General features: G+C 35.7%; 195 protein-coding genes, 3 tRNA genes, 1 other RNA gene, 2 pseudogenes and 2 riboswitches. Of the genes and pseudogenes, 138 read left to right on the forward strand and 63 right to left on the reverse strand.

Translation table 11 applies throughout. The features are described 5' to 3' along the window. Nucleotides 1-59: 59 nt before the first annotated feature. The 6 genes from C7377_RS02870 to C7377_RS02895 all read left to right on the forward strand — a co-directional run bounded on the left by C7377_RS02870 (nucleotide 60) and on the right by C7377_RS02895 (nucleotide 13,247). Nucleotides 60-7,496 carry an HYR-like domain-containing protein gene (locus tag C7377_RS02870; RefSeq protein WP_165806835.1) on the forward strand — a complete coding sequence of 2,479 codons (7,437 nt, stop codon included), beginning with the start codon at nucleotides 60-62 and terminating at the stop codon, nucleotides 7,494-7,496. A 34-nt stretch (nucleotides 7,497-7,530) separates the two neighbouring features. Then, nucleotides 7,531-8,613 (forward strand): hypothetical protein, encoded by a 1,083-nt coding sequence (locus tag C7377_RS02875; RefSeq protein WP_116495818.1) that lies wholly within the window; start codon nucleotides 7,531-7,533, stop codon nucleotides 8,611-8,613. A 446-nt stretch (nucleotides 8,614-9,059) separates the two neighbouring features. Then, a complete protein-coding gene (locus tag C7377_RS02880) occupies nucleotides 9,060-10,184 on the forward strand; it encodes a T9SS type B sorting domain-containing protein (protein ID WP_116495819.1) in 1,125 nt (374 codons plus the stop codon). A 153-nt stretch (nucleotides 10,185-10,337) separates the two neighbouring features. Next, entirely contained in the window at nucleotides 10,338-11,084 is a 747-nt protein-coding gene (gene gpmA, locus C7377_RS02885) for a 2,3-diphosphoglycerate-dependent phosphoglycerate mutase (RefSeq protein ID WP_116495820.1), read from the forward strand. Nucleotides 11,085-11,220: 136 nt separating this feature from the next. Beyond that, nucleotides 11,221-11,919 (forward strand): DUF5020 family protein, encoded by a 699-nt coding sequence (locus C7377_RS02890; RefSeq protein WP_116496214.1) that lies wholly within the window; start codon nucleotides 11,221-11,223, stop codon nucleotides 11,917-11,919. An 11-nt stretch (nucleotides 11,920-11,930) separates the two neighbouring features. Continuing rightward, nucleotides 11,931-13,247, forward strand: a complete 1,317-nt coding sequence (locus C7377_RS02895) for an NCS2 family permease (RefSeq protein ID WP_116495821.1) — start codon at nucleotides 11,931-11,933, stop codon at nucleotides 13,245-13,247. An 84-nt stretch (nucleotides 13,248-13,331) separates the two neighbouring features. On the opposite strand, the gene C7377_RS02900 is transcribed toward C7377_RS02895, so the two are convergent. From C7377_RS02900 to C7377_RS02915, 4 genes are all read right to left on the reverse strand, one after another. Further along, nucleotides 13,332-13,997, reverse strand: coding sequence for a cell division ATP-binding protein FtsE (locus C7377_RS02900; protein WP_116495822.1), 666 nt, complete (start codon nucleotides 13,995-13,997; stop codon nucleotides 13,332-13,334). 23 nt (nucleotides 13,998-14,020) lie between these two features. After that, nucleotides 14,021-15,139, reverse strand: a complete 1,119-nt coding sequence (locus C7377_RS02905; RefSeq protein ID WP_165806836.1) for a lipoprotein N-acyltransferase Lnb domain-containing protein — start codon at nucleotides 15,137-15,139, stop codon at nucleotides 14,021-14,023. 58 nt (nucleotides 15,140-15,197) lie between these two features. Further along, nucleotides 15,198-16,298 carry a PfkB family carbohydrate kinase gene (locus tag C7377_RS02910; RefSeq protein WP_116495824.1) on the reverse strand — a complete coding sequence of 367 codons (1,101 nt, stop codon included), beginning with the start codon at nucleotides 16,296-16,298 and terminating at the stop codon, nucleotides 15,198-15,200. Nucleotides 16,299-16,401: 103 nt separating this feature from the next. Then, nucleotides 16,402-17,088: a response regulator gene (locus C7377_RS02915; protein WP_116495825.1), complete on the reverse strand. Its 687-nt coding sequence runs from the start codon at nucleotides 17,086-17,088 to the stop codon at nucleotides 16,402-16,404. Nucleotides 17,089-17,272: 184 nt separating this feature from the next. On the opposite strand from C7377_RS02915, the gene C7377_RS02920 reads away from it, so the two are divergent. The 3 genes from C7377_RS02920 (at nucleotide 17,273) to C7377_RS02930 (ending at nucleotide 23,685) form a co-directional block, all read left to right on the forward strand. Then, nucleotides 17,273-20,137 (forward strand): TonB-dependent receptor, encoded by a 2,865-nt coding sequence (locus C7377_RS02920; RefSeq protein ID WP_116495826.1) that lies wholly within the window; start codon nucleotides 17,273-17,275, stop codon nucleotides 20,135-20,137. 20 nt (nucleotides 20,138-20,157) lie between these two features. After that, nucleotides 20,158-21,351, forward strand: a complete 1,194-nt coding sequence (locus tag C7377_RS02925) for a hypothetical protein (RefSeq protein WP_116495827.1) — start codon at nucleotides 20,158-20,160, stop codon at nucleotides 21,349-21,351. A gap of 174 nt (nucleotides 21,352-21,525) precedes the next feature. Further along, complete coding sequence (locus C7377_RS02930; protein WP_116495828.1) at nucleotides 21,526-23,685, forward strand: elongation factor G; 2,160 nt, start codon at nucleotides 21,526-21,528, stop codon at nucleotides 23,683-23,685. A 70-nt stretch (nucleotides 23,686-23,755) separates the two neighbouring features. Here the strand turns inward: C7377_RS02930 and C7377_RS02935 are convergent, their stop codons facing one another. Next, the gene (locus C7377_RS02935) at nucleotides 23,756-24,265 is read right to left on the reverse strand and encodes an outer membrane beta-barrel protein (RefSeq protein ID WP_116496215.1); all 510 of its coding nucleotides are present in this window, start codon (nucleotides 24,263-24,265) and stop codon (nucleotides 23,756-23,758) included. A gap of 204 nt (nucleotides 24,266-24,469) precedes the next feature. Here C7377_RS02935 and rpsF point away from each other — a divergent pair, with 204 nt between their 5' ends. Genes rpsF through rplI form a run of 3 tightly spaced genes read left to right on the forward strand, consistent with a single transcriptional unit; the run spans nucleotide 24,470 to nucleotide 25,578 of the window. Continuing rightward, nucleotides 24,470-24,817 (forward strand): 30S ribosomal protein S6, encoded by a 348-nt coding sequence (rpsF, locus tag C7377_RS02940; protein WP_116495829.1) that lies wholly within the window; start codon nucleotides 24,470-24,472, stop codon nucleotides 24,815-24,817. A 3-nt stretch (nucleotides 24,818-24,820) separates the two neighbouring features. After that, entirely contained in the window at nucleotides 24,821-25,090 is a 270-nt protein-coding gene (gene rpsR / locus C7377_RS02945) for a 30S ribosomal protein S18 (protein ID WP_116495830.1), read from the forward strand. 23 nt (nucleotides 25,091-25,113) lie between these two features. Beyond that, a complete protein-coding gene (rplI, locus tag C7377_RS02950) occupies nucleotides 25,114-25,578 on the forward strand; it encodes a 50S ribosomal protein L9 (RefSeq protein ID WP_116495831.1) in 465 nt (154 codons plus the stop codon). 55 nt (nucleotides 25,579-25,633) lie between these two features. Here the strand turns inward: rplI and nhaA are convergent, their stop codons facing one another. Continuing rightward, entirely contained in the window at nucleotides 25,634-26,947 is a 1,314-nt protein-coding gene (nhaA, locus tag C7377_RS02955) for a Na+/H+ antiporter NhaA (protein ID WP_116495832.1), read from the reverse strand. Nucleotides 26,948-27,430: 483 nt separating this feature from the next. On the opposite strand from nhaA, the gene C7377_RS02960 reads away from it, so the two are divergent. The 5 genes from C7377_RS02960 to C7377_RS02975 all read left to right on the forward strand — a co-directional run bounded on the left by C7377_RS02960 (nucleotide 27,431) and on the right by C7377_RS02975 (nucleotide 32,994). Next, entirely contained in the window at nucleotides 27,431-28,705 is a 1,275-nt protein-coding gene (locus tag C7377_RS02960; RefSeq protein WP_116495833.1) for an O-acetylhomoserine aminocarboxypropyltransferase/cysteine synthase family protein, read from the forward strand. After that, entirely contained in the window at nucleotides 28,702-29,664 is a 963-nt protein-coding gene (locus C7377_RS02965) for an alpha/beta fold hydrolase (protein ID WP_116495834.1), read from the forward strand. Before C7377_RS02960 ends, C7377_RS02965 begins: the two co-directional genes overlap by 4 nt. Then, the gene (locus tag C7377_RS09485) at nucleotides 29,661-31,025 is read left to right on the forward strand and encodes an aspartate kinase (RefSeq protein WP_207778393.1); all 1,365 of its coding nucleotides are present in this window, start codon (nucleotides 29,661-29,663) and stop codon (nucleotides 31,023-31,025) included. The genes C7377_RS02965 and C7377_RS09485 overlap by 4 nt, the downstream gene beginning before the upstream one ends. Nucleotides 31,026-31,044: 19 nt before the next feature. After that, the gene (locus tag C7377_RS09490; protein WP_207778394.1) at nucleotides 31,045-32,088 is read left to right on the forward strand and encodes a homoserine dehydrogenase family protein; all 1,044 of its coding nucleotides are present in this window, start codon (nucleotides 31,045-31,047) and stop codon (nucleotides 32,086-32,088) included. 153 nt (nucleotides 32,089-32,241) lie between these two features. After that, a complete protein-coding gene (locus C7377_RS02975) occupies nucleotides 32,242-32,994 on the forward strand; it encodes a hypothetical protein (RefSeq protein ID WP_116495835.1) in 753 nt (250 codons plus the stop codon). 61 nt (nucleotides 32,995-33,055) lie between these two features. Here the strand turns inward: C7377_RS02975 and leuB are convergent, their stop codons facing one another. Then, nucleotides 33,056-34,129, reverse strand: a complete 1,074-nt coding sequence (gene leuB / locus C7377_RS02980) for a 3-isopropylmalate dehydrogenase (protein ID WP_116495836.1) — start codon at nucleotides 34,127-34,129, stop codon at nucleotides 33,056-33,058. Between the two features lie 275 nt (nucleotides 34,130-34,404). Between leuB and C7377_RS02985 the strand changes: the two genes are divergently transcribed. After that, nucleotides 34,405-35,187, forward strand: coding sequence for an alpha/beta hydrolase (locus tag C7377_RS02985; RefSeq protein WP_207778395.1), 783 nt, complete (start codon nucleotides 34,405-34,407; stop codon nucleotides 35,185-35,187). 196 nt (nucleotides 35,188-35,383) lie between these two features. Here the strand turns inward: C7377_RS02985 and ssrA are convergent. Both ssrA and C7377_RS02995 read right to left on the reverse strand, forming a co-directional pair. After that, nucleotides 35,384-35,787: a transfer-messenger RNA gene (gene ssrA / locus C7377_RS02990) on the reverse strand. 83 nt (nucleotides 35,788-35,870) lie between these two features. Next, nucleotides 35,871-35,952: transfer RNA gene (locus C7377_RS02995), tRNA-Leu, on the reverse strand. 212 nt (nucleotides 35,953-36,164) lie between these two features. Between C7377_RS02995 and C7377_RS03000 the strand changes: the two genes are divergently transcribed. Together C7377_RS03000 and C7377_RS03005 are read left to right on the forward strand one after the other, a co-directional pair. Further along, nucleotides 36,165-37,847 (forward strand): alanine/glycine:cation symporter family protein, encoded by a 1,683-nt coding sequence (locus C7377_RS03000; protein WP_116495838.1) that lies wholly within the window; start codon nucleotides 36,165-36,167, stop codon nucleotides 37,845-37,847. Between the two features lie 68 nt (nucleotides 37,848-37,915). Next, complete coding sequence (locus C7377_RS03005) at nucleotides 37,916-38,725, forward strand: head GIN domain-containing protein (RefSeq protein WP_116495839.1); 810 nt, start codon at nucleotides 37,916-37,918, stop codon at nucleotides 38,723-38,725. A 140-nt stretch (nucleotides 38,726-38,865) separates the two neighbouring features. Here C7377_RS03005 and C7377_RS03010 read toward each other — a convergent pair whose 3' ends face one another. Continuing rightward, nucleotides 38,866-40,380, reverse strand: a complete 1,515-nt coding sequence (locus C7377_RS03010; protein ID WP_116495840.1) for an AsmA family protein — start codon at nucleotides 40,378-40,380, stop codon at nucleotides 38,866-38,868. A 107-nt stretch (nucleotides 40,381-40,487) separates the two neighbouring features. Between C7377_RS03010 and C7377_RS03015 the strand changes: the two genes are divergently transcribed. From C7377_RS03015 to C7377_RS03025, 3 genes are read left to right on the forward strand one after another with little or no spacing between them, the layout of a single operon-like run. Beyond that, a complete protein-coding gene (locus C7377_RS03015) occupies nucleotides 40,488-41,042 on the forward strand; it encodes a 5-formyltetrahydrofolate cyclo-ligase (protein ID WP_133241450.1) in 555 nt (184 codons plus the stop codon). 39 nt (nucleotides 41,043-41,081) lie between these two features. After that, nucleotides 41,082-42,335 (forward strand): Y-family DNA polymerase, encoded by a 1,254-nt coding sequence (locus tag C7377_RS03020; RefSeq protein ID WP_116495842.1) that lies wholly within the window; start codon nucleotides 41,082-41,084, stop codon nucleotides 42,333-42,335. Continuing rightward, complete coding sequence (locus tag C7377_RS03025; RefSeq protein ID WP_207778396.1) at nucleotides 42,335-42,796, forward strand: LexA family protein; 462 nt, start codon at nucleotides 42,335-42,337, stop codon at nucleotides 42,794-42,796. The genes C7377_RS03020 and C7377_RS03025 overlap by 1 nt, the downstream gene beginning before the upstream one ends. A gap of 69 nt (nucleotides 42,797-42,865) precedes the next feature. Here the strand turns inward: C7377_RS03025 and C7377_RS03030 are convergent. Together C7377_RS03030 and C7377_RS03035 are read right to left on the reverse strand one after the other, a co-directional pair. Further along, nucleotides 42,866-42,938: transfer RNA gene (locus tag C7377_RS03030), tRNA-Phe, on the reverse strand. A gap of 86 nt (nucleotides 42,939-43,024) precedes the next feature. Further along, nucleotides 43,025-43,975 (reverse strand): PhoH family protein, encoded by a 951-nt coding sequence (locus C7377_RS03035; protein WP_116495843.1) that lies wholly within the window; start codon nucleotides 43,973-43,975, stop codon nucleotides 43,025-43,027. A 101-nt stretch (nucleotides 43,976-44,076) separates the two neighbouring features. Here C7377_RS03035 and mazG point away from each other — a divergent pair, with 101 nt between their 5' ends. After that, the gene (gene mazG, locus C7377_RS03040; protein ID WP_116495844.1) at nucleotides 44,077-44,865 is read left to right on the forward strand and encodes a nucleoside triphosphate pyrophosphohydrolase; all 789 of its coding nucleotides are present in this window, start codon (nucleotides 44,077-44,079) and stop codon (nucleotides 44,863-44,865) included. A gap of 3 nt (nucleotides 44,866-44,868) precedes the next feature. Here the strand turns inward: mazG and C7377_RS03045 are convergent, their stop codons facing one another. From C7377_RS03045 to trxA, 3 genes are all read right to left on the reverse strand, one after another. Beyond that, complete coding sequence (locus tag C7377_RS03045) at nucleotides 44,869-45,879, reverse strand: LacI family DNA-binding transcriptional regulator (RefSeq protein WP_116495845.1); 1,011 nt, start codon at nucleotides 45,877-45,879, stop codon at nucleotides 44,869-44,871. 152 nt (nucleotides 45,880-46,031) lie between these two features. Next, a complete protein-coding gene (locus C7377_RS03050) occupies nucleotides 46,032-48,443 on the reverse strand; it encodes a TonB-dependent receptor (RefSeq protein ID WP_116495846.1) in 2,412 nt (803 codons plus the stop codon). Between the two features lie 41 nt (nucleotides 48,444-48,484). Beyond that, nucleotides 48,485-48,584, reverse strand: a riboswitch (TPP riboswitch). A 31-nt stretch (nucleotides 48,585-48,615) separates the two neighbouring features. After that, entirely contained in the window at nucleotides 48,616-49,038 is a 423-nt protein-coding gene (trxA, locus tag C7377_RS03055; RefSeq protein WP_116495847.1) for a thioredoxin, read from the reverse strand. A 106-nt stretch (nucleotides 49,039-49,144) separates the two neighbouring features. On the opposite strand from trxA, the gene C7377_RS03060 reads away from it, so the two are divergent. After that, nucleotides 49,145-50,236, forward strand: a complete 1,092-nt coding sequence (locus tag C7377_RS03060) for an acyltransferase family protein (RefSeq protein WP_116495848.1) — start codon at nucleotides 49,145-49,147, stop codon at nucleotides 50,234-50,236. Here the strand turns inward: C7377_RS03060 and C7377_RS03065 are convergent, their stop codons facing one another. After that, nucleotides 50,237-50,653 carry a hypothetical protein gene (locus tag C7377_RS03065; RefSeq protein WP_133241451.1) on the reverse strand — a complete coding sequence of 139 codons (417 nt, stop codon included), beginning with the start codon at nucleotides 50,651-50,653 and terminating at the stop codon, nucleotides 50,237-50,239. 62 nt (nucleotides 50,654-50,715) lie between these two features. Here C7377_RS03065 and C7377_RS03070 point away from each other — a divergent pair, with 62 nt between their 5' ends. Continuing rightward, a complete protein-coding gene (locus C7377_RS03070; protein WP_116495850.1) occupies nucleotides 50,716-52,251 on the forward strand; it encodes a S41 family peptidase in 1,536 nt (511 codons plus the stop codon). A 54-nt stretch (nucleotides 52,252-52,305) separates the two neighbouring features. Here the strand turns inward: C7377_RS03070 and C7377_RS03075 are convergent, their stop codons facing one another. Further along, entirely contained in the window at nucleotides 52,306-54,678 is a 2,373-nt protein-coding gene (locus tag C7377_RS03075) for an FtsK/SpoIIIE family DNA translocase (protein WP_116495851.1), read from the reverse strand. Nucleotides 54,679-54,808: 130 nt separating this feature from the next. On the opposite strand from C7377_RS03075, the gene arcC reads away from it, so the two are divergent. From arcC to C7377_RS03090, 4 genes are all read left to right on the forward strand, one after another. Continuing rightward, nucleotides 54,809-55,759, forward strand: coding sequence for a carbamate kinase (gene arcC, locus C7377_RS03080; protein ID WP_116495852.1), 951 nt, complete (start codon nucleotides 54,809-54,811; stop codon nucleotides 55,757-55,759). Between the two features lie 26 nt (nucleotides 55,760-55,785). Further along, nucleotides 55,786-56,787: an ornithine carbamoyltransferase gene (gene argF / locus C7377_RS03085; RefSeq protein ID WP_116495853.1), complete on the forward strand. Its 1,002-nt coding sequence runs from the start codon at nucleotides 55,786-55,788 to the stop codon at nucleotides 56,785-56,787. Nucleotides 56,788-57,005: 218 nt separating this feature from the next. Next, the gene (locus C7377_RS09725; RefSeq protein WP_262494776.1) at nucleotides 57,006-57,131 is read left to right on the forward strand and encodes a hypothetical protein; all 126 of its coding nucleotides are present in this window, start codon (nucleotides 57,006-57,008) and stop codon (nucleotides 57,129-57,131) included. 48 nt (nucleotides 57,132-57,179) lie between these two features. Continuing rightward, on the forward strand, nucleotides 57,180-59,204 hold the full coding sequence (locus tag C7377_RS03090) for a TonB-dependent receptor (RefSeq protein WP_317045660.1): 2,025 nt from the start codon (nucleotides 57,180-57,182) through the stop codon (nucleotides 59,202-59,204). Between the two features lie 71 nt (nucleotides 59,205-59,275). Here C7377_RS03090 and C7377_RS03095 read toward each other — a convergent pair whose 3' ends face one another. Next, nucleotides 59,276-59,647, reverse strand: coding sequence for a DUF2023 family protein (locus C7377_RS03095; protein WP_116495854.1), 372 nt, complete (start codon nucleotides 59,645-59,647; stop codon nucleotides 59,276-59,278). Nucleotides 59,648-59,811: 164 nt separating this feature from the next. On the opposite strand from C7377_RS03095, the gene C7377_RS03100 reads away from it, so the two are divergent. From C7377_RS03100 to C7377_RS03130, 7 genes are all read left to right on the forward strand, one after another. Next, nucleotides 59,812-61,125 (forward strand): citrate (Si)-synthase, encoded by a 1,314-nt coding sequence (locus tag C7377_RS03100; RefSeq protein ID WP_116495855.1) that lies wholly within the window; start codon nucleotides 59,812-59,814, stop codon nucleotides 61,123-61,125. A gap of 495 nt (nucleotides 61,126-61,620) precedes the next feature. Next, nucleotides 61,621-62,772, forward strand: a complete 1,152-nt coding sequence (locus C7377_RS03105) for a hypothetical protein (RefSeq protein WP_116495856.1) — start codon at nucleotides 61,621-61,623, stop codon at nucleotides 62,770-62,772. 100 nt (nucleotides 62,773-62,872) lie between these two features. Then, nucleotides 62,873-65,293, forward strand: a complete 2,421-nt coding sequence (locus tag C7377_RS03110; RefSeq protein ID WP_165806838.1) for a YfhO family protein — start codon at nucleotides 62,873-62,875, stop codon at nucleotides 65,291-65,293. A 2-nt stretch (nucleotides 65,294-65,295) separates the two neighbouring features. Next, nucleotides 65,296-66,138, forward strand: a complete 843-nt coding sequence (locus tag C7377_RS03115; RefSeq protein ID WP_116495858.1) for a cell division protein FtsX — start codon at nucleotides 65,296-65,298, stop codon at nucleotides 66,136-66,138. 7 nt (nucleotides 66,139-66,145) lie between these two features. Then, entirely contained in the window at nucleotides 66,146-67,402 is a 1,257-nt protein-coding gene (locus tag C7377_RS03120) for a 3-deoxy-D-manno-octulosonic acid transferase (RefSeq protein ID WP_116495859.1), read from the forward strand. Between the two features lie 176 nt (nucleotides 67,403-67,578). Continuing rightward, nucleotides 67,579-70,134, forward strand: coding sequence for an adenosylcobalamin-dependent ribonucleoside-diphosphate reductase (locus C7377_RS03125; protein WP_243408290.1), 2,556 nt, complete (start codon nucleotides 67,579-67,581; stop codon nucleotides 70,132-70,134). Nucleotides 70,135-70,344: 210 nt separating this feature from the next. Further along, a complete protein-coding gene (locus C7377_RS03130) occupies nucleotides 70,345-83,784 on the forward strand; it encodes an InlB B-repeat-containing protein (RefSeq protein WP_133241452.1) in 13,440 nt (4,479 codons plus the stop codon). Between the two features lie 164 nt (nucleotides 83,785-83,948). On the opposite strand, the gene C7377_RS03135 is transcribed toward C7377_RS03130, so the two are convergent. After that, nucleotides 83,949-84,770, reverse strand: a complete 822-nt coding sequence (locus C7377_RS03135) for a universal stress protein (protein WP_116495861.1) — start codon at nucleotides 84,768-84,770, stop codon at nucleotides 83,949-83,951. Nucleotides 84,771-84,934: 164 nt separating this feature from the next. Here C7377_RS03135 and C7377_RS03140 point away from each other — a divergent pair, with 164 nt between their 5' ends. The 5 genes from C7377_RS03140 to C7377_RS03160 all read left to right on the forward strand — a co-directional run bounded on the left by C7377_RS03140 (nucleotide 84,935) and on the right by C7377_RS03160 (nucleotide 93,959). Beyond that, a complete protein-coding gene (locus C7377_RS03140; RefSeq protein WP_116495862.1) occupies nucleotides 84,935-85,948 on the forward strand; it encodes a branched-chain amino acid aminotransferase in 1,014 nt (337 codons plus the stop codon). Nucleotides 85,949-86,090: 142 nt separating this feature from the next. After that, nucleotides 86,091-89,111 carry a SusC/RagA family TonB-linked outer membrane protein gene (locus C7377_RS03145; RefSeq protein ID WP_116495863.1) on the forward strand — a complete coding sequence of 1,007 codons (3,021 nt, stop codon included), beginning with the start codon at nucleotides 86,091-86,093 and terminating at the stop codon, nucleotides 89,109-89,111. An 18-nt stretch (nucleotides 89,112-89,129) separates the two neighbouring features. Further along, nucleotides 89,130-90,590, forward strand: a complete 1,461-nt coding sequence (locus C7377_RS03150; protein WP_116495864.1) for a RagB/SusD family nutrient uptake outer membrane protein — start codon at nucleotides 89,130-89,132, stop codon at nucleotides 90,588-90,590. A 173-nt stretch (nucleotides 90,591-90,763) separates the two neighbouring features. Continuing rightward, entirely contained in the window at nucleotides 90,764-93,139 is a 2,376-nt protein-coding gene (locus tag C7377_RS03155) for a TonB-dependent receptor (protein WP_116495865.1), read from the forward strand. A 4-nt stretch (nucleotides 93,140-93,143) separates the two neighbouring features. Next, on the forward strand, nucleotides 93,144-93,959 hold the full coding sequence (locus tag C7377_RS03160) for a DUF4249 domain-containing protein (RefSeq protein ID WP_133241453.1): 816 nt from the start codon (nucleotides 93,144-93,146) through the stop codon (nucleotides 93,957-93,959). Nucleotide 93,960: 1 nt separating this feature from the next. Here the strand turns inward: C7377_RS03160 and C7377_RS03165 are convergent, their stop codons facing one another. Genes C7377_RS03165 through C7377_RS03175 form a run of 3 tightly spaced genes read right to left on the reverse strand, consistent with a single transcriptional unit; the run spans nucleotide 93,961 to nucleotide 97,050 of the window. Continuing rightward, on the reverse strand, nucleotides 93,961-94,467 hold the full coding sequence (locus C7377_RS03165; RefSeq protein ID WP_116495867.1) for an O-acetyl-ADP-ribose deacetylase: 507 nt from the start codon (nucleotides 94,465-94,467) through the stop codon (nucleotides 93,961-93,963). 11 nt (nucleotides 94,468-94,478) lie between these two features. Next, nucleotides 94,479-95,501 carry a dipeptide epimerase gene (locus C7377_RS03170; protein WP_116495868.1) on the reverse strand — a complete coding sequence of 341 codons (1,023 nt, stop codon included), beginning with the start codon at nucleotides 95,499-95,501 and terminating at the stop codon, nucleotides 94,479-94,481. 4 nt (nucleotides 95,502-95,505) lie between these two features. Next, nucleotides 95,506-97,050 carry a glycoside hydrolase family 10 protein gene (locus C7377_RS03175; protein WP_116495869.1) on the reverse strand — a complete coding sequence of 515 codons (1,545 nt, stop codon included), beginning with the start codon at nucleotides 97,048-97,050 and terminating at the stop codon, nucleotides 95,506-95,508. A gap of 91 nt (nucleotides 97,051-97,141) precedes the next feature. On the opposite strand from C7377_RS03175, the gene C7377_RS03180 reads away from it, so the two are divergent. Next, nucleotides 97,142-97,678: a peroxiredoxin family protein gene (locus tag C7377_RS03180; protein WP_116495870.1), complete on the forward strand. Its 537-nt coding sequence runs from the start codon at nucleotides 97,142-97,144 to the stop codon at nucleotides 97,676-97,678. Nucleotides 97,679-97,877: 199 nt separating this feature from the next. Here the strand turns inward: C7377_RS03180 and uvrB are convergent, their stop codons facing one another. Genes uvrB through C7377_RS03200 form a run of 4 tightly spaced genes read right to left on the reverse strand, consistent with a single transcriptional unit; the run spans nucleotide 97,878 to nucleotide 102,386 of the window. Next, the gene (gene uvrB, locus C7377_RS03185; RefSeq protein WP_116495871.1) at nucleotides 97,878-99,863 is read right to left on the reverse strand and encodes an excinuclease ABC subunit UvrB; all 1,986 of its coding nucleotides are present in this window, start codon (nucleotides 99,861-99,863) and stop codon (nucleotides 97,878-97,880) included. A 54-nt stretch (nucleotides 99,864-99,917) separates the two neighbouring features. Next, on the reverse strand, nucleotides 99,918-100,928 hold the full coding sequence (locus C7377_RS03190; RefSeq protein ID WP_116495872.1) for an NADP-dependent oxidoreductase: 1,011 nt from the start codon (nucleotides 100,926-100,928) through the stop codon (nucleotides 99,918-99,920). A gap of 3 nt (nucleotides 100,929-100,931) precedes the next feature. Continuing rightward, on the reverse strand, nucleotides 100,932-101,564 hold the full coding sequence (locus C7377_RS03195) for an HAD family hydrolase (RefSeq protein ID WP_116495873.1): 633 nt from the start codon (nucleotides 101,562-101,564) through the stop codon (nucleotides 100,932-100,934). A gap of 45 nt (nucleotides 101,565-101,609) precedes the next feature. After that, complete coding sequence (locus C7377_RS03200) at nucleotides 101,610-102,386, reverse strand: NAD(P)-binding domain-containing protein (RefSeq protein WP_116495874.1); 777 nt, start codon at nucleotides 102,384-102,386, stop codon at nucleotides 101,610-101,612. A gap of 34 nt (nucleotides 102,387-102,420) precedes the next feature. Between C7377_RS03200 and abc-f the strand changes: the two genes are divergently transcribed. Continuing rightward, nucleotides 102,421-104,433: a ribosomal protection-like ABC-F family protein gene (abc-f, locus tag C7377_RS03205; RefSeq protein WP_449374849.1), complete on the forward strand. Its 2,013-nt coding sequence runs from the start codon at nucleotides 102,421-102,423 to the stop codon at nucleotides 104,431-104,433. A 26-nt stretch (nucleotides 104,434-104,459) separates the two neighbouring features. On the opposite strand, the gene C7377_RS03210 is transcribed toward abc-f, so the two are convergent. Continuing rightward, complete coding sequence (locus C7377_RS03210; RefSeq protein ID WP_116495875.1) at nucleotides 104,460-105,002, reverse strand: DUF4252 domain-containing protein; 543 nt, start codon at nucleotides 105,000-105,002, stop codon at nucleotides 104,460-104,462. Between the two features lie 143 nt (nucleotides 105,003-105,145). Here C7377_RS03210 and C7377_RS03215 point away from each other — a divergent pair, with 143 nt between their 5' ends. The 6 genes from C7377_RS03215 (at nucleotide 105,146) to atpC (ending at nucleotide 109,545) form a co-directional block, all read left to right on the forward strand. Next, complete coding sequence (locus C7377_RS03215; RefSeq protein WP_116495876.1) at nucleotides 105,146-105,412, forward strand: DUF2492 family protein; 267 nt, start codon at nucleotides 105,146-105,148, stop codon at nucleotides 105,410-105,412. A 95-nt stretch (nucleotides 105,413-105,507) separates the two neighbouring features. Next, entirely contained in the window at nucleotides 105,508-105,873 is a 366-nt protein-coding gene (locus C7377_RS03220) for an MmcQ/YjbR family DNA-binding protein (protein WP_116495877.1), read from the forward strand. Further along, nucleotides 105,870-106,673 (forward strand): DUF2797 domain-containing protein, encoded by an 804-nt coding sequence (locus C7377_RS03225; RefSeq protein ID WP_116495878.1) that lies wholly within the window; start codon nucleotides 105,870-105,872, stop codon nucleotides 106,671-106,673. The genes C7377_RS03220 and C7377_RS03225 overlap by 4 nt, the downstream gene beginning before the upstream one ends. Nucleotides 106,674-106,747: 74 nt before the next feature. Next, on the forward strand, nucleotides 106,748-107,722 hold the full coding sequence (locus tag C7377_RS03230; protein WP_116495879.1) for a polyprenyl synthetase family protein: 975 nt from the start codon (nucleotides 106,748-106,750) through the stop codon (nucleotides 107,720-107,722). Between the two features lie 60 nt (nucleotides 107,723-107,782). After that, nucleotides 107,783-109,291 carry a F0F1 ATP synthase subunit beta gene (gene atpD / locus C7377_RS03235; protein ID WP_116495880.1) on the forward strand — a complete coding sequence of 503 codons (1,509 nt, stop codon included), beginning with the start codon at nucleotides 107,783-107,785 and terminating at the stop codon, nucleotides 109,289-109,291. Nucleotides 109,292-109,302: 11 nt separating this feature from the next. Then, nucleotides 109,303-109,545, forward strand: coding sequence for an ATP synthase F1 subunit epsilon (gene atpC / locus C7377_RS03240; protein WP_116495881.1), 243 nt, complete (start codon nucleotides 109,303-109,305; stop codon nucleotides 109,543-109,545). Between the two features lie 78 nt (nucleotides 109,546-109,623). On the opposite strand, the gene fbp is transcribed toward atpC, so the two are convergent. The 4 genes from fbp to C7377_RS03260 are packed head-to-tail and all read right to left on the reverse strand — an operon-like array spanning nucleotide 109,624 to nucleotide 112,713. Next, entirely contained in the window at nucleotides 109,624-110,643 is a 1,020-nt protein-coding gene (gene fbp / locus C7377_RS03245; RefSeq protein WP_116495882.1) for a class 1 fructose-bisphosphatase, read from the reverse strand. 51 nt (nucleotides 110,644-110,694) lie between these two features. Continuing rightward, nucleotides 110,695-111,207 carry a TlpA family protein disulfide reductase gene (locus C7377_RS03250; RefSeq protein ID WP_116495883.1) on the reverse strand — a complete coding sequence of 171 codons (513 nt, stop codon included), beginning with the start codon at nucleotides 111,205-111,207 and terminating at the stop codon, nucleotides 110,695-110,697. Between the two features lie 8 nt (nucleotides 111,208-111,215). Next, a complete protein-coding gene (locus C7377_RS03255; protein WP_116495884.1) occupies nucleotides 111,216-111,992 on the reverse strand; it encodes an alpha/beta fold hydrolase in 777 nt (258 codons plus the stop codon). Between the two features lie 7 nt (nucleotides 111,993-111,999). Then, complete coding sequence (locus C7377_RS03260) at nucleotides 112,000-112,713, reverse strand: pyridoxine 5'-phosphate synthase (protein ID WP_116495885.1); 714 nt, start codon at nucleotides 112,711-112,713, stop codon at nucleotides 112,000-112,002. 114 nt (nucleotides 112,714-112,827) lie between these two features. On the opposite strand from C7377_RS03260, the gene C7377_RS03265 reads away from it, so the two are divergent. The 10 genes from C7377_RS03265 (at nucleotide 112,828) to porT (ending at nucleotide 121,347) form a co-directional block, all read left to right on the forward strand. After that, nucleotides 112,828-113,700, forward strand: coding sequence for an NAD kinase (locus C7377_RS03265; protein WP_116495886.1), 873 nt, complete (start codon nucleotides 112,828-112,830; stop codon nucleotides 113,698-113,700). Between the two features lie 8 nt (nucleotides 113,701-113,708). Further along, entirely contained in the window at nucleotides 113,709-114,392 is a 684-nt protein-coding gene (gene porG / locus C7377_RS03270) for a type IX secretion system protein PorG (protein WP_116495887.1), read from the forward strand. A gap of 1 nt (nucleotide 114,393) precedes the next feature. Continuing rightward, nucleotides 114,394-115,122 (forward strand): isoprenyl transferase, encoded by a 729-nt coding sequence (locus tag C7377_RS03275; RefSeq protein WP_116495888.1) that lies wholly within the window; start codon nucleotides 114,394-114,396, stop codon nucleotides 115,120-115,122. 20 nt (nucleotides 115,123-115,142) lie between these two features. Next, a complete protein-coding gene (gene bamA / locus C7377_RS03280; RefSeq protein ID WP_116495889.1) occupies nucleotides 115,143-117,659 on the forward strand; it encodes an outer membrane protein assembly factor BamA in 2,517 nt (838 codons plus the stop codon). A gap of 66 nt (nucleotides 117,660-117,725) precedes the next feature. Further along, nucleotides 117,726-118,256 carry an OmpH family outer membrane protein gene (locus tag C7377_RS03285; protein WP_116495890.1) on the forward strand — a complete coding sequence of 177 codons (531 nt, stop codon included), beginning with the start codon at nucleotides 117,726-117,728 and terminating at the stop codon, nucleotides 118,254-118,256. Nucleotides 118,257-118,286: 30 nt separating this feature from the next. Beyond that, nucleotides 118,287-118,796 carry an OmpH family outer membrane protein gene (locus C7377_RS03290; RefSeq protein ID WP_116495891.1) on the forward strand — a complete coding sequence of 170 codons (510 nt, stop codon included), beginning with the start codon at nucleotides 118,287-118,289 and terminating at the stop codon, nucleotides 118,794-118,796. 110 nt (nucleotides 118,797-118,906) lie between these two features. Then, the gene (gene lpcA, locus C7377_RS03295; protein WP_116495892.1) at nucleotides 118,907-119,470 is read left to right on the forward strand and encodes a D-sedoheptulose 7-phosphate isomerase; all 564 of its coding nucleotides are present in this window, start codon (nucleotides 118,907-118,909) and stop codon (nucleotides 119,468-119,470) included. Beyond that, nucleotides 119,470-119,814, forward strand: a complete 345-nt coding sequence (arsC, locus tag C7377_RS03300) for an arsenate reductase (glutaredoxin) (protein WP_116495893.1) — start codon at nucleotides 119,470-119,472, stop codon at nucleotides 119,812-119,814. Before lpcA ends, arsC begins: the two co-directional genes overlap by 1 nt. Then, nucleotides 119,815-120,534, forward strand: coding sequence for a bifunctional demethylmenaquinone methyltransferase/2-methoxy-6-polyprenyl-1,4-benzoquinol methylase UbiE (gene ubiE / locus C7377_RS03305; protein ID WP_116495894.1), 720 nt, complete (start codon nucleotides 119,815-119,817; stop codon nucleotides 120,532-120,534). A gap of 39 nt (nucleotides 120,535-120,573) precedes the next feature. After that, nucleotides 120,574-121,347 (forward strand): type IX secretion/gliding motility protein PorT/SprT, encoded by a 774-nt coding sequence (gene porT, locus C7377_RS03310; protein ID WP_116495895.1) that lies wholly within the window; start codon nucleotides 120,574-120,576, stop codon nucleotides 121,345-121,347. Here the strand turns inward: porT and C7377_RS03315 are convergent. Further along, a complete protein-coding gene (locus tag C7377_RS03315; RefSeq protein WP_116495896.1) occupies nucleotides 121,334-122,071 on the reverse strand; it encodes a TrmH family RNA methyltransferase in 738 nt (245 codons plus the stop codon). The genes porT and C7377_RS03315 overlap by 14 nt on opposite strands. A 49-nt stretch (nucleotides 122,072-122,120) precedes the next feature. Between C7377_RS03315 and tamL the strand changes: the two genes are divergently transcribed. The 8 genes from tamL to C7377_RS09670 all read left to right on the forward strand — a co-directional run bounded on the left by tamL (nucleotide 122,121) and on the right by C7377_RS09670 (nucleotide 131,149). Beyond that, nucleotides 122,121-124,442: a translocation and assembly module lipoprotein TamL gene (gene tamL, locus C7377_RS03320; protein ID WP_133241454.1), complete on the forward strand. Its 2,322-nt coding sequence runs from the start codon at nucleotides 122,121-122,123 to the stop codon at nucleotides 124,440-124,442. A gap of 53 nt (nucleotides 124,443-124,495) precedes the next feature. Continuing rightward, entirely contained in the window at nucleotides 124,496-125,569 is a 1,074-nt protein-coding gene (fbaA, locus tag C7377_RS03325) for a class II fructose-bisphosphate aldolase (RefSeq protein WP_116496219.1), read from the forward strand. A 78-nt stretch (nucleotides 125,570-125,647) separates the two neighbouring features. Then, the gene (locus C7377_RS03330; RefSeq protein ID WP_116495898.1) at nucleotides 125,648-127,009 is read left to right on the forward strand and encodes a sodium-dependent transporter; all 1,362 of its coding nucleotides are present in this window, start codon (nucleotides 125,648-125,650) and stop codon (nucleotides 127,007-127,009) included. Beyond that, nucleotides 127,010-128,134, forward strand: a complete 1,125-nt coding sequence (locus C7377_RS03335; RefSeq protein ID WP_116495899.1) for a helix-hairpin-helix domain-containing protein — start codon at nucleotides 127,010-127,012, stop codon at nucleotides 128,132-128,134. 77 nt (nucleotides 128,135-128,211) lie between these two features. Further along, complete coding sequence (rpsU, locus tag C7377_RS03340; RefSeq protein ID WP_116495900.1) at nucleotides 128,212-128,406, forward strand: 30S ribosomal protein S21; 195 nt, start codon at nucleotides 128,212-128,214, stop codon at nucleotides 128,404-128,406. 127 nt (nucleotides 128,407-128,533) lie between these two features. After that, a complete protein-coding gene (gene der, locus C7377_RS03345; protein WP_116495901.1) occupies nucleotides 128,534-129,847 on the forward strand; it encodes a ribosome biogenesis GTPase Der in 1,314 nt (437 codons plus the stop codon). A gap of 4 nt (nucleotides 129,848-129,851) precedes the next feature. Continuing rightward, complete coding sequence (locus C7377_RS03350; RefSeq protein ID WP_116495902.1) at nucleotides 129,852-130,589, forward strand: hemerythrin domain-containing protein; 738 nt, start codon at nucleotides 129,852-129,854, stop codon at nucleotides 130,587-130,589. Next, nucleotides 130,589-131,149 (forward strand): response regulator transcription factor, encoded by a 561-nt coding sequence (locus C7377_RS09670; protein WP_116495903.1) that lies wholly within the window; start codon nucleotides 130,589-130,591, stop codon nucleotides 131,147-131,149. The genes C7377_RS03350 and C7377_RS09670 overlap by 1 nt, the downstream gene beginning before the upstream one ends. Here the strand turns inward: C7377_RS09670 and C7377_RS03360 are convergent. Next, the gene (locus C7377_RS03360) at nucleotides 131,127-134,771 is read right to left on the reverse strand and encodes a sensor histidine kinase (RefSeq protein WP_116495904.1); all 3,645 of its coding nucleotides are present in this window, start codon (nucleotides 134,769-134,771) and stop codon (nucleotides 131,127-131,129) included. The two genes, C7377_RS09670 and C7377_RS03360, sit on opposite strands and share 23 nt — an antisense overlap. A gap of 8 nt (nucleotides 134,772-134,779) precedes the next feature. Continuing rightward, nucleotides 134,780-135,250 carry a 23S rRNA (pseudouridine(1915)-N(3))-methyltransferase RlmH gene (rlmH, locus tag C7377_RS03365; RefSeq protein ID WP_116495905.1) on the reverse strand — a complete coding sequence of 157 codons (471 nt, stop codon included), beginning with the start codon at nucleotides 135,248-135,250 and terminating at the stop codon, nucleotides 134,780-134,782. 143 nt (nucleotides 135,251-135,393) lie between these two features. Between rlmH and C7377_RS03370 the strand changes: the two genes are divergently transcribed. Further along, on the forward strand, nucleotides 135,394-135,786 hold the full coding sequence (locus tag C7377_RS03370; protein ID WP_116495906.1) for a DUF4783 domain-containing protein: 393 nt from the start codon (nucleotides 135,394-135,396) through the stop codon (nucleotides 135,784-135,786). Between the two features lie 24 nt (nucleotides 135,787-135,810). Continuing rightward, nucleotides 135,811-136,746 (forward strand): YihY/virulence factor BrkB family protein, encoded by a 936-nt coding sequence (locus tag C7377_RS03375; protein ID WP_165806839.1) that lies wholly within the window; start codon nucleotides 135,811-135,813, stop codon nucleotides 136,744-136,746. Here C7377_RS03375 and C7377_RS03380 read toward each other — a convergent pair whose 3' ends face one another. The 7 genes from C7377_RS03380 to C7377_RS03410 form a co-directional block, all read right to left on the reverse strand. Further along, nucleotides 136,747-139,503: a DUF3352 domain-containing protein gene (locus C7377_RS03380; protein WP_116495908.1), complete on the reverse strand. Its 2,757-nt coding sequence runs from the start codon at nucleotides 139,501-139,503 to the stop codon at nucleotides 136,747-136,749. Between the two features lie 135 nt (nucleotides 139,504-139,638). Further along, entirely contained in the window at nucleotides 139,639-140,406 is a 768-nt protein-coding gene (gene yaaA / locus C7377_RS03385; protein ID WP_116495909.1) for a peroxide stress protein YaaA, read from the reverse strand. A 2-nt stretch (nucleotides 140,407-140,408) separates the two neighbouring features. Then, nucleotides 140,409-141,656, reverse strand: a complete 1,248-nt coding sequence (locus C7377_RS03390) for an aspartyl protease family protein (RefSeq protein ID WP_116495910.1) — start codon at nucleotides 141,654-141,656, stop codon at nucleotides 140,409-140,411. A gap of 55 nt (nucleotides 141,657-141,711) precedes the next feature. Next, complete coding sequence (gene purD / locus C7377_RS03395) at nucleotides 141,712-142,950, reverse strand: phosphoribosylamine--glycine ligase (RefSeq protein ID WP_116495911.1); 1,239 nt, start codon at nucleotides 142,948-142,950, stop codon at nucleotides 141,712-141,714. 6 nt (nucleotides 142,951-142,956) lie between these two features. Then, on the reverse strand, nucleotides 142,957-143,526 hold the full coding sequence (purN, locus tag C7377_RS03400; protein WP_116495912.1) for a phosphoribosylglycinamide formyltransferase: 570 nt from the start codon (nucleotides 143,524-143,526) through the stop codon (nucleotides 142,957-142,959). Next, a complete protein-coding gene (purM, locus tag C7377_RS03405) occupies nucleotides 143,520-144,512 on the reverse strand; it encodes a phosphoribosylformylglycinamidine cyclo-ligase (protein WP_116495913.1) in 993 nt (330 codons plus the stop codon). Before purM ends, purN begins: the two co-directional genes overlap by 7 nt. Before the next feature lie 478 nt (nucleotides 144,513-144,990). Continuing rightward, entirely contained in the window at nucleotides 144,991-145,758 is a 768-nt protein-coding gene (locus C7377_RS03410) for a DUF6994 family protein (protein ID WP_116495914.1), read from the reverse strand. Nucleotides 145,759-146,251: 493 nt separating this feature from the next. Beyond that, nucleotides 146,252-146,349: riboswitch (purine riboswitch) on the forward strand. A gap of 43 nt (nucleotides 146,350-146,392) precedes the next feature. On the opposite strand from C7377_RS03410, the gene C7377_RS03415 reads away from it, so the two are divergent. The 41 genes from C7377_RS03415 to eno all read left to right on the forward strand — a co-directional run bounded on the left by C7377_RS03415 (nucleotide 146,393) and on the right by eno (nucleotide 176,497). Beyond that, nucleotides 146,393-150,070: a phosphoribosylformylglycinamidine synthase gene (locus tag C7377_RS03415; RefSeq protein WP_116495915.1), complete on the forward strand. Its 3,678-nt coding sequence runs from the start codon at nucleotides 146,393-146,395 to the stop codon at nucleotides 150,068-150,070. Between the two features lie 66 nt (nucleotides 150,071-150,136). Next, nucleotides 150,137-151,315, forward strand: a complete 1,179-nt coding sequence (locus C7377_RS03420; protein WP_116495916.1) for a TlpA family protein disulfide reductase — start codon at nucleotides 150,137-150,139, stop codon at nucleotides 151,313-151,315. Nucleotides 151,316-151,389: 74 nt separating this feature from the next. Beyond that, the gene (purE, locus tag C7377_RS03425; protein ID WP_116495917.1) at nucleotides 151,390-151,863 is read left to right on the forward strand and encodes a 5-(carboxyamino)imidazole ribonucleotide mutase; all 474 of its coding nucleotides are present in this window, start codon (nucleotides 151,390-151,392) and stop codon (nucleotides 151,861-151,863) included. 11 nt (nucleotides 151,864-151,874) lie between these two features. Further along, nucleotides 151,875-152,591 carry a phosphoribosylaminoimidazolesuccinocarboxamide synthase gene (purC, locus tag C7377_RS03430; protein WP_116495918.1) on the forward strand — a complete coding sequence of 239 codons (717 nt, stop codon included), beginning with the start codon at nucleotides 151,875-151,877 and terminating at the stop codon, nucleotides 152,589-152,591. Nucleotides 152,592-152,661: 70 nt separating this feature from the next. After that, nucleotides 152,662-154,560 (forward strand): amidophosphoribosyltransferase, encoded by a 1,899-nt coding sequence (locus C7377_RS03435; RefSeq protein ID WP_116495919.1) that lies wholly within the window; start codon nucleotides 152,662-152,664, stop codon nucleotides 154,558-154,560. A 161-nt stretch (nucleotides 154,561-154,721) separates the two neighbouring features. After that, the gene (gene pruA, locus C7377_RS03440) at nucleotides 154,722-156,359 is read left to right on the forward strand and encodes an L-glutamate gamma-semialdehyde dehydrogenase (RefSeq protein ID WP_116495920.1); all 1,638 of its coding nucleotides are present in this window, start codon (nucleotides 154,722-154,724) and stop codon (nucleotides 156,357-156,359) included. An 86-nt stretch (nucleotides 156,360-156,445) separates the two neighbouring features. After that, nucleotides 156,446-156,757 carry an FtsB family cell division protein gene (locus tag C7377_RS03445; RefSeq protein WP_165806840.1) on the forward strand — a complete coding sequence of 104 codons (312 nt, stop codon included), beginning with the start codon at nucleotides 156,446-156,448 and terminating at the stop codon, nucleotides 156,755-156,757. A 94-nt stretch (nucleotides 156,758-156,851) separates the two neighbouring features. Beyond that, on the forward strand, nucleotides 156,852-157,238 hold the full coding sequence (locus C7377_RS03450; protein WP_116495922.1) for a DUF3276 family protein: 387 nt from the start codon (nucleotides 156,852-156,854) through the stop codon (nucleotides 157,236-157,238). Between the two features lie 324 nt (nucleotides 157,239-157,562). Further along, nucleotides 157,563-157,946 (forward strand): 30S ribosomal protein S12, encoded by a 384-nt coding sequence (gene rpsL / locus C7377_RS03455; RefSeq protein WP_116495923.1) that lies wholly within the window; start codon nucleotides 157,563-157,565, stop codon nucleotides 157,944-157,946. Between the two features lie 93 nt (nucleotides 157,947-158,039). Next, nucleotides 158,040-158,516: a 30S ribosomal protein S7 gene (rpsG, locus tag C7377_RS03460; RefSeq protein WP_116495924.1), complete on the forward strand. Its 477-nt coding sequence runs from the start codon at nucleotides 158,040-158,042 to the stop codon at nucleotides 158,514-158,516. A 30-nt stretch (nucleotides 158,517-158,546) separates the two neighbouring features. Next, nucleotides 158,547-160,661, forward strand: coding sequence for an elongation factor G (fusA, locus tag C7377_RS03465; protein ID WP_116495925.1), 2,115 nt, complete (start codon nucleotides 158,547-158,549; stop codon nucleotides 160,659-160,661). A gap of 18 nt (nucleotides 160,662-160,679) precedes the next feature. After that, the gene (gene rpsJ / locus C7377_RS03470) at nucleotides 160,680-160,985 is read left to right on the forward strand and encodes a 30S ribosomal protein S10 (protein WP_116495926.1); all 306 of its coding nucleotides are present in this window, start codon (nucleotides 160,680-160,682) and stop codon (nucleotides 160,983-160,985) included. A gap of 21 nt (nucleotides 160,986-161,006) precedes the next feature. Beyond that, nucleotides 161,007-161,624 (forward strand): 50S ribosomal protein L3, encoded by a 618-nt coding sequence (gene rplC, locus C7377_RS03475; protein ID WP_116495927.1) that lies wholly within the window; start codon nucleotides 161,007-161,009, stop codon nucleotides 161,622-161,624. Further along, nucleotides 161,624-162,253: a 50S ribosomal protein L4 gene (rplD, locus tag C7377_RS03480; RefSeq protein ID WP_116495928.1), complete on the forward strand. Its 630-nt coding sequence runs from the start codon at nucleotides 161,624-161,626 to the stop codon at nucleotides 162,251-162,253. The genes rplC and rplD overlap by 1 nt, the downstream gene beginning before the upstream one ends. Nucleotides 162,254-162,267: 14 nt before the next feature. Continuing rightward, the gene (gene rplW / locus C7377_RS03485; RefSeq protein ID WP_116495929.1) at nucleotides 162,268-162,558 is read left to right on the forward strand and encodes a 50S ribosomal protein L23; all 291 of its coding nucleotides are present in this window, start codon (nucleotides 162,268-162,270) and stop codon (nucleotides 162,556-162,558) included. Between the two features lie 8 nt (nucleotides 162,559-162,566). Then, nucleotides 162,567-163,394, forward strand: a complete 828-nt coding sequence (gene rplB, locus C7377_RS03490; protein ID WP_116495930.1) for a 50S ribosomal protein L2 — start codon at nucleotides 162,567-162,569, stop codon at nucleotides 163,392-163,394. Between the two features lie 8 nt (nucleotides 163,395-163,402). Then, a complete protein-coding gene (gene rpsS / locus C7377_RS03495; RefSeq protein ID WP_116495931.1) occupies nucleotides 163,403-163,672 on the forward strand; it encodes a 30S ribosomal protein S19 in 270 nt (89 codons plus the stop codon). A 37-nt stretch (nucleotides 163,673-163,709) separates the two neighbouring features. Further along, nucleotides 163,710-164,123 carry a 50S ribosomal protein L22 gene (rplV, locus tag C7377_RS03500; protein ID WP_116495932.1) on the forward strand — a complete coding sequence of 138 codons (414 nt, stop codon included), beginning with the start codon at nucleotides 163,710-163,712 and terminating at the stop codon, nucleotides 164,121-164,123. A 1-nt stretch (nucleotide 164,124) separates the two neighbouring features. Continuing rightward, a complete protein-coding gene (rpsC, locus tag C7377_RS03505; protein ID WP_116495933.1) occupies nucleotides 164,125-164,862 on the forward strand; it encodes a 30S ribosomal protein S3 in 738 nt (245 codons plus the stop codon). A gap of 25 nt (nucleotides 164,863-164,887) precedes the next feature. After that, on the forward strand, nucleotides 164,888-165,319 hold the full coding sequence (gene rplP / locus C7377_RS03510) for a 50S ribosomal protein L16 (RefSeq protein ID WP_116495934.1): 432 nt from the start codon (nucleotides 164,888-164,890) through the stop codon (nucleotides 165,317-165,319). 6 nt (nucleotides 165,320-165,325) lie between these two features. Next, a complete protein-coding gene (gene rpmC / locus C7377_RS03515; protein WP_116495935.1) occupies nucleotides 165,326-165,523 on the forward strand; it encodes a 50S ribosomal protein L29 in 198 nt (65 codons plus the stop codon). Between the two features lie 7 nt (nucleotides 165,524-165,530). Beyond that, the gene (gene rpsQ, locus C7377_RS03520; protein ID WP_116495936.1) at nucleotides 165,531-165,788 is read left to right on the forward strand and encodes a 30S ribosomal protein S17; all 258 of its coding nucleotides are present in this window, start codon (nucleotides 165,531-165,533) and stop codon (nucleotides 165,786-165,788) included. A 2-nt stretch (nucleotides 165,789-165,790) separates the two neighbouring features. Continuing rightward, nucleotides 165,791-166,156, forward strand: a complete 366-nt coding sequence (rplN, locus tag C7377_RS03525) for a 50S ribosomal protein L14 (protein ID WP_116495937.1) — start codon at nucleotides 165,791-165,793, stop codon at nucleotides 166,154-166,156. Nucleotides 166,157-166,180: 24 nt separating this feature from the next. Continuing rightward, nucleotides 166,181-166,510: a 50S ribosomal protein L24 gene (gene rplX, locus C7377_RS03530; protein WP_116495938.1), complete on the forward strand. Its 330-nt coding sequence runs from the start codon at nucleotides 166,181-166,183 to the stop codon at nucleotides 166,508-166,510. Next, nucleotides 166,510-167,058: a 50S ribosomal protein L5 gene (gene rplE, locus C7377_RS03535; protein ID WP_116495939.1), complete on the forward strand. Its 549-nt coding sequence runs from the start codon at nucleotides 166,510-166,512 to the stop codon at nucleotides 167,056-167,058. Before rplX ends, rplE begins: the two co-directional genes overlap by 1 nt. A 9-nt stretch (nucleotides 167,059-167,067) precedes the next feature. Continuing rightward, complete coding sequence (rpsN, locus tag C7377_RS03540; RefSeq protein ID WP_116495940.1) at nucleotides 167,068-167,337, forward strand: 30S ribosomal protein S14; 270 nt, start codon at nucleotides 167,068-167,070, stop codon at nucleotides 167,335-167,337. A gap of 24 nt (nucleotides 167,338-167,361) precedes the next feature. After that, nucleotides 167,362-167,757, forward strand: a complete 396-nt coding sequence (rpsH, locus tag C7377_RS03545; protein ID WP_116495941.1) for a 30S ribosomal protein S8 — start codon at nucleotides 167,362-167,364, stop codon at nucleotides 167,755-167,757. Between the two features lie 20 nt (nucleotides 167,758-167,777). Next, entirely contained in the window at nucleotides 167,778-168,335 is a 558-nt protein-coding gene (gene rplF / locus C7377_RS03550; RefSeq protein ID WP_116495942.1) for a 50S ribosomal protein L6, read from the forward strand. A 21-nt stretch (nucleotides 168,336-168,356) separates the two neighbouring features. Further along, the gene (gene rplR, locus C7377_RS03555) at nucleotides 168,357-168,713 is read left to right on the forward strand and encodes a 50S ribosomal protein L18 (protein ID WP_116495943.1); all 357 of its coding nucleotides are present in this window, start codon (nucleotides 168,357-168,359) and stop codon (nucleotides 168,711-168,713) included. A 4-nt stretch (nucleotides 168,714-168,717) separates the two neighbouring features. Next, the gene (gene rpsE, locus C7377_RS03560; RefSeq protein ID WP_116495944.1) at nucleotides 168,718-169,236 is read left to right on the forward strand and encodes a 30S ribosomal protein S5; all 519 of its coding nucleotides are present in this window, start codon (nucleotides 168,718-168,720) and stop codon (nucleotides 169,234-169,236) included. 14 nt (nucleotides 169,237-169,250) lie between these two features. After that, a complete protein-coding gene (gene rpmD, locus C7377_RS03565) occupies nucleotides 169,251-169,433 on the forward strand; it encodes a 50S ribosomal protein L30 (protein WP_116495945.1) in 183 nt (60 codons plus the stop codon). Nucleotides 169,434-169,476: 43 nt separating this feature from the next. Beyond that, complete coding sequence (gene rplO / locus C7377_RS03570; protein ID WP_116495946.1) at nucleotides 169,477-169,920, forward strand: 50S ribosomal protein L15; 444 nt, start codon at nucleotides 169,477-169,479, stop codon at nucleotides 169,918-169,920. 17 nt (nucleotides 169,921-169,937) lie between these two features. Next, nucleotides 169,938-171,269 carry a preprotein translocase subunit SecY gene (gene secY / locus C7377_RS03575; protein WP_116495947.1) on the forward strand — a complete coding sequence of 444 codons (1,332 nt, stop codon included), beginning with the start codon at nucleotides 169,938-169,940 and terminating at the stop codon, nucleotides 171,267-171,269. Nucleotides 171,270-171,368: 99 nt separating this feature from the next. Next, complete coding sequence (gene infA / locus C7377_RS03580) at nucleotides 171,369-171,593, forward strand: translation initiation factor IF-1 (protein WP_116495948.1); 225 nt, start codon at nucleotides 171,369-171,371, stop codon at nucleotides 171,591-171,593. 3 nt (nucleotides 171,594-171,596) lie between these two features. Next, complete coding sequence (gene ykgO, locus C7377_RS03585; RefSeq protein WP_116495949.1) at nucleotides 171,597-171,713, forward strand: type B 50S ribosomal protein L36; 117 nt, start codon at nucleotides 171,597-171,599, stop codon at nucleotides 171,711-171,713. A 44-nt stretch (nucleotides 171,714-171,757) separates the two neighbouring features. After that, nucleotides 171,758-172,135 carry a 30S ribosomal protein S13 gene (gene rpsM, locus C7377_RS03590; protein WP_116495950.1) on the forward strand — a complete coding sequence of 126 codons (378 nt, stop codon included), beginning with the start codon at nucleotides 171,758-171,760 and terminating at the stop codon, nucleotides 172,133-172,135. A 10-nt stretch (nucleotides 172,136-172,145) separates the two neighbouring features. Continuing rightward, the gene (gene rpsK, locus C7377_RS03595) at nucleotides 172,146-172,535 is read left to right on the forward strand and encodes a 30S ribosomal protein S11 (protein ID WP_116495951.1); all 390 of its coding nucleotides are present in this window, start codon (nucleotides 172,146-172,148) and stop codon (nucleotides 172,533-172,535) included. A gap of 116 nt (nucleotides 172,536-172,651) precedes the next feature. After that, complete coding sequence (gene rpsD / locus C7377_RS03600; protein ID WP_116495952.1) at nucleotides 172,652-173,260, forward strand: 30S ribosomal protein S4; 609 nt, start codon at nucleotides 172,652-172,654, stop codon at nucleotides 173,258-173,260. A gap of 26 nt (nucleotides 173,261-173,286) precedes the next feature. Then, entirely contained in the window at nucleotides 173,287-174,279 is a 993-nt protein-coding gene (locus tag C7377_RS03605) for a DNA-directed RNA polymerase subunit alpha (RefSeq protein ID WP_116495953.1), read from the forward strand. Nucleotides 174,280-174,283: 4 nt separating this feature from the next. Then, a complete protein-coding gene (rplQ, locus tag C7377_RS09830) occupies nucleotides 174,284-175,078 on the forward strand; it encodes a 50S ribosomal protein L17 (RefSeq protein ID WP_116495954.1) in 795 nt (264 codons plus the stop codon). A 129-nt stretch (nucleotides 175,079-175,207) separates the two neighbouring features. Beyond that, complete coding sequence (eno, locus tag C7377_RS03615; RefSeq protein ID WP_116495955.1) at nucleotides 175,208-176,497, forward strand: phosphopyruvate hydratase; 1,290 nt, start codon at nucleotides 175,208-175,210, stop codon at nucleotides 176,495-176,497. A 619-nt stretch (nucleotides 176,498-177,116) separates the two neighbouring features. Here the strand turns inward: eno and C7377_RS03620 are convergent. After that, complete coding sequence (locus C7377_RS03620) at nucleotides 177,117-178,436, reverse strand: PhoH family protein (RefSeq protein ID WP_116495956.1); 1,320 nt, start codon at nucleotides 178,434-178,436, stop codon at nucleotides 177,117-177,119. A gap of 517 nt (nucleotides 178,437-178,953) precedes the next feature. On the opposite strand from C7377_RS03620, the gene C7377_RS03625 reads away from it, so the two are divergent. From C7377_RS03625 to guaA, 5 genes are all read left to right on the forward strand, one after another. Beyond that, nucleotides 178,954-187,449 carry a DUF7507 domain-containing protein gene (locus C7377_RS03625; protein WP_116495957.1) on the forward strand — a complete coding sequence of 2,832 codons (8,496 nt, stop codon included), beginning with the start codon at nucleotides 178,954-178,956 and terminating at the stop codon, nucleotides 187,447-187,449. Nucleotides 187,450-187,603: 154 nt separating this feature from the next. Further along, nucleotides 187,604-189,631: a 30S ribosomal protein S1 gene (rpsA, locus tag C7377_RS03630; RefSeq protein ID WP_116495958.1), complete on the forward strand. Its 2,028-nt coding sequence runs from the start codon at nucleotides 187,604-187,606 to the stop codon at nucleotides 189,629-189,631. Nucleotides 189,632-189,650: 19 nt separating this feature from the next. Beyond that, nucleotides 189,651-190,598: a ribonuclease Z gene (locus C7377_RS03635; RefSeq protein ID WP_116495959.1), complete on the forward strand. Its 948-nt coding sequence runs from the start codon at nucleotides 189,651-189,653 to the stop codon at nucleotides 190,596-190,598. Further along, on the forward strand, nucleotides 190,583-191,287 hold the full coding sequence (locus C7377_RS03640; protein WP_116495960.1) for a phosphatase PAP2 family protein: 705 nt from the start codon (nucleotides 190,583-190,585) through the stop codon (nucleotides 191,285-191,287). Before C7377_RS03635 ends, C7377_RS03640 begins: the two co-directional genes overlap by 16 nt. Before the next feature lie 110 nt (nucleotides 191,288-191,397). Next, entirely contained in the window at nucleotides 191,398-192,927 is a 1,530-nt protein-coding gene (gene guaA / locus C7377_RS03645) for a glutamine-hydrolyzing GMP synthase (protein WP_116496220.1), read from the forward strand. A gap of 7 nt (nucleotides 192,928-192,934) precedes the next feature. Here guaA and C7377_RS03650 read toward each other — a convergent pair whose 3' ends face one another. Next, on the reverse strand, nucleotides 192,935-193,375 hold the full coding sequence (locus tag C7377_RS03650) for a nucleoside deaminase (protein ID WP_116495961.1): 441 nt from the start codon (nucleotides 193,373-193,375) through the stop codon (nucleotides 192,935-192,937). Nucleotides 193,376-193,557: 182 nt separating this feature from the next. Between C7377_RS03650 and typA the strand changes: the two genes are divergently transcribed. Then, the gene (typA, locus tag C7377_RS03655) at nucleotides 193,558-195,360 is read left to right on the forward strand and encodes a translational GTPase TypA (protein WP_116495962.1); all 1,803 of its coding nucleotides are present in this window, start codon (nucleotides 193,558-193,560) and stop codon (nucleotides 195,358-195,360) included. A gap of 1 nt (nucleotide 195,361) precedes the next feature. Here typA and C7377_RS03660 read toward each other — a convergent pair whose 3' ends face one another. After that, nucleotides 195,362-195,859 carry a metallophosphoesterase family protein gene (locus C7377_RS03660; RefSeq protein ID WP_116495963.1) on the reverse strand — a complete coding sequence of 166 codons (498 nt, stop codon included), beginning with the start codon at nucleotides 195,857-195,859 and terminating at the stop codon, nucleotides 195,362-195,364. 64 nt (nucleotides 195,860-195,923) lie between these two features. On the opposite strand from C7377_RS03660, the gene map reads away from it, so the two are divergent. Both map and ispD read left to right on the forward strand, forming a co-directional pair. After that, nucleotides 195,924-196,700: a type I methionyl aminopeptidase gene (map, locus tag C7377_RS03665; protein WP_116495964.1), complete on the forward strand. Its 777-nt coding sequence runs from the start codon at nucleotides 195,924-195,926 to the stop codon at nucleotides 196,698-196,700. 6 nt (nucleotides 196,701-196,706) lie between these two features. Next, complete coding sequence (ispD, locus tag C7377_RS03670) at nucleotides 196,707-197,372, forward strand: 2-C-methyl-D-erythritol 4-phosphate cytidylyltransferase (protein WP_116495965.1); 666 nt, start codon at nucleotides 196,707-196,709, stop codon at nucleotides 197,370-197,372. Here ispD and C7377_RS03675 read toward each other — a convergent pair. Continuing rightward, on the reverse strand, nucleotides 197,350-198,108 hold the full coding sequence (locus tag C7377_RS03675; protein WP_116495966.1) for an acyl-[acyl-carrier-protein] thioesterase: 759 nt from the start codon (nucleotides 198,106-198,108) through the stop codon (nucleotides 197,350-197,352). The two genes, ispD and C7377_RS03675, sit on opposite strands and share 23 nt — an antisense overlap. Nucleotides 198,109-198,196: 88 nt before the next feature. Next, nucleotides 198,197-199,681, reverse strand: a complete 1,485-nt coding sequence (locus C7377_RS03680) for a peptide MFS transporter (protein WP_116495967.1) — start codon at nucleotides 199,679-199,681, stop codon at nucleotides 198,197-198,199. A gap of 112 nt (nucleotides 199,682-199,793) precedes the next feature. On the opposite strand from C7377_RS03680, the gene C7377_RS03685 reads away from it, so the two are divergent. Continuing rightward, complete coding sequence (locus C7377_RS03685; protein ID WP_116495968.1) at nucleotides 199,794-200,726, forward strand: bifunctional riboflavin kinase/FAD synthetase; 933 nt, start codon at nucleotides 199,794-199,796, stop codon at nucleotides 200,724-200,726. On the opposite strand, the gene C7377_RS03690 is transcribed toward C7377_RS03685, so the two are convergent. Further along, a complete protein-coding gene (locus tag C7377_RS03690; RefSeq protein ID WP_133241455.1) occupies nucleotides 200,723-201,187 on the reverse strand; it encodes a Rieske (2Fe-2S) protein in 465 nt (154 codons plus the stop codon). The genes C7377_RS03685 and C7377_RS03690 overlap by 4 nt on opposite strands. Before the next feature lie 69 nt (nucleotides 201,188-201,256). Between C7377_RS03690 and C7377_RS03695 the strand changes: the two genes are divergently transcribed. From C7377_RS03695 to C7377_RS03710, 4 genes are all read left to right on the forward strand, one after another. Then, nucleotides 201,257-201,670, forward strand: a complete 414-nt coding sequence (locus C7377_RS03695) for a hypothetical protein (protein WP_116495970.1) — start codon at nucleotides 201,257-201,259, stop codon at nucleotides 201,668-201,670. 100 nt (nucleotides 201,671-201,770) lie between these two features. After that, on the forward strand, nucleotides 201,771-202,253 hold the full coding sequence (gene greA / locus C7377_RS03700) for a transcription elongation factor GreA (RefSeq protein WP_116495971.1): 483 nt from the start codon (nucleotides 201,771-201,773) through the stop codon (nucleotides 202,251-202,253). Beyond that, nucleotides 202,253-202,645, forward strand: a complete 393-nt coding sequence (locus C7377_RS03705; RefSeq protein WP_116495972.1) for an HIT family protein — start codon at nucleotides 202,253-202,255, stop codon at nucleotides 202,643-202,645. The genes greA and C7377_RS03705 overlap by 1 nt, the downstream gene beginning before the upstream one ends. 54 nt (nucleotides 202,646-202,699) lie before the next feature. Next, a tRNA-Ser gene (locus C7377_RS03710) sits at nucleotides 202,700-202,784 on the forward strand. Nucleotides 202,785-202,904: 120 nt separating this feature from the next. On the opposite strand, the gene C7377_RS03715 is transcribed toward C7377_RS03710, so the two are convergent. Together C7377_RS03715 and C7377_RS03720 are read right to left on the reverse strand one after the other, a co-directional pair. Next, a complete protein-coding gene (locus C7377_RS03715; protein ID WP_116495973.1) occupies nucleotides 202,905-204,281 on the reverse strand; it encodes an aldehyde dehydrogenase family protein in 1,377 nt (458 codons plus the stop codon). A gap of 15 nt (nucleotides 204,282-204,296) precedes the next feature. Next, a complete protein-coding gene (locus C7377_RS03720) occupies nucleotides 204,297-205,100 on the reverse strand; it encodes an SDR family oxidoreductase (protein WP_116495974.1) in 804 nt (267 codons plus the stop codon). 158 nt (nucleotides 205,101-205,258) lie between these two features. On the opposite strand from C7377_RS03720, the gene C7377_RS03725 reads away from it, so the two are divergent. Both C7377_RS03725 and C7377_RS03730 read left to right on the forward strand, forming a co-directional pair. After that, on the forward strand, nucleotides 205,259-205,807 hold the full coding sequence (locus tag C7377_RS03725; RefSeq protein WP_116495975.1) for an RNA polymerase sigma factor: 549 nt from the start codon (nucleotides 205,259-205,261) through the stop codon (nucleotides 205,805-205,807). 84 nt (nucleotides 205,808-205,891) lie between these two features. Further along, a complete protein-coding gene (locus C7377_RS03730) occupies nucleotides 205,892-206,494 on the forward strand; it encodes a YceI family protein (protein WP_207778398.1) in 603 nt (200 codons plus the stop codon). 157 nt (nucleotides 206,495-206,651) lie between these two features. Here C7377_RS03730 and C7377_RS03735 read toward each other — a convergent pair. From C7377_RS03735 to C7377_RS09500, 6 genes and pseudogenes are all read right to left on the reverse strand, one after another. After that, a pseudogene (locus tag C7377_RS03735) lies at nucleotides 206,652-207,602 on the reverse strand (arsenic resistance protein). 2 nt (nucleotides 207,603-207,604) lie between these two features. After that, complete coding sequence (locus C7377_RS03740) at nucleotides 207,605-208,162, reverse strand: arsenate-mycothiol transferase ArsC (protein WP_207778399.1); 558 nt, start codon at nucleotides 208,160-208,162, stop codon at nucleotides 207,605-207,607. An 87-nt stretch (nucleotides 208,163-208,249) separates the two neighbouring features. Next, the gene (locus C7377_RS03745; protein WP_116495976.1) at nucleotides 208,250-208,582 is read right to left on the reverse strand and encodes an ArsR/SmtB family transcription factor; all 333 of its coding nucleotides are present in this window, start codon (nucleotides 208,580-208,582) and stop codon (nucleotides 208,250-208,252) included. A 141-nt stretch (nucleotides 208,583-208,723) separates the two neighbouring features. Beyond that, on the reverse strand, nucleotides 208,724-209,476 hold the full coding sequence (locus tag C7377_RS03750) for an arylamine N-acetyltransferase family protein (protein ID WP_116495977.1): 753 nt from the start codon (nucleotides 209,474-209,476) through the stop codon (nucleotides 208,724-208,726). 95 nt (nucleotides 209,477-209,571) lie between these two features. Next, nucleotides 209,572-209,931 (reverse strand): annotated as a pseudogene (locus C7377_RS09495) (SDR family NAD(P)-dependent oxidoreductase); the annotation flags it as partial. Between the two features lie 18 nt (nucleotides 209,932-209,949). Beyond that, on the reverse strand, nucleotides 209,950-210,132 hold the full coding sequence (locus C7377_RS09500) for a hypothetical protein (protein ID WP_207778401.1): 183 nt from the start codon (nucleotides 210,130-210,132) through the stop codon (nucleotides 209,950-209,952). A 596-nt stretch (nucleotides 210,133-210,728) separates the two neighbouring features. On the opposite strand from C7377_RS09500, the gene C7377_RS03760 reads away from it, so the two are divergent. Continuing rightward, nucleotides 210,729-211,769 (forward strand): phosphatase domain-containing protein, encoded by a 1,041-nt coding sequence (locus C7377_RS03760; protein WP_116495978.1) that lies wholly within the window; start codon nucleotides 210,729-210,731, stop codon nucleotides 211,767-211,769. On the opposite strand, the gene C7377_RS03765 is transcribed toward C7377_RS03760, so the two are convergent. The 5 genes from C7377_RS03765 to C7377_RS03785 all read right to left on the reverse strand — a co-directional run bounded on the left by C7377_RS03765 (nucleotide 211,744) and on the right by C7377_RS03785 (nucleotide 216,176). Then, complete coding sequence (locus tag C7377_RS03765; RefSeq protein WP_116495979.1) at nucleotides 211,744-212,667, reverse strand: mechanosensitive ion channel family protein; 924 nt, start codon at nucleotides 212,665-212,667, stop codon at nucleotides 211,744-211,746. The genes C7377_RS03760 and C7377_RS03765 overlap by 26 nt on opposite strands. Nucleotides 212,668-212,713: 46 nt before the next feature. Further along, nucleotides 212,714-212,917, reverse strand: a complete 204-nt coding sequence (locus tag C7377_RS03770; RefSeq protein ID WP_116495980.1) for a ChaB family protein — start codon at nucleotides 212,915-212,917, stop codon at nucleotides 212,714-212,716. A gap of 16 nt (nucleotides 212,918-212,933) precedes the next feature. Further along, nucleotides 212,934-213,404: a hemerythrin domain-containing protein gene (locus C7377_RS03775; RefSeq protein WP_116496222.1), complete on the reverse strand. Its 471-nt coding sequence runs from the start codon at nucleotides 213,402-213,404 to the stop codon at nucleotides 212,934-212,936. Between the two features lie 101 nt (nucleotides 213,405-213,505). Then, nucleotides 213,506-214,039, reverse strand: a complete 534-nt coding sequence (locus tag C7377_RS03780; protein ID WP_116495981.1) for a DUF421 domain-containing protein — start codon at nucleotides 214,037-214,039, stop codon at nucleotides 213,506-213,508. Nucleotide 214,040: 1 nt separating this feature from the next. Beyond that, complete coding sequence (locus C7377_RS03785) at nucleotides 214,041-216,176, reverse strand: catalase (RefSeq protein ID WP_116495982.1); 2,136 nt, start codon at nucleotides 216,174-216,176, stop codon at nucleotides 214,041-214,043. Between the two features lie 164 nt (nucleotides 216,177-216,340). Between C7377_RS03785 and gcvT the strand changes: the two genes are divergently transcribed. The 6 genes from gcvT (at nucleotide 216,341) to C7377_RS03815 (ending at nucleotide 221,321) form a co-directional block, all read left to right on the forward strand. After that, the gene (gene gcvT, locus C7377_RS03790) at nucleotides 216,341-217,444 is read left to right on the forward strand and encodes a glycine cleavage system aminomethyltransferase GcvT (protein ID WP_116495983.1); all 1,104 of its coding nucleotides are present in this window, start codon (nucleotides 216,341-216,343) and stop codon (nucleotides 217,442-217,444) included. A gap of 121 nt (nucleotides 217,445-217,565) precedes the next feature. Further along, nucleotides 217,566-218,288 (forward strand): 2-phosphosulfolactate phosphatase, encoded by a 723-nt coding sequence (locus C7377_RS03795; protein ID WP_116495984.1) that lies wholly within the window; start codon nucleotides 217,566-217,568, stop codon nucleotides 218,286-218,288. Next, complete coding sequence (gene hemC, locus C7377_RS03800) at nucleotides 218,278-219,180, forward strand: hydroxymethylbilane synthase (RefSeq protein ID WP_116495985.1); 903 nt, start codon at nucleotides 218,278-218,280, stop codon at nucleotides 219,178-219,180. The genes C7377_RS03795 and hemC overlap by 11 nt, the downstream gene beginning before the upstream one ends. Before the next feature lie 10 nt (nucleotides 219,181-219,190). After that, nucleotides 219,191-220,174: a porphobilinogen synthase gene (gene hemB, locus C7377_RS03805; protein ID WP_116496223.1), complete on the forward strand. Its 984-nt coding sequence runs from the start codon at nucleotides 219,191-219,193 to the stop codon at nucleotides 220,172-220,174. Nucleotides 220,175-220,307: 133 nt separating this feature from the next. After that, a complete protein-coding gene (locus C7377_RS03810; protein WP_116496224.1) occupies nucleotides 220,308-220,580 on the forward strand; it encodes an HU family DNA-binding protein in 273 nt (90 codons plus the stop codon). Between the two features lie 54 nt (nucleotides 220,581-220,634). Continuing rightward, nucleotides 220,635-221,321, forward strand: coding sequence for a TrmH family RNA methyltransferase (locus C7377_RS03815; RefSeq protein ID WP_116495986.1), 687 nt, complete (start codon nucleotides 220,635-220,637; stop codon nucleotides 221,319-221,321). Here C7377_RS03815 and C7377_RS03820 read toward each other — a convergent pair. Genes C7377_RS03820 through coaD form a run of 3 tightly spaced genes read right to left on the reverse strand, consistent with a single transcriptional unit; the run spans nucleotide 221,305 to nucleotide 224,293 of the window. Next, nucleotides 221,305-222,630 carry a TlpA family protein disulfide reductase gene (locus C7377_RS03820; RefSeq protein WP_116495987.1) on the reverse strand — a complete coding sequence of 442 codons (1,326 nt, stop codon included), beginning with the start codon at nucleotides 222,628-222,630 and terminating at the stop codon, nucleotides 221,305-221,307. The genes C7377_RS03815 and C7377_RS03820 overlap by 17 nt on opposite strands. Before the next feature lie 7 nt (nucleotides 222,631-222,637). Next, nucleotides 222,638-223,780, reverse strand: coding sequence for a serine hydrolase domain-containing protein (locus tag C7377_RS03825; protein ID WP_116495988.1), 1,143 nt, complete (start codon nucleotides 223,778-223,780; stop codon nucleotides 222,638-222,640). 9 nt (nucleotides 223,781-223,789) lie between these two features. Beyond that, on the reverse strand, nucleotides 223,790-224,293 hold the full coding sequence (gene coaD, locus C7377_RS03830) for a pantetheine-phosphate adenylyltransferase (protein WP_116495989.1): 504 nt from the start codon (nucleotides 224,291-224,293) through the stop codon (nucleotides 223,790-223,792). Between the two features lie 218 nt (nucleotides 224,294-224,511). On the opposite strand from coaD, the gene dnaN reads away from it, so the two are divergent. The 5 genes from dnaN (at nucleotide 224,512) to C7377_RS03855 (ending at nucleotide 230,554) form a co-directional block, all read left to right on the forward strand. Next, the gene (gene dnaN / locus C7377_RS03835; RefSeq protein WP_116495990.1) at nucleotides 224,512-225,642 is read left to right on the forward strand and encodes a DNA polymerase III subunit beta; all 1,131 of its coding nucleotides are present in this window, start codon (nucleotides 224,512-224,514) and stop codon (nucleotides 225,640-225,642) included. Between the two features lie 114 nt (nucleotides 225,643-225,756). Continuing rightward, nucleotides 225,757-226,527: a 3'-5' exonuclease gene (locus C7377_RS03840; RefSeq protein ID WP_116495991.1), complete on the forward strand. Its 771-nt coding sequence runs from the start codon at nucleotides 225,757-225,759 to the stop codon at nucleotides 226,525-226,527. An 18-nt stretch (nucleotides 226,528-226,545) separates the two neighbouring features. Next, complete coding sequence (locus C7377_RS03845; protein WP_116495992.1) at nucleotides 226,546-227,157, forward strand: fumarylacetoacetate hydrolase family protein; 612 nt, start codon at nucleotides 226,546-226,548, stop codon at nucleotides 227,155-227,157. Nucleotides 227,158-227,253: 96 nt separating this feature from the next. Next, entirely contained in the window at nucleotides 227,254-229,236 is a 1,983-nt protein-coding gene (locus C7377_RS03850) for a urocanate hydratase (protein ID WP_116495993.1), read from the forward strand. A 199-nt stretch (nucleotides 229,237-229,435) separates the two neighbouring features. Beyond that, nucleotides 229,436-230,554 carry a DUF4268 domain-containing protein gene (locus tag C7377_RS03855; protein ID WP_116495994.1) on the forward strand — a complete coding sequence of 373 codons (1,119 nt, stop codon included), beginning with the start codon at nucleotides 229,436-229,438 and terminating at the stop codon, nucleotides 230,552-230,554. Nucleotides 230,555-230,686: the final 132 nt, after the last annotated feature.

The raw sequence follows: 230,686 nt of genomic DNA on the forward strand, positions 1-230,686 counted from the left end.
ATTCAGTTCTTCTTAAAGGTTTGTTTTTGTTTTTATGTCTTTTTTTTAGTGTGAGTTTTTTGATTGCTCAAAATACCCCTGTTTGCTCTGGTAATAAGGTCTCTAATGGCAGTTTTACGGATAATATTAATGGCTGGACATTGGGAGGAAATTGGTCACGCTGGGGTTTATGGTACGGTGGGTTAGGTGGATATCTCTATGTGACTGGTGAAAATGGTTTAAATAGAAGCCATGAACTCACTTCAACAACTATTAATAATTTGTGTCTTAATACTCCAAAACAAATAAAGTTTAAATTCAGATATACTGGTTTTTCAGGGGCGGGTTTTTTTAAGATTTATCTTGGATCTCAAGAAATATTTAGGGGTGTTTTGGTGGATGGTCAAGAAATTTATAGCGAAGAATTACAAGATGTTTCTGTAAACGTAGATGGTCTAGTTCTTTCAAGTGGGGGGACTATTGGAAATACTTCTGTTAGAAATGTAATTTTAAATTTATCTAATTATACTGGAAATCAAAATGCACAATTAAAATTTGTTTTCGAGGATACCTCTAATTCATCAAATAGAAGATTAAGAGTTGATGATGTTGGTATTTATGAACGTCCTCTATTACCACCTCCTAATCCTATAAGTGAGAATATAATAATTTGTGAGGGAGAACTGGCAAATTTAAATTCAGTTTTACCAACTTCAATAGCACCTGAAGGTTTGGAGTATCAATGGCACAGGGTACCCTCATCTCCTAATTCAGCTACGTTAGTATCAAATCCTGCTTCAGTATCTTCGGGTTATTATTTTCTATATTACAAATCGAATTGTATTGACTATGAAAATGACTGTAGTTATAGTCCTGCAGCTCTTAAGAGTGTACAAGTTTTAAATGATATCGATTGTGATGGGATAGATGATGTTGCAGACTTTGATGATGATAATGATGGTATCCTAGATACACAGGAATTATGTCAAACGGATCAAGAAGGACTTCCTTTAAAGAAGATAAAAGTAAGAATAGATTTAGATACAGATGAAAATGAAACTACTTGGGAATTAGTATCTCCATCTGGTCAATTTTTGATAGGAGGAGGACCTTATGAAGATAGTGATGAGACTATCGAATTAGAGACTAGTTTTTTGCAGGAAAATGGAGTGTATTTCTTTACAATACGTGATTCTTTTGGTGATGGTTTATGGGGAACAGGGCGGGGTAGTGATAGTAATAATTCTGCTGGTTATACTATATATATTAATGATGTAGAAGTTATTTCTTATCCGCCACAGAATCAATCAGCAGATTTTGGCTTTATAAAACAAGAGCCTATTATAATATCAGGTATTAATAGATTCTCCTGTTTAGATGGAGACCCGATGGAGGATAACGATGTTGATGGTGTTATTAATTATAGAGATCCGGATTATTGCACGTTAAATGGGCAAGGTGTTTGTGCAGATTTAGATTTAGATGGCGATGGATTAATTAATTCTTTAGATCCAGATTCTGATGACGATGGTTGTCCTGATGCTATTGAAGGTGCTGCTGATTTTACAGAAGACGATTTAATAGATGATAGACTTTGTGATGATAATTTGTGTGTGAATAATCAAGGTATTCCCAAAATAGCTGATGGAGGACAATCTTTAGGAGGATCTCAAGAAACAGTTGATTTGGCAATAACTAAACAACCTACAGGTGTAGCTACTTGTCCAGGTGATATGGATTTTAAGGCAATTGCTACAGCTACGAATGGAACTACTAATAACTTAACTTACCAATGGCAAGAATTAATTGGTGGAACTTGGACAGATATTACCAGTGCGAATGGAACTGTTAGTAGCGGAAATGAAGCCATTTTGAATTTATCTGGTGTGACAACATCAATGAATGGTTATAAATATAGAGTTGTATTTAAACATGCAGACAATCCATGCGGGATTATTTCAGACGAAGCAGTTTTAACAGTATATGATCCAGTTACCATTACAACGCAACCACAGGATATTATTACTTGTAAAGATAATTCGTCAAATCCTTCATTATTAGTTGAGGCAGAAGGAGGACATAATTTAACCTTCCAGTGGCAAAAGCTTGTTGGAGGTACTTGGACTAATATTTCGGGAGCTAATCTTACAACTTATGTGATTCCTACAGATACTCCAGGCAATTATGAATATAGAGTTATAATTTCTTCAGAGGGAACAAATTGCGGTTCTCTTACATCAAATGTGTCAAATGTATTAGTTAAGGAAAACCCTACACTTACAGTTCCTGATAACATGACTGTTCAAGCTGATCCAGGAGAATGTACAGCAGTGGTTAATTATAATGTTACAACAACAGGCACAGAGCCTATAAATCTAAGTTATAGAATAACTAGAGGGATTTTAGAAGGTCAAACTGGTAGTGGTACAGGTTCAGGGATATCATTCCCTGAAGGAATTAATGTTATTGAAATAACTGCATCAAATGGGTGTGTTGATGTAATTAAGAATTTTACTATAAATGTAGAGGATACACAGATGCCAACGATTCAGTGTAATACTTCAGATATCAATCTCGAAACAGATTCTAATAATCAAGATTGCAACGTTCAATACGATTTGCCTGATCCAACCTATTCAGATAATTGTACAGCAACGCTGTCTTACAAGATTATTAGGCCTGACCACATCGAAATAAATGGAAATGGGATAATTCCTTCTGACCAGATGTTTCAAGTGGGAACTTCTGAAATAATCTATTCTGTTACAGATGCAGGTAACAATACCGTTTCTTGTAGTTACAGTGTTACGGTTGTTGATAAAACTCCACCTGTTTTAAGTGGTTGTCCAACACAAACTGTCCAATTTCCAACCGATGCTAATAACTGTTTTCACACCGTCCTTGCAAGTGATATTGAAGGAGTTATTACAGGGTTAGATAATTGTAGTGGTATTAATGTTTCAAGATCATACGAAATTGATAATCAGATAGTCACTCTGCCTTACCAACTTCCAAAAGGAATTACAAATGTAAGAGCTATTGCAACTGATGAAGCTGGAAATAGAGCTAGCTGTACTTTTGATGTACAGGTTATAGATGATGAAAAGCCAAATATTACGAGTTGTCCACCAGATATAGCTGAAATTAATGGTTGTAATACCAGTGCTTTAGCGAATAATAATTTGCCAGATTATAGTGAAACTAGAATGAGCGTTTCGGAGTCAATCTTTACAAGTGCTGGAGGTGTAGCTACTGATAATTGCCCAGATGCATTTACCTATCAATATCAAGACAGTCAAACGAACTTATCAGACCCGTGTAGAATTCAAGTAACCCGATTATGGTATGTTATAGATGCCTCTGGTAATGAGTCAGATTATTGTGCACAACTTATTACAATTAGAAACCAACAAGCTCCCGTCGTGCCTACTGATGGTTTTAGTATAATTCACTGTCCAAGTGAGTTGGTTGATCCTGAGCTACCAGTGGTTAATGATGCATGTGGTAATGAGATTGATGCTGAATTTATGGGAAAAGTGAGTAATCCTACCAATATAGATTGTGAGGGTACACGTACTTATACGTATCAATATACTGATTGTGCAGGAAATGTGTCGGAATGGAAATACACTTATGAGTTAGTGGCGCTGGATTTTATTGATAATATGCCTGCTAATACAAGTAGAACTACAGATTGTGTTGATGATGTGATTATTAGGCAACCAGCTACAGTTTATGATTATTGCGGTAAAGCGATAGATCCTTCACCAGTACAAATCACTCCAGCTAATTATGCGGACAATCCTTGTTATCAAGGAGATATAACTTTTGAATATACTTTCGTAGATTGCTTTGGAAAGTTTTCTCATACCTACAAGCATACGGTTACTGTAATGAATGATCAAAAACCCACAGGTGTGGTTCCTGATCCAGCGACTTATAAATGTAAAGCCGACATTCCACAAGCTAATGTTAGCGATATAACAGGTCTCTCTTCTAATTGTGGTGGATCGGTGAATGTAAATATCCAAGAAAGTGACAATGGAGGAGAAGGATGTTCCTCTGATCCATATATTCTTACAAGAAAATATATTTTGACAGATTGTAGCGGACTTACCAATACCTATACCCAAACGATTACCGTTATTAACGATGAGTCACCAACCTTTACAAGTTGTCCTGGTAATATTTCTGAAGAAGCAGATGATGTAGGGGGTAATTTTGCTATTATAACAATCCCTACTCCGTCGGCTACTTCAAGATGTGGCGATAATGCAACAATTACCTATACACTTTCTGGTGATACTTCAGGTTCAGGTGAGAATATTACGAATCAAGCATTTAATATAGGTGTTACAAATGTAGAATATAGAGCTATTGATAAATGTGGAAATCAAGCTAGTTGTACATTGATAGTAACTGTCAGAAGTAATGAAGCTCCTGAAATTAATTGCCCTGGAGATATTGTAACCAGCTGTTATGATGGTGTGCCAGCACCTTATACTACTTTAAATGAATTTCAAAATGCAGGTGGTACTGTTACAGATACTGACGGTATTGATGCTTCAACTTTTACTTTGGTAAGTCAGATTGATAACAATTTAAGTTGTCCAAGAACCATTATTAGAACCTATCGAATTGCTGATAATAATGGACATTCCGCAAATTGCGCCCAGACTATTATTGTTGATGATAATATTGCACCAGCCTTTACTGGTAGTCTTAGTACACTGTCTATCGAAGGATGCCAGAAAGAAGATGAACCTGCTCCCTATAGTACTGCACAAGAGTTGTTGGATAATGGACTCATTTCATTGTCAGATAATTGTACACCTTTAGATCAACTTGATATTACTTCTTCTGAAACCTATTCGGGTACGTGTCCAATTGTTATTAATCGAATTTATACGATTGAGGATGGTTGTGGAAACCAAACAACAATACCACAGGAACTTGACATTAATGACACTACGCCACCCACAATTACTGGAACAATAAGTTTAATAGAGGTTCAAGGATGTACTTCTAATGATTTTCCTAACCACGTAGAGAGCGTGTCCGAACTTTTGCAGAAATATGGCAAGGATAACGGAACCGTACAACAAGCATTAGAAATCAGTGACAATTGCACCCCTTTAGATCAACTTGGGCTGACTTATTCAGAAACCATTACCGAAGGATGTCCAACTATTATTAGACGGACTTATACCATTATCGACAAGTGTGGCAACGAAACGTCTATTTCTAAAGAAGTGCATGTGATTGATGACGAAGCTCCTCAAAAAAGTGGAACGTTGCGTGACAAAAATATCGATGGCTGTGGTATTTCAGCACTCAACAGTTACCCACCAGCCACTAATGAAACAGAACTGGAACAATTGGGTATTACTTATTTTGACAATTGTACTGATAATGATCAATTAGTCATCAAACATATTTCTGATAATACTGTTTCGCAAACCGATTGTTATACTAAGGTAATAAGAACATATACTCTTTCTGATGCTTGTTCTAACACGCTCACACTATCACAAACAATAACTATCAGTGACAATACTCCACCTGTAGCTACAGGTACACTTAGTGATGTTTCGGTTGAAGGTTGCTCTGTAACTGATGCACCTAGTGTTGCAACAACTGTTAGCGAACTTGAAGCTTTAGGCTTACAAATAAATGATAATTGTTCAACAGATAGCGAAATAGTAGTTACCTATCAAGATTTTCCATCTGGAAGTTGTCCATTGACGATTAAGCGATTCTATACAATTAAAGACAAATGTGGTAATAAAATAGAATTGCCTGTCCAGACTATTACTGTGCAGGACACTCAAGCTCCTATTGTGGAAGGTAATTTTGTGCCTTTTATCCTAGAAGGATGTGGATCGGAAGTATTTACTCAAGCATCTAATCTTACGGTAGCATATTTAGAATCAAGAGGTTATGAAATTACAGATTGTGTGGATGATAGTGAGTTAATTTTTGAAGATGACGGTTTCGAATTAGTAAGTAGCGACGATTGTATTAAGAAATATATTAGAAAAGGCTTTGTGGTTGATAAATGTGGAAATAAGACAGCCTTACAAGCAGAAGTTCATGTGAAAGATACAACACCTCCTGTTGAGCTACCCACATTCACAATTCCTGAAAATCAATCTGGTTTAGATTATTGCTTTGACGATATTCCAGAAGCTCCAGAAGCCTCTTTAATTGCCAGTCAGTTTACAGATACTTGTAGTAGCGTAAGTGCAACTTTATCTGGTACACCCACAGGCGATGACAGCAATTGGTCAGTTACTTATACTTATATAATTAAAGATGCATGCGGTAATGAGGCTTTAAATCATCCGAAAATAACCTATTCTGGAAGTGATAAAACCGCACCCGTCCCTAATCAAACTACCTTGCCTGATATTATAGCTCAATGTGCAACTTCAGTCACAGCACCGACAGCAAATGACGCTTGTTATGGAACTGTTACTGCAACTACAACCAATCCGACATCATTTACACAACAAGGTACGTATTATATAAATTGGAAATATACTGATGGAAATGGAAATGAAGCATACCAAACTCAAAAAGTAATAATTAAGGATACTACTGCTCCAGAAATTACATGTCCAGTTACTGAATCTGTATATTATGAGAACGAGGATTGCAATGCTGAACTATCTTTTCAAGCAACAGCTTCTGATAATTGTACGTCTCCAACAATAAGCTATTTTATTGATGATGATAAAATCACATTTCCATATCCATTTACAGTCGGTACTACAAAGGTCATCGTGAAAGCTGATGACGGTAATGGAAATACCAATAGTTGCTCTTTTCAAGTGAAGGTCGAAGACAATAGTCCTCCGAGTATAACGTGTCCTATCGATAAAATTGTCGACAATGATCCCGGACAATGTTCAGCCACAGTTGATATTGGTAATGCAGTAGCTTCTGACAATTGTGGTATTGCTTCTGTTACTAATGATGCTCCATTAGATAGAGATTTTCCTATTGGAACTTCAACAGTCACGTGGACAACAATAGACGTAAATGGAAATACTAATACATGTACACAATTTATCATCGTTGAAGACGGCGAGAAACCGACATATGATGCTCCAAATGATGTTTCGTACTGCGTAAATAATATTATTGAAGCTAATTATGCTAATACAACGAATGGAGATGTCAATACTCCGCCAGACTACTATGAATTTGGCAATGCAGATTTAAGTCTTGACTTAAATAATGTGGATGATAATTGTTGTGTGACCAATACAATTATATGGAGTATTTCTCCTGAAATTAATGGAGCAACTGTTAGCGGAACAGGACAACCATCTGATAGTATTGAAGGTATAAGATTATGGTTAGATGTAGCAACAGAAAACCCAAAGTCATCTTATGTTGAAAAAGAGTATACGATTACTTATGTGGTTGTTGATTGTAATGGGAATAGTACACAAAAAACAACACAAATAACGATTAAACCAAGACCTAAGATTATAAAAGTGAATAATTAAAATAACTAAGTATAGCACATTAAAATTTTTTATTATGAGAAAGTCAATTTTTTTAACAGTATTAGCGATGCTTACAGTAGCGTTTCTTTTTGGACAAAAGGCCGATACCGAGCCTACACCAACAAAACCTGCCAACTGTGAGGAGAATGAAAACTTCCCCGCAATTGGGGTGCCACACGAATATGAAGTAGAAATTAGTGGAGATGGTTACGATGGTACCGGAACTTACAATTGGTATGTTACACAAAATGCAGGTGATTTATTTACTGAAACCAACATAGTTAACTCAACCAATGATTATTTTGATGTTAAAGCTACGGACACAGAGTTTTCATCTTATCATAAGGCAGGGACAACTACTAAGAAAATCGGTTTAACATGGAAAGCCGAAGCTTTGTTGAACTCAAACTCAAAATATTTCTTGGTATTAAAATACGAAGAAAATAATGGTACCTGTGATGCTATGAATATGAAAGTAATGAAAATCGAACCATTAAACCAATTTAAACTTGATATTGATCCTGTAGAAGACGAAGCAGGTACTGCATTTGGTGCAGGAGTTAGTGCTACAGTCTGTGCTGCAGATGTTGATGGTGCGTCTTTTGATGCTACGGAAGATAAAGTTACTTATACTTATGGAGAAAATACCTTGTATTATAAAGTTACTGCAAGTGGTTTTGCTGGAGACTGGAAACCTCAAATTAGCTTACCTGCATTATCAAGTACTGGAGACCAAAAATATGTTTCTGCACAATGGGCAGTTCAAGGAACTGATACATGGGTAGATTTCAATGGTTTATCTCAAGATGCTTCTGCACAGACTCTATCTTCTACAACTGTAGCAACAATACCTACAGACGCTTCAGGAGCTACACCTTCAGAAACGTATATTTATAAGATTGTTATTGATAATGAAAGATTTGAAACTCTTGCTAATCAAACATTGAATGTTGCAACGGATGGTACTTATGGAGGAACTAATAATGATGCATTGAAAGACCAAACAGACGATTGTTCTGGTGATGAAGGTGTGTTCGCTGATAAAGATGATTACACTATCAAGGCTCGTCCAACTGTAAAAGCTACCTCTGGAGGTTTTATCCAAAGAGTCCAGTAATTAGAATTTATTACTTTCTCATACACACCCTTTCACTTTAGCAGTTGTTGCTAAAGTGAAAGTTAAGGTGCTGTAATGAGAATAGAGCGTTTATGACCACATAATAAATGCTTGAAAGAGTATGTAATAGTAAAGATGTTAACTTAATAATAAGTGCAAGTGACTATCAAAGAATCCTATAAATGGTTAAAAGAAAACGATACATACTGTATAGTGTGTTACGCTTTGCAATAGGCTTTTGTTTAGATTTTAATTTGACCAGAGGTTTATATTGTTACGTAACTAACAGTATACAATACAGTCTGTCAAGCGACAACAAATTGCTTGATATAGGATAGGTATGTCTATGATTAAAAATGAATTTGAATATAGATAACAAGTATAATAGGGTGAATAGAAAATAGATAAGGTTGATAAAATTCTGCATACATAGAATACGTTGGGTGATGGTGTTACCATTGCTGTTTGCTTGGCATTTAGCTCAGGCACAGATACGTGTGTCTAGTGGTGAAAGGGTAGAATTGTCAGTGGAGTCAATACCTAATCACACTTATAGTTGGGAATTATACGATAAAGTAGATGGAATTAATTTTGCCCTTACAGATAGCAATGTCCCATCAAACAAAGCCCAATTTGTCAGTGGAAACACTGGTAGCAGTGTTTTAGTCGAGTTCTTACAGCCAGGTATCTATTTCTATAAAGTAACCGTACGTAGTTCTTGTACGAATAACATTAAAATAGGAAAGGTTATTGTTTCAGAAGCGAATATTCCGCCACCTCCAAGAGTAATACTTAGTTATAATTGCGAGGCAGGTACAGCTACATTGAGGGCTGAGGACTATGTCGGCGACCTATTATGGAGTACTGGTGAAACTACCGAAAGTATTACAGTGACCAATTCGGGAATTTATACCGTTACACAGACTGTAAATAACCAGATAAGTAGCGAACGAGCAGTTAAGGTTGAGCATATCAAAGTCGATATGCCAAGCAGTGTGAAAGCGATACCTCCAAAGATTGAAAAAGGCGGTACTTCAGCATTGACAGCTGAAGGATGTCAGAATGGAATGCTACATTGGTATGCAGATGAAGCATTAACTCAGGAATTAACGGATACTGAAGTTTCACCAGATGAAACAACGACATATTATGTTGTTTGCGAGAATGAAATAGGTTGTCAAAGCGCAGCCATTCCGGTAATAGTTACTGTGCTGCAGTTTGATCCTGTTAAGTGTAAAGAGTTGTATAAGAATATCACCATTGAACAACTAGTAACTCCGAATGCTGATGGCTATAATGATACTTGGGAGTTGAATGACTTGTTAGAATACTGCCAAGAGTGTGGAAAAACTGCTTTAGTGAGATTATATAATCGATGGGGTGCTAAGGTTTATGAGAAAGATGGTTATATGTTAGATAATGAACGATTTGACGGATATTCTGAAAATGACCTTGATTTTAGAAACTCTAAGCGATTACCTGATGGAACTTATTTCTATATCATTATCGTGGAGGGGGAGAAGGAACTAAACGGCTTCATTAATATCGTGACACCGGCAGAAGACAATTAAAAATCATAATAAAAAATGTGTGAAAAGACTGCTCAACTGGGCAGTCTTTTTTTTGCCTAAGCGTTTAGTAATTTGGCATTTTGCTTTTCCAAAAATAGGTTGTATTTTAGCAAGTAATTAGTTAGATGATTACTTATTTAAAAAATAAAGAAAATGTACAAATTGGTATTGATTAGACACGGACAGAGTGAATGGAATTTGAAAAACCTATTCACTGGTTGGACAGATGTTGATTTAACAGAGAAAGGAATCGAAGAAGCTAAAAATGGAGGAAAAGTATTAAAGGAAGAAGGATATACTTTTGATGTTGCCTACACATCTGTATTAAAAAGAGCCATCAGAACATTAAATTTTGTTTTGGAAGAGATGGATTTAAACTGGATTCCTGTTCATAAAACATGGCGTCTGAATGAGAAGAGTTACGGTGCATTACAAGGCTTGAATAAGGCAGAAACTGCTGAGAAGTATGGTGAAGACCAAGTGCTACAATGGCGTCGCTCATATGATGTAAGACCACCTATGATTGAGGAATCTGATGAGCGTCATCCAAAGTTTGATAATAGATACAAGGATTTAAAAGAAGAAAATAAAACTGCAGGCGAAAGTTTGAAAGATACTTATGACAGAATGTTACCATACTGGCACGAGGAAATTGCTCCTACAATTAAGGATGGTAAAAATGTGGTAATCGTTGCTCACGGAAATAGTTTACGTTCTTTAGTGCAGTTTCTAGATGATATGAGCGAAGAAGCTATTCTAAAATTAAACATTCCAACTGGTGTGCCATTGGTGTATGAGTTAGATGAAGATTTGAAACCAATAAAGCATTATTATCTAGGAGACCAAGATGCCATTCAGGCTGCAATTAGTGGTGTGGCTAATCAAGGAAAATCAAAATAGTTATTGGCTATTTTGCATACTTAAAGCAGTGTCTTTCAGGCACTGCTTTTTTATTTTCTTAATAATCTACATTGATAAAATCGACTGAATGTGTATTTTTGCATTCTATTTTATTAAACCAAAACTTTATAAAACTATGAAAAAACTACTTTTAATTGTAGCATTCAGCTGTTTTGCTGTATTGGCTATGGCACAGAACGTGCAGTTGCATTATGACTTTGGAAAAGCGAATGATGATAGAGCGGCTGATCGTGATTACTTAACTGCAACTGTTGAGTTCTTCAAACCAGACAAATGGGGTTCAACCTTCTTTTTTGTTGACTTTGATTTTAATGCTGAAGATGATGGTATTAGTGTCAGCTATATGGAATTAGCACGTAATTTTAAATTCAACCAAACATTTCCCGTACAGGCTCATCTTGAGTACAATGGAGGGCATTTTGGAGCCGATGGGTTTGGCGATTCCTTTAAAAATATGGTTATCGTAGGTGGGTATTACGATTGGAAAATTACCAAAGGATTTACATTAGGAACAATGCTAGGCTATAAATATATACAAGATGTTGAAGAAGGACCTGATTTTCAGGCAACTGTAACTTGGTTCAAACCTTTTGGAAAAGGATTTCTTTTTACTGGGTTTGCAGATCTTTGGACAGAAGATAAATGGGGAGAGAAAGATGGAAAGAAATTCATTTTTGTCAGTGAACCACAACTTTGGTACTCTGTGACTGAGCATTTTAAAGTAGGAACAGAAGTAGAGTTTAGCAACAATTTTGTTCTTGGCTCAAATAAATTTGAAATTATGCCTACAGTAGCAGTACGTTGGGATATTTAAACGAATAAACTATGTTAGAAAAATTCTTTAATTTATCTGAAAATAGAACTACTGTAAAAACGGAGATTCTTGCCGGCGTCACGACCTTTATGACGATGGCGTATATTCTAGCCGTAAACCCTGGAATTTTAGGAGATGCAGGAATGGATAGAGGGGCGGTATTTACTGCCACCGCACTTTCTGCCGTTATCGCGACTTTGGTAATGGCTTTGGTGGCTAAGTTGCCATTTGCTTTGGCACCGGGTATGGGACTTAATGCTTTCTTTGCTTACACCGTAGTTCTTACGATGGGCTACTCTTGGCAATTTGCTTTAACTGCTGTTTTCTTGGAAGGTGTAATTTTCATTGTTCTTACTGCATTTAACGTCCGCGAGATGATTGTTAATGCTATTCCTGCGAATATTCGAAACTCTATATCAGTAGGTATTGGGCTTTTTATCGCATTTATTGGATTGCAAAATTCGGGAATTATTGTAGATAACCCGGCAACCTTAGTAAGCCTGGGTGATATGTCTAATGTGAATGTCATTTTAGCAATTTTAGGAATCTTTATTATTGGAGTTTTATTGGCTTTTAAGGTAAAAGGAGCCTTGTTAATAGGAATTTTAGTGGCAACAGTTATTGGAATTCCCATGGGGATCACACATTTCCCAGAAGGAAGTTTAATACAAACACCACCATCTCTTTCACCTATCTTTTTTCAATTTGAATGGGGACAAATACTTACCGTAGATATGCTTATCGTATTGTTTACGTTCCTTTTCGTTGATATGTTTGATACCGTTGGAACATTGATAGGTGTTTCTACTAAGGCTGATATGCTTGATGAGAATGGAAAAATTCCACGTGTGAAGCAAGCTTTATTTGCTGATGCTATCGGGACGTTCTTCGGTTCTATCTTTGGTACCAGTACTGTGACTACCTATGTAGAAAGTGCTTCCGGTGTTGCGGAGGGCGGACGCACAGGATTAACGGCGTTGAGTACAGCCGTGCTTTTTGCTTTGGCATTGATTTTGGCTCCTGTCTTCTTGATGATTCCTGCTGCTGCTTTATCTCCGGTACTTATCATCGTAGGATTATTTATGATGTCGCCTGTTAAGAATATCGATTTGGAAGACTTTACAGAAGCCATTCCTGCTTTTCTTACCATTATATTGATGCCTTTAACATACAGCATTGCTGACGGTATTATTTTTGGTATGCTTTCTTTTGTATTGTTGAAAATCTTTACTGGCAAAGCAAAAGGACTTTCAATACTGATGTACATTTTAGCAATTCTATTTATTGCGAAACTTTGGGGACCTGCTATTAGTGGCTTGTTTTCGTAGGTACTGAATAGTTACTTTAAAATAGGGAGTAGTTTCTTCGTAGGAGCTACTCTTTTTTTATATAAGTTTCTCTTCTTATGCTTTTTATTGCTCTATTATCTGATGATTTTCACAGCGAAGGGTGCGTGCAGGGAAACGCTCTAATAAATCATATTGGTGGGTTGCCATGATGACCGTCTTTCCACTCTTTGAAATGTCATGCAGCAGGGCTGCCAGTGCATAGGAAGTTTCGGGGTCTAAGTTTCCCGTAGGTTCGTCAGCCAAGATAATATCAGGATTGTTAAGCAAAGCTCTTGCAATAACCACACGCTGTTGTTCACCACCGGAGAGCTCATGTGGCATTTTGTCTTTGTGTTCTAGGACTCCAGTCTTTAAAAGTACTTCCTCAATACGTTCTTTTCGTTCCTTTTTGGGAAATTCTGTTGCTTCCAGCACGAAAAGCAGGTTTTTATAAACACTTCTGTCGCTTAATAGCTTGTAGTCTTGAAAGACAACACCCAGCTTTTTACGTAACGGAGCTACGTTTTTTCTACGAATATTCCAAAGTAATGTCCCATCTATGACTATTTGTCCCTTATGTAATGGTAATTCAGCATTCAAGCTACGGATAAGAGTAGATTTTCCGGTTCCTATCTTTCCGATAAGATAAACAAATTCCCCCGGATAAATAGCAAGATTGATGTTTTTGAGGACTTCATTCTCCCCATTTTTCAGTGTTGCATTTTTAAATTCAATAATTGGCTGTGTCATAGTATCGAAGTTGTTTTACAAAGCTATGATTTTTTACGAACTATACCCAAGCTTCTAAAGATGATGCAAAGAAGTATGGGAATGATCATTTCAAAAGGAAATGCAAGAGGTGCATAGTTAAAAATAGAGAAAAGTTGTGGAAATACCATAAATATCAACAAGGTACAAACAATAATCAAAGTTACTAAGAAATAGTAATGTGTAAATTTTGATTTTTGATGTTGAAATAGAATGACAAAAGCCATAATGAAGTGTGTTGGCAGTGCCCAGAAGATATTCCAATTGTCATTTGTAGCTGTATGGTCAGCGGCAAACCAAAGAAAAGCAATAATACTACCAGCAATTCCTAATGCGAAAAATAGAATAAAATCAGCAAAATGCATTTTCTCAGGAATAAATATAGAGCCGAGAAGTATTAGAAAAGCTGCCAAATAAAAGATGAAAACCGGACTTAACAGGAAAGCGGTTTTTGAATATACAAATTGAGCGTCGTAAAGTGTTCTCGTATTTGCTACGATAGGTTTTCCATTAAGTGTAGCGTCTGTATAATTATCCTTTAGAATATCAGGTAGAAATAAACCTTTTTGAAGATGGTCTGTAGGAGCTCCCAAAACTATATTCAGCCCTAAGTTAAGCCAGTCGCTATTCGCTAAGTAAGGAGCTATTCCGGTTCTATACGTTTCTCCCAACTTTGATGGGACTTGAGTAAATTCCCAATCACCTGCAATATTATTTCTAATTATTTCATCAATACGCGTAGCACAATTATCCATAAAGAAGTCGTACTTATAAGCACGATTTTCAGGCTTATAATTGATGAGGAGTGCCTCAAATAATTGTTGCTTTTGTTGAGGATTGAGTAATAATTTTTGTGAATAAACACTTCGTTTTTCTCTCTTGTATGAGGTAATAAATCTCTCATAGTCTGAAACAGAAAGTAAGTAGTCTAACCTTCCTTGTGCGAATTTCATGTAAAAATTTGGAGTGCTGAAATCGAATGTGCCATAATTAAAGACCAAATCCATATTGGAAATAGGATCTTGAACACGAATAGCAGAGTGTCCAAAAAGCGAATAAAGCTCTTCTCCTGGGTCACAAGTAAGAATGCTGATTTCAGCTTCCGGGCTTAGTTTTTGACTCATTGCTCCTTTGACACATAAGAATAAGCAGAGTAAAGATAAAAGAAAAGCTCGCATATTCTTATTCTCTATTTCTTAAAAAATCGATTAGTTGTTCTTTATTTGGAGAATGAGCGTTCCTCACGTAATACCCTGATGTATTTACTCCGACAGCTAAACATTCTTCCGGAGTAAAACCTCGTAAAAGAGCATTGCAAAAGCCCGCATTGAAATTATCGCCGGCACCAGTCGTCAGTTTTGGTTTTTGAGTATAGGGACCAATAACATATCCAGCCCAATCTTCTGTTGCTACAGCTGCGCCATGTAGGGGATGTATCACGGCATGGGAAATATTTAACTTTTCTCTGATTTTAATAGCCCTTTGTATCACGTCGTCTGTTGAAACACCAAGGAGTGATGCAACAATCATAGATTCATTTTTATTCATGCTTAGCACCATCTGGGTCGTTTCAGCAAATTCAGAAATTAGTTCTAATGCTTTAATAATATCTTCATCTAATCGTTTTTGAGGATCAGCCAAGTCAATGAAAGCAATCGGTTTTTTTGGTATTTCTTTGATGATAGATAAAATGCCTTCCATAATAGAATTCATCCCACTTAGCATTGTCCAATTATTAAAACTCAGTAAATCCATTTTTTGAAGGAGCTCAGTGAGCTTCTCTCTAGGATATTTCTCAATCAGTTTGCTCCAATTGATTCCAGTCATGTGATGACTTTTCCCTAACATGAGCTTACCATCCATAAATTCTAGCGCATCAGTGTGCCCTGGTGCTTCAAAAGAAACAACCTCTTCACAGCGGTTGGCAAATTCTTGAAACACAGGATGTATACCTTCAGCTCCAATTGATCCTGCATAACTCACTTTATGCCCTTGATTGATGAGTGAGTTTGCCATGATAGGTCCATTGCCACCCAACTTTATTTGTTGTGTTACAAACTCGATATTGGCACTTAAACCAGCGGCTTTCCCAATTCGTTCAGAAAACTCAGTAATGGTTTCAATTCTCTCAAACGTTTTATCATCTTGACGCTTACGGACTACATAGATAATCTCATCTATAAATCCGTCATAGCCTACGAGTATATTCTTCGATGAATTACTATTCTCTAATTTGTCAGCTACAGTTTGGAGTAACAATTTATCTTGATAATTTGTAGTCATATATAGTGTATTTCGTTAGTAAGGTAATTTATCAAAACTAGATAATTCTAAGGACTAAGATACAATTTCTCTACGAAATAGAGATAAAAATACGACTACTTAATTATTCTGTTACTAATTTATAACCGACACCTTTTATGGTTTGTACCATTTCGTTGCCCAGTTTTTTGCGCAACTTCCTGATGTGTACATCAATAGTTCTCTCGCCAACGATAACATCTTTCCCCCAAACCTTATCAAGAATTTCGTCACGTTCGAAGACTTTGTTAGGAACTGATGCTAAAAGGCATAGCAGTGAAAATTCTTTTTTAGGAAGATTGATAAGTCGTCCGGCTTTTTCAACAAGGTGCGAATCTTGATTGATTTTTAAATCTTGCACTTCTATAATATTGGGAGTTTCTTCAGAATGCTCTATTCTACGAATAAGGGCTTTGATTTTACTGGTTAAGACTTTAGGCTTCACTGGTTTGGTAATATAATCATCTGCTCCGGCATTGTATCCGGCTATTTGAGAATAATCCTCACTTCGAGCAGTTAAAAAGACGATAAAGCTATCTTTTAGCTGTTCATCTGCACGGATAAGTTCGCAAGTTTCAATCCCATCAAGCTCAGGCATCATTAAATCTAGGAGGATAAGGTCTGGCTGTTCCTTTTTTGTAATTTTGATAGCCTCTTTACCATTACTGGCAGTCAAAGTTCGATATCCTTCTTTTTCTAAGTTGTAGCCTATAAATTCTAGGATATCAGGTTCATCATCTACCAAGAGGATTGTCGCCTTTTTTGTCTTCATTATTCTTCAATGTTAGTCATCCAAACGCATCAAAGTTAATTAGAAAATTTATAGCAGGTATGCACTTAACATAAGCTTAATTAGGTAACAATATGGTAACATTAGGCGGGGGGAGCTTAAAGTTTTGGTAACATATTTCTTTGTTAGAGACTATTACTTTGCAACTGTAAAATTAAATATAATTATGAAAAGAAACTTATTTTTAACATTGCTCTTCCTTACCTTTTCTTCGTTGCTAGTTAATGCAGCTGTTGTAGAAGAGGTTATTCCTGAAGATAAAAGTGTCATTAAAGGTACAATTACTGATGCAAAAACTGGTGAACCGTTAATAGGCGTAAACGTCTTTGTCCCCGGGACTGTAATCGGTGGAAGTACTGACTTGGATGGAAGCTTCTTTATTGAAATTGATCCAGGGAAATACACTTTGAAGATGACATTAATTGGGTATGAGGATGTTACTATTCCTGACCTTATTGTAACTCGAGGTAAAGCATTAAATATTCAGCAAAAGTTGATTGAAGATTCAGCCCTGTTAGGAGAGGTGGTTATTACAGCTAAAATGACAAGAGACAGTGAGGTTTCTGCAATTTTAGTACAACAAAACTCTGTGATAATGTTGGAGAATGTTTCCTCTGATGAGTTGTCTCGTAAAGGGATTTCTAACGTGGAAGAAGGATTGACAAAAGTTGCAGGAATTACCAAGCAAGCTACTCGTGGTATTGTAGTGCGTGGTTTGGGTGATAGATATAATAACGTGTTGCTCAATGGACTGCCATTGCCTTCGCTAGATCCTGATAAGAAGTCATTGCCGTTGTCAATGTTTCCAACTTCAGTTATCAATACTTTAAGTATCAACAAATCTTATATGGGACGCCTTTATGGTGACTTTGCCGGTGCTACGGTAGATATCGAAACAAAAAATACACCTAGAACAGCTTTTTTTAACATTGGTGTTTCTGGTGGTATGAATTCATACTACCTTTCTGGAGATGACCAAAAATTAGATAATACAAACCTAACAGGATATTTAGGAATCGATAAAAGAAGACGTGATTTGCCACAATATCTGTATGCACTTTCACAATTAGGACATTATTACGAAGATTATCCTTATCCGTATCTCAATACATCAGTTATTTCAAATATCAAAGGTTCAGAAATTTTCGAAACCAAGTTCAACCCTGATGTACGCAAAACACCTATTGACTTTGGATTCTCAATGTCTGGAGGTAAAACATTTCAACTGAGTGATGCAGTACGTCTAGGGTTTGTAAGTACAGCTAACTTTTCATCTGATAACGATAAGAAAGAAGGAGTACAGCGTTTATTAGACGCACAAGGTGGAGTTATTAAAGATTATGATTTCCAAGAATGGGCTTACAACACAAAATTAAATGCGTTACTTGCTCTTACTTTAGATGTAAATAGTAAACACCGTTTTACTTTTAACAATCTTTATCTAAACAACTCAACAAATTCAGTGAATGAAATGATTGGTTATGATGATCTTTCTGGATTTGATTTGTTCTTAAGACGTTCTAAGTATGTACAGAATGATTTGTACAACGGGCAATTATTAGGTAGTCATGATTTAGATGACAATGAAAAGTTCTTCTTCGATTGGGGAGTTTCTTATTCTTTTGTAGAGAGTGACGAGCCAGATACTAAAGACGTCTCTATGGAGCAGACGAAAGCTGATAGTTCTGTGTATAAATATAAATCAGCACCAGGTTCTAATGGCGGACGTTATTTTGGTGAGATGGAAGAGAATCAATACGCAGCAAGAGCGGCTTTCAGAATGGGATTTGGAGCTTCACCTGACGGAGAACAACCCTATAAAAATTATTTGAATGTAGGATACAATTTTAGCGCAAGAGAACGTGATTTCTTCCAAATTTTATTAGGATTTGGAGCTAAATCAGCATTTACGAAAGACCTTGATTATACAGTAGATGTGAATGATCCAGATTCATTTTTAAATCGTGCATTAGATATGGGAGCATTTTACTATAATGAGATTGCCCCTGATGGTGGACGTGATTTCGAGGCTGACCAAACGATTCATGCAGCTTATCTTTCTTTCGAAAAATACTTTAGCGATAAATTTACTGCTGTTGCTGATGTTAGAATAGAGAAAACGGACAGGACTATGAAGTTTGTTGATCCTACAAGCTCTGTTTTTGATCCTTTTACAGAATTAACGTATGACCCAACAGATGTATTGCCGGGAATTAACTTCAATTATAAAATTAGTGATGAGACTAATGTTCGTTTGGCTGGTAGTAAGACAGTAACACGTCCAGGAATTAGGGAAGCTACAAATAGTGTTTATAAAATACCTGGAGTGGGTTCTATATTTGGTAACTCTGATTTGGTGAACTCAACCAATTACAATGCTGATTTGAAGTTCGAAACTTTTCCAAATAGAGGAGAGATGTTTGCAGTAAACGCTTTCTATAAGAGAATAGAAGATCCTATAGAGAGAACAGCAGAGCCAGCTGCAGGAGGACGAGCTTTTACTTTTAAGAATGCTGAGAGTGCAACAGTTTATGGTGTTGAGTTGGAGATGATTAAAAACTTAGGAAACTTATTCAAATCAGAAACTTTCAGACCACTTACTTTTGGTATGAACGCGACATTAATGTTCTCAGAAATCACAATTCCTGAATCTAATGGTTTCGTGACAAACAAAGAAAGAGAACTACAAGGGGCATCTCCTTATCTTATAAATGCTGACTTAACTTACGACAAAAAAGTAACAGATTCTTGGACAACAAAAGCTACAGCTACTTACAACGTATTTGGCGAAAGAATTTATGCCGTAGGTGGTGGTGGTATTGGAGATTTCATAGAGCAACCACAGCACACTATAGATTTTATTTGGAGTAACACAATAAACCATAAATTGAGCTTTGGATTTTCTATAAAGGACATTTTAGATACTGACTTCCATGTAGAGCAAGATGGAGTCAATGAAGGTAAAGATCCTATTACCGGTGAGTATAATGATGGTATGACTATTTCGTTCAAATTAGGATATAAATTTTAAATCAATAACTTATTTTCAACATGAAAAAGAACTTTTTTTATTTATTTATTGCATTCTTTGCAATAGTTGCAACGGTTTCTTGTACTGACGACGAGCCGAATGTAATCGTAAAAATTAACGAACCTGGTGAGAATCCAACACCAACACCAGATCCAGACCCAACACCAGCTGATCCTGAGAAAGTACTTACAGGAAAAATCACTGAAGACAAAACAGTTGGAGCTGGAGAAACTTGGGTGCTAGATGGTATTGTAGTTGTAGAAGAAGGTGCAACGTTGACCATTGGTAAAGGCGCAACTATCATTGCTAATCCGAACGACGGTGTAGATGCATTGTTCATCAACCAAGGGGCAATGATTAATGCTGTAGGTACTGCTTCAGAACCTATTGTAATGACTTCAACTGTACGTGAACGCGGTTCTTTTGGTGGTGTAGTTATCTTAGGACGCGCACCAATCAACGTGGAAGGTGGTGAAAGTACATCAGAATTAGGAACAGAATATAAGTATGGCGGTAATGACCCTGCTGATAACTCTGGTGTGATGAAATTTGTACGTGTTGAATATGCAGGTAAGAAAAATAGCTCAGATAATGAGTTCAACGGATTTTCTCTTTATGCTGTAGGAAATGGCACAACTCTTGAAAACTTACAAGCTTACTACGGATCTGATGATGGCTTTGAATTCTTCGGAGGTACTGTAGTTGCAAATAACTTGATTTCTACAGGTAACGAAGATGATGCAATTGACTGGACAGAAGGTTGGACCGGTGGTGGTGAAAACTGGTTGATTGAGTTAGCTGAAGATGATGGAGACTTTGGTTTTGAAGCTAGTGGAAATGATGAGAATCCATCATTAGAGCCATATTCTAAGCCAGTAATCAAAAACGTAACTATCAGAGGTAATGCTATTTCAGTTACAGAGGAGAAATCAGCAATTCGTTTGAAGTCAGGAACTAATATAGATTTGCAAAATGTGTTAATCACTGGATATCCAAAAGGAATTCGCTTTGATAAAGATCAGTCAGTAACCTTCTTAAAGAACGACGAGATGGTTATTAAAGGAGTGAAGTTTGGAAGTGATGTTTCTACACACTTTGTGAACAAATCAGATATTGCTGATGCTGATTTCCAAGCAGCAGTTGCAAAGATAGAATTAGATGATAATGCTTCTGGAGCACAGATTAACAGAGGAAGCTGGGCTTTAGATTTATAATCTTAATTTAAATACAAACTTTAGAGTTGAGAGACCTCCATTTGGGAGGTCTCTTTTTTTGTGCTTTGCAACATCTATATTGAAAAAAATATAAACGTTTGCGTACACCGTATTTTGAAAATTACTATCTTTTGGGAAAAATAATAAAATGATAACATTCAAAATAGATGTATTATGAAAATTTATAAACCAGAAGAATTGAGAAATATCGCCTTGATTGGCGCCTCCGGTGCGGGGAAAACGACCTTAGCAGAATGTATGATGCATGAGGGTGGCGTGATACCACGTCGCGGAAGTGTAGAGGATAAAAACACTGTTTCGGACTATTTCCCCGTAGAACATGATTATGGAAACTCTGTTTTTTCAACGGTACTCTATACCACATGGGATGGTAACAAGATAAACGTAATCGATACACCGGGCATGCCAGACTTTATTGATGGGGCAGTAGCCGCATTAAATGTTTGTGCAGTAGGTCTTATGGTTATAAATGCTAAACATGGTGCTGAGGTAGGTGCCGAGATTATGAGCCGTCATGCTAAGCGATTAAACAAACCGATGGTTTTTGCGATTAATAAATTAGATGACGAGAAGGCAAATTTCGAACAGACGATTGAGGAATGTAAAGTAAGTTTCGGAAAAAACAAGATTGCTATTGTACAATTTCCTATAGAGGTAGGTGAAAACTTCAATGAGGTTGTTGATGTATTGGAAATGAAGCTTTACCGATATGATAACGAAGGAAAACTTCTCGAAACTATAGATGTTCCTGATGAGCACAAGGAAAAGGCTGAAGAACTTCACAACGAGCTGGTAGAGAAAGCTGCTGAGAATGATGAAAGTTTAATGGAACTGTATTTTGAAAAAGGTTCATTAACTGAAGACGAGATGCGTGAAGGAATTAAAAAAGGGATGTTGGATAGAGAGCTGTATCCAGTATTTTGTACTTCAGCAGAGAAATCTATGGGGGTACGCCGTCTTATGCGTTTTGCCAATAATGTATTTCCTTCACCAGCTGAATCAATACCAGCACAAACAACATCAGGTGATGAAGTGCCATGTGATGTGAATGGAAAAACATCATTATTTATATTTAAAACATCTATTGAGCCACATCTTGGGGAAGTTTCTTATTTTAAAGTAATGTCTGGAGTTGTCAAAGAAGGACAAGATTTAATAAACTCTGCAAATCAAGGTAAAGAGCGTTTATCGCAACTTTATATTGTCGCTGGACGTAATCGTGAAAAGGTATCAGAGCTACAAGCAGGAGATATTGGGGCAACTGTAAAACTGAAGAATACCAAAAATGGGCATGCGCTCAATGAAAAAGGATTCGATGTGGAGTATCCTCCGATCAAATATCCTGAGCCAAAATTCCGTACAGCCATAAGACCAGTAGATGAAAGTAATGATGAGAGATTAGGAGAATTGTTGAGCAGATATCATGAAGAAGATCCAACATTAATCGTAGAATATTCTAAAGAGCTGAAACAAATTCTAGTATATGGTCAAGGAGAATACCATCTGAATACCATGAAATGGCGTTTGAAAAATAATGAAAAATTAGATATCGAATTCCATCCGCCAAAAATTCCGTATAGAGAAACGATTACCAAACTTGCCGCCGCCGATTATCGTCATAAAAAGCAGTCTGGTGGTGCAGGACAATTTGGAGAAGTACATTTGCTGATAGAACCTTACGAAGAAGGAATGCCAGATCCAAGTGTTTATAAAATTGATGGCAAGGAAATAAAAGTAAATCTAAAAGGAACAGACGTTAATGAACTGAAGTGGGGAGGTAAGCTTGTTTTCTGTAACTGTATAGTTGGAGGTGTTATTGATACCAGATTTTTACCTGCAATACAGAAAGGAATTATGGAAAAAATGGAAGAAGGTCCATTAACCGGCTCTTATGCTCGAGATATTCGCGTATGTGTTTATGATGGAAAGATGCACCCAGTTGACTCTAATGAGTTATCCTTCATGTTAGCAGGACGTAAAGCCTTTAGCGCAGCATTTAAGCAGGCAGGTCCAAAAATTCTAGAGCCTATCTATGATGTGTCTGTATTAGTGCCAGAAGATAGAATGGGCGATGTGATGAGCGACTTACAAACACGCCGAGCAATGATTATGGGTATGGAGTCCGAATCAGGCTTCCAGAAATTGAATGCAAGAGTTCCATTAGCAGAAATTGGTAAATACTCTACAGCTTTAAGTTCTCTTACGGGAGGTAGAGCTTCATTTACTCTGAAATTTGCCGAATATGAAAAAGTACCGGGAGATGTTCAAGAAGAACTATTGAAAAAATATGAAGCTGAACAAGATGAGGAGTAGTTTAACTATTTTACCAACCAACAAAAAAGCCGACAATTTGTCGGCTTTTTTGTTGGGCTATATTTTTATCTTAAAATTTATAGGTAATTCCTATCTTACCACCTGAAGCGATATTTCCGCCACCAAATTCAAGATTTATCGCAAAATTATCTTGGAAATAATAACGACCGCCAATTTGTGCAGCAAGACCAATGCCTGAATCATCATAGTCATATCCATCCCAGTCATGATCATAGCTAAAATTATTATAAGCTAATGTTAGACCCGCATAAACGTCCCAATTATTAGGAATTTCAAGAATTGTGTTAAAATGATAATCTCCGCGAGCACCTATACTCAACCATGTACCGTCATCTTTATCTCCATGGTATTTAATATCAGCAGAAGAATATGATAGAATACCACCCACTGTAACGTCTGGATGTACTCCATAATCAACACCAACATAAATAGGAATCTCCCAATCGCCAGAATTAAATCCAAAACCTGCATTCAATTGTGTTTCTCCTGGCATTAATCTTTGTCCGAATGACAAAGTCGCTAACGACAACATTGCGACAATAACTGTTAATTTCTTCATGATATTCATTTTTTTAAGTTAATATTAAAGATGTTGCAAATAATGTGCCCTAAAGAATCTAAGCTACAAAGAGAGATAAAGAAGAAAAATTTTTTTAGAAGAGAAATTTCTCTAAAATTTTGATACAAAGAAGAAAAGAAGTAATTTTGCAACACTTTTTGAGTACAAGAAGTATTATACATTTAATAATTTAAAGGTTTTATTATGAACAATTACGAGACCGTTTTCATTTTAACTCCCGTTTTATCTGAAGCTCAGGTAAAGGAAGCGGCAGACAAGTTCAGTAAACTAATTACTGACAACGGAGGTAAAATCGTAAACGAAGAAAAATGGGGATTGCGTAAGTTAGCTTATCCTATCCAAAAGAAATCAACAGGATTTTACCAGTTGATACAATTTGAAGCTGAAGGTGAATTTGTAAACACCTTAGAAACAGAGTACCGTCGTGACGAGCGCATTATTCGATTCTTGACTTTCAAATTAGACAAGGACATGATTGAATATGCTGAGAAGAGAATTAAGAAAAACAAAGCTAAAAAAGAGGAGGCATAAGACATGGCAACAAATCAAACTGAAATTAGATATCTTACCCCACCGTCAGTAGAACTTAAAAAGAAGAAATACTGTCGTTTCCAAAAAAACAAAATCAAGTACATTGACTACAAAGATCCAATTTATTTGAAGCAGTTTTTGAATGAGCAAGGTAAAATCCTTCCACGTCGTATCACAGGGACTTCGTTGAAATATCAACGTAGAGTTGCACAAGCAGTAAAGCGTGCAAGACATCTTGCATTATTGCCTTACGTAACTGACTTAATGAAGTAGAACAAACAAAAAACGACGAAACCATGGAAGTTATTTTAAAGAAAGATATGCCAGGCTTAGGCGATAGAAATGATATCGTGACAATAAAGCCAGGATACGGACACAACTATTTGATTCCTCAAGGTATAGCAGTGGTTGCAACCCCTTCTGCGATAAAAGCGCATGAAGAGACTATGAAGCAACAGGCTAAAAAAGAGGTCAAGATTAGAGACGAAGCTCAAGAATTAGCCAATAAGCTAAAAGGATTGGAGCTTAAAGTAAAAGTAAAAACAAGTGATAAAGGGAAGCTTTTTGGTACTGTAAACAATGCCACTATTGCTGATGCCATTAAGGAGCACGGTGTTGAACTAGACAGAAGACGTATTACCCTTAAAGATCCTGTAAAAACAGTAGGTACTTATGAGGCTGTAGTAAAATTGCACAAAGAAGTTTCTACAGATATTTCTTTTGAGGTGGTAGGACAAGAAACTAAAGAAGAAAAGAAATAAAACTATTTCACAATTAAAGCAAAGGCTGTGCTCGTTTGAGTACAGCCTTTATTATTTATTGCTCTGAGGATATTTTCGGTTTATTCGTATTCAATCTTAATATAATGTACCCAATAACTGCAGCTATAAATGAACCTATTAAAATGCCAATCTTGGCAGAATCTATATGAACAGGGTCTCCAATAAAAGCTAAGCTTGCAATAAAAATCGCCATAGTAAATCCTATACCTGCCAAGAAAGAAACACCTATAATATGTCTTGTGCATATATCATTAGGGATATCAATAAGTTTTAATTTCTTCCCAAGTAAAACTAACCCTGTGATACCTATACTCTTCCCTAAAACTAAAGAGATCGTAATTACAAAAACAAAATGATAATCGATATTGGAACCGCTAAATGATACTCCTGCATTAGCTAATGCAAATATAGGAATGATAAAATAGGCAACCCATCCGTGTAAGCTATCCTCAAGTTTTTGTAAGGGAGACTGGTACTTTTTAGTTAATTCCTCTAAATGATTAATCTCATCTCTTTGTTCTTTAGATAGAATAGACTCATCTAGAATTTTGGCTTTCTTGAGATTATCTGTTATTGCTGTTAATTCATTAAGATATTCTGAAGTGAGAATTTTTTGTCTTACAGGTACAGAAAAAGCCATTAATATTCCAGCGATTGTGGGGTGAATACCTGCTTTTAAAAACAATATCCATATTACAGTTCCAATAATTAATCCGAGATATTTCGAAAAAAACCCTTTGTAAGTTAAAAAGTATAATATGGCGAGAAATCCCGCCGCCCACAATAATAAAACGACATCGATATCGCCGGTATAGAACAAAGCAATGACCAATACAGCACCAATATCATCTACAATAGCAAAGGCAGTTAAGAAAATAATGAGTCCCAAAGGAACGCGTTTCCCCAGTACCTTTAAAACAGCGAGAGAAAAAGCAATGTCAGTTGCCATGGGTATCCCCCAACCTTTCATCGTTTCAGGACTGTCGTTCAACGCAAGGTAAAATATCACAGGAACGATCATTCCTCCAATAGCGCCAATTAGAGGGAAGGCTATTTTTTTCATTGAATTGAGCTCTCCAATCATCAATTCCCTTTTGATCTCTAAACCAATAAGAAAAAAGAATACCGCCATTAGTCCATCATTGATCCATAACAGCAGAGGTTTATTCAATGCGAAAAAGGGCGTTCTAAATCCCAATTGATATTCCCAAAGGGCTTGATAGGACTCAGCAAAAGGTGAGTTGACCCAAACTAGTGCTACGACTGTAGCAGCTAACAGTAGAATACCACTGAGACTTTCTGTGTTAAAGAATTTTTGAAATGGAGTGAGTAGTATAGATTTGGTCATTGTTTCGATTTTTTAATATCCAAGGACGACAAAGTTAATAAATAAAATATTTTAGGTTTAAAATGTTTGATTATCTAATGATTACTTAATATTCTATTCGATTTTGAGTTGAATAGCTTGGACATTACAATAAGTTATTTACCTTTGTTCACATGAAATTGAATAAAAATATGATGATGTCTATGATGATGAGTAAAGAAATTTACGCAAAGGACATTATTATATAACTAAATAAAAGAAATAATAATTTGAAGCCTTTGCGAGAGCAAGGGCTTTTTTGTTTTTAACTTACTAATAGATGCGTTTTATAAATAACAATACTAATTCAATGATGATGGGAATGATGCAAATGATGATGCACATAATGCTATTGTATTACCCAGATTAAAAGAAATGAAAACTATTTTTTAGAGTCCCTTCGGTAATACATATCCAAAGGGACTTTTTTTATTACTAAGAATTTATCAATAAAAAAATAGAAAAATGACAAGATTATCACAAAATACTCAAGCTTTACATATAGGACATAATACCGTAGAAAATGCTGGAACTCGGGCTGTTCCTATTTATCAAACTTCCGGTTTTGTGTTTGAAAATACAGACCATGCAGCAGATTTATTTAGTTTAAAACAACCTGGGTACATTTATACGAGATTAAATAATCCTACCAATGACATACTGGAAAAGCGATTAGCTGCCATTGAGAGAGGGATAGGAGCAGCAGTGTTTGCTTCTGGGATGTCCGCAATATCAACGACATTATTGACTCTATTAAAGTCAGGTGACCATATAGTTGCAAGTAATAGTTTATATGGTGGTACATTTAATTTATTAAGTGTTACTCTGCCTCGCTTTGGAATAGAGACGAGCTTTGTGGATTCAAACAATTTAGAAAATATCCGTACAAATATCCATGAGAATACAAAAGTTATATTTATTGAATCTTTAGGAAATCCTAAGCTTGACATTCCAGACATAGAGGGAATTGCAAAAATTGCACATGAAAATAAGATTCCTCTCATTGTTGACAATACCGTAACATGTCCACTGTTGCTAAATCCAATAACATATGGAGCTAATATTGTTGTGCATTCATTAACGAAGTACATCTCTGGACAGGGCACAACTGTTGGTGGAGCTGTGATAGATGCAGGTACTTTTGATTGGGCAAGTGGTAAATTTCCAGAATTTACAGAACCATCAAAAGGATATGATGGGTTTAAATATGTAGAATCTCTCGGAGAGCTCGCCTTTATTTCAAAGCTTAGATTAGAAGGTTTAAGAGATTTTGGTGGCTCACTAAATGCGTACGATGACTTTCAGATAATTCAGGGTTTGGAGACTTTAGATGTAAGAATACAAAAACATTCTAAGAATGCACTAGAATTAGCTAAGTGGCTAGAAAAACAAGAAGAGGTTGATTGGGTGAACTACCCGGGTTTAGTAAGCAGTGAATACTACGAATTAGCTCAGAAGTATCTGTCTAAAGGACAAGGCGGGTTACTGACATTTGGTCTGAAAGGGGGATATGAGGCTGCTAAGAAATTCTCTAATACAACTAAATTATTCGCATTAGTAGCAAACTTAGGAGATACAAAGTCACTGCTGATACACCCAGCAAGTACTACGCACCAACAATTTAGTAAGGAAAATCAAATTGCAACCGGAGTTACTGATAATCTTATCAGGCCATCTGTAGGCTTAGAAGATGTTGAAGATCTGAAGAATGATTTATTGAATGCTTTTAAAGCCATATGATGGGAATATTACAGCACCATAAATTATATGATTTTACTACAGAAAAGGGCACTCGCTATCCAGAGTTGAGTGTTTCTTTTCAAATCTTTGGTAAAAAACTTTACAGTGCGCCAATAGTTTTAGTAAATCATGCACTTACAGGAAATTCTGATGTAGTAAGTGAGAAAAAAGGCTGGTGGAAAGAAATTGTTGGAGAAGGCAAGTTGATTGATTTAAATAAATATACAGTTATTGCATTGAATATTCCGGGTAATGGATATGACAATATTTTTTTTAATAATTATAAGGATTTTTCCGTAAAAGATATTGCAGAGATTTTTTATAGTGTGCTCGCTGAGTTAAATGTACAAAAGTTACATGCTATTATAGGAGGCTCTTTGGGCGGATCTATAGCTTGGCAAATCGCATGTCTATATCCTTCATTTTCAGAATATATTGTTCCAATAGCCTCAGATTGGAAAGCGACTGATTGGGTTATCGGGCATAGTGCGATACAAGAAAATATCCTGCTCAATTCCAAGCAACCTTTGGAAGATGCAAGAAAGATGGCGATGTTATTTTATAGAACGCCGGCTTCTTTTACACAGAAATTCAATAGAACGAAAACTGAAGATAAATTGCAATTTAATGTAGAGTCTTGGCTAAATCATCATGGTAAGAAACTAAATGAAAGATATAAACTAAAAGCTTACTTGCTGATGAATCATTTGTTGACTACTATAAGAATAGAGGAAGACGATTTATCGCAAATACAATCAAAAATTGTTCAAATTGCCGTTAATAGTGATTTGTATTACGTTGCTGATGAAAATATCAAAACGCAAAAAATACTCAACCAGAAAGGGATTGAGAATGAATATTATGAAATACAATCCATTCATGGGCATGATGCTTTTCTGATTGAGCATCAGCAGATTACTAATTTTTTACAGCATGTTTTTTTAATAATAAAAAAATGAAAATATTAAAATTCGGAGGAAAATCTTTGTCTAATGGACAAGGAATAACGAACGTACTATCAATTATAAGAGATAAAATCAAAAAGGATAAGGATATTGTGGTAGTATTATCGGCAAGAGGTAATGCCACTGATGGGTTAGCAAATTTGCTGGCTATGGCAAAGGAAGGGAATGATTATGAAGCACTTTTCAACCAATTTAAAGCATATCAAACCTTGCCCCTTAAGGGGAATTATTTTCAAGAGGAGTTTATTCTAATTAGAAATTTACTAAAAGGAGTTAAACTTACAGGTGACTATACCTTGAAAATTAAAGATTTATTGTTAGCACAAGGAGAAATTCTCGCAACTAAAACAGTTGCTACTTTGCTTAATGAATTTGGTGTAAATGCGAAAGCCGTTGATAGTCGTCAGTTTCTAAAAACAGACAGTGAATTTGGTCATGCAAGTGTTTTTCAAGAAGTATCTGAGCAAAATGCTATTGAATGTTTTGCAGAAATTAATAGTGGAATTATTCCCATAATAACAGGATTTATTGCATCAAATCAGCAAGGAGAGACGACGACAATAGGGCGTAATGGGACGAACTATACTGCTTCTTTGATTGCGAATTTCTTAAATGCAAATGAGATTGAGAGTTATACTCATGTAGATGGTATTTTTACTGCCGATCCTTCAATTGTAGACAATGCTAAAATTATCAATCAAATCACTTATTCTGAAGCGAGCCAATTATCTAATTTCGGCGCTTCAATTCTGCATTCCAAAAGCATTTATCCTTTGATTAAGAAAAACATTTCTCTAAGGATACTTAATACATTTAACGCTGACAATGAAGGTACTTTAATAAGCAATGAGAAAACACCCACAGGGATTAAATCTATCTCAGTACTAGATGACTATGCGATTATAGATATTATTGGTAAGGGTTTATTAGGAAAAGTAGGTACAGACGCACGAATTTTCTCACGCTTAGGTGCTTTAGGGATTAGTTTTGGGATTATTTCACAAGGTTCCTCAGAGCGTGGTGTTAGCTTTATTATTCCAAATGATGTTAAGATTTTGGCAAGAATTAGCCTCTTAGAAGAGTTTCAAAATGAAATATCGACACATGATATTCAAAGCATTAAGATAATAGATGACATCTCTGTAATTACGGTTGTGGGTGAGAATATAGCGAATTTTTCATCTTCCATTGCTTATCTTAAACAAAATAAAATTTCAATTTTATTGGTAAATAATTCCATAAGTGAGGATAATATCAGTTTAGTTGTAGCCAAGCGAGACGCACAGAAAGCTGTAAACGTCATTCATTCACAAATTTTGTGCTATAACAACTATCAATATTGCAGTCATTGGTAAAGGGACAGTAGGTGGTTCATTGATTAATCAGATATTAAAATCCAAGAAGAAAATACTGGAAAAGAAAAACCTGAATCTAAACATCTTTGCGATTGCAGGTTCTGAAAAACTGTTGTTGAACGAAAAAGGAATTTCTAAAAATTGGCGAAAAGAAATAGAAAGTGTGTCAGTTTCTAAACACCATACCACAGCTATTATTGACTATGCAACTGCCAATCATTTAGAGAATTTAGTAGCAATTGATAATACATCGAGTGCTGATTTTGTTGAAAATTATGTCACATATATTGAGAACGGATTTGATTTGATATCATCACATAAGATTGCTAATACACAACAGTATACAAAATACAAAAACCTAAGAAGTTGCCTGAAAAAATACAATAAAACATATTTGTATGAGACTAATGTGGGTGCCGGTCTTCCTATAATTGACACTATTAGAGTATTGCATGAGTCAGGAGAAAATATTACCCGAATAAAAGGGGTGTTTTCCGGCTCTTTAAGCTATTTGTTCAATTCATTTTCTGAAAGCGACAAACCTTTTAGTTACTTTTTAAAAAAGGCAGTTAAAAAAGGTTATACAGAACCAGATCCAAGAAAGGATTTAAGCGGAAATGATGTGGCAAGAAAGCTTTTGATTTTAGCAAGAGAACTGGACTTAGAGAATGAATTTGATGATATTGTGATAGACAATTTAATTCCCAAGGAATTGAGGGATGTGGAAACTCAACAATTTTTTAAAAATATTGAGAAAATTGATGAGTTTTATAAATATAAGAGAGCTGAATTAAAGAAAGGTGAAGTGTTACGATATATTGGCGATTTATCAGGTAATCTGCAAGAAAACAAGGGAGATTTAAAGGTTTCGTTAGTCAAAGTTCCTAATGATAGTCCACTGGGTAGCTTAAAAGGTTCCGACTCTATTTTTGAAATTTATACAGAATCATATAATGATAATCCTATAACGATAATAGGTGCAGGTGCAGGTGCAGGTGCAGGTGCTGATGTTACTGCACGTGGTGTATTTGGTGACTTATTGAGGGTTGCGGATAAAAAATAAATTTAAAATATCCAGGGACTAGTTATCGCTTAGCTGTTTTCTGAAAAATAGAAAAGAAGAATCAAGAACAAGCAGAATTCGTTAATTTTCATTATCTTGGTAGAAGTATTCTAAGGGAATCACCTCTCTATTGGTTTAAATTTTTGAAAAAAAATGAAGCTTTTTGCCTCTGAGAATAAGTTTTTTATTACTAATGTGAAACCTTTTATGCCTGAGGCTATAAGTGAGGAAAACATTGTCAATAGTTATGAGTTTGCTTATCAAATGACTTTCGGTAGCGGGCATCATCGAAATCATCGCTCTGGGGGACAAAATAACAGAAAAAATGGAGAGTTATTTGGAAATACTTTTCAAGGTAAGTTAGCCGAATATGTGACATACAATAAATTTAAAGATGAGGGTTTAGCGGACATTATTTTGCCTGATGTCTCTGTACATGGAAGAGGTATTTGGGATGATACAGACTTAGAATACCGAGGGAAGAAAATCAACATTAAATCGTGTGCTTTTTTCTCTAATTTGTTGCTATTAGAACAAAAGGATTGGAATCAAGATGGTCAATATATTCCGAATTTGAATAATGGAGCAAGCAAGAATTATGATTATTTTGTGTTAGTTAGGATAAAGCCAGACATTAAACGATTACTTCAAAAAGAACAGCTACTTTACTCCAATAAAAATGAAAAATCGAAGATAAGCAAGATTATTAGTTGTAACAATTGGTATTATGATTTTGCAGGAGTTTGCAGTCGGGAAACGATTAAATATATTATAGCAAACAACTACCTACTACCACAAGATGCACTGCTCAATGGCACTATTTCAATGGATGCTTCCAATTATTATATTCAAAGTGGTAGTTTGAAAAACATAAGCGTGCTAATAAATACACTACGCAATATGTAATACAATTAGCAATATATACAGTTTTAAAATGCTAAAAGGGAATGTACTTTTCTAAATAAAATTATTGTTGCTTTTGAATCCAATAAACTATCCACTCGCCAACTTCTGTGGTAGCGTAAGCTTTTTCTCCATCACAGATGTCTTCCGTTACGATGTTTGCTTCTAAACTAGCATTTACGGCATCACGGATTAATTGTCCTTCTTCCTTTAATTTGAATGCGTATTCAAACATTAAAGCAACGGAAAGAATCATGGCTAATGGATTGGCAATGTTTTTGCCTGCCCCTTCCGGATAAGAACCGTGAATTGGTTCAAATAAAGAGGTGTGTTCTCCAATACACGCAGAAGGGAGTAGCCCTAAAGAACCTGTAATCACTGCAGATTCATCGGTTAGGATATCGCCAAACATGTTTTCAGTAACCAATACGTCAAAGGTTTTGGGTCTTTGAATGATTTGCATTGCTGCATTGTCAACTAATAAATAATCAGTTTCTACATCAGGATACTGTGAGGCTATTTCCTTTGCTATTTGTCTCCAGAGACGAGATGTTGCAATGATGTTCGATTTATCCACAACGGTTACTTTCTTGCGACGTTGTTTCGCAAATTTATAAGCCAAATGTAAAATTCGCTCTATCTCTTTACGGGTGTAAATACATGTGTCGTAGGCAGTGTTGCCATCTTCACTGCGTCCTTGTGGTTCGCCAAAATAGATGCCACCTGTCAACTCACGAATAAAGACAAAATCAACACCTTCTACTATCTCTGCTTTCAGTGGTGATTTTTGAATAAGTGAAGGAAATGACATTACAGGTCGTATATTTCCATAGAGTCCTAATTCTTTCCTCATACGAAGTAATCCTTGTTCTGGACGTATTTTCATGTTAGGATTGTTGTCATATTTGGGATGACCTAAAGCACCAAATAATACAGCGTCAGACTCCAGACATAATTGATGCGTTTGTAGAGGATACGGGTCGCTAAGCTTGTCAATAGCACACGCTCCAACAATCCCTTCTTTGGTTTTCAATTGATGTCCAAATTTGTGACAAATAGCTTGCGTTACTTTCAATGCCTCATTCATTACTTCGGGACCTATTCCATCACCCGGTAAGACTGCAATGTTTAATTTCATAACTATGGATATTTACGATACTTTTAATAGTTATAAAGATAAAAAGAAAAAGATAGCTAAAGAAAATTCCTTATAACAAACCAAAATTAAAGCAAGAAGTAAAATAGATTTGAGAATAATAATAGGCACTATGGTTCATGTTTTTTCATTTTCAATCTATTGGCATAAAGCTTGCAAATATTCATAAAAATAAAAAGATGAATAAATGTAATCAACATAGACGAATTTTATTAGTATTATCTACCTTCATTTTGAGCTCTTGTAGTTCTTATCGTGTGAAAACAGATAGTCAGGAGAATAAGAAGATATTTAACATTTCATACGGAGATGATAAGCAACAGAAGATGGATGTATTTATTCCAAAAGATACTCGTGATGCTGCATTTGTAATAATCGTGCATGGTGGTGGATGGTCTATTGGAAAGAAGTGGCACATAAGAAGTATACAAAAGTTTTTTCTGAAAAATGGAATTCCTAGTGCTAATATTGATTACCGATTAGTAAAAAAAGGGACAACTTATAAAGACCAAGTCGAAGATTTAGCAAAAGCTACCCGATATGTCATGGAAAATTTTCATAAAGATGAAGACATTATAGTTTTAGGAGAAAGTTCGGGAGGACATATTAGTATGATGTATGGTTATAATAATCCAAATATCGTTGATAAGATAATAACCTTTGCAGGGCCTGCAGATTTGTATTCTGAAAATTACGAAAATACGAGATTATATAAAAAATATACCGAAGGTGTATTTAAGAAAATCGTAGGTAAGAAAGGAGAATCTTTCGAAGATGCAAAAGAAGAGCTGAAAGAAGCCAGCCCAATAAGTCAAGTGAGCCATGTTCCTACACTTACGTTCCAAGGAACTTTAGATGTATTGGTGAATAAACATCAATCCATAACTTTAGATTCAGTACTAACGGCTAAAGATATACCGCACGAGTTAGTTTTAATAAAGGGAGCAGGGCATGTACCTCGATTTGAGTTTTGGTGGAGAAAAAATATAATTCAACCCAAACTTCTTGAGTTCATACGAAAAGATTTTTCAGAAGAATAGGCTTAGTGAAACGGGAACAAGTTTTAATTTAAAACTTTGATAAAAAAAAGAGAAGTTATTACATACTGTAGTAACTTCTCTTTTATTCTACTATGCTACCATTTCTAAATCGAAATAATTTACTTAAAATCATAAGACTAAATATAGGCTAGTTTTGTATTAATAACTCTTATAATTTATTTTCTTATAATTTATATTGTGGAGCTGGCGGGAATCGAACCCGCGTCCAAACACGGAACAAATAGGCTTTCTACATGCTTAGTTTTATCTTAATTTTCGTGATAAGACCGGCATAAAACCACCCATCAATATCCTTAGTCTTTTAGGATTTCGCTACCTATGAAAGACTCAAAGGTAACTAGCTCTGAATTCTCTACACCTCATATACTGCAAGGAACAGAGCGTGTCCCTACAGCGAGATGTCTTGTCGTCGTACCTTGTACGAGGATTAAGCGTAATCTACTAAACTTCGATTAGGCTGCAAGAGCGTAATTATTTTCGCCAGTTAAAAAGTTGCAACATTAAGATTTACGAGCCAATGTTACGATGCTCGACATGCTTACGTATCTCTTCTACGTGCTGTCAAAACCAGTCAACCCCAATATTTTCAAAGAACTTGCATTCACTAATATGCAAAAACTGTGCAGACTAAAAAGCCCTGACAAATTGTCAAGGCTTTAATGTACCCAGAGCCGGGATCGAACCGGCACGAGTTTCCTCACTGGTGTTTGAGACCAGCGCGTCTACCAATTCCGCCATCTGGGCAAAATGCTGGGCAAAGGTATAAATTTCCGTTCGATATACAAAATTATATTTTTATCTGTTTTCATCCAATGTATGAAATAATCTTTTTAACTATTCACAATCAATCTAATTTTTTTCAGGGAAAAACAATAAAAAAATAGGATGAGTGATTATTTTTTAGTTGATTTTTTTTACCTTGATAGGCGAAAAAACAAACTTAAATCTTAAAATTTATGTATGCACTAAATGATTTCCTAACACTTGTCGATAGTTACATTGGTAGTAGTTCTCCTTGGTTTCCTATTTTATTGCTTGGAGTGGGGATTTTCTTTACTATTTACCTGAAATTTCCACAGATACGCTATTTCAAACATGCTGTGAGAGTAGTTAAGGGTGTTTATGATAAAAAAGACGCCCATGGTGATACCTCACATTTTCAGGCGTTAGCTACTGCTTTATCAGGCACAGTTGGTACAGGAAATATAGCAGGAGTAGCTATGGCAATCTTTATTGGGGGGCCAGCAGCATTGTTTTGGATGTTGGTGACAGCTTTCCTCGGGATGACGACGAAGTTTGTAGAGGTTACCTTGTCGCATAAATACAGGGAAGTTGATGACAGAGGAGAAATTGCCGGAGGTCCGATGTATTATATGAAGAACAAATTGAAATTACCATGGATGGCAGGGATATTCGCATTTATGGTGGTTTTCAATTCTTTTGGAACAGGTGCTTTACCACAAATAAACAGTATTGCTAACTCTGTATTTACAACTACTGGCTTAGACAATTGGATTACAGGTTTAGTATTGGCAATTCTTTTAGGATTTGTAATTCTTGGAGGCATTAAGCGAATAGTGAAAGTAACAGAAAAATTAGTGCCAGGTATGGCTTTAATCTATTTTATAGCCGCAATTATTGTTGTTGTTTACAATTATGAAAATGTAATTCCTTCCTTTATATCCATATTTAGAGATGCTTTCACTGGTACTGCAGCCGTTGGAGGATTTCTAGGAGCGAGTATTTCTTTTGCTTTTAGTAAAGGTGTTGGTCGTGGTTTGTTTTCTAACGAAGCCGGGCAAGGTTCTGCTCCTATTGCCCATGCATCAGCCAAAACCGAACAGCCTTTTGCTGAAGGAGTGGTAGCTATTTTGGAACCTTTTATTGATACTATAATAATTTGTACGCTCACAGGTTTGGTTTTATTATCATCGGGCGTGTGGAAAGAGAAATTGCATAATCGCTTCCAATATGCAGATATGAAAATAGTAACGGGTGTATATGATGATACTAACCCAGAACAAAAAATGAAATTATCTAACTATGTGAGAAATAACAAAGGGATTGAGAATTTTACTGGAACTTTGGATGTAAAAGGAGGCAAAATACAAGATGAGGTTTCTATTATCCATGCACGTTCGTTGGCTGAGGATGTGGTATTCCTAAACAAAGATGGTAGCCCTCTTACTAAAAAAATAAAAGTTAATGAGGGGTCAATAGTGGGAGATATTAACTATAATATTGAAGGGGAATCATTGATGCATAGTGCACCGCTCACTGCAGTTGCTTTTACTAAAAGTCCCATGGGGAAATATGGTAGTTGGGTCGTTACTTTAGGTTTGCTTTTGTTCGCTTTTTCTACAACCTTAGCATGGGCGTATTACGGTGGCCGTTCCATTGTTTTTTTGTTTGGTACAAAATACCTGATTTTTTACCGATTATTTTACTGTGTCATATTTTTTATTGGTTCATTTATGGATACCACAATTGTATGGACTGCTTCTTTAATTACTACCGCCCTGATGTCATTGCCTAACTTGGTTGGAATTTTTATGTTGCGTAAGGATATGAAAAAAACAATTAATGACTACTGGAGCTATTTTGGAGGCGAGTTTCCTGAAAGAAAAAAATTAAGCTAATGGTTTTGTAACCTAATAAACTGATATTGCGTCTTACTTTATATACGAAACCATAAAATATTAAAATTATGAAATATTTTTTTACCTTACTAGGTGTAGCAACATTTGTTGTTATACTATTCGCCTTCAAAGAAGAACCAATAATCAAAAAAAGCTTTGAGGAAAGAATGATTTTAAATTCTACAGATATTAAGGATTCTGATGTAGAGAAAGTCCTAAATGTCTTTGCTAAAGGAGAGAAAGGAAACAAAGAGGTTGTAGATGAGGTACGTGAGGTCGATGCTTTTAAGGATATTTCTTCCCAAAATGCCATCAAAGTAAAGTTGGTGAAAGGGCAGAAGCAAAAAGTAGTCGTACGTACTGATAGTAATTTGCAAGACAATATTATCACGGAAGTGAAAGATGGTAAATTGAAAATCTATGTAAAAGATAAGATTCGCAAATACACAGAAATGACTGTCTTTGTAACATTTACTGAATTGGAAAGTCTTTCAAGTTCTTCAGCTTCGGAAATAACCTGCGAAGACAAAATTGTAGCATCTTCTTTTTATATCCAATCTAGCAGTGCATCGTCTATTGACTTAAAGAGTTTAGAAGCGAATACTGTAGAGATAGATGTGTCAAGTGCCGCAAATGTGAGAGTATCAGGTAAATGCGAGGAATTAAAAGTAGATGCAAGCAGTGCATCAAGTGCGAAACTTTATGACCTAATAGCCACTAATGTAGATGCAGACGCAAGTAGTGCAGCCCATATTGAAGTGTATGCAGTGTCAAAACTTGATGCAGACGCAAGTTCTGGTGCCGACATTGAATATAAAGGTGATCCTGAGTTTGTAAATCGCGATGAAAGCAGTGGTGGAGATGTATCCGTTCATTAGGCTAGCTTTACCTTACAGAGGTGCTTCTTTTTAGAAGATATACGAGAACATTTTTTGCAAATATACTTTGATTCAGAAAGCGTATCTAACTTTTTTAGATACGCTTTCTTTGATAAATCGCACCGCTTCTTTCCCATAGATTAATCCTTTTTATCGTCACTCTTAACCGTTAGTGATTGCACTAGACTTTCTTGAATACAATTCCAGAAGTAGTTCCAAAAAGACTTTGTGTCGTCTCTTTTCACATCTTCAACATGGGTTTCTCCATTTCCATCACTCTTTGGTTTGTTTTTTACAAATAGATTCCCAATCCAAGAGAGGATTTTCTTTTCTTTTCTATCTTTGTTTAGAAGGTTCACCTTAAAATTATCGTAGTAAATCTGAAAATCTCCAGCTGCCTTTTCATAATTTCCTGAATAATTAAAATAGAACTTATCGACTATTCCTTCTGTTTCAATAAGGAATGCCGGAGTCAAGAAGTTGTTTATTGATGTTGCATTAAAATTATGACCGTTGCCCTGAATGTTGAAATAATCTTGTGGACTGCCAATGTTAAATGTCCAATCTACATCTACTGGAGATTCATCAAAGACTAAGGCTTTCATGTTTATTTTTGTGTCTGGAATTTCTCCTGATGGGTCATGGTTATAGAGTTTCCCAATATTAGCCTCAAAATTTGCAAAGGTTACTTTTCCTGCACCCTGCTCTTCCTTATGTTTTTCTTCGTAAGAAACATATCCATTATTTATTATAATGCTATCAACCCGAATAAGAATAGGTGCTATGCGTAACATCTTACTATATAGATTTTTATGGGTAGGGTCATCTTTTACAGTCTTGTCTCGATAAAGATTAAGGTTAGGCTTTTTTACGTCTAACATGTTTAGGTTAAAAGCCAAAGTATCTTTACGATTTTTAAGATGGAATTCTTTGCCAGAAATTTCTGAAATTTTCAATGTGGCTAAATCCTTCTCATGAGGTATGTGATACACATATCCTGCGCGAGAATATCGGGGATTAATTTCTAAGTTCTGTATGGTAAAATTGGTTGTATCAAAAGCAAAAGATTCTATACTAAGACTATGAATTTTATCAATATGCGAAAATAATTTTTCGAAAGTAAACGAAGCTTCTTCCCATTCTAAAGGTATCTTCCTTTTCATCGTGTTGTTGTTTAGGGAGATATCTTGCAAGTTGAGATTTCCATTGTTCAGGTTCAGTACTGTATCTTGACCGTTTGTCATTAGGACATTTGCCTCCTCAATCTGAAACTTTTTAACAGTTATTTGCGGTAGCGAATCAGGAGTGTTATTCTTCTCATTTGACTCATTATCAGACGACTTTTGCTCCCAAGTAGGTTCGGACACTATTATTTTATCTATATTGATGTTTTTATTGATTAAATAGTCCCAATAGGAAACACCTGATACTTTTAGACTTTTTGCAAAACCTGTTTTCTGCTCTTTCTGGTATTTTACCTCCTTTATTTCAACATTCGAAGGGAAGAGCCTAACGTGTATATCGCTATATCCTACTTGAGCTTTATCAAGTTCTGTTTTTATTTTGTTTTCTGCAAGATTTGCAACATAAAAGCCTGCACCGCTGAGCAAAACCAGAACAATTCCCGCAACAATCCACCATTTATATTTTTTCATAATTGAGTATTTTGAACTTTGAAGATAAGAAAAAGAGGAATAATATCTTAAAAGGAGACACATATTTATGTATCTTGCTTTTTGGTTTTAACAAATTACTAAGTAAAATGAACATCATACAGCAGAAAAAGGACTTGCGTAGTGAAATGCACTATAAAAGAGCTCATATAAACATGGACGAAAAGTATGAAATTGATGAATGTTTATGCCAGTCGGTTTGGGATTTAATCACGACACAACGTTTCCAGAAAGTGCATTGTTTTATTCCTATGGGTACAGAGCCGAATATCTTTCCTTTAATTGAAAAAATGCTTGATAGTTGTATAACAGTTATTTCTCCCAAGACTTTGCCAAAACGCAGGCTTAAGCATCTTGTTCTCCATTCTTTAGACGAACTTGATGAAGGTGTTTTCGGCACATCGCATCCAGCTGGAGATCATGAATATATAGGAGAATATGATTTGATTATTGTTCCAGGCTTAGCTTTTAGTTTAGATAATTACAGGCTGGGTTATGGTGGAGGATATTATGATACCTTTTTAGCTGAAAATCCATCTGCGTATAAATTAGGAATTTGCTATCCCTTTCAAAGAGTTCAAAATGTGCCAAGAGAGTCACACGATACAAAATTAGATGCCGTTTTTAGTGGTTGCGAAAGTTAGCTTTTACAATTTCAACCTTTTTAATTGTAATTTTGCATCATGATTGCATTGATTGACTGTAATAATTTTTATGCTTCTTGTGAGCGGGTCTTCCAGCCTGCGCTCAGGGGAAAACCTGTTGTGGTACTCAGCAATCAGGATGGATGTATTATTGCGAGAAGCAATGAAGCGAAAGCATTGGGAATAAAGATGGGACAACCGCTCTATCAGTGTAAAGACTTAATAAAGAAAGAAAATGTCATTGTACGTTCTTCAAACTATGAACTCTACGAGGATATGAGCAATAGAGTGATGAGCATACTTGCAACATACACTCCTAAGATTGAGGTTTATTCCATTGATGAAAGTTTCTTGGACTTCTCAGGCTTTACTAATTATGATTTAAATGAATATGGTATTGAGATTATCAAAGAGGTGTCAAAATGTACTCACATTCCTATAAGCATAGGAATTGCTCCAACAAAGGCATTGGCTAAAATTGCCAATAAAGTAGCTAAAAAGTTTCCTGCACAAACCAAAGGAGTTCATCTTATAGATTCGGAAGAACTACGCGTAAAAGCCTTGGAGTGGACTGAGATTGGTGAAGTTTGGGGCATAGGCCGCAGGTTGACAAAGCGACTGATAGCAAAAGGCATCACAAATGCTTATCAATTTACACAACTTCCAGACGCTTACGTAAAAAAGGAGTTCTCGATTGTTGGCTTACGACTGAAACATGACTTACAAGGAGTCTCAAGCATTGGTTTTGAAGATTCTCAGAAGAAAAAAAGTATTGCCACAACTCGTAGCTTTTCATCAACACTTTCAGAATATGCTGAGATGAAAGAGCGGGTGATAACCTTTACGACAAGTTGTGCAGAGAAATTACGCAAACAGCAAACAGCCTGTAAACAAATAGAAATCTTCGTACTTACGAATCGGTTTAATGAGAACAAGCCTCAATACGGCAATAGCATCAAGATAAAACTGCCTTATGCTTCCAATAGCAACTTGACGTTGATTAAATACGCCGTGAAAGGAATAGAAAACATCTATCGGCAAGGGTATGATTATAAAAAAGCTGGAGTGATTGTCTCAGATTTAGTTCCTGAAAATGAAGTGCAGCAAAATTTATTTTTTTATGAAGATAAAAAAGAGCGCTTATTAATGACTACGATGGATAATCTTAACGAAAAATTTGGGAAAAATAAAGTAAAAACAGCTTTCTCAAACAAAGATACGTGGGGCTTAAAAAAAGAATATATTTCTCAGCGCTATACAACCAATTGGAATGAACTTTTAGAAGTGGAATAATGGTGAAAATACAAAAGATACAATTACCGAAATTTTCTGAAGAATTAGAGCTCTTAGATTTTCGAGTTGATATTGCTAATAATGTTTTAGTGAAATATTATGAAGAGGGGATACAAGCAGGATTTCCTAGTCCTGCATTAGACTACAAAGAGAAGCGTATAAGTTTAGACTCGAAATACCTGTCAAAGCCCAATTCAACATTTTTGATTAGAGCAAAAGGAATGTCTATGGCTCCAACGCTACAACCTAATGATTTGTTGGTCGTCTATGCACATGTTGAGCTTACAGATAATAAGATAGGGATACTTTCTCTAAATAATAGTGAATTTACAGTAAAGAGATTTGATAAGACGAATAATAAGTTGATTGCTGATAATCCTGAATTTTCAAATATTCCTTTGGAGGAAGATGATACGCTTTCTTGCTTAGGAGTTGTGGCTCATTTGGTAAGAGAATTATAGCATACTTTTTTTGTGTAAAAACAAAAAACCACAATCTCTTATTTCTAAGTAATTGTGGTTTTTGCGGTGTGGTGCCACCAAGAATCGAACTAGGGACACCAGGATTTTCAGTCCTGTGCTCTACCAACTGAGCTATGGCACCGCACTATTGTTTAGCGAGTGCAAATGTAATCAAATTTTTCGATTTGCAAAAAAGATTTATAAATTATTGTCTGTTTTTTGACGGTATCACTTAGAATTCATCTCATCATGCTTAGCATAGACCTCTACAATCTTCTGAACCAGAGGATGTCTTACGATATCAGACTTATCAAATGTAAGGTGCCCGATTCCTTTGACGTCTTTCAACAAATGAGTAGCCTGAATGAGTCCTGATTGCTGTTTTCTCGGTAAATCTATTTGTGAGGCATCACCGGTGATAATCACTTTCGCATTTAATCCCATACGTGTGAGAAACATCTTCATTTGGCTTGTTGTGCTGTTTTGGGCTTCATCTAATATCACAAATGCATCGCTCAATGTACGTCCTCTCATATAGGCTAGAGGAGCAATATGTATAGTGCCTGTTTCTAAATAGTCAGCAAGCCTCCGTGGCGGAATCATGTCGATAAGAGCATCATACAAGGGTTGCAAATAAGGATCAAGCTTTTCTTTTAAATCGCCGGGAAGAAATCCCAAGTTTTCACCTGCCTCTACGGCTGGTCTAGTTAAAATAATTCGTTTTACTTGTTTGGAGCGTAGGGCTGACACTGCAATAGCAATAGCCATATATGTCTTTCCGGAACCTGCGGGACCCTGTGCAAAAACAAGATCATTCTTGTCACATAGTTCGATAAGTTTTTTTTGATTCTTCGTCTTTGCGCGAATCATTTTCCCATTATTTCCATAAAGTAAAATATCACTACCTCCTTCAGCTTTATTTGATGTACCCTTGTCGAGTATAGATGTAATATCTTTTAAGGTCAATAGATTGTGTTTATGATAATGGTCAAAGAGTTGCTCAAGCGTAATCTCAAATTGATGTAATTTTTCTTGCTCCCCTTTTATTAGCAACTCATTGCCACGTGCAACAAGTTTTATCTTTGGGAAGGCATTTTGCAATAAATTGAGATTTTCATTGGCAACGCCGTAAAAACTTACAGGGTCAATATTTCCAAGAAATATATTTTTTTCAATCATAAAAATAGAATTCAACTTTAGACAAAGTAATGAAAAATTTTTGGAAATATGGATTTGCTTTCAGAAATGAAGCTGTATCTTCGTGAATTAAAATTTGTATTATGCAGAAGAAATTAGAAGCCTTTCAACGATTATTAGAAATCATAAGTACATTACGTGAGAAATGTCCTTGGGATAGGGAACAGACTATAGAATCATTGCGAAGTTTAACTTTAGAAGAAACTTACGAGTTGAGTGATGCAATTTTGGCTGATGATTATAATGAGATCAAGAAAGAATTGGGAGATATCATCATGCATATTGTTTTCTATGCAAAGATTGCTTCGGAGCAAAGTGCTTTTGATATTACGGATGTGCTAAATAGCGTGTGTGATAAGTTGATTTATAGACACCCACACGTGTATGGCAATGTTGGGGTAGAGGGCGCAACTGAAGTTTCTGAAAATTGGGAAAAATTAAAATTGAAAGAAAAGGGAGGAAATCGTTCTGTTTTAGCAGGAGTTCCACAGTCTCTGCCATCATTGATAAAGGCGCATAGAATACAAGACAAAGCAAGAGGAGTGGGCTTCGATTGGGATGAGAAAGAACAAGTTTGGGACAAAGTGAAGGAAGAGCTAGCAGAGTTCGAAGAAAATTTGCGTAACAACAGTGATTTTTCAGAAAAAGAAGCAGAATTTGGTGATTTGCTCTTCTCTCTAGTCAATGCGTCACGACTTTACGGCATTAATCCTGATACGGCGCTAGAACGCACGAACCAAAAGTTTATCCAGCGATTTTCTTATTTGGAAAGCAAGACCATCGCACAAGGTAAAGACTTAAAAGCAATGCCTTTGGCTGAAATGGACAAATTGTGGGAAGAGGCGAAGCAACAGATGAAGACAGACGAGTGAGGGCTATCTTTTTGAAGATTCTCTGATAATGAGATTTGAAGGAACAACAATTTCCTTTTCGTTATCGACCTCACCACTAGTGATGTGTTCAAACAATAGACCTGCAGCTAATACGCCCAGCTCATGAGGATTTAAATCCACTGTAGATATTGATGGATTCATATAATGTGAACGTTTGCTATTATAAAATCCAACAACTGCAACATCTTCAGGTACGTTGAGTCCAAGTTCTTTGGCAGCATAAATAGCACCAACAGCTAAGTCATCATTTAAGCAAAAGATAGCATCTACATCTTCATTTTCCAATAAACTTTTAGTTGCTTTTTGTGCATTATCTATAGTGAAATCAGAATGAATGACCAAATCAGGATTGAATGTGAGTCCTGCTTTTTCTAAAGCTTCTTGATAACCTCTAGTACGATTTCGTCCAATCAATAAATGCTTTGGACCGGATAACATGGCAATATTTTTCGCTCCACCATTGATAAGATGCATCACGGCTTTGTAAGCAGCCTTTGCATCATCTGTGACTACTCTGGGGATTTTCAAATTCTTGGTAGTTCTATCGAAGAGTACTGTAGGAATCTCTAAATCTTGTAGATGCTGAATATGATCTAATACCGTTGTCCCTCTTGATAAAGAAAGAATTACACCATCAGCGCGACTATTGATAAAAGCATTCACATGCTTTACTTCTTTCTGATAATCTTCATTAGTCGAACTTACGAAAACTTGATATCCGTGCTTATCTGCAATTTCCTCGATACCTTCAACAACACCTGCATAAAATGTATTTACAATTTTGGGAACTATAACTCCAATAGTATGTGATTTACTAGTCTTGAGAGCAACTGCGATAGGATTTGGGTGGTATTTCATATCCTTAGCTGTTTTCTTGATTAGTTCTCTAGTTTTTGGACTAATTTCAGGACTATCCTTTAAAGCTCTAGAAACAGTTGATATCGATACATCTAATGCTTTTGCGATATCTTTTATAGTAACCCTTTTATTCATAAGTGTAGATTATACGGTGATTAAGCGTTAAAGTTAGCAAGATTTACGCAAAAAGAAATCTGTTTGCGTTGATTATTCCTAAATTTTCATGCAAAAGTTTGCATAAAAAAGGGTTGGAATTAAACCAACCCTTAGTTTATATTATTTCACAATTAGAAATTGAAAGTAATGCCACCCATTACGTGAAATCCTGCTTGTGGAAATAAACCGTCCATTTTTTTCTCTTCGTTATTTTCAACATAACGGTAAACCCAACCATTGGTTTCGTATTCTTCATCTAAGATATTTTTTAGTTGGAGGTTGAAAGTGATATACTTAAACCATTTCTTAGGCTGAAGACTGTAGTGAAATTGTAAATTATTTACGAAATAATCATCAAGTTTACGATCATCGTTGGCAGTATTATCTAAAAACTGTTCCCCTACATAGTTCGAATGCAATGCAATTTCGAAATTGTCAAACGGAGTTACTGTGAAAATACTGTTTGCAACCACTTCAGGAGAGAATGCAAGAGTTGTTGTACCTATTTCTTCAACTTCTTGTCCCCAAGTGTCCCAGTTGTCCATATATGCTGTGAAGTCTTTAGCTTCATTTTTACTGAATGTAGCATTTCCAGACCATTTGAATGAATCTGTAAATTGAATGCCAGCTTCTAATTCGATACCAGCACGGTAGCTATCTTCTACATTGGTCATAATAGCATCACCTACATTGTTTATAGCACCTGTGTGAATAAGCTGGTCTTTGTAAAGCATATAGTAGATATTCCCTCCGATACGCCAAGTTGTAGTCTTATATTCCAATCCTAATTCAAAGTCATCTAATCGTTCTTCTTTAGGTGTTTTTATGTCAGCAGTTACATCTTTAAGCTGTGTTCTGCTAGGTTCACGATGTGCTCGTCCCCATGAAGCATAGCTTCTGAAGTTGCTATTTGGAATGTAAGTAATACCAAATTTAGGATTGAAGAAATTATATTCATGAGTTTGTGAGATGTCTCGCAAGTCGTCATGGATGCCCTCTATTTCATGCTCTATTTGACGGTACTGTAAGTCTCCAAATAAATTCAAACCATTAGCTAATTGATAGTTTGCTTTCACATACGAGCTGAATTCGTCTTTGGTTCCGTCATTGTTATACCAGCGATAGTCATGTGGGAAAAAGCCATATTTTGACCAAATAACTTCACCAAAGTGTCCGCCTTCATAATGATTTACCGAACCACCAATTAATACATCCCACTGGTCTTTCTTATATTGTGCAGAAGCTACTAAGCCATAAAAATCATTATCTAGCCACTTTTGTTGGATGAGATCTGTTTTTTCAAGTACATTACCGTCAATATATTCAGAATTGTATGCATCGGTATTTCCTATCATTGGCAATTCTATACCGTAATTCTTGAACTTTCGTCCTTCTTTATAACTCTCATAAAATCCTTTACCTCTAGTGTAATGAAGTGTTGCATTGAGATTCCAATATGGATTGAATTTTTTCGAGAAATAAAGTTGATAATGATTTTGCTTATAATTATCTGTGTGATTATCATAATATTGAGTAGTACCATTATCATCAGTATATTCACCCTCAGGATTATAAGTTCTATTCTCATCTATCATTGAAGATGGTACTCCAGACCATGCTTGGTAAGTATGCTCTTCCCCTCCAAAAGCAAGCAGTTTTATTAAGAAGTCAGCACCATGATAAGCAGTTGATACATAGTATGATTTTAGATCGGAAAAGGCTCTGTCCATATAACCACTGGAGTAGATGTCTGAATATTTTGCATCAATAGTAAAATGGTCACCAATGAGTCCTGTTCCTACTTGGTAATTTTGTCTAAAAGTATTGAAACTACCACCCGATAAGCCAACTTTGGCATAAGCTTCTTTATTAAAATCCTCTGTCTCAAGATTGAGTGTAGCTCCAAAAGAGGCTGCGCCGTTAGAGGAAGTTCCCACACCTCTTTGTATTTGAATGTTTTTCGTTGCTGAAGCAATATCAGGAATATTTACCCAATAAACACTGTGTGATTCAGAGTCATTAAGAGGCACACCATTTACTGTTACATTAATACGTTCTGTAGATGTTCCCCTCACTCTGAAATTAGTATATCCTACACCTGCACCTGCATCAGATGAAGTGACTAAGGAGGGAGAACCTTCTAATAGCATAGGGATATCTTTACCTAAATTGCTTTTTGTAAGTTCAGCTTTTGTGATGTTGTGAAAGCTCATAGGAGTTTTTTCCGTAGCTCTCGGGAGCTGACTCGTAATTATAACTTCCGCCAGCAATGTTTCTTCTGGTTCTAGAGTAAACAGCATATCTACACCATTATACTTTTGTGTTTTATCCTTATACCCAATAAAAGAAACCGTAACTAAAGTTCCATTCTCCAGATTAGGAAGTTGTGCTTTTCCATTGCTATCCGTTACAGTGCCCGAACTATTATAAGATACTGAAGCACCAGGCAAGATTTGATTTTGTGTATTCTTTACGGTAATGTTTACTTGTGCATAACTCGATATAGAGTAGAACAAACAAGCAATAAAAATAAAAAACCTCATTTTTTTAAGTTGTTTTAGTTAATACTTAATAAAGAATGAGGTTATTACATTTTTAGAATCCCTACGTCAGCATTATCTGAACAGGTTCTGTGGGTGTAATCTCAGCAACTGCTTTTTGCAGGAGCACCCCATTCTCTATAGTTAAATCATTGGCAAATGTAGCCAATTAATATTAAAGCCCAAATATTTCGCTAAAGGCATTTTTAAACGTCTGCTTAGGCAGTGCCCCTTTAGCCATGGTAGGTTTTCCGTCTTTTGGAATAAAAAGAAAAGCAGGAATGCTACGCACACCAAAGACTGCGGCTAATTCTTTTTCTCTATCGATATTAACTTTGTAAATAGTTAATTTATCTCCGTATTCATTTTGTAATTGTTGCAAAATAGGAGCTACCTTTTTACATGGACCACACCATGAAGCGTAGAAGTCAATAACCACAGGTCCGTCACCTTTGAAATTCCACTCTGTCTCATTTTTATAATCAAAAACTTGATTTTGAAATTGTTCAGCATTGATGTGTTGGATTTCTTGAGCAGAAATGTTAGTTGTGATAAAACTTGCTATCGCTATGATTGAGATTATAAATAACTTTCTCATAAATGTATCTTTTTTAAATTATTTCAGCTGTAAAAATACACATTTTGTGCCATTAGTGATTATTCTGTCAATTTATTTTATAAATTAGGGATTTAAATGCAGAATTATGAAGAGACTTTTAGCCTTAGATGTAATGAGGGGACTTACAATAGCCCTGATGATAACAGTTAATACTCCAGGTAGTTGGAAGTATATTTATCCTCCATTGCGACATGCATCTTGGCATGGCTGTACCCCGACAGATTTAGTTTTTCCTTTTTTCTTATTTATCGTAGGCACCGCCATGTGGTTTTCTTTTAAAAAGAATGAACCTAAACCCACTAAAGAAAAAGTGAAAAAGGTGGCAAAACGCGTAGCTATCATTTTTTTGATAGGGTTGTTGCTTAACCTATATCCCTATTTTAATTTCTCTGGAGTAAGAATAATGGGCGTATTGCAACGAATTGCTTTAGCGTATGGTGTCGCAGGGTTTTTAGTCTTGTATATGAGACCCAACACGCTAAAAATAGTTTCAGCTCTTATTTTATTGGCTTATTGGTTACTGCTCTACTATGGAGGGAATCCTCCTTACGGAGCCTCTACGAATATCGTAGGACAATTTGATAAGTTAGTATTAGGAGAAAATCATATTTGGAGAGGATTAGGTTTTCCATTCGAACCGGAAGGATTGCTATCAACTTTTCCTGCTGTAGTTACGGTTTTGCTCGGCTATTTTGCTGGTAGTGAAATAGCGAAGTCAGGGCAGATGATTGACGGAGTGAAAAGATTACTTTTCTGGGGCGTTTTATTCACTGCTTTTGGCTGGGTCTGGGGTTACGTATTCCCCATAAACAAATCACTTTGGACAAGTACCTATGTGCTTTACACAGGAGGATTAGCTACTATACTTTTGGCAGTTCTCTTATGGTTGATAGATGTAAGAGGCTATAAAAAATGGACAAAGCCTTTTGTTCACTTTGGTATGAATCCGCTATTTATCTTCGTATTGTCAGGATTGTATGTAAAAACAATTAGCTATCTAATAAAAATTGAAGATGGCGGTGAAACGATAAATGGATATACCTATCTCTATCAGAAGATATTTGTTCCATTAGCAGGCAATATGAATGGTTCTTTGCTCTTTGCCCTCACTCATATTGTTTTCTTCTGGATTATTGTTTACTTACTGTACCGAAAGCGAATTTTTATAAAAATATAATTACTTTACAGGGTAGTATTTAGCTTCTTTTCTGATGATATTTTCAAGAGGCAATTCGTATATCTTACCTCTATGATTATAGATTATCATATCTCGTTTAGTCGTAACGGCAGGTTTCTCAAATATTTTTTGAGTTCCTGTCTCAAAATCTGCACGTACAATAAGTTCCTCTTTTTTGATTTCTACAATAGGAGTCACTTGTAGGTTGTTGTAAACAACGGCAAGTATTTTAACATCACTAACATTCCCTGTCAGAGTAACTTCCAAATGTGTTCCTCTGCTTTTTGCTTCCACTGTACTCCAAGATTGTACAAAGGCATCTGCCACTTGAACAGGATGTTTCGCTTTATTGTTTGCACATGAGAAAGCGATTAGAATAAGAAAAAATAACGCAAATCTTTTAAAATAAATGATCATGGGGTCTGTTTTTTTTGTAATATTGCAAATATACATTTATATATTATTTAATTTAAAAAAGAATGAGAAGAATTTACCAATTAGCATTATTAATTTTTTCAATAGGAATGCTAACAGCATGTGGAGACGATGACAAACCGACCCCTAAACCTAATCCGCCAGTTGAAGAAAAAGAACCTATGCCAGATCCTATTTCAGAGTTTATTTGGAATGGTTTAGATGTTTATTATTTATGGGAAGCTGACGTAGATGCTTTGCAATTAAAAAGCGGAACTGAAGAATGGAAAAAATACCTTAACGGATATGGAAGTGAATATGAAGAGCTTTTTGAGTCCTTACTCTATATAAAACCTGATGCAAATGGTTCTGCAACTGTTGATAGATGGTCATGGTTTATCTATGATTGGGTTGAACAAGAAAATGCATTTGCTGGAATCAGCAAAAGCTTCGGTTATGAGTATCGCCTTAGCAAATATAGTGATAGTGACGGTGTATATGGTTATGTAACCTATGTGGTTCCAAATTCACCAGCAGCTGAAGCAGGCGTAAAGCGCGGAGATATCTTTGTTTCTGTAAATGAAACTGATTTAGATGTATCAAATTATAGAGACTTATTATATGGAAATGATTCTTACGATTTAGGTTTGGCAGATTTAGACGTAGAGAATAACATAATTATTCCAAATGACAATATAGTAACAATATCAGCAATTGAACTTACTGAGAACCCAATTTTATTAGCCAAAACGCTTGATATCAATGGAACTAAAGTTGGTTATATGGCATACAATAGCTTTACAGGGACTGATGAATTCAACTTGGCATTGAATGACAGTATTGGCAGATTGAAGAATGAAGGTGCAACCGAATTGGTTTTGGATTTACGTTATAATGGAGGAGGTTCTACTTACACGGCTTTGATATTAGCAAGTATGATTGATGGTAATCATGTAGGTGAGGTTTTCAATAAGCGTAAGTATAATGATATGCTACAGAATTACTATACTGACAAATACGGAGAAAGTTTTTTAGAAGAATATTTTACTGAGAAAATTGAGAATTGGGATGGCGAACAGCTTGCATCAATTAACTCCTTAGGATTGAGTAGAGTGTTTGTATTAACAAGTGACTGGACTGCATCTGCCAGTGAGCTGATTATTAATGGATTAAGACCCTATATGGATGTTGTTTTAATTGGAACCCAAACACATGGGAAATATACATTCTCCATTACAGTGAAAGATTTTTTAGATAATGGTGAAGTGAATCCAAAACATAAGTATGCAATGCAACCTATTGTTGGGAAATCGGCTAATGCCGAAGATAACACCGATTATGGAGATGGTTTTGCTCCTGATTATATTAGGGAGGAATGGGATTATTTAGGCAATATTAAGCCGTTGGGAGATCCGGAAGAAGCATTCTTAAAAGCTGCCTTAGATGTTATTGCAGGAAACAACCCTCCTGTAGAGGATAATATGGCTACAAGAAGTGGGGAACAATTAGAAACGATTTTTGACTCTAAAGAATTAAAACCTTTCGGTAGAAATATGTATGATGATAGAATAGATAGTAAGTTCAAAGACTTAACGAAATAAGAATCTAACTTATTGATTCTTTAAAGCCTCTTCCAATTTGAAGAGGCTTTTTTTTTACCTCAAATCCAAATCTTCTAGAAACTGCTCGAGACTGAGTTCATCTGGAATTAAAACTTGACGTGCTTTGCTACCTTCGAAAGGACCCACGATACCGGCAGCTTCCAACTGGTCAATGATGCGTCCTGCACGGTTGTAACCAATAGAGAAGCGTCGTTGGATTCCTGATGTAGAGCCTTGTTGCGTACTTACCACGAGTCTGGCGGCTTCCTCAAAAAGACTGTCGCGTTGCTGTAAATCTATAGTTCCCTCTATGTCATTACTACTGTCATCCTTATATTCAGGAAGTTCAAAAGCCATAGGATAGCCACGCTGTTCAGAGATAAAGTCAGTAATAGCTTCCACTTCAGGAGTATCCACAAATGCACATTGCAGACGCACCATTTGGCTACCTTGCGAGAAGAGCATATCACCTCGTCCAATAAGCTGATTAGCACCCGGTGAGTCTAATATTGTTCGGGAGTCAATCATTGATGCCACCTTGAATGCAATACGTGCTGGGAAGTTCGCTTTTATCACTCCGGTAATGATATTCGTAGATGGTCGTTGCGTAGCAATAATCATATGGATACCCACAGCACGTGCTTTTTGGGCGATACGTGCAATCGGCATTTCCACTTCTTTGCCTGCAGTCATAATGAGGTCTGCAAACTCATCTATAAGTACTACAATATAAGGTAAATATTTATGTCCATTTTCAGGATTTAGTTTACGTTTTATAAACTTCCCATTATATTCTATCAAATTACGCGCATGCGCTTTTTTCAGCAAATCATAGCGGTCGTCCATTTCTATACAAATGGATTGTAGGGTAGCGACCACTTTGCTAACATCCGTGATGATTGCTTCGTCTTCATCAGGAAGCTTGGCAAGAAAATGCTTTTCAATTTTCGAGTAGATGCTAAATTCCACCATTTTGGGATCCACCATTACGAACTTAAGTTGTGATGGATGCTTTTTGTAAAGGAGTGAGGTGATTATGGCATTCATCCCTACAGACTTTCCCTGTCCGGTAGCCCCGGCTACTAGCAAATGTGGCATTTTGGTCAAATCAAAAACAAAACTTTCATTAGAGATGGTACGTCCCATGACCACAGGAAGCTCATATTTTGATTCTTGGAATTTTTTTGAAAGAACCACGCCGTGCATCGAGACAATTTCTGGTGTTTTATTCGGCACTTCAATACCTATTGTCCCTTTTCCCGGTATGGGAGCGATAATACGAATTCCTAGAGCTGATAAACTCAAGGCGATATCATCTTCCAGGTTTTTAATTTTAGAAATACGTACACCAGGTGCTGGAACGATTTCATACAGCGTAATCGTAGGACCAATGGTCGCTTTTATCTTAGTAATCTCAATGCTGTAATGCTTTAGAGTCTCTACAATTCTATTTTTATTATCTTCAAGTTCTGCAGGTGTTACCTTAGCTTCATTTTCAGGATATTCTTTTAGTAAATCAATAGGTGGCTTCTTATATTTTGATAAGTCTAAGGTAGGGTCATAGTCTTCAGATGGAGCTTTTACCGTTTCATCTTTTTCACTGATTGTTACCTCCATAGCTTCTACATCAGTACTTACCTTTTCATTATCAGTATCCAATGTTTTTTGAATGATTTCAGGTTTCTCATATTTTGGTTCCTCAATAGGTTCTTCTGTATAAGTATTAGGAACTTCAATATTTTCGGTTTCGTCCTCAGTCGTTTCAACTTCAGTTTCGGCTTTTCCTTGCTTATCAAAAAATTGTTCTTTTTTGTTTTTGACAACTTGTGTGACTCCTTTTACCTTACCGAGTATATCTCTTACCGATAAAATTAGAATAGCTAAATAGCTAAAAATAATAAGAAGTAAGGTGCCAATCTCTCCGATAGCAGCATTAAGCCAATGAGAAATATAATAACCATGAAGTCCGCCGATAGCTAAATGTGAACTCTTATAATTATCGGCTAAAAAATATGAAAATGCAACGGAGCTCACGACAACTAGTGAAACAACAAGTAATGTACTTTTTAATAGAGAAAATGGCTTGATGTTAAGCAATGCAAGAGCATATAGAAATAATAAGTAAAGAAGACCAAACGAAGCAATTCCTAATCCTCTGTTAATGAATAGGTGGGAAAGATAAGCCCCCTCTTTGCCTCCAAGATTTGCTACTCTTATCTCTGGGTTTCTCATAAACTCACTACGACTAATGTCTAATTGGCTTTGATCAATGCCACCATAAAATAAAAAGGATAAAAATGAGACTAAAAGATAAATTGCTAGGAATAGCAAAAATAGCCCTAAAACATTTTTAAGATTTTTATTAATTGTAAATGTTTTTTTATTGCCTAAGTTGTTGTTATTTTGTGTTTTACGTCTTCTTCTCATGAATGTGCTATTTCCTACTACAAGACAACAAAGGTAATAGAAAAACAAAAAAATAGCTAACTTAATTTTCTATATAACTTTAAATCTTATTTTTGTAGCGAGTTTAAAAAATAAGTCAAAAATTAACGATATGAGTAGAAATAAACTAGCCGTAGTCGCTCTTGGAGGCAACGCTCTGTTGAGAGGAAACCAAAAAGGTACGAATGATGAACAGAACCAAAATACTCTTGAAACTTTAAACAACCTTGTTTATTTGGCTGAGGAAGGATATAATCTTATTATTTCTCATGGAAATGGACCACAGGTAGGCAACATCTTAATGCGTAATGATGCTGGTGATACCATGTACGATATACCACAAATGCCTTTAGATATCTGCGTAGCAGATTCTCAAGGAGGTATTGGTTATATGATTGAAAGAAATTTGCGTAATGTATTGCGAGAAAGAGGAATTAATCGTAACGTTATCACTGTTGTAACAGAAGTGGCAGTCCGTCCAGATGATCCTGCTTTTTCTGATCCGCAAAAACGAGTGGGGCGAATTTATGAGAAAAAGGAAGCTGATGAACTGAATGCAAAATTAGGATGGGAGTTCAAAGAAGAAGTAAAAAAGCCAGGTGGTTGGAGAAGAGTAGTGCCAAGTCCTGAGCCATTGGATATTTTGAATCACGAGTTAATAAAAGAATTAGCTGAAGCTGGAAATATCGTTATTGCAGTTGGGGGCGGAGGTGTACCTGTAGCTATTGACGAAAAAGGCAACGTAGAAGGTGTAGAAGCTGTCATTGATAAAGATAGAGCTTCCTCATTATTAGGACATAAAATAGGTGCTGATGAATTTTATATTTTGACAGATGTACCTTTTATCTATAAAGATTTCAATAAACCAACTCAAGAAAAATTAGAATTTCTAAGTTTGGAAGAGGCTAAAAAATATATTGCTGAGGGACAATTTAGTAAAGGAAGCATGGAGCCTAAAGTACAGGCATGTGTAAATTTTGTTGAGAATGGAGGAGAGAAAGCAATCATTACGGAGGCAACAAAGTTAGAAGACAAATCTTTTGGATCTAAAATATCACGATAATTTTAACATTTTAATACATTAAGAAAATGGCATTTAATCTTAGAAACAGAAACTTTTTAACACTTTTGGACTTTACTCCAAAAGAAATCAAGCACATGCTTGATACAGCGGCTGCATTGAAAAAAGCAAAGTACATTGGAACAGAGCAACCACGTTTGAGTGGGAAAAATATTGCTTTGATTTTTGAGAAATCGTCAACACGTACTCGTTGTGCATTTGAAACTGCAGCTTACGATCAAGGAGCTAGAGTTACTTACCTTGGACCTTCAGGGTCACATATTGGTCAGAAAGAGTCAATGAAAGATACTGCACGCGTACTTGGACGCATGTATGATGGTATAGAATACCGCGGTTTTGGACAAAGCATCGTAGAGGAGTTAGGTGAATATGCAGGTGTGCCAGTTTGGAATGGTTTGACTACCGAGTACCACCCAACACAAATTCTTGCTGATTTCTTGACCATGATGGAGCATACCGACAAACCTCTTTCTGAAGTTAAATTTGCATACTTAGGAGATGCTCAAAACAATATGGGTAATTCATTAATGATTGGTGCGGCTAAAATGGGTATGGACGTACGATTAGTTGGACCACAAGATTTGATGCCTACAAAAGACTTGGTGAATAAGTGCGAAGATATCGCTAAAGAAACTGGAGCAAAAATTACACTAACTAGTGATGTAAAAGAAGGTGTAAAAGATTGTGATTTTATTTATACTGACGTTTGGGTGTCAATGGGCGAGCCAGAAGATGTATGGAAAGAGCGTATTGAGTTGTTAAAACCTTACCAAGTGAACAAGAAAGTGATGGACGCTACAGGAAATAAAAACTGTAAATTTATGCACTGTCTTCCTGCTTTCCATAACGAGGAAACAGCAGTTGGTAAAGACGTATCAGAAAAATTCGGAATGCCTGAACTGGAAGTGACAGAAGAAGTTTTTGAATCTGAAAACTCTATAGTTTTTGATGAAGCAGAAAATCGCATGCATACAATCAAAGCTGTAATGGTATTAACTCTAGGGGCATAATAATCTATAACATACTAACTATAAATGTAGAGCTGTCTTTATTATGAAGATAGCTCTTTTTTTATTGAAAAATAATCTGAAATTTTATATAAGCTGTAAATTTATTTTTCCCTTGTCCAAGTTTCAACATTTTTCTATTTTGGCAACCTTAATTAGACTAAATAAAAATAATTAAAATGATGAAAAATTTTATTCTGACATGTATAATTTCAATAAGTATGATGGGTGTATTACTAGCTCAGGATTTAGAGCTAGATACAATGAGTACTTCCGAATTGGATGAGGTTGTTGTTGTTGCTTCACGCAAACCGACTAAGATTACAGAAATACCCGGAACTGTTTGAATAGTACCTAAAACGCAAATTAAGCAATTAGTATCGAGTGGGGTACCTATTAAAGAAATGTTAGGGCAGTTAGTCCCAAGTATGGATATCGGTTCACAAGGCAGAACCAATTTCGGGCAAAATATGAGAGGACGAGCTATGTTGGTAATGATAGATGGTGTCTCTCTTAACAGTTTGAGAGGAGTAAGTCGCCAACTAGATGCAATAGATCCTTTTCACATAGAACGTATTGAAGTGCTTTCAGGAGCAAGTTCTATTTATGGAGGTAATGCAACTGGAGGTATTATTAATATTATAACCAAAACACCAAATATTCAAGGCTGGAGTGGCGAAACGGCTTTGGGTTTACGGACCGGATTCAATGATGATGAAGATATTGATTACCGATTGGCTCAGTCATTATCTTATAAAAAAGATAAATTCAGCGGGAGAGTTGGGATATCCTATCAACAAAACGGAAGGTCTTTTGATGCCGATGGTGACCAAATTATCACCGATATTACCCAAACTGACTTACAGTATAATAGAATAATAGATGTAATGGGTAGTGCTTCATATAGAATAAACGATAAGCACAAAATTTCCTTTATAGCTCAATATTACAATTCTGAGTTTAATGGGGATAGGTCTTTATCTTTGGGTGAAAATTATGGAGCTATATTGACTGCAAATCCAAGCTTGCTCGAGATGAAAGACGGCTTTAATTCTGACCAAAGAATAGGAACCAAGAGATATATGGGAATTTTATCATACCGAGCTAATAGAATATTGGGTGGTCAAGATTTGCATGTTCAAGTTGCTACACGAGGCGAAGAGCTAGGTTTTTATCCATTTCCAAGTATTCTGGTATTTGACAAGAAACAAATACCTCTGACTTCTTCTTCTGAACAAAATACGTATTACACAGACGTAAAAGCTCTATTATCCAAAAATTGGGAAAAGCTGAATTTAACTTATGGAATTGATATGGATTTTGAGGATTTCGAAGCTTTTCGAAATATTTATAAAGTAGAAAAAGCTTTTCCATCAGGTGGATTAGATAATGAAACTTTCAAAACAACAGGCAGGTATCCATCTATTTTTTCACAAACATATGCTGGATACATTCAGGCAAAATACAAAATCACGCCAAAGCTTACTCTGAATGGAGGGGTGAGATATCAATTTATGGATGTTGAAATCGATGACTTTATAGGTAGTGTAGAGCAAGAGTTTTTAGCTTTGGTAATAGGTACTAGTGCTGATCCTGTACCTGGAGGCAGCAGTTCTTACAACGTTACTTTAGGGAATATAGGATTGTTATACAAGCCTACTTTGAATCAACAGCTTTGGGCTAGTTTTTCGCAAGGGGCTGAGTTGGCAGATCCTGCTAAACTTTACGGCAACGGAACCTATAGCTACAACCCATCTAATGGAAATTGGGATTTGCAAAACAGTGTTAACATCAATGATTCATCTTTAGAAGGTATCGTAACTAACCAGTTCGAGCTAGGTTATAGAATAAAACATCAAGGCTTTAAAGCCCAAATTGCTGGTTTCTATAGTTTTTCAGATAAAAATATTGGTTTGTTAAATGATGAAAAAGGAAATTTATTTATCCAAATCGAAGACATGAAATTACGTAATATGGGTGTGGAGTTGGAAGCCTCTTACCATTTTGATAACGGTTTATATATTGGAGCAAATGGACTCTTAATAAAATCAGAGATTAAAGAAGATGGAGATTGGAAGAAACAATCCATTTTCACAGCATCACCTTCAAAAGTGGTTGGTTATATTGGATATTCAATAGACAACTGGTCAGTGCGTTTTCAAAATCAACAAACTTTCGACCTCGAAGGTAATATGAACTATGAGATTGAGGGGTATAACATCTCCGATTTATCTTTAGCTTATAATACAAAATATGGAAAATTATCTTTAGGTGTACAGAACGTATTCAACACAGATTACAGAACCATCTGGAGTTACAGAGCAGATAAATTATACACCCAATCTATTCCTTTACCAGAACTTTTTACCTATAAAGGAAGGGGCAGAACATTTAATTTCTCATATGTTCTTAACTTTTAATGCCTAAGAAGTATTAAAACTAAGAAATTTTTGTGGTAGAACGCTAATGACTAAATGTCGTTAGCGTTCGTTTATTTAGAAGATATTTTTCTTTTTTCAGAATACTCTAAATATCTTTTGTACTGCTCACACTTGTCGTATCCTAGCATAATACCAAGCATAAAATCCTGTTCAGCACTGTATTGAGATAAAGAATCCTTATGAAATGATTCTATAATTTTGATGCAATTCGGGTCTCCGAGAAAGATATTGATTCTAACAGCAGAAACGACTTTTATGAGGTAGGAAACACCTCTTCTCTTTAAGATAGCTTCGGCTTTTTCTTGCTCTTCTCTATTCATGGTATGCAATGCAATAGAGCGGAGCCCTTTTTTATATTCGTAAATATGATGGGTTAAAATACGAATATCTGTAGAGTGAAAATTAGGAGTATTCTCGAACATCTTTATTTAGTCTAAATAAGAATACAAGTTTAAGTAAAAAAATGATATTTACAAAAAGATACTCCATATTTATTTTATGAATAGCGATGCAAAAAAAAACTATGGAGAAATTATTATATTTGTAAATTATAAGATACCGATATAGCCTATTAAAAATATAACTTATGATGAATTCTACATTAAAGCAAACTTTAGCTCAGGAGATAGAAGCCTGGAGACCGCGCACTAAAAAACTTGTAAAGGAATATGGCGATGTGGTTGTGGATGAGGTCACTATTTCCAAAGTAATCGGAGGTATGAGAGGATTGAAGAGTTTGGTTTCAGACATTTCTAATCTCGATCCTAATGAAGGTATTCGTTATAGAGGTTATAGTTTGCAAGAAGTTGTAGATGGTTTACCTAAGGCACCAAACTCTACAATGCCCTATGTTGAGGGGCTCTTTTACCTGTTGTTGACAGGAAAATTTCCTACAAAGGCAGAAGTGGAAAATGTTGTTGATGAATTTGCAAAACGCCGAGTTTTGCCACGTTATGTTTGCGAGATTTTAGATGCTTTCCCAGATTATACGCATCCTATGGTTATGTTTTCATCGGCAATCTTATCAATGAGTAAGGAGTCAGAATTCAACAGGAAGTATTTTAAGGGTAATTTGCATAAAAATGATTTTTGGGATCCTACCTATGAAGATGCGTTGAGCTTGTTAGCTAAGTTGCCTAACATAGCATCTTACATTTACAATAAATTATACCTCAAAGGTAAACCGCGTTTTTCTGATCCTAATTTGGATATGGGCGGTAACTTTGCCTTTCTGATGCATAAACAAAAGCCTTATGATGATGTTGCTCGTATGCACTTTATCGTACATAGTGATCATGAAAGCGGTAACGTAAGTGCACATACCGGTCACCTAGTCGCAAGTTCTCTTTCGGATGTTTATATGTCAACTTCGGCTATGCTTAACGGCTTGGCAGGTCCATTGCATGGGCTGGCAAGTCAAGAGGTGATGAAATGGTTGTTAGATGGTATCGATATCATCGGCAATGATGAGCCTTCCGAAGATGAGTGGCGTAAATTCGTTTGGGACAAGCTCAATACAGGACAAGTTATTCCTGGATATGGGCACGCAGTATTACGTAAAACAGATCCGCGTTACACTTTACAGAGAAACTTTAGCAAGGAGTTTATGTCTGATGATAGTATCTGGAAAAGTGTGGATAAACTCTATAGAATTGTGCCGGAGGTTTTAAAAGAACATGGTAAAGCAAAGAATCCGTGGCCAAATGTAGATGCACAGTCAGGAGTGATACAATGGCATTATGGAGTTAGAGAATTTGAATTTTATACTGTGCTGTTTGGTATTAGTCGTGCTATTGGTATTTGTGCGAATATCATTTGGGATAGAGCCTTGGGTTATCCGTTAGAGCGTCCGAAGTCTGTTACAACTGAGATGTTGGAAAAAATTGCAGGCATCAAATAGCAGACGTTTATAGTTGTAGCTTTTAAGAAGACGAGAAGTTACTAGATTACTTCTATTATTTTGTAGCGGGAAGGATTGTGCTATTGTGTAGGGAAGTCCCGCTTTCCGTTACTATCTTTTTGCTCTCGCACCAATAACAACTCACAAAAAGGATAACCACTGCAATCGGGGCTAATCTTTTAAACCTTGTTCGGACTTGGTTCGTAACTGTGTTGGTCAGCATTAGCGAAGTATCTCTTTATTCTTGTCAGTTCTAGCGATTTTATTAAAAAAAGAAAAATGTATCGAGGACTCATCACTGAAAATTTCAATACAAATTTGCTTCGCTAATTCACTTGATGTGAAAAGTATGTTCGCACTGTAGTATGCTAAGTAAGTCGCTCAGCATTTTCGGTGTACTAAAAGTTTTTGTTAATTTTTCTATGAGTTTAGGTAGTTTTTGTGAAGTCTTTTCTATTTTTAGCACTGAAAATTCCAAAATCTTAAACTTATTTCATGAAAAAGCTCACTATTTCTTTGCTATTTCTGTTGAGTCTTCATTTACTCTTTGGACAAAAGCAGGATACGATCCAGTTAGAGACAAAAGAAGAACCGCAAGGGATTAACATTGGAAACTTTGTTACCATGTCTGGTCATTGGTTCATTGCCTACCGTGATGGTTATAGCCAAACACACACAGATGAGGCACATCCCGGACTAGATGAACACGAAAGTGCCTTAGTGTTAAAGCGAAGTTATTTTACGCTAAAGAAAGATATCGATGATATTTTTTCTGTACGATATACACAAGATATTACCATTGATACTGAAGGTGATGATGCCGGTAATGTGGAAACTCGTATGAAATACCTGTACTTAAAAGTAAAACCACGCATTAAAAGTAAGATGCTAACAGGTACATGGCTGGAAGTAGGTATGGTGCATCGACCTTGGCTGGATTATGAGCAGAAGATCAATACCTACCGTGTTCAAGACAATATGGCGATAGAGCGTAATAAACTATTTAACTCAGCCGATTTTGGGGTTACCATAGGAGGTAATATCGGACCAAAGATGGACAAATCATTTTTAAGAGAAGTGAATGGAGCTATGAAAGGAAAATATTTCTCGTACTCGCTAGGTGTTTACAATGGCGGTGGTTATTCCGGAGCTGAGAAAAATACGAGCAAAGTTTTTGCGACTCGTCTGTCGGCACGTCCGTTTCCTAATAAAATTCCAGAATTGCAATTGAGTACGTATTTTAACTTAGGTAAAGGGAATACAGAGCATGAACCTGACTTCAACCAACTAATGGGATTTGTTGCATGGACTGGGCGTAATTTGACACTTACTGCGCAATACCATACAGGAGAAGGGGACTTTAAAGGTAAATATGTAATGCCCGATGATAAAGGAAAATCATTGAAAAACCACGGATATAGTTTCTTTGGTGAATATAAATTTGGTACTTCTCCGTGGGCAATTTGGGGACGTCATGATTATTTTTCGCTAGAAAGAGAGTTGAAAGACGATGTTACGCGTCGGTATATAGCCGGACTCAGCTATCGTATTAACAAAAACATTCGACTGATATTGAACACCGAGCAAACAGAAAAAGCAGGCGAAGATGATGATGTTTATGAGTTAAACTTGGAAATCGTATTCTAATAATAGCTTAATATAACTTTTTAAAAGGGGGCAGTTCGCTCCCTTTTGTTTTGAAAACACAAAATCGCTAAGTTTGTAACTCATAAAACAATAGATGAGAATGTCGATAAAGAAATTTCGCTTACCCCTGAGCCTGCTGGGCGTGTTCTTACTTTTAGTTATTTTCTTTTTACCCTTATTTCAAGGAAAAGTTCTTTTCCAAAGCGATACGCAGGGTTGGAAAGGAATGGTACAGGAAATACAATCTTTTAAAGATAAAACCGGAGAACATTCTTACTGGACTGGCAATTTATTCTCTGGAATGCCTACAATTAATATAGATTCCGGCAGTAATAGTAATTTGTTTCTATATGCAGAAAAGCTTTTTAATATGATACCCTCTGCTGTATGGATGCTCTTTATTACCTTTCTAGGTTTTTTTGTTTTACTAAGAGTGTTAGGCGTAAAACACTGGTTAGCTCTTATCGGTGGCGTTGGGTATATGCTTTCGTCTTACTTCATTATTATTACTGCGGTTGGGCATGTTACTAAAATGCATGCGTTATCGTATTTTGCGTTTGTAGTGGCTGGAATAATTTTGACTTATCAGAAAAAATATTGGAAGGGCGGTCTGCTGTTTGCGATATCTTTATCGCTCCATATTGCTGCCAATCATCCGCAAATAACCTATTATTTACTATTATTAGTATTGCTTTACGGTGTTTTTGAACTGGTAAAAACGATTCGTGAAAAAACATGGAACCATTTTTTCAAAGCAAGCTTAGTTTTGGTTGCAGGTGCTATATTAGCTGTAGGTACAAATGCCGAAAATCTATTTAAGGTCTATGACTACGCTAAAGTTTCTACTCGGGGAGAGCAAATTTTAGGAGATGATACTTCAACTCAAGGTGTGGATTTGACCTATGCTACTGAGTGGAGTTATGGAATAGACGAAACGCTTACACTGCTCATGCCAAACCTAAAAGGCGGTGGTAGTAATGGAAAGTTGTTAGATAAAGACTCAGAAACCTATGCCGTTTTGGAGAAAATGCGTGTACAGAATCCAGAAGCTGTTCTCAAAAGTATACCAACATATTGGGGGCCTCAACTTTTCACCGAAGGTGGAGTTTACGTAGGAGCTTTACTATTTTTCTTTTTTGTATTTGGACTCTTTGAAGTAAAAGGGCAGATGAAATGGTGGTTGCTATCGGCAACACTATTGTCAATATCCTTAGCTTGGGGAAGAAACTTTATGAGTTTTTATGAGTTTTTCTATAATACCCTGCCCTTTTTCAATAAGTTTAGAACCCCGTCAATGATTCTTGTTGTAGCAGAGTTTACGATTCCTCTATTGGGTATTTTGGGGCTAGCACAAGCGTTTAGAAACAGAAGAAATATAAATGAAACGAAGAAAAATCTGCTTTGGAGTGGAGGAATTACTCTTGGTATTTGTTTGTTGCTTTGGCTGATACCTTCCTTAGTTGGTGATTTCTCAGGAGCAAGAGACGGACAGTTGCCTGAGCCTCTTAGAAATGCTCTTTTAGAAGATAGAAAAGCATTATTGCGTAGTGATGCACTGCGTTCCATATTTTTTGTATTAGCAGGAGCAATTGTTCTATGGTTTGCTTTTCAAAATAAATTGAAACAAACGGTAATCTATATTCTGTTAGGTTTGTTAGTTGTTATTGACTTGTATTTAGTAGATAAGCGGTTTTTGAATGAAGACAACTATGTGAATAAGAGAAAACTAGAGAAGTTCTATCCATATACGGCTGATGTAGAGATTTTGAAAGATAAAGAATTGATTTATAGAGTGTTAGATATCACAGAAAGTCCGTTCAATAGTTCGAGAGCTTCTTATTTTCATAAGTCTATTGGCGGATACCATGCAGCAAAGATGCGACGTTATCAAGATTTAATTGAGCACCAGTTGCATCCTGAAATGGAAACTTTAGTAGAAGGCTTGCAAGCTCAAAAACCTGTTGATTCTTTAATGCAACAGCTTCCTGTTTTGCGGATGTTGAACTTGAAATATTTAATTTACAATCCAGAAGCTAGTCCTATAAAGACGAATGAAGGATTAGGAAATGCTTGGTTTATTAATAATGTGAAGATAGTAGATACTCCTACAGAAGAGATGAGCCAGTTGGGAAATATTGATCCTGAAAATACGCTAGTGATTTTAAAAGATGAATCAACAAGAATTTCTGTAAAAAAAGATGCTTTTGGAGATATTAAAATGGTAAGATATGCACCGAATCACTTACAATATGAGAGCGAGAGTGCTACGGGAGGTGTTGCTGTCTTTTCAGAAATATATCATCCTGATTGGGTTGCAAAAGTTGACGGCAAACAAACAACGATTGCTCGTGTAAATTATACATTGATGGCAATAGATATTCCCCAGGGAAATCATTCGATAGAATTAATATTTAAGCCACAGAAATATGAAATTTGGTGCTGGATAGGTTTAATTTCCTCAATTGTATTACTTTTGCTAATAGGCATATTTTATTTTAGGCTGACTACTAAAAGAGATTAAGTATGAAAATGAAATCTTCTTTGTCTATTATTATCAGCATTACCCTAGTGATGATTATTTTGGGAGGTGTCGGAATAATATTATTGAGCGGACAACATTTAAAAAATTATGTGAGAGAGCATATTATGGTCTCAGTTGTGTTAGATGATAATATAAAGGAGGTTGAAATACGCCAATTGGAGAAAATATTAAATGCTTCGGGATATGTAAAATCAAGTGAGTATGTTACGAAAGAGGAGGCAGAGAAACGACTAGAACAGCAGTTGGGCATTGAGTTTACAAAAGTCCTTGACTTTAATCCATTGATGGCTTCCATTGACCTAAAACTCCAGCCTGATTATATCCAGCAAGATAGCATTACAAAAATTGAAAAGGAATTGTTAGATTTTCAAGGTGTTGAGGAGGTTTATTATAAGAAGAGCTTGTTAGAAAGTATCAATGAAAATTTGAGAAAAATAACCTTGATACTTTTGGCTGTATCGCTTCTGCTGTTTGTGATTAGTTTTACTCTAATTAATAATACCATACGGCTTTCAATTTATGCCCAAAGATTCATTATCAATACGATGCAGATTGTGGGAGCTACGGATAGCTTTGTTCGAAAGCCATTTGTAAGAGAGGGGATGTTCAGGGGATTCATCGCTGGAATTCTTGCGTCTATAGTGTTGGTTGTTGTGGTATATTTCCTGCCTGAAGATTTTCATAATATCGTATCTATACGAGATCCGTATTTTCTATGGCTCATTTTAGCCTTGATAGTTATCGCTGTAGCTTTTTCTTGGTTTGCTACTTACTTTGCCGTTTCTCATTACTTGAGAAAGCAAACAACAGCTTTGTACAAATAATTTTCTGATGAAGATATTATACACCATAGGAATTTATCTGTATGCTTTTTTGTTAAAATTAGTTTCCCCGGTTCATCCTAAAGCAAAACTTTGGGTCGATGGTCGTAAAGGAGTTTTCCAAAAGCTTGAAAACTCATTGAAAACTAATCAAAATCCTGTTATATGGATGCATGTTTCTTCTTTGGGAGAATTTGAACAAGGACGCCCTTTGATTGAACAGATAAAACAAAAATATCCTGAGTATAAAATCGTGCTCACTTTTTTTTCGCCTTCAGGGTACGAAATTCGCAAAGACTATCCACTTGCTGATGTCGTTGTTTATCTTCCGATAGATACTCCAAGGAATGCAAAACGGTTTTTAAACCTTGTAAAGCCTAAAAAAATATTTTTTGTGAAATATGATTTTTGGTATCACTACCTAAGTGAGGCACATCGTCGAAATATTCCCACCTATCTTATTTCAGCACTATTTCGTGAAAATCAATTGTTCTTTAAACCTTATGGTCGATTTTATCGTAAGATTTTGCACTTCTTTACAACTATGTTTGTTCAAGATAAAAACTCCGTTGAATTACTCAATTCAGTGGGGTACAATAAAGCTATAATTGCTGGTGATACGCGAGTTGATAGAGTGGCAGACTTAGCAGAACAGGTACAGCCAATTCCATATATTGATGATTTAAAACAAGACGCTCTTCTTTTAATAGCTGGCAGTACTTGGCAACCCGATGAAGAGCTGTTATTGTCTTTTTTTAAAAAGTATCACACTAGCCTTCCAGTAAAACTTATCGTAGCTCCGCACGAAATTGATCATGCGCATGTGGAGCAATTAAGCAAGATGTTTAAAGATGCTTCGATATCACACATTCGTTATTCATCTTTATCAGAAAATACAAAAGTGGAAGATTATGTAGCGCTAATTATCGATAGTATTGGATTACTTTCTTCCTTATATCAATATGGGGATATCGCTTATATCGGAGGAGGCTTTGGTGCAGGAATTCATAATACATTGGAACCTGCGACGTTTGGGTTGCCCATTATTTTTGGGGAAAAGTATCATAAATTTAATGAAGCTGTTAGTTTAGTTGCCCTTAAAGGAGCTTTTTCAATAAATCAATTATCAGAACTTGAAGAAATTGGAAAGAAATTGTTGACAGATTCTGGCTTTAGAGAAAAGTCAGGAAATGTTGCTAAAGCTTTTATCAGCAGTCAAAAAGGAGCTGTTGATATAGTTATATCTTACTGTTTTTCAGAAAAATAGCAGGTTTTTATTGCAATTTAGAAATTTAATCTTATCAACAGTCTAAGTAGTTGTTTTTCAATGAAAACAAATTCTAAATAAGAAAACTTTACGATAAAAATGATTCCTGTTCTTATCGCGTTTTTGTATCTTTGGTTTCACTAAATTATTACCAAAATATATTATTCCATATAACTATGAGTTCAGAAACAGATCGAATGACGTCTTTGTTTGACGTAAAAACCGCTTCGTATACACAAGATGAAGCATTTAAGGCATCAGTAAAATATTTCAATGGCGATGAATTAGCTGCTCGCGTTTGGGTCAATAAATATGCTTTGAAAGATTCTAAGGGCAATATTTTTGAGTTAACTCCTGATGACATGCACAAGCGATTGACCAAAGAGATTGCTCGAATTGAAAATACATATGCAAATCCATTGTCAGAGGAGGAGATTTATGCTGTGCTCAAGGATTTTAAATATATTGTTCCACAAGGAGGTCCAATGTCGGGCATTGGTAACGATATGCAAATTTCTTCATTGTCAAATTGTTTTGTGATAGGCAATGATCGAGATTCTGATTCTTACGGTGGAATTATGAAAATAGATCAAGAGCAGGTGCAACTGATGAAACGCCGAGGCGGGGTAGGACATGATTTGTCACATATACGCCCAAGTGGCTCACCGGTAAAGAACTCAGCACTTACATCTACAGGCCTAGTGCCATTTATGGAACGATACTCAAATTCTACCCGAGAGGTTGCACAAGACGGTCGTCGTGGAGCTTTAATGTTAAGTGTTTCAATAAAACACCCGGATGCTGAAAGTTTTATAGATGCAAAAACAGAGCAAGGAAAAGTTACTGGCGCTAACGTTTCTGTAAAGATTCATGATGATTTTATGCAGGCTGTTGTGGAGGAGGATACTTATGTACAACAATATCCTATTGATGCTCCTAATCCTAGGTACACGAAAGAGATAAATGCCAAATCGTTGTGGGATAAAATTGTGCACAATGCATGGAGATCAGCTGAGCCGGGAATCCTGTTTTGGGATACTATTATCAAAGAATCTGTGCCAGATTGCTATGCAGACTTAGGCTACAAAACTGTTTCTACAAATCCATGTGGAGAAATCCCATTATGCCCCTATGACAGTTGCCGTTTGTTAGCGATAAACTTATATTCCTATGTTCAAAATCCGTTTTTAGAAGATGCTTCGTTTGATTTTGACTTGTTCAGAAAGCATGTTCGATTAGCACAACGGATCATGGACGATATTATCGATTTAGAACTCGAAAAAATTCAAGGGATTATCGATAAAATAAAAAGTGATCCTGAAGATGATGAAGTGAAGCGAATTGAGATGAATCTATGGAAGAATATTGCACAAAAAGCAAAAGAAGGACGACGTACCGGAGTAGGAATTACCGCTGAGGGAGATATGCTGGCAGCATTAGGCTTACGCTACGGAAGTGAGACGGCTATCGACTTTTCTACAGAAGTACACAAGACTATAGCTTTAGAAGCATATCGCTCTTCAGTAGAGTTAGCTAGAGATAGAGGAGCTTTCCCAATGTTTGATATTGAGCGAGAAAAAGACAATCCATTCATTAACAGGTTGAAAGATGCCGACCCTCAATTTTATGAGGATATGAAAGAATACGGTCGCCGTAATCTAGCTTGTTTGACAATAGCCCCAACAGGGACCACAAGTTTAATGACACAAACGACTTCAGGTATTGAGCCTGTATTCCTTCCAGTATATAAACGTCGTCGTAAGGTAAATCCAAATGATAAAGACGTTCGTATAGATTTTATTGATGAGGTTGGAGATCACTGGGAGGAATATGTGGTATATCACCATAAATTTCAGGATTGGATGAAGACGAAAGGCTATGATACAGACAAAAATTATTCTAATGAAGAAATTGATAAGTTGGTGGAAGAATCACCTTATTATAAAGCAACATCGAACGATATTGATTGGGTGAGCAAAGTGAAGATGCAGGGACAAATTCAAAAGTGGGTTGACCATTCTATTAGTGTGACTGTAAACTTACCCAATGACGTTAGTGAAGAATTAGTTGGAGAGCTTTATATTGAGGCATGGAAAAGTGGCTGTAAAGGATGTACAGTTTACCGAGATGGATCACGAGCCGGTGTGTTGGTGTCAAATGACAAGAAAGAGGAGGAAGCAAAAGCGCCAAGCAAACGTCCTAGAGAGTTAGAAGCAGACGTGGTACGCTTTCAAAACAATAAAGAAAAATGGATCGCCTTTGTGGGGCTTTACGACGGCAAACCGTATGAGATTTTTACGGGTATAGCCGATGATGAGGAAGGAATCATGTTGCCTAAAACTGTTGAAAAAGGAGTGATTATCAAAAATAGAAATGAAGACGGTTCGTCAAGATATGATTTTCAATTCCAAAATAAGCGTGGCTTTAAAGTTACTATTGAGGGATTATCTTATAAATTTAATCCAGAGTTTTGGAATTATGCCAAACTGATATCCGGAGTGATGCGTCATGGAATGCCTGTGGTTGATATGATTGGTCTGATTTCAAGCTTACAATTGAATAATGATAGTATTAATACGTGGAAGAATGGAATTGAACGTACTTTAAAAAAGTATGTCGCTGATGGTACGAAAGCACAAGGTAGAGAATGCCAAGCTTGCGGTTCAGAATCAGTAGTCTATCAAGAAGGATGCTTAATTTGCAAAGATTGTGGATCTTCCAAGTGTGGTTAATGGAAAAATAGAAAAAAATCGTCTAAACATAATACTTAAGTTAATTGAGTTTGATATTTGCAAATCAGATGTTTAGATAAAGGAAAAGAAAAAGAGAGACATGCTGTCGAACATGTCTCTCTTTTTCTTTTCTTTGATACAAACGTTTTAGCTGTAATAATTACTATATTTGGGCAAACTAAAATTAACCAAAAATTAATAATTTATTCTATGAAAAAGACTTTACTAGTTCTAGTAATTCTTGTCAGTATTTTTAACTTTTCTTTATCTGCAATAAATCTTGATGATTTAGAAAAACAAGACAAAAAAGAACAAACCAACAATTCACAGAAGTATGTGAAAATTGAATTAGAGTCGATACCTACAGCAGAAGAGCGAAAAGCGCTTGAAACTAGAGGTATTTTTCTTGTCCGTTACATTTCAGGCACAACTTATTATGCAATCGTAGAGAAGAAGCAAACTCTTCAAAAAACGAAATCAAGGACTAATGATATTGTTTCTGAAGTTAGTACGATTGACGCAAAATCTAAATTGGACAGTTATCTGAAGAAAGGGGAAATTCCTGAGCATGCTATCGTTTCAGAGGGAGTCGTGCGAATTATCGTGGCCTATTTCCCAGATACAGACCTTTCATTGATTGGATCTTATATTAAAGATAAAAAATTAAAAGATTTTGAGCTTTATAAAGCGTTCAAAATGTTCAATATAAGTATCCCATTTGATTTAGTTATAGACTTAGCTTCTCAGTCTTGGGTAAGGAAAATCGAATGTATTTCGCCTCCCTATGAGTTTAACAATATAGAAGCGCGAACAATGAACAGAGCAGAGCTGCTTTCATATACTGGAATAGGAGGTAGAGGTTTGACTGGCGAAGGTATGAATGTGGGTATATGGGATGCCAACGTAGAAGGTCATCCTGATTTAGGTAAAAGATTACACACTCAGGAGTTTACAAGTTCAAATTCTCATGGACAGCATGTTGCAGGAACTATGGTAGGCTCAGGTTTACTAAATATTAGAGCCAGAGGTATGGCTCCAGAAGCAGAAGTTTATACTTGGAATTTCCAAAACGGAAATACTCAAGCTGAGATGCTTAGAGGTATTCAAGAGTTTGACATAGCAATCACTCAGAATTCTTATGGTATATCTAACAAATTATATTGTGAAACACCTTCTGAATATAGGATGAACGATGAGCAATTAGATTGGTTGGTTAATAAATTTTCTTACGTGACCCATGTCTTCTCAGCGGGTAACGACCAGTATATTTGTCCTGATCAAGGTCCATACAGAACATCGACTAAACGCGTCAAGAATGCTATTTTAGTAGGTGCTGTTGATAAATATACAAATATGAGTGATTTCAGTAGCTGGGGTCCTATGGATGATGGACGTATTCTTCCCCATGTTGTTGCAAACGGAACGGACATTCTTTCTACTGTTTACAATAACTCTTACGAACAAGAAGACTGGCAAGGAACTTCTATGGCATGTCCTGCCATTTCTGGGTTAACAACCTTACTTTATCAACGATATAAACAAATAAATGGAGGAGAAAATCCTCTTTCTTCGTTAATAAAGGGAGCTTTACTAAATACAGCGGAAGATTTGGGAAATAAAGGTCCCGATTATCAGTTTGGTTTCGGACGTGCTGATGGAGAGAAAGCTATTGAAATTCTTGAAAAGAAACAATATTTTATTGGAAGATTAACACATGAACAATCAAACTCATATGATATCACTATTCCTGCAGGTGCTACAGAGTTGAGTGTAATGTTAGTTTGGAATGATGTGGAAGGTACTGCTGGCGATAAAGCGTTAATTAATGATTTAGATTTAAAAGTTATAAATGGTGGTTCAATCACCTATCCGTGGATATTAAATCCAGCAATCCCTGAAGAGCCAGCAATAAAAGCTGTTGACAGATTAAATAATCAGGAACAAGTAACTATTGAAAATCCTAATACTTCTTATACGATAAAAATAGAAGGTTATAAGATACCTGGTGAAGAGCAAGAGTATGCAGTGGTATATTCATACAAGATGCCAGAACTAAGAATGATTTATCCAAATGGAGGAGAAGTATTTAGTCCTGGGGAGAAGATTATGGTGCGTTGGAATAGCATCGGTTATAATGGAAATCAAAAATTAGAACTATCTACAGATGGAGGAGCTACTTTCCAAACTCTAGAGGCTGAGGTTGCAGCTGGGAAACATGATGTGCTTTTTGATGTCCCAGCTACGATTACTGACAAAGCCATATTACGTGTTACACAAGGGGGGACAATGGATGTAAGTGATTTGCCTTTTGTTATAATGGGTACACCCCAGAATCTAAAACTTACTAATTCTCCTTGTAGTGTTTCGGGATGGAATTTAGGTTGGGATGCAGTAGATGGAGCTGTAAAATATAAAATATTAAGAGCTAATCCAGCAGAAGAAACATATAGTATAATTGGAGAGTCTGCTAGCTTAAGTTTTGAACTCCCAAATTTGAGTACTGCAGAAATGAATATCTATACTGTAAAAGCAGTAGATGCATCAGGTATTGAAAGTGAGAGAGCCATCGCAGTTATTGCTGATAATAGTGGGACGCTACCTATTACTCCAACAGCTTTACCATTTATGGAAACATTTGAACAAACACCTAGTTCATATATTGAAATAGATAAAGGAGTAAATGTTAAACAGGAATATGTACAACTAGGTTCTTCCAGTGATCCCACCTCCAAAAGTAAGGCATTAAGTTTTGCGGGCGATAGTGAACTTACCACTTCTTGGAATTCAACTGATGTCTATGCAAATAAGGCAAATGTAGCTGAAGCAAAGATTTGTAATATAGATGCAACTAATATAACCGGGAATTTATGGCTCCGATTCGGTTCGGTTATTCAAACTACAACACCTGGAAACGCAAACTTTAGGGTTTTAATTAATGGAAATCCTGTTGCAAATAATATAGGTAGAGTTAATATTGATTCAACACCAAAAGGGCAGACTGTACAGTATTATGATTTGTCTGATTATGTAGGACAAGAATTTTCGGTAAGCATACAAACGGCTGTACGCGATACTGAAGATCAAGTAATTTTCGCCTATATCTATATTTTAGAAGCAAAAAACGATGTTGGTATTACAAATATGATAGTGCCTGCACATTCAGGAAATTTAACGGCTGATGAAAAAGTCTCAATATCAATTAAGAATAATGATGGAGAGGATATATCAAATGTTCCTGTTAAATTATATTTAGAAGGACAGTTAGTCGCTGAAGAAGTTGTTGCTGGTCCTATCCCTGCTTTCAAAACCTTAGATTATACATTTGCAAGAGGAGTTGATTTAACGATTCCAAATAAACTATACGAAATAAAAGCTGAAACAGCTTTGAAAGGTGATATAAATGAGAGCAACGATATAATGATCAAAAATACCGCGAACTTTGGTGATTATTATAGAATTCCTCCTTATGAAAATTATATGCCAGTTGAAAAAACAATAACAAGTGAAATTATTAAGTTTACTGATGATGGAGCAAAAGTTCTAAATTATAGTGATAATTTCCAAGGTGGAGTTGTTTTTAAACCACAGACTGCTGGAGCTAGAGTGAAACTTAAATTCACAGAATTTAATACGCATCCTAACGATAAAGTAATAATTCATGATGGTCCTTATGTCTCATCACCAATTTTAGCAGTTCTTTCTGGAAATATGACTACTCCAATGGAATTTATTGCAGACAATTATTCGAATGAGTTTTTGGTGGTATTTGAATCAACAGGAACGAATAATGAAACCGGTTGGTTAGCCGAAGTTTCAGAAACAACAGAAGAGCCAACAAATAATTTTGTTAACAATACTTTTTCATTAGAAAGAATAGATAATTCTAATGGATATTTTACCGAGCCCCAAACTATTTATATAGAAGTTGTGAACAATTCTAATAATGCTCAAACGAATGTTGAAGTTCAATATAGAGTAGATAAAGGAGACTGGAATACAGAAACAATTAGTTCAATTCCTGCAGGGCAAGCAGTAAAGTATGGCTTTACCAAGAAGGCAGACATCACGGTATCTCAAAAACGATATTTTATTGAAGCACAAGTACTAAATGAGGATGTTGATCTTGAAGATAACGAAACGTCAAAATTTATTACTAATGATAGATATTGTGTTTCTAGAGTGGGAAGTTATTCTTATAAGCCTGCCATATTTATTAAACAAGTGGCTAAAGATAAAGTCTTGCATGAAACATCTTCAAAAAATGCAGAGTCCAATGTGCCTCAGTATTTTAGAGATGTGATTTTTGAAGTGTATAAAAATAAGGATGATGATAAACTTGAAGTAACTGTTAGTGCTGTAGAATTGGGCGCACTGGCTCTATGGGTTGATTGGAATAATGACGGCGATTTTGAGGATGGCAGCGAAGCGATAGGAGAAATTGCTGTTAGTCAAGGTGTAAATACGCATAGTATTCCAATCAGTATCCCTGCATCAGTAGGAGAAGGAAACTATAATATTAGACTACGTGTAGCCTCAACTCCTAATATCACAGTATGTAAAGATGATGGCTACGGTATCAATGGAGAAGTAGAGGATTATACCATTAAAGTTGTAAACGAATATCCTTATCCAACAGATTTATCTATTGAAGGAACAAACCTAAAAAGTGGCAATGGTCTTACCGATTCAGAATTGGTTAAAGTAACTATTTTAAATAATGGTACAGAAACGGTTAATGAGTTTGAAGTTGCCTATAAAATCAATGGAGGATCAGAGGTGAAAGAGACTGTTTCTACTGCTATAGTACCTAATGCTTCTATAGAGTACACTTTCACAGCTGAAGCAAATTTATCCGCAGGCGGTCCATATAAAATAGAATTATATACAATATTGGATAAAGACGATAATTCTGAAAATGATAAGTTAGTTGTTGATATTACCAATGAGGTTCCTGCTTCGGATGGTTTTTATGCTCTTGATTTTGATGGGAAAGATGATCTAGTTAACTTAGGAAGTTTGAATGATACAAATTTAGAATCTTTTACTTTAGAAACTTGGATGAATCCTAAGACAGCAGGTGGTTATGGCAGTGTTGGGTTCGGTCGTTTGTTTGAAGGAAAAGGCGCAACTGTATTTTTGGTTGCTACACATAATTTCTATCCAGAAAATTCCATTGTGATTTCAAGTATAGGAGATGGAACTTTTATGAGTCCTGCGAATACTGTAAATTATAATGTGTGGCAACATATAGCAATCAGTTTTGATGCAACGACACAGACCGTAAAACTTTTTGTCAACGGTCAAGAAACACCATTGACTGCTTATAAACCAATAACTACAGCGCCAGAAGATAACACAACGAACGAATTGTACGTAGGTAATAGACAAGACTTACAGCGTGCATTTAACGGGATGTTAGACGAAGTGCGTGTTTGGAATATCGTCAAAAATCAAACAGATATACAATCAGGAATGTATGCACACCAAAAAGGTGCTGCTAACTTAGTTGCAGAATTCTCTTTTGATGAAGGCTATTATAATACAAAAGTTTATAGTGATAAGCTACAAGGTACTATCATGAATGCTGAATCACTTGATGACAGTGAGCAAAGTATCTGGGTAGAACCTACTGATCTATTATATACGATTCACTATCCTGAGCAAGTTATTGATTGGGAGGTTAATGATTATAAATGGGGAACAGAAGTAGAGCAAGGAACAGATTTAACGAATATGGTTGGGACATTTACCCCAACTTGGCCTAATGTTGTTGCTAATGTTCAAGGAACTGCCCAAATATCAGGAGTTACTAGTAATGATTTTACCAATTCAGAAAATACACCAGTTCCGTTTGAATTGGCTACTACTGTTTTTGGTAGAGATCTACAGGAAACTTACTTGCTAACTATTGTTGAGGAGAAGAGTACCGAATGCGAATTATTAAGTATTGAAATTCCAGGTGTTGGTTTTAATCCAAATCCTATTACGCAACAGATGACTTTTGAAGTTGATGAGACAACAGATTTAACCAGTTTGACTACCAATTTTACAGTATCAAACGGTGCTACAGTATGGATTGGTGATAAACAGATAATTTCAGGTGAGAGTTTGGATTTCTCTAAACCTATTGTTTTTACAGTTGTTGCCGCCAACGGTAGAGCAACTAATGAGTATAGTGTTGTGTTAAAGAAAAAGCAAACCCTGACTTGGGCTGTTGGACCTAATGAAAGAGTTAAAACGTATGGAGACGTTGCATTTAACTTGACTGCAGAAACCTCATCAGAAAATCCTGTTTATTACACTTCTAGTGATGAGAATATTTTAAAAATAGTATTAGATGAAGCTCAAATAAAAGGAGTAGGAACTGTTTCTATTACGGCGAATGCTTCAGAAGATAATTCTACCATTGGGGCTGAGCCTATAACCTATACTTTCACGGTTAATAAGAAAGATCTTACGATTACTGCAGAAGATAAAGAGGTTGATTATCTAGAAGAAATTCCGGAATTAACGATGAAGTTCGACGGCTTTGCTTATTCGGAGAATGAAGAAGTGCTAGATGAACTGCCAACGATAAGTACAACTGCTACCTTAGGTTCTGTTGCTGGAAAGTATGATATTACATTGACAGGAGGTACAGATGATAATTATAATTATATTCTTAATAAAGGCGCACTTACCATAAAACCAACAAATGCACAGGAAGTTACTTTCGAAGTGGCTTATGAAGGTAATCCTGAAATAGGAGCTACTATAACAGTTGATGGACGTGAGATAACTACAGGTGCCAATGGTAAAGCAAGTATTAGGTTGAATCCTGGCACGTATTCTTATAGTGTGGTAAAAGATGGTAGAGAAACTTTTGAAGGAGAACTAACTGTAGTTGATACCCCAGTTACAGAAACAGTTCCGATGATGAACTTATTGCCAAGATTTAAGATAACTTTCAAGACAGATGGTAATGGAACGATTGATGGTCCAGCAATTCAGCAAGTGAAACAAGGAACTGATGCAACTCCAGTTACAGCGAAACCAAAATTTGGTTATGTTTTCGATAAGTGGAGTGACGGTACTGCATCTGCTACTTATATTGTGAAAAATGTTGAAGCAGAGGCTACATATACTGCTACATTCAAAGCAAAAACATTTACATTACAATATCATGGTGGTGACCACGGAACAATAGAGGGGCAAGCAAGTCAAACTGTTAGCTATAGCCAAGATGCAACAGAAGTTAAAGTTTTAGCCGAGCAGGGATATAGCTTTAAGCAATGGAGCGATGGTAATACTGACAATCCACGTAAGGATGTAAATGTTGGTATGGATATAAATGTTACAGCAGAATATAATAAGGTATATTATGCACCATATAAACAAACTTTTCATGGAACAGAAAAACCTGCAGACTGGGCAATTACTGATAATAGCGGAGATGGTTGTGTGTGGGAGTTTAAAACGAAGTCTGAACATTATATGGCGGAACCTCTTAAAGGTTCTTCTCCTAACTCTGCAGTCATGGATGGATATAAATGCGGCTACTCTACAGCTAATCGCTCAAGTTTAATAAGTCCATTGTTCGACTTTTCAGACAACTCTACAATTACTTTGAAATTCAATCATGAGTTTTATAATAAATATAATAATAGTCAAGTTGGAGGACTAGCATATAAGATTGGTAGTCAAGATTGGGTCGTATTTGAAAAGTTTGATGCGCAAGTAGCTAATAATACTATTTATGAAAAGAAAATAGATGCCGTTGCTGGTCAATCAAATGTACAATTTAGTTGGACATTTGCCGATGGGTCAGGTTACTGGACTGTAGATGATATTGAAATTAAGGCAACTACGGCAGCATCTGAGTATGAGGTAGTTTATAGAGCAGGTGCTAATGGATCATTAAAGAATGCAAATCCTGACGGAACTGTTACTGCTACAGTAGCACATGGTGATGATGGACCTGAGGTATTAGCTGTCGCTGATCCGGGATATGCATTTTACCAGTGGAGTGATGGCAATACTGATAATCCAAGAAAAGATAAAGTTGTTTTTGAATTAGATGTAACAGCAGAATTTGGTAAAGATTGTTCTTTAGCTATTGCTAAGCTTCCATATCTTGAAGATTTTAATGCGAAACAAGAAGCACCAGATTGTTGGGAAGCACCAGCTACAGCGGGTAATTTTACTTGGGAGTTTGGAGATATGCTAATATATTCAATCCCTGTTAAATTAGGTACTACGGGCAATACTGCTTTCTTTAGCAGTGCAAAAACGAATTATGGACAAGAAGAATCTGCTGATTTAATATCTCCAGAGTTTGATTTAAGTAATTACCCCGTGGTTTATTTATCATTTATGCACCATCATGAGTATTATGATACCAAGTCAGTAGTAAGTGTTTCTTATTCCTTAGATAAGGGGGATACATGGAATGTCATTAAATTATGGACTGGATATACTGATCAACCTGAATATTTCCAGCAGAAAGTTGATGAAATTGCAGGTCAAAGTAGTGTGATCCTTAAGTGGAATTCTACGACTACTTGGCAATTCGGATGGATTATTGATGATGTTGAGCTAAAAACTAAACCTAATTATATGCTCAAGTACTCTGTCCCAGCTGTCAAAATTGGAGATGATTGGGTTGAATTGGGTACAATAGATGGCGAATGGTTACAATTGGTAGATGAAGGAGAAGATGGTACTTCTGTTAAAGCAATCCCTGCTAATGGATATAAATTCGTTCAATGGAGTGATGGAAGCACAGACAATCCACGTCAAGACTTAGATGTAACACATACAATAAGTGTTGATGCTTATTTTGAGAAAATTACTAGTGGAACTACTCATACATTAACTTATGTAGCAGGCACTGGAGGAACTATTTCAGGAACTGCAATACAAACAGTTAAAGAAGGAGAGAGCGGAACAGCAGTTGAGGCTATTCCAGATACAGGCTATGAGTTTGTGAAATGGAGTGATGGAAGTACCGACAATCCACGTACTGATACTAATGTAACAATGAATATTAATGTTACGGCAGAATTTATGAAGATTACTCCTTCTGATAAGGAATTTATATTAGATTATAGAACAGATATTGGAGGAACTCTTTATGGTACAATAACTCAAAAAGTAAAAGAAGGAGAATCAGGAACAGCAGTTGAGGCTATTCCAGATACAGGCTATGAGTTTGTTCAGTGGAGTGATGGAGTGATGGAGAATCCACGTGTAGATGCTGGTATAACAGCAGACATTACGGTAAGTGCAGAATTTAAAAAATTAGATTTGCCAACTGTAACTTATCCGTTGACTTATGTAGCAGGTGCTGGAGGTACACTTTCTGGTACTTTATCACAAACAGTAGAGGAAGGACAAGATGGTACTCCAGTAGAAGCGATTGCTGACGCAAATCATGAATTTGTAAAATGGAGTGATGGAGTCACTGACAATCCTCGTATTGATGAAAATGTGTCAAGGGCAATAAATGCTACTGCAGAATTTAAGGAAACAACTACAGTAGCTGATCCAAGTGCTACATTTACTTTGACTTATACGACAATTGCTGGGGGAGAGTTCGAAAAGTATGCATATCCTGCAGTTACAGAAAAAGTACAAAGTGTGAAATACGGAGAAGATGGTGCTCCAATCGAAGCATTCGCAGAACATGGGTACGAATTTGTAAAATGGAGTGATGGAGTTACTGACAATCCTCGTACTGATACAAATGTAACTGAGAATATTACCGTTCAGGCATTATTCACGCTTAAGATGTTCACCCTATCTTACGATACAGATGGTAATGGAACAATTAGTGGAACTACAACGCAAACTGTACCATATGGTAAAGCAGGTAATCCTGTAGAGGCTATTGCGAATCCGGGATATCAATTCTTAGAGTGGAGCGATGGTGAAGTTGACAATCCTCGAAGAGATTTGATAGTATTTTTAAACAGAACTGTCACAGCTATTTTTAGAGAGGTTGACACCCCTTCATCGAAATATTCATTGACTTACACAGCTGATGCGAATGGAACAATTTCTGGGGAGGCAAATCAAACGGTTATTTCTGGTAATTCTGGAACAGCAGTTGAAGCTATTCCAAATACAGATTATAAATTTGTAAAATGGAGTGACGGTAGTACTGATAATCCAAGAACAGATACAGATGTAAGAGGAGATATTGATATTGAAGCGATATTTGTTGGTGTTAATGAAGTATTTACTCTCAATTATAAAGACACCTATTCTTTATGGGGTGGTACTATTTCTGGAACAGCTGAGCAAACCGTAAAAGGAGGAGAGAATGGAACTCCTGTAGAAGCAATTCCTAATCCAGGTCGAACGTTTGATGGTTGGAGTGATGGAGTTTTAGATAATCCACGCCAAGATTTACTAGTAATGAAGGATGTTGGTGTATATCCTAAATTTGGATTCCTTAAAACTTACTATTCATTAAGTTATAATGCTGGACTTGGTGGTAATGTTACAGGTAAAACATTCCAGCGTATTACAGACATGAGTGGAACAGCATCAGGTACTCCTGTGGAAGCTGTAGCAAACTCCGGTTATGAATTTGTAAAATGGAGTGATGGTCGTACAGAAAACCCTCGTATAGACATCAATGTTGTTGAATCATTAGCAGTAGAAGCCTTGTTTAGTCAGGTTGCTACTATTGAATTGAACTATACCGTTGGTGAAGGTGGAACGCTTTCTGGAACCACAACGCAAGAGGTGAATAGTGGTGATAGTGGAACTCCAGTAGAGGCACTGCCAAATATAGGATATAAATTTGTTCAGTGGAGTGATGGGGTGACTGATAATCCACGTATTGATAAAGATGTAACAGGAGAAATAAGCGTAGTTGCAAAATTTGAACTTGAGACATATAGTGTAGTTTACGATACAGATGGAAATGGTATTATTTCTGGAAATAAGACTCAGACCGTAAGTTATGGCTCATCAAGTTCAGAAGTTACAGCTAATGCAAATACGGACTACGAATTTTGGAAATGGAGTGATGGTCGTATCGATAATCCACGTTCTGATGAGAATGTGACTAAGGATATTTCTGTTATTGCAACGTTTAAAAATATTGCAGTTACAGAATACACCTTGACATACATAGCAGGCACTGGTGGAACAATTTCTGGAACTGCTACTCAAACAGTTGAAGAGGGCAAATCAGGAAGCACTGTAGAAGCACTAGCAGGTTCAGGTTATGAGTTTGTGAAGTGGAGTGATGGAGTAACGGACAATCCACGTACTGATGCAGATGTGAGTGCAAATATTTCTGTAACAGCAGAATTTGAGCTGAAAACCTACACTGTAACTTACAACACAGATGGCAACGGAACGATTTCCGGTACTGCAACACAGACCGTAAGTCATGGTTCATCAAGTACATCAGTAGAAGCACTAGCAGATTCAGGTTATGAGTTTGTGAAGTGGAGTGACGGAAGTACGGATAATCCACGAAAAGACACGAACGTAACTTCAGACATCAGCGTTGTTGCTGAGTTTGCTGAAATCGTAACCCCGCCAACAGAATATACATTAAGTTATACTGCGGGTAATGGTGGAAGAATTTCAGGCGAAGCTACTCAAAGAGTTGAAAAAGGCGAATCAGGAAGCACTGTAGAAGCCATTGCAGGTTCAGGTTATGAGTTTGTGAAGTGGAGTGACGGAAGTACTGACAATCCACGAAAAGACACAAACGTAACATCAGACATTAGCGTTGTTGCTGTGTTTGCTGAAATCGTAACCCCGCCAACAGAATATACATTAAGTTATACTGCGGGTAATGGTGGAAGAATTTCAGGCGAAGCTACTCAAAGAGTTGAAAAAGGCGAATCAGGAAGCACTGTAGAAGCCATTGCAGGTTCAGGTTATGAGTTTGTGAAGTGGAGTGACGGAAGTACTGACAATCCACGAAAAGACACAAACGTAACATCAGACATTAGCGTTGTTGCTGTGTTTGCTGAAATCGTAACCCCGCCAACAGAATATACATTAAGTTATACTGCGGGTAATGGTGGAAGAATTTCAGGCGAAGCTACTCAAAGAGTTGAAAAAGGCGAATCAGGAAGCACTGTAGAAGCCATTGCAGATTCAGGTTATGAGTTTGTGAAGTGGAGTGATGGAAGTACTGACAATCCACGAAAAGATACGAACGTAACATCAAACATCAGCGTAGTCGCGGAGTTTAGTGAAATCGTAACCCCGCCAACAGAATATACATTAAGTTATACTGCGGGTAATGGAGGAAGAATTTCAGGCGAAGCTACTCAAACAGTTGAAGAAGGCGAATCAGGAAGCACTGTAGAAGCCATTGCAGATTCAGGTTATGAGTTTGTGAAGTGGAGTGACGGAAGTACTGACAATCCACGAAAAGACACAAACGTAACATCAGACATCAGCGTAGTCGCTGAGTTTGCTGAAATCGTAACCCCGCCAATAGAATACACATTAAGTTATACTGCGGGTAATGGAGGAAGAATTTCAGGAGAAGCTACTCAAACAGTTGAAGAGGGCGAATCAGGAAGCACTGTAGAAGCCATTGCAGGTTCAGGTTATGAGTTTGTGAAGTGGAGTGACGGAAGTACTGACAATCCACGAAAAGATATGAACGTAACTTCAGACATCAGTGTAGTCGCTGAGTTTGCTGAAATCGTAACGCCGCCAACAGAATATACATTAAGTTATACTGCGGGTAATGGAGGAAGAATTTCAGGCGAAGCTACTCAAAGAGTTGAAAAAGGCGAATCAGGAAGCACTGTAGAAGCCATTGCAGATTCAGGTTATGAGTTTGTGAAGTGGAGTGATGGAAGTACTGACAATCCACGTAAGGATACCAACGTAACTTCAGACATCAGTGTAGTCGCGGAGTTTAGTGAAATCGTAACCCCGCCAACAGAATATACATTAAGTTATACTGCGGGTAATGGTGGAAGAATTTCAGGCGAAGCTAGTCAAACAGTTGAAGAAGGCGAATCAGGAAGCACTGTAGAAGCCATTGCAGATTCAGGTTATGAGTTTGTGAAGTGGAGTGACGGAAGTACTGACAATCCACGAAAAGACACGAACGTAACATCAGACATCAGCGTAGTCGCGGAGTTTAGTGAAATCGTAACCCCGCCAACAGAATATACATTAAGTTATACTGCGGGTAATGGAGGAAGAATTTCAGGCGAAGCTACTCAAACAGTTGAAGAGGGCGAATCAGGAAGCACTGTAGAAGCCATTGCAGATTCAGGTTATGAGTTTGTGAAGTGGAGTGATGGAAGTACTGACAATCCACGAAAAGATATGAACGTAACTTCAGATATCAGCGTTGTTGCTGAGTTTGGTGAGATTTTGCCTAAATCCTTTAATTATATAAAGGCACCACAGATAATAACACCTGATGGTAACGGAATTAATGATAAATGGTGTCTGCCAGATTTAGAAGAACGACTTTTGAGTGGTATTAGTAACATAGTGCGCATCTTTGATAAAGAAGGAAAGGAAGTGTATCATAAAGAGGACTACATGAAAGATGGAGAGTGCTTTGATGGTGATGGACTTTCTGACGGACTTTACTATTATGTTATTGAAGTTGAAGATGGATTCAAAACGAAAGGATTTTTCTATATTATTAGAAAGAATCCATAGTAAATATTTGATGAAATTAATCAAAGAAGGCTACTCATTCGAGTAGCCTTCTTTAGTTTAAAAAGTTGAGTTTATCTAAGCATGAAAAAAATTGCTTAAAACAAATAGATTGTAATTTTGTACATTCTATTTGTTTCTAAAAGGATGAATATTTTAATATGTGATTAAAAGAAATCCGTAAATTGCATTAAGTCCATTCTTGGGTTTACGCACATTACAGGAATCTTATATTCATTACCAATTACAAATTCTTCATCCGCACCGATAAGATGATCAAGCAACGAAAGATGTTCTGAGGTCATAATCATTAAAATATCAGCGCCCGTTCTATGCGTATATTCTATGAGGGATTCACGAAATGCTACACCTTTAGGGGCTAAGGTTGTCTTTCGATGAATTTTGAATCTGTCAAGATATCGTTTGGCAAATAAATAATTCGCTTTAGTATCAGCACGTTCTTCGATATTATGTTCATTTTGAACAAATAATTCTACTCTTATATTAAAATAGTTACTTAAAACACGTACCCAGCGAAGCTTTTGCTTATTGTGGAAATCAAAACTAATAGGAATGACTATCTTTTTTAAGGTTTTGAAATGAGGTTTATCTCTCACTACCAAGAATGGGACTATTCCTCCCATCACAATCTTTAGCGTTTGACCTCCAAATATTCTTTCAAAACCTTGCAAAGGATTTTTGGTGCCGATGATAACTAATAATGCTCTTGAATACTCTGCATATTGTTTTATGCTACTGGCAAGATTACCTTTAATTAGAGCAACTTCGATATCATAATCATAAGTATATTCCTTACGCTTATTCTCTAGTCTGGATTCTAGTTTAGGCTTATTTCTATCATTAGAGTAAATATGTAACATAACAATTTTTGCCTGCATGGGATTCCCAATAATAAGTGCATGATCCATTGCATTATCACCTCTTTCAGTGAAGTCATACGCGACTATAATTGTTTTTTTCTTCTTCATCTCTATTATCTTGCAATCTTTTTGAAAATAATATCTCTAATAAGTAGAAATATAGCTAAAATCCTGCTATAAAAGTATAAAAAATATTCCAAAACCAATGGGTTTTTTACTCTTAAAGTTTATACCTTTACGCATATTAAATAATAATACTAAAATCTATAATAATGCAAGAAATAAATTGGAGTGAACTGAGTTTTGGTTACATGCCAACGGATGTCAATGTAAGATGCGAGTTCAAAGATGGTAAGTGGGGTGATGTTTATACATGTGAAGACCCATATATCAATGTTCATATGGCAGCAACAGGATTGCATTATGGACAGGAAGCATTTGAAGGAATGAAAGCCTTTCAAGGTAAAGATGGCAAGGTACGTGTATTTCGTATGGATGAAAATTTCAAACGTTTGAAAAATTCATGTGAGGGGATTTTAATGGCTGATTTGCCATGGGACAAGTTTGAAAATGCTATTATGACCGTGATTAAAGAGAATAAACGTTTTATTCCTCCCTACGGACATGGAGCTTCACTGTATATCCGTCCATTAATTTTTGGTTCTGGCGCTCAGGTAGGCGTGAAACCTTCTAGTGAGTATATGTTCGTTGTTTTTGTTACACCAGTAGGACCCTATTTTAAAGAAGGATTTAAACCCACATCTTTGATGATTACCCGTGAGTTTGACAGGGCAGCACCACAAGGAACAGGAACACTTAAAGTTGGAGGTAATTATGCGGCAAGTCTTCGTTCAGGACAATTAGCTAAAGAAAATGGCTATTCTGCGGTGTTATTTTTAGATGCTAAAGAGAAGAAGTACATTGATGAATGTGGACCTGCTAATTTCTTTGGGATAAAGAATAATACATACATCACACCTAAATCTCCATCCATACTGCCTTCTATAACCAATATGAGTTTACAAGTACTGGCAAAAGAGCTAGGCATGGAAGTTGAGGTGCGCCCCATACCTGTAGAAGAGTTAGATACTTTCGAAGAAGTTGGAGCATGTGGTACGGCAGCTGTTATTAGTCCTGTTGGAAGTATTATGGATTATGAAAATAAAAAAGAATACAAATACGGAACAGAAGCTGGAGAAAAGAGTACTTTGCTTTATGAAAAGTTAAAAAGAATTCAAAATGGTGAAGAAGAAGATAAGTGGGATTGGACGTTTTTAGTAGAATAAAGGAAAATTTAAATTTATACAATAAATGAAAGGTTGGCTCAGAAAAGTCAACCTTTTTTTGTTAACTTCTTGTTAATTTTTACTACTTTAGTAAAAAAGTGTTGTATAACACATAATTATTTACCTTATAAACTAATAGATTATGAAAAAATTAATCCTGTTTGTTGCGATATTGTTGTTAACTACGATATCGTTTGCGCAGACGGTTGTGAAAGGTCGGGTTGTAGATGCGCAAGGCGAATCTATTCCCGGGGTCAGTGTACTGGAACAAGGTACAACAAATGGAGTTACTACTAATATTGATGGAACTTTTTCACTTACTGTCAAAAAAGATGCCAAACTAATATTTTCATTTGTAGGAATGAAAGAGCTTGTGGTTTCTGTTGATGGCAGAAATTGGCTTGATGTTACTTTAGAGGAATCTGTAGCAGCCTTAGATGAAATTGTTGTTGTCGGTTATGGAGTACAGCGAAAAAGTGATGTTACCGGATCGATAGCATCAGTAAAGTCAGAGGAATTAGAGAAAATTTCCGGAGCTAGTGCGGTTCAGGCACTTCAAGGACAAGTTGCGGGTGTACAAATTACCTCAGCAACAGGTTCACCTGGATCTGCTGCTACTGTATTAATTCGTGGACGTGGTACAGTAGGTGATTCTTCACCATTGTATGTAATTGATGGATTAGCTGTGGGAGATATCAGTTTCTTAAATACTAAGGATATTCAATCTATAGAAGTATTAAAAGATGCTTCTGCTACAGCAATTTACGGAGCACGTGGTGCAAATGGGGTTGTGCTCATAACCACAAAACAAGGGAAAGCTGGAGAAATGCAGGTAACTTATGATGGATACTATGGCGTTCAATCAGTATGGAATGAACCAGACTTATTAGATGCTCAAGAATGGATTGATGTGCAAAATCAAGCTCGTGCTAATGCTGGTGAAGCAAACTTAGATTTAAAACCTGGAGCTGATAATCCTAATCACACAACTGATTGGTTTGACGAAATTACTCGAAATGCAATCGTGCAAGATCATAATATTCGTATTTCCGGAGGTGGCGAAAACCTAAAAGCTACATTGAGTGGAAACCTATATGACCAAGAAGGTTTGATTGAAGGTTCAGATTACACACGCTACTCATTAAGAATCAATAGTGAAGCAAAATTAAGCAACTATGTAACTGTAGGTGAGAATTTATCAATAACACAATCAAAGAGACATAGTATTTTGGAAGGAAACTACTTTAATGGTATTGTGAATGCAGCCTTAAAATTAGATCCTATAACACCAGTGAAAAATGCTGACGACGAATACATGTCATCACCTTATACTGATGTGATGAACCCGGTTGCTCATATTGAAAATACCAACGATGAACGTAAGTATCAAAGATTAGTCGGTAATATCTATGCCGATGTAAAATTACTTCCAAACCTGGTTTATCATTCATCTTATGGAATGGATATTAACGATGTGGATTTTTATGATTTTAATCCAACCTATTTTTACGCGATTGATGAAAAGAATGAAGTGAACAGTGTTACACGTAGTCATACTAAAACAACACTTTGGAATTGGATTAATACTTTGACTTATATGTTTGAGGTAGATAAACATTCATTTACACTAATGGGTGGTATGGAGGCAACTGAAAGTGACACAGAATGGTTTTCTGCTTCTAAAAATAATGTTCCATCTAATGAAGATTATCTAAGATTTTTAAGTGCTGCTTTAGGAGATGAGAATGGTATGGGAACTGCATCAGGCTCGCTTAGCGAGTGGTCAATGTTATCATACTTTGGACGTTTAAATTATAATTATGATAATAAATACTATCTGACAGCTAATTTACGACATGATGGTTCATCTAAATTTGGTAAGGATAAGCGCTGGGGAACATTCCCATCTGTTGCTTTAAAATGGAAAATTTCGAATGAAACATTCTTCCAGCCTATGGCAGAAAACGGAACTTGGACAAGTGCAGCCCTTCGTGCTGGATGGGGTCAAGTAGGTAATGATAAGATTTCACTTTATCAATACACAACTGCTGTAAGTAATAATAAACAGTATGGGTACGTTTTTGGTAAAGATCAAAGATTATATTATGGTGCGACTATTGAGGGGATCGGTAATCCATCGATTCATTGGGAGACTGTAGAGTCCACAAATATTGGTTTAGACTTAGCTTTCTTAAATAACAGGTTAGGCGTAACTTTTGATTGGTTTAACAAGAAGACCAAAGAAATGTTATTACGCGAACCAATTCCTGATTTTGTAGGTTATACCTCTTCACCTTATAGTAATGTAGGTGATGTCGAAAATAGAGGTTGGGAATTGTCTTTAAATTATAAAGGTAGCCCAACGGATGATTTATCTTATAACTTAGGAATCAACTTAGGTAGAGCGAAAACAGAAGTGTTAGATTTAGGTGAAGTTGATTTCCTAAGTGCAGGTTTCGTAAGAATTGATAATGCAACAAGAACTGAAGTTGGCAATGAGATAGGTGCTTTTTATGGATATGTAACTGATGGTATATTCCAAACCCAAGCTGAGATTGATAGTCATGCTACACAATCAGGAGCACAGCCTGGAGATATCCGCTTTAAGGATCTAAATGACGACGGGAAAATTGATGCAGAAGATAGAACTTTTATAGGGTCACCTTATCCAGATTTAACTTATGGATTCAATTTAGGAATTAACTATAAAGACTTTGATTTCTCAATGTTTTGGCAAGGAGTTTATGGCAATGACTTATTCAATTTTATGATTTTCGAAACTATGAATCCAGGTAAAACAACCAATAAATATACTGATATTTTAGATAGCTGGAATGGTCCTGGAACTTCAAACAGTGTACCTCGTTTATCAACTCAAGACACCAATGACAACCTTAGAGTGTCTGACAGATATATTGAAGATGGTTCATACCTACGCTTGCGTAATATTCAATTAGGCTATAGCTTGCCAGTTGAAGTAACCGATAAGTTACGAGTAAATAGAGTTCGTTTGTATGTTGCAGCACAAAATCTTTTTACCATTACTGATTATTCAGGTTTAGATCCTGAGATTGGTAGATATGATAGTCTTTCTATCGGAATCGATGAAGGGATATTCCCTCACGCTCGCACATGGATGATAGGTGCAAACATTACATTTTAATTTTAAACAAGAGAAGCAATGAAAATATATAAAATTTTAATATTGATAGGTTTTCTGATCGCAGGATTCTCCTGTTCTGATGATTTTCTAGAAAAATCTCCAAAAGGGGAAGAAAGTGCAGATCAGTTCTACAAAACAAAAAGAGGGATTGATGCACAGATAATTGCAGCATATTCCGAATTGAAAAACTACAGATACGCCTCTAATCGATTCTTCCTAGGTGATGTCGCTTCAGACGATGCTACTAAAGGAAGTGAGCCTGGTGACTTTGTTACAGCTAAAGAAATAGAGGAGTTCCGTGCCACAGCATCTAACTTTCAATTTGGAACTTGGTGGTGGACGAGGATTTACCGAGGGATTTTTTATGCTAACGTAGCTATATCTAACATTGATGAGCTTGAAGATGTGACCGAGTCCGAAAAAAATCAACTCTTAGCTGAAGCTAGATTTTTAAGAGCTTATTATTATTCTGAGTTAGTAAGGTCTTATGGTGGAGTTCCGCTGCGTACTGCACCTGATCAACCAATAGATCAACCAAGAGCTTCTGCTGAAGAAGTTTATAACCTGATTGAGGAAGACTATAGTTTTGCTATACAGAACTTGCCTGAGAAGTCACAATACCCTGCAGAAGATATGGGACGTGCTACAAAAGGAGCAGCTCAAGCTTTATTAGGAAAGGTATATTTATACCAAGAAAAGTGGCAACAAGCAAAAGAAGCTTTTCAAAAAGTGATAAATTCTGGTGAATATTCGTTAGATCCTTCTTACAGTTCTATGTTTACTGTAGCTGGTGAAAATGGTGTCGAGTCTATTTTTGAAATACAGTTTTTTGAAAGTGAGTCCGAAGCAGATACATGGCGAAATGGGGGTAATTTTACAACAGTTTTCATTATGCCTAGAAATATTTGGGGATGGGGTATAATGCAACCAACACAGGCATTGTATGATGCTTATGAAAGTGGCGACCCAAGACGAGAAGCTACAATTATCCTAAGAGGAGAGGTGATAGAAGGAGAAGTACAAGAGGGCAGTGATGATCAAACTGGTTTATATAGCCGAAAAGACTTCTTACCACCTTCAGAAAGACCTGTCTTAAATGTGAAAAATAGTCCATTAAATGAGATTATTATCCGTCTGGCTGATGTTTATTTAATGTATGCTGAAGCTGCTTATCATCTTGGTGATGAAACAACGGCTAAAATGTACGTAAATATGGTAAGAGAAAGAGCGCGTAATGGAGACAATACTATTCTTCCAGATGTTACTGCTAGTGGTACTGCTTTATTAGATGCAATTTATCACGAGCGTAGAGTGGAGTTGGGTCTTGAGCATCACCGTTATTGGGACGTTATACGTACGGGACGCGGACAAGAGTTATTACATCCAAACTTTACTCCTGGGAAGCATGAATTGTTCCCTATACCACAGTCAGAAATTGATGCATCAAAAGGTGTTTTGACTCAGAATCCCGGTTACTAACAGTTAATTATATTCGATTCTAAATTAGGAAGTTCCTATTGTAGGAGCTTCCTAATTTTTACTTAATCATTAACATTTAGTTAAATAATATGAACTTTATTGTTTTGATATAATACTCTTCTAAAACTTATTGTAGCTTTGATCTCGTATTTCAGTAACTCTATTCTATATCCATGAAAAATGTAATAATTTGTCTGTTTCTATTATTTCTTTCTTCAATCTCTTTTGCTCAGGAAAAAGTAACGCTTTCAGGTGTTGTAACTGATCAAAATAGTGGAGAGAAAATCTTAGGAGCTAATGTATTTGTACTTAACAATGATTTGGGAACCGTAACAAATGATTATGGTTATTATTCCTTAGATTTAAAGCCTGGGAAATATGAAATTGAAATTTCTTATATCGGTTATGAAACGCAGGTTGTAGAGATTGAAATTAAAGATAAAAAACGCTTAGATTTTGAACTTAGAGTTTCCAATTATATGTTGGATGAAGTGGAAGTAGTCGCAAATTCGAATGTTGCTAATATTCGTAGACCTCAAATGAGTGTGAATACCATGTCTGTGAATACAATTAAGGCTATGCCGGTAGTTCTCGGTGAGGTTGATGTTATTAAAAGCTTGATTCAATTACCGGGTGTGAGCAATGCCGGAGAGGGTGCTTCAGGTTTTAATGTGAGAGGCGGTGCTGCTGACCAAAATCTAATTCTTCTTGATGGGGCAACCTTGTATAGTTCATCACACCTCTTTGGTTTTTTCAGCATATTTAATCCAGATGCGATACGAAATATCAAACTCTATAAGGGAGGTATTCCCGCAAAGTATGGTAGCCGAGTTTCTTCGGTATTAGATATTTACCAAAAGGATGGTAATAGTAATAAATTTCATTTAACAGGCGGTATTGGGGTGATTTCTTCAAGATTGTTAGCTGAAGGCCCCATAGTAAAAGGGAAGAGTTCTTTCCTCGTTGGAGGAAGAAGTTCTTATGCGCATCTCTTTTTAAAATTAACGGATGATTATAAAGACAATTCAGCCTACTTCTATGATCTTAATACAAAACTGAATTACAAGATTAATAAAATGAATACCTTGTACTTGTCTGGCTATTTTGGAAGGGATGTGTTTCGATTAAATGATGATCTCGAAAATATCTTTGGAAATTCATTAGTAAACCTAAGATGGAATCACTTGTTTTCAGATAAATTATTTTCTAATTTATCACTGATTTATAGTGATTACTATTATGGTTTAGAATTGGGTTTTGTTGGATTTGAATGGGAATCATCTATTAAAAATTTTAATTTAAAATACGATTTTAACCATTACTTAAATCATAAATTGACTTTGAATTATGGGGTTCAAGGTATTTATTACGATTTTCATCCCGGTAAAATAAGCCCATCTAATGAAACTTCAACAATTAAAGAGAAAGAAATTGCAAATAAATATGCTATAGAAGGTGGAGCGTATCTGGATATAGAGCATAAATTATCAGAGAAATTAGCATTAACCTATGGTCTACGCTTTAGTTACTTTGCAAAAATAGGAGCTGAAAATATTAATTTATATACAGATAATAAGCCTGTTGTGTTTGATACAGCTCAGCAGATTTATGAAAAAGCAACGCCTATAGGTGAGGAATCATTTGATTCCAACGAAGTTATCAAAGGTTATAACGATTTGGAGCCTAGAATTTCATTAGCCTATGCATTCAATGATAATAATTCTATAAAAGCGAGTTACAACAGAATGGCTCAGTACATGCACTTAATTTCTAACACTTCAGCGCCCACACCTTTAGATGTGTGGACACCAAGCGGGAAATATATAAAACCACAATTAGTAGATCTGTATGCAATAGGGTATGCAAAGAATTTTTTAGATGATACATATTCTCTAGAAGTGGAAAGTTATTATAAAAAACTCAAAAATAGACTGGATTATATCGATGGTGCAGATTTGGTGGGGAACGAGGCTATAGAGCAAGTGATTTTATCTGCTGAAGGTAGGGCTTACGGTTTAGAATGCTACTTCAGAAAGAATAAAGGTCGACTTACGGGCTGGGCTTCCTATACATTATCGAGGGCAGAACAGAGAGTAAAACCAAGAAATGACTTAGAGACTGGAATTAATAATGGCGAATGGTATCGGGCTAACTATGATAAAACGCATGATCTTACAGTGACGGGTATGTATCGATTAAATAAAAAATGGAGTTTTAGTGCTTCCTTCACACTACAATCTGGTATGCCAACAACCTATCCTAAAAATAAATATATTTATGGAGACATAACAATACCTAACTATGGTTTGCGAAATGAAGAGCAGTTGCCCGCCTACCACCGTTTAGACATATCCGCTACATTTTCACCGGCAACTCATAAAAATAAAAGATGGAAAGGAGAGTGGGTATTTGGTATCTACAATCTTTACAATAGAATGAATGCACAATCCATCACTTTTAGACAGGATACAGAAACCGGCAAGAATGAAGCAGTAAAGTTATCTATTTTTGGCATTGTGCCAAGTGTTACCTACAATTTTAAATTCTAAAAAAATGAAAAAATATATCATTTTGCTAAGTTGCGTTATTATTTTCTTCTCCTGTGAGGAAGTTGTTGACATTGATTTGAAAGAAGGAAAGAAAGAGCTTGTAGTAGAAGCAAGTATTGACTGGATACAAGGTACCAATGGAGCCGTACAAACCATTGTTCTATCACAAACATCTGCATATTTTGAAGATGAATATCCAAAGGTGTCGGGTGCTACTGTACGTGTCAAAGATACTGATAATGAAGTGTATATTTTCAAAGAAGAGGATAAAGGAGTTTATATTTGTCGAACTTTTCAGCCTGAATATGAGAAAGTTTATCAGCTAAATATTGAATATCAGGGAATAACTTACAGGTCGATTGATACACTTCGCTCTAAAGTTAAGTTTGATAAAATAATCCAGAATGATGATGGAGGAATTACGAAAGAAGATAAAGAAGTTGAGTTTTATTTTAGTAATGAAGATACAGCATCACCTCAATATTTTTTGATAGAAGCTAGAGACCCATATAATGTCATTCCTTTTTATTTTTTATTGGATGGAGACGATTTTCAGGATGGCAAATACTTTGTAGTAGGAGGAAGTGAAGACTGGAAATCGGGAGATGAGTTGGAATTTAAGGTATATCATATTTCCCAAAACTATTTTAACTACATGAGTCGTTTATTGGCAGTTGCTGAACAATATGGAGGAAAACCTTTAACAACTCCAGATGCAAGGGTTCAAGGAAACATCATAAATACTTTGGATTCTAAGGCAAATCCATTGGGAGCATTTCGAGTAACCTCATGTTTGGAGAAAAAAATAATTATAGAGTAGCTTAATTTAATAAATCAGAATACAGCTTATAATTCTCATCATCAAAACAGATGAAATAAACATCCTCGATAATGCTTTGGGGATTTTCATTGAAATAATCATTAACTGTGTCTATAGCAATAGGGGCAGCTAATGACTTAGGAAAACCATAGACTCCCGTGCTGATATTAGGGAAAGCAATACTTTTTAACTGGTGATTCTCTGCTAATTCTAAGGAATTTTTATAGCATTCAGCCAATAATTCTTTTTCATTTTGATGACCTCCTTTCCAGATAGGACCTACTGTATGGATTACTTTCTTTGCAGGAAGATTCCCCGCAGTTGTTATCACGGCTTCTCCTGTAGGGCATCCACCTTTTTCTTTACATTCGGCTAAAATAGCTGGTCCTCCCGCTCTGTGAATAGCTCCATCGACACCACCACCGCCAAGTAAACTACTGTTTGCGGCGTTTACAATGGCGTCAACTTGAAGTTGCGTGATATCTGACTTTTGTACTTTTAGGTTCATCGCATTTTAGTTTAGATTTTTATTACGCCAATACCTGGTCTGTTATTTAGTTGCATTTTTCCATTAACCACTTTAACACCATCAAAAATATCATTTGTTATAAGCAAGTTGCCATCTAAATCGGCCCAATCTGCTAAAGAAGAAAGTTGCGTAGCAGCTGAGATACCACAAGAAGTTTCAGTCATACAGCCTAACATTGTCTTCATACCTATAGACTTTGCTAACAAGAGCATTTTATGGGCTTCTCGCATACCGGTCGCTTTCATCAATTTCACGTTTATACCTGAGTAAATGTCTTTCGTTTCAATAACATCATCTAAGCGCTGTATGGCTTCATCAGCAATAATGGGTAATGGACTGCGTGACGAGAGCCATGCAATATCATCTTTTCTTTCCTTTGCCATAGGTTGTTCTACTAGTACAACGCCTTGCTCTTTTAGCCAGAGGATTTCATCCAATGCTTTTTCACGGTCTTTCCATCCTTGGTTAGCATCTACACAGATGGGGGTATCGCTAACACTGCGAATGGTTTCTATCATTTCTTGATCGTTATCCAATCCTACTTTTACTTTTAGTAGCTTGTAGGGAGATGCTTTCAAAGCTTTTTCTTTTACGATTTCAGGTTTGTCAATACCTATGGTAAAAGAAGTTACAGGAGTATCATCAGCATTATATCCCCAAATTTTAAACCAGGGTTGATTTAGCATTTTCCCGACTAAATCATGTAGTGCGATATCAATAGCGGCTTTTGCAGCATAATTTTCAGGAGCGATTTTGTCCACATAACCCAAAATATCTTCCATTTGAAAAGGATCTGAGAATTGAGACAAATCTAAACTCTTGAAAATTCGGCTTGCGGTTTCTTGACTTTCACCAAGATATGGAGGCATTGCAGCTTCTCCATAACCCACTAAATCTTCATAGTGCAGTTCTGTTATCATTACCGGTGTGATGGCTCTTGAATGTGCCGAAACGGTAAATGTGTGTTCTAACTGTAAATTGTAGGGATAATATTTGAATTCTAAATTTGCCATATACTTAGAGTTTTTTGTAGATAAGGTTACTGATTTTACTCTCTTGGTTTGCTTTATTCACTCGAGTAATAACAAATGTACGTTTTTTGCGTTTTTTTCTGCTCGTTTTAGGTAGCAGGATTTCTGTCTTTTTCGTTATTCTAAAAATATTCTTGGAATCGTCAAGATTCCCTACTGTATTTTTACCTTCAAACATGTAAATTAAATAGTATTTTAATTCGTCTGCACCTTCGCCCTTTAAAGCTTCCCAGGATAACTTATATGCATTGGCTTTTACTTTCTCAATTTTTGCAACTGGTGGTGGATTGAGTGTTTGTATTTTTGTAGGCGGTGGCAGTGCTATTTTACTATAATAATCGTTTTGCACACTATCTTTTAATCCATTAAGGTGTTCTGTTTCGAAAATTTTAGAGCGGAAAAACATACTCCCATTTACTTTAGGATATTTTTCATTGAGTTTCATTTGTCGAGTGATTTCATTGCCCGTATTCCATTCTAGGTAATTTCCTCCATGTCCAATCTTATATAAAGCGTGTCCGATATATAGGTGAGTGTTTTTAGTGTTTTTATTCCACCATTCTACAAGAGTGGCATAGTCTGCTGCTGGATGACCAATATGCCAATATATTTGGGGAGTGACATAATCAATCCATCCTTTTTCCATCCAGAGGAGAATATCTGCGTATAAATCATCATAGTTCGTTTGTCCTGCTCGGGTTTCTGAACCTTTGGGATCTTTATCATCATTACGCCAGACACCAAATGGACTGATACCAAATTGCACCCAAGGTTTCGCTTGTTTTATCGTATCGCGAAGCTCTTGTATGATGAGATTTACATTATCGCGACGCCAATCATCTTTTTGAGCTTTTGAAAAACCTCTCGGATATTTTTGAAATGCCTTCTCATCGGGAAATTCGTGATTTGGAATTTTATAAGGATAAAAGTAGTCATCCATATGAATAGCATCTATGTCATAACGACGTGTAATGTCACCTACGATTTTTGCAATAAATTCACGTGTTTCAGGCAATCCGGGATTGTAATACGTATGTTGTCCATAATTTACAAACCACTCAGGATGTTTAAAGATTGGATGATTATTTGAAACTTTTGCTTGTTTGTAATTGAAAACTCCTCGGTAAGGATTCAACCAAGCATGAAAATCTATATTCCGTTTATGACTTTCTTCTATCATAAATGCTAAAGGATCATAAAATGGTTGAGGTGGCAGTCCTTGAGTGCCTGTAAGAACTTCAGACCAAGGCTCAAAAGGAGACGAATATAAAGCATCGCCTGAAGGACGAATTTGAACAACTACAGTGTTAAATCGATACTTTACCATCGTGTCTAAGAGATTCACGAATTCTTGCTTTTGTTGCTGGACACTCAAGTCATTCTTCGAAGGAAAATCTAAGTTAAGAACAGAAGCAACCCAAAGAGCACGCATCTCATGTTTCGTCTCTTTTTTGTGAATTGGTTTTGGCTGTGTTGTTTTACATCCAATAACTAAACTTAATATGATAAGGATACCTAAAATTCTTTTCATAAAATTTATTCGTCTTTAATGGTGTGTAAAAAACAAATGTAAGCAAAATCCCCTATCTTTGTTAATGAAACAATGTCTAAAACATAAAACGATGAGAAAATTACTGCCTATTTTATTTGTAGCAATTTTGCTGGTAAGTTGTAAAAAGGATACTAAAAAGAATGAAGAACCGGCTGACCGTGGCTATATTGTAGAAGTAGGTGATATAGCACCTGATTTCGAAACCCAGCTAATGGATGGCAGTACTTTTAAGCTTTCAGATTGTCGAGGTAAAGTAGTGATGTTGCAGTTTACAGCCAGTTGGTGTGGCGTTTGTCGCAAAGAAATGCCTTTTATAGAGAAAGAAATTCATCAAGTTCATCAAGATAAAGACTTTATAGTTATTGGAATTGACCGCGATGAACCTTTAGAAAAGATGCAGAAGTTTGCAAAAGATACTGGGATTACTTATCCATTAGCTTTTGACCCCGATGCAAATATATTTGCTTTATATGCTCACAAAGAAGCAGGTGTTACGCGTAATGTGATTATCAACCGTGAGGGCAAGATTATTTATCTTACTCGCCTGTTTAATCGTGAAGAGTTCGATGCTATGAAAAAGGTCATCGAGGAGGAGTTGGCGAAGTAAGAGTATTTTATGAATATCATTATTAATGATATGTTAGATACTTGACAAGAGATTCTTCACTGCGTTCAGAAATACAATAGAAGATAAACAAATATAGTTGTCACTCTGAACGTAGTGAAGAGTCCTTTTTCTTTTTATTAGAAAATCACTTGATTGCTTTTGGAAAGGTAGCTGGTTAAGTTTCGCAGATAAGTTTATTCTACATATTTTTTAACTTTTCTTGCATTGCGTACATTTTGTCACGAAGTTGTGCAGCATAGATAAAGTCCAAATCTTTGGAGGCTTTTTGCATTGCTTTCTTGGTTTGTTCAATGGCACGTTCCAGTCCTGCCTTAGATTCGTAATTTGCTTCAGGTTCAGCAACCATTTGAGCTGTGGCTTGCACGTCAGTCTGACTTTCTATAATTTTCTTCTGTGCTTTCTTAATCTGCGTAGGAGTTATGTTATGTTTCTCATTATACTTTATCTGTTTCGTACGTCTATACTCCGTATTATCAATCGTTTCTTGCATTGATTTGGTAATCTTATCGGCGTACATTATTACTTGACCATTTAGGTTTCTTGCTGCACGACCTGCCGTTTGAGTAAGTGAGCGTGTGTTACGTAAGAAACCTTCTTTATCTGCATCTAGTATCGCAACGAGGGAAACTTCAGGTAAGTCCAATCCTTCTCGCAAAAGGTTTACCCCGATGAGTACATCGATGATTCCTTCTCGCAATTGTTCCATTATTTCAACACGTTCTAGTGTATCAACATCCGAGTGTACATAGCGACATTTTAACCCGATGTTGGCAAAATAAGTGTTCAATTCTTCAGCCATACGTTTGGTGAGTGTGGTTACCAAAACTCGTTCATTTTTTTGTATTCGAAGATGAATCTCATTTAATAAATCATCTATCTGATTCAAACTAGGTCGTACGGAAATAGGTGGGTCTATCAAACCTGTAGGTCTAATAATCTGTTCCACAATTTCGCCACCTGTTTCTTCCAATTCGTAATCAGCAGGAGTAGCACTCACATAAATAATTTGTTTTCGTAATTGAGTGAATTCATCAAATGTCAAAGGACGATTGTCTAAAGCAGCAGGTAAACGAAAACCGTAGGATACCAAGTTTGTTTTTCTGGAAAAATCACCTCCATACATCGCCCGTATCTGTGGAATAGTAACATGGCTTTCGTCAATTACCGTAAGAAAATCCTTGGGAAAATAATCCAGCAAGCAGAAAGGGCGTGAGCCTGGCGGTCGGCCATCAAAGTAACGAGAATAGTTCTCTATGCCAGAGCAATAGCCTAGCTCCTTCATCATTTCCAAGTCAAACTCAGTGCGTTGTTTTAGTCGATTGGCTTCTTCACGCATACCATCTTCCATAAACTTCTCATATTGTATCATAAGATCATCTTGAATCATTCGAATGGATTGATGTAATCGGTCAGGCGAGGTAACGAATAGTGTTGCCGGAAATACGGTTAATTCCTCAGCTTTTTCAATAACCGTTCCGTCAACAGGATTGATATGTGAGAGTTCGTCTATTTCATTATCCCAAAACAAAATTCTGTAGGCATTGTCAGCATAAGCAGGATAAATATCTACCGTATCTCCTTTCACTCGAAAAGTGCCTGGTTTAAATTCTGCTTCAGTTCGGGAATATAATGATGCCACTAAACTATGTAGAAGTTTATTCCTAGAAATAGTTTGTCCTTTCTCTATCCTTATGGTATTGGCTTCAAAATCATTTGGATTACCGATACCGTAAAGACAAGAAACAGACGAAACGACGATGACGTCACGCCTTCCGGATAGTAAAGCTGAGGTTGCTCTTAATCTTAACTTTTCAATTTCTTCATTTATAGAAAGATCTTTTTCAATATAAGTAGCAGTAACTGGCAGATAGGCTTCTGGTTGGTAATAGTCATAATAAGATACAAAATACTCAACAGCGTTATTAGGGAAAAACGTTTTAAATTCACCATATAGTTGTGCCGCCAAGGTTTTGTTGTGGCTGAGGACTAAAGTGGGGCGTCCCGTTTCTTGGATTACATTCGCAATAGTAAACGTTTTACCAGAGCCAGTAACGCCAAGAAGTATTTGAGATTCATCTCCATTTTCCACTCCTTTTACTAGCTTAGTAATGGCTTCAGGTTGATCACCAGAGGGTTTATATTCCGATTCTAATTGAAAATTCAAAATATGTCTTTTATTTTATAAATCTAAAAAAACAACTTAATAGTATTGTCCAGTTTACTGTTCTATTTCTAATATAATCTTACCAAAAGTATCTCCTTTCTGAACTTCTTCGTGCGCTTCTTTTGTTTTAGATAATGGATATACCGATTGTATTTCTAGTGATATCTCTTTATCACCTACCAATTTTAGAATTTCGAATAAATCTTCACCGTTAGGATTTGATTTGAATCCCTCAACAGTCAGATTTCTCGATTCGCCGGCTTCTTTTAGTTTATCTACCCAAATAGACGGAAGTACGACTACACGACCCTCTTTTTTAAGAACATCTAGTCCTTTCACACCTGCATCCCCTCCTACAAAATCTAAAAATAAATCTGCATCTAAATTTGGGAATGCATCATCTTCTCCATACTTTGTATAATCTATCCAGTTTTCTAACTTATCTACATTTATTAATTTCTGTATTTTTTCATACTTATCTTCCGAGCATATCAATGAAAGTTTAACATTCTCATTTTCTACCTTTTTCATTAATAATTGCAATGCAATATGACCAACGCCTCCTGCTGGAGCATTTAGTACAACGTGCTCATTAGGTTTTATATCTGCAAATTGAACGACTTGATAGGCAGTAATTCCAACACAAGGTAAGGCTCCAGCCTGTTCTAGACTTATATTTTCGGGAAGTTTCGTAATATATTTTTCCTCAATAGTATTGTATTGAGCATAGCAACCCCCATTATACGTCAATGCAGCAACTCGGTCACCAATGGCTACTTTATTAGAATTAGTTTTGACTACAACTCCTGAGAGGTCAAACCCTAATATGGCAAATTCATTTCTGCTAAACTTTTCTTTTTTAATCGCTTCAGCTCCCCATCCTTTGCCTTGGCGAGTTTTATAATCAACGGGATTTACACTACTATAAGCTACTTTCACTAAGACTTCGTTTTCAGCTAATTCGGGTATGGGCAACCTATCTTTATATTGAAGAACATCTGGTTTGCCAAATTCGCTAATTACTACTGCACTCTGTGTTGCTGGTAAATTTCCATCGATTTTCATCTTTTACTTTTTTAGATTTTCTAATGATGTTAATAAGTCTCTCAATTTCTTATCACTTGTCTTCGTTATATTAATAGCTTGCATCCCACCTGTTTTTGCTGACTGCATACCTAATTCACCATCTTCAAAAACGAGACAGTTTTCAGGTGCAATATCTATAATCTCTGCACATGAAAGAAACGTGTCGGGTGCAGGTTTATGATTCTCTACATCGTCAGCAGTTACAAGTCCTTCTATGTATTTGTTGACATTTAAATTGTCAATGATCTTCTCAGCAGTTATTCTTTGACTACCAGTACCAACCGCCATAGGAAACTTATTATGTAATGAGTACAGGAAGTCCGGTACAACTGGAATGGGCTTTACATCATCTAGCTTTTCTTCAAGAAAAACTTTGTCTTTTTGCTCAGAAAATGCTTTTGCATCTGCACTTACACCTTGTTTGTCTGCTTGTATGTTGACAATATCTTCAGTACTCATTCCAGCAAACTTTATGTGTTCTTCATGAGATAGAGAAAGTCCATATTTCTCACCTACTTCATTCCATGCTTCCAGATGCAAAGGCATTGTATCTGCCAAAGTGCCATCTAAATCAAATATTAATCCTTTTATTCTTGAAATATCTATATCCATCATATTTATCTTATAAGTCAATTTACAAAGATAGCAAAAGAAGAGGGCTTAGTCTTCATACGATAGTAGGTCATCGTATTTGTAACGATAAGGTAATCTTTCCTTAAGTTTTTTCGTTGAGACAATTTTAAATTTCGAAATCCCTTCAGCTTCAAAGTTTGGTAAAGGTTTGTGATGTCTTTTTGCTTGAGTCTCGTAAAACTCTTTTCTGTTTGGATGACTATCAGAACAAGCATTAAAAATTTCTCTCCAAATATCTTTTTGAATGATTTGAGTGATAATTTCAATACAATCATCCTGATGAATTAAATTAACAAAGCCTTCTGGATTTTTCATTTCTTTATTCGGACGAATAAAATTGACCGGTTTTCTGTCATATCCAAACAAGCCTCCAAATCGGATTATGGTAACACTAAACCCCTCAAGATCTCTAAAGAAATTCTCAGCGAGAACTAAGGGAGAAGCAACCAATGGACTTTCTTCAGTGACCTCAGCATTATTTGCTTGATATACAGAAGTAGAACTGAGGAATATCACATTTTTAGTAGGAGATTCGGAAATACGCTCTGTTAATTTTTCAATGCTTAAAGGCTTTTGAGGTGTAATAGCTACAACTAAAGTATCAGCATCTAAAAAATTATCAATATTATTAGTTAGTTCATTAATGTCAATAAGATATGGATCAATATTTAGGTTTCTAAGCTCTTCTAGCTTTTCCTCAGTTGTAGTGCTTCCTTTTACACTATATCCTTCATCAATTAGTCGTGTTGCTAATGGTTTGCCTAACCATCCACAACCCAGTATGCTTATTGTTTTTTTAGTCATAATTTCTATTGGTTTCTGATAAAGATAATGATTTTTGGAAAGAGATAAAATAGCATTAGGCTTGTTTTTACTTCTTGATTATCTTTGCACAAAATTTAAGAAATTGATATCACTCAATAAAATAGGATTGCATTTCGGCGGATTTCAACTCTTTAATGACGTGTCATTGCTGATAAGTCCTAAAGATAAAATTGGTCTTGTAGGAAGAAATGGAGCAGGAAAGTCAACATTAATGAAACTAATGGTAGGTTTGGAAACTCCTAATGAAGGGACGATTAGCAAACCTTCTGATCTAACGATTGGTTACCTCCCCCAACAATTAAAACTATCTGATGAAAGAACACTTTGGGAAGAAACTCGATTAGCATTTTCTGAAGTGCTGAAGCTGAATAGCGCTATCGAATCATTGACCGAGAAACTGGCAGATACTACTGTCGAGCGGAGTGAAGAAGAATTTATGGAACTTTCGCAACGCCTATCTGACCTTACAGCTAAACAGCAAATGTTAGGTCAGTATAGTCTCGAACAAAAAGCAGAGCAGATTCTCTTTGGACTTGGTTTTGAACGTAAAGATTTTGACCAGCCTACAGCTACTTTTAGTGGAGGTTGGCGCATGCGTATAGAGTTAGCCAAACTTTTACTTCGAGAACCCGATATATTATTGCTTGATGAGCCGACTAATCACCTCGATATCAATTCAATTCAGTGGCTGGAGAATTTTTTGAAAAATTATAGTGGAGCTATTCTGTTAGTGTCTCACGACAAAGCTTTTTTAGATAATATTACCAAACGAACGGTAGAGATCGTTTTAGGAAAAGTTTATGATTATGCTGTACCGTACTCAAAGTTTTTGCAATTACGTGCCGAACGAAGAGAGCAACAACAAAGAGCTTATGAGAATCAACAGAAAATGATTAAAGAAACTGAGGATTTTATTGAAAGATTTCGTTATAAAGCTACAAAATCTGTCCAAGTTCAGTCTCGCATTAAACAATTAGAAAAGCTTGATAGAATTGAAATAGATGAAGTAGACACTCGTGGACTGAAAATTCGATTTGCGTCGCCTCCACGTTCAGGAAAAATCACGGTAGAGTTAGAAAATCTTCATAAATCCTATGATACCAAAGAGGTTTTAGCAGGTGTAGATTTAATCGTAGAGAGAGGAGAGAAGATAGCTTTAGTTGGGAAAAATGGAGAAGGAAAATCAACCTTGATTAAATGTATAGTTGGAGATACCGAATTTACCGGGAAAAGCGAGTTAGGACACAATGTTTCCGTAGGTTATTTTGCTCAAAATCAAGCACAATTGTTAGATGAAGAACTCACTGTTTTTGAAACGATAGAGCAAATCGTTGATGGAGGAAATCAAACCCAGATACAAACGATTTTAGGAGCCTTCTTATTCTCTGGAGATGATGTTCAGAAAAAAGTAAAGGTACTTTCAGGAGGCGAGCGTTCTCGTCTTGCAATGATTCAATTACTAATGAAACCGTATAATTTTCTTATTTTGGATGAGCCAACAAACCATTTGGATATTCCATCAAAAGAATTGTTGAAAGAAGCTTTGGCAAATTATGAAGGTACGGTGTTGCTCGTTTCCCACGACCGTGATTTTCTGAATGGATTAGCCGAGAAAGTTTATGAAGTTGCCCATAAAAAAGTCAAAGAATACATTGGTGGCATTTATGACTATCTGGAAAAAAAACAGTTAGAAAGTTTAGAACAATTGAATCTAACTTCTCAAACCACAAAAACAGAAGTGAAAACCGTTTCCGAAAATAAATTAGCCTATAAAGAGCGAAAGGAACTCAGCAAGCAACTTCGCAAAGCTGAGAAGCTGGCAACTCAGTATGAGGAAGAAATTAGCAAGCTAGAAGAACAGCTTGGAGGAATAGAGAAGAAACTCGCCAATCCTTCGGACGAACAAGATATGCACAAACTTTCTACACTTTATCAAAGCTTACAGCGACAGATTGAAAAGAATATGGAACTGTGGGAGCAAAGCGTGGAGGAAGTTGAAGCCCTTAAGGAGAAATTAGACTTGTAATCTCCATTATTAAATATAAAAAGCATTTATTTAGATTTTTTAGACTTTGAGTTTATTTTGCAGTTTTCTTTTGTGATTACAATTAACCTTGAGATATTTTCAGGCGTGATATTCCCCTTAATGTTTGCTAACAAATTACTTTTGTCTTTTTTATCTTTTATGAGTATTACAACGTCGGAAAAGATACTTTTCTCGTTGTCTTTTGAGTATAAATAAATATCATCATCAGCATTTGACGATTCCATAAGCAAAACGTAATTGTTCTTTTTCATAAATTTGATTTTCTTCAAGTCCTTCGATAAATCAACCTTTTCTGAAATTAGCAATTGTATCTCATCAATATTTTCCAATAGCTTAATGCCTTCTTTTTCTTCTTCAGTCATATCATCACTTAATTCTGCAACACCTGCCATAATTTTAGAAATTCCTTTAAATAGTGAAGGAGCTACTTTTATGCGCTCAACATCTTCTACATCTTTGTATCCTTCATAGAGCTCTTCAAAATTTTGTGCAAAAACTGCCGTTACGGATAATACAAGACTAATAATAAATAGAATAATCTTTCTCATAATTTTTATAATTTAAAGTTTTATTTTGTTTCTACTGATTAAGACGTTGCGAACCATTAATAGGTTACAATTTTTAAAAATATTTTTTTGTTAAGGCAAAAAAAGACACCTTTGTCCTATATTTTAATGCAAAATAAAAGATTATGAGTAACGTAAAACATATACACGAAGTATTATTTTTATTTCAAGAAAAGGCAACTTTCCAAAGTGAGGAAGCATTATTTGATGAAATTAAAAAACGACACGGTGAGGATGTTGGGTTTACTTCTTGTTCTAACGAACCGTTTGGCTTGGACAAAGTTGTAGATTTTTTAGTGAATAGAGAGAAAATTGTAAAGAATGCTGATGGGAGTCTAGCATTGCATCCTGATATGTCAATGTGCAACGGTCATGAGAACCATAAGCATTAAAAGTTTAAAAACCACTAACAATTTATGGATAATGGGTGTTTTGCAATGTGCAAAATGCCCTTTCCTTTTATCTGAACTTTTAGTACCTTTCGGCTATGAATATCGAAGACTTGCATAATTACTGTTTGCAAAAAAGAGGAGTCTCGGAAAGTTTTCCTTTCGATGAAGATACCTTAGTTTTTAAAGTAATGAATAGGATGTTCACTCTTACTTCTTTATCCAATTGGGAAAAGGGAGAGGCGACAATAAATCTAAAATGTGAACCGGGAAAAGCAAGAAGCTTAAGAGAAAGATATACAGCCATTACTCCTGGATACCATATGAATAAAAAACATTGGAACACGGTACATATTGATGGTACTTTATCAGATGATTTTTTGAAAGAGATGATAGATGATTCTTATCAATTGATTGTGAAAAGTTTGCCAAAGAAAGCTCAAAAAGAATTAGAAAGTTTATGATAATAAAAGGAAATCTTAGGAAAATGCACTCACTTTCGACAGATGGTGAAGTTGCTTATAAATTGCCATTGGGTAAAGAGCTTGTTGATTTAAATCCATTGCTAGGTAAAAATATTGAATTGAAATACACCGGGAACATAAACTGTATCAACTGTGGCAAGTTGATACAGAAGTCCTATGCACAGGGTTATTGTTATGAGTGCTTTACTACATTACCACAAACTGATGTAGGAGTTTTACATCCTGAAAAAGATTTATCTTACATTGGCATTAGTCGTGACATGGAATGGTCCAAGAAAAACAGTTTGATTCCTCACTATATCTATCTTTCACTTACAGATAAAGTAAAAGTAGGAGTCACACGACACACACAAGTGCCTACTCGCTGGATAGACCAAGGAGCTACACAGGCTATTATCCTTGCAGAAACTCCGAACCGACACATAGCAGGAGTTATTGAAGTTTTCTTAAAAAATTATTTTTATGATAAAACCAACTGGAAGTCGATGCTTACGCAAAATAGTGTGCCATTGATTGATTTGGTAGAAGAAAAAAAGCGTGCGACTTCACTTTTACATCCTGAACTAAAGCAATACGTGGTGGACAATAACGAGGTGTTACAATTAAAGTTTCCTGTATTACGGGTTCCTTCGACATTAAAAACTCTAAAATTGGATACCACTTCTGAAATTTCTAAGAAACTAACTGGAATAAAAGGGCAATATCTCATTTTCGATGATGATACAGCGATAAATATTCGCAACCACGGTGGCTACGAAGTGGAATTTGAAGAAGCTTAATGAAAACAAATTAAGAAAAATGATTTTACCTATCGGAAATATTGTATTTTCGTAGAGGAATAACAATTATTAAAATGCAAACAATAAAAGACTTACAAGAACTTGTAAATAAAAAGTTGAGTGAAAGAGCTTATGAAGAAGAGCCCATAGCACTTTTTGAACCAATGACGTACGCACTTTCTGTTGGAGGGAAACGTTTACGTCCTGTTATGGTTATGCTAGCTACACAGATGTACGGTGGCGATATATCTTATGCAATAAAACCTGCATTAGGGTTAGAAATTTTCCACAATTTCACCTTGTTGCATGATGATGTTATGGATAATGCTGACATTCGTCGCAATCAACCAACGGTACATAAAAAATGGAACGAAAATGTTGCTATTCTTTCTGGAGATGCGATGTCCATAAAAGCGTATCAATATATCGTAAGCTGTAAAGAAGAACATACGCAAGATGTGTTGAAAGTTTTTAATGATACGGCTCTAGAGGTATGCAAAGGACAACAATTGGACATGGAATTTGAAGAGCGTGAAGACGTTGCTATGGAAGAATACTTGCAAATGATTTATTTTAAAACAGCAGTACTTTTTGCATGTAGCCTAAAAATGGGAGGAATTTTATCTGAAGCTCCGAAAGATCAGCAGGATGAACTTTATGAATTAGGAGTAAATCTTGGGATGGCATTTCAATTGCAAGATGACTATTTGGATGTCTATGGTGATGTAAATACTTTTGGTAAAAATATAGGTGGAGATATTTTAGAGAAAAAGAAAACATACCTGCTTATAAAAGCTTTAGAAAAAGCAAACATTACTGAAAAAGCAGATTTATTGAAACTTCTTAATGATGCTGAAATAAAACCTGAGCACAAAATCGAACAGGTTACAGAATTTTACAATAAGTTAGATGTTGGAAAAGATACACAACACACTATTGTCAAATATATTGAGAAATGCAAAAAGAATCTAGAGAATCTAGACGTACCGACGGAGCATAAAAGTGAACTAAAAGGCTTAATTCTCAAATTAGAAAACAGAAGCGTTTAATAGATATTTTATTACCTTTGCGTAGATACACAATCAATTTTAGAAATATAATAATAAAAAATGGCTAAGAATACCGGAAAGATTACTCAAATCATTGGCCCCGTAGTTGATGTTAGTTTTGAAGGAAAAGAAAATATTTTACCAGAAATATACGATGCTTTAACAATCACACGAGAGAATGGAGAGGTTGTAGTCGTTGAATGCCAGCAGCATGTTGGCGAGAAAGTAGTACGTACCATTGCGATGGATTCAACTGATGGATTATCACGAGGAATGGAAGTGGTTGCTACTGGAGCTCCAATAACGATGCCTGTTGGTGATAAGGTAAAAGGGCGTCTGCTAAATGTAGTAGGTGAGACGATTGATGGCATCGGAGAATTAAGTAAAGAAGGAGGTTATCCTATTCATAACAGTCCCCCTGAATTTGATGAGTTCAAGACGCAACAAGAGGTTCTTTATACCGGTATAAAAGTGATTGATTTGATTGAGCCTTACGCTAAAGGTGGTAAGATTGGATTGTTTGGTGGAGCTGGAGTTGGTAAGACAGTATTGATTCAGGAATTAATTAATAATATTGCTATTGGGCAAGATGGTTTGTCAGTATTTGCCGGAGTAGGAGAACGTACCCGCGAAGGTAATGACTTACTGCGTGAGATGATAGAATCTGGAGTTATCCAATATGGTGATGAATTCTTGAAATTGATGGAAGAAGGAGAGTGGGATTTAGATAAGGTTGATAAAGAAGCTTTAGCAAAATCACAAGTTACTTTAGTTTTTGGACAAATGAATGAGCCTCCGGGAGCACGTGCTCGTGTAGCCTTATCTGGTTTGACTATTGCCGAGAGTTTCCGTGACGGTGACGAGAAAACAGGAGGTCGTGATATTCTGTTCTTTGTAGATAATATTTTCCGTTTCACACAGGCAGGTTCTGAAGTTTCTGCCTTGCTTGGTCGTATGCCTTCGGCTGTTGGTTATCAACCAACTTTAGCATCAGAAATGGGACAGATGCAAGAGCGAATAACTTCTACAAACAGAGGTTCTATTACTTCAATTCAGGCGGTTTATGTGCCAGCTGATGACTTGACAGACCCTGCACCGGCTACTACATTTGCCCACTTAGATGCAACAACAGTACTAAATCGTAAGATTTCAGAATTAGGTATTTATCCTGCGGTTGACCCATTAGATTCGACCTCTCGCATTCTTACTCCTGCTATTGTTGGTGAGGAGCATTACAAGACTGCACAAGACGTAAAAGAGATTTTACAACGCTATAAGGAACTTCAAGATATTATAGCCATTCTCGGTATGGAAGAATTGTCAGAAGAAGATAGGTTAGTTGTGCATAGAGCACGTCGTGTACAGCGTTTTCTGTCTCAACCTTTCCACGTTGCAGAACAGTTTACTGGCTTGAAAGGTACTATGGTAAGTATCGAAGAAACAATTAGAGGTTTCAATATGATTCTAAATGGTGAAGTTGATCAATATCCAGAAGCGGCATTTAATCTCGTTGGTACAATAGATGATGCTATCGCTAAGGGAGAACAACTTATCGCAGATGCATCATAGTATAAATTATTATGAAATTAGACATTATATCCCCAGATAAAAAACTATATACAGGAAAAGTTCGACTGGTTCAATTTCCTGGTGCAGATGGTTATTTTGAAATATTAAAGGATCACGCTCCAATGATCTCACTATTGAAAGAAGGTAACATTAAATATATTGAGCTTGACAGTACCGAGGAGAAGCTCATTGAGATATCAGGCGGAGTGGTCGAATTAAATAATAACGAAATTACAGTATTGGCTGAGGAATAATATTTCCAAGACTCTAAAAAAATAAAAAGGTAGCTAAACGGCTACCTTTTCTAGTTTATATCATATAATGGTTGTTATTTAATCTTGTTCTGAGAATGTTTTCATAAACGTTTCGACAACTTTCATCATATTTTTAGAGCCACAAAAGAAAGGTACTCGTTGATGCAACTCTTTGGGCTCTAAATCTAATATACGTGTAAATCCATCTGTCGCTTTACCTCCTGCCTGCTCTGCTATGAATGCCATTGGGTTACATTCATAGAGTAATCGTAGTTTCCCATTAGGATGGTTCGTACCAGAAGGGTAAATATAAATACCTCCTTTTACCATATTTCTATGAAAATCAGCAACTAAAGAGCCTACATATCTAGAGGTGTAAGGTCTGTTACCTTTCTTTTCTTGACAATATTTTAGATATTGTTTTACCCCCATTGGAAAGTGGATATAGTTTCCTTCATTGATAGAATAAATAGTTCCCGCCTCAGGAAATTTCATATTTGGGTGTGAAAGATAAAATGCTCCAATAGATGGATCAAGCGTAAATCCATTGACTCCATTTCCGGTAGTATAGACTAAGATAGTGGATGAGCCATAGAGAACATAACCTGCAGCAACCTGCTTGTTCCCTGGTTGTAGTAAATCTTGCTCTTGCACTGGTGTGCCAGGCTCAGTAATTCTCCTGTAAATGGAAAAAATCGTCCCTATTGAGATATTGACATCTATATTTGATGAGCCATCCAAAGGATCCATCAGCACCACATATTTATTGTGCTTGCCATTGTCTTTGTCTGAAACAACAATATAGTCTTCTTCTTCCTCCGAAGCGATGGCACAGACCACTTCACGACTTGTTAAAGCATCGATAAATGTATTGTGTGCCAATACATCTAACTTCTGCTGTGTCTCTCCTTGGATATTTTCTTTTCCTGAGGCACCAAGGACATCAACGAGTCCTGCTTTGTTAACTTCTCTATTTACAACACGAGCAGCTAAACGTATAGAGCTTAAAAGACTAGAAAGTTCACCCGTAGAATAGGGGAAATCTGCTTGTCTTTGAATAATAAATTCACCTAAGGTAATTGGTGTGTTGGGTTGCATAGTTTTTAATTTCTAAGATTTTCTTAAAGATATATATTTTTAAAGAAATTGTTAATTATTTGCAATCTCTTTTTCCAATATTCTCTCAATTTTTGGATCATCAGCTTTTTTAGCATTATATAATTTGATGGAACCGTCCTTTCCTAAAATCATAAATCGCGGAATCCAGTTTAGTTCTATCGAAGTCAGAAAGTTGGTTTTCCACTCGGAGCCGAGATAATAATGCTCTCCCTTGATATCATATTTTTCTAAAGCTTTATGCCAAGCTTCTTTATCTTTATCCATAGACGAGTATAGGAAAGTGACCTGTGCCCCGTACTTTTCTTTCAGAAATTTAACCGTCGGTAAACTGTGCAAACAATCACCACACCATGATGCCCAAATATCAATAAGTACAATCTCTCCTTTATAATTATTCAACATCTCTTTTACTGTAAGAGTTTCTCCCTGCGTTGTCTTCACTTTATCATCTAAGGCTTTTGTATCGAATGATGTTGGTTCGCTTTTCTTACATTGTATAAAAAATAAAGGAATTGTTAGCACTAATAGGATATATTTTTTCATGGTTGTTGTTATTTTATAAAATACAAAATGGTTTTAATCACAAGTTCGGGTTGCTCGGCATGCAGCCAATGCCCCGCATTAGGTATGACAGTAAGCTCAGAATTTGAAAACGATTTTCTGATAATAAAATCATCCTCTAAAGTTAAGTAATGAGAATTTTCACCTTTAATAAATAATGCTGGTACTTTTGTTTGCAGTTTATCCCAACCTTCAGTGCCACCAGTTATGTTTTCTAGTTTGTCGTAAAGAACAGGAAGGTTGATACGCCATTCAAAAGTTTTATCTTTCTTCCTATGAAGATTTTTCATAACCAGCTTAACAACCTTTTCACTTTTAAGCAAAGAAGTTAGCTGTTCTTCTATTTCTTTTCTTCTATCTACCTCATCGAGATCTAAACTGCGCATCACATCTAAAATCTTAATGTGTCCGTCATAATTTATCGTGTAATTTTTAGGTGCAATATCAGCAACAATCAATTTATCCACTCTATCAGGATAGGTAAGCGTAAAAAGCATGGCTACTTTTCCACCCATAGAATGTCCAAGAATAATCGCTTTTTTTAACTCATGGTCATTCATGTATTCTTTAATATCTTCTGCCATTACAGTATAATTATGCTCATCACTGTGAGGGGAACGCCCATGGTTTCGTAAATCCAATCGATGAATACAGAAGTCTTCAGATAGTTCTTTAGCAATGGTTAGCCAATTATCTGAACAACCATATAGTCCATGGAGTATTAGCAATGGTGCTCCTTCTCCGGATATTGTAGAATGTAGTTTCATACATAAATTATTTCAAACAACGTTTATAGAGTTGAATTGCATTTTCTAACCCGAGATACAATGCGTCAGAGATTAGAGCATGCCCAATAGATACTTCTTTTAAATTAGGGATATTTTCATTGAAAAAAGCAAGGTTTTCTAAATTTAGATCATGTCCGGCATTGATTTCTAATCCCAATGAATTCGCCAACTCTGCAGCTTTTACAAATGGAGCAATTGCCTTATCCCGATTCGTTGAATATTCATTTGCATAAGGTTCGGTATAGAGTTCAATACGATCTGTACCAGTATCTAATGCCCCTCGGATGTTTTCTAGTTGGGTATCTACAAATATGGAAGTTCTGATTCCACTCTTCTTTAATTCTGAAATGATTTCTTTGAGTTTATCACGATCTGCAACAGTGTCCCATCCTGCATTAGAGGTAAGTACATCTGGAGGGTCTGGGACTAGCGTAACCTGCGCAGGTAACACTTCAAGCACCATGTTCAAAAATTCACGAGAAGGATAGCCTTCAATATTAAATTCGGTAGATAAAATAGGCTTCAACCCATAAACGTCTTTACGAGTAATATGTCTTTCATCAGGTCTCGGATGAACTGTGATGCCCTGAGCACCAAATCGCTCACAATCTTTAGCTGCTTTTAAAACATCAGGTATATTTCCACCTCTGGCATTGCGTAGAGTAGCAATTTTATTAATATTAACGCTTAATCTTGACATTATTTAACAGTAACTTTTTGGCAGAATACTCAAAATAATAGAGATTTGCACAGTTTAATATCACAAAAATAGTGTATTATTGCATATATACTCAATAAAACTACTTTGAAAAAGATGAAAATAGCCCTGTTCGGGAAACAGTTTAGTGAAAATTTTTTGAAAAAATTCCAATACATTTTATCTTTTCTTGATAATAATGAGGTGTATGTTCTTGTCCATCAGCGTTTAAAGAGCCATGTAGAAAATGATTTTAAAATATCATTAGAAAAATATGAGTCGTTTGAACTCTTATCTGATGATATAGATATGCTGTTAAGCATAGGCGGAGATGGTACTTTTTTGGAAGCAGCTCTTTTAGTTGAAGATAAAAATATTCCCATTTTAGGAATTAATAGCGGACGCTTAGGCTTTTTAGCCGCGGTAGCACCTAACGAGATTGAAACTGCTCTTGATTATGTTCTAAAGAAAGATTATCAATTTGAAGAACGTTCGTTGGTTGAAATTGTGAGTCCTAAAGAATTAATGGGAGAAACACCATTTGCACTGAATGAATTAGGTATTTTTAAAAACAATACTACTTCTATGCTTACGGTGAAAGCATATGTAGGCGATGATTTTCTGACTTCATATTGGGCAGACGGATTGCTCATAGCAACCCCAACAGGTTCTACAGCTTATTCTTTGAGTGCAGGGGGTCCAATTGTAGCTCCTTCTTGTAAAAACTTTGTATTATCACCTGTTGCACCACATAATCTCACGGTACGTCCTATTGTTATTCCAGATAATTTGCAAGTGCGTTTCAGGGTTGAATGCCGAAGTCCACACTTCTTAATTTCTTTAGATTCCCGTTTTAAAAAAGTAAACTCAGGTACAGAAATTATAGTTCAAAAAGCTGGATTTACTATAAAAGTCGTTAAATTTGGCGAAATGTGTTTTTATAAGACATTACGTAATAAATTGATGTGGGGAATCGACAAGCGAAATTAATAAGTAACATGAAATATTTATTTTATACAGTTTTTGCTCTATTCCCTTGCTTTGCATTTGGACAGCCTGCATCTTCTATTGATATTGGTGCTGGAGTAGGAATGAGTTCATACTATGGCGATATCAATCAAAATAAACTATTTTACAATCCTAATATCTCATTTGATGGCATTATTCGCTATAACTTTAGTAATAGATATTCCCTAAGAGCTAATGTGATGTCGACTAAGCTTAAAGCAGATGATATAGATTTTGAGAATCCATACCAACAAAGCAGGAAAGAATTTTTTGTACGTAATATTTTTGAAATCGGCGTTTTAGGTGAAGTGAACTTCTTCCCATATATAAACCCGCATGAATGGGGGCATAGTTTATCAACTATATATGCAACCTTAGGAGCAGGATATGCAGTTTCCTACGTTACAGGACAAGAAGACATTGGCAGTTCTAGTATTATTTTCGGTGTAGGCTACAAAAGAGTTCTAACCCGAAGATTTGCAGTAGAAGCAGAGTGGGCTTTTCGTAAGTTAGTAAATGATGAGTTTGACAATGTTGTGGATCCGATAAAAACAGGAGAAACCTCAAAATTGTTTAACAACGACTGGTACAATGTTATAGGAGTGCGCCTGACTTATAACTTTTGGCAAAACGGTGGAAAATGTAGAACATTTGAGAAAGACACAGACTTGTAGCATGCAAATAGACGAAAAGAATATACCAAAGCATATTGCCATTATTATGGATGGGAATGGACGTTGGGCAAAAAAACACCTTCTACCCCGTGCTTTAGGACACAGAGAGGGCGTGAAAGCTGTAGAGCGAACCCTAGAAGCAGCAGGAAAGTTAGGGGTTAGATATCTAACCTTATACGCATTTTCTACCGAAAACTGGGGGAGACCACAAGAAGAAGTAAAAGCGTTGATGGAGCTTTTAGCACGGGCATTAGAAAAGTATGAAGCCAAGCTTAAAAGAAATAATGTATCACTTCGCGTTATTGGTGACTATAGGCAGTTTCCTGAATCCTTGGTAAATAAAATTGATGATGTGATAGAGTCAACTTCAACCAACACTGGAATAACATTAATAATAGCTCTCAACTATAGTGGTAGATGGGAGATTACCCATGCAATGCAAAGAATTGGTCAGCAAATAATGGAAGAAAAAATTCAAGTGAATGACATTAATTCTGAGCTTATAGAAAAATCACTGACAACCAATTTTGCTCCTGATCCGGATTTAATTATCCGAACTAGCGGGGAGCATAGAGTTAGTAATTTTTTATTGTGGCAATGTGCTTATTCTGAATTTTATTTTACCCCTAAATTATGGCCAGAATTTGATGAGAAGAGTTTAAAAATGGCAATAATTGACTATCAACAGCGAGAAAGAAGATTTGGCGGGTTAAAGACAAACAATAAATGAAAATAAATTATCTTTGCAAAATGATAAAAAAAATAGGAATCATATTAGTGATGATTTTTGCTGGGGCGTTTGCCTGGGCACAAGACACTGATACGATATATAATTTGGAGGTAGATTACAATGCTCCTGTTATTTACGAGGTGGCTGCGTTGAAGGTCGAAGGAGTAAAACATCTGGATAAGGAAGTGATAAAACAATTACTCCGTATCTCTGTCGGGGACAAATTGCAAGTGCCGGGAGATGATATTTCTCTAGGCATAAAACGTCTGTATAGACAAGGGTTATTTTCAGATATTAAGTTAATTGCAGACAAAGTTGTAGGAAATCAAATTTATCTTACTCTTGAAGTAGAAGAGAGACCACAACTAACTACCATCAATTTTACAGGAATAAAATCATCCGAAGAAAAAAAATTAATTGAAAAAACAGCACTTTCCAAAGGAGGTTATTTTACTGCAAACCTAAAAAACAGAATCAAACTAATTGTCCAAAATTATTATAAAGAAAAAGGGTTTAACAATGTAGGTGTTACTTTTGAACAAACTCCAGATCCTGATATTCCCAATGCTGTAGGTCTAAAGATAAACATTGATAAAAATAAGGTTGTTAAAGTCAGGGATATCATTATTACAGGTAATGACAATCTTTCAGACCATAAGCTCATAAAGGCGATGAAGAAGACCAAAGAAAAAAATTGGCGATACTTTTTCCGTTCAAAGAAATTTTCTGAAAAAGAATTTAAAAACGACCGCGTTTTATTGATAGAAAAATACAATGAATTTGGTTATAGAGATGCTAAAATTGAATCTTATAAAATAGAGGAAGTTGAAAAGAATAGAATTAATATTCATTTAGATATCGACGAGGGAAATCGTTATTATTTTAACGACATACAATGGGTAGGTAATACAGTATATTCTAGTGATTTCTTAACAAGAGTTCTCAAGATTAGCAAAGGTGATATATATAATAAGAAATTATTAGATGATAGAATCAGCAACGATGATGATGCCGTAAGTAATCTTTATTTTGATAATGGTTACTTGTTTTCTAGAATGATACCGAAAGAAATTGTAAAAGGGAAAGATTCCATTGACCTTGAAATTAGTGTGATTGAAGGACAGCAAGCTACCATAAATAAAGTGATAATCACAGGTAATGATCGTACTCACGAGCACGTTATTCGTAGAGAGTTGTGGGTTTACCCTGGAGATTTATTTAGCAAGACAAAGATCATTCGTAGTATTAGAGAACTTGCCAACCTTGGATTATTCGATCCCGAACAACTTCAGCCAGATATACAGCCTGATCCTGAGAACGGTACTGCTGATATTGTGATTCCCGTAGTTGAAAAACCAAGTGACCAAATAGAATTGTCTGGAGGTTATGGTGGAGGAACTGTGATTGCCTCCGTAGGATTAAAATTCTCGAACTTTTCAATACGAAATATTTTTAATAAAGAGGCTTGGCAACCCCTTCCTACCGGTGATGGACAAACATTATCTTTGCGTATCCAATCCAATGGAAAATATTATAGTCAATATAGCTTTTCTTTTATAGAACCATGGTTTGGTGGCAAAAAACCTAATTCATTTAGTGTGGGAGGGTATATGTCTAATCAAACAAGATTGAGTTCATCGTATGCTGTAAGTTCTGTAAATCCTGGAGAAGATCAGCAATTTAGAGTATGGGGCGCATCAATAGGTTTAGGACGAAGATTAAATTGGCCAGACAATTATTTTACGTTGTCTAATTCTTTAAGTTTCCAACGTTACGAATTGGAAAACTGGGGCGGTTTCTACCAGTTCACTAATGGTAGCTCTAATCTTTTAAGTCTTTCAACAACCCTAGCACGTAGATCTATTGATAACCCAATATATACACGCTCTGGTTCTGACTTTTCTATTGGGTTGCAATTCACCCCTCCTTATTCATTATTTAATGATACAGATTACAGTGCCCTAGACGACGGGCATCAAGATAAGTTCCGATGGGTAGAGTTTCATAAATGGACATTCAAAGGAAAAATTTATACCCCACTTAGTCGTGATAGAAAATTAGTATTGTACACAGGAACTGAATACGGATTTTTAGGCTACTATGATAAAGACAAGCGTTCCCCATTCGAAGGGTATTCCGTAGGGGGTGATGGTATGTCTGGTTATACAGCCTATGGTAGTGACGTGATTGGAGTGCGAGGATATGAAAATAACTCTTTGACACCTATTGGTGAAGATGGACGTAGAACTACGGGTAACCTTTATGGTAAAATGACGATGGAGTTGCGTTATCCTTTATCATTAGAACAGTCTGCTACTATTTATGTATTAGGTTTTGCTGAGGCTGGTAATTCTTGGTATGATTTTGAAGATTTTCAACCGTTCAATATGTACCGTTCTGCTGGTGTAGGCGTTCGCATTTTCTTACCTATGTTTGGACTTCTAGGAATAGATTGGGGTTATGGTTTTGATGATGTCCCAAATCAACCTGGCGCTAGTGGTGCACAGTTTCACTTTATCTTAGGACAACAATTTTAAATATTAAAAGATGTTAATCTGAAATTTTTGGTATAAGTATTGCATAATCTCTTAAAAATAAAAATAATGAAAAAGCTTCTTGTCTTCTTAATAACATTTGTTAGCATTAGTTTCGTATATGCTCAACAACGATATGTTTTCGTAGATACTGAGTATATTTTGAGTAACACACCGGAATACCAGTTAGCACAAGATGCTTTAAACAATTTGGCTAAAGATTATCAGGAAGAAATAGATTTAAAATTTGCAGAAGTTAAGGAACTCAAAAGTCAGATGGAATCTGAAGAAGTTTTTCTTTCTCCTGAAATGAGGGAAAAACGCATCAAGAATATTAAAGAGAAAGAATATCAAGTTCAGAAATTACAACAATTGTATTTTGGTGCCAATGGCGAATTATATAAGAAGCGACAATCATTAATACAACCTGTACAAGAAAAAATCTACCAAGCTGTAGAAGAATTGGCAAGAACAGGTAATTATGGAATGGTTATTGACCAAGCAGCTGCTCCAGTGATACTCTGGTCACAGCCTAAATACGATAAAAGTGATAAAATAATAGAAATGATGCTAGGTAAAGGCGTCAAGATTGAAGATTAATAGAATAGAAAACCACAAAAAGTAATAAAAATGAAAAAAATTTTAGTAGTATTATTTGCAGCTATGTTGGCTTTGCCAGTAGTTTCAGTAGCACAAAAGTTAGGACATATCAATTCTCAAGAGTTATTGTCTTTAATGCCTGAAAGTAAAACTGCAGAAGAAAAATTAAAAGCTAAAGAACAAGAAGTTCAAAAACAAATGCAAGATTTGCAAACTCAGTATCAAGGTTTGTTTAAAGAATATGCTGAAGCTATGGAAGCAGGATCATTGTCTGCAGAAGCACAAAAAGCTAAAGAAGATAGTTTACAAGCTATGCAAACTAAGATTCGCTCTTACCAAGAGCAAGCTCAAAAAGATATGGAGAAATTACAAAAAGATTTATTAGGACCTATCTTTGAAAAAGCAAATAAAGCGATTCAAACAGTTGGGACGAACAATGGATTCACTTATGTTTTCGACACCAGTGCACGTTCTATTGTTTTTGTATCGCCTAATAGCGAAGATATTCTTCCATTAGTAAAAACAGAATTGGGCATTTAATAATAAGCTCAAAAAAATTCTAAACCACTTCCTTCACTTTTAGGGAGTGGTTTTTTATTTACTGTTCTCTATGATATTTTTCTATCTTTGAGAATTCTAATCTTTTAAATATGGATATAAAATATAATTTCGAAGAAGCGCAGAGCGTACTGCAAGCTTTTATGTCTGATGCTAAACAAATTGGAAATATTCAGAAAGCCGGGGATTTAATGGTAACTTCGATTGCCAACAAAGGTAAAATAATTTCATGCGGGAATGGCGGTTCTATGTGTGACGCTATGCACTTTGCAGAAGAGCTGACAGGTAGATTTAGAGACGATAGGAAGGCACTACCCGCAATCGCTATTTCAGATCCTTCTCACATAAGCTGTGTGGGAAATGATTACGGTTTTGAAAGTGTTTTTTCAAGATATATCGAAGCCATAGGAAGAGAGGCAGATGTTTTATTAGCTATATCAACCTCAGGTAATTCAGCTAATGTGATAAAGGCAACGGAAGTCGCAAAAAACATAGGAATGAAGGTCGTTGGACTTACTGGTAAAGATGGAGGTAGGTTAGCACCACTTTGTGATGTAGAAATAAGAGTGCCGTGGAATGGCTATGCTGATAGAATCCAGGAGATACATATAAAAATTATCCATACTTTAATTCAATACATAGAAAAATACAATTAATGGATTATACAATTTATTTTAACCCAAGATGCTCAAAATGCCGAGTTGCTCTTCAAGAATTAGAAGAGAATAAGAATGGCATTAAGATTATAGAATATTTGAAAAACCCACCTACAGTTGAAGAGCTCAAAGCGTTGCTAAAAAAGTTAGGGATAAAAGCAGAAGATCTTATCCGTAAGACAGAAGCGATTTATAAAGAAGAGTTCAAAGGCAAAGAGCTTTCGGAAGATGAATGGATAGATGCTATGGTTCAGCATCCTAAATTGATTCAACGCCCCATTATTGTTAAAGGAGATAAAGCTGTTATTGGTAGAACAACAGAGAGTATAAATAGTATCAAATAAATGGTAGTTCCTTATAAAGAAGCACAAAGTTCTAAGAAAGAACAAGTAAGAGAGATGTTTGATAACATAGCACCACGCTATGATTTTTTAAATCACTTTCTTTCTGTAGGTATTGATAAGCTGTGGCGCAAAAAAGTCTGTAAAATAGTTGCTAAAGGCAATCCTAAAGTTATTATGGATATGGCTTCAGGTACTGGAGATCTTGCCATTGGGTTGAGTAAGTTAAAGCCTGAAAGGATAGTTGGTGTTGATATTTCAGAGAATATGCTCAAAATAGGTGAGAAAAAGGTTGAAAAGAAAGGTTTAGACAATCTCATTTCTTTCAGAGTTGGAGATGCTGAAAACTTAGAAGATCCCAACGATACATATGATGCAATAACCTGTGCCTTTGGGGTTCGTAATTTTGAAAATATACACAAAGGACTTAGTGAATTTCATCGCGTATTAAAAAACGAAGGTCGCTTGGTTATTTTAGAACTTTCAATGCCAGAAAATAAGTTTTTTAAGCTAATTTATAAGGTCTATTTCAGTTATATTTTGCCACTTTGGGGAAAAGTAGTTTCAAAGAATGACGTTGCATATAACTACCTGCCTGAGTCAGTAGCGAATTTTCCCAAACGTTCCGTTTTTTTGGAAAATATGAAAGATGCCGGCTTTAAAGATTGTTATGCAAAATCGCTCACTTTTGGCATTGCAACAATTTTCGTTGGTACAAAATAAATAAACTTTATATTTGTAATGGCTATATAAAGGAAAAGGATGAATCGAGCTATCCAATACATTATAATAATAGGACTTATTGTTTGTTTTAGTACAAATGATATGCTTGCACAACGATATAAATCATCATCTGCAATAAACTACTCCCGAGTTGACAATACAGTATTACATTATGGATACTCTATAGGATTTGGAGTTTTTGATTATCGCATTACGAATGTTCAATATGGTAGAGAATATGGATTTCTAGCTGAGCCTGTCTCATTTTCACCAGCATTCCGTTTGGGTGTGATAGGCGAATGGAATATTACAAATTATGTTTCATTGCGCAGTATTCCTGGATTATATTTTGGAAAAAGAACAGTCACTTTTGTAAGAGAAGAAGGAGAAGCAGATAGCTGGAATCCTATGGATAATTTAGGATATCCATTAAGAAAAGAGGCAGAAGTAAAATCAGTCTATGCTGATATCCCATTATTAATCAAGTATAGAGGAGTACGTATCAATAATTATAATTTCTACTTAGTTGCAGGGGCTTCTTACCATATGGATTTAACACCACATGATGAGTTGAAACCAGAAAAAAATAGAATTATTCGAACCAATAGACATGATGTCGCATTGGAGTTTGGTGGCGGAATGGACTTTTATATGCGATACTTTAAATTGGGAGCTGAATTGCGTATATCCATAGGGTTGATTGATGTAATGAATCATGACCTTGTGGAGGATATGCCGAACTTCCATGCTTATACTAGAACTATAGGGAGTATGAAATCTACTTTAGTAACCCTTTCTTTCAACTTTGAATAGTCCTCGCAATTTCTGAACAAACAATAGCTGTACTTACAGAAGCATTTAGGGATTCTGGAGGAGTACTGCTGAATGCCGGTATATGTATTGGGGTATCTATATACTGTTTTAGTTCAGGTGAAATACCTTGTCCTTCATTACCAATAACCACCACACATTCTTTGTTAAATGCTGTCTTGTAAATAGATTTGCCTTCTAAATACGTACCGTATACTGTGATTTTTTCTGCTCTCAAATCTTTAAAAAAAATGGCTAATGGCAGATAGTGTACTTTTACTTTAGCTAATGCACCCATGCTTGCTTGTACCACTTTTGGATTGTAAATATCTACAGTTTCAGGCGAGCAAACAATATGTTGAAAACCAAACCAGGATGCTGTCCTGATTATAGTCCCTAAGTTTCCTGGGTCTTGCAAAGTGTCGAGCACCAATGCAGGAAGCTCGTCTTTATTAAAAGGAGTCTCTTTAGGGATATCAAAAATTCCGATAACAGAGCTAGGTGTTTTTAAAGAACTTGCTTTTTTTAATAGCACATTGTCAATGACGGTAGTTGATAATAGAGGATGCTCCTGAGCCCATTTTTTTGTGCAGAGTATATATTTTACAGAGAATGATTCAAGCAGATCTAAAACGAGTTTTTCTCCCTCAGCTACAAACAATTGTTCTTTCGTTCGAAACTTTTTATGTTGCAGTGAGGATGCAAGTTTGGCTAATCGTTGGCTCATCTATTGTAGGCTTTACTAAAGTTCATATCTTTGAACAAAAATAAGATTTTTGAAAAAGACCATCAAATATATACTTTTATTGTTATCTATTTCGTTCGTCTTCGCATGCTCAACAACCAAGTATGTGTCTGAAGATGAGTTTCTGCTCACCAAGGTAAAAATTGATATTGATGATAAGCGTGTGGCTGAAAGTAAGGCTGAGGCTTACGTAAAACAAAAGCCAAACAATAGAATATTGGGTGAGATTCCGTTTAATGTTTGGATGTATAACCTCTCAGGAAGTGATAGTACTAAAAAAATAAATCGGTTCTTGCGTAAGCTTGGAGAAGCTCCTGTAATCTATGATTCTATTCAAACACATCGTACCCTTATCCAGCTAGAGCGGTTTATGGCAAACAAAGGATTTTATGATGCAGAAATCGAAGTAAGAGAAAATTTCAGCAAGAAAAAAGTTAAAGTTAATTATATCATTAAAGCTAATGAGCCTAAAGTTATTGCTAACATCATCAGGCGTAAGGATAGCTTACTATACAAAGTTATAGGAAAAGAGAATATGAGAATCGAGTTGCCGGATAGCTCAAGTTTACGTCAAACTTTGATACAGCAAAAGAAAAAGGCATTCATTCGAAAAAATGATTTGTTAGATGTCGATAAGCTCAAGGAAGAGCGTGAGCGTTTGGAAGCATTGTATGAATTGCAAGGGTATTTTAATTTCGATGAGGATAACATTCATTTCTACCTAGATACTACTAAGCTAAATAATAAAGTAGATATTTATTATGGTTTACGAACCGTGGATTCTCTTGAGCTTCGCAAGTACAAAATTAGAAAAATAACTGTATATCTTGATATTGAAGCCCAGGACAAGGGAATGGAGAATAAGTTTGATAGTATTAAGTTTGATGATATAACTTTCTTCTACAAAGATAAGATGTCATACAAACCATTCACCTTAGCACGGGCAATCCTTATCAAAGAAGGACAATTATACAGTCCTGAAAACGTGGATGAAACAAAAAGAAGATTAGGCATATTGAAGCAGTTCAAATATTCTAATGTTGGGTTTAGAGAATTTGCTACGAACGACAGTATTGGTCTTTTGGACTGTTACATTCAGTTAGTATCTCAAAAACGACAGTCTTATAGTGTGGAAGCTACTGCAACGGTGAATGCTGGTGATTTTGGATTTGCCACAAATCTACGCTATCAACATAAAAATCTGTTTCGTGGAGCTGAGCTCTTTACAGTACAACTATCAGCAGGTATAGAGCGTTTACGACGAGAGCATTTAACATCTAAATTTGATGCCTCGGAGTTTGGAGCGACTGTAAATCTTATTTCGCCAAAGTTCTATTTGCCATTCTTTAAAGTTAAGAATTGGAGAGCTAGAGTACCCCGGACAAGTACCTCAATTGTGTACAATTATGCAGAACGCCCTGAGTATCTACGGACTATTACAGATCTCACCTTTAGTTATCAATGGAGGAGCAATGATCATTTTTCACATATTTTTACTCCAATAGATTTAGGTCTGCTAAAAGTCAATGCTGATCCTGATTTTTTAGAAAATTTGAATAACTATTACCGACAAACCAGTTATGTAGATCATATTATTCCTTCTATGCGGTATAGTTTAAGATTTGACAATCAAGGAAAGACGAGAAAGACAACTTATCAAAGAGCTCGGTTTAATGTTGAGAGTTCAGGAAACTTACTAAATGCGATTGACCATCTAATGGCACGGAATGACAGGGAAGACCTAACCGAAAATGATTACTTTTCCTATTTTGGAATTCGTTATGCGCAATACATCCGATCTGATATAGAGTTCACTTACAATCAATTCATTAACCCTAAGCATGCACTTATTTATCACATTTTTTTAGGTGCAGGTTTTCCTTATGGTAATTCAGAAGTAATGCCATTTGAAAAAATGTATTTTGCTGGCGGACCTAATAGTATGCGTGCTTGGCATCCTAGAAGCTTGGGACCCGGTGGCTCTCGAGCCAATCCTCCCAATTTGAGGCTCTCTTACGGAGAATTTAAATTAGAAGGAAATCTAGAATATCGATTCAGCCTAGCTAAGAGTCTAGAAGGTGCCTTATTTGTTGATGCGGGTAATGTATGGAATCTTTCAGATCTCGGAGAAAAAGATCCTGATAGTAAATTTGAATTTGATAGTTTTTATAAACAAATTGCCGTAGGAACAGGATTGGGCTTAAGATATGATATTAGCAATATTATTTTACGATTAGATGCAGGAATTAAATTAGTAGATCCTTACTTGCAAGGAGATAGATTTGTGCCAAAAAATAGCAGTTATGACCTGAAAGATATTACGTTTAATTTTGGTATTGGTTATCCATTTTAGTAAATTCGCAAGTGAAATATCACACTCAATTACAATTAAATAAGAATAAAAATATGAAAGTTCTAGACGTAGTAAAACCAGGTGTACTGACAGGTTCAGATGTGCAAAAAGTTTTTAAAGTTGCTAAAGAAAACAAGTTTGCATTACCTGCGGTAAATGTTATTGGTACACATTCTATGAATGCTGTATTACAAGCAGCACGTGATATTAATTCTCCTGTTATTATTCAATTTTCAAATGGAGGAGCTCACTTTGTTGCAGGTAAAGGAGTAAGTAATGATGATCAGAAAGCTTCTGTAATGGGGGCAGTTGCCGGTGCAAAACATATTCACACGATGGCAGAGATTTATGGAGTCCCAGTGATTTTACATACAGACCATGCAGCAAAGAAATTACTTCCATGGATTGATGGACTATTAGATGAGAATGAAAAATGGTTTGAGCTTACTGGTAAGCCTTTATTCAGCTCTCATATGATTGACTTATCAGAAGAGCCTATTGAAGAAAATGTTGAAACGTGTAAGAAATACCTTGCCCGTATGGACAAGATGGGAATGACTTTGGAAATAGAGCTTGGCGTTACAGGTGGTGAAGAAGATGGAGTTGATAACACAGATGTGGACAACGCTTCTTTGTATACACAAAAGGAGGAAGTTGCCTATGCTTATGAAGAGTTGTTAAAAGTTTCACCTAATTTTACCATTGCTGCAGCTTTTGGTAACGTACATGGTGTGTATAAACCAGGAAATGTTCTTCTGCGTCCAAAAATATTAGCTGAGTCTCAAAAGTACATTTCTGAAAAATATGGTGTAGATAAAAACACAGTGAACTTTGTGTTCCACGGTGGTTCTGGTTCTGGTCTGGAAGATATAAGAGAAGCTATAGACTATGGAGTCGTAAAAATGAATATTGATACCGATACACAATGGGCGTTCTGGGATGGAGTAAGAGTATTTGAACAAAAAAACAAATCTTACCTTCAAGGACAGATTGGTAACCCAGAAGGAGATGATAAGCCTAATAAAAAGTTTTATGATCCTAGAAAGTGGTTACGCGAAGCAGAATTGTCTATGATTGAAAGACTAAAACAAGCGTTTAGTGATTTGAATTGTGTTGATAGATTGTAGTTTATGAAAATAATTTTAAAGAAGCTGTCTATTATTAGGCAGCTTTTTTTATTTTAGCAAAAATCTTAAAAGACTACTATGAAAAATGAAAGAGAACATTTCTCATCCCGCTTTGCTGTTATTGCAGCTGTTGCAGGATCAGCTGTTGGTTTAGGCAATATTTGGAAATTCCCTTATGTACTGGGTGATAATGGTGGGAGTGCTTTTATTCTCATTTATGTTCTTTTTGTTGTCGCTCTTGGAATTCCGCTGATGATGTCAGAGTTTGTCATTGGGCGTAGAGCACAAACCAACTCCTTTCGTGCTTTTAGTAAATTGTCCCCGACATTTCGATGGGCATTCTTAGGGATAATACCTTCTTTGGCAGCCTTCTTTATTTTATCGTATTATACGACTATTGCCGGGTGGACCTTGGAATACCTGTACCAGTCTATTACAGGGGCATACAGGAGTCATTCTGCCAATGAGATTGCTACTAATTTTGAATCTTTTCATACTTCGATTATTGATCCTTTGCTGTGGCAGTTCTGTTTGTTAGGAGTGACAGCCTACATAGTCTATGCAGGAGTGAAAAAAGGGATTGAGAAATATTCTAAGATAATGATGCCACTTATGGTTATATTGATGATAGGTATGTGTATTAAAGCACTTACACTAGAGGGAGCATCGGAAGGTTTAAAATTTTTATTTTCTCCTGATTTTTCAAAGATTAATCCTCAAGTGATATTGGAAGCGTTAGGTCAAGCTTTCTTTTCATTAAGTTTAGGTATGGGGATTTTAATCACATACTCCTCGTATATGAGCAAGAAGGAAAAGATACACAAGACAGTCGGTGTTGTAGTTTTGGCAGATACTTTGCTTGCAATATTAGCAGGAGTAATGATATTCCCAGCTGTTTTTTCATTTAATATTGATCCTAGTAGTGGTCCAGGATTGGTGTTTGTTACACTTCCTAATATTTTTAATCAAATGAGCGGAGGATTTATTTTCGCTATTATTTTCTTTTTACTTCTAACAATGGCAGCACTTACTTCTACAGTCTCTATATTGGAAGTGAATGTGAGTCTCGTTCAAGAGGAATTAAAATGGACACGCAAAAAAGCAACCATAGCTGTAACAACAGCCATTGCTATTTTAGGTGTTTTCTGTACATTATCTTTTGGTGTAGGAGAGAAGTTTCACATTTTTGGGTTAACATTTTTCGATGCACTCGATTATTTAACCTCTAATTGGTTATTACCTATAGGAGGAGCTTTTGCAATAATCTTTGTAGGATTTATTTTGAAAAAGGAAGATGTTAAAGCAGAATTGTCTAATGACCACTCCTTCCAAATAAAGTGGTTTGGTATGTATTATTTTGTGGTTCGTTTTATAGCGCCATTGGCTATCGTTTTGATTTTACTCAATCAAGTCGGTGCTTTTGATTTACTTACAACATAAATGTTTGCAAAATTATTTTCAAGACTAAGAACGTATTTTTATTACAATAGAAAGGAACTAAATGGAGTAGGAGTTCTTATGCTGTTGCTGGTATTATTATTTGCTGGTCTGTACTTTTATAAAAAATATTTTTTTCAGGAAATTGATACTTCCTATTTTCAGTACCAAATTGATAGTCTTGAAAGAGTTGGTAAGAGGGATAAAACCACATATCAATATTTTGCTTTTAATCCGAATACTGTTAAAATCATAGAGTTAGAGAAATTAGGATTTTCAAAGAAACAAATTCGAAATTTGGTGAATTACCGCAATGCAGGAGGATATTTTTATAAAAAAGAGGACTTCCGTAAGCTATATTTCGTTACAGATAGTATTTATAAAGTTTACGAGCCTTTCCTAAGGTTGAATGATAATGAAAACTGGCAAAAGACTAAAAATAAGATTGTAAAAAATAAGACTGGCGAAGCAACATCAGAGAAAGAAATTGACAGTTTGTTTTATTTTGATCCGAACCTAATCTCTACAGAAGAATGGTTAGCACTTGGAGTAACTAAAAAAGTTGCACAGATTATTGCAAACTATAAGAAAAAAGGTGGGCATTTTTATGTGAGTGAAGATTTAAAAAAGATTTATGGCTTATCAGAGGAGAAATACAATCAGTTGCTACCTTACATTCGAATTGAAGAAAAAGAGGATGTTAATTATACCAATCAACAAGATACTATTTCTACCATCTATGATCTGAATACTATAAGCGAAGAAGAATTGTTGAAACTGCATGTGAGCTTATCGATGAGTCGTAAACTAATCAATTTCCGAAACAAATTAGGAGGTTATGCAAGTATGGCTCAATTGCTGGAACTATATAATATAAGAGAGAGGGATTTGAATATAATCAAAAAGTACTGTGAAATAAGAAGTCCTGTAATGCAAATAAATATAAATACAGCAACGGAGGAAGAAATTTATAAACATCCTTATCTTGATTTTCACGATGCACAAGCTATTATTCGTTATAGGAAACGCAAGGGTGATTACGAAAGAGTAACTCTATTAAAAAACCGAAAGATACTTACAAACAAGACGTTTGATAAAGTAAAACCATATTTAAAAGTAAAAGAATAGAAATAAAAAATTGGTAATTCAAAAACTATATATTATCTTTGCCACTCAAAATTACAAACAGATAATAGGAAAAAGATATGATTATCGTACCCGTAAAAGATGGCGAAAATATAGATAGAGCTTTAAAACGTTTCAAAAGAAAGTTTGAAAAAACTGGTGTTGTAAAAGAATTGCGTAAGCGTCAAGCTTATATTAAGCCTTCTGAGCAACACAGAGAGAAGATTAAGAAAGCCGCCTATATTCAGAAGCTTAGAGAAGCAGAAGAATTATAGATTTATAACTGTTTTTTTAGCGGTTTAAGATTGAGTATATCTCTTATGCTAATGCATAAGGGATATTTTTGTTTTTGTATATTTGTACAATTATTGGCATTGTTCATCAGTGCGTAGAAAGGAAAAGATGAGTAAAATAGTAGCCATAGTGGGTCGACCAAATGTTGGGAAATCGACCTTATTTAATCGCTTGACAGGAACACGCCAAGCTATTGTAAATGAAGAAAGTGGAGTTACCAGAGACCGTAATTACGGGAAAGTAACTTGGAATGGAGTGGAGTTTTCTATTATAGACACAGGTGGATATATGGACAACTCAGCTGATATTTTTGAAGAAGAGATAAAGCGTCAAGTACAATTGGCTATTGATGAGGCAGATGTATTACTGCTTACGGTGGATGTAGAGTCAGGCGTGACAGACTTAGATTTAAATATGGCTAATATGTTGCGTAAAATAGATAAGCCTGTCTTAGTCGTTGTGAATAAGGTGGATAATACAGAGCGTACTTTTGAAACAGCCGAATTTTATAGTTTGGGCTTATCAGATGAACTTTATTCAGTTTCCTCTATAAACGGTTCAGGTACGGGTGACTTATTAGATAAAATAGTTGAGGTATTGCCGGATTTAGAACCTGCATCAGCAGAGGAAGAAGAACTGCCACGTCTTGCTTTTGTGGGACGTCCTAATGTTGGTAAATCATCTACGATAAATACTCTAATTGGTGAAGATAAAACCATTGTTACCCCAGTGGCTGGAACAACTCGTGATGCTGTTGATATTCATTTCAATAAATTTGGGCATAATTTCATATTAGTTGATACGGCAGGAGTGAGGAAAAAGGGAAAAATCAACGAAGATGTTGAATTTTACTCTGTGATGCGGTCAGTACGTACTATTGAAAATAGTGATGTCTGTGTGTTGATACTTGATGCTGAGCGTGGAATTGAATCTCAAGATTTAAATATCATTCAATTGGTCGTCAATAATCGCAAAGGATTGGTTATCATGGTCAATAAATGGGACTTGATAGAGAAAGATAATAAAACCATGGAGCAATATAGAAAACGTATTTTGGAACGTACAGCACCATTTACTGATATTCCTATCATCTTTGCGTCAGCTTTGACTAAACAGCGAGTTTTAGATGTGTTAAAGTCAGCAGTAGAAGTTTATGAGAATAGAAAGAGAAAAGTACCAACCTCCAAGCTAAATGAGGTAATGCAGGAAGCTATAGAACAACATCAGCCTCCAATGAATAAGGATAAATTCATTAGAATAAAATATGTAACACAATTGCCAACTCTGGCTCCAAGTTTTGCATTCTATTGTAACTTGCCTCAATACGTGAAAGAACCTTATAAACGTTATTTGGAAAATCAAATTCGTCAACATTGGGATTTTAAAGGAGTGCCAATACAAATATTTATGAGAAAAAAATGATTCTATGGAAACTCGTCCTATTCACTTAAATACGAAAATGTCTGATGTAGTGCATCGTAACTATATGGTTATTCCTATATTAGATCGTTTTGGAATCCGTTTGGGGTTTGGAGACAAAACAGTAAAGGAGGTTTGTGAAAAGGTGGGTGTAGATCCATGTTCATTGGTTGAATTACTCAATGCATATACGAATGCTGATTATATTCCTTCTGATTATGTGAAAAAGATGGATGTTTTAGCCTTGATTGACTATCTGAAACAAACACACAGTAACTACTTAGAGGAATGGGTCGTAAACATAGAATCGATGATTGAAGATTTGAAAAGATTAGGAGAAGATGAGCGCTACACGGATTTAATTCTTAATTTTTTCAAAGGATACAGAAGTGAACTTACGACTCATATAGAGAGAGAAGAGCGTATTGTTTTTCCTTACATTAAAACGCTACATGAGGTGATAGAGTCAGGAGCTGTTTCAGCTGAAAAACGGGAAGTTATTGACTCTTATTCGATGAAGGAGTTTGAGGAAGACCATGATGATATTGCTATGAAATTAAAGGATTTAAAAAATATCATGATAAAGTATATTATAAGTCCAGAGAATACGATGCAATATTACGCTATTATTCAAGAACTTTTCAAATTAGAGGAAGATGTAGAATACCATACTAGGGTTGAAGATAAAATATTGATACCACGAGTTATTTTTATGGAAGATAAAATCAAGAAGATAATTCAATAGTGTATTCAAAAATCGTTGTCATAGAACCCTCATTTATCTTAAGGAAAGGTATCATCCATCTCCTTAATGAAAACTTTCCAGAGATAAAAATTGATGAGAAGACAAATCATAGTGTCGTGTCTCTAATTTCCTCCGAAGATAACAATGACGTATTATATCTTATCTCCATACGCATTTACGTTAGAAATAAGCAATTATTAGAGAGGTGGAAAGACCGAATGGTTTTCTTAACCTATAAGAATATGGATATCCCTTATATCAACTATTTAAAAACATCGGAAGAAGAGTTTGTTTCTACGATCAATCTGGCACTTGGGATACAGTCAAACGAATCGAAGGATGACGATGAAATTCTCACCGAAAGTGAACGCAATGTATTGAGACAAATTGCTCTAGGCAGGTCTAACAAAGAAATTGCGAAACAACTGTTTGTTAGTATTCACACAGTGACTACTCACCGGAAAAATATCACTAGAAAGTTAGATATAAAGTCTGTATCTGGCTTAACTGTTTATGCTATTTTACATAAATTAGTTGCTATGGATGAGATTCAATCGTAGGTAAAGTTACTCTAAACGTCGTTCCCTTCTCAACCTCTGATTCAAAACTGATAATTCCATTAGCTTGATTAATAATATCTTTAGTGAGAGCTAACCCTAATCCCATACCACTGGATTTTGTTGTAAAACTTGGGGAAAAGATCTTTGCTCTTGCTTCTTCTGGGATACCAGATCCGTTATCAACTATTGCAACCTCAATAAAATCGCTTTGTTTCTGAGTTACCACTATTTCTACCTGTCCCTTTTCTGGATTCTTAATAGATTGTATGGCATTTGTTATCAGGTTTATAAATGCCCTACGAATTCTATTATGATCTGCATAAATTAAAATATCTTTTAGGCTTGTGGAAAGTCTCATATCAATTTCCCCCTTATTATACAAGATAGTCAATTCTTCTAAGAGTGCTAGCAGATCCAGTTCCTCATTCTTTAGAGTTGGCAATTTTGCAAAATCTGAAAAGGCTGAGGCAATTGCTGCCAGCTCGTCTATTTGTTTTAATAATACATCTGATAGTTGCTTGAATTGCTCTTCCCAGTTATCAGAATCTTTACTTATTCGGTGTTGTAAAAATTGGATGTTTAGCTTCATTGGCGTGAGTGGATTTTTAATCTCATGTGCCACTTGTCGTGCCATTTCACGCCAAGCACTCTCTCGTTCAGATTGTGCTAAGAGTTCTGTACTTTCTTCCAATTCATCCACCATTTTATTATAAGTATTCACCAATACTTTTATTTCATCATCTTTCTCGTAAAATATTTTTTCATTCTTCTTTCCTAAGCGTATTTTGGAAAATTTTTCTTGTAACATCACAAGTGGAGATGTAATACGCTGGGAGATGATATAAGCAACTATCAAAGCTAAAATAATGAGTAATAGGTTAATATTCAGCACTCCTATAATTACGTCTTGCATCTCAGCCTTGAATCGTTTATACTTCATAAAATAAGGAACATTCAAGTAGGCTACGGGTTCGTTTATATTATTCCAGAGAGTTACATATACTGACGTATATTCAAGATTACCGATACGTTCTTGGATAGTGATTTCAGTGGTGTTGTGACTATTCATACCATTAAAAGCACTGAAATTCATCCTGTTACTGATAATTTCTTTAGAAAACATTTCAGGCTGTGAAGTTGACAGAAGAACACCATATACATCATAGATGTTAATATCAGCATCCAAAATTCGAGAATAATCTTGCAATCGTTGTTCTATGTTAATGTTGAAATTAGGATCCAAGTCTTTCGCACTTTCGATGTTGTTGAATATCTCTCTTCTCAGCATCTGTATCTTCTCCTTATGCTCTTGCTGATATTGTTTTTGATTGGATTTATAACTAAAATATAAACTTGCACCACCAACAACTATAAAAACAATAGTAATCATGGTAATTAAAGCAATCTTTATCTGTTGCCTAACCGAGTGATAGTAAAAGTAATAAGAAGGGTATGTTTCTAAAATCCAAATAGATAAAATAATGAAGAAAAGAAGGAAAAATAAATAAGGAAAAGCAATATATCTTTTATAAAATGACAATTTCTCTTGGCTGATAACAATCTTGTAAGAATCAGTAACACGATACACAAAGTGTTTGTAATCATCTACATCTATAAAATAATTTGTTTTTTTATCACTTTTAAAATTATTAAACAAACTGTAATAGTCAAAATCTCCATTGGAATATCTAAGTCTTCCATTGATATATTTTGCAATAGAATAGCGATTTTGGTAGTTTACTTCATATTCTTCGCTTGTTAATAATCCGGGATAACCTTGCTGATCTTCGTAAGGTTTTAAATCAAGATGGACAAAGAGTCGTATTTCCCCATAAAATTCAGTCATAAACGTTAGCATACCTATGTATGGGGTTACGCCTTTGTAGGTGTTAAGCTCGTAAAAATAAGAATTCCCTATTCTTGATGCAGATTCTATTAAACTATTAAAAGTGAAGAAACAGTCACTATAAGTATTCTCACCTTCAGAGTCTATCATTTCTATTTCGTCTCCATCAGCACAAATAAGGATTTGGACATTGTAATTCGACCAGTCTCTATTAAAATATTGGTTTCTTAAATATTCTTTTATTTGAATTTCATTTTCAAGAGGATCTTGAAATAAACTTAGCAACAAGTTATCCTTAATCCAATCATTACTCATGGTTTCGAGCCTCGCTTTGGTTACAGGATCATTAGAATCCATAATACTGACTGCCTTTGCAGTACGTATCTGTTTTTCCTTTACTTCAGAATAGATATTGATTAAAAAAGTCAAGTAAAAAGCAGATAGAAATATCGCTAAAACCTGTAGCGTATAGTTGTATTCCTTAGTTGTTTTGTATCTAATGGTGCTCTGGATAAAACCGAGGACACCTAAGAATACAAGATGGAATATCAGAAAACGATTTATAAAGAAGATAACGACTCCAAAAACAATTAGGAGTGAAAACCACAAAATGTAGAATTCTCTTAATTTGATTAGCTGATAGAATCTAAGTGTTAGAGTCCTTATACTAATGAGCAAAGCAGACACCAACAAAGCTACACCTGCATATGCCCATATTGTGTAGATCTCCATTCCTGACCCTGTATGGACTTGAAGCGAAAAAGAGGAATTTAGAACTAAACTCTCAACCTGGGTAAATACAAATAAACCTAAGAAAATGGTGAATGTCATATAACCGCCTAAGAGAATGAATTTATTTTTCTGCACTAAAGAAGTGCGATTTACACGAAAACAACTTATGAAATAAACCCATAAAAAAATAAGTAATGAATTTATCCAATAGTCCCCTAATGATCTAAAAATATCTGATGAGGCATGCAGTTCAGCAGAAAATAACCGCAATGAATATAATGAGGCAGGCAACTGATAATGGAGCATTATCACCCGTAAACCTATGAATACAATTGTGAGAAGCAATGTAAATACCATTTGGTTCCAAGGTTGCATATTGCGAAACCTCACTATAAAAAAAGACATAAGCAAAATAAATCCCAGTACATAGAGTATCGAAATCATGATACATAATGGAGAATCAGTAATGAGCTTATTGGTTTGAATTAGGGAAAATAGATATTTACCTTCTTTATTACTTATAAAATGCCCTTGCTCTGCATCTCTGGATAAATTAGTATCATAAAGTAACTGTAAATCAGGGTGAAAAGTACTTTCTAAATAACTGCTTTTCACGTTATATTCATAATAGATGGGAATAAGAGCAACCATTTTTTTGTTATGGAAGCTGTGTATACGGGTGGCATAATATCCATTGTTTAATTTAATAAGAGCTTGATCATAAAAGCTTTCCTCATAGACCTCAGGAATATTAATCAGATTATTTGACCAGTAAACGAGCTCTTTATCCTCATAGACTAAGTAAGCAATATCATCTTTTACGGTTGCAGGTTCTTGATTTTCAATAAAAGCAGTAAGAGAAGCTCTGTCTTCAAAAAGAATGAGAGTTTTGTCTGCAAGATTTTCTTTTTGTCTTAATGAGCTTTTGAATCGTTTTATGTCTGTGTTTTCATTTAAATAATGACTGTTTAAAATAAAAGCCAGACCTAGGAGGATAAGACCAGAAATCCAAAGGAAATTATATGGTTTTAAGATTCTTCTCATAGTATTTTTTAATGATGATAGGGTTCACTTCTTAAGATGGTCATGGCTCTATACAGTTGTTCGGAAAAGACTACACGTACTAGCTGATGCGAAAAAGTCATTTTAGATAATGAGATTTTAAATTGTGCTTTTGCATATATTTCTGGTGAAAATCCATAGGCTCCACCTATAATAAATGAGAGTGTTTTAACTCCTGATATCATTCTTGTATTCAAAAAGCTGGCAAATTCTTCTGAAGTAAATGTCTTTCCCTTGACATCAAGTAAAGTGATCACTGAATCTGAAGGAATAATTTTCACTAAAGCCTGCCCCTCAGCTTGTTTTATTTGATCAGCCGACCAGTTTTTTGCTTTTTTTATCTCTGGAACAATAATCCATTCGAAAGGCAAATAATGTTTTAGTCGCTTCTCATACAAATCTATTCCTTCATCCAGATAACTAAAGGCTGTTTTTCCGATACATATTATTTGTACTTTCATAAAAAATAAAAAAGCTTTTGTAAGTTAGGTAATCTATTCTAAAACCCTTGATTTACAAAGGTTTTTTGTAAAGCGTTAAAAAATTAGTTATAATTGTATGGTTTTTGCAATTCTAATTGTAAAGATATAAAAAGGAAATTGTTATGCGAAAAATTATAATAATAACAACCATAGTTCTGTTAGCTGTCGTTGTGCCTGCTAAAGGAAATTTGCCAGCAGGTATTGCCACTGCCTTTAAATCAGGCAATGCTGATAAAGTTGCAACATACTTCGAGGCAACAGTTGAAATGGCGATTGATGGCAAACGTACGATGTATAGTAAGGCACAAGCAACACAGGTACTTAGTGATTTTTTTAAAGCAAATAAACCTAGTAATTTAGTAGAAAAACATAATGGAGGAAGCGGAAATTCACAGTTCTCAGTCTTTACTTTCTCAAGTAATTCCTCAAAATTTCGTGCAACTATTTTCTACAAGGGGAAGGATAATGACTTGCGTATAAGTAAGGTGAACATAGAAAAGGACACTGGGTTTTAGTATATTTGTCTTAAAATCGACATTTTGCTAAAAATACTTACAAACAATAGAATAGTAAACTATCTAAAGAGAATTTCTTTACCTGGATTTGAAGATATTCCTGTTTGGAATATTATTTTATTTTTTTGGAATGGTTTGATAAATGGAGCAATAACTACAAGAGCATCTGCAATCGCCTTTAGTTTTTTTATTGCTCTTTTTCCGTTGTTACTTTTCTTATTCAGTTTAATACCCTATGTACCTATTGATAATTTTCAAGAAGAATTATTAGGTTTACTGATAGATGTAATGCCACGAAATGCTTTTCTTGCAACTCGAGATACTATTTCAGACATTGTATTGCGTGAGCGATTTGATTTACTCTCAATAGGTTTTATTTCCATGTTGGCATTTGCAACTAATGGTGTTAATTCTTTAATGACGGCTTTTGCAGCAACTTACCATTCATTTAAGGGCAGGAACTGGATCAATCAATATCTCGTGTCAATGTTGTTGGTTTGTATACTATCGGTTTTGATTATCACGGCAGTAGTCTTGACTGTTTCAGGTCGTTCACTTATAAAAATATTCAACCAAAGAGATGTTTTAACAAATGACATCAACTACTTCGTGCTAGTGGTCGGGCAATGGTTGATAATTATATTGTTATTCTTTACAGCAGTAGCTATTATTTATTACTTTGCTCCTTCAAAAAGAGGGAAATTCAGACTGTTTTCTGCAGGTACAACCTTAGCAACCTTACTTATGCTAATTTCCTCCTGGGGATTTTCATATTATATTAATAATTTCGGTCAGTATAATAAATTATATGGCTCTATCGGAACCGTTATTGTGATATTGCTCTGGCTGTACTTCAATGCATTATCGCTACTGATTGGTTTTGAATTGAATATTAGTATTTCTAATGCTCGTAAACAAGAATTGGATTTAAATAAAGAAGGTGTTTTAATTGAGAGTTGATTACTGCACCGCATAATTATACAATAAATCGTTACTCCCTGCTACGAAGAGGTTAAACTCTCTGTCTTTTTCATTGATAAATCCAATGCTGAAATCAGAATATCCTTCTAAAGGGAATCCATCGTAGATAGAACCATCACTATTAAATAAATAGATGTTGTTGCCTGCTCTTAATCCTATTTTTTTATCCTTTGATGAGAAAGTGTAGAAATTAGGTCTACTCACATCTTCAGTCTTAAAATCATAATTGAAAATCTCTTTGCCAGAATGATTAAAGACTGTAAGAATACCTTTATCAATAAATATAAAGTCGTTGGCTCCATCTACATTTATATCATAACTCGTAAAGATATGTTTATCAGTAAATTTGCCAACTTCTTTGGTGGTCACAGTTCCATCTAAATGAGTAAAATAAACTAGTCCTGTTTCATCGGTTGCAACTAAACTGCATTTTTGCTTACTGTTACTCTCTAAGATACACAATTTACTATTTTCTGCTTTAGAAAAACTCTTTTGTGGTTTAGAACGAACTTCACCACGGCGACTTAGAATATAATTTCGATAACCATCATTATATACGATATAGTCCTTTGAGGCATTGACGAAGTATTGGACTGCTTGCAACACTTCATGTTCATTTTTCTCGGCTTTCCAGCCTTCCACTAATTTTCCTTTGATATCATACAGATAAGTAAGTTTATCCTCTGTCGATAGAAAAATGCGATAGTTTCTATTGTTATCATAGTCAAACAAAGCTATAGGGTTGGTTGCCGAAGAACGAAATGCAATAGGGAAGTTGCCTACTTGATTCCCATTTCTATCAATTAGATAAAGCTTGCTTTTTGTATTGAACAAATACTGCAGTTTCTTATTTTTATAGGCATCTACTTGGTGTATGCTACCCATGATGGGTTCTTCTAAAGGTAATTTCCAAAGAATTCTTCCTGAGTTGGAAACAAGATAAAGGATGTTTTCAGTATCTTGAAAAATCAACTCACGTTCTTTACTTTTATGGTTAGTAACCATTACAGGTTTCATTCGCAGAGGATTATCCAGCCTTGATTGCCATACAGTTTCTGGCGCTCTTTGAAGTGATGACGTGTAGGAAATGTAACCGTTTACGTAAAGCAAATTATTGATGTTTTTTACTTGGATGCTCATAGAAGGAAACTTCTCTAAATTTTTCGCTTTATCAGAGATGTCATTTTTCAGTTTTTCTCCTGCGTACTTTTTAAAGAATGTTCCATCACCATTCTTCGAATAGGCAGTAAATGAACTTTCATTATCAATCCAATATTTTTTCTGGCTTTGATAAAAAGAGTCGTGTTTGAGAGTTTTTCGTCTAACGATAAAATCAATATACCGTTCTAAACTTTCTTTGCTACTACCAAATACCATATAATTATCTATCAAAGTGCAAAAATTTGTCTTGGTCTCGAAAAAGAGCCCTCCCCACATCAAATGAGCAAAATCCGAGAAAGGAAATTCATACATTTTATAAGATAAGGTTTCATCAATTTTATGAAGATAGGTTTTCAGCTTTCTTTTCTGTTTTGTGGCATACACTTGTTGTAATGAATCTAGTGCATGTGTTGATTCACTTTTACTTTTGGTACGTAATACACAATACCTGTTCGCAGCCTCATTGAGTATGCGATCTTCAGATATTATCAGTCCAATTTCACTTTCCAGTAGCGGATATATGAAGTCTTCAGGAAAAACACCTGTTTTATTTTTAAAATTCTCACTAAAAGTCCTGTAAGCTTTGATATCTCCAGTTTGTTCCAAATAGCGCTTATAATTATCCAAGTAAGCTTCTTCATTACTCAGAGAAAGTGCAGACCAAAACCGAGTATTTGCGGGTATTATTTCTTCAATATTCAGCTTTACAGGCTCTTGATTTAAGAGAAGATTGGTGTAGAAAAAGTCATTGGTGTTACTATATAAAAAACCATTGAGTAAAATTTTATCCTCGCTAATGTTTACATCTAAACCCGCTTGTGTGGTAAAATCAGTCAGTTCTTTAATAAATCGAGAATATTTTTTATCTAAGCCTAGCGATAGCAATTTTGGAAACGTAACTCCGTTAATAAAGATATTCAAATCATCATTAGAAGACGCTACTTTTTTCAGTTGTTGGAATGACTCTTTATCAAGCAAACTGTTATTATTTCTTATTTGTAAGAGTGCATCCTCTAATGAAATTTGAGAAGTGCTGAGAACAAATAAACCTTTTGCAAAGGCATAAAAATAGTCTGTATCAGCGTCAATGTTGTTATTCATATGAACCAATGTAAATCCGCTATATTCCCTTGAAGATATTGTATAATCTTTAGAGAAATATTGAACCAATTTCTCAATATGATTTTTTTTATTACTTGACTCTAACGGGAATATATAACTAACTTCAATGCTATTTCTCCCCGTTATTTTTGTTGCAATAGTTAGTTGTGCATCGTCTAATAGTTCCGAAAGTTCCGGTTTGCTAAGTGCTTGCGAAAAATCTTGCTGTAGGTTTTGAATTCCTTTTATACTTTCCCATTTATTCAGCTCTTGCCAAACACCCTTTTCTGAACTTTTTTCTAGAAGTTCTTCAAGATCAGGAATATGAATGATAAGTTCAGAGTTTATAGGAACGCCTATTATAGTATCAATATCTTCATAATGCTCTCCTTCAGGACGTGAAACGATGAGATATATTAATCCTGCAAGAAGTAATATTGCAATTCCGATGAGTATATAATGTTTTTTTTGCATAGAAATATCAGTCTTAGCTTATTTAGGATATAACTTTGAAGATTCTTTTCCCTTAATGCAAAGATATTATTTTGTTCTCTCTTATGCTAAAATAATATTTGAAACGAAAGAGTAGTAACCTCTTTCTGGTTATAATTAATGATTCCTTGTAAAAACAGGTTTTTTATCAGTTGAAAGTTCGGAGTTATAAAAATAGCCCTCACTATCAAATGCCTGCAAGTCTTCAGGATTTTTGATGTTATTTTGAATGATAAACCGTGTCATTAGTCCTCTAGCTTTTTTTGCATAGACAGCTATGGTCTGATATCCTTTCCCTCTATCATCCTTAAAAACAGGAGTGATTACTGGAGCATCGAGTTGTTTTGTTTTTACAGATTTGAAATATTCTTGAGAGGCTAAATTTACAATGTATTTATGATTGTACTTTTCAACTGTTTTATTAATTTGTTTCGTAATTTCATCAGCCCAGAATTTATAGAGATTATCAAAATCTTTAGTTTTCCATGGAGTACCCATTTCCAAGCGATAAGCTTGAATACCATCGAGCGGACGTAGTAAGCCATACAATCCTGAAAGAATACGGAGTTGTTTCTGTGCATTTTCGAGATCTTTTGATGATAAAGTATCTGCATCTATTCCTATAAAAACCATTCCCTGAAAGTACAACAATGCTTGTTTCACCTCATCATCCTTGGGCTTGTCTGCCCAATTCAAATAACGCTCATAGTTTAATTTTGCCAGATCATCACTTATGTCCATCAATTCTTGAAGCTTTTTTTTAGAAATTTTTTGAAGTTTTTTTACCAGTTGATTTGCCTCTTTTTGAAATATTGGAGTCGTAAGCGTCTTATGAGTGTGCTTAGACATTTCCATATTTTTTGCAGGTGATATTAGTATTAACATAATTATAATGATTTTTGAGGTAATTGGTATTCAATATTTATCATAGAATCTTTTCTATTTATAAAAAGATTTACTTTCTTATTTTTGCTTATTTCTATCTTTTCAAAGGTACGAATAACTTCTTGCAAAGACATTTTTAAAGCATTTTTCTTGTTGATTTTTATAATAACATCATTTACTTTTAAACCTGCTTTTTCTGCAGGAGAATTGGATCTAATATTATATACGGAGTATAATGGAATAGTAAGATCGGGCTGGTAAAAATCGACACCACTTTGGTTAAAATAAAACGGATCTTTAAAACTTTTGTTCGGTTTTAAAGAAAGCTTCTTTTTTGGATAATTGAGTATCACATAAAATCTTCTAAGAACTTCACTGCCTATGGTTCCATTTCGTCCTTCAGAATTGGCACCTCTTACATCATCGGCGTTAGGAAATGCAGTCATAACATTATGCAGTGCTATATTATTTAATAGCAGTTTTGGAATTCGGCCATACTCTCCATAGATTTGACCGCTTAGTCCTTGTCCAATGTAAGAATAAACTGTTGTATCAGGTTTAGAGATTTGGATATTGTTATTGTCCATTAGCCATAGAGGAAGCCCAGCTCCAGTGTCGATGAGTAATTTTAACTTTTCTTTTTTATTGTTCGGAGTTATAATATCAGTATGAATATATGGCTTTCCTGCCATTATTTCCATAGGAAAATGTGAGTAACTGCGCAGTCTTTTGTTATAATATTTCGGATTATAAAACGTTAATTTTCTCTTAGAATAATCTATTTTTAAAATAAAATGTTTCAGTAAATCATAACCAATAATTCCGTTAATCTTATGTCCGGAAAGTTGTGAAAGTTGGAAGATATCTTCTTCAATAAAATTCATACGTTGATTGTATCCCTCAATACCTTTCAGTTTTACAGTATTGTCGAATGAAGTATAAACAGATAAACGCCCCGCCCCGCCCAAACCTACGATGGTCTCTTTTGTAGTATGATTTAGTTCTATACTATCTTCAGAATGCAATTCCGTAATTAACGTATTCTTTAACCCTGTATCTAACATGAAGTATAATGTGTCAGATTCATTGATCGTTAAGGGTATGATAATACTTTTATTAATGAATTTAAAAGGGATAACAACAGCTTTCCGACGATTCGATAATTTAAAATAGTCATCTTGAGCAAAAATTATTTGCGATGAAATGAAAAAACTGATTACATAAATTGAAATCTTTAGGAATGGTCTCATATAAAAGGCCTTTTACCAAAGATAAAAAAATAAATTGAATTTTGGAGGAAGTATGTTATGTAATATCTCCTATATCCTTGCGATAGAAAGAATCGACAAAATGCACTTTCTCGACTTGTTCATAAGCTTTTTTACGAGCTTCTTCCGCTGTAGTTGCTGTCGCGACAATATTCAAAACTCTACCTCCTGATGTTCTTAATTCATTGTTTTCCTCTTGAGCACCTGCAATAAAGTAGGTTGTGTCTAAATATTCAAGACCTTGAATTAAGTGTCCTTTTTTGTAACCTTGGGGATAACCTCCGGAAACCATTACTACACAGCAAGAGTGTTGATTTTTCCATTTAGCATCCATCTCTTTTCCATCAATAGCATTTTCCGTAAGTGTGAGTAAATCACTCTCTAGCAAGGGTAAAACTGCCTGCGTTTCAGGGTCACCCATGCGAAGGTTGTATTCAAGCAAATAAACTCCCTTTTTTGTTATCATTAGACCAAAAAAGATAACTCCTGAAAATTGCAGATTCTCTACTACTAGTCCTTTTAAAGTAGGTTTTAAGATATTTTTTTGAAATTTTTCGATAACATCTCCAGTCACATAAGGATTTGGAGCAACCACTCCCATGCCGCCAGTATTTAATCCTGTTTCTCCTTCGCCAATTTTCTTATGGTCTTTCGCTGAAATAAACGGAACAATCTCTTTACCATTGTAGTAGGAAAGGATGGAGGCTTCTACACCTTCAAGAAACTCTTCTATAAGCACTTCACTACCCGAGTCTCCAAAGACTTTATCCTGCATTATTTCATGAAGGGCTTTTTCTGCTTCTTGTTTATTTTGTGCAATAATCACACCTTTACCAGCGGCTAATCCGCTTGCTTTTACGACTGTAGGGTAGTGGATTTCACTCAAATGATTTAGAGCTTCTTTATAGTCGGTGAATGTTTTGTACGAAGCAGTTTTCACCCCATACTTTTGCATAAATGTCTTCGCAAAAGCTTTATTTCCTTCTAATTGCGCGGCTTCTTTATGTGGTCCGAATATTTTCAATCCATTCTCATGAAAAATATCAACAATACCCGCTACGAGCAAATCCTCAGAGCCTACTATAGTTAAGTCTATGGAGTTTGATTTCGCAAAATCGCAAAGTTCATCAATTGTAGATGCAACAATATTAGTTCCTATTTGGGCAGTTCCGCCGTTGCCCGTAGCAAAGAAAAGCTCTGTGACTTTGGCATTTTCTTTTAACTTTACTCCTAAGGCGTGCTCTCTACCGCCACTTCCGATGATAAGTATTTTCATGGTCAACTATTCTGATGTTTTTTCGGTCAGCTTTCGTATCGCTTCTACTAATATTCGATGCTCTATTTCGTGTACCTTCTTCGCTAAGCTCTCTACTGTGTCATTGGGTGAAACAGTACAAGAATCTTGCGTAATGATATCTCCTCGGTCTATTTCCTCAGTAACCCAATGCACGGTGGCTCCTGATTCTTTTTCGTTGTTATTGAGTACTGCTTGGTGAACAAAATCTCCGTACATGCCTTTGCCTCCATATTTGGGAAGTAGTGCAGGGTGGAGGTTGATAATTTTACGACTCCACTTTTTGCAAAAATCAGCTGAAAGGATAGATAAGAAACCTGCCAAAACAATATAATCAGCTTCTTCAACTAAAGGAAGAATGGCTTTTGACAATCCTTTCCCTCTCTTGACAACATGTGTTGGAATATTCACAAATGCAGCACGCTTAAGGCCAAAAGCTTTAGGATTATCTGAAATAACGCAACATATTTCTGCATTTAAGCCATCATTTTTTATGGCGTTAATTAAAGCTTGAAGATTCGTTCCACTTCCAGAAATTAATACAGCAAGTTTTACCATTTTAATATTATTGGGTTATTATCTTTTTTAATAGTACCTAATTCCATCAAACTTTCATTAATTGCGTCTTTAGCTTTAGCTACATTTTCCGGGGCAACTACGATTACCATTCCTACACCCATATTAAATGTCCCATAAAGCTCTTCCATTGCAATACCGCTTCTCTTTTGCAATTCTTGAATGATCGTAGGAACGTTTATTTTTGTAGTGTCAATATGCGCTGAAAGACCATCAGGCAAAATGCGCGGTACATTTTCTATTAAACCACCACCAGTAATGTGTGCAATGCCGTTAATAGGCGTTTTTTCTAATATTGAATCAATAATATTTTGATACAAACGAGTAGGCTTTAATAAAGCTTCATAGATAGGTTTGCCCTCAAACTCTTCATTGTAGTCTGTGAAAACTTTACGAATGAGTGAGTAACCATTGCTATGAAATCCGCTAGATTCCAATCCAAGTATTACATCACCTTCCTTGATTTTACTGCCGTCTATAATGTCATCTTCTTCGACAGCTCCTACGCAAAATCCCGCAACATCATAATCGCCGATAGTGTACATGCCAGGCATTTCAGCAGTTTCCCCACCGATAAGGGCAGTGCCAGTTTCCTTACAAGCATCTACTATTCCCGAAACAATCTCGGCTGCAATTTCAGAATCTAATTTACCACAAGCCAGATAATCTAAAAAGAAAAGAGGTTTAGCACCATGACAAAGAATATCATTGGCACACATAGCAAAGCAATCAATACCTACGGTGTCATACTTTTTTACATCTAAGGCGATGCGCAATTTAGTTCCTACACCATCAGTTCCACTTACCAATACCGGTTTTTTATAATCTTGCAAACGGTAAAAAGCCCCGAAACTGCCAATTCCATTCATTACGTTTACATTATGAGTCGATGCCACAGCATCTTTTATTTTCTGGACAGTTTGGTAACCCTCTTCTTTATCTACACCAGCTTGTTTGTAAGTTGTCATATTATCGTGAAATTTTGATTGCTCACAAAGGTACGTGTTTTTTTGAGTATTTTTAAAGACAGAATACAGAAATTACAAAGAATTATGCTTAAACTATCTCACACAATTGATAAACCGATATTGGATAGATACGGAAGTATTTTGGGTGGACTAGTTCTTTTGAGCCTTATCTTTTCTCCTATTACGAGTTTCTTCGAAAAATATTCGAATTTATTTTTTGTTGTTTACACGCTTATAGCAATTACCTCATTAGCTTTCCAGACAATATAGCAAAGTTACTTTCCTTTTAGTAGTGGTAGGTTTTACATTATTTTGTTTACGAAGTCCCGCTTTCCGTTCCTATCTTTTTCTTGCTTTCGCACCGAGTTCTCCACCCACAAAAAAGGATAACCACTGCAATTGGGGCTAATTATTAGTGTTTTATCACTGTTTGTTTTACAAATCTCATACTGAGCGTAGCGAAGTATCTCAAATCTTTTCAAGAGGGGAAAAGAGTTTTTTTTCTAATGTTTTTAGAGGTAGTCGAGAATTGACAATCTTTATAGATACTGTTGTCCATTAGTTTTTTTAATATTCTTTTATTTCGTTTGTTAATCAAATTAATCGTATGGTTCTTATATTGTCTATATTCATCTATTGTCTGTGGTAATGCTGGTCTACTAAAGTTGTCAAATGGTAATGAAAATTCAATTTGTTCATTTTGATTTATAAAGTCTTTTAAATGAAAGAATTCAATGTAACCTTTGAAATCAACAAACAGTTCAAAAAAGTCTTTGTAGTTCAATAATGTTTTAGAAAGGGGACTTTCTTCGTCTCTATATAAACGTCTTATACATTCCAATGTCAGATCAAATCTATCACAAATTATTCTGTTTACACCGCGGGCTTGGTTTATTGTAAAACCATTTTTTTTATGAGCAGGAAATACTATGTGACCACCGATAGTACGCACCTTAAATTTGAGTTCTTCTCGTTCCATTTCTGAAAGCCACCCTTTGAACTTATTTTGATATTTCCCGTCAAAATGCGGACACATTCTATCGCTTGACAGATTCATGCATAGATTGTTTTTTATTATTAACCTTCCATAACTATTACTTTTGATTTCTAATAAAAACGTTTTCCCGTTTGGTAACTCTTTACTCCACAAAAACTTATGTGCATTATATAATTTTTGACTGTCAGTATCTGGATCGCCACATTTACTGTCTTGTCGAAAGTCGAATTTAACATCAATTTCATTCATTCTTATATTCTATTTTCTCGATAGTAGGTAACTTACTTACATAAGACAATGTTAATAAAACCCATTCTATTTTGAGTGTTCTTGGTTAACCAAACAATAATACTTTAAGCTATTTACATGTAATTTAAGAGAGACCTTGAAAGCCTTGCGTAAATAAACAAAGTTTAGTTGTCGTGAAAAAAAGCATCACGAGTCTGTTCGGAAAGAAATTTCGGCAGACTCTTTTTGATGCTTTTAGACATCATAACATTTGTTTTAGCAACGCTTTCACAGTCTTGAGTTTTTGGTTCGTTTTGGGTCAAGCGAAAACGAACGTATAAAAAAGAGATGCTTCACTATCGTTCAGCTTGACAGTAATTTTTTTGTCTCCCTTTACGGGGGGGGGGAGTTAAAGAGGTTGATAAATCTGTAAAATTACCCAGTATTAAAACAACATAAAAACATTTTTCTAATGTTTTTGAAAAGCGTATCTTTGTGCGTGAAATACATTTTAAAGTTTTGGTTGTGTTTCGCTTGTATATTTCCATAATAAGGTTGGAAGTTTCTACGATTAACCGAATATTAATCACTACAAGCGAAATGTTTTTTCGACAGAGGTCGAATTTGATGTTTCGTTTGTGGTAAAAGAAAAATAATGAACGTCAGAGTATTTATTGAAAAACGTCCTGACTTTGCGATTGAAAGTCAAAAGCTATATGAGGAACTGTCTGCTTTCTCATCCATAAAAGAGCTAAAAGTATATACCATTTACGATTTGTTTGAAACAACGAAGCAAGAAGCGGAAGGCATTGTTCAAAGAGTTTTAGCTGATAACGTTACAGATATCATACATTGGGAGCAACCACAAGCCGAACACGCATTTGCTATAGAAAGTCTACCAGGACAATACGACCAGCGCGCAGATTCAGCATTGCAATGTGCCCGATTAATATACCCTCAAACTCAAGTTCAGATTACAAGCGGGCAATTGCTGACATTTGCAGGAGTAGCAGAAAATGAACTCTCCAAGATTAAAGATTTTTGCATCAATACAGTAGAATCAAGAGAGAAAGACCTTAATGAATTGTCCTTACAAAAAGCAAAACAACCCGATGCCGTAAAGGACTTAGATGATTTTATTGAACTTTCTGAGGATGAAATAAAAAGCTATACCAAGGAAAATGGCTTAGCAATGGGAGCTGATGATTTGCTCTTTATTCAAGATTTTTTCAAAAAAGAACAAAGAAATCCAACGGAAACAGAATTAGCCGTATTAGATACCTATTGGTCAGACCATTGTAGACACACGACTTTTGAAACAGAACTTTCTGAAATTCAGATTTCGGGGCAATTCGAAAAAACGATTCAAAGTATATTGGAGCGTTATTTAGAAATGAGAAAGTTTTTAGGCAGAGAGCAACGACCAGTTACTTTGATGGATTTAGCAGTTATTGTTGCTAAATATTTACATAAAGAAGGCAAATTAGACGACTTAGTAATATCTGATGAAATCAATGCTTGTACGATTGAAGTGCCAGTAAAGGTTGACGGAAAAGACGAAGAATGGTTGTTGTTATTTAAAAATGAAACACACAATCATCCTACAGAAATAGAGCCTTTTGGTGGAGCATCAACTTGCATTGGTGGAGCAATTCGCGACCCATTATCTGGTCGTGCATTTGTTTACCAAGCAATGCGAGTCACAGGTGCAGCAAACGTAAAAGAACCCATCAGTGAAACTTTGGAAGGAAAACTCCCGCAAAAGAAAATAACAAAAGAAGCGGCACATGGGTACAGTTCTTACGGAAATCAAATAGGATTAGCCACTACGCACATTTCAGAAGTTTATGACGAAGGTTATAAAGCAAAACGTATGGAAGTTGGAATGGTTGTGGGGGCCGTGCCTAAAGATTGGGTACGCAGAGAAAAGCCGGAAGCCGGAGATAAAATCATTTTATTAGGAGGTAAAACCGGACGCGATGGTTGCGGTGGTGCTACAGGGTCATCCAAAGAACACAATGCTGATGCTATCAAGGAGATGAGTACGGAAGTACAAAAAGGAAATGCCGTAGAAGAACGAAAAATTCAGCGTTTTTTTAGAAATAAAACAGTAACTCAACTGATAAAAAAATGTAATGATTTTGGTGCAGGAGGTGTTTCAGTAGCTATTGGTGAGTTGGCTGATGGTTTAGACATTGATTTGGATAAAGTTCCTGTAAAATATAAAGGACTTAATGGAACAGAATTGGCAATCTCTGAGTCACAAGAACGTATGGCTGTCGTTGTCGAAGATGCTAATGTAAAGTCATTCATAGAATTAGCGACGAAAGAAAATCTACAAGCAACGGTAGTTGCTGAGGTCACAGATACCAATCATCTTAGAATGTATTGGAAAGGAGATAAGATTGTAGATTTAAATAGAGACTTTTTAGATACCAATGGTATTCATAAAAAAGCTCAAGCAAGGATTGACTCTCCAGAGTATCCGAATCCACTCGAAAAGGTTCCTGAATTTAATGAAGAAAATATCAAGAAGCATTTTGAATCCTTAAACGGAGGTTCACAAAAAGGACTTTCGCTGTTATTTGATAGTTCTATTGGAACCAGCACTGTTTTGATGCCTTATGGAGGACGTTATCAAGAAACGCCGGCTGAAGGAAGTGTGCAGAAGTTACCAATGACAGGAAAAAGCAAGACGAATACAGTAAGTATTGCATCTTGGGGATTTCATCCAGAGATTTCAAAATGGAGTACAGTTCACGGAGGAGCTTATGCCGTTGTTGAGTCCATTGCAAAAGTTGTAGCAATGGGTGGCGATTACAAAAAGATACGCTTTAGTTTTCAAGAATATTTTAGAAAGTTAGGGAACGACCCTAAGAATTGGGGATTACCATTGGGGTCTTTATTGGGAGCATTTGCTATGCAAGATGGCTTTGAGTTGGCTGCCATTGGGGGTAAAGATAGTATGTCAGGAACATTTCATGATTTACATGTGCCACCTACACTCATTTCGTTCGCCGTGGCAACAGAAGATGTTAAGAATGTTGTTTCTTCTGAATTTAAAGCACCGGATGAATACATTTATCTGCTTTCGCACGAAGCTAAAGAAGATTTTATGCCAGATGTTGAACAATTGGAGCAAAATTTTGAACTGATTACCGATTTGGCACATCAAGGCAAAATAACGGCAGCAATGACCGTGAAGGATGGTGGAGTGGCAAGCACATTAGCTAAGATGAGTTTCGGTAACAGAATTGGCTTTGAGGTAAATGAGAATGGTGCTTCTTTACAATTAGCCATAGGAAGTGTTGTTATTTCATCAAAAGAAAAATTAGATGATAAGTCTTTAATTTATTTAGGAAAAACTACTGACAGTTCTAAACTTATTTTCAATAATGAAGAAATGTCACGTTGTCCGTTGATGCATAGTTACCAGCGAACATTTGATGATGTATTTCCACGTAAAACGAACGAAAAAGGTTTGGTCAATTTCCCTGTTTCAGATAAAAAATTGAATTTTCATCCATCAAAAGTAGCTACACCAAAAGTGTGTATCCCAGTTTTTCCAGGAACAAATTGCGAATATGATACTCAACGTGCTTTTGAGAGAGAAGGAGCAACAACAGAATTTGTTGTTTTCAATAATCAAAGCCCACAAGCTATAGAGGAATCCTTGGTAGCTTTAGAAAATAGTTTAGAATCATCACAGATATTGATGTTGAGTGGTGGCTTCAGTGCCGGCGATGAGCCTGACGGTTCTGCAAAATACATTGTTTCCATATTGCGTAGTCAGCGAATAGCTACAGCAATTCAACGCTTCTTAGAAAAAGATGGACTGATTTTAGGAATCTGTAACGGTTTTCAAGCACTGATGAAAAGCGGACTGCTACCTTATGGAGATATGCGTACACTAACTCAAGATTCTCCAACATTAACTTTCAATAGTATGGGGCAACACCTCTCCATGATGAGTGATGTTGAGATTGCAAGCGTTGCTTCACCTTGGTTGTATAATGACAAAGTGGGGGATATTTACACGATTCCAATTTCACACGGAGAAGGTCGTTTCTATGCGAATGATAAGGTTTTAAACGATTTGTATGATGAAGGGCAAGTAGGAACTCGCTACGTCGATGAAAATGGCAAAGCAACAATGAAGTCGCCGTACAATCCGAATGGTTCAGTAGGAGCTATTGAGGGAATTATTTCTCCTTGTGGTAAAATATATGGACGTATGGGGCATCCAGAAAGGTATGAAGAAGGATTATTTAAAAATATACCGACAGCAAAATATCACAATATTTTCAAGAGTGGTGTAGATGCTTTGAAATAAACTTGGATTATACAAAGATAGAGTTAGATTTACTCTATAATCTATCTAAAATTAAATATTAAAATTATGAAATTGATAATTAAAATTGCAGGAATCCTAATTATAAGTTTTCTTATAACACAATGCAAGAAGGAGCAGAATGCTCAAAATCAAAATACGGTAAATGCAGAGATTAAAGGACTAAAAAATGGTGATTTAGTAGTTTTCGCATTAGGTTCATATAATGATCGTCAAGAAAAAATTGACAGTGTTTTATACGATGGATCTTCAGATGATTTTACATTTCAGACACAAGGGAAAGATGTAGCAGCAACGATATACGTAGTTCCTGAAGGAGAAGTCTATAATATCAAAGACAAAAACAAATTATATTTTTTCTTAGAAGGATATTCGACAATAGATATTGAAGCGGATGCGAATAGTCTCATGTATGCTGAAATATCTGGTGGTATTTATGACAAACCAGAGCTGAAAGAAATTAAAAAGTACCAAGAAAAGACTTGGGAATTAGAGAAACAAGCTAAGAGTATGTTGAATGAAACGCAACAAGAGGGTTGGGATAACACTAAGAATGCTGACGTGTTGAGGCGAGCTGATAACATCATGAAAAAAGCTGATACAATTCAGAGTTCAGAAGTTAGCAGGCTAGAAAGAGAATTTGTAAATAATAATCCTGATATAGCTTACTCAGCAGAATTATTGTATGGAGATACATATTTCAAAGAAAACGCAACTGCTGATGAGTTTGAGCGTGTTTTTATGAATTTATCTGAGAGAGTAAGACGCACCAGAGTGGGGAAAACTGTTTATGAACTGATGTTGGCAAAGAAACTTACTCAACTTGGCGAGCAAGCACCATCTTTTAATGTGAAAACAGTTAAAAATACTAAAGTAAGTTTAGACGATTTGAGAGGTAAGTATGCTCTTATCTGTTTCTGGGAAACTTGGGAGGACTGTATGTTATTTGGCTTGAATTTAAAAGGGAAGAAACTTAGAAGTAAAGTAGATAATAACAAACTAGCGGTGCTTAACATTATAGCGTCGGATCAAGGCTACTATGACTACAGAGCTCCTAAAATTGGTCCAAATTGGATGTTTTCAATAGACTTAGATAGAAGTGTTTTTAGAACTTATGGTGTACTGCATTCACGCACGTATTTTTTGTTAGATAGCAATGGGATGATATTCATGAAAGGTGAGCTTAATAATGAGTCGATTGAAGCGATTAATAAGGAAGTGTATTAAAGTAGTTGATATAGAGTTAAGAACGTTCTCTATAGTAATATAGTAACTAATTTGAAATAAATAATAAAGATAAAATGAAAGTAGCAATTATATTTGGGAGTATATCCGATAAAGAAGTAATGGCAAAGGCAGCACGTTGTCTTGAGGAATTTGGCGTTTTTTATGAAGCGTATGCTATCTCTGCACATCGTCTTCCAGAGGTATTAGGTGAGAAGTTGAAAGAATTTGAGCACAATGGAGTAGAGGTAATTATTGCCGGAGCTGGATTGGCTGCTCACTTACCTGGAGTCGTAGCTTCAAAAACAACAATACCAGTGGTTGGTGTGCCACTAAAAGGAGCTTTAGAAGGAGTCGATGCTCTTTATTCTATAGTACAGATGCCTAAAGATATTCCTGTGGCTACTGTTGGTATTAATAATGCTCGTAACGGTGCATTTTTAGCTTTGCAGATATTGGGTGTTAAATATCCCGAGATTAAAGAAAAAGTAGCAAAATATCGTAAAGAGATGGTTGCTAAATTAACTGAAGAAATTAATCAAACTCTATAAAAAAACGAACCATGGCAACAGCAACTAAAGGCGAATTCTTATATGAAGGTAAAGCCAAACAAATTTATGCAACTAATAACCCTAATCAGGTAATTATTCACTATAAAGATGATGCTACGGCATTTAATGCTGAGAAGAAAGGCAGTGTTCAAGATAAAGGGGTGTTAAATAATGAAATAACAACTTTAATCTTTAACTATCTAGAATCTCAAGGAATCAAAACACACTTCATTGAAAAATTGAATGAAAGAGAGCAACTATGTGAAAAGGTAACAATCTTACCTTTGGAAGTTATTGTTCGTAATGTGATTGCAGGCAGTATGGCAAAGCGTCTTGATATTGAAGAAGGAACAAAACCTTCCAATACGATCTTTGAAATTTGCTATAAAAGAGATGATTTAGGTGATCCTTTAATCAATGATGACCATGCTGTAGCCCTCGGAGCTGCTACCTATGAGGAATTGGAGCATATGTATAAAGTGACCGCAAAAATCAATGATTTACTAAAAGAACATTTCTTGAAAGAAGATATTATTTTGGTTGATTTTAAAATTGAGTTCGGTAAAAACAGTGAAGGAGAAATCGTCTTAGCAGATGAAATTAGTCCTGATACATGCCGTTTTTGGGATAAAAATACCATGAAAAAGTTAGATAAAGATCGTTTCAGAAGAGATTTGGGTGATGTAAGAGAGGCTTATGTTGAAATTCTGTCACGTTTAACAAAGTAAAGATTTAAATAATGAACGCTGTTTATCAGAGTTCTTTAATTATAGAAAATAAGTTTCGAGAGGGAAATCAATGAGTGATGAACTTAAACACGAATGTGGAATTGCTTTAGTAAGACTGCTAAAGCCTTTAGAATATTATAAAGAAAAATACGGAACCGCTTTTTATGGTATCAATAAAATGTATTTATTGATGGAAAAACAGCATAATCGAGGTCAAGATGGAGCCGGCTTAGCGTCTATTAAATTTGATATGCCACCAGGCAGTCGCTATATTAGTCGTGTGCGCTCGAATGATGCTACGCCCATTCAGCACATTTTTACACAAATCAATGATCGAATCAATCAAGGATTGTCAGAACACCCAGATTTAGCAAATGATGTTGCATGGCAAAAAGAAAATCTTCCTTATATCGGTGAATTGATCTTAGGTCATGTTCGGTATGGTACTTATGGAAAAAACAGCATAGAAAGCGTTCATCCCTTTTTGCGTCAAAATAATTGGATAACTCGAAATTTGATATTGGCAGGGAACTTTAACATGACCAATGTTTCCGAGCTGTTTGAGCAATTGGTGGATTTAGGGCAACACCCTAAAGAAAAAGCTGATACGGTGACGATTTTGGAGAAAATTGGACACTTTTTAGATACTGAGGTAGAGGAGCTCTATGAAGAAGCAAAGTCTAAAAATATCTTTAAAAAGGAAGCAACACCATACATTGCAGAACATATTAATGTTGAACGCATATTGAAGAAAGCATCAAAACATTGGGATGGTGGCTACGCTATTGCTGGTTTAATGGGACATGGTGATTGTTTTGTATTGCGTGACCCTGCTGGTATCCGCCCTGCCTATTACTACCATGATGATGAGGTCATGGTGGTAGCATCAGAGCGTCCTGTTATTCAAACAGCATTTGATGTGCCTTATGAGACAGTGCATGAGATTCCTCCAGGAAATGCTTTGATAACAAAGAAAAATGGAGAAATACAGCTAAGAGAAATCTTAAAACTTTTGGAACGTAAAAGCTGTTCTTTTGAACGCATTTATTTCTCAAGAGGTAGCGATGCTGAAATATATAAAGAGCGTAAAATGTTAGGACGCCTGTTGGTGGAGCAAGTGATGGATAAAGTCTCTTATGATACCGTAAATACCGTTTTTTCTTATATTCCTAATACCGCTGAAACGGCTTTTTCGGGGTTAGTAGCAGCTGCTATCGATGTGCTAAACGTTCAAAAAAATGATACCATTCTCAGAGAAAAGGAAGGTCTTACCGATGAGCGCCTTTCAGAAATTTTGTCACAACGATTAAGAGTAGAGAAAATTGCAGTAAAAGATGTCAAACTACGTACTTTTATTACTGAAGATAGCAGTCGTGACGATTTAGTGGCTCATGTATATGATGTGACGTATGGAATTGTGAATAAAACAGACTCTTTAGTAGTAGTCGATGACAGCATTGTTCGAGGAACTACTTTAAAAAAGAGTATTCTCAAAATGTTAGATAGATTGAGTCCAAAAAAGATTGTAGTCGTTTCTTCGGCTCCACAAATTCGTTATCCAGACTGTTATGGAATTGATATGGCTCGGCTAGAAGATTTTGTGGCATTTCAAGCCATGTTAGCATTGTTAAAGGATTCAAATCAGTATCACAAGGTTAGTGAAGTTTATGAGAAGTGTAAGAAACAAGAATTACTGCCAGATGCTGAAGTTAGAAATTTTGTGAAAGAACTGTATGATTTATTCTCAGAGGAAGAAGTGTCAGATAAAATAGGAGAATTGTTGAGTAATGGAGAAATTAAATCAAAAGTGGAAGTGGTTTATCAAACGGTAGCTAATTTACATAAGGCCTGTCCTAAGAATTTAGGAGATTGGTATTTTACGGGTGATTATCCTACGCCAGGTGGCAATCGGGTGGTAAATAAAGCCTTCATTAACTTTGTAGAAGGGCGTAAAGATAGAGCATATTAAAAAAATGAGTCATCTATAATGATGAAAGGGAGCTGTTATGATTTTTTAACAGTTCCTTTTTTATTTTTGATATGTTATGCGATATATCTGTTGAATGTTTTTCTAAAATTGTATATCTTTAAACCACAAAAAAATCAAATAAACAAATAAAACATTACATTATGCCAAAAGGAATTTACAAAGTACCGACACCTAAGAATGAACCGGTAAAATCATATGCACCTGGTTCGCCTGAAAGAGCAGAATTACAAGCAAAGGTTAAGGAACTGCGCTCTAAAGAAATAGAGGTGCCAAATTATATTGGAGGTAAAGAAGTATATACCGAGAAGAAAGTGGCAATGCATCCGCCCTATGATATCAAGCATACTTTGGGACATTATCATCAAGGGGGTAAAGAGGAGCTGAATTTAGCAATTGATGCAGCTTTAGAAGCCAAGCCAGCTTGGGAAGCTTTGTCATGGGAGCATAGAGCTTCTATTTTCTTAAAGGCAGCAGATCTTATTGCAGGACCATATCGTCAAAAAATGAATGCAGCTACAATGTTGGCGCAGTCTAAAAATGCATTTCAAGCAGAGATTGATTCAGCTTGTGAGATTATAGACTTTTTGAGATTTAATGTAAAATATATGACTGAGATTTATGCTCAGCAACCAGAGTCATCAGACGGAGTATGGAATCGCGTAGAACAACGTCCTTTAGAAGGTTTTGTTTTTGCATTAACGCCGTTTAACTTTACAGCTATTGCAGGAAACTTGCCAACTTCAGTTGCGATGATGGGGAATACCGTTGTGTGGAAAGCATCACGTTCAGCGATTTACTCTGCAAATGTACTGATGGAAGTATTCAGAGAAGCTGGATTACCTGATGGAGTTATCAATCTCGTACATGTATCAGGAAGTGTCGCTTCCGATGTTATCTTCTCACATCCTGACTTTGCCGGAATCCATTTTACAGGATCTACTGAAGTATTCCAAACAATATGGAAAACAATTGGAAACAATATCCATAATTATAAAACCTATCCAAGAATCGTTGGAGAGACAGGTGGTAAGGATTATATTTTTGCACATCCTTCAGCAGATGCAAAAGCCGTTGCTGTAGCGATGACCCGCGGTGCTTTTGAGTTCCAGGGTCAAAAATGTTCTGCAGCTTCTCGTGCCTATATACCGTCAAGTATGTGGTCTGATGTTAAAGAATACGTACTTGAAGATTTGAAGAATATAAAAGTAGGTTCACCAGAAGATTTTACCAATTTTGTGAATGCTGTCATTGATGAACCAGCTTTTGATAAGTTAGCAAAGGCAATAGATGATATAAAGGCATCTGAAGATGCTGAAATTATTGCAGGTGGTAGTTACGATAAGTCAGAAGGATATTTCATTGATCCAACAATTGTTTTAGCACATGATCCTCATTTCTTCAGTATGGAAGAAGAATTGTTTGGACCTATTTTGACAGTCTATGTATATGAAGATAAAGAGCTTGACAAAACATTAGATATATTGGATAATACCTCAATGTACGCATTAACTGGAGCTATCTTTTCACAATGTCGTTATGGAATTGAGAAATTGACTAAGCGTTTAAGAAATACAGCAGGTAACTTTTATATCAATGACAAACCAACTGGAGCAGTTGTAGGTCAACAGCCATTTGGTGGAGCAAGAGGTTCTGGTACCAATGACAAAGCAGGTTCTATGATTAACCTATTGCGCTGGGTGTCACCAAGAACAATCAAAGAGACTTTCGTTCCAGCTAAGGATTATATGTATCCAAACTTTCAGCCTGATAGCGAGTAGTTTCATTTTGTAGCTTAACAATTAAAAGCAGTATCTTTTTTCAAGATACTGCTTTTGCTTTTAGGCTAAATATGTATCTTTGTGATATGAACGTGAAGAAGATATTCAGAAAAAAACATATTAATATAGCTAAGTATGCTATTGTGGCTTTAGTTTTTATTATATGGGTTGGCTTCTTTGATAATCATAATTTTAAGGAACAGTTCAAATACCAGATGAAAATTAATGATTTAGAAGAGGAGAAAGAGTATTATTTAAAGAAAATAAGGGAAGATAGCACAAGGTTATCAGAGTTAAATACGAACGACGAGAACCTAGAGAAGTATGCTCGTGAAAAATACTATATGAAGAAGAAAGGGGAAGAAATATTTCTTGTGAAAGAGAAAAATGAAGACTAAAGATATTCTTTGCCAATTTAAGTATTGTGTATTACTTAACTTTTTTTACATTTGTACTGTGTAATAGACCTAAAAACAATTAATTGATTAGAGAATGGAAGCAACAAAATCGGAAGGAAGAGGAAGAGACGATATTTTTTCAAAGGTAGTGAGAGCGGGTAGAAGAACGTATTTCTTTGATGTAAAGGCTACACGTAATGATGATTACTATCTTACACTTACAGAGAGTAAAAAAAACACTCAAGAAGATGGAACAGTGCACTATGAAAAGCACAAAGTTTTTCTTTATAAAGAGGATTTTGACAAGTTTGTAGATGGTTTGACTGAAGCAATCAGTTATATCAAAGAACATAAGGGAGATGATGAGTCAGCAGTCCAAGCAGTCCAGTCTGATGAAGCAAGCACAGAAAATAAACCTGAATCTGAAACAGAAAACGATACTTATTCAGCAGGAATAAGCTTCGACGATTTATCAAAATAACAGATATGTTAAATACTTAAAATAAGTTTAGCATTCTTTCAAAACATAAGAATGCTTTTCTTTTTTATAAATACACTTCCTGCTTTCATAATATAATTGTTACAATGATCTCAAAGTAGCCTCTTATTTCTCTAACTGCTTAAATTGTAATTATTTTCATAATAAATTTGCGAGGTTAGTAAATGATTACTACCTTTGCACGGCAAAATAGACAGGATTTTCCAATGTGATTTGGGTACAAAAACCTTGTCCTATAAGGGGATAAGAAGTCATTTGTATCCTGTTTTTTGTACTTAAATTAGAGGATTTTTTTAAATTATTTATATGCCTACAATACAACAATTAGTAAGAAAAGGAAGAAAAAAGCTAGAGACTAAAAGTAAGTCTGCTGCTTTAGACGCCTGTCCTCAGAGACGAGGCGTATGTGTGCGTGTTTATACTACCACACCTAAGAAACCAAACTCTGCCATGCGAAAAGTGGCAAGGGTAAGACTCACGAATGGAAAAGAAGTGAATGCTTATATTCCAGGAGAAGGACATAACCTGCAAGAGCACTCTATAGTTCTCATCAGAGGAGGTAGGGTAAAAGATTTGCCAGGTGTACGTTATCATTTAGTGAGAGGTACATTGGATGCTGCAGGGGTTGCAGGAAGAACGCAACGTCGTTCTAAATATGGTGCAAAACGTCCTAAAGATGCGAAAAAATAAAGGTTGTTCCCCAATAAAGGTTGAGTAAATGCATTGCGCGTTGAAGACTAGCATAAGGGCAGCTTTAGTAGTGAATAACTTTATAATTATACAATGAGAAAATCAAAACCAAAAAAGAGAATTATTCTACCAGATCCTCGTTACAGTGATACGCTAGTAACGCAATTTGTCAATAATCTAATGTACAGTGGCAAGAAAAACCTTGCTTATGACATTTTTTACGGAGCATTGGATATTGTAGGCAATAAGATGCAAGACAAAGAAGAATCAGAATTAGAAATCTGGAAAAAAGCGTTGGAAAACGTAACACCACAAGTAGAGGTGAAAAGTAGAAGAATCGGTGGAGCAACATTTCAGGTACCAACTGAGATAAACCCTTCAAGAAAAGTTTCTGTAGGGATGAAGAACCTAATACTTTTCGCACGTAAGCGTTCAGGTCGTTCGATGAGTGAAAAATTAGCTGCAGAAATTTTAGCTGCATATAATGAAGAAGGTGCTGCTTACAAAAGAAAAGAAGATACCCATAAAATGGCTGAGGCCAATAGAGCATTTGCCCATTTTAGATTTTAATCAATAAAAAAAGGAAAGAAATAAAGCTTTATGGCTAAAAAAGATTTAAAATACAATAGAAATATCGGGATTATGGCCCATATTGACGCCGGTAAAACTACTACTACCGAGCGTATTCTGTATTACACGGGTATTAACCATAGATTGGGGGAGGTGCATGATGGTGCTGCAACTATGGACTGGATGGAACAAGAGCAAGAGCGTGGAATTACCATTACTTCCGCAGCAACTACTTGTTTTTGGAATTATAATGATGAAAAATATAAAATTAACATAATTGATACCCCAGGACACGTTGACTTTACCGTAGAGGTAGAGCGCTCATTGCGTGTGTTAGACGGTGCAATAGCTACTTTCTGTGCAGTAAGTGGTGTTGAGGCTCAGTCAGAGACTGTTTGGCGTCAGGCTAATAAGTATAAGGTGCCACGTGTCGGTTATGTGAATAAAATGGACCGTTCAGGAGCTAACTTTTTAAAAGTGGTTGCTGATATAAACGAAAAGTTAAAAGCTAATCCTATCCCATTGCAATTACCTATTGGGTCGGAAGATACATTTAAAGGTATTGTAGATTTGATAGAAATGAATGCTATCATTTGGCATGGTGAAGATGCTGGATTAACCTTTGAAACTGTTGATATCCCTGCCGACATGGTAGAGGAAGCTAATGAGTGGAGAGCTAAACTTGTGGAAGCTGTTGCTGAGCAGGATGATGAATTGCTAGAGCAATTCTTCGAGGATCCAGATTCTATCACATCAGATAGAATGTATGAGGTGATCCGTAAGGCTACAATTAGTATGGATATTGTTCCAATGTTATGTGGTTCTTCATTCAAGAATAAAGGAGTACAACGTTTGTTAGATGCTGTTACAGCATTTTTGCCTTCTCCATTAGATGTAGAAGCAATTGTTGGAACTGAGCCAGGAACTGAAAATGAAATCCAACGTCAACCATCTGAAGATGAGCCGTTGACTGCATTGGCATTTAAAATTGCAACTGACCCATTCGTAGGTCGTTTATCTTTTATTCGTGTGTATGCAGGTAAGATTGAGTCTGGTTCTTATGTATATAACACTCGTACTGATAAGAAAGAGCGTATTTCACGTTTGTACCAAATGCACTCCAATAAACAAAATGCTATTGATGAATTAGCAGCTGGTGATATAGGTGCTGCAGTAGGTATTAAAGATGTGCGTACAGGTGATACTTTGTGTGACCAAAAAAATCCAATTGAATTGGAGTCAATGACTTTCCCAGAGCCAGTGATTGGTGTGGCAGTTGAGCCTCTTACTCAAAAAGATATGGACAAAATGTCTATGGCTTTAGGTAAGTTGTCTGAAGAGGATCCTACATTTAGAGTGAAAACTGATGAGGATTCTGGACAAACCGTTATTAGCGGTATGGGTGAGTTGCACTTAGAGATTATTATTGACCGTATGAAGCGTGAGTTCAAGGTTGAGTGTAATCAAGGAGCACCTCAGGTGGCTTATAAAGAAGCATTATCTACATCATACCGTCATAGAGAAGTTTTCAAAAAGCAATCTGGTGGACGTGGTAAGTTTGCTGATATTATCTTTACAATAAGCCCTGCAGATGAAGACTTTGAAGGAGATGGATTGCAATTTATTGATGAAGTAAAAGGAGGTAATATCCCTAAAGAATTTATTCCATCTGTAGAAAAGGGATTTAAGGAAGCGATGCAGAACGGTGTATTAGCAGGATATGAGATTGAAAGAATGAAAGTTGTTTTACATGATGGTTCATTCCACCCTGTCGATTCAGACCAGTTGTCTTTCGAGATGGCTGCAAAAATGGGTTTCAAAGCCGCTGCTGCACAAGCAAAACCTATTTTGTTAGAGCCTGTGATGAAGATGGAAGTTGTTACCCCAGAAGAATATATGGGTGATATTATAGGTGACCTAAACAAGCGTCGCGGACAAGTTGAAGGAATGGAAGGACGTGCTGGAGCACAAGTTGTAACAGCTAAAGTGCCTCTTTCTGAGCAGTTCGGTTATGTAACTGTTTTAAGAACACTTTCTTCAGGACGTGCCAGCTCATCAATGGAATTTGATAGCTATGTGGAAGTGCCTAAAGGAATCGCGAAAGAAGTAGTTGAAAATGCAAAAGGAAGAGCAGATTTGCTTTAAAAGTAAACAGATAGTATTATGAGCCAAAAAATTAGAATAAAATTAAAGTCATACGATCATAATTTGGTGGACAAATCTGCTGAAAAGATCGTGAAAACTGTAAAAACAACAGGTGCTGTAGTAAGTGGTCCAATTCCATTACCTACTCACAAAAGAATTTTCACAGTATTACGTTCAACATTTGTGAACAAGAAATCAAGAGAGCAATTTGAGCTTTCTTCATATAAAAGATTAATTGATATCTACAGCTCGACAGCCAATACAATAGATGCGTTGATGAAATTGGAATTGCCGAGTGGTGTAGAAGTTGAAATTAAAGTTTAATTAATAAACAAGAGTTAAAAAATGCCAGGATTATTAGGTAAAAAAATTGGAATGACTTCTGTCTTCGATGAAGAAGGTAGAAATATTCCATGTACGGTGATTGAGGCTGGACCTTGTGTAGTTACTCAAGTGAAAACTGAGGAGACTGACGGGTACAAAGCTTATCAATTGGCATATGGCGAGAAGCGAGAGAAGGTAACTTCTAAGCCTATGCAAGGACACTTCAAGAAAGCAAACACAACACCTAAACATTTTGTTGGTGAGTTTGCAGGATTCTTGAAAGATTATCAGCTTGGAGATCAAGTTGGTATCGAAATTTTTGAAAACGTTCCATTTGTTGATGTCGTAGGTACATCAAAAGGTAAGGGATTTCAAGGTGTTGTAAAACGTCACGGTTTCCGTGGTGTTGGTGATAAAACTCACGGACAGCATAACAGATTGAGAGCACCCGGTTCTATTGGAGCATCCTCATGGCCATCTAGAGTATTCAAAGGAATGCGTATGGCTGGTCAAACAGGAAATGAGCGAGTAAAAGTACAAAACTTACGGGTTTTAAAATTAATTCCTGAAAGTAACTTATTAGTAGTGAAAGGTTCTGTACCCGGAAGTAAAGGTTCATACATAATTATAGAGAAGTAATGGAGTTAGTAGTATTTGATGTAAAAGGGAAAGAGACTTCAAAGAAAGTTAATCTCAATGATGAAATCTTTGCAATCACACCGAACACTCACGCTATTTATTTAGATGTGAAACAATACTTGGCAAATCAACGTCAAGGTACACATAAATCAAAAGAGCGTGCAGAAATTTCAGGAAGTACCGTAAAGATTAAGAGACAAAAAGGTACAGGTACTGCTCGTGCGGGTAGTATTAAAAGTCCTATTTTTAGAGGAGGAGGTCGTGTTTTCGGTCCTCGCCCAAGAAATTATGGTTTCAAACTGAACACCAAGTTAAAGCAATTGGCAAGAAAGTCAGCTTTAGCTATCAAAGCAGGAAAAGAAGCTATTAATGTAGTAGAAGATCTTCAGTTAGATGCACCAAAGACAAAATCAATGGTACAAATGACTAAGAGTTTTGGAGTAGAAGGTAAGAGAGTGCTTTACGTGACAGCTGATATCGACAAGAATGTTTATTTATCATCACGTAATTTGCAAAATGTACAAGTAGTAAATGTCAATGATTTAGCTACTTATGACATTATGAAAGCATCGGCTGTATTCTTTTCAGAGAGCTCTGTAGAGGGATTGGATAAACTTTTCAAACTTTAAACTAAGGAGAAGTCATGGAGATAATTATTAAGCCGATAATAACAGAACAATTGTCTGAACAAGCTGAAACACTAAACCGTTACGGTTTTGTTGTAGCTAAAGAGGCAGACAAAGGACAGATAAAGAGAGCGGTAGAGAAAAAGTATGGTGTGAAAGTTACAGCTGTAAATACGATGATCGTAGGAGGTAAGAGAAAATCACGCTTTACTAAAGCCGGTATGATAACAGGAAGTACAAACTCCTATAAGAAAGCACTGGTTACAGTAGCAGCAGGAGATATTATTGATTTTTATAGCAATATTTAAAAGTAGAGATGGCTATTAGAAAACTAAAACCAACAACACCCGGGCAAAGAGGAAAAGTGATCAGTGACTTTGCTCAGCTTACACAAGGTAATGCTCCGGAAAAGTCATTGTTGTCGAAAAAGAGTAAAACCGGTGGACGGAATAGCTCTGGTCGTATGACAATGAGATATATCGGGGGAGGTCACAAGAAACGTTATAGAGTAATTGACTTTAAAAGAGACAAAGACAACGTTCCAGCAAAAGTTGCTTCTATTGAGTATGACCCAAATAGAACAGCACGTATTGCATTGTTGAACTACGCAGATGGAGAAAAAAGATATATTTTAGCTCCGCTTAATTTGGCAGTAGGTGCAACAGTACTCTCAGGAGAAAAAGTAACTCCTGATGTAGGAAATGCAATGGAATTAGGATCTATACCTTTAGGTACAATTGTTCATAACATCGAACTCAGACCTGGACAAGGTGCTGTAATGGCACGTAGTGCAGGGACATATGCGCAACTAGTTTCAAGAGAAGGGAAGTATGCACTTCTGAAATTGCCTTCAGGTGAGACTCGTTTAGTATTAAAAACATGTAGAGCTACAATTGGAACCGTATCCAATGCAGAGCATTTCTCAACTCGTTCTGGTAAAGCAGGACGTTCACGTTGGTTAGGTCGCAGACCTCGCGTACGTGGTGTAGCAATGAACCCTGTGGATCACCCAATGGGTGGAGGTGAAGGACGTGCATCTGGAGGACATCCAAGATCACGTAAGGGAGTATTAGCGAAAGGGTATAAAACTCGTGCTAAGAAAAAAGCTTCAAGTAAGTACATTGTAGAAAAACGCAAAAAATAAGCTAAACTATGAGTCGTTCATTAAAAAAAGGACCGTTTATTGATTTTAAGCTCGAAAGAAAAGTGCTTAAAATGAATGATGAAGGCAAAAAAACAGTAGTAAAGACTTGGGCTCGTCGCTCAATGATTTCTCCTGATTTTGTAGGTCATACAATAGCAGTACATAATGGAAATAAATTTATTCCAGTTTATATTACCGAAAATATGGTCGGTCATAAACTTGGAGAATTTGCTCCAACACGTACTTTTAGAGGTCACGCAGATAAGAAAAAGAAATAAAGCGTGAGTGACTTTTAATACGTAATATTTACAAATTATGGGAAAGAGAAAGAAAGAAAGTGCAAAAAAACTAAAAGAGGCAAGGAAGAAAGTTTCCTTTGCAGTCTTGAGAAATAATCCCACCTCACCACGCAAAATGCGATTGGTAGCAGATATGGTAAGAGGAATGGAAGTGATGCGTGCATTAGATGTGTTGAAATACAACTCACGTGAAGCTTCTGGTAAAGTTGAAAAACTTTTACGTTCAGCCATTGCTAATTGGGAGCAAAAAAATGAAGGAGAAACTCCAGAAGAGAGTGGACTTTACATTAAAGAGATAAAAGTGGATGAAGGACGTATGTTAAAAAGACTACGCCCAGCACCACAAGGAAGAGCACACAGAATTCGTAAAAGATCGAATCACGTGACGCTTGTATTAGGAAGTACAACTGATAATAATATAAACGGATAATATGGGACAGAAAGTAAATCCTATTGCCCACAGACTAGGTATCATAAAAGGATGGGACTCTAATTGGTACGGAGGTGATGACTATGGTGATAAGTTGGTAGAAGACCAAAAGATTAGAAAATATCTTGATGTTCGTCTAGCAAAAGCAAGTGTTTCTAAAATTATTATAGAACGCACACTAAAACTTGTTACTGTAACTATTCACACGGCTCGTCCCGGTATTATTATCGGTAAAGGAGGTTCTGAAGTAGACAAGTTGAAAGAAGAGTTGAAGAAGCTAACTAAAAAGGAAGTTCAAATCAACATCTTCGAGATAAAAAGACCAGAATTGGATGCACGATTAGTAGCTACTAATATTGCACGTCAAATCACCGGACGCGTATCATACCGTAGAGCAGTTAAGATGGCTATTGCCTCTGCAATGCGTATGGGAGCTGAAGGTATTAAAATCCAAATTTCAGGTCGTTTGAATGGAGCAGAAATGGCGCGTTCTGAAATGTACAAAGAAGGACGTACTCCATTACATACTTTTAGAGCAGACATCGACTATGCTTTAGCTGAAGCCCTTACGACTTATGGTCTTTTGGGAGTGAAAGTATGGATATGCAAAGGAGAAGTATATGGTAAACGTGATCTTTCGCCTAACCTCAATAGCGGTGACAAAGGTGGTAGAAAAGGTGGCAGACGTGGTGGAAGACCAGGTGCCCGTGGTGGTGAGCGTAGAGGTAGAAGAAAATAAGAATCACAGCTAAAACAGAAAGACAATGTTACAGCCAAAAAGAACCAAATATAGAAGAATGCAGAAAGGCCGAATGAAGGGGAATGCCCAAAGGGGTAATCAACTTGCATTTGGAACTTTCGGAATCAAATCATTGGAGTCCAAATGGATCACTGGACGCCAAATAGAAGCAGCCCGTGTTGCTGTTACGCGTTATATGCAGCGTCAAGGACAAATCTGGATACGTATCTTCCCTGACAAACCTATTACTAAAAAACCTGCAGAGGTTCGTATGGGTAAAGGTAAGGGATCACCAGAAGGATTTGTAGCCCCAGTTACGCCCGGCAGAATTTTATTCGAAGCCGATGGGGTACCTTATGAAGTAGCTAAAGAAGCTTTACGTCTCGCTGCACAAAAATTACCAGTAACTACAAAGTTTGTAGTAAGACGTGATTATGTTGAAAACTCAAAAGAATAGAAAATTATGAAAAATTCAGAAATTAGAGAGTTATCGACTGCCGACTTGCAAGATAGATTGTTGAACGAACAAGAGCAATTATCTAACTTGAAATTTGATCACGCTGTATCACCTCTTGAAAATCCTACGCTTATAAAGGCTACACGCAGAAATGTTGCCCGGATTAAGACAGAGTTGAACGCAAGAAAATTAGCTGAAAAATAAGCAGGAGATGGAAAAGAGAAATTTGAGAAAAGAACGTATAGGTGTGGTAGTAAGCAACAAAATGGATAAAACCATAGTTGTTGAAGTTCGCTGGAAAGAGAAGCACCCTATCTATGGTAAGTTTATGAGTAAAACACGAAAATTCACCGCACACGACGAAGCTGAAACATGTGGAGAAGGAGATACCGTTAAAATAATGGAAACTCGTCCACTCAGTAAGACAAAGCGTTGGAGATTCGTTGAAATAATTGAAAGAGCTAAATAATCATGATACAGTCAGAAAGTAGATTAGCGGTAGCAGATAACACAGGAGCAAGAGAAGTACTTTGTATTAGAGTATTAGGCGGTACTAGAAAGCGTTATGCTTCAGTAGGTGATAAAATTGTTGTAACAGTTAAATCAGCTATTCCTAAAAGTACAGCCAAAAAAGGTACTGTAACTAAAGCAGTTGTTGTGAGAACGAAAAAAGAAATCAGACGTAAGGATGGTTCTTATATCCGTTTTGATGATAATGCGGTAGTACTTTTAAATGCTGCTGATGAAATGAGAGGAACCCGTATTTTTGGGCCTGTACCTCGTGAACTCAGAGAAGGTTATATGAAGATTGTGTCATTAGCACCTGAAGTATTATAAACAATAATAAAGAAAGGAAGAACAATGACTAAATTACATATAAAGAAAGGTGACCAAGTGGTAGTTATCGCTGGTAACCATAAAGGAGAAAAAGGGGAAGTGTTAAAAGTAATCGTTGACCAACAACGTGCTATCGTTGATGGTGTTAACATTATTTCAAAACACACTAAACCCAATGCAGAAAACCCTCAAGGAGGAATAGTTAAGCAAGAAGCACCTATTCACATATCGAACTTAATGTTGATAGATCCTAAGTCTGGTGAAGGAACACGTGTAGGACGTAAAGAAGTAGAGACTGATGGAAAGAAACATTTAGTAAGATTTGCTAAAAAATCAGGGGAGGAAATTAAGTAATGGAGAAATATATACCAACACTAAGAACTAAATATAACGAGGAGGTAATTCCTGCTTTGCAAAAGGAATTCGGTTACAAAAACGTAATGGAAGTACCTCGTTTAGAGAAAATAGTAGTGAACCAAGGTATTGGTCAAGCCATTGCAGACAAGAAAGTAATGGAGTATTCTCTTAAAGAGATTACAGCTATTACCGGACAGAAAGCACAGACGGCCTACTCTACAAAAGACGTTTCTAACTTTAAGTTGCGTAAAGGTATGCCAATTGGTACATATGTAACCTTACGTAAGAACAATATGTATGAGTTTACTGAAAAGTTAATTCATATCGTATTACCACGTATTAGAGACTTTAGAGGTATCAATAATAAACTTGATGGTAGAGGAAACTATACTTTAGGTATCAAAGAGCAAGTAATCTTCCCTGAAATTTCACTTGATGAAGTTCACAAGATTATGGGTATGAATATTACCTTCGTAACAACTGCAAAGACAGATGAAGAAGGAATAGCATTATTGAGAGAATTAGGATTACCATTTAAAAAGTAAGAGAAAAAGATGGCAAAAGAATCAATGAAAGCACGTGAGAAGAAGCGTGAAAAATTAGTAGCAAAGTATGCAGCAAAGCGTGCTAAGCTAAAAGCGGAAGGAGACTACGTTGGTCTTAGTCTTTTACCTAAAAACTCTTCAAGAGTACGTTTACACAACCGTTGTAAAATTACAGGTAGACCTAAGGGATATATGAGACAATTTGGTATCAGCCGTATTCAGTTTAGAGAAATGGCTTCTCAGGGATTAATTCCTGGAGTAAAGAAAGCAAGTTGGTAAACTATTAATTAAGAACAAAGACTAATGACAGATCCAATTGCAGATTATTTGACCAGATTACGTAATGCTATTATGGCAGGACACAGGGTATTAGATGTCCCAGCGTCAAATATGAAAAAAGAGATGACCAAAATCTTAAAAGATAAAGGTTATATATTGAATTATAAATTTGAAGATGACGGAGTACAAGGAAATATTAAAATAGCTTTGAAATATCATCCAAAATCAAAAGCACCTGCTATTAAGGGGCTGAAGAGAATCAGTAAACCAGGATTGAGAAAATACGTGGGTTCTGAAGATCTTCCAAGGGTTTTGAATGGTTTAGGTATTGCAATACTTTCCACTTCCCAAGGTGTTATCACAGACAAAGAGGCTCGTGATAAGAAAATCGGAGGAGAAGTGCTTTGTTATGTATATTAATCAATAGAAAGTAAAAAACAATGTCAAGAATAGGAAATGCACCCATAGAGGTTCCACAAGGGGTCGATATTACTATAGATGAAACAGGAAATGAAATCATAGTAAAAGGTCCCAAAGGTGAACTGAAACAAGAATTGGGCGATGGAATTACCGTCTCTTTAGAAGATGGTATACTTACTATAAAAAGATCAACTGATCAGAAAGATCATAAATCTAAGCATGGTTTATATAGATCATTGATTAATAATATGGTAGAGGGCGTATCTAAAGGTTTTGTGTTAAAGCAAGAACTTGTAGGTGTCGGTTTTCGTGCTGTAGCCAAAGGACAGATATTAGAGATGTCTTTAGGATATTCACACCCTATCCATATAGAGTTGGCGAAAGAAATCAAAGTGACTGCTGAAACAGAGAAGCGTGGTAACCCTATTATTACTTTAGAGAGTTGCGACAAACAACTGTTAGGACAAGTAGCTGCTAAGATTCGTTCTTTCCGTGTACCTGAACCTTACAAAGGAAAAGGTATTAAGTTTCTGGGCGAAGAACTTCGCAAAAAAGCAGGTAAGTCTGCAAGTGTTTAATTTGAGAGTAACAGATATATCATGGCTTTATCAAAAGAGGAAAGAAGACAAAGAATTAAATATAGAATTAGAAAAAAAGTTTCAGGGACTGCTGAGCGTCCACGATTATCCGTTTTTCGTTCTAACAAGCAGATTACTGCTCAACTAATAGATGATAGTGAAGCTAAAACTTTAGCATATGTTTCATCATTAGATAAAGGAATTGTAGAAAAAAAAGGGACTAAAATCGAGATTGCTGAGAAAGTTGGTGCCGCTATTTCTAAGAAAGCACAAGATGCCGGTATTACCGAAGCGGTTTTCGATAGAAATGGATATTTATATCACGGACGCGTGAAAGCATTAGCAGAAGCAGTACGTAAAGCAGGACTAAAACTATAAAACTATGGCTAGAGAGACAAAAAGAGAAATAAGACCTACTGATGCGGAATTGAAAGACCGTTTAGTAGCTATTAATAGAGTAACGAAAGTAACTAAAGGTGGTAGAACTTTCAGTTTTTCAGCTATCGTTGTTGTAGGTGATGAGAACGGTTTAGTAGGCTGGGGCCTTGGAAAAGCCGGTGAGGTAGCTACTGCTATCGCTAAAGGTGTAGAGTCTGCAAAGAAAAACTTGATAAAAGTACCTGTACACAAAGGTACTGTACCTCATGAGCAATATGCCCGTTACGGAGGAGCAAGTGTATTTTTGAAGCCTGCTTCACACGGTACAGGAGTGGTAGCCGGTGGTGCGATGCGTGCTGTGTTAGAGAGTGTTGGTGTAACTGATGTTTTGGCGAAGTCTAAAGGATCATCTAACCCTCACAACTTAGTAAAAGCTACAATTCAAGCATTGAGTGAAATGCGTGATGCACGTATGGTTGCTGAGCACAGAGGAGTGTCTTTAGACAAAGTGTTTAACGGATAATTTTTTAGAAAATAATGGGAAAAATCAGAATAACACAAGTAAAAAGTCGAATAGGAGCTGAAAAAAGTCAAAAAGCAACTTTAGATGCTCTAGGACTTAAGAAGATGCACTCTACAGTAGAGCACGATGCTTCGCAGCAAATATTAGGTATGGTTGTAAAAGTACAACACTTAGTAAGAGTTGAGGAAGTAAAGTAACACGAGAGTACTTATAGATCGAATAGAAAAAAAGACAATAACAATGGAGTTACATAACTTAAAACCTGCAGAAGGCTCTGTAAAAAACAAAAAACGTATCGGACGTGGACAAGGTTCAGGTAGAGGTGGTACTTCTACACGTGGACACAAAGGAGCAAAATCTCGCTCAGGCTATTCTAAAAAGATTGGTTTCGAAGGGGGACAAATGCCGATTCAGCGTCGTTTACCAAAATTTGGTTTTAACAACCCAAGCAGAGTAGAATATAAAGTAATCAATGTTGATGTACTGCAAGACCTTGCAGAGAAAAAGAACATCACTATGATTGACAAAGCAGTACTTCATGAAGTAGGCTTGGTGGCTAAGAAAGATTTAGTGAAAATTTTAGGAAATGGAGCCATTTCTAAAAAATTAGAAGTGAGAGCTGATAAGTTTTCAAAATCTGCAAAAGAAGCTATTGAGGCTGCAGGAGGAACTGTAGTAGAATAAAAAAGACCTAAGAAACGATGAGAAAATTTATAGATACCATTAAAAATATCTGGAGTATCCCTGAACTAAGAGACCGTATTTTGATTGCATTAGCACTCGTTATGGTTTATCGTTTGGGAGCTCATGTTGTACTCCCTGGGGTAGATGTAGATGCAATTAGTGGAGCATTACAAAAACAGTCTGATGACAATGGTTTGTTAGACCTTATTAATATGTTCTCCGGAGGTGCATTTGCCAATGCATCTATTTTTGCATTAGGAATCATGCCCTATATCACAGCTTCTATTGTGATACAATTGATGACTATAGCTGTACCTTACTTTCAACGTTTACAGAAAGAAGGAGAGAGCGGAAGGCGTAAGATCACGCAAATTACGCGTTATTTGACCGTTTTAATATTATTAGTTCAAGGTTCTGCCTATATCTATAATATTAATGCACAAGCGCCGAATGCTATAGCTATAGACCCAACTATGTTTAAAATATTATCAGCCATCTGTCTTACAGCAGGCTCTATGTTTGTGATGTGGTTAGGAGAGAAAATTACAGACAGAGGTATTGGTAATGGTATATCTATAATAATTATGATTGGTATTATTGCACGATTGCCTCAGGCAATCGTGCAAGAAATCTCTACAAAATTTGCAGGGGGCACAGGTGGTCCTATTGTATTTATCCTAGAGATGGTAGTTCTATTCTTAATTTTCATCTTTTCTATTATGCTAATACAAGCCATTAGAAAAGTGCCTTTACAGTATGCCAAAAGACTTACTGGAAATGCTCAATTTGGTGGAGCAAGACAATACATCCCATTGAAATTGAATGCTGCAGGTGTGATGCCAATCATCTTTGCACAGGCAATTATCATGTTACCGATGTATCTATTACGTTTTACACAAGGAACTGAAATGCAAGAATCATGGTTGAATAGCTTCTTGCTGTCATTTACTGATATCAAAGGCTTTACCTACAACTTTGTGTTTTTCCTATTGATTGTAGCATTTACTTATTTTTATACAGCTATAACTGTAAATCCTACACAAATAGCAGAGGATTTAAAGAAGAATGGCGGTTTTGTGCCTGGAGTAAAACCAGGGAAGAATACTGCAAACCATTTAGATATGATTATGTCTAAGATCATTCTTCCAGGTGCTATTTTCTTAGGTATTATTGCAATACTTCCAGCTTTCGCTATGATTGCCGGAGTTGATCAAGGATTTGCAATGTTCTTTGGAGGGACATCACTGCTTATCTTAGTTGGTGTAGTATTAGATACATTACAGCAAATTGAAAGCTATTTGTTAATGAGGCACTACGATGGTCTGCTGAAATCAGGTAAAACCCGATAGCACACTATTGTAAATGAGGAAGTTTGGATAATTTTTTGTTTCTTTGCAAAATATTTTATTAAAATAATAAGAATTTAAAAACAAGAAGTAAATAAAAGTATGGCAAAACAAGCATCTATAGAACAAGATGGAACAATCATTGAAGCACTTTCTAACGCTATGTTTCGTGTAGAGTTAGAGAATGGTCATGAAATTACTGCACACATTTCGGGTAAAATGAGAATGCACTACATTAAGATATTACCAGGAGATCGTGTAAAGGTAGAAATGTCGCCTTACGATTTATCCAAAGGAAGAATTACATTTAGATATAAAACAAAATAAGATATGAAAGTAAGAGCCTCTGTGAAAAAACGCAGTGAAGAGTGTAAGATCGTAAGACGCAAAGGACGTCTTTACGTAATTAACAAAAAGAATCCACGTTTTAAGCAACGTCAAGGATAATTTAGAGACAAATAAAAGTTAAATTTATAAAATAACCAGATTTTATGGCTAGAATTGCCGGTGTAGATATACCGAATGATAAGCGTGGTGAAGTAGCGCTTACTTACATCTACGGAATAGGACGTAGTCGTGCTGCTAAGATTTTAACAGCTGCAGGAGTAGAAGTAAGTAAAAAAGTCAAAGATTGGACAGACGAGGAATCTGCAGAGATTCGTCGTGAAATCGCTGATAATTATACGATTGAAGGACAATTACGTTCTGAAGTACAATCAAATATCAAGCGATTGATGGATATAGGGTGTTATAGAGGAATACGACACCGTATAGGACTACCTGTGAGAGGACAAAAAACAAAAAACAACTCCCGTACTCGAAAAGGTAAGAAGAAAACTGTAGCAAATAAGAAAAAAGCAACCAAATAAACAGTAGGGTATGGCAAAGAAAACAGTATCAGCGAAGAAAAGAAAAGTTATTGTGGAGGCTATTGGGCAAGCTCATATACATTCTTCATTCAATAACATTATCATATCTCTTACCAATAATAATGGACAGGTTATTTCCTGGTCATCTGCTGGTAAGATGGGCTTTAGAGGCTCAAAGAAAAATACACCTTATGCAGCACAAGTAGCAGCAGAAGATTGCTCTAAAGTGGCAAGTGACTTAGGTCTTAGAAAAGTGAAGGTATTTGTAAAAGGTCCTGGTAATGGACGTGAATCTGCAATACGTGCTATTTCCAATTCTGGAATAGACGTTACAGAAATTGTAGATGTAACACCACTACCACACAATGGTTGTCGTCCACCTAAGAGACGTAGAGTATAATTTTAAGCAGAGAATAATACCTGGATTATTATTTCATTTTTTCTATCCTCTTACCGCGGCAAAAAGTAATTCAGAAAGAAGAAAGAAATAATAACATTATAAATATAAATTAAAAAATGGCTAGATATACAGGTCCAAGAACAAAGATTGCAAGAAAGTTTGGCGAGCCTATTTTCGGTCCCGATAAAGCGTTGGAGCGTAAGAATTACCCTCCAGGACAGCACGGTGCTGATGCTCGTAGAAAGAAAGTTTCTGAATACGGATTGCAATTAAAAGAAAAGCAAAAAGCAAAATATACGTATGGTGTATTAGAAAAGCAATTTGCTATCACATTTAAAAAAGCTGAACGCAGTAAGGGGATTACTGGTGAGGTCTTATTACAATTATTAGAAAGTCGCCTAGACAACGTTGTCTATCGTTTAGGTATTGCGCCAACACGTGCAGCAGCACGTCAGTTTGTAAACCACAGACACATTGTAGTGGATGGCCAAATTTGTAATATCCCTTCACGCATTATCACACCTGGACAAATAGTAGGAGTGAGAGAGAAGTCTAAATCTCTTGAAGCAATTACGAACTCATTAGAAACAGGACGTCACAGCCTGTATAATTGGTTCGAGTGGGATAAAGAGTCATTAAGCGGAAAAATGCTTAATGTTCCAGAAAGAGAAGATATTCCTGAGAATATCAAAGAGCAGCTCATCGTAGAACTCTACTCTAAATAATAACCTGATAATAGAAAAAGAATAATATGGCAATTTTGGCATTCCAAAAACCGGACAAAGTATTGATGCTTGATTCTGACGAAAAGGTTGGAAAATTTGAATTCAAACCTTTGGAACCGGGATATGGCATTACCGTGGGTAATGCTATCCGAAGAATATTACTATCCTCATTAGAAGGTTTTGCCATCACTTGCGTCAAAATAGAAGGAGTAGAGCATGAATTTGCCACTATAGACGGAGTGATTGAAGATGTTACAGAAATTATTTTGAATTTAAAGAAGATTCGCTTTAAAAGAAAAGTTGAAGATTTTGATTCTGAAAAAATAACTGTAAACATCAAAGGGCAAGAAACCTTTACAGGAGCAGATATAAATAAGTTCCTTACTGGGTTCGATGTATTAAATCCTGACCAGCTTATTTGTCGTATGGATAAAAAAGTGAGTCTGAATATCGATTTAACCATCGAAAAAGGTCGAGGATATGTACCTGCTGAAGAAAATGAAATTGAGTCTGATGAAATTGGCTTAATTCCTATAGATGCAATATTTACTCCAATAAAAAACGTAAAATATCAAATTGACAATTTCCGTGTCGAACAAAAAACCGACTATGAGAAATTGACTATTGAGATTGAATCTGATGGTTCTATTCATCCTAAAGAAGCATTAAAAGAGGCTGCCAAAATACTTATCCATCACTTTATGTTATTCTCTAACGAGCGTATTACCTTAGAAAAGGAAGCTGACGTTGTACAAGAGGAATTTAACGAAGAAGTGTTGCATATGCGCCAATTGTTAAAATCACAATTGACTGATATGGACTTGACAGTACGTGCATTGAACTGTTTGAAAGCTGCTGATGTGGAAACATTAGGTGAGTTGGTACAGTTTGAGAAATCTGATCTGTTGAAGTTTAGGAATTTTGGGAAAAAGTCACTTACTGAGTTAGAAGAACTTTTAGACTCTTTGAATTTGACTTTCGGAATGGATGTGAGTAAGTATAAATTAGACAAAGAATAGTACGATGAGACATAGAAAGAAATTTAATCATTTAGGAAGAAAAGCCGCACATCGTAAGGCGATGCTAGCCAATATGGCGTCTTCATTGATATTACATAAGAGAATAAAAACAACAGAAGCGAAGGCTAAGGCACTTCGTATATATGTAGAACCTTTGGTAAACAAAGCAAAATTATCTGTAACTGTAAAGACAGATAAGATGGATGCTACACATTTACGTCGTACCGTTTTTAGCTATTTGAAACAAAAAGAAGCGGTTACTGAGTTGTTTAAGGAAGTAGCACCTAAAGTTGTGAATCGCCCAGGCGGTTATACTCGAATTATAAAGTTGGGAAAACGTATGGGTGATAACGCTGAAATGGCATTTATCGAATTAGTAGATTTCAACGAGTTGTTATTGCAACCTGCTGAAAAGCCTGCTAAGAAGAAAACACGCCGTAGAAGAAGCAAAAAATCTGAAACTGCCGAAAACAATACAGCTCCAAAAACACAAGAAGCTTCTAAGACGCAGAAAGAAGCACCTAAGGCTGATAAAGAAGTAAAGGCTGATGACTTAACAAAAATCGAAGGAATCGGACCAAAAACTTCAGAAGCCTTACAGAATGCAGGTGTAACCTCTTTTGCAACTCTTGCAGAAATGGAAGCTGAGAAGATTTCAGAAATTTTAGAAGCCGCAGACGGCAATTTCAAAGCACAAGTGCCTGATACTTGGCCGGAACAAGCTAAGCTTGCTGCCGATGGCAAGTGGGACGAGTTGAAAAAATGGCAAGACGAACTTGACGGTGGCAGAGTTGAATAATTAAAGAATATAAATGTACTCATTATGCAGTAGATTTATTTAAATATTAAAGATGGGTAAGGTTAGCTTTACCCATTTTTTTTATGTATTTTTGGGTGAAATTTTTAATCATTTAAAACAAAGGAAATTATGGGACAAATTGCACAAGTTGTAGGTCGACAAATTTTAGACTCTAGAGGAAATCCTACAGTTGAAGTTGATGTGTATTTGACAAACGGTATCATGGGACGTGCTGCAGTTCCTTCAGGAGCTTCTACTGGAGTTCACGAGGCTGTAGAGTTGCGTGATGGTGACAAAGGCGTTTTTCTTGGTAAGGGCGTATTGAAAGCTGTAAACAATGTAAATACAACTATCAATGAAGCTTTGCAAGGTATGTTTATTACCGACCAAAATAGAATTGATGCTGCTTTACTAGACCTTGATGGGACTGAAAATAAAGGTAATCTAGGTGCTAATGCGATTCTTGGTGTGTCATTAGCTTGTGCACATGCTGCAGCACAATATACCGGACAGCCATTGTACCGATATATCGGTGGAACTAGTGCAAATACATTGCCTATCCCAATGATGAATATCTTAAACGGAGGTTCTCATGCAGATAACAAAATAGATATACAGGAATTCATGATTATGCCTGTAGGTGCAGAGACTTTCTCTGAGGCTTTACGTATGGGTACTGAAATTTTCCACACATTGAAGTCAGTGTTGAAAGAGAAAGGACATTCTACAAACGTAGGTGATGAAGGAGGATTTGCGCCAAACCTAGGTTCTAATGAAGAAGCTATTGAAGTAGTTATCGAAGCTATTGAAAAAGCAGGTTTCAAAGCAGGTGAAGATGTTTACATTGCACTGGACGCTGCAGCATCTGAATTCTATAATAAAGAAACAGGAATTTACCATTTCGATTCTACTAACGAAGACAAAACACCTGAGCAGATGGTAGAATATTGGAAAGAGTGGGCAGACAAATATCCGTTGCTGTCTATCGAAGATGGTTTGGATGAAGATGATTGGGAAGGATGGAAAAAATTGAACGCAGCTATTGGTGATAGAGTGCAATTAGTAGGAGATGATTTATTTGTAACCAACGTGAAGCGTTTACAAAGAGGAATCGATGAAGGTACAGCTAATTCTATCTTGATTAAAGTAAACCAAATTGGTTCTCTTTCAGAAACCATTGATGCAGTAAATTTGGCAACTCGCCACTCTATGACATCAATTATTTCTCACCGCTCAGGAGAGACTGAAGATGCTACCATTGCTGACTTAGCTGTAGCTTTAAATACCGGTTTAATCAAAACAGGTTCTGCTTCACGTTCAGACCGTATGGCAAAATACAATCAATTACTACGTATCGAGCAACAATTAGGAGACAATGCTCGCTATATTGGTAAAGATTTTAAATTTATTAAGAAATAATTTTAAAACTTTCAATAAAAAAGGAACGCTACTTCATTATGGAGTAGCGTTCCTTTTTTATGAGTTCCCTTCTTATCAAAAAGTCCTTTCGCAGAGGATTTAGGGGTAGATTTAGGGACAGGTAGCATAGAGATTCCTCACTGCGTTCGGAATGACACAACTGTTTATTATCCTGCTGACGAAAGGTAACATCTTATGTAATTGTTTCTCTATATTGTATGATAGACCTTGAAAGTGTTGCGTAAAGAAACAAAGTTTCGGTGTCGTTAAGGAAGCTTCACGAGTCAGTTCGGAAAGAATTTTCGACAGACTCTTTGTGATGCATTTAGACATCGGAACATTTGTTTTAGCAACAGCTTTCACAGTCTTGAGTTTTTGGTTCGTTTTGGGTCAAGCCAAAATGAACAAGAAGAAAAGATGTGTTTCAGTCCTCTCGCAGGGGATTTAGGGGTAGATTTAGGACAGGTAGCATAGAGACTCCTCACTGCGTTCGGAATGACACAACTTGCTGTCATGCAGGGCTGAGCGAAGCGAAGCATCCCACGCTACTATCATCGCGTAATGCAAGTCCCCTCGTAGGGGATTTGGGGAAATGGAATTTAGGGATACTATCCTAAAACTATAATAAATCACTGGCAACTTCAGCCAATTTACTACGCTCTCCTTTTACTAGATTCACATGGGTAAATATTTCTTGACCTCGCATACGATCTGCTGTATAAGATAATCCATTAGAACGCTTATCTAAGAAAGGGGAGTCTATTTGGTCTATATCTCCTGTGAATACCATCTTAGTGCCTTCACCTGCTCGGGTTACAATCGTTTTTACTTCATGTGGTGTTAGGTTTTGTGCTTCATCTACAATAAAATAAGCATTCGACAAGCTACGACCCCGGATGTAAGCTAAAGGAGTAATCACTAACTTCTCCTCATCAAGCATTTGTTCAATTTTCTGCACCTCTTTGCTATGGAGTGCAAATTGGTTTTTAATCACCGCTAAGTTATCAAACAATGGCAACATATAGGGGCCTATTTTTTCGTTAGCTGTTCCAGGCAAATAGCCCAAGTCCTTACTTGATAGAGCAACAATAGGACGTGCCAAATAAATATAATCATACTTATCTGCCTGCTCTAATGCCGCTGCCAAGGCTAAGAGCGTTTTTCCCGTACCCGCCTTACCTGTTACGGTCACTAAATTCACATCAGTATTTAGTAAGGCATGCATTGCAAAGGTCTGCTCAGTATTTCGAGGCGTTATGCCATACACTTCTTCTTTTTCAATTCGCTCAAATAACTTTAGAATGGGGTTGTAATGAACCAACACCCCCATACTGCCATTTTTCAGCAGGTAATACTCATGCCCCTCAGGCTGGGTAGGGAGTTTTACCTCATCCGCTGAGATTTCACTCTCATCGTAGAAGCGCTGAATAATACTGGTATCAATATCCAGAAATTCAGTAGCACCCTCCTTTGCTACGTAATCCATATCTTGCACCTTGTCGGTTTCATAATCTTCGGCAGGAATACCGATAGATTTCGCCTTCATACGCAGGTTAATGTCTTTAGTAACTAAAGCAACCTTCCTTTTAGGATATTTGTGAACGAAAAATTCAGCTACTGCTAAGATTCTATGATCTGGAATGTTTTCCGGGAATGACATATTCATAGCGTCAGAGAAAGGCTTACCTGGTTCAATATATAATTTTCCTTTTTTCTTACCCAAGCTTACTCCATTGTCAAACAATCCCTGACCAGCAAGTTTGTCTAGCTCGCGAACAAATGTACGCGCATTATAATTAATCTCCTCCGTACCTTTTTTGAATTTGTCCAACTCTTCAAGTACTGTTATAGGGATAACAATATCATGTTCTTGGAAATTATGAATTGCTCCACTGTCATGTAAGATTACGTTGGTGTCTAAAACGAATAATTTTTTCATATATTATCTTAATGTTAAATTATAAAATATAGAAAAGAAAAGTTCCACTGCTAGTCACTGTAACTGATACTATGTTTTTTCTAAGTTTCACCCACTTCTTTTCATTGCATAAATATAGTGAATTAATTAGTATTGATGGAATCTTAATAAATGAACTATAGTAAATAACACTTTAAAGCTTTGTAAATCTTTATTTCAAACATAAATTTTGTCCGTTTCTTAATTAATGAAAGACTTTTTTGAATTTGCTTGTATGATTGTAACCCAACGTATGCAACTATTTTGTATGTTAATTAATAATTAATTTGTGTATTATTACGATTTTATTATGTGATTTCATTTATTATGTGATATCTTTACCCACGATAATTATAAAAATATATTTTAATAGACCAAGACATTACTCATTTTCTACAGTTAATTCTCACTTTTCATTCACAATTGTTTATTTAATATAAGCAAGTAGTTTTTTGAAGTACGATTGGTTTTATTATAATAAGTATTAAAGAATTTTATTATGAGACTTAAATCAATCTTTTTAAAATGCATACTACTCTTTTCTCTTGCAGTATGTTTAGCTATCCAAACAAACGGACAAGCTACTCTTAGTTTATCTCCGGCAAACTTGGAGATTTCAAACGGCTCTACAGAGCTAGAAACAATAGTAACAATGACAGATTTAAGTGAAGGCTTTTCAACTGCAACTGTTACCATTTCATTTCCTACTGGTATTGCCTATAAATCAGGGAGCTTAAGTCTTGTCAGTACAAATGCCAATTTACAAATTGTAGAGTCTGATGTAAGTGATCCTCAGAATCCAGTCTTTTTAATTACCAAAACAGGTTCACCTGCCACTTTTACTATAGCAGACCGTATAGGCTTTAAAGTTAGTAGATATGCAGGTTGTGAGGCTAACGATAATATTTCTAGTGTTTTTCAAGATGAGGTTAAAGTTCAAATTGGGAGTAACATCGTTGATAAACTTTCAGATGAATATAATCTTATAGCTCCATCAATTGTTCTTAGTCCCGTTTCAGATATTTCGGCTTCATATGGCCAAGTTTATCAAAGAGAAATGACAATATTGAATGCAGGTTTAGGTGGAACAAGAAATGTATACTTCACAACTGATGAACCTGGAATATATAACCAAACTTCAATTTCTGCTGTTTTACATAGCAGTGATGGTACTACATCAACTATCTCTTTAGGTACTCCTTCATCATCTGGGTTACAAGATTTGTATACCATCAATGGAAGTAACCTGGGTAGTGATAACTCATTTACTAATAATGAAAAAATTGTAATAACCGAAAGTTTTAACGTGGCAGAATGTGGAACAGCGCCAATTGAAACTCAATATTCTGCTGGTTGGGGTGATGGGCCAACTAGTCTATGTCAATCATCTGATAGATCAGCTAAAGTAACTGTAAAAGATATAAAGCCTTCTGTTAGGGCTATATCACATAGTCCTGAGCTTACAGGAAACTCAATATGTAGCAATCTAGCATATAAAACACTTACAGTGACTTGGAAGAATACATCTGCAGTTGCAAATGTTGCTACAGCTATTCAAAATATTAATTTTTTAATGAGGGCATATGGTACTAATACTGAGTATATATATGATAGTGATTATTCAGAATATTATGACTATAAGCTTATTACACCAAATGGCGGGCAAGCATCAGTACCTTTGTCTCAAGCAACAGCTCCTGCAGCAAATGGTCAGAATAGGCTGGAAATTACTTTGGAGGATGCTTTTAATTCTGATGTTGATGGTCCAGGTGGATTAGAGGATATCGATGGTGACGGGAACTATGATGATCTGCCTGCAGGTGAAGAAATTACTATTGAATTTAAATTAAGACTACATCCAGAATTATTATCGTGTAGTAATCCTACAATCCGAGCGAGGCCTTATACATGGATTACTTATAATACTGAATGTACAACGAGTACACAATCTGCTGGTTTATGGCTTCAAAATCACTTTCGTAGAGAAATTTCTACAAGTGCCAATGGTTATATTCCAGTAAATACGTTTCCAGGTGAACCTTTTGAAACGGCTCTTTCGGCTAACCTAGTCACTAGGATTGATACTGAAGCTTCTGCTGATTCCAGATTGCAGTATGTTATCACACTGCCTGCAGGTTTTGACGGATCTGATATAAAACTCATTGAAGGAAGATATCCTGCAAGAGGTGCCACGCTATCCAGTACTATAACAACAACTACTGATCCTACATCCGGAGAAACAACGATTGTTGTTACATCAGTAGATTATGTTGAGGAATTACATGTAGTTATGGATGTTACTAAGGATTGTAGTAACCCAAATGTGAATGACGATGAAGATATCAACATTAAATATGATTTAAATTATATCACGAATATAAATTATCCAAATTGTATAGAAAAGATTTCTTGCGATAATATTTTTACCACAAAAATGGAATCTTGCCCTGATCCTAATGAAGGTCCTTGTTACGGAGCTTCCACATTAGGAGTGAGAGTGCAACGTGCTGACAATTCATTAGGCTGGACTGATGAATCCATGACAACAAGACAGTCTAGAGCTAACATTAGTATCTTACAACAAAAAAGAGCACTATATTTGGATGATATAGAGGTACTTGCTTCAGGACGTCAGCGAACTGAAACTATAAATTTATACCAAGAACTAGCTGTTAAACTAGATAATTCTAATGGTAATCCGTTAACTCCAAAATCAATAGACATAACGTTTACTCGAGCAGGCAATACTTATAATGCAACACTTGATGCATCAACCACTCCTAATAATGTTGAGGTGGTTCAGAATTCAGGTAATCAGGTTATTACTTGGGATTTGTCAAGTGCAATCTCCTCTTCTGGTATTCCTGGAGGTAATTTGCAAGAGGGAGATACCTATATTACTGTAGCAACTTATCAGGTGACTTCAAAAAACCTTAAACTTACAGATATAAATTACGGAGAGCACTTTTATTTTTATAATATCAGCGATACCGGAAATAAAATGATTTGTGGTTATGATGATCTCATACCAGAAATGTATTTAATGCACACTGCAAATAATGTAGGATCAAAGGTATGGAGAATATATTCATGTGATCCTAAAGCACTTGGAGAAAATGGACTATCTATGGCAAATAGATTTGATACAGGAGGTATTGAATTTGTAGATGAATTTAGGCCGGCATTCCAACTTGATGAGTTTGTTATTACTATTCCTGCTGATGTTGATATGGATAGAGTTGAATATCTGCCTACAAAGCCTAAACCCAATGGTGTTGGAGTTGATGATAATAACGCACATAAAATTACATTAACTACAAGTGATGCAAATGCTACAAATCAAACGACTGTAAATGGTATTACCTATAACTCTTACACTTTTAAAAACTCTAGTGATAGATTTAAGCCTGGAAGTGTTACAGTCAAAAATAATGTTGCAGGACATATCATCCCTTACTTAAGTGCAAGTTGTGATGCTACTACTAAAGCAAATATAGATATTGCAGTAAAAGTTAAGGATTATTATTATCATTACGCTGACCCTACTACACCAAGTGGTACAGCATTAAAAGAGCCTAGATACAATTCAAGTGGTGTTAATAATAAAAATGTTACAGTTGTAAAGCCCGTACTAACTCTAACTAATTTAAGTGGAACACTTGATGTAACACAAGCCGAAGAACATTTTAACATAAGACTTAGAGTTACCAATGCTAATGCTCAATTTACTTATCTGTATGTACCTAATGAGCCAGATGTTGAAATAACAAGAATGGAAGATAACTCAGGTAATGTAATATCTTCTACGATAACTAATGATGGTGTTATTTTTGATTTACGAACAACTCATAATAAAAATGCTAGTCACGAGTATAAATTGTTTTTTAAATATACTACTTGTGAAGAAAAAAACTTTAAAATTTCGACAGGATGGGGTTGTGATGGTTTTCCTACAGATGCTTCTGATTTTTGTGATAACAATAAAGAAACGACCCTTACATTTCGATCTAGGCCTAATTTAATTCAGTTAAATAAGATTATATCTCCTTCTAGTATAGACTTATGTACTGATGCCCAGTATAAATTTATTGTCAATAGTGCTCAGGAAGCTAGTGTGTTATCGCCCACTTTAACAATAAACCTTAAAGCAGGGATGACAATTAACAATTTTGAAGTAGAATATCCCTTAAATAGTAATAATTTTTATCCTGTAAATCCAGCTAGTGGATCGACATCAATGGAAAAAATATATGATTTATTTAGTTATAGCAATGCTCCTAACTTTTTACCAGGAACTACTGATGCAAATGGTAATTCAAATAATCGTCAGATTGGGGTTCGATACAATATTGCTACAGATTGTGAGTATATTTCTGGGACATCATATAAGTTAAGCATTGAAGGAATTAGTACTTGTGGAGAGCCCGCAAATGGTAATAATATCGTAACTAACAATGCCTATATTTCAGGTGCAGAAAGTAAATATTCTATAATAAAAACATTTGAATATGTTGAGGGTGACCTTACAACTTGTTCAAATAATATGGGAGCAAAATTTAGAGGACAACATACGATTATTGCAGACAATAATATAGTAACAGGTAATAATGGTTTCATAATTATCCGTTTGCCAGAAAATTATAGTTATGTTCCAAATTCATTTGTAGAAGAAACAACAACGGGGGCAACTATATCGTCTACTATTACAGATCCAACAACAGGAATAACAACGATTAGTATTAATATACCAGAAAACTTAGGGAATGCTGATGTAATTAGATACACTATTAATATTATCGAAGATACAGATGAGTTTGTAGAGTGTGGAGCTAAATTAATAGAAGTTTATAGTGTTGATGAAATTGAAGGTCTCGAATGCTCAACAGCTCCAAATGGAAAGTGTGATAAATTAACTGTTCAAACATCTTTAACTACAGAAATAGAGATTGTTACAGAAAAACCTACGGTAGAAATCATCGCTGGTAGCTTTATTTCTGCACATGGCGATGGGCTAAGCAATACATTATCAGTTGATTTCGACATTAAGAATACCTCACTTATTGACTTAAGCCATGATTTGACAGTTAAAGTATATAATGATATTAATAGCAGTGGATCGGTAGATGCAGGTGATCAAGAGTTATTATCTAAAGACATAAACTTTGTAGCAGCAGCTGGTGAATCTATATCTTCTTCTATCGTATTTGAAGATGTAAACCCAATTAAGATTTGTAATCTTTTACTAGTTATCTCACGCGATGATAATATTTGTATATGTGAGGGAGACGTTAGGCCTATCTCTTTAGAATCAAATACAATGATTGATGGAATTGCAGGGGAAGACATAACAGTATGCGAAGATGATATAACTCATTTGGTTGGCTCTGTGTTAAATGAAGAGTTTACCACCTATCAATGGTCTAGTACTACGACAGGAGCAACTGATTACCTGTCAAGTACAACAGTAGCAACACCAACTTTTGAGTATAGTGGAGCACCTTTAACAAACCAGACATCTATTACTTATCAAGTACGTGTTACACAAGAGCAAGGATGTTCATTCATAGATGAGGTTGTAGTGACTATACTGCCACTGCCTAGAGAACCTGCTATAACACCTAATACTCCTATTTGTGCATATGAAGATGCTGTTTTCACAGTAAGTGGTACTCAAAGTGATGTTTTAACATATGAAACCACAACAGGAGGATTACAGTCATTAACCTTCAGCAGTTCTGGTATTGCGACAATTACAAGCGTTGCAATTAGTGATGATGAAATACTAACTTTAGTATCTCTACAGAGTGGCTTGACAAGTTGTACCAGTGAGTTAAGCGGTTCTTCAACCGTTACAGTCAATGAGCTACCTGAAATAAGTGGGCCAACTTATGTCTATAAAGGCAATACAGTAACTCTAACAGCTACCACATCACCATCAACAACGGACGCATGGAGTATTAGTCCAACAGCTACTGTAGCAAGTATAGTTGCAAACGGTTCTACGCTAAATGTCACAGGAGTAAATACAGGAACTTCAGTAGTAACTTATACGAATGCTTTAGGTTGTATTGCAACCCATACGTTAGAGGTTCGAATTAATCCTATTGATGCGGTAGATGATGATTATACCGGAGATCCTATAAATGGAGCTGACGGAGGTACAACAAGCAGTGTTCTAGAAAATGATACCTTGAATGGAGTTGAAGTTAATCCTAATGATGTTAATTTAACACCAGGAACAGCACCAACACCAACCGATGGAAGCATCACTATGAATGATGATGGTACTATTACTGTAGCTCCAGGAACAACAGCTGGAACTTATACAATGACTTACACTATTTGTGAGAAGTTGAATCCAGATAACTGTGATACAGCAACAGCTACTATATTGGTTGAGCCACCAGTAATTGATGCGGTAGATGATGATTATACCGGAGATCCTATAAATGGATCTGATGGAGGCACAACAAGCAGTGTTCTAGAAAATGAAACATTGAATGGAGATCCGGTTGATCCTGATGATGTTAATTTAACACCAGGAACAGCACCAACACCAACCGATGGAAGCATCACTATGAATGATGATGGTACTATTACTGTAGCTCCAGGAACAACAGCTGGAACTTATACAATGACTTACACTATTTGTGAGAAGTTGAATCCAGATAACTGTGATACAGCAACAGCTACTATATTGGTTGAACCACCAGTAATTGATGCGGTAGATGATGATTATACCTCAACACCAATTGACGGTATTGAAGGTGGTACTTTAGGCAATATTTTAGACAATGATACCTTAAATGGTGTATTGCTTGATCCTAATGATATAAATTTAATTCCAGGATTTAATCCACAACCTGATGAAGGTAGTATTACAATGAATGCTGATGGTACTATTACTGTAGCACCTGGTACAACAGGAGGAATTTATGTAATGAATTACACTATCTGTGAGAAATTAAATCCGGCTAATTGTGATACTGCAGTGATAACAGTTGTTGTAAAATCTCCTGAGATTAATGCTGCAGATGATGATTATAGTTCGACTCCTATCCAGAGTGAAGCAGGAGGAGAATTAGGTAATGTATTAGATAACGATACCTTAAATGGAGCTGTTGTAAATCCTGACGAGATTTACTTAACGCCAGGATTAAACCCCGCCCCATCAGAAGGAAGTATTGTGATGAATCCAGATGGAACACTTAGTGTGTCACCTAATACCACCCCAGGAGTTTACACAATGACTTATACCATTTGTGAGAAAGTAAATCCTGAGAACTGTGATAGTGCCATAGTTACTATAAAAGTAGAAGCTAATTCCTCAATCACGCTGGATAAGCAGGGCGTTTTCCAAGATGAAAATTCAGATGGTAATGCACAAGCAGGTGAGACTGTCATCTATACATTTACAGTAAAAAACACAGGTAGTGTAGCACTTAGCAATGTTCATGTTGATGACTCAAGGATAGGAGTAACAGACTTAGCTACTACCCCTTCTGATTTAGAAGCAGGAGAGAAAGGAACTGTCAGCTATAGTTACACATTGACAGCAGAAGATGTCAAAGCAGGAGAAGTATTAAACGTAGCTTATGTAGAAGGAACTACAAGCTTAGGAGATACTGTTACATCTTCTGATAGCGCAACAGTAGAATTCAATACTGTAGAAGAGAATGGAGAGGTATCAGTTGAAAAGACAGCTGATAAGGAAATGTACGAAGAAGTAGGAGAAGATATAACCTACACGATTGTCGTAAAGAATACAGGTAATGTTGTGCTGACAAATGTCGTAGTGAGTGATCCATTGACAGGATTAGAGAAAGTAGTTGAAGAGTTAGACGTAGCTGCTTCAGTGAGCTTTACAACCGAGTATACAGTAACACAGTCAGATATAGATACAGGTTTTGTCAATAATGTTGTAACAGCAGAAGGGATAACACCATTAGGAAGTAATGTAAGTGATACAGATACAGCGACAGTGAAGTATGATTCTGCTGGGGGAGAAGAGAATGGAGAGGTGTCAGTTGAAAAGACAGCTGATAAGGAAATGTACGAAGAGGTAGGAGAGGTTATCACTTATAGCATTGTAGTAAAGAATACAGGCAATGTTGTGCTGACGAATGTCGTAGTGAGTGATCCATTAACAGGCTTAGAAAGAGTAGTTGAAGAGTTAGTTGTAGATGCTTCACTAAACTTTACAACCGAGTATACAGTAACACAGTCAGATATAGATACAGGTTTTGTAAATAATGTTGTAAGAGCAGAAGGGACAACACTATTAGGAAGTAGTGTAAGTGATACAGATACAGCGACAGTGAAGTATGATTCTGTTGGAGGAGAAAAGAATGGAGAAATCACTGTTGAGAAGACAGCTGATAGGGAAAGCTATGAGGGAGTAGGAGAAGAGATAACCTACACGATTGTCTTAAAGAATACAGGTAATGTTTTGTTGACAAATGTAAATGTTAAAGATCCATTGACTGGATTAAATGAAACAGTCTCAGAATTAGCAGTAGGAGAATCAATAGAGTTTACTGTTTATTACATTGCAACTAGAGAAGATATTACTAATAAGTCTATTGTAAATATTGTTTTCGCAGAAGGAGAACTTCCAGATGGAACAAAAGTTGATGATGAAACAGATGCAGTGGTAGTGTTTGAATGTCCAGGTTTTGATGATAATTTTAAGATTCCACAGGTAATAACACCGAATAATGATGGTCACAATGATACTTGGGAGGTTGCAGAATTAGAATTAAGAGCTATGTGTAGTGATGAGGTTAATAACGTTATGATTTTTAATAGATGGGGGGCTAAGGTTTATGAGAAGAGAAATTATATGTCTGACAGTGATAGATTCTCAGGATATTCTACAAACAGCTTAGACTTCCAGGATGATGAGTTATTACCAGCAGGGGTATATTTCTATGTTATTGAATTGAATGATAAAATTGAGAAAACAGGTTATATATACCTGCTTTCGGAGGAGTAAATTGCATTAAATAGTTAGATAATTATAGGAGTTTTTATTATAAATGCTCCTATATTTTTTTAAATTTCTTTTTTCAGTAGAAAAATGTTTACCTTTGCATCAATTTTTTAAAACAATATAATGTCCAATCTATTAAAGTATTAGAGAAAAGAAAATGACAGAAGAAAACAAAAAAGCAGCGGAGGAAGCTGTAGAAAAAGCAGATGAAAAAGTAGTTGCTCAAGAAGAGACTACTGCAACACCTCAAGAAGAAGTAGCAGAGGCTGATGCTAAAGCAACACAAACTACTACAGAAGAGGTAAAAGAAGAAGCAACAGCAACTGAAGCTAAAACGGAAGAAACAAAAGAAGAAAAGACTCCAGAAGTTAAGGAAGAAAAGGAGCCTGTTCCAACAACATCTCCAGAACCAGATGAAGATTTTGACTGGGAAGCTTATTCGAATGCTGAAACTTACAGCGAATCAGAACGTGAAGGTCTAGTAGATAAGTATGAAGATACATTGTCTACAGTAGCTGAGAAAGAAGTTTTAGATGGTAAAGTAATTGCCATGAATAAGCGTGAAGTCGTAGTAAATATTGGCTTCAAATCAGATGGTATAATTAGTTTAAATGAATTCCGTTACAATCCTGATCTTAAAGTAGGCGACGAAGTAGAAGTATATATCGAAAGTCAAGAAGATCCTAAAGGACAATTGGTGTTATCTCACCGTAAAGCACGTGCACTGCGTGCATGGGATCGTGTAAATGAAGTTCATGACAATGGAGAAATCGTAAAAGGTTACATTAAATCTAGAACTAAAGGTGGTATGATTGTAGATGTATTTGGCATCGAAGCATTCTTACCAGGTTCTCAAATTGATGTGAAACCTATTAGAGATTACGATATTTACGTAGGTAAAACTATGGAATTCAAAGTGGTTAAGATTAACCCTGAATTTAAAAATGTTGTAGTTTCACACAAAGCATTAATCGAAGCTGAGCTAGAACAACAAAAAGCTGAGATTATCTCTAAACTTGAAAAAGGACAAGTACTTGAAGGTACTGTTAAAAACATCACTTCTTACGGTGTGTTCGTAGACTTAGGTGGTGTTGATGGTTTGATTCACATTACAGACCTTTCATGGGGACGTATTTCTCACCCAAGTGAGGTAGTTGAATTAGATCAAAAGATTAACGTTGTAATTCTTGATTTTGATGATCAGAAGAAGCGTATTGCTTTAGGTATTAAGCAATTGACTCCACATCCATGGGAAAACTTAGATACAGAGCTTAAAGTTGGTGATGTAGTAAAAGGTAAAGTTGTAGTGATGGCTGACTACGGTGCGTTTATCGAGATCGCACAAGGTGTAGAAGGTTTGATTCACGTATCTGAAATGTCATGGTCACAACACTTACGCTCAGCACAGGACTTTATGAAAGTTGGTGATGAGGTAGAAGCTCAAATTTTAACATTAGATAGAGAGGACCGTAAGATGTCATTGGGTATCAAACAATTGAAAGAAGATCCATGGCAAAATATTTCTGAGAAATATCCAGAAGGAAGTAAACATAAAGCTACTGTACGTAACTTTACAAACTTTGGTGTATTTGTAGAATTAGAAGAAGGTGTAGATGGTCTTATTCACGTATCTGATCTTTCTTGGACTAAGAAAGTAAAACATCCAGCAGAGTTTACTTCTGTAGGTGAAGAGATTGAAGTAGTTGTTTTAGAATTGGATAATGATAACAGAAGATTAAGCCTAGGACACAAACAGTTGGAAGAGAATCCATGGGATGTGTTTGAAACTTTATTTGACGAAGGATCAATCCACGAAGGAACTATTACAAGTTTAGTTGATAAAGGAGCCTTAGTAAAACTTCCTTATTCAGCTGAAGGTTTTACAACTCCTAAGCACTTAACTAAAGAAGATGGTTCAGAAGCAAAGGTTGGAGATGTATTACCTTTCAAAGTGATTGAATTCAACAAGAATGCAAAGAAAATTATTGTATCTCATGCGAGAACTTGGGAAGATGAGAAGCGCGCTGCTAACGATGCAGAAAGAAAATCAACTCAAAAAAACATGAGAAATATCAATACATCTACAGAGAAAACTACTTTCGGTGATATGCCTGAGTTAGCTGACCTTAAATCTAAAATGGAGGAGAATAAAGCAAACGAAGAAGCAGAATCTTCTGAAGAGTAAATAATAAAAGCTAAAGGAAATGCAATTTGAACTAACCATATTGGGTTGTAATTCTGCACTTCCTACAGCATATAGATATCAAACTGCTCAGGTACTGAATGTATCTGAGCGTTTTTTTTTAATAGACTGTGGTGAAGGTACGCAAATACAGCTTAGACGTTTTAAGACTTCTTTGCAAAAGATAAACTACGTCTTCATTTCACATATGCACGGTGATCACTTTATAGGACTGCCTGGTTTGATTTCCAGTATGGCATTACTTGGGCGTACTCGACCACTACACATCTTCGGACCCAGAGCTCTAAAAGAATATTTAGATTATCATACGAAGCTCTTTGGTGGACGTATGGAGTTTGTAATAGATTTTCATCTAAATAATCCATCCAAAAAAGAACTTATTTTTGAGGACAAGGTTGTAGAAGTTTATAGTTTTCCTCTGTATCACGGTTCTATTCCTACATCAGGTTTCTTGTTCAGAGAGAAGAGGCGGTTAGCTAATTTGATTAAAGAAAAACTGCAAGAATATAAAATCCCAGTTAGCCAGATGCATAGAATAAGAGAAGGTGCAGATTTTATAAATGATAAAGGAGAAGTTGTTCCAAATGAGGAATTAACAATACCGGCACCAACACCGCGCAGTTATGCTTTTTGCAGTGACACCAGTTATGATGAACGTTTAGTACCAATTGTTAAAGAAGTTGATTTACTCTATCATGAGGCTACGTTTTCTGAAAAAGAGAGAGAGTTAGCTGCTAAGCGATTTCATTCAACAGCTAAACAAGCAGCCAGGATTGCACTGAAAGCAAATGTTGGGAAACTTCTTATTGGTCACTACTCTGCACGATATCCAGATACAACTATTTTACAAGAACAGGCACAGGAAGTATTTAAAAATACCTTGGCAGTAGAAGACGGAACCAAAATAAACATACCTTTAAAGAATAGAGAGCAATGGAGACAATCCTAAATTTAGACACAGAACTTTTATTATTTTTGAATAGTTTTCACTCTGAATATTTTGATTGGTTTATGTCTATGGTGACAAGGCGAGAGATATGGTTGCCATTTTATTTGTCAATAGGCTATACAATATTTAAAAGCAAAGGTAGAGTAGCTTTTCTTACACTCATCTTTATTATCCTAGTGCCTTCGCTTTCAGACTTACTAAACCAGCATATCTTTAAGCCTTATTTTGACAGATTAAGACCTTTTCATGTAGAAGAGCTTAAAAATCAATTACATGTGTTCAATGAAAACCCTAGTGGGCGTAGAGGGTTTATGTCAGCCCATGCAATGAATAGTTTTGGCTTGGCAACATTTTGTATCCTGTTATTCAAGAAAAAAGTTTTTACCCTTTTTATCATTTTATGGGCATTGCTTTCTTCTTACTCTAGGATTTATTTGGGTTTCCATTATCCGGGTGATGTTTTTTGTGGAATGTTAGTAGGTATCCTTATTGGCTGGATGCTGTACTTATTTTATAAAAAAATCATTGGGAAAAAGTCTAGATATTATCTATTAAGAAATGCTGATTATAACATGAAACCTATTATAATTGTGGGGTTAGTTATTATTTTCTGCTGTTTTGTTGCGGCCTATCATAACTACATTTTTATAGAAGAGTATACACGTCGTGTGAGCAAACTAAAGATATAGAGAATTTATTCCAAAGTATGAATCACTGAAAAATAGTGAGAGGTTTTTATATCTTTGTCATAAAATATGGTAGCAATATCAAATCGAGATTCAAAAAAATACAACAGAATATGCAAAAGAAGATTTTAATTATAGATTTTGGTTCCCAATACACACAACTGATAGCGAGAAGAGTTCGTGAATTAGAGGTATATTGTGAAATAGTCCCTTATTTCAAAGAGATAGATTATACCGATCTCTTAGGAATAATCTTATCGGGAAGTCCATATTCTGTGAATGATACCGATGCTCCTAAAGTACATTTAGAAACTATCGTTGAGAAAGTTCCTGTTTTGGGCGTCTGCTACGGTGCTCAATATTTAGCTAAACATTATGGTGGTAAAGTAGAAAACACCGATAAGCGTGAATATGGTAGAGCAATACTTGACACTACAGCTGGAGCCGAATCTGTACTTTTTAAGGATGTCTTAGACAATAGTCAAGTGTGGATGTCGCACGGAGACACGATTACCGAATTGCCTCCAAAGGCTAAGCGAATTGCTGGAAGTAAAGATGTCATGAATGTGTGTTTTGAGTGGAAAGACAAACCAGTATATGGCATTCAATTTCATCCGGAAGTTTATCATTCAACCGAAGGGAAAAAGATTTTAGCTAATTTTCTTTTTGATGTTTGTAAATGTAAACCAGAATGGACATCAGAAGCTTTTGCAGAGGAATCAGAAAAACAATTAAGAGAGAAAATTGGTGATGATAAAGTAATTCTCGGTTTATCGGGAGGTGTTGATTCAACAGTGGCTGCTATGCTACTACATCGAGCAATAGGAAAAAATCTCACTTGTATTTTTGTAGATAATGGTCTGCTTCGTAAAGATGAATTTACGACTGTACTTAAAGATTATGAAGTTTTAGGACTTAATGTAATAGGTGTAGACGCTAGTGACGAATTTCTCGAAAATTTGAAAGGAATAACAGAGCCAGAAGCGAAGAGAAAAGCGATAGGTAATACTTTTATTGATGTTTTTGACAGAGAAGCTAAGAAGATAGAAGGAGCTACTTGGTTAGCTCAAGGAACCATATATCCTGACGTTATAGAATCCCAATCAGTTAATGGGCCTTCAAAGACCATTAAATCACATCATAATGTGGGGGGCTTACCAGATTTTATGACATTAAAAGTGGTAGAGCCTTTACGGATTTTATTTAAAGATGAAGTGCGTAGAGTGGGGCGAAGTATTGGATTGCCTGAGAATTTCATCAAACGTCATCCTTTCCCTGGACCGGGATTAGGCATTCGTATTTTAGGGGAAGTAAATGCAGAGAATGTGCGATTACTGCAAGAAGCAGATGCTATTTATATAAATGGACTTATTGAGGAAGGTTTATATGATGAAGTGTGGCAAGCCGGAACAATTTTATTACCAGTTCAATCAGTTGGAGTGATGGGTGATGAGCGTACTTATGAAAAAGCTGTAGCTTTACGTGCTGTGACTTCTACCGATGGAATGACAGCAGACTGGTGTCATTTACCTTACGAGTTTTTAGCAAAGGTTTCAAACCAGATTATCAATCAAGTAAGAGGGATTAATAGAGTCGTTTATGATATCAGCTCTAAACCACCTGCAACCATCGAATGGGAATAGATAGAAATTATCTTTTCTTTTTAAAGAATTCTCGTATTAATAGTGAACATTCATCTTCTAAAATACCGCCTGTGACTTTGGTGCGTTTGTGAAGAAGGGGAGGACTGTAATTACTATATCCTCTGACATTGTCGTATGCCCCAAAGACTAACTGCTCTAGCTGTGCCCATGCTAAGCCCCCTGCACACATTACACAAGGCTCTAAGGTAACATATATAGTGCAGTTCTTTAAATATTTACCTCCTATCAAGTTGCTTGTAGCTGTAATTACTTGCATTTCAGCGTGTGCGGTTGTATCGTTTAGTCGCTCGGTTAAGTTGTGAGCACGTGCGATTATTCTGTTATTGTGAACTACAACAGCACCTATAGGCACTTCATCCTTATCGTAGGCTTTTTCAGCCTCAATGAGTGCTTGTCTCATAAAGTCTTCTGGAGTGGTTCTTAACATTTACTTTATCCTAAATTGAATGAATACTATTACAAATATAGTACTTTTATATGCTCTAAATGATCTTCTTGTAATAAAGGGAAATAGTATAAAACTTTGAAACTTAATACTGAATTTATTTGAGAAGTAGTAATAGTTTAGTTATAAAACTTACCTTTGCCGAATTATTTTTAGAAAAGAACATGCAGAAATTACGAAATATTGCTATCATCGCTCACGTAGACCATGGAAAAACAACCTTGGTTGACGAGATGATAAAATTTGGTCAAGACCAAAAAACACAAGAAAAAGCTGGTGATTTGATTATGGATTCCAATGACTTGGAACGTGAAAGAGGAATCACCATTTTATCAAAGAATGTATCAGTTCGATATAAGGACTATAAAATAAATGTGATAGATACTCCTGGTCACGCAGACTTTGGCGGTGAAGTTGAGCGAGTGCTTAATATGGCAGACGGAGTGCTCCTTATTGTAGATGCTTTTGAAGGACCGATGCCTCAAACACGTTTTGTCTTACAAAAAGCTATCGAATTAGGATTGAAACCAATCGTAGTTATCAATAAAGTGGATAAGGAAAACTGTAAGCCTGACGAAGCGATGGAAGCGGTTTTTGATTTGATGTTTTCGCTAGGAGCTACTGAAGACCAATTGGATTTTCCAACAATTTATGGTTCGGCAAAGAATGGCTGGATGAGTGACGATTGGAAGAAGCCTACAACCAGTATAGAAACGCTTTTAGAAGCAATAATAGAATATATTCCTGAGCCACAAGTGGAGGCGGGAGAAACCTTACAAATGTTAATCACGTCTCTTCAATATTCGTCTTACAAAGGGCGAATTGCTGTAGGGAGGTTGTATTCAGGGGTTTTACGTTCCAATATGAAAGTCGCTTTAGTGGCTCGTGATGGTTCTATTAGAAAGTCAGTTGTTAAAGAACTAAATATTTTTGATGGACTTGAACAGGTGCAAGTTGACGAATTGCAACCAGGCGAAATTTGTGCACTTACAGGACTAGAAGGCTTTGATATTGGTGATACTGTTGCTGACATCGAAAACCCGAAAGCTTTACGTCATATCACGATTGATGAGCCAACTATGAGTATGTCATTTATGATTAATGATAGTCCATTCTTCGGTAGAGAAGGTAAATTGGTGACCTCAAGACATATACGAGAACGTCTAGAAAGTGAGTTAGAAAAGAATTTAGCATTGCGTGTTGAAGAAACAGGTTCAGCTGATGTATTTAAAGTACATGGTCGAGGTGTTTTGCACTTATCAATACTTATAGAGACCATGCGTCGTGAAGGCTATGAATTACAAATTGGTCAGCCACAGGTGTTATTCAAAGAAATAGATGGTAAGCGTTGTGAGCCGATGGAAGAGTTGAATATTGATGTCCCGGAAGAGATGGCAGGGACTGTTGTTGAATTGGTGACGCAGCGAAAAGGGGAGATGCACAATATGGAACCTCGAGGAGGACGTATGTTTTTGATGTTTAATATCCCATCTCGTGGTCTAATTGGATTAAGAAACCAAATTATTGTCTCAACGATGGGAGAAGCAGTAATGACTCACCGCTTTACGGAATATGCACCATATAAAGGAGATATTCCAGAACGTATAAAAGGCTCTTTGATTAGTTTAGAGCCAGGAAAAGCCATTCCCTACAGTTTGAATAATCTGCAAGACAGAGGAAGATTCTTTGTTGCACCAAATGAGGAAATTTACGAAGGACAGGTTATCGGAGAACACACACGCCCCAATGATCTCACCGTAAATGTTACAAAAACGAAAAAGCTGAGTAATATGCGCTCTTCTGGGAATGATGAAAAAGTGAAGCTAGCACCTCCTACTAAATTTACCTTAGAGGAAGCCTTAGAATATATTCAATCTGATGAATTGGTAGAGGTAACACCTAAATCTATTCGTTTACGTAAAGTTCATTTAACAGAAATGGAAAGAAAAAGGGCGGGGAAGAAATAATCTATCCTCGCACTCCTAGTTCTATAATTTCAAAGTCCTTGATATTTTCATTCTCGATTGTAAAACGAACAGCTGTTCGTACGTGGTGAAATCCATGCTTACCAGAAGCTCCGGGATTTACGAATAACATTTCGTATTCCTTATCATACTCGACCTTCAAAATGTGGGAATGCCCGCAGATAAAAAGCTGAGGTCGAAACTCTCCAATGGCGGCTAATGCACTAGCTCTATAAGCTTTGGGTTTTCCTCCAATATGAATCATCAGGACTTTTACTTTTTCACAATAAAAAAATTGTATTTCAGGGAACTCAGCACGTAACTTGTGGTCATCAATATTTCCATATACACAGCGTAAAGGTTTCCATTGTTCCAGTTGATTGATGACCTCAATACTGCCTACATCACCAGCATGCCAAATTTCATCGCATGGAGCAAAGAATTCTTTAAGCTGAGGGTCTAAATAAGAATGAGTATCTGAAAGTAAACCTATCTTTTGCATGGTGCTAAAATTACGTCTTTCTTTTTATTTTCCTTACCTTTGTAACTATAAAATATAGACAAATATGAGCATTATAATAAAAACACCAGAACAAATTGCTGGAATTCGTAAGAGTTCACAATTAGCAGGAAATTGTTTGAAAATGATTGCTGATTATGTGAAAGAAGGCGTTCATACTGCTTATTTAGATAAGATTATAGATGAGTACATTCGTGATCATAACGCAATTCCCGCAACATTAAACTATAATGGATTTCCAAAGTCATGTTGCATTTCTTTGAATGATGTTATATGTCATGGTATCCCTAGTGAAAAAACTGTATTGAAAGAAGGTGACATTTTGAATATAGATGTAACAACTATTTTAAATGGATATTTCGGAGATACCAGTACGATGTTTACCATTGGTGATGTTGCACAAGAGGTAGAAGAACTTGTTATAGACACAGAAGAAATGATGTATTTGGCAATTGATGAAGTAAGACCTGGTAATCGTTTTGGTGCAATAGGACATGTTATTGCCAGTTATGCTAAAAAGAAAAACTATAGTGTTGTTTATGAGTTTTGCGGACACGGTGTAGGTTTGGAATTTCATGAAGAACCACAGGTGGAACATATTGGACGTAAAATAGACGGGCCTAAGTTTAAGCCTGGAATGACTTTTACTATTGAACCTATGATTAATTTAGGAAGAGCAAAAGCTGTAATTGATAAAGAAGATGGCTGGACTGCACGTACGATTGATGGCAAATATTCTGCACAATTTGAACATACTGTTTTAGTAACTGAAGATGGTGTGGATATTCTTACTGATGTTGGAGAATATAACATTTATAAATAAGCTGTCATGAAAACAATAGCAATAGTATTAGCAGGCGGAGTAGGAATGCGCATGGAAAGTGATAAACCGAAACAATTTCTTGAGATTGGAGATAAACCTATTGTTATTCATAGTTTAGAAGCTTTTCAAAAACATTCTGGTATTGATGAGATTATCTTGGTAATCAATGAAAAATTTAGAGATGAGTTTATAGCACTTTCTGATAAATATATTTTTTCAAAGTTACAGACGGTGGTTTCAGGAGGTAAGGAACGAAGCGACTCAAGTAGAAATGCGCTGAAAAAACTATCTGGTTATGAACCTTGCAAAGTCCTGATACATGATGCAGTACGTCCTTATGTGAGTGGTGATATACTATCAGATATTATACGTGCACTCGACAAACATAAAGCCGTTAATTTAGCAATTCCAGCTACTGAAACCGTTTTAATTACCAATGCCGATGACGAGATTGTATCGATACCTCCTCGTGAAAATGTATATTTAGCCCAAACACCACAAGGTTTTCACTCTGATATAATACTTAAAGCTTATGAATTGGCCTATTTAGATCCTGACTTTAAAGCTACAGATGACTGTGGAGTGGTACATCATTATCTGCCTTCTATTCCAATACATATTGTAAAAGGCAGCATTGAAAATAAAAAAATTACTTATCCCTCTGATCTCTAGGCTCAAAATGGAGTCGCATCATACAGGCAGTTTGTTCTTGACTCGCATTATATAGTTCTATATCACTATGAGTAGCTGTATCAGTCTTGTAGATTTTAATTTCATTATTCCAATAGACTTCATGATTATAATTAAGTTCCAATTGGCATAATTGATGTCTTGCAAGAAATTTTGGACTCAATGTATTAATTCCCCATTCAACATACCTGTTGCTATTAACATGTTTGTTGTAGTCTAAATCAGAATATTGTGCTATGACTTGTCCAACCAATTCACCTTTTTCAAAGATCAACTTTTGAGGTGTTTTGCAGGGAATCTCTTTAGAGTTTGTTTTGTCATTATCACCTATAACTTTACGAATAGGAGCGATGCTTCGGGTTTTGGTATCAATAATTGACCAATAGCTGACCCCACGTGCTAGGATTTGACCATTATCATCATGTACCTCGAATAAGCGAATGGAAAATGCTGATCTGACCTTTTGAATCCAAGTATCCACATAGATTATGTCAACGTCTGAAACTAATTTGTTTAGAACTAAGTTGATTCGTGAAAGAACCCAGGTATACCCCTTTTCTAATAATAGTTCCTTACTGATGTCTAATATCTCCGCATGAGAACCGGCACTATCTAAAATCAAAGGTAATAGTTTGTTTAACGAAACGTTACCATACATATCCTTGGTATGATATGAGTAAATTTTATGTGGAAAAGATCCAATATTTTTCATATTCATCTTAGCATTGGTTTTTTACTGTAAAGGTATAAAAAAAGAAGAAAGTTCATATTTAGCTTTCTTCTTTCAAATAGTTATAGATTTAGTTTTATTTTACTCCGTGTAATAATTTTTTAAGTAGTGGAGATAGTACTACAGCAAATAGACCAATTCCTACTGCCCACATACCTAATTGAGTATACACATCAGTATAAGTAGCTAAACTTTCTGCTGGAGACGCAGCAACAGACTCTACACCCTCAACATGGTGACCACCTGTGAGTGTAGCAATCTTCCCTGCTAAAAAGTTTGCAGCTGCAGTTGATAGGAACCAAACTCCCATTACAGTACCTGTAAGCTTTGCAGGTGCTAGTTTCGTTACCATTGATAAACCAATCGGAGAAATGAATAATTCACCAGTTGTATGTAGCATATAAAGTAAACCTAATGTCCAAATAGGCACTTTATAATCAGGAGCAAATTGAGCACCAAGTTGTACTACTAAATATCCTAGACCTAATTGGATAATACCTAATCCAAATTTCATTGGGATATTTGGGTTCATGCCAATTTTATCCAATTTCAGCCACATCACAGAAAATAACGATCCAAAAACAATAATATAAAATGGATTAAAAAACTGTGTATTACCAGCAGTCATCTCAAATATTCCAAATATGTTTCTATCTACGTTGGTGTCAGCAAATAATGTCAATGATGTTCCTGCTTGCTCAAATAATGCCCAGAAAACAACATTAAAAAGACAAAGGATAACAAAAAGAATCATTCTGTCTAAAAGAACTTTTCCTCCCTTAACTCCTTCATAAATTAAGTAAGCAATCATACCTACGCCTGACACAGCCAGAAGGTATTGAACAATGGTATTTTGGTTTACAAGGTAGTAAATCACAGGTACCATTGCTATTGATAAGATGTAGATTAGATATTCTAAAGGAATAATTCCACCAACTTTTTTCTTCAATTTCTCAACACTTGGAGGATTAGATTGTTCACGGAAATGCTTTGACCCCGCAACAAAGATTAGGAAACCTAATAACATACCAATACCGGCAAGACCGAAACCGTATTTAAAACCATAAGTTTCACCTACATAAGAAACAATAAGTGTTGCTAAGAGGGCACCTACATTAATACCAATATAGAAAATCGTAAAACCTGAATCTCTACGTGGATCGCCATCTCGATATAGTTTTCCTACAATACTAGAAATATTTGCTTTGAAATAACCGTTACCTATAATTAAGAATCCCATACCCCAGAATAACCAGTCAGCTGTTCCTCCTAAGATCATGAATTCCCCTAGTGCCATTGCTAGTGCACCGAAAATAATAGCTTTTCGATAACCTAACCATGCATCTGCAATTCTACCTCCAAAAACTGGGGCAAGATATACTAGTGCGGTATACGAACCGTAAATAAGATACGCATCAGAATCTGCGTACAATAATTGTTTCACTAAATAAAGTGTCAAGAGAACTCTCATTCCATAATAACAAAAACGCTCCCACATCTCTGCCATAAATAGAACATAGAGTCCTTTCGGATGTCCTTCTTTTACTGTTGTTTGATTCATCGTTTTTAATTTTAAGATTGCCCAAAGATAATAAAAGAATAAAAGAATAAAATCTTTTTTTTAGTATAACTGCTTTAGAACAGTATTCTTATCTTTGTAGTAAAATAATTAGATGGAAGTACATTTCGATAACTTTAAGTTTCAGGTTTTCAGACCAGTAGTGACCATTGGTACCTTCGATGGGGTGCATGTAGGGCATCGTTCAGTAATAAAGAATTTACTAAAGGAAGCTAGTCGGGTTGAAGGTGAATCTGTAGTAATTACATTTGATCCACATCCGAGACACATTGTTGCTACAAAAGAAAGTAAAACGTTGTTACTGAACACATTAACTGAAAAGATTTATCGTTTTAGTGAGTTGGGAGTCGATCATCTTTTAATTATTTCATTTACCGAAGAATTTTCAAATTTACCCTATGAGAAGTTTTTTAAAGATATCCTGATTGACAAACTTAACATTCACACACTTTTGGTTGGGTATGATCATAAATTTGGGAAAAATAGAGGAGGAAATTTTGAAATGTTATCAAGACTGTGTGGCAAAAATAACGTGAATATAGCGCAGACGCCACAGTTGCAAATTGATGACAAAAATGTAAGCTCATCAGCAATTCGCCAGTTAATTTCCAATGGCGAAGTAGAGATAGCATCCAAAATGTTGTCTTATAACTACTCTTTAAAAGGGAAAGTTATTGACGGAGATAAAATCGGACGTACTATAGGATTTCCAACTGCTAATTTAGACCAAAACAATCCCTATAAATTATTGCCAAAAACTGGAGTTTATGCTGTGCACGTTTATCATAAATCGAAGAAATTCTATGGAATGCTTAATATAGGTACTAGGCCCAGCGTAAGTCGCCGAAATGAACGTAAAGTGGAAGTTCATATTTTTAATTTCTCTAAAAATATATATGGAGACGAGTTGCGTGTGTCTTTTATCAGAAGAATTCGTGATGAAGTAAAATTCGAAAGCCTCGAAGCACTTAAAGAACAACTGAAAAAAGACAAAAAATTTATAGAGAATTTCTTTAAGATAAATTAGTTGTAGATTCTCAAATTATTACCCGAATAAGCTGTTCTATACTCAGATAGTCCCTCCTTTGCCGGTCCTGATTGCACATTACCATCTAAGAGATTAAATTTGCTTTTGCATTTCGGACAATACACTATGAGTTTATTATTTTCTTGAATAAGGTGTTCCTCTATTTCAGAATGGTTAGAGTCATTACTCAATAAGGTACAGCTAGCATCAAATGCTCTGAATTCATTGCTGTTAATTTTTGTGACATAAATGCCGTGTCCTTTATATCCAACCTTTTGACCATTTGCACTTCCAATGTATTTTGGCTGTAACGCACTCTGTAATTCTGGAGTTGTTAAAATATTAATAGAAATATTTACTCTAATATCAGGAATAGGGTTGACTTGATTATCCTCTTTTTCACATGATAAAAAAAAGAACGCAATCGTTACTATCAAAAAAATGTTTATCTTTGTACACATAGGTAGAAAATGATTATCTTTGATAGGAGCAAAGGTAATCATTTTGCTGTATAATGTGATAGCTCATAAATGGAAGACGGATTTCAAATATTATTGTATGTTGTTGCAGGTGTTGTCTGGGTAATTAGCTCAGTAATATCCAACAAGAAGCAAAAGGCGAAGAGGACTCCTATGCGCAGTCCATCGTTGCCCACTGAAACGTCTATAGATGATTTTGAAACAATTCTGGAAGAAGATCAGGCACAGCATATTGAAGAGATTGTTGAAGAGTTTGTAGAGGAGAAGAAAGAGAAAGTAGCAAAAACGTTTTTTGATAGAGACCCTTACAAAGACAGTGTTAAGCATAAAGCGAGAAAAAAAAGATTAGCTAAATTAAAAGTGATCGTGCCTGAGGACAAAGAAGACAGCCCAGGATTGGATGTCACTGAAATAGATTGGACAAAAGCAGTTATTTATTCGGAAATACTGCGACCACGTTTCTAAAAGAACTAAGCAAGATTAAAATTTATGAATTGTATGTAACCTTTAGGTAGGAGCAATTCTTTTTTATAGAAAATAGAGAAAAAATTAAAATACAAATGTTATGAGTAGCGAAAAGAAAGCGTCATATATGACACAAGAAGGTTTGGATAACCTAAAAAAGAAGCTAAAGCATATGGTATCGGTAGAACGTCCTGAGATCTCTAAACAGATTGCAGAAGCAAGAGACAAAGGAGACCTCTCAGAAAATGCAGAATACGATGCCGCAAAGGAAGCACAGGGAATGTTAGAAGCAAGGATTGCTCATATTGAGTCACAAATCTCTAACGCTCGTATTATTGATGAATCACGTATTGATACCAATCAAGTACAAATGCTGAATAAAGTAACCATTAAGAACCAAAAAACAGGTTCTGTGATGACCTATACTTTAGTTTCAGAATCAGAGTCAAATTTTAAAGAAGGGAAGCTTTCCATTAATACACCGATTGCGAAAGGACTGATTGGTAAGAAAGTGGGTGATGTAGCTGAAGTACAAGTGCCCTCTGGCATAATCCCTTTTGAAATTATGGAAATCAGTATCTAATGGCAACGATATTTACAAAAATAATCAACGGTGAGATTCCTAGCTATAAGATAGCTGAGGATGATAAGTATTATGCGTTTTTGGATATCAATCCAATAGCAGAAGGACACGTGCTTGTAGTTCCTAAGATTGAAAATGATTATATATTTAATCTAGAAGATGAACTTCTTGGAGGTTTGATGGTTTTTGCAAAGAAAGTCGCAAAAGCAATAGACAAGAGTATCGATTGTAAGCGCGTAGGAGTAGCAGTAGTAGGCCTGGAAGTACCACATACCCATGTTCATTTAATACCCTTGCAGGGGATTGATTCATTGAGCTTTTCGAATCCAAAGTTGGATTTTACTGAAGAAGAGTTCAAAGCAATACAGAAAAAAATCACAGAAAATATTTAAGACTGTTGCAGAAATAGGATAAATTACTTACTTTTGCAACCGCAATATTACGCAGGAGAGATGGCAGAGTGGTCGAATGCGGCGGTCTTGAAAACCGTTGACGTGCAAGCGTCCGGGGGTTCGAATCCCTCTCTCTCCGCAAAAAAAATCCTTACAGAACATTAGTTGTGTAAGGATTTTTTAATTTAAGATATATAGGTGTTATAAAAATGTTTTAAATTCCTATTCACTTATCATCGTTTAGGAGGAGTACCCATCTTTACAATATTCTTTTGATATAGTTAAAATACCTAAAAGGGACGTATTTAAAAGGCATATCTATCCATGTAGGTGTATTGACAATAGATCTTCTATTGCTAAACGCTAAAAAACTCTCATACCCATGATATTTCCCAATCCCACTATAATTAACACCGCCAAATGGTAAGTTGTGATTTGTAATGTGCATCAGAGTATCATTGATACATGCTCCTCCTGATGTTGTGTTCTGTAAAACTTCTTTAGCTTTTTTGTTTTTACCAAAATAGTAAAAAGCCAGAGGTTTATTGTTTTTATTTATATAATTTGTAGCTTTATCAATATGATTAAATGTTAATACTGGTAAAATAGGACCAAAGATTTCTTCTTGCATGATTTTAAATTCAGGTTTCACATTGTCAATGATGGTTGGCGCAATAAATTTTTCTTTATAATCAATCTCACCTCCTGTATGTATGCTACCTTCAGTCATCAACTCTTTTAATCTTTCTACAGCTTTATGTGTTACAATCCGAGGGTAAAACCTACTTTCCTTAATATTATCACCATACATTTTTTTAATTTGCTTAGCTATCTTATCCAGCAATTTGTCTTTAATAGAGTGATGAGCAAATAAATAATCAGGTGCAATACATGTTTGACCTGCATTAATTAATTTTCCCCAAGCGATGCGTTTTGCTGCAATATACAAATTTGCATCAGCATCAACGATGCATGGACTTTTACCGCCTAATTCCAACACGACAGGAATTAATTGCTCAGCTGCAGCTTTCATTACCACTTTACCAACAGAAGAGCTACCTGTAAAAAACATGAAATCGAATGGCTCATGCAATAAAATAGCATTGGTGTCACGGTGACCTTGAACAATACCTATGTATTCTTCATCAAAGGTTTCTTCAATCATTTCTTGCATGACGATGGCAGTTTTGGGCGCATCAGGGGATGGTTTTAATATTGTACAGCATCCTGCACTTATAGAACCAATCAGTGGAGCTATTAATAGTTGAAAAGGATAATTCCAAGGTGCTATAATAAGTGATAGTCCCATAGGTTCGTAAAGTATCTTGCTAGTAGATGGACGAAGGTGCAATGGTGTAGAAACCTTCTCTGGCTCTGCCCAAGTTTTTAGATTTTTTAAGTGGTTGTCAATTTCATTATTTATGATACTAAATTCGGTCAAATAGGCTTCTTCCGGTGATTTGTGTAAATCTTGCCAAAGAGCATCTTCCAACTTATCTTGATAGTTTTCTACAGCCTTTTTAAGCTTGCGAAGTTGCTCTAGTCTAAAGCTGATATCTTTAGTTTTGTTCGTAGCAAAAAAGTCCTTCTGTTTTTTTACTAAATTATCTATAATATCTTTTGATGTATCTTCCATATTTATAATGATTTTCTATTTCCTTCCTGTAAAATCTTCCATCGTTTTATAAATTCCTAATACGTTATTCACTACCCAGTCAAATAAACTTGTTGGTAATATTGCTTGTCCTAAGCGTGTTAAGTTGTAGATGTAACCAGGTATTGTTACCATTTTTTTATCTTTTTCAATGGCTTTTATGATTTTATGTGCTACAGGTTCAGGTTTTAGAATTGGTATTTTTGATCTAACGCCCTCAAACATCCCTGTATCGATGTAATAAGGCATAATGGTCGTTACCTTTACGTTTTTTTTCATCTTCTCCATTTCTAGTCGTAAACTATCAGACCAACCCACCACAGACCATTTACTTGCTGCATATACAGACATTTGAGGGTTGGAAATAAGTCCTGCTGAGGAAGCAATATTGCAAATGTGTCCTGAGTTCTGTTTCATCATATCATTCAGGAACTGCTTGGTAACAAACATGGGAGCCATTGCATTTATTTCCATCGTCTTTAAGATGTTTTGAGGCGTTTGTTCATGAAAATATTTCCCAACAACTATCCCTGCATTATTGATCAAAACATCGACCACCCCAACATCTGATTTTACTTTTTTTGCAACATTCTGAACCATGTCGATTTTTGATACGTCTACTAAGTAGGTGCGTACAGCTCCAAATTGCGCCATTTCATTGTGTAGTTTGTTAATGTTATCTTGACTAATATCCCAAATAATTACGTTGGCTTTACGTTCTAACATTAAATGAACTAATATCTTTCCAATCCCAGATGCACCTCCTGTAATTAAGACATTTTTACCTTCTAAATTTTTCATTTACTGATAATTTGGCATTAGTGAATGAACCGGATTTTAAAATATATATTAATAATAATGTTTTAAAAACGGTGCAAAAACCACTCCACAAAAATGTCAAAAAATGGTTTGTATTTTTGGCACTGAAATTGAATGATTTATATAAAAGATAAAAAAAGATGAATCCTATTTTAAATAATCTAAAAACTGAAAATAATTCTGCGTTTGGGAAATTGTACCAAGATAATTTCCAAAAAATATTGAAGTTTGTCAGTAATAATAGTGGAGGCAAAGCTGATGCTGAGGATTTATTTCAAGATGCCATGATGGTTCTTATTGAAAAATTACGAAATGATAATTTCAAACTAACTGCATCTATAAATACCTATGTATATGCTATTTGCAAAAATCTCTGGCTTAAAAAATTGCGAGATAAAGACTTTGATTTGTCAATGGATACGATGAACTCTTTAGATTTTCAAAGTTCTATTAATGATTCTATTGAAGAGGAGATGAGCGACTGTGAGAAACTAAATAGCTATCGTGAGAAAATATCGAAACACTGTGATGGACTGATAGAGGATATATTTGTAAACGGAAAAGCTATAGAAGAAATTCAAAAGGAGTATGGCTACTCTACGAAGCATAGTGCTCATAATCAGACATATAAGTGTGTGGAGCAGATAAGAAGAGTAAAAGAGCAAGAAGAAAAATTGAAAAAAAATTAGTACACTGGGTGATATTTTAGGTGTTTTGGTATAAAGATATAGATAAAACAATTTGAATATTAAAAACATTAAAATTTTAAAACAATGATTTCAACAATTAAAAAAATGGTTTTAGCAGTATTTATTACTGCATTAAGTGTAGTAGCTGTGAATGCTCAAGATGCACCAAAGTGGGAAGTTGATAAGATGCACACATCTGTGGATTTCTCTATCAATCACTTCTTTTCATCAGTAACAGGAAACTTTAAGGAATTTGATGGAGCGATTTATTTCGATCCAAACAATCTTGAAGGAAGTAAGGCAGAGTTCTCTATTGCAGTAAATAGTGTAGATACTGATAATGAGAAAAGAGACAATCATTTGGCATCAGCTGATTTTTTCAATGCAGAAAAATATCCTAAGATGACATTTGTATCAACTAAGTTTGAGAAAAAAGGAACAAATGATTATTTGGTTCATGGTAAACTGACAATCAAAGATGTAACTAAAAACATCGCTCTTCCAATGAAAGTTTTGGGTACGATGACTAATCCAATGATGGAAGGTCATACATTGATGGGACTTTCTTTTGATACTACTCTTGATAGAACTGACTATGGTGTTGGTACAGGAAGTTGGGCAGCTACAGCTGTAGTAGGCGACGAAGTTAAAGTTCATATTCCTATGGAAGTAAACCGCAAGAAATAAAAGCAGATTAATTAGATAATTTATTTTAGGATTGCAAGAGGTTTAATCTTGCAAAAATGAAAAGCGATTCAAGTTCAAACTTGAATCGCTTTTTTGTTAAAATACAAGCTAGCCAGCAGGTTTTTTAAAAGAAGCAGTCCTACACTGGATGATGATATTAATTTTTAATACCTTTAAAGTACTTTTTCCGTAGCCAGAAAGAAATACGTACTAATATTATCAAAGCTGGAACTTCGACTAATGGACCTATCACTCCTGTAAATGCTTGACCAGAATTCAAACCAAAAACTGCAATGGCTACTGCGATAGCTAATTCGAAATTATTGCCTGCAGCAGTAAAAGCTACCGATGCTGTTTTATCATAGCTCGCCCCAACACCTTTGGTGACAAAAAATCCAATGACAAACATCAAGATAAAATAAATCAGTAGTGGAATAGCAATAATGATTATATCCATTGGGATTTCGACAATCATTTCACCTTTTAATTTTACTAGAATAAAACGGCTCATTATACCCATGAGAAATGGAATACCAAGATAAATTGCAACGCTTTCTGCAATAGTGCCAATTGAAATGGCCACAATTGCCCCTTCAAATCCAAAATAGGGAGGGAGTATAGTGATAAATATCTATGCATAGAAACTATATGCAAAGACCTGAAAAATACTGTTGAGTGCAACCAAGCCAGCACCATATTCACTGCTTCCATCAGCTAAGTCATTCCAAACTAATACCATGGCAATGCATCTAGCGAGTCCTATAAGAATAAGACCAACCATGTATTCAGGATAATCTCTTAAAAAAGTAATGGCTAAAATAAACATCAAAACAGGTCCCACAATCCAATTTAGAAACAATGAAATTGATAGTATTTTCGTGTTTCTGAAAACCTTAGGCAACAGGGAATAATTGACCTTGGCTAAAGGAGGATACATCATTAAAATCAATCCTATTGCCATGGGGATATTGGTTGTACCACTAGTAAAAGAATTAATAATGTTTGGGAAGGATGGTATAAAATAACCCAAGCTGATGCCAATTGCCATAGCTATGAATATCCAAAGTGTTAGGTATCTGTCTAGAAAGTTTAATTTTTTTGATTTCATTTTTATAATTTAATATTTACAAATACATATTTTAATTCTGTCGCTATTTGTTTACTTCTCTCTAGGTATTTTTCAGCTTGCTCTGGAGAGTTGTCAAATATTTTCGGGTCATCATAAGTGATAGGTATTCTTTTATCTGCTCCAACAATAAAAGGACACCCATTATCAGCTTGTGAGCAAGTCATAATAGCACAAAATTGTGATTTAGGGTTTAAGTCGGTTGTTAGCGTTTTTGAGAAACCAATTATCGGCAACTCGTTTAAAGCGTATTTCATGCTGTAGATCAGATTATCACTTTCTGAGAGTTTTTCTATTAGAAACCCTGATTTTTGTAAACTCTGAATCACTGAGGGAAATATCGCTGTTGCTTCAGTACCCGCTGAATAACAAATTATATTTTGAATTCCATAATAAAATGCCAAAGTCTGAGCCCAAACTTGTGCTAAATGACTCCTTCGGGAGTTGTGAGTGCAAATAAAAATTAATCGGATAGGTTGGTGGTCATTAATTTTTGATTGTAGGTAATCAATCAATGGTTGGAGAATCTCATTACGCTCCATAGAGATAGTCTAGATATCTAAGTCTTCTATCGTCTTACGAAGTGGTAAGATCAGTTTTGAATTAGAAGGATGCAAAGTATTCATAGTTTAGCAACATTTAGTGATATCAGTTACATCTTGATCGAGAAAGTTCAACAGCACTTTTTTGATTTCAACCCATTTAGATTTTTCGATACAGTAACATACGCTTTGTCCTTCCACATTTCCTTTTACCAATCCTAATGCTTTGAGTTCCTTAAGATGCTGTGAAATTGTTGCTTGTGCTAATCCTATTTCTTCTACTAAATCTCCACAAATACATGAATCCATTTTGAATAGGTGTTGCAAAATAGCAACTCTTGCAGGATGTCCTATAACCTTTGCAATAGATGCAATGTGGTTTTGTTCTTTAGTGAAAATCTCTGTTTTTGATAAACCCATTATTTTCTTTATTTTTATTCATTGCAATATTGCGATAAATGTGTGTAAAATCAAATTTGGAGAGTGTTTTTTTATACTGTTTAATTATGAAGTTAGAAAAGTGTATTATTAGCCAACCAAGAGAAAGATATCAGTAGTTATTTATAACTTAATTCTAAATTTCTCCCAAAGAATATTTGGAAAATCAACCGCATCTATCTCACGTGATTCTATGGTTTTACTGTTTCTTGTAAGTTTTAATGTGTTTCCGGTTAAGGTAACTCTACCATCTTTTGTTGGTAAGGAAATGAGACGTTTTCGAACAAAACTTGAGTCTGGATTTGTTTGATGATAATTACACCTATTTTCAAATTCCTCAAATTTCCTATCAATATTTTTAAAAATAAATTCAGGTGTGGATTCACCATCATTTGATTTATTGATACGCCAGTATTCATCATTATACATATCCACACTGTAGTGATTTCTACCATCGTAAATTTCATTATCTCTCGCTAAAGCTATAGGTTCGAATAAAAAGTCTCCAAAGCCTAAGTCGGTAAGATAATCTTCATCTCCAATATGGGCGATAATTGTTAAATGATCATATTCAGGACTGTAACCGGTGTTTTCAATATAAACTCGAGCTGATATTCTTTTTACATCATAACCAAGAATATTAAGAAGCTTATAAAACAATCCATTAAGTTCATAGCAAAATCCTCCTCTATTATTGGCAGCGATTTTTTCGTAAATGTGTTTGGTGTCCAATTTTATAGGAGTTTGGGTATGAACATCTAGGTTTTCGAAAGGAACAGCTAATAGATGTGCCTTTTGCAATCTTTTTAATGTTGTTAGGTTTGGTGCTAAACTTCCTTTGTAATTTATTCTATCTAAATACCTGTCAATATCCATAATTTCTAGAAGCTAAATGTAGGTATAATTTCCTTTAGACAAAAAAAGACTGTCAACAATTAAAGACAGTCTTATTTTCGCAGTACTAAATTTTATTATTTCGTTTTCTTGTCTTTGGATGCATCATTACTTGGGTTTGTTTCTTTTTGTGATGATTGCTTTTTTTCTTTTTGCGCCTTCATAATTTGTGAGAACAAACCACCGTCAACCATAATATCAGTTCCTGTTATAAATTCTGATGCATCACTTATCAAGAATCTTGAAACCTCTGCAATATCTTCAGGTACTCCATATCTTCCAGCAGGTGTCATTCGGCGCTGTGCTTCCATGGACTCAGGATGGTCTTTCCAAGCTTGCTTTACCATTGGTGAGAACACAACGCCAGGGGATATAGTTGCAATTCTCGCTCCCATATTGCCAAAACGCATTAAATTATCTTTACATAACAACAAAACGCCACGTTTTGTAAAATTCTACATAGTATCTGAGTTATTTTCCACAAAAGGCTCAACAATTGAGAAAGAATCTTTGTCGTTAGGATTGCGTAATGCATCGTCATACTTCGGGTTTGGTGGTATGGCGTGTCCCATCATAGATGCAATCAACACAACAACACTATCTTTTCTGGAAATGTCATGAAAAGTATCAATCAGCATATCAGTAGCTCGAAGGTTTATATCAAAAAGTTTTGAGATCCTTTGTAGCCCCACTGACTCCTGCGGTATGGATCACTGCTTTGAAGTTCCCCTGTCTTAATGTGAGATTTTTCAGCTCTTGAAGGGAATCTCGGTTGGTAATATCTGTAGCAAACCCTAATGCATCTATTCCTTCATTTTTTAATTCTAGTACCAATTTCTAAACAATCTCTTGTGAGTAATCAGTTACAACTAACTAGTAATCTCGCATTGCGTAGGCACAACTCCTGCCAATACCTCCAGCTGCACCTGTTATTACTACCACTTGATTTCTTCTTAATTCCATAATAATATTTTTTAAAAGTTTTTGTCTTAAAATAACAATTTACGTGTCTGTTGTGTAGCAATCTTCCATAGTCAGCTCATAAAAACACTTAACCAATTGTGTTAAAATAAATATACTAAAATTAGAGGATAGAACAAAATAAAAATTCAAATGGTTTGTCTCCTAATTTAATTTACAGATAATAAATCTTTATTCAGTAATAAATATTTTCTTTCACATCTACCCTCGTGTAAATTAACTATATTTATTGATTCAAATTAGACATTAAATTATGAGTTTGAGGAATGTTTTAACTACTATATGGAAACAAACTAAGGATATTAGCAGTGAGTGGTTTGATGATGATCCGTTGATGATTATCCCTTTTATTTCTTATGCTAATGCTAATGAAGTGGTGATAAGGGGAAGGGTTATAGAAAATGAAGGGGGGCTAGTGACTGAGGAAGATGGCTCTTTTCAAAATTTTATAAATGCTTTCAGGAGCTTTGAAACTGATGAAGCAAGAAATATAGATGTTATTATTACCTACAATGGTAATGATTATAAGACCCAAACAGATAACGAGGGCTACTTTAGTTTATCAATCAATGATACTACAATTCCTTCAACTACCACAGCGATAGAATGGAAAATTACAAATGTCTTTTTACCTGATTATCTGAATGAGAAAGGTAATCCTATTAATGATAATGTGAAAATACTTATACCACATTCTCAAAGCTCTCTAGGGATTATTACTGATATTGATGATACTGTTCTAAATTCATATGTTGATTCTTTTTTGAAACTGCGTCTAATTTATGAGACACTTTTTGAAAATGCCCATACACGAACAGCCTTCGATGGGATTGGCGACGCTTTGCAGGCACTCACAGGGAATGCTAATGGCGAATATACAAATCCTATATTTTATCTAAGTAATAGCCCTTGGAATTTATACAGTATGTTGCACTTATTCCTTAAAAAAAATAAATTACCAGAAGGCCCCATGTTTTTAAGAGACTTTGGATATAAGAGAGGAAAGGCTAAACATGAGCACATTGAACATAAAACTATTCAGATAGAATATTTGTTAAGATTTTATAAGAATCTATCATTTATATTAATTGGTGATGCTACTGAACAAGATGTGTATGTGTATCTAAAAGCTTATAAAAAATATCCCGATAGGATAAAGAAAATATTCATTAGAGCTACGAGTAAAGAATCAAAGAATCAGAAGATTAAAGATTTAATAAAAGAGAATCCTGAAGCAAATCTGAACTTAATTTATCATTCAAACGAAATTACGACTCTTTCTTTGAAAGATTAGTTTTATATTCTTCTTTCTTTACTGTTATCGGAATACTATTTTGGGAACCATAGAGTTTTATTTCGTGAATATCAGCAGGCATATTAAGCCCATTTTCTAGGACAACAGTTTTCACGCGTTTTATCACGTCACTTTTTATCTCAACCGCACTGCGTTTATAATCTTTTGTCTTCGTCCAAAAAATAACTTTTAGATTTACACTGCTAACACCCAAAGAATCAACGGCAATGAATGTTTGGTGCGTATTGGTATGCATAACCCCTGGTGTGTCAAGCACAGTTTTTAGTATAACCTCCTTCGCCATATCAATATCATCATCGTAATCGATACCAACTATAAAGTCTGAACGAGAAAAACCGTCTTCTGTATAGTTAAAAACAGCTTTCTTTATAATGTCGCTATTCGGTATATAAACATCTCTGCCATCAAATGTTTTTATTTTGGTATAGCGAAATTCCATTGCTTTCACTTTACCGAAAATATCTCCTACCATGACAGTGTCGTTTAAATTGAAAGGTCTATTAAAGGAAAGTATAACTCCAGAAATAAAATTTTCGCCAATATCTTTGAAGGCGAAACCAAGAATAACTGCACCTGCACCGGCAGCTGTGAGTAATCCTGCTGCAATACTACCCAATCCAGCGATCCGTAAAGCTAGGATTAATACTAATATGAGTATAATCAACTTAACGACCCTAGTGAGGAAATTTGTCATTAAAGGATCATGAGAGCGAAAGGCAATTGCTTTTTTGAATACTTTTGCTGTAAACCTTGCTAAAAAGGTTCCAATGATTATGATCAGTATTGCTACTAGAATCTCAGGTAATTGATCTATAAAAGTGTCCCATTCATTTTCTAGCGAATTGCTTAATTTTCCAAGTGCAGTATCAAAACTCATTCTATTGATTTATTTATTTTATCAAGCAAAGATAAAAAAAGGAGAATTACTTCTCCTTTTTTACCCAGTTGCCTTTATTATTTTTATGATATACCTCTTTTACAGCACTCCAAGCTGTGGCATACCAACGGTCTTCTTCGTCATATTGCTTCTCTGCACTGTTAAATGCAGCTTGAAAAATTTCTTGACCGTGCTTTGGTAAAGCATCTTTTACCTCATCCGGTAAGTCTTTTAGTGTTTCGTAAGGCATATTCTATGGATTTTGATTATGATTGATTTTTAGGAAGAGACTCTGGCCAACCTTTACGATATTCTTTCATCGTTTTTTCGTAGCCATCGGCTAATTTTTTAGCATCTTTTTTAGAATAAATATCTCTAGCTTTATCAAAATAATCATCTTCTTCATCATCTAAGTGATGATTTACTTGATGTGCTAATTTTTTAGCTGCAGCTAACCATGCGGCTGAAGTCATATCGGCTTCATCAACTTCTTTTATCAACTCATCAATCTCATGATGCTCAGCGATACCGTGTCTAGCATCTTCTTGCATCTCGTCTGTATCAATTAATGGGATATAGAAATAGCGTTCTTCAGCAACAGCATGTACTTCTAATTCCTTCTTCAAATCGTCCCATAACTGTTTTCTTTCTTCAGATTCTCCTGAAGTTTCAAGGATTTTCTTGCATAATTCACGCTGAATGTCATGGTCTTGTCTAATTGCTTTGTAAATCTTCATAATTTCTTTTTTTGGTTTAATAAACAATAGTGTTTATCCACAATAAAGATACCAAATGTCTAATATTGAATTGATTGGCGTGCAGTTCAGAAACAGTCTAATTAATCTGAACGATTTGAATCCTTTACGCCTTCCAGTAAAATTGAATCTGGCTCTGTTTTCTTACTTCCATGCAAGACACTAATATCTCCAGTAGTTTCCAAAACCACTGCATAAACATTGTTCAGGTCTATAGCATTGGCTTCACGGAGCTTAGCTACAACATCGCTTTTTGAAACATTTGATTTTTCTAAATTCTTATACAGAAATTTACCATTTCTCATCAATAATAACGGCTGGTTTTCTGCCAATTTATTAAACCAAGGTAATTTCATTTTAAGAGATGAGAAAATTGTTTGTAAAAGCAGTAAAAACCCCACCACAATGGCACCTTTAATTATAGAATTAGAGTCTGACATTATGGTAGAGTTTATAACAGAACCAATAGTAATGGTAGTAACAAAATCAATACTAGACATTTTGGCAAAGGAGCGAAGGCCATTGATGCGCACATACAATATCATTATAAACAACAGAACTATTGAAGTTAAGCCCGCATGCCACAACACCGACCAACTCTCGATTAACCAATGCATATTATACGATTATTTGTTTAGCAACTTCTTCTCTTTCCCAATTTCTGTGTTTTGCTATTGCATCAACAAATTTTTCAGGTTTTTCGTCAATGAAGACAGCCTTGTCGTCTTTGTAAGGAACATCAATACATTTCTCCAAAAGCTTATCAGCTTCTCCATCTACTGCAATCGCCTTACAATATTTAAAAGTTTCCTTAATGAATTTAAAAACTTTTGCTTCTTTCATTAGTTCATCTATGCTTTTCTTACCTCCCGGGATATATAAAGCATCATACAAAACACTTTCTGTAGTCGATAGCATGGCATCTACTTCGTGTTCCATATTGTCAGAGCATTTTACTATGCCACCATTAGGAGCTATCAGCGTTATAAAGGCATCTTTATTTTTTAATGTTTTCTCCATTTCGCTAAAAGCGTCCATGTCAAATCCATCTGCAACTAATACAGCAACATTACGTGTTGCAATAGTATCAAATTTATTATGTGTCTGACTTAGTGCTTCAGATTTTTCTAAATAATTCTTTTTGGGTGCAGGCTGGTATTTTTTGATATCACTTTCTTCAGCACCCACTGCTTGGTTTACAGGCATATCTATTTCCTTAGGAATTTCTAAACCTAAATTATCTGATACTTTTTGGGCTAAATCTTCATTGATTTGTTGTAAATGATATAATATTCTTTCTTTAATATGCTTATAAGTACATTTTCCAAGCTCGAAACTATAAGCATTCACAACATGGTCTTGTTCCCACTTAGCTAATGAACGGTAAAACAGAGCAGGTTGTGAATAGAAGTCATTGAAACTTTCGCTACGACCACGTACCTGCTGAGCATCAATTTTTTTCGCCATAGATGCAAACGCGCCTTTTGCCATTTTACTCTGATGGGGACAACCTCCACCTATAGAGTTAGGGAAGTAATGTGCTTTCCCTTTCGGAATGTCCATTTGCATCATCGCATCCTTCTGGTTGTTGCTCGTTTCATTTATAGGCCTGTTTATCGGAATCTGATGGAAGTTGGGTCCACCAAGTCTAGATATTTGCGTATCAAGGTATGAGAATAGACGTCCTTGCAATAAGGGGTCATTAGAAAAATCAATACCGGGAACTATATTTGATGGGCAAAAAGCTACTTGCTCAGTTTCAGCGAAGAAATTCTCAGGGTTTTTATTCAGAGTCATTTTCCCTACAATCTTTACGGGAACCATTTCTTCAGGAATCAGTTTTGTTGGGTCTAGCAAGTCAAAATCATACTTATGCTCATCTTCCTCAGGCACTATCTGAAATCCTAGTTCCCACTCAGGATACTGTCCTTTCTCAATAGCGTCCCATAAATCTCTTCTATGGAAATCACTATCAGCACCGTTTATTTTAACGGCCTCTTCCCAAGTAATAGAATGTGCTCCCAATATAGGTTTCCAATGGAACTTTACAAATTTAGCTTTACCTTCTTTATTAATCAATCGATAAGAATGGATTCCAAAACCTTCCATCATTCGTAAACTTCTAGGAATACCTCTATCACTCATTGCCCAAATATGGTTGTGAAGCGTTTCTGGAGATAAAGAGACAAAATCATAAAAAGTGTCATGAGCTGAAGCTGCCTGCGGTATTTCTCTATCAGGCTCAGGTTTTACTGAATGGATGAGGTCCGGAAATTTTATGGCATCCTGAATAAAGAAGATAGGCATATTATTACCGACAATATCAAAATTTCCTTCCTCAGTATAAAACTTGACAGCAAAACCGCGTACATCTCTTGCCAAGTCCGGAGAACCTTTCGATCCAGCTACTGTTGAAAATCTCACGAAAACAGGAGTTTTTCTAGAAGTATCGGTAAATAACCCGGCAGTAGTAAGTTCTGATTGGTCTTCATACAATTCGAAAACACCATGGGCTCCACTTCCACGAGCATGAACAATTCTTTCTGGAATTCTTTCGTGATCGAAATGAGTGATTTTTTCGCGCAACATAAAATCTTCAAGAAGCGAAGGACCTCTTTCTCCGGCTTTTAAAGAGTTGTTGTCATCATTAATTTTTAAACCTTGATTTGTAGTTATAGCCTTATCAAAACTATCACTAGTGTAGGCATCAAGTTGCTCCAATTTTTTACTTTTAGCTTTTTCTTTATTAGACATATCAAAAAGTTTAATTATATGGATAAAATATTGACTCTTAAAGATAGATATTTAAACAGAGAAAATTACTTAAAATCAATTTAAATTACATTTTTGGCAAGTTGTGCAAACTCATTATCTTTGCTACACAATTTATATCATAATAAAATCTAAAATAATATATAATGAAAAGAACCCCTTTTTATGATTGCCATGTAGCACAAGGTGCAAAAATGGTACCCTTTGCAGGACATGAATTGCCAATAGAGTATGAAGGAATAAAAGCAGAGCATTTAGCTGTTCGCCAAAAGTGTGGTGTGTTTGATGTGTCACATATGGGAGAGTTTTTTGTGAATGGCCCTAAAGCTTTTGATTTAGTACAAAAATTAACTTCTAATGATGTTGCAGCTTTATCTGATGGAACGATACAATATTCTACTTTAACTAATGAAAAGGGCGGTATTGTTGATGATTTATTAGTTTACAGAATTAATGAAGAGAAATATTTACTCGTAGTAAATGGTGCTAATGTTGAAAAAGACTGGGCACATTGTGCAAAATATGCTGAGGAATTAGGAATGAAACCTGGAGTAGATTTAGTAAACGAATCACCAGATATCTGTCAGCTTGCAATACAAGGACCTTTAGCATTAAAAGCGATGAATAGCTTATGTGAGTTTGACTTGGAAGAGATGACTTACTACACATTTAAGATTGGAGAATTTGCAGGTATTAAAGACGCTATAGTATCTATCACAGGATATACCGGTTCTGGAGGTTGTGAAGTGTATGTGAAAAACGAGTATGCAAAGAAATTGTGGGATGCAGTCTTAGAAGCTGGAAAAGAATATGATTTAATTCCTTGTGGATTAGGTGCAAGAGATACTTTACGACTTGAGGCTGGTTTCTGCCTTTATGGTAATGACTTAGATGATGAGCATTCTCCTATTCAGGCAGGTCTAGGTTGGTTGACCAAATTTGTAGAAGGGAATAACTTTATAGGTCGTGAGATTATAGAAGACCACAAAACAAACAATCCACCTAGTCGTTTAAAACCATTTGTACTTTCTGAAAGAGGTATTCCTCGTAAAGATTATGAAGTAGTAAACGCAGAAGGAGAAAAAATTGGCGTGGTAACTTCAGGAACAGTATCTCCTCTTACAGGAAAAGCTATTGGTTTTGCTTATATGCAACCGGGTTATTACAAAGTAGGTACTGAAATTTACATTCAGATTCGTAAAAAGCAGGTAAAAGCAGAAATTGTTAAACTGCCATTTTACGACAAATAAAACACAAAAATAAAATGATAAGCTTTGCTATCCAAAATAGAAAAATCAGGATAGCAAAGCTTTCTTTGTTTTTATTATAACCATCATTTCTCTTTTGAGAAAGAGTTTATAAAAGTACTGTATGAAAAAAATTGAAATTTGTTTAGCTCCTGTTCTATATCCTCATCAAAAACTTGATGACAGCATTGTTGTTGTTATAGATATTTTCAGGGCTACTACTACTTTCTGTGTGGCATTAGCCAATGGGGTGGAGAGTATAAAGCCGTTTGCCTCTGCAGAGGAAACCTTCACCTACAAAAATAAAGAAGGTTATATGATAGCTGGTGAACGTAATGGCTATAAATTAGAAGGATTTGATTTAAGTAATTCTCCTAAAGCCTTTATGAATAATGACGAAGTCAAAGGAAAAAAAATTGCTTTTACCACTACAAATGGGACCCAGGCTATTTCTTTAGTGAAAGATGATGCAACTGTTGTCATTGGTTCTTTTTTAAATGAAGGAGCTTTGTTGAGATGGTTGGTTGAACAAGACAAAAATGTATTATTGCTATGCTCGGGCTGGAAAAATACCATTAATTATGAAGACACACTTTTTGCCGGCTCATTAGCTGAGAAGATGATAAAAACTGATTTATGGGAGCATTCTTCCGATAGCGTAGAGATTGCAATGACATTATATAATGAGGGTAGAGAAAATCTATTAGAGTATATTTATAAGAAGTCTGCTAGAATAAAAAAACGCTCTGAAGAAATAGGGCAAGAATTTGAATATTGTATGAAGCGTGGTATTCTACAAAATGTTCCTATCTTTAGAGATGGATATTTGATCAATTATGAGGAATAAAATAAGAGTCGCAACACGTCCCAGCCTTTTAGCATATACCCAAACCATGCAAACGGTAGCTCTGCTAGAAAAAGCGCATCCTAAAGTGGAGTTTGAGGTTATTAAATACAGCACCCAGGGTGATCGTGACCAACGGAGCTCTTTAACACAGTTTGGCGGTACGGGTGTTTTTGTAAAGGAATTAGAGCATGCACTGCTTAGTAACCAAGCTGATATTGCCATACATAGTCTGAAAGATATGCCTTCAAATCAACCTGATGGACTTTGTTTAGCAGGTTTTCCGAAAAGAGAAGATCCTCGCGATGTATTCGTTGTGACTAATGAGCCAGTAAAGAAAGTAGGAACTGGTAGCCCACGTAGATTGTTACAATGTGCTTTACTTCATCCTGATGTTTCTTTTGTGGAAATAAGAGGCAATGTTGGAACTCGTTTAGAGAAAATGGAAAATGGACTTTGTGATGCCACTTTTCTTGCCAAGGCTGGTCTGAATCGTCTAGGGATAGAATTACCTCAAGGAACACCGTTAGATGTAGAAAATTTTATTCCTGCTATCGGACAAGGCGCTTTAGCTATCGAATGTAGGACTGATGATGTTGAAACTCACAAAATAGTAGAGGCAATTACAGATGAGAACACTAAAGTAGCAGTAGGTGCAGAACGTGCTTTTATGAAAGAAGTAGAAGGAGGTTGTAAATTTCCTCTAGCAGCTCATGCATTTAAACAAGGCGGTAAATTGCGTTTTCTTGCTGTTATTGGGGATTTGAATACTAATGAATACATCAAGAGAATTGAAGAATTTGATATAGATAAAGCAGTAGAGCAAGCGATAACAGTTGCTAAAGAAATGAAACAAGCTTGCAAAGAAAAAAACATAAATTTAGAATTTGAATAAGATTAAAGATATGAGACCATTATTTCCAACAAGCAGACCACGTCGCTTGAGATACAATTCAGTATTACGTGAAATGATAAGTGAAACAAGCTTGTCATTAAATGATTTTATTATGCCTTTATTTGTACGACCAGGTAAAGAAGAACGTGTTCCTATACAATCTATGCCAGGAAATTTCCAACTTTCTGTTGATGAATTAGTGAAGGAATGCAAAGAATTGAGCGATTTAGGAATCAAAGCCGTACTGTTATTTGGTATTCCTGAAACTAAAGATGAGGATGGAACCGTTGCTACTCATGACCATAGCATTGTACAACAAGGTATACGTGCCATTAAAAAAGAGCTGCCTGATATGTATATTATTGCAGATGTTTGTAACTGCGAATATACTACACACGGTCATTGCGGTACGATTATAGACGGAGATGTGGACAATGATTCGACATTAATAACCTTAGCAAATCAATCTGTGTCATTAGCCAGAGCAGGAGCAGACATGATAGCACCCAGTGACATGATGGACGGAAGGATAGGTGCTATACGAAAAGCTTTAGATGAGAATGGTTATGAAAAAACTCCGATTATGGCGTATTCAGCAAAATTTGCATCAGCATTTTACGGGCCTTTCAGAGATGCTGCTGAAAGTGCACCGCAATTTGGTGATAGACGAACCTATCAAATGGATTTTCGTAATGGAGATGAAGCGCTTCGTGAAATTGAAGCGGATATAGCAGAAGGAGCAGACATCGTTATGGTGAAACCTGCATTATCATTTATGGACGTAATAGCACGAGCAAAAGATCGATACAATGTGCCCATGGCAGCTTACAATGTAAGTGGTGAGTTTTCGATGGTAAAGGCAGCTTCTGAAAATGGATGGGTTGATGAAGATCGGATAATAATGGAGATTATGTATTCTTTAAAGCGAGCTGGTACTGACCTAATAATCAGCTACCACAGTAAAAGAGTTTCAGAAATATTAAATAACAAATAGTTTGTGTTATTTTTTGTCGCTAAAATCCTAATTTTTAGTGGTTTTTTATTTGGTTTATATTAGATTTTCTTTATTTTTGTTTCGAAGAGTATTAAAATATGATAAGTACCAAAACACATTAAATTTTATAATTATGAATAAAGCTGAACTAATTGATGCAATGGCAAGCAAAGCTGGCCTAACAAAAGCGGATGCAAAAAAAGCAATTGACGCATTCACAGAAGTAACAGGAGATGTACTAAAAAAAGGTGATAAGTTAACGCTTATCGGCTTTGGAACTTTCTCTGTCTCTAAGAGAGAAGCACGAACTGGTCGTAACCCACGCACAGGAGAGGCTCTAAAAATTAAAGCAAAAAATGTTGCTAAATTCAAGCCAGGAGCTGAACTTGCTAAAAAAGTACAATAGTTTAGCCTAACATATTAAAGATAAGGGATGCGTTTGTATCCCTTTTTTTGTACCATGAAGTTATTGATTGATTATCTATCCGCTTTAGTGACGCAGGAGCGTATGCAGGTGTTAGAGCGTGTTTCCCAAAACAGGACACGTCATTTAACAGTAGTTTTAGAAGATATATTTCAGCCACAAAATGCCAGTGCTGTTCTTCGTACTTGTGATTGTTTTGGTATTCAAGATGTACACATTGTTGAAAATACGAATGAATACAATATTAATCCTGATGTAGTTTTGGGTGCTTCTCAATGGTTAAGCATTTATAATTACAATACGCAAAAAGAAAATACTTCCACTGCTTTACAAGCCTTAAAGTCAGAAGGATACAGAATTGTTGCTACGTCTCCGCATGCAGAAGAACGTAGTCTGGAGAAATTTGATGTTACAGCTCAGAAAACAGCATTAGTTTTTGGCACAGAACTCACTGGAATTTCTGAGACTGTAAACGAATATGCGGATGATTTTTTAAAAATTCCGATGTTTGGTTTTACTGAAAGTTTTAACATTTCGGTGTCTGCGGCTCTTATTTTACAACAATTAGTTTCCCAATTACGAGACTCCGACATTGATTGGAGATTACCAAACGACGAACGAGAGGCATTGCTTGTAGATTGGTTGCTAAAGACTGTAAAACATAGCGACAAGGTGTTACGAAGATTTTACAAAGAACATCCGGATTTTACTCCTCTAACCTAATGAGATATTGCTGCCAAGTTTGTTGGCTAATTTTTCCATTTTTTTCTACTAGGACGTAGTATGGGAATCTACCTAATCGATAGTCTCGTAATGTATAGCTGTGGTAAGGAATTACAAATTGTTTCCAATTGTTTGGAGCAATATCAATACTTTTCGTTGCACTGAATAGGATGACTTCAAACTTGCTGTACTTTTCTTGTAATTCTTGTAACGTTTTTATGCTAACGTCATTATTTACAGCACCATCAAAAAAGGCAATTAGTGTTGGTTTGTTTGTTTTTAAAATTGAGGAATTATACGTTAGTCCATCAGTAGCTTTCAAAGAAAAGTTTGGGGCACTGCTACCCTTAAACTGTTTGTAAAATTTGGAAATGATACTTTCAGCAAGTTCTATATTAGTTTTGTTATTGCTTTGCTCAGCAATCAAAGACAATTTTTTTAGTGCTACTTTTGGGGGGATAGTTTTGAGTTGCAAACCAGAATGCAATATGTAAATAAAGAAATGTTCATTTAGTGCAATATCAGCAGTTCCAGTTATACTTTTTGAGATTTTATAAAGGTCGCTATAGCTATTATTTGCCACTAACTGTTTGTATAGAGGGCGGTAATCAGTTGCTTGTGAAAAATCTTCCGCAATAGGCTTTGCCAGTTTTTTCATTAAGCTCACATAGGCGGTATTGTGTAGCAACAAAGGCTTATTTGCATAAAATGTTTCTATAATCTTATTTTGTTCTCCAGACACATAGTACAGATAGGCTTCTTTATATGTAGCATAGCTTTTTAAATGTGGTATAGCTGAAATAGACCTAAGTTTCTCAATGTAATCTATGTGTTCGCTTGCGCTTTTCTTCTGATAAATAGCTCGAAAATTGCTTTTTAAATAGTTGTTAAAAGCGCTATCATATGCCGAAATTGACTGGTTCAAAGAGTTTTTATTTTCAATAAATAACGGGATTTCCCTTCCGGAATAGCTTTTTAATTGGATAAAAGCCTCCTCGAGTTTTCGGCGATTGGGAAGCTTGAGTGCTAATGTTTTGTCTGGCTCGGCATAAAAAATGAGATGAAAAGAATAGATAGGAATATAAACAAGTTGTGGTTTTCTAATATTTAGAGAAAAAGAAAGTGCACCATCGGTTGCGACTGTCTTTTCTTCTAAAAGTTGCGGAGTATGTGATAAGAGATTGTCGTAGGCATAAATGCGTAGAGGAATGTCAGCATAACTTTTATCTGCTATTTTAATCAAAGTTTGTCCATGACCGACAGTAATCAATACCAAAAATGGAAATATAACCAACCAAGCCTTTTTCATAAGTTATCTATTCTAATAGTGAAAGCCCAATTTCAAGATAATGAGTAATGTCCTCAGTTATATATCCGATTTCTTCCAAAGCCTTTTTTTCTCCTAAGCGAACAACAACAGCATTTTTATCTGGAATACTATAAATATACTGCCCTTTATGACCTCTCATATATGGAACCGGACCGTTCTTTGTAGGCAGTATCCACCATTGATAGGCATAAAACACTAATTCGTTATCGTCTCGATCCAAAAGGTAAGTTTTTGCTTCTGTGGCTTCTCTCATATATGATTCGGAGACAATTCTTTTACCATTCCACATGCCTTTATCTAAGACGAGTTGACCAATGCGTGCAATATCTTTAGCATTGGTATGGAAACAACAGAAAGCTCTTTCATCACCATTCTTACTATCTTTAGACCATAATGCAGGATATTCAGCGCCCAATGGTTTCCATATCTTTTCCTGAGCATATTTACTTACAGTAACACCAGTTGCCTTTTCAACAATGTAGGAAAGCAATTGTGTGTCACCGCTGAGGTATTTGAATCTTTTGCCAGGTGTGGCTACCAACTTTTGCTGAGTCGTAAGCTTGCGTAAATTATTCCCATAATAAGCTTGTGTTGTTATTGAAAAAGGACTGGTATAAATTTCGTTCCAATCTAGACCGGAACTCATAGTAAGAAGATTTTGAATCGTAATATCTCCTCGATTATCATTTGAAAACTCTGGAATATATTTGCCTATAGATTCATCTACGGACTCAATTTTCCCTTCGTCGATGGCAATTCCAATGAGTAAACTCACAATGCTTTTTGTCACAGAAAATAAATTGGAATGTACACTATCTGAGCCATTATCCCAGTATGACTCATGAAGAATTTTCCCATCTTGAATAACCAAGAAGGCTGTAGTCTCATGGGATTCTAAGTAAGAGAGAGCTTCCTTCGTAAATTCTTTTTTGTTGTAATTGGAAGCGTATTCCCAAGGAATAGGTTGTGCTGTTTCCACTGTATCATTTTCAAAAATCTTGTAATCATCAAGATCCGGATACCAATGCGTAAAGCTTTGTTTTAGATAATAGGGCGCAAATAAAAGATAGAGTAAGACACAAACTCCAAGAAATAGAGCTGTGCGTGCTAGGTTTTTACTGATTTTCATGGGGGATAGCTACTTTATTGACAAAGCATTCTTAATGTGAAATTCACTTTTGTCTAATTTGTCAGGGATAAACATAGATGCATCACCACCATGGCGAATGATATCTCTCACAATTGTTGAGGTAACAGGGGTAAGCTCTGGAGGTGTAAGTAAAAAGATACTTTCTAAACCATTTGAAAGTGCTTTGTTCATCTGTGCAATGGCTCTTTCATATTCAAAATCAGAAGAGGTTCGTAGTCCTCTTAATATATAAGAGGCATGATGCTTTTGAGCGAAATCTATAGTTAAGCCTTCGTAGGATTCTACTGAAATTTTAGGCTCATTAGCGAAGAGTGTTTCAATCCATTTTATGCGTTGCTCAAGCGGGAAGAAACTCTTTTTAGTTGCATTGAATCCTACACCTATAATTATCTTATCAAAGATGTCAACTCCTTTATTAACAATGTATTCATGTCCTGTGGTGAAAGGGTCAAACGAGCCGGGGAATATGGCAACTTTTTCTTTACAACTCATTATTACTAGTCCGGTTTTTTATTGTTACAGGATGGCAAGATACGATTTTTTCAAATACTGAACCTTTTTTTATCAACGACTTTTAAAATATCTGTTCATAAAACAATCTAAGTGAAATTAGATTTTGATTATTTCTGTTTTTTAGCGTAAGTTTGTATGTCGTGGTTAAGGCTATGAAATAATAAGAAGATAAAAACAAAAATCATAATAATATACCTATGAAATTTATAGTAAAAAGTTCTGATTTACTGCAACATCTATTGGCAGTAGGTAGAGTTATCAATACAAAAAACACACTTCCTATTTTGGATAATTTTTTGTTTGAAATTGAAGGAGAAGAATTGACTATTACGGCATCTGATTTGGAAACAACTTTACAAACAAAATTGATGTTAAGTAACAGTACTGCTAATGGTAGAATTGCTTTACAAGCAAAACTTTTGACCGAAACTCTAAAGGAATTTCCTGAGCAACCTTTGACTTTTGATATTGATGATGAAACACTTTCTGTTAAAATCTTCTCAGACAAAGGAGAGTTTAGTATTATGGGACAAAATGGTGACGAATATCCAGCACTTCCTGTCAGAGACAGTGAAAGCCTTTGCAAATTGACTATTTCACCTCAAGCTTTTCTTTCAGGAATTTCAAAAACACTTTTTGCTACTGCAGATGACGAGCTTCGCCCAGTGATGAATGGTATTTATATTGAGATGTCTCCTGAAAATGTAACCTTTGTTGCTTCTGATGCGCATAAATTGGTGCGATATAGAAGAATGGACGCACACTCTGAGGCAGATGCCGCTTTTATTTTACCCAAAAAACCTGCTGGCCTGCTAAAAAATATTTTGTCAAAACAAGAAGAAGATATTGTTTTAGAGTTTGACAACCAAAATGCATTTGTGAACTTGACTGATTACAAATTGGTATGTCGCTTAATAGAAGGTAGCTACCCTCGCTATGCCTCTGTGATTCCAACAAACAATGAAAATAAAATGACAATTGATAGATTAGAATTACACAATACGCTAAAGCGTGTCTCTGTTTTCTCTAATCCTGCAACAAATCTTATTCGTATGTCAATAGATGGTAATGAGTTGTCGGTTTCAGCACAGGATTTAGATTACTCTATCTCAGCACACGAAACCATTCCGTGTGAATATAATGGAACGCCCATAGAGATTGGATTTAAGTCTGTTTTTTTACTGGAGATTCTTTCTAATATGTCAGCGACTGATGTAGTTGTAGAATTATCTGATGGTGCAAGAGCCGGCTTGTTTTTACCGCAAGAGGAGGCTACTGCCAATGAAGACACACTCATGTTGCTGATGCCAATGATGCTTAACGCATAGTGAAAATTTATAGAGTTTAAAGATATTGTCACTAGTCTGTAGCTAATCTCACTTACTTTAGTTAGTGAGTTTCATTGCTATAACGGTGAAAGATTTATTAAATAAAAATTTCGAATGCAATTACAATTAAAAAAGCCCATTGTATTTTTCGACCTAGAAACTACGGGAACCAATATTGCTACAGATAGAATCGTAGAAATCGCACTTTGTAAGGTACATCCTGATGGGAAAGAAGAAGTGAAAACTTATCGTGTAAACCCGGAAATGCCTATTCCCCCTGAAGTTTCTGAAATCCATGGGATTTATGATGAGGATATTAAAGATTCTCCTACTTTTAAAGAAATTGCTAAAGAAATAGTCTCTTTTATTACCGGTTGTGATTTAGGAGGTTACAACTCTAATCGTTTTGATGTTCCCCTGTTAGCTGAGGAACTTTTACGTGCCGATGTTGACCATGATGTTAAGCGTCATCGTTTGGTTGATGTACAAGTAATCTTCCATACTATGGAAAAGAGAACTTTAGAAGCTGCCTATAAATTCTATTGCGATAAAGATTTAAAAGATGCTCATAGTGCTGAGGCTGACACTATTGCCACTTACGAAGTGCTTAAATCACAATTAGAACGTTACAAAGATTTAGAAAATGATATCGATTTTCTGTCTAAGTTTACTACACGTACCCGAAATGCAGATTTCGCAGGATTCATTGCCTTTAATGACAAAGATCAGGAGATTTTTAATTTTGGAAAGTTCAAAGGACGTGTAGTTGAGGAGGTACTGGAAACAGATCCTGGTTATTTCGGATGGATATTAAATAGTGACTTTCCATTATATACCAAGAAAGTTTTGACAAATATCAAACTCCGAAAGGCGACTTTGTTTTAACCTCAAATAATTGCATTTATGAAAATTGTTTGTATTGGAAGAAACTATCGTGAACATGCCAAGGAGCTGAACAATCCTGTACCTAAGGAGCCTGTTATCTTTATGAAGCCAGATTCGGCACTTCTTCGCAATAATGACCCTTTTTATTATCCTGATTTTTCTAAAGATATTCACTACGAATTGGAAGTAGTTGTAAGAATTAACAAATTGGGAAAATCTATCTCTGAAGAGTTTGCTCCACGATATTATGATGAAATAGGCTTAGGCATTGATCTTACAGCGCGAGACATTCAGAAACGATGTAAAGAAAAAGGATTGCCATGGGAGCGAGCAAAGGCTTTCGATTTTTCTGCTGTGCAAAGCACATTTATTTCAAAAAAAGAATTACCTCCCGTTGATGCGTTACATTTTCAATTGGAGAAAAATGGTAAAATAGTGCAAGATGGTTTCACTGGAGATATGCTATTCCCCATTAATCAACTCATTGCTGAGATCTCGAAATATTTCACGCTTAAGATTGGAGACTTAATCTATACCGGGACTCCGGAGGGAGTAGGATCGCTTGCTATTGGTGATAAATTGAAAGGTACACTTGAAGGACAAAGCTTATTAGACTTTGAAGTGAAGTAAAGCATTGAATAACAGCAAACGATTTTACTCATTTTCATTAGTTTTTTATAATTTTAGCCGAATTTTAGAAAGAACTTTTAAAAAATAGAAGGAAATATGAAATATACTTTATCTAATCAGTTACCGGATTACCCAAAATTTCAAGAAGGTATTCGTCGTGCACCAGACAGAGGCTATCGCCTTACTCCTGCACAAACTAAGTTAGCATTACAAAATGCCTTACGTTATATCCCTATAGAATTGCATGAAAAATTAGCACCTGAATTTTTGGAGGAGCTAAAAACTCGAGGTAAGATTTACGGTTACCGCTATCGTCCTGAGGGAGACTTAAAAGCAAAACCTATTGATCAATACAAAGGAAAATGTGTAGAAGGGAAAGCATTTCAAGTGATGATAGATAATAATCTTTGCTTTGATATTGCGTTATATCCTTACGAATTGGTAACTTATGGGGAGACCGGTCAGGTTTGCCAAAACTGGATGCAATTTCGTTTGATAAAAATGTATTTAGAAGAATTGACGCAAGACCAAACTTTGGTGATTGAAAGTGGACATCCGCTGGGATTATTCAAATCAAAGCCCGATGCTCCTCGTGTGATTATTACCAACTCTATGATGATAGGTCAGTTTGATAATTTGACCGATTGGGAAATTGCAGCACAAATGGGTGTAGCCAATTACGGACAAATGACTGCAGGCGGTTGGATGTATATTGGACCACAAGGTATTGTTCACGGAACATTTAATACATTGCTCAATGCTGGTAGAATGAAGTTAGGTATTCCTCAAGATGGAGATTTACGCGGACACTTATTTGTATCTTCAGGTTTAGGAGGAATGAGTGGAGCTCAACCTAAAGCGGCAGATATTGCAGGAGCAGCATCTATTGTAGCTGAGGTGGATTACTCACGTATCGAAACACGGAAGACTCAAGGTTGGGTACACGAAGTGACTGAAGATATACAGCAAGCATTTACATGGGCACAAGAAGCTATGGATAAAAAAGAGCCTATTTCTATTGCTTATCATGGAAATATTGTGGATTTATTAGAGTATGCTGATAAAAATGATATTAAGATTGAATTGTTAAGTGACCAAACTTCTTGTCACGAACCCTATACCGGAGGCTATTGTCCGGCAGGAATATCTTTTGATAAACGCACACGCCTGTTGAAAGAAGACCGTGTACAATTCACAAAGTTAGTGAATGACACTCTTGTTCGTCATTTTAACGTAGTGAAAAGTTTAGTTTCTAAGGGAACTTACTTCTTTGACTACGGAAATTCTTTCATGAAAGCAGTGTATGATGCAGGTGTTAAAGAAATCTCTAAGAATGGTGTTGACGATAAAGACGGATTTATATTCCCTTCTTATGTAGAAGATATTATGGGACCTGAGCTGTTTGATTATGGTTATGGTCCATTCCGTTGGGTTTGTTTGAGTGGCAAGCATGAAGACTTAGTAAAAACAGATAAAGCTGCGATGGATTGTATTGATCCTGAGCGTAGGGGACAAGATAAAGACAATTGGATTTGGATACGTGATGCAGAGGAAAATCAATTGGTGGTTGGTACACAAGCACGAATCCTTTACCAAGATGCACTTGGGCGCATGAATATTGCGTTGAAGTTTAATGAAATGGTTCGTAATGGAGAGGTAGGACCTATCATGCTAGGCCGCGACCACCACGACGTTTCGGGAACAGATTCACCTTTCCGTGAAACCTCTAACATAAAAGACGGCAGTAATGTGATGGCAGATATGGCAGTACAATGTTTTGCTGGTAACTGTGCACGTGGAATGAGCTTAGTGGCGCTTCACAACGGAGGTGGAGTAGGAATAGGAAAAGCGGTAAACGGTGGTTTTGGTATGGTTTGCGATGGTAGCGAGCGAGTGGATGAGATTTTACGTTCATCAATGCTTTGGGACGTAATGGGAGGTGTCGCAAGACGCTCGTGGGCGCGTAACGAAAACGCAATGTCAACCGTTGAGGAATTCAACGACTCTCACAGCGAACATTACCACATCACGGAACCTTATTTGGTCAATGAGAAAATTCTAAAAGATTTGGATTTGTAACAAGTGCTAGTCATTTCGAGTATTTTTCAGACTTTTAGGCTGAAAATTTATCGAGAAATTAAGAATAAAGTAAAAGCCTGTATGCGTTTAGTGTACAGGCTTTTTAAGGTTTAAAATTGTTAGGATGTAATTTGTTAAAATCATTAGTTCTTTGCAATTTCGTAAATTATAAATATTAATAGAGATATGAATTAACCCAATGTATTTAATTAATAAAGAACAAAATAAAGTAACTAAATTAAAGCAAAAGAAATTTTCGGAATTGAGATTCCGAGAGCGTGACCATTTGCAGGAATGGATAGCAAATAATCCATCAACTTTAGGTGAAGAACTTTTAATAATCCAAAAAGAATTTAGTGGTTTCAGTGAAACAAACGAACGGCTAGACTTGCTAGCTTTGGACAAATTTGGAAATATAGTTGTCATTGAAAATAAACTTGACGATTCGGGTAAAGATGTAACTTGGCAAGCAATTAAATATGCTTCTTATTGTGCAAGTTTAACTAAGCAAGACATAATTAAAATTTATCAAGATTTTTTAGGTAGTTCTGCAATCGCCCAAGAAAATCTGAGCGACTTTTTTGATGGTAGAGAATTATCGGAAATTGTTTTAAATCAGGGATTAAATTCCCAACGACTAATTTTAGTAGCAGCTAATTTTAGAAAAGAAGTGACTTCCTCTGTTCTTTGGTTACTTAACTTCAAGGTTAGGCTTCAGTGTTTTAAGGTTACACCTTTTGCTTATGGAGAACAGCTATTTTTAAATTTTGAACAGATATTACCTACTAAAGAGACAGAGGACTTTTCAATCAGTATATCTACAAAAGCACAAGAAGAAATTGAAGTGCAAGAAACTTTAAAGAACAGACATCATTTTCGACTCAAATTTTGGGAAAATTTCATTAATTTTAGCAATAAAAAAAATAGCCTTTTTTCTAACAACTCGCCGTCCAAAGAAAGTTGGATTGGAAAAGGAATTGGAATGAGTGGAGTTAATATGAACATAGTAGTAAGTAACTCATATTGTAGGAGTGAAATCATAATTAATAGAGGAAGTAAAGAAGAAAATAAAGAATTATTTGATTTTCTTTATCAGATGAAAGATATTGTAGAAAATGATTTTGGTGCAGAATTAACTTGGGAAAGAATGGAAGATAACGTTACTTCTCGTATCAAATATCAACACGATGGAGTGAGTTATTTTGAAGAAGATGATTGGAAAATTATGAATGAGTTCTTAATTGATGCATCAGTTAGAATGGAGAATGCTTTCAAAGAACCGATTAAAAAACTAAACGCATATTCAAAACGGAAATAAGATATAAGTTGCCAATGTTTATTATATATTGGCAATAGTTTGTATTTAATGATTTTAACAAATTAAAGCTAAAGATATTCAATGAATATTATGTCGCTACCTAAATATAATAATACAAAATTTCTGTTTAGG

Origin of the sequence: Balneicella halophila (genome assembly GCF_003096835.1) — a bacterium.
Lineage (GTDB): Bacteria > Bacteroidota > Bacteroidia > Bacteroidales > Balneicellaceae > Balneicella > Balneicella halophila.

Excerpts from the sequence above, each read along its gene's own strand:
- C7377_RS03000 (WP_116495838.1), top strand. The coding sequence starts at position 36,165 with ATGTATGCACTAAATGATTTCCTAACACTTGTCGATAGTTACATTGGT.
- rplQ (WP_116495954.1), top strand. The coding sequence starts at position 174,284 with ATGAGACATAGAAAGAAATTTAATCATTTAGGAAGAAAAGCCGCACAT.
- purE (WP_116495917.1), top strand. The coding sequence starts at position 151,390 with ATGAAAGTAGCAATTATATTTGGGAGTATATCCGATAAAGAAGTAATG.
- C7377_RS02920 (WP_116495826.1), top strand. The coding sequence starts at position 17,273 with ATGAAAAGAAACTTATTTTTAACATTGCTCTTCCTTACCTTTTCTTCG.
- C7377_RS03750 (WP_116495977.1), bottom strand. The coding sequence starts at position 209,476 with ATGGATATTGACAGGTATTTAGATAGAATAAATTACAAAGGAAGTTTA.
- rplI (WP_116495831.1), top strand. The coding sequence starts at position 25,114 with ATGGAAGTTATTTTAAAGAAAGATATGCCAGGCTTAGGCGATAGAAAT.
- ubiE (WP_116495894.1), top strand. The coding sequence starts at position 119,815 with ATGGTAGTTCCTTATAAAGAAGCACAAAGTTCTAAGAAAGAACAAGTA.
- rpsU (WP_116495900.1), top strand. The coding sequence starts at position 128,212 with ATGATTATCGTACCCGTAAAAGATGGCGAAAATATAGATAGAGCTTTA.
- C7377_RS03285 (WP_116495890.1), top strand. The coding sequence starts at position 117,726 with ATGAAAAAGCTTCTTGTCTTCTTAATAACATTTGTTAGCATTAGTTTC.
- C7377_RS03165 (WP_116495867.1), bottom strand. The coding sequence starts at position 94,467 with ATGAACCTAAAAGTACAAAAGTCAGATATCACGCAACTTCAAGTTGAC.
- C7377_RS03420 (WP_116495916.1), top strand. The coding sequence starts at position 150,137 with ATGAAATTGATAATTAAAATTGCAGGAATCCTAATTATAAGTTTTCTT.
- C7377_RS03780 (WP_116495981.1), bottom strand. The coding sequence starts at position 214,039 with ATGCATTGGTTAATCGAGAGTTGGTCGGTGTTGTGGCATGCGGGCTTA.
- atpD (WP_116495880.1), top strand. The coding sequence starts at position 107,783 with ATGGCTAAGAATACCGGAAAGATTACTCAAATCATTGGCCCCGTAGTT.
- C7377_RS03360 (WP_116495904.1), bottom strand. The coding sequence starts at position 134,771 with ATGAGAAGAATCTTAAAACCATATAATTTCCTTTGGATTTCTGGTCTT.
- C7377_RS02915 (WP_116495825.1), bottom strand. The coding sequence starts at position 17,088 with ATGAAGACAAAAAAGGCGACAATCCTCTTGGTAGATGATGAACCTGAT.
- C7377_RS03680 (WP_116495967.1), bottom strand. The coding sequence starts at position 199,681 with ATGAATCAAACAACAGTAAAAGAAGGACATCCGAAAGGACTCTATGTT.
- C7377_RS03315 (WP_116495896.1), bottom strand. The coding sequence starts at position 122,071 with ATGAGCCAACGATTAGCCAAACTTGCATCCTCACTGCAACATAAAAAG.
- yaaA (WP_116495909.1), bottom strand. The coding sequence starts at position 140,406 with ATGTTAATACTAATATCACCTGCAAAAAATATGGAAATGTCTAAGCAC.
- C7377_RS03200 (WP_116495874.1), bottom strand. The coding sequence starts at position 102,386 with ATGACTAAAAAAACAATAAGCATACTGGGTTGTGGATGGTTAGGCAAA.
- C7377_RS03745 (WP_116495976.1), bottom strand. The coding sequence starts at position 208,582 with ATGGGTTTATCAAAAACAGAGATTTTCACTAAAGAACAAAACCACATT.
- C7377_RS02965 (WP_116495834.1), top strand. The coding sequence starts at position 28,702 with ATGATGGGAATATTACAGCACCATAAATTATATGATTTTACTACAGAA.
- C7377_RS03650 (WP_116495961.1), bottom strand. The coding sequence starts at position 193,375 with ATGTTAAGAACCACTCCAGAAGACTTTATGAGACAAGCACTCATTGAG.
- fusA (WP_116495925.1), top strand. The coding sequence starts at position 158,547 with ATGGCTAAAAAAGATTTAAAATACAATAGAAATATCGGGATTATGGCC.
- atpC (WP_116495881.1), top strand. The coding sequence starts at position 109,303 with ATGAAATTAGACATTATATCCCCAGATAAAAAACTATATACAGGAAAA.
- C7377_RS03050 (WP_116495846.1), bottom strand. The coding sequence starts at position 48,443 with ATGAGGTTTTTTATTTTTATTGCTTGTTTGTTCTACTCTATATCGAGT.
- C7377_RS03020 (WP_116495842.1), top strand. The coding sequence starts at position 41,082 with ATGATTGCATTGATTGACTGTAATAATTTTTATGCTTCTTGTGAGCGG.
- C7377_RS03120 (WP_116495859.1), top strand. The coding sequence starts at position 66,146 with ATGAAGATATTATACACCATAGGAATTTATCTGTATGCTTTTTTGTTA.
- C7377_RS03250 (WP_116495883.1), bottom strand. The coding sequence starts at position 111,207 with ATGAAAAAATATATCCTATTAGTGCTAACAATTCCTTTATTTTTTATA.
- leuB (WP_116495836.1), bottom strand. The coding sequence starts at position 34,129 with ATGAAATTAAACATTGCAGTCTTACCGGGTGATGGAATAGGTCCCGAA.
- hemC (WP_116495985.1), top strand. The coding sequence starts at position 218,278 with ATGAGGAATAAAATAAGAGTCGCAACACGTCCCAGCCTTTTAGCATAT.
- C7377_RS03380 (WP_116495908.1), bottom strand. The coding sequence starts at position 139,503 with ATGCAAAAAAAACATTATATACTCATCGGAATTGCAATATTACTTCTT.
- rpsN (WP_116495940.1), top strand. The coding sequence starts at position 167,068 with ATGGCAAAAGAATCAATGAAAGCACGTGAGAAGAAGCGTGAAAAATTA.
- C7377_RS02935 (WP_116496215.1), bottom strand. The coding sequence starts at position 24,265 with ATGAAGAAATTAACAGTTATTGTCGCAATGTTGTCGTTAGCGACTTTG.
- greA (WP_116495971.1), top strand. The coding sequence starts at position 201,771 with ATGAGTAGCGAAAAGAAAGCGTCATATATGACACAAGAAGGTTTGGAT.
- rpmC (WP_116495935.1), top strand. The coding sequence starts at position 165,326 with ATGAAAAATTCAGAAATTAGAGAGTTATCGACTGCCGACTTGCAAGAT.
- C7377_RS03715 (WP_116495973.1), bottom strand. The coding sequence starts at position 204,281 with ATGGAAGATACATCAAAAGATATTATAGATAATTTAGTAAAAAAACAG.
- bamA (WP_116495889.1), top strand. The coding sequence starts at position 115,143 with ATGATAAAAAAAATAGGAATCATATTAGTGATGATTTTTGCTGGGGCG.
- der (WP_116495901.1), top strand. The coding sequence starts at position 128,534 with ATGAGTAAAATAGTAGCCATAGTGGGTCGACCAAATGTTGGGAAATCG.
- purC (WP_116495918.1), top strand. The coding sequence starts at position 151,875 with ATGGCAACAGCAACTAAAGGCGAATTCTTATATGAAGGTAAAGCCAAA.
- C7377_RS03840 (WP_116495991.1), top strand. The coding sequence starts at position 225,757 with ATGCAATTACAATTAAAAAAGCCCATTGTATTTTTCGACCTAGAAACT.
- argF (WP_116495853.1), top strand. The coding sequence starts at position 55,786 with ATGGCATTTAATCTTAGAAACAGAAACTTTTTAACACTTTTGGACTTT.
- C7377_RS02890 (WP_116496214.1), top strand. The coding sequence starts at position 11,221 with ATGAAAAAACTACTTTTAATTGTAGCATTCAGCTGTTTTGCTGTATTG.
- C7377_RS03740 (WP_207778399.1), bottom strand. The coding sequence starts at position 208,162 with ATGGAGCGTAATGAGATTCTCCAACCATTGATTGATTACCTACAATCA.
- rpsC (WP_116495933.1), top strand. The coding sequence starts at position 164,125 with ATGGGACAGAAAGTAAATCCTATTGCCCACAGACTAGGTATCATAAAA.
- C7377_RS03010 (WP_116495840.1), bottom strand. The coding sequence starts at position 40,380 with ATGAAAAAATATAAATGGTGGATTGTTGCGGGAATTGTTCTGGTTTTG.
- infA (WP_116495948.1), top strand. The coding sequence starts at position 171,369 with ATGGCAAAACAAGCATCTATAGAACAAGATGGAACAATCATTGAAGCA.
- rplO (WP_116495946.1), top strand. The coding sequence starts at position 169,477 with ATGGAGTTACATAACTTAAAACCTGCAGAAGGCTCTGTAAAAAACAAA.
- C7377_RS03760 (WP_116495978.1), top strand. The coding sequence starts at position 210,729 with ATGAGTTTGAGGAATGTTTTAACTACTATATGGAAACAAACTAAGGAT.
- rpsJ (WP_116495926.1), top strand. The coding sequence starts at position 160,680 with ATGAGCCAAAAAATTAGAATAAAATTAAAGTCATACGATCATAATTTG.
- dnaN (WP_116495990.1), top strand. The coding sequence starts at position 224,512 with ATGAAATTTATAGTAAAAAGTTCTGATTTACTGCAACATCTATTGGCA.
- C7377_RS03810 (WP_116496224.1), top strand. The coding sequence starts at position 220,308 with ATGAATAAAGCTGAACTAATTGATGCAATGGCAAGCAAAGCTGGCCTA.
- C7377_RS03605 (WP_116495953.1), top strand. The coding sequence starts at position 173,287 with ATGGCAATTTTGGCATTCCAAAAACCGGACAAAGTATTGATGCTTGAT.
- rlmH (WP_116495905.1), bottom strand. The coding sequence starts at position 135,250 with ATGAAAGTACAAATAATATGTATCGGAAAAACAGCCTTTAGTTATCTG.
- rpsH (WP_116495941.1), top strand. The coding sequence starts at position 167,362 with ATGACAGATCCAATTGCAGATTATTTGACCAGATTACGTAATGCTATT.
- C7377_RS03075 (WP_116495851.1), bottom strand. The coding sequence starts at position 54,678 with ATGAGAAGAAGACGTAAAACACAAAATAACAACAACTTAGGCAATAAA.
- lpcA (WP_116495892.1), top strand. The coding sequence starts at position 118,907 with ATGGATATAAAATATAATTTCGAAGAAGCGCAGAGCGTACTGCAAGCT.
- C7377_RS03690 (WP_133241455.1), bottom strand. The coding sequence starts at position 201,187 with ATGTGTACAAAGATAAACATTTTTTTGATAGTAACGATTGCGTTCTTT.
- rpsS (WP_116495931.1), top strand. The coding sequence starts at position 163,403 with ATGAGTCGTTCATTAAAAAAAGGACCGTTTATTGATTTTAAGCTCGAA.
- rpsM (WP_116495950.1), top strand. The coding sequence starts at position 171,758 with ATGGCTAGAATTGCCGGTGTAGATATACCGAATGATAAGCGTGGTGAA.
- rpsQ (WP_116495936.1), top strand. The coding sequence starts at position 165,531 with ATGGAAAAGAGAAATTTGAGAAAAGAACGTATAGGTGTGGTAGTAAGC.
- purN (WP_116495912.1), bottom strand. The coding sequence starts at position 143,526 with ATGGTAAAACTTGCTGTATTAATTTCTGGAAGTGGAACGAATCTTCAA.
- rpmD (WP_116495945.1), top strand. The coding sequence starts at position 169,251 with ATGGGAAAAATCAGAATAACACAAGTAAAAAGTCGAATAGGAGCTGAA.
- rplX (WP_116495938.1), top strand. The coding sequence starts at position 166,181 with ATGACTAAATTACATATAAAGAAAGGTGACCAAGTGGTAGTTATCGCT.
- C7377_RS03115 (WP_116495858.1), top strand. The coding sequence starts at position 65,296 with ATGAAAATGAAATCTTCTTTGTCTATTATTATCAGCATTACCCTAGTG.
- guaA (WP_116496220.1), top strand. The coding sequence starts at position 191,398 with ATGCAAAAGAAGATTTTAATTATAGATTTTGGTTCCCAATACACACAA.
- C7377_RS03770 (WP_116495980.1), bottom strand. The coding sequence starts at position 212,917 with ATGCCTTACGAAACACTAAAAGACTTACCGGATGAGGTAAAAGATGCT.
- C7377_RS03210 (WP_116495875.1), bottom strand. The coding sequence starts at position 105,002 with ATGAGAAAGATTATTCTATTTATTATTAGTCTTGTATTATCCGTAACG.
- C7377_RS03220 (WP_116495877.1), top strand. The coding sequence starts at position 105,508 with ATGAATATCGAAGACTTGCATAATTACTGTTTGCAAAAAAGAGGAGTC.
- C7377_RS02975 (WP_116495835.1), top strand. The coding sequence starts at position 32,242 with ATGAAGCTTTTTGCCTCTGAGAATAAGTTTTTTATTACTAATGTGAAA.
- C7377_RS03685 (WP_116495968.1), top strand. The coding sequence starts at position 199,794 with ATGGAAGTACATTTCGATAACTTTAAGTTTCAGGTTTTCAGACCAGTA.
- C7377_RS03850 (WP_116495993.1), top strand. The coding sequence starts at position 227,254 with ATGAAATATACTTTATCTAATCAGTTACCGGATTACCCAAAATTTCAA.
- rplE (WP_116495939.1), top strand. The coding sequence starts at position 166,510 with ATGGAGAAATATATACCAACACTAAGAACTAAATATAACGAGGAGGTA.
- C7377_RS03635 (WP_116495959.1), top strand. The coding sequence starts at position 189,651 with ATGCAATTTGAACTAACCATATTGGGTTGTAATTCTGCACTTCCTACA.
- C7377_RS03155 (WP_116495865.1), top strand. The coding sequence starts at position 90,764 with ATGAAAAATGTAATAATTTGTCTGTTTCTATTATTTCTTTCTTCAATC.
- arcC (WP_116495852.1), top strand. The coding sequence starts at position 54,809 with ATGAGTAGAAATAAACTAGCCGTAGTCGCTCTTGGAGGCAACGCTCTG.
- porT (WP_116495895.1), top strand. The coding sequence starts at position 120,574 with ATGAATCGAGCTATCCAATACATTATAATAATAGGACTTATTGTTTGT.
- C7377_RS09485 (WP_207778393.1), top strand. The coding sequence starts at position 29,661 with ATGAAAATATTAAAATTCGGAGGAAAATCTTTGTCTAATGGACAAGGA.
- rpsE (WP_116495944.1), top strand. The coding sequence starts at position 168,718 with ATGGCTAGAGAGACAAAAAGAGAAATAAGACCTACTGATGCGGAATTG.
- C7377_RS03370 (WP_116495906.1), top strand. The coding sequence starts at position 135,394 with ATGCGAAAAATTATAATAATAACAACCATAGTTCTGTTAGCTGTCGTT.
- eno (WP_116495955.1), top strand. The coding sequence starts at position 175,208 with ATGGGACAAATTGCACAAGTTGTAGGTCGACAAATTTTAGACTCTAGA.
- rplB (WP_116495930.1), top strand. The coding sequence starts at position 162,567 with ATGGCTATTAGAAAACTAAAACCAACAACACCCGGGCAAAGAGGAAAA.
- hemB (WP_116496223.1), top strand. The coding sequence starts at position 219,191 with ATGAGACCATTATTTCCAACAAGCAGACCACGTCGCTTGAGATACAAT.
- C7377_RS03160 (WP_133241453.1), top strand. The coding sequence starts at position 93,144 with ATGAAAAAATATATCATTTTGCTAAGTTGCGTTATTATTTTCTTCTCC.
- C7377_RS02910 (WP_116495824.1), bottom strand. The coding sequence starts at position 16,298 with ATGACTACAAATTATCAAGATAAATTGTTACTCCAAACTGTAGCTGAC.
- rpsF (WP_116495829.1), top strand. The coding sequence starts at position 24,470 with ATGAACAATTACGAGACCGTTTTCATTTTAACTCCCGTTTTATCTGAA.
- C7377_RS03845 (WP_116495992.1), top strand. The coding sequence starts at position 226,546 with ATGAAAATTGTTTGTATTGGAAGAAACTATCGTGAACATGCCAAGGAG.
- C7377_RS03025 (WP_207778396.1), top strand. The coding sequence starts at position 42,335 with ATGGTGAAAATACAAAAGATACAATTACCGAAATTTTCTGAAGAATTA.
- rplP (WP_116495934.1), top strand. The coding sequence starts at position 164,888 with ATGTTACAGCCAAAAAGAACCAAATATAGAAGAATGCAGAAAGGCCGA.
- coaD (WP_116495989.1), bottom strand. The coding sequence starts at position 224,293 with ATGAGTTGTAAAGAAAAAGTTGCCATATTCCCCGGCTCGTTTGACCCT.
- rplC (WP_116495927.1), top strand. The coding sequence starts at position 161,007 with ATGCCAGGATTATTAGGTAAAAAAATTGGAATGACTTCTGTCTTCGAT.
- rplR (WP_116495943.1), top strand. The coding sequence starts at position 168,357 with ATGGCTTTATCAAAAGAGGAAAGAAGACAAAGAATTAAATATAGAATT.
- C7377_RS03450 (WP_116495922.1), top strand. The coding sequence starts at position 156,852 with ATGGAAGCAACAAAATCGGAAGGAAGAGGAAGAGACGATATTTTTTCA.
- C7377_RS03275 (WP_116495888.1), top strand. The coding sequence starts at position 114,394 with ATGCAAATAGACGAAAAGAATATACCAAAGCATATTGCCATTATTATG.
- C7377_RS03330 (WP_116495898.1), top strand. The coding sequence starts at position 125,648 with ATGAAAAATGAAAGAGAACATTTCTCATCCCGCTTTGCTGTTATTGCA.
- map (WP_116495964.1), top strand. The coding sequence starts at position 195,924 with ATGAGCATTATAATAAAAACACCAGAACAAATTGCTGGAATTCGTAAG.
- C7377_RS03290 (WP_116495891.1), top strand. The coding sequence starts at position 118,287 with ATGAAAAAAATTTTAGTAGTATTATTTGCAGCTATGTTGGCTTTGCCA.
- ispD (WP_116495965.1), top strand. The coding sequence starts at position 196,707 with ATGAAAACAATAGCAATAGTATTAGCAGGCGGAGTAGGAATGCGCATG.
- C7377_RS03265 (WP_116495886.1), top strand. The coding sequence starts at position 112,828 with ATGAAAATAGCCCTGTTCGGGAAACAGTTTAGTGAAAATTTTTTGAAA.
- C7377_RS03415 (WP_116495915.1), top strand. The coding sequence starts at position 146,393 with ATGAACGTCAGAGTATTTATTGAAAAACGTCCTGACTTTGCGATTGAA.
- C7377_RS03215 (WP_116495876.1), top strand. The coding sequence starts at position 105,146 with ATGAGTAACGTAAAACATATACACGAAGTATTATTTTTATTTCAAGAA.
- C7377_RS03445 (WP_165806840.1), top strand. The coding sequence starts at position 156,446 with ATGAACGTGAAGAAGATATTCAGAAAAAAACATATTAATATAGCTAAG.
- C7377_RS03130 (WP_133241452.1), top strand. The coding sequence starts at position 70,345 with ATGAAAAAGACTTTACTAGTTCTAGTAATTCTTGTCAGTATTTTTAAC.
- C7377_RS03660 (WP_116495963.1), bottom strand. The coding sequence starts at position 195,859 with ATGCAAAAGATAGGTTTACTTTCAGATACTCATTCTTATTTAGACCCT.
- gpmA (WP_116495820.1), top strand. The coding sequence starts at position 10,338 with ATGTACAAATTGGTATTGATTAGACACGGACAGAGTGAATGGAATTTG.
- C7377_RS03135 (WP_116495861.1), bottom strand. The coding sequence starts at position 84,770 with ATGAAGAAGAAAAAAACAATTATAGTCGCGTATGACTTCACTGAAAGA.
- C7377_RS03765 (WP_116495979.1), bottom strand. The coding sequence starts at position 212,667 with ATGAGTTTTGATACTGCACTTGGAAAATTAAGCAATTCGCTAGAAAAT.
- C7377_RS03140 (WP_116495862.1), top strand. The coding sequence starts at position 84,935 with ATGCAAGAAATAAATTGGAGTGAACTGAGTTTTGGTTACATGCCAACG.
- C7377_RS03730 (WP_207778398.1), top strand. The coding sequence starts at position 205,892 with ATGATTTCAACAATTAAAAAAATGGTTTTAGCAGTATTTATTACTGCA.
- C7377_RS03065 (WP_133241451.1), bottom strand. The coding sequence starts at position 50,653 with ATGATCATTTATTTTAAAAGATTTGCGTTATTTTTTCTTATTCTAATC.
- C7377_RS03175 (WP_116495869.1), bottom strand. The coding sequence starts at position 97,050 with ATGAAAAGAATTTTAGGTATCCTTATCATATTAAGTTTAGTTATTGGA.
- C7377_RS02895 (WP_116495821.1), top strand. The coding sequence starts at position 11,931 with ATGTTAGAAAAATTCTTTAATTTATCTGAAAATAGAACTACTGTAAAA.
- C7377_RS03390 (WP_116495910.1), bottom strand. The coding sequence starts at position 141,656 with ATGAGACCATTCCTAAAGATTTCAATTTATGTAATCAGTTTTTTCATT.
- rplN (WP_116495937.1), top strand. The coding sequence starts at position 165,791 with ATGATACAGTCAGAAAGTAGATTAGCGGTAGCAGATAACACAGGAGCA.
- C7377_RS02905 (WP_165806836.1), bottom strand. The coding sequence starts at position 15,139 with ATGAGTCAAAAACTAAGCCCGGAAGCTGAAATCAGCATTCTTACTTGT.
- secY (WP_116495947.1), top strand. The coding sequence starts at position 169,938 with ATGAGAAAATTTATAGATACCATTAAAAATATCTGGAGTATCCCTGAA.
- C7377_RS03095 (WP_116495854.1), bottom strand. The coding sequence starts at position 59,647 with ATGTTCGAGAATACTCCTAATTTTCACTCTACAGATATTCGTATTTTA.
- C7377_RS03855 (WP_116495994.1), top strand. The coding sequence starts at position 229,436 with ATGTATTTAATTAATAAAGAACAAAATAAAGTAACTAAATTAAAGCAA.
- C7377_RS02875 (WP_116495818.1), top strand. The coding sequence starts at position 7,531 with ATGAGAAAGTCAATTTTTTTAACAGTATTAGCGATGCTTACAGTAGCG.
- gcvT (WP_116495983.1), top strand. The coding sequence starts at position 216,341 with ATGAAAAGAACCCCTTTTTATGATTGCCATGTAGCACAAGGTGCAAAA.
- C7377_RS03145 (WP_116495863.1), top strand. The coding sequence starts at position 86,091 with ATGAAAAAATTAATCCTGTTTGTTGCGATATTGTTGTTAACTACGATA.
- C7377_RS03060 (WP_116495848.1), top strand. The coding sequence starts at position 49,145 with ATGAAGAGACTTTTAGCCTTAGATGTAATGAGGGGACTTACAATAGCC.
- rplD (WP_116495928.1), top strand. The coding sequence starts at position 161,624 with ATGGAGTTAGTAGTATTTGATGTAAAAGGGAAAGAGACTTCAAAGAAA.
- C7377_RS03350 (WP_116495902.1), top strand. The coding sequence starts at position 129,852 with ATGGAAACTCGTCCTATTCACTTAAATACGAAAATGTCTGATGTAGTG.
- C7377_RS03620 (WP_116495956.1), bottom strand. The coding sequence starts at position 178,436 with ATGAAAAAATTATTCGTTTTAGACACCAACGTAATCTTACATGACAGT.
- C7377_RS03775 (WP_116496222.1), bottom strand. The coding sequence starts at position 213,404 with ATGAAGATTTACAAAGCAATTAGACAAGACCATGACATTCAGCGTGAA.
- C7377_RS03035 (WP_116495843.1), bottom strand. The coding sequence starts at position 43,975 with ATGATTGAAAAAAATATATTTCTTGGAAATATTGACCCTGTAAGTTTT.
- trxA (WP_116495847.1), bottom strand. The coding sequence starts at position 49,038 with ATGAGAAAGTTATTTATAATCTCAATCATAGCGATAGCAAGTTTTATC.
- C7377_RS03015 (WP_133241450.1), top strand. The coding sequence starts at position 40,488 with ATGAACATCATACAGCAGAAAAAGGACTTGCGTAGTGAAATGCACTAT.
- rpsD (WP_116495952.1), top strand. The coding sequence starts at position 172,652 with ATGGCTAGATATACAGGTCCAAGAACAAAGATTGCAAGAAAGTTTGGC.
- fbp (WP_116495882.1), bottom strand. The coding sequence starts at position 110,643 with ATGCAACCCAACACACCAATTACCTTAGGTGAATTTATTATTCAAAGA.
- C7377_RS03720 (WP_116495974.1), bottom strand. The coding sequence starts at position 205,100 with ATGAAAAATTTAGAAGGTAAAAATGTCTTAATTACAGGAGGTGCATCT.
- ykgO (WP_116495949.1), top strand. The coding sequence starts at position 171,597 with ATGAAAGTAAGAGCCTCTGTGAAAAAACGCAGTGAAGAGTGTAAGATC.
- C7377_RS03795 (WP_116495984.1), top strand. The coding sequence starts at position 217,566 with ATGAAAAAAATTGAAATTTGTTTAGCTCCTGTTCTATATCCTCATCAA.
- purD (WP_116495911.1), bottom strand. The coding sequence starts at position 142,950 with ATGAAAATACTTATCATCGGAAGTGGCGGTAGAGAGCACGCCTTAGGA.
- C7377_RS03180 (WP_116495870.1), top strand. The coding sequence starts at position 97,142 with ATGAGAAAATTACTGCCTATTTTATTTGTAGCAATTTTGCTGGTAAGT.
- rpsL (WP_116495923.1), top strand. The coding sequence starts at position 157,563 with ATGCCTACAATACAACAATTAGTAAGAAAAGGAAGAAAAAAGCTAGAG.
- C7377_RS02925 (WP_116495827.1), top strand. The coding sequence starts at position 20,158 with ATGAAAAAGAACTTTTTTTATTTATTTATTGCATTCTTTGCAATAGTT.
- C7377_RS03105 (WP_116495856.1), top strand. The coding sequence starts at position 61,621 with ATGAAAAAGCTCACTATTTCTTTGCTATTTCTGTTGAGTCTTCATTTA.
- C7377_RS02880 (WP_116495819.1), top strand. The coding sequence starts at position 9,060 with ATGGTGTTACCATTGCTGTTTGCTTGGCATTTAGCTCAGGCACAGATA.
- C7377_RS03005 (WP_116495839.1), top strand. The coding sequence starts at position 37,916 with ATGAAATATTTTTTTACCTTACTAGGTGTAGCAACATTTGTTGTTATA.
- C7377_RS03785 (WP_116495982.1), bottom strand. The coding sequence starts at position 216,176 with ATGTCTAATAAAGAAAAAGCTAAAAGTAAAAAATTGGAGCAACTTGAT.
- nhaA (WP_116495832.1), bottom strand. The coding sequence starts at position 26,947 with ATGACCAAATCTATACTACTCACTCCATTTCAAAAATTCTTTAACACA.
- C7377_RS03195 (WP_116495873.1), bottom strand. The coding sequence starts at position 101,564 with ATGATGGATATAGATATTTCAAGAATAAAAGGATTAATATTTGATTTA.
- C7377_RS09500 (WP_207778401.1), bottom strand. The coding sequence starts at position 210,132 with ATGCTGATTGATACTTTTCATGACATTTCCAGAAAAGATAGTGTTGTT.
- C7377_RS03045 (WP_116495845.1), bottom strand. The coding sequence starts at position 45,879 with ATGAATAAAAGGGTTACTATAAAAGATATCGCAAAAGCATTAGATGTA.
- rpsG (WP_116495924.1), top strand. The coding sequence starts at position 158,040 with ATGAGAAAATCAAAACCAAAAAAGAGAATTATTCTACCAGATCCTCGT.
- C7377_RS03230 (WP_116495879.1), top strand. The coding sequence starts at position 106,748 with ATGCAAACAATAAAAGACTTACAAGAACTTGTAAATAAAAAGTTGAGT.
- rpsR (WP_116495830.1), top strand. The coding sequence starts at position 24,821 with ATGGCAACAAATCAAACTGAAATTAGATATCTTACCCCACCGTCAGTA.
- C7377_RS03125 (WP_243408290.1), top strand. The coding sequence starts at position 67,579 with ATGAGTTCAGAAACAGATCGAATGACGTCTTTGTTTGACGTAAAAACC.
- mazG (WP_116495844.1), top strand. The coding sequence starts at position 44,077 with ATGCAGAAGAAATTAGAAGCCTTTCAACGATTATTAGAAATCATAAGT.
- C7377_RS03335 (WP_116495899.1), top strand. The coding sequence starts at position 127,010 with ATGTTTGCAAAATTATTTTCAAGACTAAGAACGTATTTTTATTACAAT.
- C7377_RS03640 (WP_116495960.1), top strand. The coding sequence starts at position 190,583 with ATGGAGACAATCCTAAATTTAGACACAGAACTTTTATTATTTTTGAAT.
- rplW (WP_116495929.1), top strand. The coding sequence starts at position 162,268 with ATGGAGATAATTATTAAGCCGATAATAACAGAACAATTGTCTGAACAA.
- C7377_RS03070 (WP_116495850.1), top strand. The coding sequence starts at position 50,716 with ATGAGAAGAATTTACCAATTAGCATTATTAATTTTTTCAATAGGAATG.
- C7377_RS03190 (WP_116495872.1), bottom strand. The coding sequence starts at position 100,928 with ATGAAAATCGATGGAAATTTACCAGCAACACAGAGTGCAGTAGTAATT.
- C7377_RS03150 (WP_116495864.1), top strand. The coding sequence starts at position 89,130 with ATGAAAATATATAAAATTTTAATATTGATAGGTTTTCTGATCGCAGGA.
- C7377_RS03725 (WP_116495975.1), top strand. The coding sequence starts at position 205,259 with ATGAATCCTATTTTAAATAATCTAAAAACTGAAAATAATTCTGCGTTT.
- C7377_RS02960 (WP_116495833.1), top strand. The coding sequence starts at position 27,431 with ATGACAAGATTATCACAAAATACTCAAGCTTTACATATAGGACATAAT.
- C7377_RS03705 (WP_116495972.1), top strand. The coding sequence starts at position 202,253 with ATGGCAACGATATTTACAAAAATAATCAACGGTGAGATTCCTAGCTAT.
- C7377_RS03260 (WP_116495885.1), bottom strand. The coding sequence starts at position 112,713 with ATGTCAAGATTAAGCGTTAATATTAATAAAATTGCTACTCTACGCAAT.
- rplF (WP_116495942.1), top strand. The coding sequence starts at position 167,778 with ATGTCAAGAATAGGAAATGCACCCATAGAGGTTCCACAAGGGGTCGAT.
- C7377_RS03695 (WP_116495970.1), top strand. The coding sequence starts at position 201,257 with ATGGAAGACGGATTTCAAATATTATTGTATGTTGTTGCAGGTGTTGTC.
- C7377_RS03225 (WP_116495878.1), top strand. The coding sequence starts at position 105,870 with ATGATAATAAAAGGAAATCTTAGGAAAATGCACTCACTTTCGACAGAT.
- rplV (WP_116495932.1), top strand. The coding sequence starts at position 163,710 with ATGGGAAAGAGAAAGAAAGAAAGTGCAAAAAAACTAAAAGAGGCAAGG.
- C7377_RS03815 (WP_116495986.1), top strand. The coding sequence starts at position 220,635 with ATGAAGTTATTGATTGATTATCTATCCGCTTTAGTGACGCAGGAGCGT.
- C7377_RS03675 (WP_116495966.1), bottom strand. The coding sequence starts at position 198,108 with ATGAATATGAAAAATATTGGATCTTTTCCACATAAAATTTACTCATAT.
- C7377_RS03110 (WP_165806838.1), top strand. The coding sequence starts at position 62,873 with ATGTCGATAAAGAAATTTCGCTTACCCCTGAGCCTGCTGGGCGTGTTC.
- C7377_RS03825 (WP_116495988.1), bottom strand. The coding sequence starts at position 223,780 with ATGAAAATCAGTAAAAACCTAGCACGCACAGCTCTATTTCTTGGAGTT.
- C7377_RS02900 (WP_116495822.1), bottom strand. The coding sequence starts at position 13,997 with ATGACACAGCCAATTATTGAATTTAAAAATGCAACACTGAAAAATGGG.
- C7377_RS02930 (WP_116495828.1), top strand. The coding sequence starts at position 21,526 with ATGAAAATTTATAAACCAGAAGAATTGAGAAATATCGCCTTGATTGGC.
- C7377_RS03435 (WP_116495919.1), top strand. The coding sequence starts at position 152,662 with ATGAGTGATGAACTTAAACACGAATGTGGAATTGCTTTAGTAAGACTG.
- C7377_RS03625 (WP_116495957.1), top strand. The coding sequence starts at position 178,954 with ATGAGACTTAAATCAATCTTTTTAAAATGCATACTACTCTTTTCTCTT.
- purM (WP_116495913.1), bottom strand. The coding sequence starts at position 144,512 with ATGACAACTTACAAACAAGCTGGTGTAGATAAAGAAGAGGGTTACCAA.
- pruA (WP_116495920.1), top strand. The coding sequence starts at position 154,722 with ATGCCAAAAGGAATTTACAAAGTACCGACACCTAAGAATGAACCGGTA.
- typA (WP_116495962.1), top strand. The coding sequence starts at position 193,558 with ATGCAGAAATTACGAAATATTGCTATCATCGCTCACGTAGACCATGGA.
- fbaA (WP_116496219.1), top strand. The coding sequence starts at position 124,496 with ATGAAAGTTCTAGACGTAGTAAAACCAGGTGTACTGACAGGTTCAGAT.
- C7377_RS03255 (WP_116495884.1), bottom strand. The coding sequence starts at position 111,992 with ATGAAACTACATTCTACAATATCCGGAGAAGGAGCACCATTGCTAATA.
- C7377_RS09725 (WP_262494776.1), top strand. The coding sequence starts at position 57,006 with ATGATGGGTGTATTACTAGCTCAGGATTTAGAGCTAGATACAATGAGT.
- rpsA (WP_116495958.1), top strand. The coding sequence starts at position 187,604 with ATGACAGAAGAAAACAAAAAAGCAGCGGAGGAAGCTGTAGAAAAAGCA.
- porG (WP_116495887.1), top strand. The coding sequence starts at position 113,709 with ATGAAATATTTATTTTATACAGTTTTTGCTCTATTCCCTTGCTTTGCA.
- C7377_RS03410 (WP_116495914.1), bottom strand. The coding sequence starts at position 145,758 with ATGAATGAAATTGATGTTAAATTCGACTTTCGACAAGACAGTAAATGT.
- C7377_RS03170 (WP_116495868.1), bottom strand. The coding sequence starts at position 95,501 with ATGGCAAATTTAGAATTCAAATATTATCCCTACAATTTACAGTTAGAA.
- arsC (WP_116495893.1), top strand. The coding sequence starts at position 119,470 with ATGGATTATACAATTTATTTTAACCCAAGATGCTCAAAATGCCGAGTT.
- C7377_RS03100 (WP_116495855.1), top strand. The coding sequence starts at position 59,812 with ATGATGAATTCTACATTAAAGCAAACTTTAGCTCAGGAGATAGAAGCC.
- rpsK (WP_116495951.1), top strand. The coding sequence starts at position 172,146 with ATGGCAAAGAAAACAGTATCAGCGAAGAAAAGAAAAGTTATTGTGGAG.
- C7377_RS03820 (WP_116495987.1), bottom strand. The coding sequence starts at position 222,630 with ATGAAAAAGGCTTGGTTGGTTATATTTCCATTTTTGGTATTGATTACT.